124 protein-coding genes, 1 other RNA gene and 2 pseudogenes (1 of these 127 cut by a window edge) are annotated in these 164,773 nt (G+C 69.1%); 59 read left to right on the top strand and 68 right to left on the bottom strand.

Annotation, left to right across the window (positions count from 1 at the left end; translation table 11 throughout):
* Positions 1-75: 75 nt before the first annotated feature.
* From GTZ93_RS38075 to GTZ93_RS38035, 9 genes and pseudogenes are all read right to left on the bottom strand, one after another.
* Positions 76-804: pseudogene (locus GTZ93_RS38075) on the bottom strand (serine/threonine protein kinase); the annotation flags it as partial.
* Positions 801-1,667, bottom strand: coding sequence for a DUF2381 family protein (locus GTZ93_RS38070; protein ID WP_139920293.1), 867 nt, complete (start codon positions 1,665-1,667; stop codon positions 801-803). The gene GTZ93_RS38070 and the pseudogene GTZ93_RS38075, both read right to left, overlap by 4 nt.
* A gap of 101 nt (positions 1,668-1,768) precedes the next feature.
* Positions 1,769-2,524, bottom strand: coding sequence for a DUF5953 family protein (locus tag GTZ93_RS38065; protein WP_139920291.1), 756 nt, complete (start codon positions 2,522-2,524; stop codon positions 1,769-1,771).
* Positions 2,521-3,442: pseudogene (locus tag GTZ93_RS43455) on the bottom strand (DUF6310 domain-containing protein). The gene GTZ93_RS38065 and the pseudogene GTZ93_RS43455 overlap by 4 nt, the downstream one beginning before the upstream one ends.
* A gap of 15 nt (positions 3,443-3,457) precedes the next feature.
* Positions 3,458-4,096, bottom strand: a complete 639-nt coding sequence (trhA, locus tag GTZ93_RS38055) for a PAQR family membrane homeostasis protein TrhA (protein WP_139920289.1) — start codon at positions 4,094-4,096, stop codon at positions 3,458-3,460.
* Between the two features lie 109 nt (positions 4,097-4,205).
* On the bottom strand, positions 4,206-4,364 hold the full coding sequence (locus tag GTZ93_RS38050) for a hypothetical protein (protein ID WP_161663304.1): 159 nt from the start codon (positions 4,362-4,364) through the stop codon (positions 4,206-4,208).
* 9 nt (positions 4,365-4,373) lie between these two features.
* Positions 4,374-4,592 carry a hypothetical protein gene (locus GTZ93_RS38045; RefSeq protein ID WP_120580061.1) on the bottom strand — a complete coding sequence of 73 codons (219 nt, stop codon included), beginning with the start codon at positions 4,590-4,592 and terminating at the stop codon, positions 4,374-4,376.
* 32 nt (positions 4,593-4,624) lie between these two features.
* Complete coding sequence (locus GTZ93_RS38040; protein ID WP_139920287.1) at positions 4,625-6,802, bottom strand: methyl-accepting chemotaxis protein; 2,178 nt, start codon at positions 6,800-6,802, stop codon at positions 4,625-4,627.
* A gap of 347 nt (positions 6,803-7,149) precedes the next feature.
* Positions 7,150-8,697: an FAD-dependent monooxygenase gene (locus tag GTZ93_RS38035; protein WP_139920285.1), complete on the bottom strand. Its 1,548-nt coding sequence runs from the start codon at positions 8,695-8,697 to the stop codon at positions 7,150-7,152.
* Positions 8,698-8,880: 183 nt separating this feature from the next.
* Here GTZ93_RS38035 and mprF point away from each other — a divergent pair, with 183 nt between their 5' ends.
* The 3 genes from mprF (at position 8,881) to GTZ93_RS38020 (ending at position 14,685) form a co-directional block, all read left to right on the top strand.
* Positions 8,881-11,442, top strand: a complete 2,562-nt coding sequence (gene mprF, locus GTZ93_RS38030; RefSeq protein WP_257979343.1) for a bifunctional lysylphosphatidylglycerol flippase/synthetase MprF — start codon at positions 8,881-8,883, stop codon at positions 11,440-11,442.
* Positions 11,439-12,983 carry a virulence factor family protein gene (locus GTZ93_RS38025; protein ID WP_139920283.1) on the top strand — a complete coding sequence of 515 codons (1,545 nt, stop codon included), beginning with the start codon at positions 11,439-11,441 and terminating at the stop codon, positions 12,981-12,983. Before mprF ends, GTZ93_RS38025 begins: the two co-directional genes overlap by 4 nt.
* Before the next feature lie 136 nt (positions 12,984-13,119).
* Positions 13,120-14,685, top strand: a complete 1,566-nt coding sequence (locus GTZ93_RS38020) for a carboxylesterase/lipase family protein (RefSeq protein ID WP_139920281.1) — start codon at positions 13,120-13,122, stop codon at positions 14,683-14,685.
* Between the two features lie 70 nt (positions 14,686-14,755).
* Here the strand turns inward: GTZ93_RS38020 and GTZ93_RS38015 are convergent, their stop codons facing one another.
* The 8 genes from GTZ93_RS38015 to GTZ93_RS37980 all read right to left on the bottom strand — a co-directional run bounded on the left by GTZ93_RS38015 (position 14,756) and on the right by GTZ93_RS37980 (position 22,802).
* Positions 14,756-15,148, bottom strand: coding sequence for a hypothetical protein (locus GTZ93_RS38015; RefSeq protein WP_120600361.1), 393 nt, complete (start codon positions 15,146-15,148; stop codon positions 14,756-14,758).
* A 76-nt stretch (positions 15,149-15,224) separates the two neighbouring features.
* Positions 15,225-16,250, bottom strand: coding sequence for a hypothetical protein (locus GTZ93_RS38010; RefSeq protein WP_161663303.1), 1,026 nt, complete (start codon positions 16,248-16,250; stop codon positions 15,225-15,227).
* 110 nt (positions 16,251-16,360) lie between these two features.
* A complete protein-coding gene (locus tag GTZ93_RS38005) occupies positions 16,361-16,744 on the bottom strand; it encodes a response regulator (RefSeq protein ID WP_120577959.1) in 384 nt (127 codons plus the stop codon).
* A gap of 66 nt (positions 16,745-16,810) precedes the next feature.
* Positions 16,811-18,034 (bottom strand): glutathione-independent formaldehyde dehydrogenase, encoded by a 1,224-nt coding sequence (locus tag GTZ93_RS38000; protein ID WP_139922345.1) that lies wholly within the window; start codon positions 18,032-18,034, stop codon positions 16,811-16,813.
* Between the two features lie 135 nt (positions 18,035-18,169).
* A complete protein-coding gene (locus tag GTZ93_RS37995; RefSeq protein WP_139922347.1) occupies positions 18,170-19,552 on the bottom strand; it encodes an MATE family efflux transporter in 1,383 nt (460 codons plus the stop codon).
* Between the two features lie 120 nt (positions 19,553-19,672).
* On the bottom strand, positions 19,673-20,029 hold the full coding sequence (locus GTZ93_RS37990) for a response regulator transcription factor (RefSeq protein ID WP_120577962.1): 357 nt from the start codon (positions 20,027-20,029) through the stop codon (positions 19,673-19,675).
* The gene (locus tag GTZ93_RS37985) at positions 20,026-21,654 is read right to left on the bottom strand and encodes an ATPase domain-containing protein (RefSeq protein WP_139922348.1); all 1,629 of its coding nucleotides are present in this window, start codon (positions 21,652-21,654) and stop codon (positions 20,026-20,028) included. Before GTZ93_RS37985 ends, GTZ93_RS37990 begins: the two co-directional genes overlap by 4 nt.
* A gap of 23 nt (positions 21,655-21,677) precedes the next feature.
* Complete coding sequence (locus tag GTZ93_RS37980) at positions 21,678-22,802, bottom strand: ATP-binding response regulator (RefSeq protein WP_139922350.1); 1,125 nt, start codon at positions 22,800-22,802, stop codon at positions 21,678-21,680.
* Between the two features lie 212 nt (positions 22,803-23,014).
* Between GTZ93_RS37980 and GTZ93_RS37975 the strand changes: the two genes are divergently transcribed.
* On the top strand, positions 23,015-23,776 hold the full coding sequence (locus GTZ93_RS37975; RefSeq protein WP_139922352.1) for an alpha/beta fold hydrolase: 762 nt from the start codon (positions 23,015-23,017) through the stop codon (positions 23,774-23,776).
* Here GTZ93_RS37975 and GTZ93_RS37970 read toward each other — a convergent pair whose 3' ends face one another.
* Genes GTZ93_RS37970 through GTZ93_RS37955 form a run of 4 tightly spaced genes read right to left on the bottom strand, consistent with a single transcriptional unit; the run spans position 23,777 to position 29,888 of the window.
* Entirely contained in the window at positions 23,777-25,669 is a 1,893-nt protein-coding gene (locus GTZ93_RS37970) for an RICIN domain-containing protein (RefSeq protein WP_139922354.1), read from the bottom strand.
* 51 nt (positions 25,670-25,720) lie between these two features.
* The gene (locus tag GTZ93_RS37965) at positions 25,721-28,003 is read right to left on the bottom strand and encodes an FUSC family protein (RefSeq protein ID WP_315967412.1); all 2,283 of its coding nucleotides are present in this window, start codon (positions 28,001-28,003) and stop codon (positions 25,721-25,723) included.
* Between the two features lie 25 nt (positions 28,004-28,028).
* Positions 28,029-29,066: a D-alanine--D-alanine ligase family protein gene (locus tag GTZ93_RS37960; RefSeq protein ID WP_139919264.1), complete on the bottom strand. Its 1,038-nt coding sequence runs from the start codon at positions 29,064-29,066 to the stop codon at positions 28,029-28,031.
* A 3-nt stretch (positions 29,067-29,069) separates the two neighbouring features.
* Positions 29,070-29,888 (bottom strand): putative zinc-binding metallopeptidase, encoded by an 819-nt coding sequence (locus GTZ93_RS37955; RefSeq protein WP_257979253.1) that lies wholly within the window; start codon positions 29,886-29,888, stop codon positions 29,070-29,072.
* A gap of 428 nt (positions 29,889-30,316) precedes the next feature.
* Between GTZ93_RS37955 and GTZ93_RS37950 the strand changes: the two genes are divergently transcribed.
* Positions 30,317-33,316 carry a hybrid sensor histidine kinase/response regulator gene (locus tag GTZ93_RS37950; RefSeq protein ID WP_139919265.1) on the top strand — a complete coding sequence of 1,000 codons (3,000 nt, stop codon included), beginning with the start codon at positions 30,317-30,319 and terminating at the stop codon, positions 33,314-33,316.
* 65 nt (positions 33,317-33,381) lie between these two features.
* On the opposite strand, the gene GTZ93_RS37945 is transcribed toward GTZ93_RS37950, so the two are convergent.
* Positions 33,382-35,415: a M20/M25/M40 family metallo-hydrolase gene (locus GTZ93_RS37945; protein WP_139919266.1), complete on the bottom strand. Its 2,034-nt coding sequence runs from the start codon at positions 35,413-35,415 to the stop codon at positions 33,382-33,384.
* A 296-nt stretch (positions 35,416-35,711) separates the two neighbouring features.
* Positions 35,712-36,035 carry a hypothetical protein gene (locus GTZ93_RS37940; protein WP_120577969.1) on the bottom strand — a complete coding sequence of 108 codons (324 nt, stop codon included), beginning with the start codon at positions 36,033-36,035 and terminating at the stop codon, positions 35,712-35,714.
* A 220-nt stretch (positions 36,036-36,255) separates the two neighbouring features.
* Between GTZ93_RS37940 and GTZ93_RS37935 the strand changes: the two genes are divergently transcribed.
* Complete coding sequence (locus GTZ93_RS37935; RefSeq protein ID WP_139919267.1) at positions 36,256-36,657, top strand: VOC family protein; 402 nt, start codon at positions 36,256-36,258, stop codon at positions 36,655-36,657.
* An 81-nt stretch (positions 36,658-36,738) separates the two neighbouring features.
* Here the strand turns inward: GTZ93_RS37935 and GTZ93_RS37930 are convergent, their stop codons facing one another.
* Together GTZ93_RS37930 and GTZ93_RS37925 are read right to left on the bottom strand one after the other, a co-directional pair.
* Positions 36,739-40,302, bottom strand: a complete 3,564-nt coding sequence (locus GTZ93_RS37930; protein WP_139919268.1) for an endopeptidase — start codon at positions 40,300-40,302, stop codon at positions 36,739-36,741.
* Between the two features lie 219 nt (positions 40,303-40,521).
* A complete protein-coding gene (locus GTZ93_RS37925) occupies positions 40,522-41,967 on the bottom strand; it encodes an ArnT family glycosyltransferase (protein ID WP_139919273.1) in 1,446 nt (481 codons plus the stop codon).
* 155 nt (positions 41,968-42,122) lie between these two features.
* Here GTZ93_RS37925 and tesB point away from each other — a divergent pair, with 155 nt between their 5' ends.
* A complete protein-coding gene (tesB, locus tag GTZ93_RS37920) occupies positions 42,123-42,992 on the top strand; it encodes an acyl-CoA thioesterase II (RefSeq protein WP_120577972.1) in 870 nt (289 codons plus the stop codon).
* A gap of 7 nt (positions 42,993-42,999) precedes the next feature.
* Here the strand turns inward: tesB and GTZ93_RS37915 are convergent, their stop codons facing one another.
* Positions 43,000-43,557, bottom strand: coding sequence for a hypothetical protein (locus GTZ93_RS37915; RefSeq protein WP_139919269.1), 558 nt, complete (start codon positions 43,555-43,557; stop codon positions 43,000-43,002).
* A gap of 81 nt (positions 43,558-43,638) precedes the next feature.
* Positions 43,639-44,868 (bottom strand): heparin lyase I family protein, encoded by a 1,230-nt coding sequence (locus GTZ93_RS37910; protein ID WP_139919270.1) that lies wholly within the window; start codon positions 44,866-44,868, stop codon positions 43,639-43,641.
* 621 nt (positions 44,869-45,489) lie between these two features.
* Here GTZ93_RS37910 and GTZ93_RS37905 point away from each other — a divergent pair.
* Entirely contained in the window at positions 45,490-47,283 is a 1,794-nt protein-coding gene (locus GTZ93_RS37905; protein ID WP_139919271.1) for a sigma 54-interacting transcriptional regulator, read from the top strand.
* A gap of 22 nt (positions 47,284-47,305) precedes the next feature.
* Here GTZ93_RS37905 and GTZ93_RS37900 read toward each other — a convergent pair whose 3' ends face one another.
* Positions 47,306-48,685 carry an alpha/beta fold hydrolase gene (locus tag GTZ93_RS37900; protein WP_139919272.1) on the bottom strand — a complete coding sequence of 460 codons (1,380 nt, stop codon included), beginning with the start codon at positions 48,683-48,685 and terminating at the stop codon, positions 47,306-47,308.
* Positions 48,686-49,126: 441 nt separating this feature from the next.
* On the opposite strand from GTZ93_RS37900, the gene GTZ93_RS37895 reads away from it, so the two are divergent.
* Both GTZ93_RS37895 and GTZ93_RS37890 read left to right on the top strand, forming a co-directional pair.
* On the top strand, positions 49,127-49,843 hold the full coding sequence (locus GTZ93_RS37895) for a class I SAM-dependent methyltransferase (protein WP_120581338.1): 717 nt from the start codon (positions 49,127-49,129) through the stop codon (positions 49,841-49,843).
* An 11-nt stretch (positions 49,844-49,854) separates the two neighbouring features.
* A complete protein-coding gene (locus GTZ93_RS37890; protein ID WP_120581339.1) occupies positions 49,855-50,688 on the top strand; it encodes a ThiF family adenylyltransferase in 834 nt (277 codons plus the stop codon).
* Between the two features lie 73 nt (positions 50,689-50,761).
* Here GTZ93_RS37890 and GTZ93_RS37885 read toward each other — a convergent pair whose 3' ends face one another.
* A complete protein-coding gene (locus GTZ93_RS37885) occupies positions 50,762-51,214 on the bottom strand; it encodes a DofA protein (RefSeq protein ID WP_120581340.1) in 453 nt (150 codons plus the stop codon).
* 370 nt (positions 51,215-51,584) lie between these two features.
* Positions 51,585-54,059, bottom strand: a complete 2,475-nt coding sequence (locus GTZ93_RS37880; protein WP_257979527.1) for an acylase — start codon at positions 54,057-54,059, stop codon at positions 51,585-51,587.
* Between the two features lie 230 nt (positions 54,060-54,289).
* On the opposite strand from GTZ93_RS37880, the gene GTZ93_RS37875 reads away from it, so the two are divergent.
* The 12 genes from GTZ93_RS37875 (at position 54,290) to GTZ93_RS37820 (ending at position 72,957) form a co-directional block, all read left to right on the top strand.
* Entirely contained in the window at positions 54,290-54,943 is a 654-nt protein-coding gene (locus GTZ93_RS37875; protein ID WP_120581342.1) for a CDP-alcohol phosphatidyltransferase family protein, read from the top strand.
* Between the two features lie 208 nt (positions 54,944-55,151).
* Positions 55,152-58,106, top strand: coding sequence for a choice-of-anchor D domain-containing protein (locus GTZ93_RS37870; RefSeq protein ID WP_161663302.1), 2,955 nt, complete (start codon positions 55,152-55,154; stop codon positions 58,104-58,106).
* Positions 58,107-58,296: 190 nt separating this feature from the next.
* A complete protein-coding gene (locus GTZ93_RS37865) occupies positions 58,297-58,620 on the top strand; it encodes a hypothetical protein (RefSeq protein ID WP_120578020.1) in 324 nt (107 codons plus the stop codon).
* Between the two features lie 157 nt (positions 58,621-58,777).
* Entirely contained in the window at positions 58,778-61,543 is a 2,766-nt protein-coding gene (locus GTZ93_RS37860; protein WP_407923995.1) for a protein kinase domain-containing protein, read from the top strand.
* A gap of 20 nt (positions 61,544-61,563) precedes the next feature.
* Complete coding sequence (locus tag GTZ93_RS37855) at positions 61,564-63,594, top strand: serine/threonine protein kinase (protein WP_139918963.1); 2,031 nt, start codon at positions 61,564-61,566, stop codon at positions 63,592-63,594.
* A gap of 166 nt (positions 63,595-63,760) precedes the next feature.
* Positions 63,761-64,285 (top strand): MerR family transcriptional regulator, encoded by a 525-nt coding sequence (locus tag GTZ93_RS37850; protein WP_120525521.1) that lies wholly within the window; start codon positions 63,761-63,763, stop codon positions 64,283-64,285.
* Positions 64,286-64,342: 57 nt separating this feature from the next.
* Complete coding sequence (locus GTZ93_RS37845) at positions 64,343-64,834, top strand: sigma factor-like helix-turn-helix DNA-binding protein (RefSeq protein ID WP_014397952.1); 492 nt, start codon at positions 64,343-64,345, stop codon at positions 64,832-64,834.
* A 107-nt stretch (positions 64,835-64,941) separates the two neighbouring features.
* Positions 64,942-66,486: a bifunctional phosphoribosylaminoimidazolecarboxamide formyltransferase/IMP cyclohydrolase gene (gene purH, locus GTZ93_RS37840; RefSeq protein ID WP_120578005.1), complete on the top strand. Its 1,545-nt coding sequence runs from the start codon at positions 64,942-64,944 to the stop codon at positions 66,484-66,486.
* Between the two features lie 4 nt (positions 66,487-66,490).
* Entirely contained in the window at positions 66,491-69,472 is a 2,982-nt protein-coding gene (locus GTZ93_RS37835; RefSeq protein ID WP_139918964.1) for a zinc-ribbon domain-containing protein, read from the top strand.
* A gap of 1 nt (position 69,473) precedes the next feature.
* Complete coding sequence (gene purD, locus GTZ93_RS37830; RefSeq protein WP_120578007.1) at positions 69,474-70,733, top strand: phosphoribosylamine--glycine ligase; 1,260 nt, start codon at positions 69,474-69,476, stop codon at positions 70,731-70,733.
* On the top strand, positions 70,730-71,842 hold the full coding sequence (locus GTZ93_RS37825) for an LptF/LptG family permease (protein ID WP_120578008.1): 1,113 nt from the start codon (positions 70,730-70,732) through the stop codon (positions 71,840-71,842). The genes purD and GTZ93_RS37825 overlap by 4 nt, the downstream gene beginning before the upstream one ends.
* On the top strand, positions 71,839-72,957 hold the full coding sequence (locus GTZ93_RS37820; protein WP_139918965.1) for an LptF/LptG family permease: 1,119 nt from the start codon (positions 71,839-71,841) through the stop codon (positions 72,955-72,957). The genes GTZ93_RS37825 and GTZ93_RS37820 overlap by 4 nt, the downstream gene beginning before the upstream one ends.
* Positions 72,958-73,102: 145 nt before the next feature.
* On the opposite strand, the gene GTZ93_RS37815 is transcribed toward GTZ93_RS37820, so the two are convergent.
* On the bottom strand, positions 73,103-74,278 hold the full coding sequence (locus GTZ93_RS37815; protein ID WP_139918966.1) for an acetate/propionate family kinase: 1,176 nt from the start codon (positions 74,276-74,278) through the stop codon (positions 73,103-73,105).
* Positions 74,275-76,635, bottom strand: a complete 2,361-nt coding sequence (locus tag GTZ93_RS37810) for a phosphoketolase family protein (protein ID WP_139918967.1) — start codon at positions 76,633-76,635, stop codon at positions 74,275-74,277. The genes GTZ93_RS37815 and GTZ93_RS37810 overlap by 4 nt, the downstream gene beginning before the upstream one ends.
* A 232-nt stretch (positions 76,636-76,867) precedes the next feature.
* Between GTZ93_RS37810 and GTZ93_RS37805 the strand changes: the two genes are divergently transcribed.
* The gene (locus GTZ93_RS37805; protein WP_139918968.1) at positions 76,868-77,887 is read left to right on the top strand and encodes an ELWxxDGT repeat protein; all 1,020 of its coding nucleotides are present in this window, start codon (positions 76,868-76,870) and stop codon (positions 77,885-77,887) included.
* A 90-nt stretch (positions 77,888-77,977) separates the two neighbouring features.
* On the opposite strand, the gene GTZ93_RS37800 is transcribed toward GTZ93_RS37805, so the two are convergent.
* The gene (locus tag GTZ93_RS37800) at positions 77,978-79,447 is read right to left on the bottom strand and encodes an MDR family MFS transporter (RefSeq protein ID WP_139918969.1); all 1,470 of its coding nucleotides are present in this window, start codon (positions 79,445-79,447) and stop codon (positions 77,978-77,980) included.
* 180 nt (positions 79,448-79,627) lie between these two features.
* Here GTZ93_RS37800 and GTZ93_RS37795 point away from each other — a divergent pair, with 180 nt between their 5' ends.
* Positions 79,628-80,899, top strand: coding sequence for an O-antigen ligase family protein (locus tag GTZ93_RS37795; RefSeq protein WP_161663300.1), 1,272 nt, complete (start codon positions 79,628-79,630; stop codon positions 80,897-80,899).
* 26 nt (positions 80,900-80,925) lie between these two features.
* Positions 80,926-81,792: a GNAT family N-acetyltransferase gene (locus GTZ93_RS37790; RefSeq protein ID WP_139919617.1), complete on the top strand. Its 867-nt coding sequence runs from the start codon at positions 80,926-80,928 to the stop codon at positions 81,790-81,792.
* Positions 81,793-81,831: 39 nt separating this feature from the next.
* Here the strand turns inward: GTZ93_RS37790 and GTZ93_RS37785 are convergent, their stop codons facing one another.
* Positions 81,832-82,914 (bottom strand): hypothetical protein, encoded by a 1,083-nt coding sequence (locus GTZ93_RS37785; RefSeq protein WP_139919618.1) that lies wholly within the window; start codon positions 82,912-82,914, stop codon positions 81,832-81,834.
* Positions 82,915-83,012: 98 nt separating this feature from the next.
* The gene (locus GTZ93_RS37780) at positions 83,013-83,921 is read right to left on the bottom strand and encodes a LysR substrate-binding domain-containing protein (protein ID WP_139919619.1); all 909 of its coding nucleotides are present in this window, start codon (positions 83,919-83,921) and stop codon (positions 83,013-83,015) included.
* A 122-nt stretch (positions 83,922-84,043) separates the two neighbouring features.
* Between GTZ93_RS37780 and GTZ93_RS37775 the strand changes: the two genes are divergently transcribed.
* On the top strand, positions 84,044-85,228 hold the full coding sequence (locus tag GTZ93_RS37775) for an MFS transporter (protein WP_139919620.1): 1,185 nt from the start codon (positions 84,044-84,046) through the stop codon (positions 85,226-85,228).
* Positions 85,229-85,239: 11 nt separating this feature from the next.
* Here GTZ93_RS37775 and GTZ93_RS37770 read toward each other — a convergent pair whose 3' ends face one another.
* Positions 85,240-85,458 (bottom strand): hypothetical protein, encoded by a 219-nt coding sequence (locus tag GTZ93_RS37770; RefSeq protein ID WP_180946100.1) that lies wholly within the window; start codon positions 85,456-85,458, stop codon positions 85,240-85,242.
* Between the two features lie 261 nt (positions 85,459-85,719).
* Here GTZ93_RS37770 and GTZ93_RS37765 point away from each other — a divergent pair, with 261 nt between their 5' ends.
* On the top strand, positions 85,720-86,361 hold the full coding sequence (locus GTZ93_RS37765; RefSeq protein ID WP_139919621.1) for a hypothetical protein: 642 nt from the start codon (positions 85,720-85,722) through the stop codon (positions 86,359-86,361).
* A gap of 317 nt (positions 86,362-86,678) precedes the next feature.
* Positions 86,679-87,761, top strand: coding sequence for an IS630 family transposase (locus GTZ93_RS37760; protein ID WP_257979281.1), 1,083 nt, complete (start codon positions 86,679-86,681; stop codon positions 87,759-87,761).
* A 307-nt stretch (positions 87,762-88,068) separates the two neighbouring features.
* Here the strand turns inward: GTZ93_RS37760 and GTZ93_RS37755 are convergent, their stop codons facing one another.
* The 4 genes from GTZ93_RS37755 to GTZ93_RS37740 all read right to left on the bottom strand — a co-directional run bounded on the left by GTZ93_RS37755 (position 88,069) and on the right by GTZ93_RS37740 (position 94,135).
* Positions 88,069-89,901 carry a DEAD/DEAH box helicase gene (locus tag GTZ93_RS37755; RefSeq protein ID WP_139919623.1) on the bottom strand — a complete coding sequence of 611 codons (1,833 nt, stop codon included), beginning with the start codon at positions 89,899-89,901 and terminating at the stop codon, positions 88,069-88,071.
* Between the two features lie 558 nt (positions 89,902-90,459).
* On the bottom strand, positions 90,460-92,730 hold the full coding sequence (locus GTZ93_RS37750) for a patatin-like phospholipase family protein (RefSeq protein WP_257979282.1): 2,271 nt from the start codon (positions 92,728-92,730) through the stop codon (positions 90,460-90,462).
* Between the two features lie 80 nt (positions 92,731-92,810).
* On the bottom strand, positions 92,811-93,068 hold the full coding sequence (locus GTZ93_RS37745) for a hypothetical protein (protein WP_139919625.1): 258 nt from the start codon (positions 93,066-93,068) through the stop codon (positions 92,811-92,813).
* Positions 93,065-94,135 carry a glycosyltransferase family 4 protein gene (locus GTZ93_RS37740; RefSeq protein ID WP_222595367.1) on the bottom strand — a complete coding sequence of 357 codons (1,071 nt, stop codon included), beginning with the start codon at positions 94,133-94,135 and terminating at the stop codon, positions 93,065-93,067. Before GTZ93_RS37740 ends, GTZ93_RS37745 begins: the two co-directional genes overlap by 4 nt.
* A 92-nt stretch (positions 94,136-94,227) precedes the next feature.
* Between GTZ93_RS37740 and GTZ93_RS37735 the strand changes: the two genes are divergently transcribed.
* The 3 genes from GTZ93_RS37735 (at position 94,228) to GTZ93_RS37725 (ending at position 101,318) form a co-directional block, all read left to right on the top strand.
* The gene (locus GTZ93_RS37735) at positions 94,228-95,358 is read left to right on the top strand and encodes a glycosyltransferase (protein WP_139919627.1); all 1,131 of its coding nucleotides are present in this window, start codon (positions 94,228-94,230) and stop codon (positions 95,356-95,358) included.
* Between the two features lie 218 nt (positions 95,359-95,576).
* Complete coding sequence (locus GTZ93_RS37730; RefSeq protein ID WP_139919628.1) at positions 95,577-96,971, top strand: undecaprenyl-phosphate glucose phosphotransferase; 1,395 nt, start codon at positions 95,577-95,579, stop codon at positions 96,969-96,971.
* Positions 96,972-97,070: 99 nt separating this feature from the next.
* Entirely contained in the window at positions 97,071-101,318 is a 4,248-nt protein-coding gene (locus GTZ93_RS37725) for a GspE/PulE/PilB domain-containing protein (protein ID WP_161663299.1), read from the top strand.
* A gap of 69 nt (positions 101,319-101,387) precedes the next feature.
* Here GTZ93_RS37725 and GTZ93_RS37720 read toward each other — a convergent pair whose 3' ends face one another.
* Positions 101,388-104,204, bottom strand: a complete 2,817-nt coding sequence (locus tag GTZ93_RS37720; protein WP_139920096.1) for a vitamin B12-dependent ribonucleotide reductase — start codon at positions 104,202-104,204, stop codon at positions 101,388-101,390.
* A 582-nt stretch (positions 104,205-104,786) separates the two neighbouring features.
* Between GTZ93_RS37720 and GTZ93_RS37715 the strand changes: the two genes are divergently transcribed.
* Positions 104,787-105,122: a (2Fe-2S) ferredoxin domain-containing protein gene (locus tag GTZ93_RS37715; protein WP_014397929.1), complete on the top strand. Its 336-nt coding sequence runs from the start codon at positions 104,787-104,789 to the stop codon at positions 105,120-105,122.
* A 60-nt stretch (positions 105,123-105,182) separates the two neighbouring features.
* Here GTZ93_RS37715 and GTZ93_RS37710 read toward each other — a convergent pair whose 3' ends face one another.
* Positions 105,183-105,899, bottom strand: coding sequence for a Bax inhibitor-1/YccA family protein (locus tag GTZ93_RS37710; RefSeq protein WP_120578134.1), 717 nt, complete (start codon positions 105,897-105,899; stop codon positions 105,183-105,185).
* Between the two features lie 74 nt (positions 105,900-105,973).
* On the bottom strand, positions 105,974-107,428 hold the full coding sequence (locus tag GTZ93_RS37705) for a hypothetical protein (RefSeq protein ID WP_167548658.1): 1,455 nt from the start codon (positions 107,426-107,428) through the stop codon (positions 105,974-105,976).
* A 182-nt stretch (positions 107,429-107,610) separates the two neighbouring features.
* On the opposite strand from GTZ93_RS37705, the gene GTZ93_RS37700 reads away from it, so the two are divergent.
* The 5 genes from GTZ93_RS37700 to GTZ93_RS37680 all read left to right on the top strand — a co-directional run bounded on the left by GTZ93_RS37700 (position 107,611) and on the right by GTZ93_RS37680 (position 111,850).
* The gene (locus tag GTZ93_RS37700) at positions 107,611-108,051 is read left to right on the top strand and encodes a hypothetical protein (RefSeq protein WP_257979331.1); all 441 of its coding nucleotides are present in this window, start codon (positions 107,611-107,613) and stop codon (positions 108,049-108,051) included.
* A gap of 280 nt (positions 108,052-108,331) precedes the next feature.
* Positions 108,332-108,823: a hypothetical protein gene (locus tag GTZ93_RS37695; protein ID WP_139920110.1), complete on the top strand. Its 492-nt coding sequence runs from the start codon at positions 108,332-108,334 to the stop codon at positions 108,821-108,823.
* A 40-nt stretch (positions 108,824-108,863) separates the two neighbouring features.
* Entirely contained in the window at positions 108,864-109,475 is a 612-nt protein-coding gene (locus GTZ93_RS37690) for a hypothetical protein (protein ID WP_139920100.1), read from the top strand.
* A gap of 10 nt (positions 109,476-109,485) precedes the next feature.
* On the top strand, positions 109,486-111,228 hold the full coding sequence (locus tag GTZ93_RS37685) for a hypothetical protein (protein WP_139920101.1): 1,743 nt from the start codon (positions 109,486-109,488) through the stop codon (positions 111,226-111,228).
* 73 nt (positions 111,229-111,301) lie between these two features.
* A complete protein-coding gene (locus tag GTZ93_RS37680; RefSeq protein WP_120578130.1) occupies positions 111,302-111,850 on the top strand; it encodes an isochorismatase family protein in 549 nt (182 codons plus the stop codon).
* 25 nt (positions 111,851-111,875) lie between these two features.
* Here GTZ93_RS37680 and GTZ93_RS37675 read toward each other — a convergent pair whose 3' ends face one another.
* The 6 genes from GTZ93_RS37675 to GTZ93_RS37650 form a co-directional block, all read right to left on the bottom strand.
* Complete coding sequence (locus tag GTZ93_RS37675) at positions 111,876-112,748, bottom strand: metal ABC transporter permease (RefSeq protein ID WP_120578129.1); 873 nt, start codon at positions 112,746-112,748, stop codon at positions 111,876-111,878.
* Complete coding sequence (locus GTZ93_RS37670) at positions 112,729-113,547, bottom strand: metal ABC transporter ATP-binding protein (protein ID WP_169820902.1); 819 nt, start codon at positions 113,545-113,547, stop codon at positions 112,729-112,731. Before GTZ93_RS37670 ends, GTZ93_RS37675 begins: the two co-directional genes overlap by 20 nt.
* On the bottom strand, positions 113,534-114,394 hold the full coding sequence (locus GTZ93_RS37665; protein ID WP_139920103.1) for a hypothetical protein: 861 nt from the start codon (positions 114,392-114,394) through the stop codon (positions 113,534-113,536). The genes GTZ93_RS37670 and GTZ93_RS37665 overlap by 14 nt, the downstream gene beginning before the upstream one ends.
* A 4-nt stretch (positions 114,395-114,398) precedes the next feature.
* On the bottom strand, positions 114,399-115,322 hold the full coding sequence (locus GTZ93_RS37660) for a metal ABC transporter substrate-binding protein (protein WP_139920104.1): 924 nt from the start codon (positions 115,320-115,322) through the stop codon (positions 114,399-114,401).
* A 22-nt stretch (positions 115,323-115,344) separates the two neighbouring features.
* Positions 115,345-116,703 carry a zinc-regulated TonB-dependent outer membrane receptor gene (locus GTZ93_RS37655; RefSeq protein WP_139920106.1) on the bottom strand — a complete coding sequence of 453 codons (1,359 nt, stop codon included), beginning with the start codon at positions 116,701-116,703 and terminating at the stop codon, positions 115,345-115,347.
* Between the two features lie 101 nt (positions 116,704-116,804).
* Positions 116,805-117,224: a hypothetical protein gene (locus GTZ93_RS37650; RefSeq protein WP_120578126.1), complete on the bottom strand. Its 420-nt coding sequence runs from the start codon at positions 117,222-117,224 to the stop codon at positions 116,805-116,807.
* Between the two features lie 257 nt (positions 117,225-117,481).
* On the opposite strand from GTZ93_RS37650, the gene folE reads away from it, so the two are divergent.
* From folE to GTZ93_RS37625, 5 genes are all read left to right on the top strand, one after another.
* Positions 117,482-118,051 (top strand): GTP cyclohydrolase I, encoded by a 570-nt coding sequence (gene folE / locus GTZ93_RS37645; RefSeq protein WP_126935947.1) that lies wholly within the window; start codon positions 117,482-117,484, stop codon positions 118,049-118,051.
* Positions 118,048-119,475: an FAD-binding oxidoreductase gene (locus GTZ93_RS37640; RefSeq protein WP_139920537.1), complete on the top strand. Its 1,428-nt coding sequence runs from the start codon at positions 118,048-118,050 to the stop codon at positions 119,473-119,475. Before folE ends, GTZ93_RS37640 begins: the two co-directional genes overlap by 4 nt.
* Positions 119,476-119,705: 230 nt before the next feature.
* The gene (locus GTZ93_RS37635; protein WP_120565939.1) at positions 119,706-120,446 is read left to right on the top strand and encodes a sigma-70 family RNA polymerase sigma factor; all 741 of its coding nucleotides are present in this window, start codon (positions 119,706-119,708) and stop codon (positions 120,444-120,446) included.
* Between the two features lie 148 nt (positions 120,447-120,594).
* Entirely contained in the window at positions 120,595-121,335 is a 741-nt protein-coding gene (locus tag GTZ93_RS37630; RefSeq protein WP_120576080.1) for a tetratricopeptide repeat protein, read from the top strand.
* Positions 121,332-123,200 (top strand): AMP-dependent synthetase/ligase, encoded by a 1,869-nt coding sequence (locus GTZ93_RS37625; protein ID WP_139920539.1) that lies wholly within the window; start codon positions 121,332-121,334, stop codon positions 123,198-123,200. Before GTZ93_RS37630 ends, GTZ93_RS37625 begins: the two co-directional genes overlap by 4 nt.
* A 133-nt stretch (positions 123,201-123,333) precedes the next feature.
* On the opposite strand, the gene GTZ93_RS37620 is transcribed toward GTZ93_RS37625, so the two are convergent.
* Positions 123,334-123,570, bottom strand: a complete 237-nt coding sequence (locus GTZ93_RS37620) for a twin-arginine translocase TatA/TatE family subunit (RefSeq protein ID WP_120576078.1) — start codon at positions 123,568-123,570, stop codon at positions 123,334-123,336.
* Positions 123,571-123,648: 78 nt separating this feature from the next.
* On the bottom strand, positions 123,649-124,698 hold the full coding sequence (locus GTZ93_RS37615) for a sensor histidine kinase (RefSeq protein ID WP_126935955.1): 1,050 nt from the start codon (positions 124,696-124,698) through the stop codon (positions 123,649-123,651).
* 208 nt (positions 124,699-124,906) lie between these two features.
* Here GTZ93_RS37615 and GTZ93_RS37610 point away from each other — a divergent pair, with 208 nt between their 5' ends.
* From GTZ93_RS37610 to GTZ93_RS37570, 9 genes are all read left to right on the top strand, one after another.
* Entirely contained in the window at positions 124,907-125,281 is a 375-nt protein-coding gene (locus GTZ93_RS37610) for a response regulator (RefSeq protein WP_120576077.1), read from the top strand.
* A 99-nt stretch (positions 125,282-125,380) separates the two neighbouring features.
* Complete coding sequence (locus GTZ93_RS37605; protein ID WP_120576076.1) at positions 125,381-125,710, top strand: SCP2 sterol-binding domain-containing protein; 330 nt, start codon at positions 125,381-125,383, stop codon at positions 125,708-125,710.
* A gap of 90 nt (positions 125,711-125,800) precedes the next feature.
* Positions 125,801-126,979 carry a CaiB/BaiF CoA transferase family protein gene (locus GTZ93_RS37600; protein ID WP_139920541.1) on the top strand — a complete coding sequence of 393 codons (1,179 nt, stop codon included), beginning with the start codon at positions 125,801-125,803 and terminating at the stop codon, positions 126,977-126,979.
* A 147-nt stretch (positions 126,980-127,126) separates the two neighbouring features.
* Positions 127,127-127,423 carry a hypothetical protein gene (locus GTZ93_RS37595; protein WP_120576074.1) on the top strand — a complete coding sequence of 99 codons (297 nt, stop codon included), beginning with the start codon at positions 127,127-127,129 and terminating at the stop codon, positions 127,421-127,423.
* Positions 127,420-128,379 carry a ferritin-like domain-containing protein gene (locus GTZ93_RS37590; RefSeq protein ID WP_139920543.1) on the top strand — a complete coding sequence of 320 codons (960 nt, stop codon included), beginning with the start codon at positions 127,420-127,422 and terminating at the stop codon, positions 128,377-128,379. Before GTZ93_RS37595 ends, GTZ93_RS37590 begins: the two co-directional genes overlap by 4 nt.
* Complete coding sequence (locus GTZ93_RS37585) at positions 128,379-128,744, top strand: holo-ACP synthase (RefSeq protein ID WP_257979358.1); 366 nt, start codon at positions 128,379-128,381, stop codon at positions 128,742-128,744. Before GTZ93_RS37590 ends, GTZ93_RS37585 begins: the two co-directional genes overlap by 1 nt.
* 40 nt (positions 128,745-128,784) lie before the next feature.
* Positions 128,785-129,231, top strand: coding sequence for an acyl-CoA thioesterase (locus GTZ93_RS37580; RefSeq protein ID WP_120576071.1), 447 nt, complete (start codon positions 128,785-128,787; stop codon positions 129,229-129,231).
* The gene (locus GTZ93_RS37575) at positions 129,228-130,145 is read left to right on the top strand and encodes an alpha/beta fold hydrolase (protein WP_139920547.1); all 918 of its coding nucleotides are present in this window, start codon (positions 129,228-129,230) and stop codon (positions 130,143-130,145) included. Before GTZ93_RS37580 ends, GTZ93_RS37575 begins: the two co-directional genes overlap by 4 nt.
* Before the next feature lie 35 nt (positions 130,146-130,180).
* A complete protein-coding gene (locus tag GTZ93_RS37570) occupies positions 130,181-131,932 on the top strand; it encodes an AMP-binding protein (protein WP_120576069.1) in 1,752 nt (583 codons plus the stop codon).
* 10 nt (positions 131,933-131,942) lie between these two features.
* On the opposite strand, the gene GTZ93_RS37565 is transcribed toward GTZ93_RS37570, so the two are convergent.
* The 4 genes from GTZ93_RS37565 to GTZ93_RS37550 are packed head-to-tail and all read right to left on the bottom strand — an operon-like array spanning position 131,943 to position 137,954.
* Positions 131,943-133,052 carry a hypothetical protein gene (locus tag GTZ93_RS37565; RefSeq protein WP_161663298.1) on the bottom strand — a complete coding sequence of 370 codons (1,110 nt, stop codon included), beginning with the start codon at positions 133,050-133,052 and terminating at the stop codon, positions 131,943-131,945.
* 52 nt (positions 133,053-133,104) lie between these two features.
* Positions 133,105-133,668 carry a MarR family winged helix-turn-helix transcriptional regulator gene (locus GTZ93_RS37560; RefSeq protein WP_139923568.1) on the bottom strand — a complete coding sequence of 188 codons (564 nt, stop codon included), beginning with the start codon at positions 133,666-133,668 and terminating at the stop codon, positions 133,105-133,107.
* Positions 133,668-136,817, bottom strand: a complete 3,150-nt coding sequence (locus GTZ93_RS37555) for an efflux RND transporter permease subunit (protein ID WP_139923570.1) — start codon at positions 136,815-136,817, stop codon at positions 133,668-133,670. The genes GTZ93_RS37560 and GTZ93_RS37555 overlap by 1 nt, the downstream gene beginning before the upstream one ends.
* 36 nt (positions 136,818-136,853) lie before the next feature.
* Complete coding sequence (locus GTZ93_RS37550) at positions 136,854-137,954, bottom strand: efflux RND transporter periplasmic adaptor subunit (RefSeq protein ID WP_139923572.1); 1,101 nt, start codon at positions 137,952-137,954, stop codon at positions 136,854-136,856.
* A 332-nt stretch (positions 137,955-138,286) separates the two neighbouring features.
* Between GTZ93_RS37550 and GTZ93_RS37545 the strand changes: the two genes are divergently transcribed.
* A complete protein-coding gene (locus GTZ93_RS37545; protein WP_139919318.1) occupies positions 138,287-139,426 on the top strand; it encodes an acyl-CoA dehydrogenase family protein in 1,140 nt (379 codons plus the stop codon).
* Here GTZ93_RS37545 and GTZ93_RS37540 read toward each other — a convergent pair whose 3' ends face one another.
* Both GTZ93_RS37540 and GTZ93_RS37535 read right to left on the bottom strand, forming a co-directional pair.
* The gene (locus GTZ93_RS37540) at positions 139,427-139,714 is read right to left on the bottom strand and encodes a hypothetical protein (RefSeq protein ID WP_120576063.1); all 288 of its coding nucleotides are present in this window, start codon (positions 139,712-139,714) and stop codon (positions 139,427-139,429) included.
* Positions 139,715-139,765: 51 nt separating this feature from the next.
* Positions 139,766-140,173: a hypothetical protein gene (locus GTZ93_RS37535; RefSeq protein ID WP_120576062.1), complete on the bottom strand. Its 408-nt coding sequence runs from the start codon at positions 140,171-140,173 to the stop codon at positions 139,766-139,768.
* Between the two features lie 80 nt (positions 140,174-140,253).
* Here GTZ93_RS37535 and GTZ93_RS37530 point away from each other — a divergent pair, with 80 nt between their 5' ends.
* Both GTZ93_RS37530 and GTZ93_RS37525 read left to right on the top strand, forming a co-directional pair.
* Positions 140,254-140,895 carry an SAM-dependent methyltransferase gene (locus GTZ93_RS37530; RefSeq protein ID WP_120576061.1) on the top strand — a complete coding sequence of 214 codons (642 nt, stop codon included), beginning with the start codon at positions 140,254-140,256 and terminating at the stop codon, positions 140,893-140,895.
* Between the two features lie 53 nt (positions 140,896-140,948).
* Positions 140,949-147,008: an alpha-2-macroglobulin family protein gene (locus tag GTZ93_RS37525; RefSeq protein WP_139919317.1), complete on the top strand. Its 6,060-nt coding sequence runs from the start codon at positions 140,949-140,951 to the stop codon at positions 147,006-147,008.
* A gap of 47 nt (positions 147,009-147,055) precedes the next feature.
* Here the strand turns inward: GTZ93_RS37525 and GTZ93_RS37520 are convergent, their stop codons facing one another.
* Positions 147,056-148,222 (bottom strand): EndoU domain-containing protein, encoded by a 1,167-nt coding sequence (locus GTZ93_RS37520; RefSeq protein WP_139919316.1) that lies wholly within the window; start codon positions 148,220-148,222, stop codon positions 147,056-147,058.
* Between the two features lie 85 nt (positions 148,223-148,307).
* On the opposite strand from GTZ93_RS37520, the gene GTZ93_RS37515 reads away from it, so the two are divergent.
* A complete protein-coding gene (locus GTZ93_RS37515; RefSeq protein ID WP_139919315.1) occupies positions 148,308-149,132 on the top strand; it encodes an SDR family NAD(P)-dependent oxidoreductase in 825 nt (274 codons plus the stop codon).
* Positions 149,133-149,163: 31 nt separating this feature from the next.
* Here GTZ93_RS37515 and tyrS read toward each other — a convergent pair whose 3' ends face one another.
* The 3 genes from tyrS to ssrS form a co-directional block, all read right to left on the bottom strand.
* The gene (gene tyrS / locus GTZ93_RS37510; protein WP_139919314.1) at positions 149,164-150,426 is read right to left on the bottom strand and encodes a tyrosine--tRNA ligase; all 1,263 of its coding nucleotides are present in this window, start codon (positions 150,424-150,426) and stop codon (positions 149,164-149,166) included.
* Positions 150,427-150,530: 104 nt separating this feature from the next.
* Complete coding sequence (locus GTZ93_RS37505) at positions 150,531-151,163, bottom strand: 5-formyltetrahydrofolate cyclo-ligase (protein ID WP_169820740.1); 633 nt, start codon at positions 151,161-151,163, stop codon at positions 150,531-150,533.
* Between the two features lie 19 nt (positions 151,164-151,182).
* Positions 151,183-151,375: non-coding RNA, 6S RNA (gene ssrS / locus GTZ93_RS37500), on the bottom strand.
* Between the two features lie 236 nt (positions 151,376-151,611).
* Between ssrS and GTZ93_RS37495 the strand changes: the two genes are divergently transcribed.
* The 3 genes from GTZ93_RS37495 to GTZ93_RS42225 all read left to right on the top strand — a co-directional run bounded on the left by GTZ93_RS37495 (position 151,612) and on the right by GTZ93_RS42225 (position 153,803).
* On the top strand, positions 151,612-152,532 hold the full coding sequence (locus GTZ93_RS37495) for a hypothetical protein (RefSeq protein WP_139919313.1): 921 nt from the start codon (positions 151,612-151,614) through the stop codon (positions 152,530-152,532).
* Positions 152,529-153,521 (top strand): serine/threonine-protein kinase, encoded by a 993-nt coding sequence (locus GTZ93_RS37490; RefSeq protein WP_139919312.1) that lies wholly within the window; start codon positions 152,529-152,531, stop codon positions 153,519-153,521. Before GTZ93_RS37495 ends, GTZ93_RS37490 begins: the two co-directional genes overlap by 4 nt.
* Before the next feature lie 108 nt (positions 153,522-153,629).
* On the top strand, positions 153,630-153,803 hold the full coding sequence (locus GTZ93_RS42225; protein WP_167548636.1) for a hypothetical protein: 174 nt from the start codon (positions 153,630-153,632) through the stop codon (positions 153,801-153,803).
* Between the two features lie 59 nt (positions 153,804-153,862).
* Here the strand turns inward: GTZ93_RS42225 and GTZ93_RS37485 are convergent, their stop codons facing one another.
* The 6 genes from GTZ93_RS37485 to GTZ93_RS37460 form a co-directional block, all read right to left on the bottom strand.
* Entirely contained in the window at positions 153,863-155,008 is a 1,146-nt protein-coding gene (locus GTZ93_RS37485; RefSeq protein WP_139919311.1) for a cysteine desulfurase family protein, read from the bottom strand.
* Entirely contained in the window at positions 155,005-156,126 is a 1,122-nt protein-coding gene (locus tag GTZ93_RS37480; RefSeq protein WP_120576052.1) for a DHH family phosphoesterase, read from the bottom strand. The genes GTZ93_RS37485 and GTZ93_RS37480 overlap by 4 nt, the downstream gene beginning before the upstream one ends.
* A gap of 187 nt (positions 156,127-156,313) precedes the next feature.
* Complete coding sequence (locus tag GTZ93_RS37475; protein WP_120576051.1) at positions 156,314-157,153, bottom strand: Fic family protein; 840 nt, start codon at positions 157,151-157,153, stop codon at positions 156,314-156,316.
* A 120-nt stretch (positions 157,154-157,273) separates the two neighbouring features.
* Positions 157,274-158,611 carry an AAA family ATPase gene (locus GTZ93_RS37470; RefSeq protein ID WP_139919310.1) on the bottom strand — a complete coding sequence of 446 codons (1,338 nt, stop codon included), beginning with the start codon at positions 158,609-158,611 and terminating at the stop codon, positions 157,274-157,276.
* 60 nt (positions 158,612-158,671) lie between these two features.
* Positions 158,672-159,622, bottom strand: a complete 951-nt coding sequence (locus tag GTZ93_RS37465) for a branched-chain amino acid transaminase (protein ID WP_139919309.1) — start codon at positions 159,620-159,622, stop codon at positions 158,672-158,674.
* A gap of 114 nt (positions 159,623-159,736) precedes the next feature.
* Positions 159,737-160,678 carry an AAA family ATPase gene (locus GTZ93_RS37460; RefSeq protein ID WP_139919308.1) on the bottom strand — a complete coding sequence of 314 codons (942 nt, stop codon included), beginning with the start codon at positions 160,676-160,678 and terminating at the stop codon, positions 159,737-159,739.
* 190 nt (positions 160,679-160,868) lie between these two features.
* Between GTZ93_RS37460 and GTZ93_RS37455 the strand changes: the two genes are divergently transcribed.
* Positions 160,869-161,096 carry a hypothetical protein gene (locus GTZ93_RS37455; RefSeq protein WP_120565972.1) on the top strand — a complete coding sequence of 76 codons (228 nt, stop codon included), beginning with the start codon at positions 160,869-160,871 and terminating at the stop codon, positions 161,094-161,096.
* A 114-nt stretch (positions 161,097-161,210) separates the two neighbouring features.
* On the opposite strand, the gene GTZ93_RS37450 is transcribed toward GTZ93_RS37455, so the two are convergent.
* Positions 161,211-164,773: the 3' portion of a response regulator gene (locus tag GTZ93_RS37450; RefSeq protein ID WP_161663297.1), read on the bottom strand. Its footprint extends 1,036 nt past the window's final position; only the last 3,563 of its 4,599 coding nucleotides appear in the window; the start codon falls outside the window, past its right edge — the gene reads right to left on this strand; the stop codon is at positions 161,211-161,213.

Below are 164,773 nucleotides of genomic sequence, written 5' to 3'. Positions count from 1 at the left end.
CGCACCACCTCGCCTTGCACGGAGCCGTCGGGCAGGCGACTGGCGATCTGCCCGCTCAAATGCGGGGATCGCTCAGGGCGGCAGGGCCGGGTTGTTCAAGTCGAAGCGCGGACGAAACTCCGTCGGTCGCGGGTCGGTCAGCAGCTCATGGAGCATGACGCCAACCGCGAAGATTTCGTCGGCGACCTGGAAGGCGTAACGGGCCCGATGCTCGTCCTTGTGCTCGCGCAGGAACTTGAACTGCTCGGGCGCGCGATAGCGGTCCGTGCCCGGAGGCAGGCCTCCATCCGTCAGGTCTTCGGCGCGCGTGTAGGTCGCGCAACTGAAGTCGATGACGACGGGCTCGCCGTCGCTCCTGCGGATGAGCACGTTGGACAGCTTGAGATCCCGATGCAGGATGCCCCTGCCATGCATGTACGCCAGCGCACCCGCGAGCTTCACGAAGACTTCGAGGACTTCGCGGACGGTCGGGTGCTTGCGCTCGGCCCACTCCGCGAGCGTCCAGCCGTCCACGTAGTCAAGCGCGAGGTAGAGGTTGCCACTTTCCGCGACGCCATACCCTTGCGGCCGGACGATGTTCGGATGGTCCAGCATGAGCAGCGCGGTCAACTCCCGGAGCGTCCGGGCATGGGTCTGTTTGAGATCGCCGCTGGACTCCCGGTGCTGGGCCACCTTGATGGCGCGGTGCCTGCCGTTCTTTTCGCCAAGAAAGACGAACGCAAAGCCTCCGTCGCCGAGTGACTTGGAAACCTGCCACCCGTCAATCAACGTGCCGGGCGGAGGGTGGAGCAGTGTCGCGCTCATTGCGTGTCCTCTGAACGGGGCTGTGGGAAGCGCACGTCTGGAATCGTGAGAAGACGCCCTCCATCCCCGCGGACCTCCACGGTGAAGACGAGGTCTGCTTTCGTCTCTGGTACTTCCACGACCGCAAGCACACGCCCGTTCTCTCCTGGCGGGATCGCCCCCTGCTTCACCGCTACGAGCCGCGCTCGCAGAGGTGCGCCGACTCTTCCCGAGAAGGTTGCCTCTCGTGGTGTCCATGCGGAGTGGCCTGGGCGGTTCAAGATTAGAACGTCCACCAGAATCCAACCCTCGCCCCGAAAGGCTACGGAGAATTCCATCGTGAGGTCATGCACAGCATCTGCCTTGTTCTTGATGATGGACGTCGTGATGCCTTGCTTGTTCACGTAGCCGAGCAGCACGAAGTCTTCTGGCTTCGGCACTGGGGCTTGAGCTGACGGCGGACAGGCCGTGTCCGGGCGTTGTACGTCGATCCGCGAGTCCACCTCGGCCGGGTCGGTCACGAGCACGAAGGTTGCTCGTGAGGGCGCGCGACCGTCGGCGAAGAAGACCCCCAGTTCCTGACGCTCGCCGTCTTCGAGATTGGCGATGGGCTGAACGATGACGGAGCGCTCGCCCGCATCCAGGACGCGGATCCGGGACTCGTCAAAGGTCAGGGTCTTCTTCTGGATTGGCGCGGGAAAGAACAGCAGCGTCATTGCGTCCTGCGCGACATAGATGACGGGCAGTGGATTCGTGGGATCAGTCGCGACCGTGACGGCACGCTCTCGCTTGACACGCCCTCCGCGCGTTGGCTGTGCATGGGCGGCGGCTCCCCACGCGAGCGCAAAGGCCAGGGGAAGGGCCAATCTAAAAGGTTGGAACAATGGTGCGTGACCTCCCAGATGGGCACGCTACCATCGCGGACGCTCGCGCAGTGGGGCTCTTTCCTGCTGCCGGGGCCGTGTCCCAAGCCCCTGAAACGAGGTCAAGGCGCTCCGCGCCCGCCGATTTCGGGGAAGCGCTCGTAGGCTCTTTTGAGCGCTTCAAGATGGGAGAGGTCGTCCAGGTCTAGGGGCGCCTCGGTGAGCTGCACGATCCACCCGCCCGTCGCGGTGCGCCGCGACCGTGAGAGCAATTCGGTGTCGCGAGCAGGATCCGGGAACCCAATGGCCCTTGCGGCGGCATCCGACCAATAGTTCAGCCATCCGAGGTAGTAAGGAATCTCGGGCGAACGGATCTGCTGGAAGAGCTTCAGGGCCGGCAACCCCCGGCGCGGGGATGGTGGTCCGCCCCGCGTGGGGGCTGTTTGATACGCGATGTCCACCGCGGCTCCGTCTGGCGTCGCACGTCCCCAGAATGCGCGTGCGCCCTCTGCTGCGGCTTCCAGTACATCCGCCGCTGCTGCGCTGACGGCCGCGTCCAAAGGTAGCTCTGCGTGGACTTCAAATTGGGCCCGACCCGCTGGGCTGAAAAATCCCGAGCGTTCCCTTCCCATCACCGTCACGGGGTAGTTCTCGTCCCCATTGCACACGATGGGGAATCCACCGTCCTCAATACTTTCGATGAGCCACGTGTCGCGCTGCGGTAATGCATGAGGGCGCCCGCCTTCAGAGAGCCGCCACTCCAGGCGCAAGCCAGGGAGTGCTTTTTCCATGCCTCGAACGCTATCGATAGTGCGGCGGTCTTTGCCCATAAGCGCCGGCGCGTAGACGATGATGTCGAGACTCTTTTGCGTATTCATCTTTTGCACCCAGTGACGACAACTTCGAGGGTCTGATCCCTCCGTAGCAATTCCTCTTTGTGCAGCTCGGAACTCACTCCAACGACGAAGCCATATCCACATGCCGCCGCGGCTTTTCGCTCCTTGTCCAATTGCTTGAGCTCCTTCTCGATTTCCTGTCTCTGGACATAGGCATTGTACGAATCGAATTGATGGGTCTTGATCTCCCACAGCACGCGCATGCCGACTTGCAGCGCATCGAAGAGGACTCCGTCCACGAGCACATCCATCCCGGGATAGCGGTTGGGCGGAAACTTGTCGGCGCAGTCGTTGTGCGCGTTGTCCTCGCCTGCGTGCGGCACTGGAACGGGCTCGCAACTGGCGCGGCGTGTCCGGTCCACAGGCACAGGAGGAACAGGGGGCTGCCAGTCCTTCCCCGCTGGTTCCGGCTCCAACTCGGGCTTCCGCTTCGCTACCTCTTCCCGAGGCGCTGCCTTTGTTCCTCGTGAGGCCCCTGCTTCCTCGGGATAGAGGTGGCGGAGCTCATACGCATCAAACTCCTCCTTGATGGCGACGGCGACCACCACCACGCACGCCCAGGACGATGACGGCTCCCACGGCAATCTCAGGAGCCGCCAGCACACAGACCCCGAGTCCCAGGGTCGCGGCGTCAGCGGAGGCGACCGTGCATCTTCCCGTGGTGTCGTGGAACTCGACCCGGTCCTGGTCGAGCGCCGGATAGCACCGCTCCACCAGCACGGGCCATGGCTGGGACGCTTCGCGAACGACGCACCGCCCGCCGTCCTTCCAGGGCAGCCCCGCCGCTCGCTGGAGGTTGGCACTCCGTCGGCCGCGTGCCGCGGGCTCCCTCGTGATGGGCTCTGTCGCTGCACAGCCCGAAATGAAAAGCAGAATTGCGATGCACGCGCGCAGACGCATGGCCAAGGCCTTTTCTTACCGCCCCACGAAGTCCAGCAGCACAGCGTAGTGCGTGGCGGCCGCGGCGACGACCATGACGTGGAACACCTCGTGGTAGCCGAAGACGTGGGGGATGGGATCCGGCCAACGGCGCGCGTACACCACCGCGCCCACGGCGTAGAGCATGGCCCCGACGAAGAGCCATCCCACGCGGCCCTGGCCCATCACCCCAGGCAGGTTCCAGAACACCGGGGCCGCCACGCAGCCCAGCGCCACGTAGAGCCCCGAGCGCAGGCCTCGCGACGCGGAGATGCCCGCGAGCGTCAGCGTGGCTCCCGTCAGCGCCGCGCCCCACATCACCCAGAGCAACCGCTGGCTCAGGCCCCCCATGGGGTCCAACGTCGCCAGCGGCGTGAAGCTCCCCGCGATGAGGATGAAGATGGCCGCGTGGTCGAACCGGCGGATCCGCTGGTACGTCGCCGCGCTCCAGGTGGGCCAGTGATAGCCCCCGCTCACTCCGAACATCAGCACCATGCTGCCGCCAAACACCAGGTTCGCCGCGTACTGCACGCCGTGCACCGGCAGCTGCGCCATCCTCACGCAGCCCACCAGCGCCGCCACGAACGCGATGACGTGGGACAGGCCGCGCAACCGGGGCTTCAGACTCTCTTCCATGGCGGTGCTCGTACTTCCCGCACGTCATGGCTTCGTCAGCGCCCGCGCGCCTTTTCGCCCAGGGCGTCGCGTTCTCCACGCATGCCCCCGGACGAGTGTCGCCAGGACGTCAGCGCGCGGCCCTGGACGGAGCCCGGCACGCGGCGTGGCCCAGGACGACGTCCCCGTCGACGGTGCTCGTCGGCGTGGGTGTCCAGCCGGCGCGCAGCCTCGCGTCCAGCAGCTCATCGGCGGTAGGGCAGCGGTCCCACACGGAGACCGAGGTCACTCCGCCCAGTCAGGTGGTGTCGAAGACGAGGTAGCGCTCCTCTTCCCAGGGCAGCACCACGTCGTGGGTGAACTCGTCCTGGACCACCACCGCCGCCACGTCGCGCGGCGGGTGGCTCGCGAAGCCCCAGCGGACCACGTCCTGGAGCAGCGTGAGCGGCGCGAGCTGCCGCTCCAGGGCGGCGCGCCGCTCGGGGGACAGCCCGGAGTGGTCGGTCAGGGGCACCATGGCCCGGAGTGTAGCCGGGCCCGGCCCGGGCTTCACGCCGCCGCGGGCTTCTGCTGGTCGTCCAACGTGCCGGAGCGGAGCGCCTTGCTCGCGGCCCCCGACATGACCTCCGCCAACGTCTGCACGGAGTGCGTGACGGTGCGCGTCTCCTCCACGGCCTGGAGCGTGCGCTGCATCTGGCCGGACAGCTCCTGGATGGCCTGGGCAATCTGATGCGTGCCCGAGTCCTGCTGCGCCACGGCCTGGGTGATCTGCCTCACGCTGCCGGTGGTGTCGCCGATGATGCTCGTCAGCTTCTGCAGCTGCGCGCCGGAGCCGCGGACGGCGTCCAGGCTCACCTGCACGCGCGCCTCGCCCTGTTCGCTCATCTGCGCGGCTTCGCGCATGCTCATGCTCACGCCGTCGAGCACGTCGCGGATGCGCTCGGTGGCGCGGATGGACTGGTCCGCCAGCCTGCGCATCTCCTTGGCCACCACGCCAAAGCCCTTGCCGCTGTCGCCGTTGCGCACCGCCTCGATGGCCGCGTTGATGGCCAGCATGTTGGACTGGTCCGCCAGCGTCTTCACGTCGTCGACGATGCTGGACACCTCTCGGGTGCGCTCGTCGAGCGCGAGGATGCGCGAGGCCATCCCCGACACCTCCGTGCGGATGGCGGCCAGGTCCGTCAGCGTGCGCTCCAGGGCGGCGCCGCCCTCGCGCCCCACCGCCTCCGCGCTCTCCGCGGACGCCGCGAGCACTCGCGCCTTGTCCGCCGTCAGGTGCGAGCCCTGGCGGATCTCCTCCACCGTCTGCTCCAGCTCGCGCAGCGCGGCGGCCTGACGGCTGATGCCCACCGTCTGCTCCTCGCTGGAGGTGTGCAGCTGCTGCACGACGGCGGCGAGCTCGTCCGCGCCGCGGCCCATGCCCTCGGCCAGGAGGCGCACGTCCTTGCGGCGCGCGTCCAACTGGTGCGTGTACTCCGCCAGCGAGCGCACCACCTCCGCGGAGCGCCGCGCCACGATGGCCACGAGCGACAGCGTGAGCGCGAAGAACCCCCAGTGCACCTGGCTGTCGGTGGCCTCCATCAGGCCCAGCATCGGCAGGGTGCTGAGCAAGAGCACGAAGGTGAGGACCCCCAGGCCCGCGACGAAGATGCGCGCGTCCTTGTTCCCCTTGAGGGCCTCGACCACCGCGACCCCCACGCACACCAGCAGTCCGGGCAGCGAATAGAGGATGAACGCGGGCAGCAGCCGCCACGCGGAGCCCAGGTCCATCACCACGATGATCGCCTGGAGGATGGCCGGCACGGTGACGACCGCCGCGCCCCGGCGGAACCAGCGCAGCTTGTCCGTGCCCACCGTATCGGAGATGAACCACGCCAGGGCGGGCAGGATGGCGTACGAACCCAGCAGCGTGAGCACGCTGCCGGTGGCCGCCTTGCCCCAGAGCGCCGGGAACAGGCCGCTGGAGCCGAGCAGCAGCGCGCCCGAGCCCGCGGAGAACACGGTCAGCGAGGCGAGCATCCGCCCCTGGCGGCGCAGGATGGCGGCGAACAGCGACACCGAGCCAATGCCGACCAGCAGCGTCCCCATGACGAAGGGCGCCAGTCCCATGCGCGTCACCTCCGCGAGCAGCTCCTGGCGCGAGCCCACCTTCGCGTCGCGAGTGACGCCGATGGCGGGCCCATGCGCCTGGATGCGCAGGAGCACGCGATGGCCCATGGACGCGGGCGGCACGGGCACCAGGTGCCAGACCATGTTCTCCATGATCTCCTGGCCGTTGGGGGCCAGCGTCCCGCTGGTGTGGACGCGCTGGCCGTCGGCGTAGACCTCGAAGGCGTTGGCCACGTTGCCCAGGAAGAGGGCGGGCTCCAGCCACGGGCCCTGGGGCACGGGGATGCTCAGCCAGAGGAAGGTGTTCGTCCCGCGGCCCGGCGGTTCCTGGAGCGCGGTCATGGCCTGCCAGCCCGCCGCGTCCTCCGGCTCTGTCGCCCACGTGGGGACGCCGTCAGGCCCCAGCGGCGAGTCTCCCCAGCGATAGCGCCACCCGTCGAGCGCGGGCTGGGCGTCCGGTGTCCCAGCGGCCTCCGCCCGGGCGGCGGGCGCGAACGCGAGGAGCATCAGCAGCACGGCCCCCACGCCCGCGAGCCGCGAGAAGAGGGCCTTCCGGGAGCCGCGGAAGGGAGTGAGCCGGAGCTGTAAGTCGAGAGCGAAGACACGGGAGCGACGCATTCGAGACACATGCTCCAGCGCGAGGGGGTCAAAAGTAAAATGGGTCCCTCATGCCTCCCCGCCGTGCCTCCGGCCGCTGCGTTTCACGCGCTGTTCACAAAACAGACGGAGCGGACCGGATAGAGTCGTAAAACATGAAATTGTTCTCAGGAGCGGCGTGACCTCCGGTCCTGTCTCGGAACCCTACCCCGGGGGTCCGCTGCCCCTCTGGGGCACCATGGCTTCCGGGCGTGGCGGGCCCGCGTGTCCCGAAGGGGGACGGGCTTGCGAGGGCCGGGCGTGGTGCCGCCTGCGACGGTGCGAGGAGGGACTCCTGGTCCGCCTGTACCCAGGTCCCATGCGTGGCTTCAGTACATGGATGCGCGGTGCTCGCGGGGCGTGAACCACCTGGCCGCGGCCCGGGTGAGCTCCTCGGGACTTGGGGTCGTATCGCTCGCCCAGGCCACGAACCCATCCGGACGCACGAGCACCGCGCTCAGTCCCAGGCGATTCCTGACGTCGCTGGCCACGTACCGGACCTGGTCGCCCCAGAGGCCATCCAGTGCTTGCAGCGACGCGTGCTGGCCGAAGTCCAACAGCAAGCCGGTTCCATCCCGGAGCCGTGTGCCGAGCCGCTCTCCGTCCTCCCACTCGAAGTCCGGGCAGCTGCGGCCCACCAACGGGTGTTCTCCGCCGAGGTCGTAGCGGAGGGACACGCCCCAGAGACGTTCAGCGAAGTAGGTCGCGCCGTCGCGCGTGTCGAGCACGTCGCGAAGGATGGCTTCGAGCGCGCGGGAGTGGGGGCTGGGGCGCATCAGCGCGACCTGGGCCCGCGTCCAATCGAGGATGCGCGCCCCCACGGGGTGCCGCTCCTGGGTGTAGCTGTCGAGCAGGCCATCGGGGGCGTCGCCTCGAAGGGTCGCGGCGAGCTTCCACCCGAGGTTCATGGCGTCCCCGAGTCCGAGGTTCAGGCCCTGTCCGCCCAGGGGTGAATGAATGTGCGCGGAGTCGCCCGCCAGCAGCACCCGTCCCTTGCGGTAGGTCGTGGCCTGCTGTGAGCGGTCGGTCCAGGTCGAGGCGAGGTGCAACGCCTGGAGGGTCACGTCCGTGCAGGACACTCGCCGCAAGACGGCTTGCACGTGCTCGAGGGTGAGCGCTTGGGTGCGATGGGCCGCGCCGCCGTCGAAGTCGGTCATCGCGATCACCCCGGGCTGCCACTGGGTGTACATCCCGGTCGGCGTGTAATGACGGCCCAGGCGGAGCTTCTCCGGATCGGCGACTTCGGCCTGGACCGAATAGCCCGTGAGCTCAGGCCCGGTCCCCACGAACTCGAAGCCCCCTTGCTTGCGGACGGTGCTGCGGCCGCCATCGCACCCCACCAGCCAACGCGCGCGAAAGCGTTGCCCACCGGCATGGACAATCACTTCCTCGTCCGAAGCCTCGAAGCCTTCGACACCCTGGCCGCGCTGGAGCTCCACGCCCAGGGCTTGTGCGTGAGCGGCGAGGACGCGCTCGAGATGCTCCGTTTCGCTTCCCAGTTGCATGTCGGCCGGGCCGGGGAGCCGGTACGTCCAGCGCGTCGAATCGACGTTGCTGTATTCGAACGGGATGCCCGCGAAGTGGCCGGCTGGCCCGCGGAGCTGTGAGGTGGATGACATGGAGCCGGGGCTCGGTTGGCCACGGGCACCCGCGCCGGCACGAGGGTTCGACGCGATGGCTTCCAGCAGTCCGCGCCGGTGGAACGCTTCGATGCTGGGGCCCCAGAGTCCTCGCCTTCCAAACGGGAGCCGCTTCAGGGGGGAGTGCGGCTCCTCCGCTTGTTCAAGCACCAGCACGGTGCGCTTCGCGAGTCGCAGCTCACAGGCCAGGAACAGGCCGACCGGGCCGGCCCCCGCGATGATCACGTCGTAGACCAAGGTGTCTTCCTGGCTCGGGTGTTGAATCCTCATCCACGCTAACGCAGTCATTCCGGCACGGTCGCTCCAGGGGCGCGACGCCTGCCTGGTCCTCCCGGGAAGGTGGGGCGAATTGCCCCAGCTGGGGCCTTTCGGGCGGAGGACTGCCCCCGCGTCTTCTCCTCCTGAGGCATGGCACGCCGGATGCTGCGTCCTCCTGGCATGTCGAAGGTCCAGAGAGTCCTCACCACCGCACTGCCATTGCTGCTGCTGTGCGTGGCGGCGTACGTGCTGCACCGCGAGCTGTCGCACTACCGCCGCGAGGACGTGAGCGCGGGGCTCGCGGCCGTGACGGCGAGTCGCATCCTCCTGGCCCTGGCCGTGACGGTCGTGAACTACGCGGCGCTCACGCTGTACGACGTGCTGGCGTTGGGGCACGCGGGGCACCGGATTCCCTATTCGCGCGTGGGGTTCACGTCCTTCGTGGGCTACGCCTTCGGGCACAACCTGGGCGCGTCGCTCCTGAGCGGCGGCTCGGTGCGCTACCGGCTGTATTCCGCGTGGGGGCTCACCGCGCTGGACGTCGCGCGGGTGTCCGCGTTCAACGCGCTCACGTTCTGGCTGGGCCTGGCCGCCGTCACCGGCGCGTCGTTGCTCCTGGAGGGCGGGGGTGGGGTGCTGTCCCTGTCCACGCCCGTGGCGCACGGAGTGGGGGCCGCGCTGGGTTTGCTGCTCGTGGGCTATTTCGTGGCGTGCGCCACCGTGCGCAAGCCGCTGCGTATTCGCGGCCTGGAGTGGACGTTGCCCACGCCCGCGCGAGCACTGGCCCAACTGGTGGTGTCGTGCGGGGACTGGGCGCTGGCGGCGGCGGTGTTGTGGGTGCTGCTGCCCCCGGACAGCGTGTCGCTGCCGTCGCTCACGGCGCTGTTCGCGCTGGCGCAGCTGGCGGGCATCGCCAGCCAGGTGCCCGCGGGCCTGGGCGTCTTCGAGACGGTGATGCTCTCCGCGCTCACGCCCCGCGTGCCCGCGCCGCAGGTCGTGGGCGTGCTGCTCGTGTACCGGCTCGTCTACTACCTGCTGCCCTTCACGGTGGCGGTGCTGCTGCTCGCGGGACATGAGTTGCTCCAGCGCCGTCACCACCTCACGCGGCTGGCGAAGGTGGTGCACAGCTCGTTCGCGCCGGTGGTGCCGTGGGCCGCGTCGGCGGTGGCGTTCGTGGCGGGCACGGTGCTGCTCTTCTCTGGCGCGACTCCGCCCGTCGCCGAGCGGATGGCGCTGCTCCGCCGGCTGGTGCCGCTGCCGTTCCTGGAGGTGTCGCATCTGCTGGGCAGCCTGGTGGGCGTGTCGCTGCTCCTGCTCGCTCGCGGGCTCCAGCGGCGCCTGGACGCGGCCTATGTGCTGACGCAGGTGCTGCTGGTGGCGGGCGCGGTGTTCTCCGTGGTGAAGGGCGTGGACTACGAGGAGGCCACGCTGCTGCTCGTCCTGGCCGCGGCGCTGGCGCCGTTCCATCAGCAGTTCTACCGGCACACGTCGCTGTTCGCGGAGGCCTTCAGCCCCGGGTGGCTCCTGGCCACGGTGGCGGTGGTGGGCGCGTCGGTATGGCTCGGTTTCTTCTCCTACCGGCACGTCGAGTATCGCAATGACCTCTGGTGGCACTTCGCCTTCTCAGGCAACGCGCCGCGCTTCCTGCGCGCCAGCGTGGGCGTGCTGGGGGCGACCATCGTGGCGGGGCTGGCCGCGCTCCTGCGGCCGGCGTCGCCGCGCACGCATCCTCCGACGGTGGAGGAGCTGCAACGGGTGCGCCCCCTGGTGGCGAGCGCCCCAGAGTCCATGGCCTCGCTGGCGCTGGTGGGGGACAAGTCCCTGCTGCTCAACGACGCGGGCACCGCGTTCCTCATGTACGGCGTGTCGGGGCGCGCGTGGGTGTCCATGGGCGACCCGGTGGGGCCGCCGGACGCGGCGACGGAGCTGGCGTGGCGCTTCCTCGAAATGGCGGACCGGCACCACGGCTGGGCGTGCTTCTACCAGGTGGGGCCGGGCGCGCTGCCGCGCTATCTGGACCTGGGGCTCACGCTGCTCAAGCTGGGTGAGGAGGCCACCGTGCCGCTCCAGGACTTCAGCCTGGAAGGGCCGGAGCGCCGGGGCCTGCGCCACGGCATGCACCGCATGGAGCGCGAGGGCTGGACCTTCGAGGTGCAACCGCGCGAGGCCGTGCCTGAGCTGCTGCCCCAGCTGCGAGCCATCTCCGACGCGTGGCTCGCGGAGAAGCACACGCGTGAGAAGGGCTTCAGCCTGGGCTGTTTCTCACCGCGCTACCTGGAGCAGGGGCCGGTGGCGCTGGTGCGCCGGAGCGGCGTGCTCATGGGCTTCGCCAACGTGTGGGCTCCGGACACGAAGGAGGAGCTGAGCGTGGACCTCATGCGCTACCAGCCGGGCAGTCCCCATGGGGCCATGGACTTCCTCTTCACGTCGCTGATGCTGTGGGGCCGGGGGCAGGGCTTCCTGCGCTTCAACCTGGGCATGGCGCCCTTCAGCGGCTTCGAGGCGCGCGCGCTCGCGCCCATGTGGAACCGGCTGGGCGCGCTCCTGTTCCGGCACGGCGAGCACTTCTACAACTTCCAGGGGCTGCGCCAGTACAAGGAGAAGTTCCGTCCGGACTGGGCGCCGCGCTACCTGGCCTCGCCGGGCGGGCTCGCGCTGCCGGGTGTGCTCGCTGGCGTGGCGTCGCTGGTGTCGCGCGGGCTGGGCGGCGTGGTGGCGAGATGAGGAAGCGCGCGAAGTGGTTCCTGGTGGGGGCCGTGCTCGTGCTGGCGCTGGCGCTCATCCCGTGGTCGCGCACGTGCGCGGCGCCCTCCGTCGCTCCGGCCCCGGTGGCGGTCCCCGTGCCCCAGCCTCCCGTCGCTCCGCGCGTGGAGACGCGGCACATCGGGGGCCGCTTTGGCCACGTCACGGTGGTGACGCCCCCGGGGAGGCCCGGGACGGTGGTGCTCCTCCTGGCGGATGGGCCCGCGGAAAAGGGCAGGGCGCTGGAGTTGTCCACGGCGCTCGCCGCGCACGGCGCGCTGGTTCTCGGGGTGGACGCAGGGGCCTACCTGCGCGCTTTGGAGAAGGGCACCCGGTGCGCGTATCCGGCGGGCGACCTGGAGGTCCTGAGCCAGGGCTACCAGCGGCACGCGGAGCTGCCCGAGTACCTGCACCCCGTCCTCGTGGGGGACGGCACGGGCGCGGCGCTGGCCTACGCGGCGCTGGCCCAGGCTCCTCCGGGCACGTTCCGGGGCGCGGTGAGCGTGGACTTCACGCCGGAGGTGACGACCTCCGTGGCCTTCTGTCCGGGCGCGGAGCTCGTGCGCTCACGCGCGGATAAAGACAGGCGCGAGCGGCTGGCCCCGGCGCATGCGCTGTATCAACCGTGGGTGCTGCTCGGCGCGGAGCATGATCCGGTCCATCCGGTGAAGGCCGCGCACGACTTCACCCGCTCGCTGACGACGGCCCGCGTGCTGACGGTGCCGGGGCTGGGATTGGCCCGCATGCCGGTGGACGCATGGCAGGGGGCGCTGCTGGCCGCGCATGACGCCGCCGCCGCGCCGCTCCCATCGGAAGCGCTGCCGCCGGTCTCCACGCCAGCGTCGCCTCCAGACGCGGGCACCCAGGGGCTCTCCGGGGACACGTCGGTGGAGGGCCTGCCGCTGGTGGAGGTCCCCGCGACGTCGGATGTCCCAGGCGACACGCTGGCACTCTTCGTCACCGGCGATGGCGGCTGGGCCAGCCTGGACCAGACGGTCTCCGAGTCGCTCGCCGCGCAGGGCATCCCCGTCGTGGGCTTCAACTCGCTGCGCTACTTCTGGAAGCGCCGCACTCCGGAGCAGACCTCCGCGGACGTGGCCCGAGCGCTGCGCCACTACCTGTCCGCGTGGGGCAAGCAGCGCGTGGTGTTGCTGGGCTACTCGCGTGGCGCGGACGTGGTGCCGGCCATCGCCGCGCGCCTGCCGGAGGATTTGCGCGAGCGCGTGCGGATGGCCGTGCTGCTCGCGCCCGGCAAGGAGGCGGAGTTCGAGGTGCACGTCACGGACATCTTCGGCGGCAAGGGCCGACCCACGGCCGCGGTGCTCCCGGACGTGCAGGCCCTGAAGGGGACGCCCGTGCTCTGCGTCTACGGTGACGAGGAGCTGTCCGACAGCCTCTGCCCCACGCTGTCCGGCGTGCCCGGCGCGCGCGCGGTACTGCTCAAGGGTGGACATCACTTCGACGGGGACTACGCAGCCATCACCCGGGCCGTCCTGCGGGAACTCGGTATGGCATTGCCCTGATGCTCCGGAGTCTGGGGGCTCGTCGGCTGGCGGACGGGTGATTGCCTTTGAGGCCCGATGCATTGACTCGCATGGGCGAAACCTCTACTTCGCACCGGCCCGGCCCTGGCGCCGGGTCTCGTGGGGGGTTCCAAAAATGGTCCAGCAGTCGGCTCCCGTCGTCAGCACGGTCGAAGGACAGCTCCAAGGCGTCGTCGAGGAAGGGGTGTATGCCTTCAAGGGAATTCCCTACGCCCAGCCTCCCGTGGGCGCGCTGCGGTGGCGTCCTCCCGCCCCGGTCGTGCCCTGGAAGAACATCCGGCAGGCGTCCACGTTCGGCAAGTCCTCGCTCCAGTCTCGCGAAGGCTGCATCGCGGGCGGCGGCGGTGACCCGTATCCGATGAGCGAGGATTGTCTTTATCTCAATGTCTGGACGCCTCGCGTGGACCCCCAGGCGAAGCTGCCCGTCATCGTGTGGATCCACGGCGGCGCGTATGTGCTTGGCGCGAGCGGCCTGCCCCCGTACGACGGCGTGCCCATGGCGTCCCGTGACGCCATCCTCGTCACGATCAACTACCGCCTGGGCCACCTGGGCTTCCTGGCCCATCCGGCGCTCCAGAAGGAGCCGGGCGGCGGCGCGGCCAACTTCGGCCTGTTGGATCAGGTCGCCGCGCTCCAGTGGGTGAACCGCAACATCGCGAAGTTCGGCGGGGACGCGGGCAACGTCACCCTCATGGGCCAGTCCGCGGGCGCCAAGAGCGTGCTGGCCCTCTTCTGCATGGATGCCGCGAAGCCCCTGTTCCACCGGGGCGTGGCGATGAGCGTGTACGGCCTGGACGAGATGCCGCTGGCGCAGGCGCAGCTCAAGGGTGAGGCGTTGATCCGCGGCATGGGCGTGGCGGACGGGGCCGCGACGCCGGAGCGCATGCGCCAGCTGCCCGCGGAGTCCTTCTGGCAGCAGCCGCCAGAGCACTCGCTGGCGCCGGTGGCCGTGTGCGGCGACACGGTGCTGCCCCAGTCCATCCTGTCCACCTTCAAGGCGCAGCAGCAGGCGCGCGTGCCGCTCATCCTGGGCAGCACCAGCGATGACGTGAGCGTGATGGAGGCCATGGGCCGCGACCCCATGGAGATCCTCCAGGCGCTCCGGGACAACAACGTCCCCATCGGCCTGCTCTACCCGGGCGTGTCACCGGACGAAGAGCTGGCGCGGCAGGTGTGCCGCGACATCGTCTTCACGCTCATCCCCCGGCAGGTCGCGGACCTGCACCTCAAGGTCTCCGACGCGTGGCGCTTCTACTTCGAGTACACCGCCACCGAGCTGCGCCCGGAGTTCCCCGACGGCGTCCCGCACGGCTCGGACGTCCCGTACTTCCTGGACACGGTGGCCCGCTGCCCGCCCACCCAGGACGTGCTCACGGACGAGGACCGCGCGTACTCGCGCCAGGTGAGCAACTGGATGCTCCAGTTCGCCCGCACCGGAGCGCCCGCGTCCGCGACCGAGTGGCCGAAGCACCAGCCGGGTGAGGACCGCACCCTGCGCATGCAGCAGCCGCCGAAGGTGGAGCACAACTTCATGCAGCTGCGCCTCAACGCCTTCCTGCTCGCGAGCGCCATCATCAACAGCGCGGACAGCCGCTCGGGCGGGAAGCACGACACCCGCGGCAACGTCCGCCACACGGGGGCCTCACCCCAGAAGAAGAACCGGCCCGAAGGCACGACGTAGCCCCTGAAAAGAGAAGGGCCCGGGCGCGAGTGTTCGCGGCCGGGCCCTTGCTGCTTCTTCGCTCGGACTTCTAGCTGCTGAAGAGCACCAGCACGAAGGTGCTCGACTGGGGCAGCTGGAACACGGTGCCCTGGCGCAGCGAGCCCTTGAAGAAGGGCGCCGCGTCGTAGGCGGTGGCGCCCTTCAGGGCCTCCTTCGTGGCCTCCGGCAGCCACCCACCGTCATCCATCTTCACCGTCAGCCGCGTGGGCTTCAGCGCGGCCTGGAGCGCCTGGGCCTCCGCCGCCGGGTACTCCAGCACCGCGAGGAACTGCGTGTCCGTGGGGCCCAGCCCGCCCTGGATGCCGCGCGGAGACTGGCGCCACTGCACCGCCTGGGGGCGGCGCGGCAGCGTCACCACCTTCTCCAGCGTCTCCAGGTCCGTTCCCGTCTTCGCCGCAGGCGCGGCCGTCTCTGTCGTCATGGATGCATTCCCCCCTGAGGGCTTGTCGCAGGCCAGCGAAACACACCCCGCGAGCAGGGTGGTAGCCAGCGTGCGCCTAACGGCCACCGATGGGACGCGACGTCGCATTCTCGGGGCTCCCCTGGTCCCACGTCACGTGCCGCTGGAGCGTGCCGTAGTTGGTGTACTGGTGCCCCAGGCCCGTCTGCTCCAGCCGGCCGTTGGCCGCGTCCGGCGTGCCAGTGTTGATGTCCTGCTGGCCCGGGTTGAAGTTGTAGCGGTCCTCCGCGTGGAGCGTCATGTCCATCTCGAAGCGGGGCTTCCCGCCCGGCGTCTCCGGCGGGTAGACCGTCACGGTGGCGCTGTTCCAGACGTTGTGGCCGCCAATCGCCTTCTGCCAGTTCTCCGTCTCCGGGTAGGGGAACTGCTCGCTGGAGCCCACGCCAATCTGCGAGCCGGTAATCTGGAACGTCACCGGCTTGCCCGCGAGCGACGGGTCCTGGGCGATCATCTGGTTGTAGGTCGCCTCCGCCGCCTGCTGCGTGTCGCGCGTGGAGTTGGTGAGCACCGCCTGGCCGGCGGGGTCCGTCCGGACGAAGCGCTCGTAGTCGAAGTGCCGGTCCGCCCCGTTGCCGTGCAGGAAGTGGTCGTACGTGTCCAGGCCGTCCGGGATGTCGTTGTGCGGCACGCCCGGAACGCCCTGGAGAGCGCGTGCTCCGCGGAGCTTGACCTCCCACTCCGCCCGCGCGGCGTAGTCACTCAGCCCTGGGCTCTCCGTGGGGATGGGGTTCGGGTCGTTGGGGTCGTTGGGGTTCTGCAGGAAGCCGTTGTCGTGGTGGATGTCCGGACGCCGGGGAGGACCCACCTGGTAGTCCGCCACCGTGTTCCCGTTCGTCTGCACCGCCGTGCCGGATGTCCCCACCTGGGTGGGCGTGGCCGTGGGCGTGGGAGCTCCCAGCGCGGGGCCTCCTCGACGGGTGGCGGGGGCGGACTCGAAGGTGTCGGAGGGACGCGACGCGACCGGAGCGGCCGGAGGCGGCGGGGTGGGGCGGACCTGCGGGGTCAGCGCCTGCTGCACTCGCGCCGCGATGGCGCCGCCAATCGACTCACCGATTCTGGACATGTCGGGTCTCCCCCTCGAACCACCGAGACGGTGGACGTTGATGGATTATCGACCCTTGCCGCCCGCAGTTGCGGCCCTTTCCTGCCTACATCCGCCCCTGCCGAGGGCCTTCAGTGCCGGGTCCGGTAGCGGTCCACGGCGGCCAGGAGCACCTCCGTGCGCACCGGCTTGCCCAAGAGGCCCACCGTCCCGGACGGGGCCGCCTGGAGGTCCGGATCCGCGGTGAGCGCCAGCACCGGCAGCCGCGACGTCAGGTCCAGGTTCCGCAGCCGGACGAGGAAGCGCTGGTCCTCCGGGTTGCGCAGCATCAGGCTGAGGAGCACCAGCGAGGGCATGTCCGGGTGCTGGGACAACACCTCAAACGCCTGCGTGGCCGTGGCCACGGACAGCACCGTGTAGCCCTCCAACACGAGGAGGGCCACCAGGGCCTCGCGCAGGTCGTCGTAGCTTTCGACCACCAGCACGGTCGAGGGTTTGTCCAGGGCAACCACCATCAGATCATACACCGCCGGGCCCGGGGCGTGTGCACCCCGGGCCTTGGACCTGGGGACAGGGGACCCCTAAGCGCGAGCCTTGGGGCCAAGCTGGGGCTTGAGGATGACCTTGGTGTAGCCGTCCTTGCGTGCGTCGAACTTCTTGTACGCATCCGGGGCGTCCTGGAGCGGCAGGCGGTGGCTGACGATCATGCTCGGCCTGGCGCGGCCGGCGATGATGAGGTCGCGCAGGAAGTAGTTGTAGCGCTTCACCGGCGTCTGGCCGGTGCCCACGGTGATGCCCTTGTCGAACACCTTGGCCCACGGCAGCGGGTAGATGCCCTGCTTGGCGTTCTCGTCCGATGCGCCGGGGTCCGGGGCGATGTAGACGCCCACGACGCCAATGGAGCCCGTGGGGTTCACCAGCTCCACCAGCTGCTCCAGCACCTGGGTGGGCTTCTCCCGGCCGCCGTGCGCGTCCGCGCCCTTGATGTCTCGCGACTGGTAGCCCACGGCGTCGATGCCGCACATCACGCCCATGGCCTTCTCCTCACCGGAGCGCAGCGCGCCCATGATGAGCGGGTTGCCGCGGCGCAGGTCCATGATCTGCTTCACCGGGTCGCCCTTCGTGAAGTCGATGGGGATGGCGCCCATCTCCTTCACCTTGGCCAGGCGCTCCGGGACGCTGTCCACCACGTAGACCTCCGAGGCGCCGCGCAAGAGCGCGCAGTAGCCGGCGAGCAGGCCCACAGGCCCCGCGCCGAAGACGGCCACGGTGGCGCCCGGCCGCACGTTCGCCAGCTCGGTGCCGTGGTACGCGGTCGGGAACACGTCCGACAGCAGCAGGAAGTCGTCCTCCAGGTCATCGCCCGGCTTCCCGGGGATCTTCAGGCAGTTGTAGTCGGCCCATGGCACCCGGAGCAGCTCCGCCTGTCCGCCGCGGTACGGGCCCATGCCCGCGTAGCCGTAGCCCGCGTGAGGCGCTTCCGGGTTGGCGACGAGGCACGCCTCGGTGCGGCCGCGCACGCAGTCGAAGCAGGTGCCGCAGGCGATGTTGAAGGGCAGCACCACGCGGTCGCCCTTCTTGATGCTCGTCACGCCAGGGCCCACCTGCTCCACGACGCCCATGTTCTCGTGGCCGAACACCTGTCCGGCCTTGGACGTGGTGCGACCTTCGTACATGTGCAGATCGCTTCCGCAGATGCCGGCGGAGGTGACGCGGATGATGCAGTCGGTGGGGGACTCCATCTTCGGATCCTCCACCTCCTCCACCTTCACCTGGCTGTTGGCCTTGTAGACGACTGCGAGCATGGGCTTCTCCTGGGTGGGTCCGTAATGAGGCCCACCAATAGTGGGATGCGCCGCGTCCAGGAGAAGGGGCAGGGAAATGAGCGCGCCCGGCTGCCCCGTACAGGAGTGCAGGGCGGGCGCGCTTTCAAGCCCTCTTCAGTGCGCCATCACCACCGGCGCCTCCGCCGGGGACACCAGCGACTGGCGCTCCCACGCGCGGCTTCGCCAGCGCAGCCACATGGCCAGTCCGCGCGTCCATTCATCCGCGGCCACCGCCAGCCACACGCCCGCGAGCCCCAGCTGCAGGTGGAACACCAGGTAGTAGCCCAGGGGCAGGCTCATACAGACCATGGAGATCATCGCCATGATGACCGGGAAGGTGGCGTCGCCCGCGGCGCGCAGCGCGTTCACCAGCACCAGGTTGAACGAGCGGCCCGTCTCCAACAAAAGGCTCAGGACGAGCACCTGTGACGTGAGCCGCAGGATGTCGCCGTCATGCGTGAAGAGGCGGATGAGCGGCTCGCGGAAGAGGATGGCCGTGACGTCCACCGCCACCGTGATGCCGATGCTCCACTTGAGGCTCTTGAGCACGCGCGCGTACGCGTCCTGCGAGCGCCTCGCGCCCACCAGCCGGCCCACGATGATGGACGTGCCCATGCCGATGGCCAGGCTGCACAGGAACACGTACTGGGACATGGCGTTGGCGTACTGCCGCGACGCCAGCGCCACCGGGCCCAGGTACGTCACGTAGTACAGGAACACCGTCTGGCACGCGTGGTACGTCATCTGCTCCACCGCGGACGGCACGCCCACGCGCAGAATCTTCCGCACGTACTCGCGCGTCAGCGCCACGAAGTGCGTGGGCTGCATCTTCACGTCCATCACCCGCCAGAGCATCCACGCGAAGACGCCCACCGCCATCGCGCGGCTGAAGACGGTGGACATGGCCGCGCCCGCCACGCCGTGCGCCGGCATGCCGAAGTGCCCGAAGATGAGCACCCAGTTGCCCACCACGTGCACCACGTTCATGCCCATGGCCACGTACATGGACTGTCGCGTGAAGCCGTACGTTCGGATGAGGCTGGAGAAGACGTTGATGAGCGCCTGCAGGAACAGGAAGCCGCCCGCGATGTGCCAGTAGGTGCTCGCGTACGCCTGCGTCTGGGGCTCCAGGTTCATCCGCCCCAGGATGGCGTCCGCGGACAACAGCAGCCCGCCGCTCACCGCCAGGCCCAGCAGGAAGTTCATCGTGATGGCCTGCGCCGCGATGCGCGCCGCCTCCACGTTTCGCTTCGCACCGAGATATTGCGACACGACGATGGAAGCGCCGTGGCTCACCACCTCCATCACCAGGATGCAGATGAAGACGTACTGATTGACGACGCCCACCGCGGACACGGCGGCGTCCGACACACCGCTGAGCATCAGCGTGTCCGCCGTGCCCATCAGCATGAAGAGGAAGATTTCGAAGAAGATGGGCCAGGTCAGGCGGAACAGGCCCGGCTCGCGGGAGGGTGTCGGCTCGACTTCAGTGGGCATGGATGCGTCGCGTCAGGTGGACCCACTGTGCGCGCGCGATTTTTCGATTTCAACCGGAAGCACCCGCGACGGCTGCCTGCCCGCCGCGGGTGCTTTGAGTTGAAATCGTGAGAGTGACACCTACGACGACGTCAGCCGCTCCACGGTGTCCACCAGGTCTCGCAGGGAGAACGGCTTCTTGAGGAAGCCGGCCCACTGCTGTTCCTCCATCTTGGCCTTGGGCGGCTGGATGGCGCTCATGACGAGGATGGGGAAGTGGTGGGTGCCGTCCTTGCGGATGGCGTCGATGGTCTCGTAGCCGTTCATCACCGGCATCATCACGTCGATGATGGCCAGGTCGGGCTTCTCCTCCTTGAGTTTGGCCAGCGCCTCGCGGCCGTTGCCGCAGACGACGACGCGCAGCTGTTCCTCCTCCAGGATGGCCTGGATGGCTTCGGCGATGTCCTGTTCGTCGTCCACGACGAGCACGGTCTTCATGAACGCCTCCGCCGGGACGTGCCCGCCGGAGCCTTCTTCGAGGCCGGCTTCTTCTTCGCGGGCGCCTTGCGGGCCTGCTTCTTCTTCTTCGGGCCCAGGGGGGCCTTCACGCGGTCGGAGCGGGAGCTCTCGCCGCCAGTCAGGCGAGCGTGGCCGGTGAGGATGCTCTCCGCGCTCTCGAAGGTGCCCGCGACCTCGATGCCCTGTTCGCTGATGGAGAACTCGCGGATGCCGCTGTCGTAGGCGCTCTCCCGCATCTTCATGATGGAGAGCAGCCGGTAGAGCTGCGAGCGCAGCTCCACGTAGCGCACCAGGATGACGTTCTCCACGGTGGACGCGGCCTCCGGCTGGGGCATTTCCACGCCGGGGCTGAACAGGGGCGTCTCATCCGAGTACAGCGTGGTGACGTCCATCATCCGCAGCTGGTGCGTGAGCGCGGAGAAGAAGCGCCCCAGGCGGTCCGGGTACACCGCCGCGGAGCGGAAGCCTGCCACGCCGTCGATGAACAAGCGCAGCCGGTCCACCTTGCGCTCCTCGATGCGCTCCAGCAGCCGCTCCGCCAGCGAGTCCATGTTGTGCTCCAGTGGCGGCTGCCACTGGATTTCAATGAGGCCCTCGTCCACGTACTTCTTGAGGTCCCCCATGCCGGTGCCCTCGGCCTTCTCGATGAGGCGGGGCGGCGTCTCGAAGAAGCCGAAGTAGACGCCCGGCTGGCCCGCGCGCGCGCCCTCGAGGAGGAAGTGCAGCCCCAGGAGCGTCTTGCCCGTGCCGGGCGCGCCCAGCAGCAGCGTGGTGGAGCCGGACAGCACGCCGCCCCGGAGCGCTTCGTCCAGGCGGGGGATGCCGAAGGGCATGCGGATGCGGTCCTCGCGCCCCTCCGCGGCGGGGTGCGCGAACTGCACCTCCGTGCGCGGGTGGATGAGGATGCCCTGGTTGCTGATCTCCACCTCGTGGCGGCCCAGCAGGGATGGCCCGCCGCGGAACTTGATGGCGATGAGCTCACGCACCGCGCGCGGCCCGTGCAGCCACAGCGACAGTTCGAAGATGCCGTCCACCGCGGTGTTCTCCGGGTGGATCTCTCCTTCATGGTGCGGGGCGAGCATCAGCGTGGTGCAGCCCAGGATGCTGCAGAAGGCCTGCAGGTCCTGGAGGAAGCGCTTGAAGCTCTGGTCCGAGGGGGCGAACTCCTTCGCCGCGTCCATGCCGTCGATGATGAGCAGCGTGGTGCCGTGCGCCTGGGCGTTCTTGCGCAAGAGCTCCAGCAGGCCCTTGAGCCCGTCGCGCTCCAGGTTGCGGTAGCCGCTGAGGTACTGGAGCCGGTCCGGGATGACGTCGGGGTCGAAGAACGTCATCTGCGACAGGTTCTCCAGCAAGCGCCCATGCGACTCCGACAGCAGCGTCACGTAGAGCGCCTTGCCGCCGTTCTTCACGTGCTGGAACGCAATCTGGTTGGCCAGCACCGTCTTGCCGGAGCCCGGTGGGCCAATGATGGCGTAGGACGAGCCCTGGATGAGGCCGCCCTTGGTGATGAAGTCCAGCCGGGGCACATTGGTGACGAGGCGCTTCGTCGGACTCTTGCCTTCGCTGGACGGGGTGCTGCCGTCCGCGTCTTCGGTGTTCGACACGAATCGTTCTCCCTGTGGATGCGTCAGTACCGCTGGGTGCGATGCAGGGGCAGCCTCAACTCGAAACACGCGCCCTGGCCCGGGGCGCTCTTCACGCTCAGCGTGCCGTCGTGCGCGGCGGCGATCTCCTGGGCCAGGTAGAGCCCCAGGCCCAGCCCGTCGAAGCGACCGCCAGAGGGCACGCGCTCGAAGCGGCGGAAGACGCGAGCGTGGTCCTCGGGCGCGATGCCCACGCCCTGGTCCTCCACGGTGAGCACCGCGTGGCCCTCGTGCGTGGACAGGCGCGCCTTCGCGGGCCGGTCCTCGCCGAACTTGATGGCGTTGGACAAGAGGTGGCCCACGGCCTGCTCCAGCATGCGCGGGTCGCCGAAGAGGAGGACGGGCGCGTCCGGCAGCTCCGCGGTCAGGGTCACGTTCGCGCTGCGGGCCGGAGCCTGGAAGCGCTCCACCTGCTCGCGCACCAGCTGGGAGAAGTCCACCGTGTCCACCTGGAGCGCCACGCCTTGCGTGGACAGGAGGGACACGTCCAGCAGGTTGTCCACCAGATGCTGAAGCCGCGTGAGCTGGCGCACCGCGGGCGTGAGGCGCTTCTCCAGGGCGCCGCCCGCGTCCGCGTCGTTCACCACCATCTCCACCGCGCGCTCCAGGTTGAGGCGCAGCACGGTGAGGGGCGTCTTCAGCTCATGCGCGGCGATGCTGAGGAAGCGGTCTCGCGCGCGCACGGCGTCCCGGGCGCGGGTCTGCAGGCGCAGCATCGCCTCGATGTTCGCGAGCAGCTCGTCCTCCGCCAGGGGTCGCGTCCAGTACGCGTCCGCGCCCTGGGCCAGGCCCCGCACGCGGTCCTCGCGCTGGACGGACACGGACGACAGGTGGGCGATGAGCAGGTCGTGCGTGGCCTCGTCCGCGCGCAGGCGGCGGCACACCTCGTAGCCGTCGATGTCCGGCATGTGCACGTCCAGCAGCACCAGGTCGGGCTGCCCCTGGGCGAGCCGGAGCGCCTCGCGCCCTCCCGTGGCCTCGAGCACCTGGTAGCCGCCCTGCTTCAGCGTGAGGCTCAGCAGGTACAGCGTCGCCGGGTCGTCATTGACGTTGAGGACCGTGACGGTGGTGCGGCCAGCCTGGGCGTTCTTGGCGTCGGAGGAATTCACGGGCGGTGCCGCGGGAACAGTGGGGGCGCGAGCGGCGAATGGAACCACCGGCAGCGAAAAAGATTGGGAGGAGCGCGCGGGCGTTTCGCCGGGTGTTATCCGCCAGACGGATCCGGCGCTGGAGCCGTCAGCCTCTTCCCAGGCGGGCCGCCGGGTGCAGGATGCCGGACGCGACGCGGGGCCGGATTTCCGGCCCGGAAAGGCACGAAGACATGAAGGGCACGGCGGGTGAGGTGTTCGTGGACGATGGCGGGACGGGGCAGGGCACACCGGTGGTGTTCGTGCACTCGGCCTGTGGAGACACGCGGCAGTGGGCCGCGCAGCTCCAACTCGTGCGCAAGCAGCGCCGCGCGGTCGCGTTGGACCTCAGGGGGCATGGCCAGTCCACGCTCACGTCGGACGCGGACTTCACGGTGGAGGACTTCTCCCAGGACGTGGCCACCGTGGTGGACGGGCTGGGGCTGTCCCGCGTGGTGCTGGTGGGGCACAGCCTGGGCGGCGCGGTGTGCGTGGCGTACGCGGCGGCGCACCCGGAGCGCGTCGCGGGGCTCTTCCTGTTGGACCCGGCGTCCGACGGCCGCGAGGTTCCAAAGGAGGCGGCCGAGGGGATGATGGCCGCGCTCGACACCGACGGTTGGACGCAGGTCATCGAGCAGTACTGGGGCACGCTGCTGGAGCCATCCACGCCCCAGGTGCGCGAGCAGGTGCTGGGGCAGCTGCGGCGCACGCAGCGTGGGGCAGTGAAGGCGGCCATGGGCTCGCTGCTCAAGTTCGATCCCGTCACCGCGCTGAAGCGCTACCCGGGACCGGCCCTGTCCGTCATCACGCCGCTCAACCAGACCCCCGGCGCGTACCACGTGCTCGTCCCGAGTCTTCCCTCGAAGCTCGTGACGGGCACGGGGCACTGGGTGCAGCTGGACGCCCCCGAGCAGGTGAACACCCTGCTCGATGGCTTCCTGGCGACGGTGCCCTGATCAGGGCATGGCTTCCAGGCGGAACTGCTGGCAGTCGTTGTTGGACCAGACCCACTGCTGGACGGTGGCCCCGTCGCCGCTGCTCCAGCAGTTGCTCACGTCCAGCACCTTGCCGCTGTGGCGGGCCTCGAAGCGGGAGTAGCCGCCGGTGGTGGCCACCGGCTTGAACTGCTGGTTGGCGCCGCCCGCCCAGGACCACTGCTGCACGCGCGCGCCGTCCGCCTGGCCCGCGTCCGCCACGTCCACCGCCTTGCCGCTGTGGCGCGACACCAGCCGCGAATAGCCGCTGTTCGTGGCCACCAGGGACCACTGCTGGCTTGCGCCCGTGTGGCACGTCCACTGGTGCAGCCCGGTGCCGTCCGCCGCGGACGGGCCCACGATGTCCACGCACTTGCCCGTGGCCTTGTTGATCAGCCGGTACCACGGCCCCTGCGGACCGGACGTCCCGCCCCACTGGAAGGACGCCACCGAGCGCGGCGGCAGCGTGTACTCGAAGGACTGCCCGTTCCAGCGGACCTTGAAGGACAGCGTGGCGCCGTCATTCGAGTTCAGCGCGATGAGCGCGCGCGAGCCGTCCGGGTTGCGGAAGGCGAGCGTCTCGATGTTGTTGTTGCCCAGCGACGTGGCGCCCACGCGCACCGCGCCCGGCCGCACCACCTTCGCCAGGTGCGCCCACGCGTAGTACTCCTCGTTGCGCGTGTACGTGCCCGCGGCGTTGTCCACGGTGAACATGCCCCGGCAGTCCGCGCAGCCGCCCACGCGCGGTCCGTGGTTCGGATCCAACGCCAGGTTCCAGTAGAAGGACGTGCGCGACCAGTGGCGCAGCGGCCCGAAGAGGTTGTTCTGCAGCGCCCACTCCAGGTTCGCCGCGGCGTTGGTGGCCCAGAAGCCGCCGGTGCACTCGGTGAAGTGCACCTCCTTGGCGGGGTACGCGTCGTGGAAGGCGGACTGGACGCTGTAGCTGCCCTCCGGGCTCTCGTAGCAGTGGTACGCCACGCCCGCGACGGCGCTCTGCGCCTGACCGCCGTTGTAGGCCATCACCTCATGCGGGTAGCCCGCGGGGCCCGTGCCGTCGTGCCAGTTGTGGTCCCACGCCAGCACCTTCACGCCGTTGAAGCCCGCGGCGTTGAGCGCGGGGCGCAGGTGCTGCGCGGCGAAGATGGACTGGTCGTTGGACTCCATCTGCATGGTCGCGTAGCCGCCGTTGGCGTTGTGCGGCTCGTTCTGGAGGCTCAGCGCGTGGATGGGCACGCCGTTCGTCTGGTAGGCCTGCACGAAGCGCACGAAATAGTTGGCGTAGGTGCCGTACAAGTCGTTGCGCAGGTAGCCGCCGCCGGTGAGCGAGTTGTTGAACTTCATCCACGCGGGCGCGCTCCACGGCAGCGCGAAGATCTTCACCTCCGGGTTGATGGCGCGCGCCTGCTTCAAGAGCGGCAGGATGTACGCCGTGTCGTGGCCCACGGAGAAGTCGTTCAGGTCGCAGCAGGTGTCGTCGTAGGTGTAGTTGTTGCGCGCGAAGTCGGACGCGCCCATGGGCAGACGGATGGCGCTCTGGCCCGCGCCCGCGGTCACGCTGAACAGGTCGTTCATGATGGCCGTGCGCTGCGGCGAGTTGAAGATGAGCCACGCGGACGAATCCGTCAGCGCGCCGCCGAACCCATCGAGCGTCTGGTACGTCACGCCTTCGTTCACGTCGATGGCCGTCGCGCTGCCCGTCTCCGGACCGAACGCCTTGTTCGCCTCGGCGTTGAGCTTCTTCGACAGCGTGCTGCCGGACGACGTCGTCAGCCACACCCGCACGGTCTCGTTCGCCGCGCTCGCCGCGAGCGGCAGGAGGGTGGAGGCGGCCAGCAGCAGGCCCTGAAGGGGGACGCGGGACAACCAGGGGGACATGGGGACTCCAGACACCAAGAGGGAGTCCCGCAGTCTATTCATGCTGTTCTGCTAATGCTTGTTAATCTTGGATGGCTGAGGGAGAGCCTCCAGGCGGCGGACGGCGGCGGTGTGGAGCACCGTGAGCTGGCGCGCCAGTCGCTCCAATTGGGATTGGAGCAGGGGAGCTTCGGCGCTCATCGCGGCGCCGGGGGCGTCCGGGGTGGGGACGTTCCAGCCGATGAGCGTGTCGAAGGCGGGCAGGGGCTTGGGGCGGCGGCCGTGGTGCACCGAGTCCGCCAGGTCCTCGATGCTCGCGTCGATGGCGCGCGCGAAGCGCGACAGGGCCTCCTGTACCGCCAGGGTGGAGGGCACGGAGCGCCGCGACGCGAGCAGGGTGCAGACAGCTGCGAACCGGCGGGTGAAGGCGAGCAGCGTCATCAGCGGCTCCACCGCCTCCGTGCGCCAGCGCGGTTCGGTGAGCAGTCGCTGGAAGGACGTCTCCGCGTTGATGGTGGCCAGTCCCAGCTTGCGGCGCGCCTCCGCCAGCGCCGCCGCTTCCGGTGGCCCGTTCCGCTGCCACGCGCGGGCCAGAACGTTGAAGAACTCGCGGTCCGCGCGCAGCGCGTCCGCCATCTGCGCCGGGAAGCGCTGGTTCTCCGAGCGCTGCCACAGGAAGAAGGTGCCCGCGAGCGCCAGCGCGCCGCCGATGAGCGTGTTGACGATGCGCACCGGCGCCAGCGTCCAGTCCCCGCTGCCTAGCTCCGCCAGCAGCACGAAGGTGAGCGTGGCGAAGATGGTGTACAGCCCGTAGTTGAGCGGGATGAGGCTCACGCACAGCGCCGCGGTGCAGAACAACAGGCCCATCATCGCGTGCGGATTCTGCAGCCAGGACGACACGGCGATGGCCAGCAGTCCGCCCACCACCGTCCCCAGCACACGCTGGAGCGCCTTGAGGTAGGTGGGGCCGGTGTACGGCTGCATGATGGTGAGGACGGTGATGGTCACCCAGTAGCCGTGGTTCGGCCGGAACACGCTGGCCACGTACACCGCCGCCGTGGTGGTGAGCCCCGCGCGCAGCGCGTGCCGCAGCACCTCTGAATCCAGCGTGAGGTGCGCGCGCACCGGATCCAGCAGGGACGCGTGCGACTCCTCGGCCAGCGCGCGAGCGGGAGGCGGGGCTTCAGTGAGGGGGCCGGCCAGCCGGCACGCGGTGTCCAGCGCCACGTCCGCGCGCTCGCGCAGCTCCGTGAGCAGCCGCGCGATGTCCGACAGCCGCGCCCGCTCCAGTCGCGTGACGAGTCCGCGCGCGTCCAGGTCTCCGAGCGCGTCGCGCAGCGCACGTCCGTCCCACTCCGGCTGGGGCCTGCGGTCGCGGCCCTCCTGCTCCACCAGCCGCACCAGGTCCCTGGCCGTGTTCGCGCAGTCCAGCAGCGCCACGGCCACCGCCGCGCGCGGGTCTCCCACGGGGCCACTCACCGGCGGGCCCAGGCTCTCCAACTGCTCGCCCAGGGCGATGAGCCCCATGAACATCGCGTCCACGGACTCCAGCAGCACCAGCAGCCGCTCACCCCGGCCGCGCTCGACCCGGCCCTGACGCGTGGCCGCGAGCGTGGTGCGCGCCAGTTCCAGCAGCTCGCGGATGCGCCCGTGCTGCTCCTGGATGAGCGCCTGCCATGCGTCCTCGCGCGCGCCCTGGACCGTGCGCGACAGTCCTTCCGCGTAGTCCGCCACCGCGTCGAAGCAAGCCGCCACCGCCTTGCGCGCGGGCCGGTAGGGGCGGATGGGCCAGAGCACCAGCGACAGCACCATGGCCCACGCGGAGCCGCCCAGCACCGCCAGGCCGGACTCCAGCGCGTGCACGACGCTGTCAGCAGGCAGCCCCAGCGCGATGACGAAGGTGGTGGCGGCGATGTTGCCGGTGATGTTCGACGCCGCGCCGTACACGCCCGCGAAGCTGCACGCCGTCACCCACAGCAGGGTCGCGGGAATGGCCAGGGCGGGGTGCATCCCCGCGAGGCCGCCCAGCACCGCGGACACCGCCGCCGCCAGCGCCGTGCCGCCCATGGCGCGGAAGCGGGCGTGGTAGGAGCCGCCCTTGTCGACGAAGGACGTGTTGAAGCCGCCGATCGCCAGCCACAGGGTGGCGGGCAGATGCAGCGCGGTGCCCAGGACGGTGGGGACGAAGAACGCGAGCGCGGCCCGGAGGCCCGCCTTCACCGCGGGCCGCACGGGCGCGAAGCGGGCCACGGCCTTCGCATGGTCCAGGAACTGACGGTGGAGCACCCGTCCCCCATAGAGCAACGCCTCCGGCCGGGCCACCGGAATCCGGGCCCGATGCCGTGAGGTCGTCACTCGCGCGCCGGACGCTGGAGCGGGCTCAGTGCGGGGCGGGGGCCGGTTCCCGAGAGGGCGCACCCGCCGTGGCCTTGGGCCCCACGCCCAGGCCGTGGCGCCGGGCCGCAGTGTCCACGATGCGCTGCACGAGCGCCTCGTAGCCCAGGCCGCGCTCCTTCGCCCCCATGGCCACCTCGCACTGGGTCTCCAGGTAGGGGTTGGGGTTCACCTCCAGGAGGTAGGGTTCGTTGGTGCGGCTGGACACGCGGAAGTCGATGCGCGCGTAGTCGCGCAGCTTGAGCGCGCGGAACGCCGTGACGGCCGCGCGCTCCATGCGGCCCTTCAATTCATCCGACAAGTCCTTGGGCAGCACCAGGCGCGGACTGCCCGGCGTCTCCGGGCCGAACTTCACCTCGCGGTTGGCGATCTTCATCCGCTTGCGGTTCCACCGGGAGCCGAAGTCCAGCTCCACCACCGGCAGCACCTCCGGCTTCGCCGCGTCCCCCACCACGCCCACGTACAGCTCGCGGCCCTCGATGTACTCCTCCGCCAGCGCCTCGTCGTCGTACTCCTGACGGATCTTCTTCACCCGTCTCGCCAGCCCCTCCATGTCCTTCTCGACGCCCAGGCCCAGGGATGCATCCGAGCGCGCCGGCTTCACCACCAGCGGGAAGGACAAGTCGCCGCTCGTCTGGAACGACGTGCCGTCGAAGGTGGCGAAGCGGGGCGTGAGCACGCCGTGGAACTGGAGCAGCTGTTTGGCGAGCACCTTGTCCTGCGCGAGCAGCAGCCCTGCGGTGCCGGCGCCCGTGAAGGGCATGCGCGCCAGCTCCAGCACCGCCGCGACGTTGACCTCCAGCCGGTAGTCCTCCGCGAACGTCTCGCAGAGGTTGAAGACCAGGTCCGCGTGGGTGTGCGTGAGCTTCTGCACCAGGTCGGAGACGCTCTCGTCCACGCGCACCTCCAGGGGGTCGTGGCCGGCCGCGCGCAGCGCCGCGCCCACCTGCTTCACCACGGGATCTGTCGGGTCGTCCTTCGTCTGGTAGTGGAGGATTGCGATGCGCAGGGACTTCACGGGCATGTCTCAGTCCTCGAAGAAGCAATCGGTGTGCAGGTAGTTCATCGCCAGCACGGTGACGAGCGACGCCAGCTGCATCGCCGCCTCGCGGCTGTCGTCCGGGTGCAGGGTGAGGTTCAGTGCGGCGGTGCGCTCCGCCAGGTGGTCCACGAGCGCGCGCACCACGCCCCGGCTCACCCCCGCGTAGTGGCCCACGGTGGACAGGAGGCGCTGGCGCTCCGCCTGCACCAGCGTCGCCGCGTTCACCGGTGCCTCGCCCGGCCCCCAGAAGATGTCCTCCAGCGCGTGGTCGAAGGCGTTGCGCAGCTCCACGTCCACCTTCTCGTCCAGCTCCCGCTGGCGGTAGTGGTCCTGGACGGTGCCCTCCATCTCCTCGGTGGTGAAGTCGGGCTCGGCCAGCTGCACGGACGGTGTCGTGCGGCCCAGGCGCTTCGCGATGTCCTCCACGTACTGGAGCTTCTTGAGCGCGCCCCAACCCTGGTAGCGCTTCGCCCAGTCGCTGCCCGGCGTGAGCCACACCGCGAAGGTCTCCGCGAAGTCCTCGTCCGGGTGTTTCTGCGCGTACCAGCCGGAGATGTGGAAGACGTACCGGCGCGAGAAGGGCCGGGGCTTGTAGTCGTCCTGGTAGGGCCGGCCGTAGTCGCCGAAGACGCGGCGCCACTCGTCCGTGTCGTAGAGGCGGTACGCGTAGTTGAACGCGTGGCCCGCCTCGTGGCGCAGATACATCAGGATTTCGGCTTCCGTCTCCGCGCTGCCGCCCAGCTCCGCTTCGATGGACTGCAGGTCCGGATCCGCCAGGTAGAAGGGCAGGCCGATGACGGGCACCCCCGACGGACAACCCCACTCGTCGGACAGGTAGCACTGGGGCTTGAAGGAGAGTCCCTTCGCCTCCAGCTCGGCATGGAGCTGCGCGATGTAGCGCTCCAGCGGCGTGCCCCCCCAGCCGCAGGGACAGGTCCTTGATGCGCGCCTGGAGCAGTGCCTCGCGCCGGGGCGACAGCCGACCTCGCTCCGCGCCCTCGGTGGGGTGTTTCTCGCGCAGTACGCGGGACTCGGACTGAGGGGATGGCATCATCCCCTCCAAGGTGGGACCGGTGCCTGGCGGAGGACAGCCCGCCCGCTGTTTCACGGCAGGCGGCCAGCCGGGCGCCCGGGAGGTGCTCCACTCCGAACGGATGGGCACATTTCCAGTGGGAAGCCCCCAGGAGCCGACTTAGGGACATGGCTCGCTGATGTGAGGAGCAGCGCCCGCGATGAGTCAGGATGTTCCGCAGCAGACGCCGGAGACCCTCTTCACCGGCGGCAGTCAGATGCACGCGCTGGTGCGCACGCACGACTGGGCCGCGTCACCGGTGGGGCCCGTGGCCTCCTGGCCCACGAGCCTCAAGATGCTCGTGAAGACGCTGCTCGGGTCGCGCTACCCCATGATCCTCACCTGGGGTCCGCACCTCACCCAGTTCTACAACGACGCCTATTCGCTGGTGATTGGCGACAAGCACCCGGCCGCGCTGGGCACGGACATCCGGGGCACGCTCGCGGAGGCGTGGGACTCGCTGGAGCCGCTGGTGCGCGAGGCGATGACGACGGGCGTCGCCAGCTGGGTGCCCGCACTCCAACTGCTCCTCAACCGCAGCGGCTACCGCGAGGAGTCCTACTTCGACGTGAGCCACGCGCCCGCCTACGACGACACGGGTGCCATTGGCGGCATGCTCGCGGTGTGCGCGGAGGTGACGCCCCGGGTGCTGAGCGAGCGGCGCACGCGGCTGTTGCGCGACCTGTCCGCCCAGGCAGCGGACACGCGCAGCGTGGTGAAGACGTGCGGCGACCTGCTGACCGCCCTGTCGGACCACCCCCTGGATGTTCCGTGCGCGCTCCTCTATCTGCGCGAGGGGGACGGCAGGTCGCTGACGCTGTGCGGGACCGTGGGCATCGAACGCGGCGGCCCCCTGAGCCCGGAGACCGTGCAGTTGGACGCCAGCTCCCGGATGGCGGCGCCGTTCCTGCGCACGCTCGGAGGGGAGCGGGTGCAGCGCGACGGACTGGAGGCGCTGCTGTCCTTGAAGGGTGGACCGTTTGGTGACGCGGTGGGCACGTTCCTCTTCCAGCCGCTCGCGGGCTCCGGCACGGCCGCGCCGCTGGGGGTGCTCGTCACGGCGCTGTCCCCCAACCGCGCCTTCGATGAAGGCCACGCCTCCTTCAGCGAGCTGTTGAGCGCGCAGGTGGCGGCGTCGCTGCGCAACGCGCGAGCCCACGAGGAGGAGCGCCAGCGGGCGGAGGCGCTGGCGGAGTTGGACAGGGCGAAGACGGCCTTCTTCCACAACATCTCCCACGAGTTCCGCACGCCGCTCACGCTGATGCTGGGGCCGCTGGAGGACGTGCTCGCGCAGGTGCCGGTGACGGAAGCCGCGCGCAAGGACCTGGAGCTCGTCCACCGCAACGCGGGCCGCCTGCTGCGGCTGGTGAACACGCTGCTGGACTTCAGCCGGCTGGAGGCGGGCCGCATCGACTCCAGCTTCGAGCCCACCGAGCTGGCCTCCTTCACCAGGGACCTCACGGGCCACTTCCGCTCCGCCATCGAGCGCACCGGCCTGTCCTTCAGCGTGGCTTGCGCCGCGCTTCCGGAGCCCGTCTGGGTGGACCGGCAGATGTGGGAGAAGGTTGTCTTCAACCTGCTCTCCAACGCCCTCAAGTTCACCTTCGAGGGCGGCATCATCGTGCGGCAGGAGGCCCGGGGCGCCTCCATCCTCCTGTGCGTCACCGATACGGGCACGGGCATCCCCGCGGAGGAGCTGCCCCACCTCTTCGAGCGCTTCCACCGCGTGCGCAACGCGCGAAGCCGCACGCACGAAGGCACCGGCATCGGGCTGGCGCTCGTGCATGAGCTGGTGGAGCTGCACGGCGGCGACGTGACCGTGGAGAGCGAGGAGGGGAGGGGCACCACCTTCACCGTGCGCATCCCCCGGGGCCACGCGCACCTGCCCGCGGACCGCATCCAGGCCGCGCGTCAGCAGGAGTCCACCGCCCTGGACGCGCGCCCCTACCTCCAGGAGGCCGAGCGCTGGTCGGACGCGGAGCCCGTGCTCCGGGCGCTGAAGCCGGTGCGGGCGCTGACGGACGAGGAGTCCCCGGCAGAGGAGGCTCCCCGGGCGAAGGTGCTGGTGGTGGACGACAACGCGGACATGCGCGAGTACGTGGAGCGCGTGCTGTCGCCGTCGTTCGACGTGACGCTGGCGACGGACGGACACGCAGCGCTGGCCGCCGCGCGCGCGAGTCCACCGGACCTGGTGCTGACGGACGTGATGATGCCCCGGCTGGGTGGCTTCGGGCTGTTGCGCGGCCTGCGCGAGCGGCCGTCCACGCGCGCCGTCCCCGTGGTGATGCTGTCCGCCCGCGCCGGCGAGGAGGCCGCGGTGGAGGGGCTGGAGGCGGGCGCGGACGACTACCTGGTGAAGCCCTTCAGCGCCCGGGAGCTGGTGGCGCGCGTACGCTCCATGCTGGAGCTGTCGCGCAGTCGCCGAGAGGCCCTGCGCCAGGAGCTGCTCTCCCAGTCGCTGCGCGAAAGCGTGCAGGCCCGGGACGACTTCCTCGCGGTGGCGAGCCACGAGCTGAAGACGCCGCTGGCTGCCTTCCGCCTGCACCTGGAGCGGCTGGAGCGCAGCCTGGGAGACGACGCGCTGGGCCGCGCGAGGAGCCCGCTGGAGTCCGCCGGCCGGCAGGTGCAGCGGCTGCACGCGCTGATGGAGACGCTGCTGGACGTGTCGCAGCTCACCACCGGACGGCTCGCGTTGGACCTGAACGACGTGGACCTCACCTCCGTGGTGGGCAACGCGGTGGCCCGGCTGCGCGAGGAGGTGGCGCGGATGGGCGTGACGGTGACGCTGGACGCGGACATGCCGCTGGTGGGCCGGTATGACCGGCTGCGAATCGACCAGGTGGTGAACCACCTGCTGACGAACGCGGCGAAGTACGGCCAGGGCCGCCCCATCGCGGTGCGCGTGGCCGCCGAGGATGGCACCGCGCGCCTCACCGTGCGCGACGAGGGCATTGGCATCAGCGAGGCGGACCGCGCGCGCATCTTCGAGCGCTTCGAGCGAGCGGTGCCCGGGCGCAACTACGGCGGCCTGGGCCTGGGGCTCTGGATTGCCCGGCAGGTGGTGGAGGCGCACGGCGGCCGCATCACCGTGGACAGCGCGCCGGGCCTGGGCTCCACCTTCGTGGTGGAGCTGCCGCTCGAAGGGCTCAAGGCCGCCTGAAACACGAAGGGGACCCGGGGCAGCACCCCGGATCCCCTCCCGCGTCACTTCAGGTCAGCTGCCGCTTACTGGACCGTGAACATCAGGTCGTCGCGGTCGTTGTACTCGCCGGAGATGCACGCGCTGGTCGGCGTGCTGGTGCCGTAGCGCATCTGCGCGCGCACGGCTTGGTTGGCGCCGGCGGGCAGCGTGTACGTGGCGGAGATCGTCTGCTGGCCCGGGCCCGGCGGCGTGACGGAGGTGATCAGCGTCCAGACGGGCGTCGTCGCGGTGGAGTTGGCCGTGTAGTACAGGTCCAGCCGGTCCGACGAGGGGGTGGCGTAGGCCCAGACAGTGGCCTCCACCTTCACCTGCTTGCCCGCGGCGAAATTGGAGCCGTCCACGGTGGACACCTTGAGGGCCTCCATGGACTCGTCGCTCTTGTAGGTGCCGCTGCTGGCGTCCTTGCACGTGCCGCGCAGCGTGTTGGGCGTGTTCAGCTCCGGGCCCAGGGAGCCGCGGCCGTTGAAGAGCGTGCCGCTGTCGCAGGTGGCCGCCGCCGCGCTGCAACGCAGCGTCTTGTACGTGCTGTCGTAGGTGCCGGTCGTGGACACGTTGGCCACCGTCACCGTGCGCGCCGTCGTGGTGGTGGTGTTGCCCGAACCGTCATGTGCCTTCGCCGCCACCGTGTGGCTGCCGTTGGCCACCGTGCGGCTGTCCCACGCGTAGCTGTACGGAGAAGAGACGATGGTGCCCTTCACCACGCCGTCCACCAGGAACTCCACCTTGCTGACGCCCACGTTGTCGCTGGCCGTCGCGGTGATGCTGGTGGTGCCGTTCACCGTCGCGCCGCTGGCCGGCGCGGTGAGCGACACGGTGGGGGGCGTGGTGTCCGTGGGCAGGCCCGGGATGGTGCCCTTGCCCAGCTCCGCCAGGTACGCGGCGCCAATGCGCGCGAACTTCAGCGCGTTGTTGGCGTTGCCGTCCGTGCTGTTGGCCAGGGTGTCGTTGGCCGTGTGGATGTTGGGGTTGTCGTTGTTCATCTGCGCTTCGAACGGGAGGGACGCCGGGTAGCCCTGCGCGGTCCACGACGCGTGGTCCGAGCACCCGTAGCCGCACGTGATGTTGGTGCGCGTGTAGCCCGTGTACGTGTCGATGAGGTTGCCCAGGAACGCGTTCTGCGCCGCGTTGGTGTTGTCCGTGACGAGCGTCAGGTCCCACGAGGAGCCGCGGTAGTTGGTCATGTCCAGCTGGAGCACGCCCACCACGTTGGCGCCCGCGGACTTGTGCGCCTGCGCGATGGCCTGCGAGCCGTACAGGCCCACCTCCTCCGCTGCGTACGCCATGAACTTCACCGTGCGCGCCGGCTTGTAGCCCTTGGCCATCGCCACGCGGAAGACCTCCGACAGCGTGGCGACACCGGAGGCGTCGTCATCCGCGCCCGGCGCCGTCGCCGTGGGGCGGCTGGAGGAGCTCACGTTGATGTTGATGGAGTCCAGGTGGCCGCCAATCACCACCACCTCATCCGGGTAGACGGTGCCGGTGACGGTGGCGATGACGGACGGCTGCGTCCAGCCGGAGTGCGTGTACAGCTGCACGCTCACGTCGTCGCGTCCGCTGGCGTAGGACGTCCAGGTGTCGCGCAGCCAGCTGGCCGACTGCGTGCCGCCGGTGGAGTTGTTGTAGTAGCGGTTCGTGTAGCTGGCCAGCTGGATGATGGTGCTGCGCAGGCTGGCCTCCTGCAGGCCGGAGAACAGCGAGTTGACCACCGGCGCGTTGTCCAGCGTGTAGCTCACCAGCGACTGCACGGGCTGCGCGGGGCCGAGCGCCGCGAGCGCCGCCTCCTGCGTGTCGTGCGCCATGAAGCCCGCGCAGCGGTGATACTTGTCGTGCATGATGGCGGACACGTCGCCCAGCTGCGACTCGGTGAGCTTGAGCACGCTCACCCCGTTCGCCTCGCGCACCAGGGTGGGCGCGTTCCCGCCGCGGAACGACGAGCGCACCGTGCCCACCGTCTCCGAACCGATGCTGATGTAGACCTCCTTGTCACGCGGCTCTTCGGCGGAAGCGGTGGCGCAACACAGCGACACGACCACGGGGACCACTCTCTTCAAACGCATGTTCCGCTCCGATTCCAGGCGAGGGGCGCACTGACGGGAGGCACGGCAAGGACCGCCCACGTTCAAGTCCGGGCCGTCTGGCCAGACCTCGGGGGTTGGGGGCGCATCCTGTGGAATTCAAGACACCGCCGTCAAGGCTGACAGCATCGTGAAACACGATGAGACAGCTTTCGCCGCCAACGGTAACGCACCCCGGCCACGCCGCGGACGCGCCGCGGAAGGGCTCACGCGGGCGTCACGGAAAAATGATTGGAAAATGGGAAACGCGAGGGGGAAGCCGCGAGGACGGGCGGCTCTCAGGTCTGCAGGTTCATGCTCAGCGAGCGGCCGGCCGCGAAGCGGGGCTCTGCCTGGAGCTTCTCCAGGACGCGGTCCGAGGCGACGAGCGTCACCTGGGGCAGCAGCCCCGGCTCGCTCATCCACTTCACCGCGCCCAGGAGGTGCTGGGCCTTGATGAACTCCAGGACGGCGCCGTGGAAGGCCTTGCCCTCTTCACGCCACACCTGGGCCAGCTCCGCGCGGCCACGCTTCTCCAGCGGCTGGGGAGCCTTGGAGGCCTTTGCCGCGCGCCGGTTCGGGGACTGCTCTTCACGGGGCAGGACGATGATTTCGATGAACATCGCGGCACCCTCCTGAAGGCAAGAACTGCGAAGTGGCGCGGACTATCGCACGAAGCTGCGTCGTCCCGCCGCCGCGCGCCCGCGCTTTTGTGGAAGTCGCTGCCGCTTTCACGACTTCCCGGGCGGAGGCGCCTTGACATGCGTGAATTGCAGCTCTGATGGTCACGGGGAGCGCGCGGTGTTGAACGACACCCGACGCGCGAATCACGGGAGGCAGACCATGGAACTGCACCACGGCCGCATGTTCGACCACGTCCACCTCCAGGTCAGGGACCTGGAGGCGAGCAAGCGCTTCTACCGCGCGGTGCTGGAAGTCATGGGCATCCCGGTCTTCAACGAGAGCGAGCGGCACCTGGCCGCGGACGAGCTCTTCCTCAGCAGCGACCGGGAGCCCACCGCGCGCGTGCACCTGGCCTTCCAGGCGAAGGACCGGGAGATGGTGCAGCGCTTCCATCAGGCGGCGGTGGCCGCGGGGGGCCGTGACAACGGGGCTCCCGGGGAGCGCTCCTACCACCCGGGGTACTACGCGGCCTTCGTGTTGGATCCGGACGGCAACAACATCGAGATGGTCCACCACGGGCCCGCGAAGCGGTCCGCGCCGTCCGTCGTCTACACCTGGTAGGCGCCGCGTCAAAAGGCACGGGGGCCCCCGGTGTGGACCGGGAGCCCCCATGTCACTGAAGGACGGCTTCGCGCGTCTTGACTAGCGCGCCGTCACGGCCCGGCCGCGCACCTGCTTCGCGGACGGGGCGGTGGGGTTGGCGGCCACCGCGGACGCGACGTTGAAGACCAGGTCGTCGTGGTCGTTGTAGCTGCCCGTGACGCACGAGCTGGAGGCGGTGCCGCCGAAGCGGAACTGCGCGCGCACGGCGTGGTTGCCGGTGGTGCTGCCCACGGTGACGGGGATGGAGAACGTCTTCAGCCCCACCGCGGTGCAGGCCTGGGCGGTGGTGACGGCCGTCCACGCGGGCGTGGTGGTGTTCGTCGTGTAGTACAGGTCCAGCTGGTCCGTGGTGCCGTAGCACCACACCGTCACGTCCACGGTGAGCTGCTTGCCCGGGGTGATGGTGCCCTGGTCCACCGTCTTGAGCACGATGCGGTCGATGCTCTCATCCGAGTGGTAGACGCCGGAGGCTCCGTCCGTGCAGGTGGCGCCCAGGGTGTTGGGCTGGTTGGGCTCGATGCCGCCGGACATCGTTCCGCGCCCGTTGACGAGCGTGGGGCCGGTGTCGCAACCGCACACGGAGCCGCAGGCCGGGGTGCGCAGCGTGGAGTTGTACGTGGCCACGGTGGGCGTGCACACGTTGGTGGTGGTGAAGCTGAAGGCGGCGCTGTACGGGCTCGCGCCGCAGCTGTCGGTGCCCCGCGCGCGCCAGTAGTACGCCGTGAGGTTGGACAGGCCCGGCGTCACGTTCCACGCGCTGGTGGACAGGCCGGTGGCGCTGCGCACCACGTTGGTGAACGCGCTGTCGGTGGCCACCTGCACGTCATACGCGGACGCGTTCGTCACGTCGGACCAGTCCAGCGCCGGCGCCAGCGCGACGCCCGTGGCCGCGTTGGCGGGGGCCGTCAGGGTGGGGGCCGCCAGGGTGACGCAGCCGCGCGTGGTGAAGCTTTGCGCCGCGCTCCAGGAGCTGGTGCCACCGCACGAGTTGAGCGCCCGCACGCGCCAGTAGTAGGCGGTGGTCGCCGACAGGCCCGGGGACACCGTCCAGGTGCTGGCCACCAGCGAGTTGGCGCTGCGCACCACGTTGGTGAACGCGCTGTCGGTGGCCACCTGGACCTCGTAGCCGGACACGCCCGTCACGTCCGCCCAGTCCAGCACCGCGAGCAGCTCGACACCGGTGGCGCCGGAGGAGGGGGTGGACAGCGTGGGCGCGCCGGGCGCCGCGCAGGTGGGCGTGGTGCAGGTGCAGGCGGACGCCTGGCCGAAGCACGCGTTGCTGCTCGCGGGCACGACCGAGTAGCAGTACTGGCGGCCGTTGGCGACCTCCGGGTCCGTGTAGCTGGTGCCGGTGACGGTGGCCACGCGCGCCTTGCCGAAGTCACAGCCCGCGAAGCCCTCCGTCTTCATCACCCAGTACTGGCTGGCGCCCGCGGAAGCGGTCCACGACAGGCTCACCTGGCTGTCGCCCGGGGTGGCCGTGGTGGTGGGGGCCGCCGTGGGGCCCGCCGCGCAGCCGCCGTTGGTGGGCGCGGGCGTGGAGCAGGCGATGTTGTGGCGGTTGTACGCGGCGTAGATGGCCGTCATGTGCGGCGTGCCGTCCGCCAGGTTGCCGTTGTCGTCGTCCGCGGCCAGCCACTGCATGTAGCCGTTCGTCGCGCCGCAGCCGTCGGACGTGCCCGCGGTGCAGTTGCAGGCGTGCCACGTGCCGATGTTGCCGGAGCCCTGGTAGAAGAGCTTGTTGCCCAGGAGGAACGCGTCGTTGGAGTTGTAGTTGAAGGGCGCCGCCGTGAGGTCGCGCGTCACCAGGTCCCACGCCGCCTGGCGCACGGGGGACGCGGCGCAGTGCACCTGCTTGCTGCACGGGCCGGAGCCAGACGAGCACATCTTGCAGGTGAAGTTCTGCGGGGTGGCCGGGATGTTCGGCGCGCTCGCCGCCCAGTCCGCGTCACGCACGCCCGAGCAGCGCAGGTTGCACCAGGACTGGCCCGTCACCTGCGACTCCTGCTGGTTGTAGCCCGTGCCGTCCGGCGTCAGGCCGCAGCCCGTGTCCGTCGTCTGGAAGAAGCCGTAGCCCACGCAGGACGTCTGCAGGCGCAGGATGCCCGCGATGTCCGCGTAGCCCTCGCTGGAGTTGGACAGCGAGCCGTTGGCATCGAAGTTGTCCATGCCGTGGCCCCACTCGTGGTCGAACACCGCGCCAATCTCGCCGGTGTTCCGGCAGCCGCCACCGGACTTGTAGAAGTTCACGGTGCTGCCGTTCCAGAACGCGTTGCACGTGCTGGACAGGTTCACGTTGGACGTCAGCTGGCCCTGCAGCCAGGTGTTGCTGGGCAGCCAGCCGCGGGCCACCTCCTTGATCTTGTTCAGCTCGTAGAAGCTGGAGCGCGCCGCCGGGGTGTTGCCCGGGGACGTGCCCGCGGGCACCGTGCAGTCGTGGTCGTTGTTCACGCCGCCCAGGTCCAGGCTGCCCGTGGCGGAGCTCACGTTGATGGAGCCGCAGCTGTCGGCGATCCTCACGTACTTGCCGGCGAGCGTCGTGTTGAGGGTGCCGGCGCTGTAGTTGTAGATGCCCGCGCCGTCCGTGAAGTTGTTGGGCGACGCGAAGCCCGTGTTCGCCCACGGCATGGGCGTGTTGGGCTGCATGGTGCCGCACGTCTCCTTCGACGTGCAGGTGCCGATGTTGGTGGACGGGTACACGCCGCCCTTCACCTGCGCGTCGAAGTAGTGGTTGTCATCCTCCACGGCGAGCACCTCGCCGGAGTTGGCGTCCACCGTCACCTTCCAGCGCTCGTGCTCACCGGGGTTGGAGAAGCCGTAGCTCCACACCAGCGCGTGGCCGTAGCCCTGGCCAAAGGCCGCGCCCGTGCGCGCGAACGGAGTCACCTCCAGCGTGGGCTGCTGCCACAGGCTGGTGGGCGACAGCGTCTGGCCCAGGAACGTGCTGCCCGCGGCAATGGCCTGGTTCGCGGTGAAGCGGGGCTTCGTGTCGATGCCCACGTTGGCCCACGCCTCCGTGCCCAGGAGGATGAGGTTGCCGTGGCTGATGGTGGCCGTCAGCCGGCCGTGCCGCACCGTGATGCCGTTCACCACCTGCGGGATGTGCACCTGCCACAGCGTTTCCGTCACCTGCGTCACTCGCGGCGAGCCCAGCTGCAGGAGGTCCACGCCAATCGCGTCCTGATGGTCCGCGACGAACTTGAAGACGAGCTCTCCCACCACGGACTCGTCCACGCTGCCCACCGAGCGGCCCAGACCCTGGCGCACGGACTCGAGCGAGACGTTGTTGCGGAAGCCGTCACCCGGGATGAGCGGGAAGCTGCCCTGGATGCCCGTGGGCATGCCGGACAGCGGATCCAGGTACACCTGCACGTTGCCGCCAAAGCGGGTGACGAACCCCGCCCATTTGTCCGCGCCCGCGCGCGGCATCAGAGACCGCGCCTTCTCCAGCGGCACGTTCTGGATGGGCAGGTACAGGTCTGGCTTGAAGAAGGCCTTCTTCGCCGCCGCGCTCTGCTGCTCGGGCTGGGAGGGTTGGAATGCGTACGTCGTGGATGACACCAGGAGGGCAAGACAACACAACGCTGACCGCAGGGGGCGCATGACGTCTCCTCGGGTGATGCCGCCGGACGGGACCGGCGGGCTCCGGGGCGGAGCGCCTCCTGCTTAGGTCATGTGCTTTTTAAAAGTGTATTGCGGCTATTCCTGAGTAAGTTCGTATTGCTGAAAATAGAATGGAATCAGCGGCTTGAAGTGTTCACTGGCCATTCTTTGCCCGCGAAGCGTTTTGTCCTGCCCGCAGTATTCCAACCGGACGCCTGCTCAGGGTTGGGGCCACAGCCGGACGCGGTCGTCCTGGATGAGCTTGCCATTGACCGCGTCGGTGGTGCCGCTGGCCATGAAGCGGCGGGGCGTCTCCCGCGTGGCGACGAGCGCGGCCTCCGCCCACAGGAGCAACAGCAGCGCCCCAGCGAGCGCGGGCAGCCTCCGGGCCACGGCCGCGTGGCGCTCGCCCAGGACCTTCAATGGCAGCACCAGGAGCGGCAGGAGCGCGGGGAAGACGACGAGCAGGCCGCGCGCATAGCCGAAGAAGGCGAGCGTGATGAGCACCCGGTGCAGCACCACCAGCGACAGCAGCCGGAAGGGCGCGTGCGCGGGCTTGAGCGACAGCAGCATCCCCGCGAGGAGCAGCGCCGCCAGCGGCCACTTGAGCCACGCGGAGTCGGGGACGAACACGTCCACCGGGGCGCGCTCGCCGGTGAGTCCTCCGGGCACGTCCGACACGCCGACGCCCAGGCGCAGGCCGTCCAGCCACAGGTCCAGCTTCGTCCAGAGCAGCCGGGCCGCGTCGCCGGGCGAGGCCACCATCCAGCGCAGCCCTTCCGCGTAGCCGTGCAAGAGCAGGCGCCGGTGCTCCGGGCGGGAGGGGTCCAACTGTCCGTTGTTGCCGCCCTGATTGATGAGGGCCGGCGTGAAGCCCCCGGTGGCGCCCGAGTGGTTGGCCATGGCGAAGTTGAGCGGCCCATACACCGTGACGGGCACCCACTCCGGCAGCGGCTCCAGGTGCGGCGCCCGCGCGTTCAATTCGCGCATCGTGTCCACGTTGCGCAGCGCGGAGGGAACGAGCAGGAGCAGGGACACGCCCATCGCCGCGCCCCAGCGCAGGGCCCACGGCTTCCAGGGCCCCCGCTCGCGCGCCGTCCACGCATACACCAGGAGGAAGGGCCACAGCCCCAGGTGCTCCGCGCGGGTGAGGGTGCCCCAGCCCATCACCGCGCCCAATCCCAACACCGCGGGCCAGGACGGCACCGCGCCGCCCATGCGCAATGCCAGCGCACAGGTGAAACACAGCCACAGCGCGGACAGCGTTTCATTGCTGTACGTGGTGGACAGCACCAGCCACCCGAAGCTCGTGGCGTACAGGCCCGCCGCCACCAGACTCCACGGCGTTCCCAACAGGCGCCGCCAGAAGCCCTGGCAGAAAGCCACCGTGGCCGCGCCCAGACAGGCGAGCGCCAGCTTGTAGGGCAGCGCGCTGCCCGCGGGCTCGCCCAGCACCCGGTACAGCAGTCCCAACAGCGCGGGGAACAGGGGCGGGTGGTAGGGCAGGGCGACCGGGCCTTCGCGGCCCCTCGCCAGGTCCACCGCGGCGGTGTGGAAGAAGCGCGCGTCGCCCGCGAAGAAGACGGAGAAGGGCCAGTCCCGGTCCGGCGAACCCGCCAGGTACAGCCCGCGCAGGAGGAGGCTGGCGGCGAACGTGGCCACCATGCCCCAGGCCGCCGGGTGCCGCCGGACGGCGTCTGGCAGGGAAAGCGAGGCCACGGGCTCCTCCGGGGCAGAAAGGCGCCGCACTCTACATTGGTCCGCGCGCACGGGCCTGGGGCTGGGATATGGACGGGGTGCGTCAAAACGGGAGGACGTACATGAGCCGGGTGCTGGACGAGCTGTTGGGGCTCCTGAAGCTGGAGCCCATCGAGGAGAACCTGTTCCGTGGCGCCAGCCAGGACCTGGGCTTCCGGCAGCTCTTCGGAGGGCAGGTGCTGGGGCAGTCCGTGTCCGCCGCCAGCCAGACGGTGGAGGAGAAGCGCGCGGTGCACTCGCTGCACGGCTACTTCCTGCGCCCCGGGGACGCGAGCCTGCCCGTCGTCTACACCGTGGACCGCGTGCGTGACGGCGGCAGCTTCACCACCCGCCGCGTGGTGGCCATCCAGAAGGGGCAGCCCATCTTCACGCTGATGGCGTCCTTCCAGGGCGAGGAGCCGGGCTTCACGCACCAGGCCACCATGCCGGACGTGCCGCCGCCGGAGTCGCTGCCCACGGACCTGGAGCTGTTGGGGCGCCACGCGGGCCGCATGTCGGAGCGGCACCGGGAGAAGTTCCTCTCCGCCAAGCCCATCGAGATGCGCCCGGTGACGTACGTGGACCCCTTCGAGCCCACCGCCGAGCCGCCCGTGAAGCACGTCTGGTTCCGCGCCGACGGCGCCATGCCCGACGAGCCCCAGGTGCACCGCTACGTGCTCGCGTACGCCAGCGACTTCAACCTGCTGGGCACCGCGCTCCAGCCGCACGCGCAGACGTTCCTCCAGCCGGGCTTCCAGATGGCCAGCCTGGACCACGCGCTGTGGTTCCACGGCGACCTGAAGGTCAACGACTGGCTGCTCTACACCATGGAAAGCCCCTGGGCCGGCAACGCCCGCGGCCTGGCGCGCGGGCATGTCTTCACCCGCGACGGGCGGCTCGTGGCCTCCGTGGCCCAGGAAGGGCTGCTGCGCCAGCGCACGGACGCGCGCTAGCGGAACCTCAGAACGTCAGCCGGGGCGTCGGGCCCAGGTCGATGATGCCGCCGCGATCGTCCGGGTCCGAGCCGGTGGTGGGCTTGAAGAGCTTGCTCACCATGACCAGCGACCCCATCAACGCGACGCCGATGGTGCCCGTCAGCAGCAGCGTCTTGCCCAGGCTGAACTCACGCAGCCGGGCGTGGTCCACCTCCGACAGGGACACGACGACCGGGGGCGCGGTGGTGCTGGAGGTGGAGCCCTCCAGCGGTACGCCCCGGAAGCGGTCGCCGTCCACGCCCACCTCGATGAAGCGCTGGAACTCCGTGTCCGCCTGGGCGGAGACCCGCGCCAGCGCCAGCGGCGTATCGGAGGTGAACTGGTGCGCCTGGCCCTCCACGTCCCGCACCGTGCGCTTGCGCTCCGTGACGCGGTTGAGCATCACGTCGCCCAGCTCCCGCATCAGCGCCGCGTTCTCGTCCCGGAAGCCATCCAGCCGCGTGAGCTCCGGCTTGGGAATGGCATAGGTCGTGGTGCAGGACGCCAGCAGGGACAAGGCGGTCAGCGCGGCGCACAGACGCATGGGACGGCTCCTCGGGAGAAACTGGAGGAAAGCCTATCCCGGAGCGTGCCCCGGCGCCTACCGGGGCACGCGGCCGGTGTCTCACTTCAACTTGTAGTTGGCGTCCAGCACGTCCGCCTGCGTCCGGCCCATCACCCAACCGTCGTGGTAGACGACGCCCACCGGCGCGATGGTGTCGTTCCGGTACAGGCCGATCTTCAGGTAGTTGAGCTGCCCGGAGTACTGCGTCGCGATGTTGCGCTTGGGCAGCACCAGCTGGCCGTCGTAGTACAGCTCCACGAAGCCCACGCTCGCGTTGGGGGACCACTTCACGTGGAAGACGAAGTCGTGCCACGTGTTGCGCACCAGCGGCGTGCGCCAGACGATGGTGCCCGGGGACCCGCCGATGTTCAGCCGCATCTCCTCGCCGTAGACGTAGAACTCCACCGGCGGCGAGCCGCAGCACCCGTCATGGTGCCACTGGGTGAAGAGCTGCCAGGTGTTCACGCTGGGGAAGTCCGCCGCGAAGCGCGTGCTCCAGCGGTACCAGTACTCGGAGCCCACCGCCTCCTTCGTCTGCTTGAAGATTTCGTTGCGGTTGCCGCTGGAGTTGATGGGGTCGTCGCCCTGCTTCACCGTGGCCTTGAGGGCGTAGCCGCCCTCGCGCACCGGCGACGAGACGACCTGGAGCCGGTCCGCGGACATCATCTGCGTGCCGTCCCACTGGCTGCGGCTGCCGGACTCGAAGTCGCCCCGCCACACGATGCCGCCCGGGGTGGTGGGAGGCGGCGTCGTCACGGTGCCGGAGCACGGGCGCGCCTCCGCGATGCTGGCCCAGTCGTTGAGGGAGTTGCCCTGCACCGTCACGCGCACCCGGCGCGCGCTCACCGACGTGAAGGCGTACGTCTCCGCCGCGGTGGTCGTGCCCAGGCTCTTGCCGCTGTACACCTGCGTATAGGTGTAGCCGTCCGGCGACACGGAGACGGTGAACGTGTTCGCGCGCTTGTTGCCCTCGTGCCAGGCCACCGACACCGCGCTCACGGCCTTGGTGGCGCCCAGGTCGAAGTCAATCCACTGGCCCTTGCCCAGGCTGCTCCAGCGGGTGGTGAGCTGATCATCCAGCGTGTTCGCCGCGACGCTGCCAGTGCCGTCGTCGCCGCTGGCCTTCACGCTCGCGGGCGTGAGCTGCGTGCAGCCGGTGGTGGTGAGGTCCTCGGCGGACGTCTCGAGCGTGGGCTGGCGGTCTTCCGCCGGAAGGGAACCATCCGGAGCGCCACAGCCAGCGGCGCCCAGGACGAACAACGTTTCAACCAGGAGGAGGGTTTTCTTCAAGGAATTGGCCCAGGGGGAAAGGACAGGCAGTGAAAAGCCATGCTCCAACGACAGGAGACAGGGGCACGGCTGGGGGATGTCTGGCTTTACGGTGGGGCAATCCCCTCGCGTGCTCCCGGACCTGTTCGACAGGGCCGCGGCGACGGGAGGAGAAAGACAGCGTGACGGGTGTTCGGTGCTCCATCCGGCAGCGGGGGAAAAGCCTGCCGTGTTCCAAGGTGATAAACCGAATACCGAAGTTCTATTTCGAACACAAGCGACGCTGAGCCCGCTTGCATGCTGGGCAGGTTCGGAGCGAAAGACAGACATCAATTTCAGACGGCCCGGTTGGAATCCTTCAACACACCGGAAGGGACGACACGGCCCGTCGCGTGGGATGCGCACCACCGGAGCACGGACGTTTCGCGCCGTGGGTTGTGGTGTGGTGTGGGGGGAGGGTTCGCCGTGTTCCGGGCAGGGCGCTTTGGACCCGTGTCCACTTGCGGCGTGCTGAGAGGACATCCCCTTTGCCGCCGACTTGCGATGACGGGAGAATCAGGCAGAAACCCCGTCCGCGATGTTCGTATTTTTCCAGCAAGCCCGCCGCGCGGCGGCCATGAGGCCGGTCGAGTGACGCACCCCATGTCGCGCCCCGCGTCCGAGCAACTGCCCCGGAGCGAGCGCAAGCCGCTGTACGTGAAGGTGGTGACCCAGCCGCCGCTGCATGGCTGCTGGTCCGTGAACATCAGCGAGACGGGCATCGGGCTCATCGCCACGCCGCGCCGCCCCTCCGAGGGCCCGCACGAGAACGAGCCGGTGGAGATGGCCTTCTCTCTGCCGGACACGGGCGCCCACGTGCGCGTGCACGGCACTGTGCGCTGGCGCCACGACACGGCGGGCGTCGGGGGCACCGTCGCGGCGCTGGGCATCAGCTTCGGCGCCTTCGACGCGGCGGACGGCGTGAAGCTGGCGCGCTACCTGGCCAGCTCCCACCTGCAGGTGGTGGCCGCCTTCGCCTCGGATGACGAGACGCGCGCGGTGCGCCAGGCCCTGGACGGCGTGGCCACGCCGCACTTCGCCGCCACCGCGGAGGACGTGCACGCGCTGCTCACGCGCGGGGACATGGCGGTGCTGTTGGTGTGTGGCCAGGACGAGTCGCGGGCGCTCGCGCTGGTGGAGTCCCTGGCGGAGCTGCGCGCGGAGGTGGACCCCACGGGGGCGGGGCCGCCCAGCGACCTGGCCTCGCGCATCGTCTACTGCGCCCCCGCGGCCCCGGAGCGGCTGGTGGCGCTCTTCAACTCCGGCCGCATCTACCGGGCGCCGGGGGCCTGGCCGGACCCGGAAGCCATGCGCGAGGCGGTGCTCCAGGCAGGGCGCGAGCACGGCTTCCGCACGGAGCAGTGGCGCATGGCGCTGGAGCTGGAGCGCAACCTCATGCGCGAGCGCGCGCTGGCCCAGACTCCGGTGGTGGGCGTGGGCCGCCACGGAGAAGACCTGGGTTTTCGCAGCCCTCCGATGCAGCGGGTGATGGAGATGGTGCGCCTGGTGGCCCCCCACCGGGTGGCGGTGCTGCTGCAAGGCGAGACGGGCACCGGCAAGGAGGTGCTGGCGCGCATCCTCCACCGGCTCTCCGGCCGGGGGGACCTGCCGCTCGTCGTCCAGGACTGCGGCGCGCTCACGGAGACGCTGCTGGAGAGCGAGCTGTTCGGCCACGTGAAGGGGGCCTTCACCGGCGCGGTGTCGGACCACCCGGGCCTCTTCGTGCTGGCCAACGGCGGCACCATCTTCCTGGATGAGATCGAGAACACCACGCCCAACCTCCAGGCGAAGCTGTTGCGCGTGCTGGAGACGGGCGACATCCGCCCGGTGGGCGGCACCCAGGTGCGCCACGTGGACGTGCGCGTGGTGGCAGCGAGCAACCGGGACCTGGGCGAGGAGGTGCGCGCCGGCCGCTTCCGCGCGGACCTCTTCTACCGGCTCAACAGCTTCACCATCGACATCCCGCCCTTGCGCGAGCGCCCGGAGGACATCCCGGAGCTGGCCCGCGCCTTCGTGGAGCAGTTCAACCGCACCCTGAAGCGCTCCGCCACGGGCGTGGCCCCGGACGCGGACGAGGTGCTGCACGGCTACGGCTGGCCGGGCAACGTGCGCGAATTGCGCAACGTGGTGGAGCGGGCGGTGCTCCTGTCCCGGCCCGGGGAGATGCTCACCCGGCGCCTGTTGCCGCCCGCGCTCCTCAACAACACGCTGCCCCGGGCGGACCCCACCGGGGATGGTTCGCTGAGGGCCCGGCTCCAGCAGGTGGAGCGCGACCTCATCCGCGAGGCCCTGGAGCGCCATGGCGGCGTCCTGCGCCGCGCCGCCGTGGCCCTGGGCATGGACCCCGTGACGTTGGGCCGCCGGGCCCGGCGTCACGGGTTGTGGAAGCCGGAGTAGCCCTCCGCCCTCCACGCTTTCGTCAGTGCGCCCGCATCCACTGGAGCATGGGCTGCCACACGCGCACGCGCGCGTCCCGGGCGAGGAACAGGTCCGCGTGGCCGAAGTCCAGCTCGCGCTGCGCCTCCGGCCGGTTGCGCACGATGAGGTGGGTGACGTCCGTGCTGCCCAACAGGCGCGTGGAGTACTCGCCGTAGCGGCCCACGCCGCCCGCCGCGCCCACGTACAGCACCGGCACCTTCACGTCCTTCAGGTGGTCGTCGTAGGGCACGTCCAGGCCGCACAGCTGCTTCTCCGTCTCCACCACCTCGTTGAGGCTCTGGTATGGCACCGCCAACTGGAGGTAGTCGAACAGGGTGGGCTCCGACGTGAAGGCCGTCCTGTCCGGCAGGCCGGCGGTGTCCGGCACGCTGCCCGCCAGGTGGTAGCCCGGCGTGATCGGCTGGAGCGGCGCCAGGAGCGCCCCGGTCCGCCCGGCGGCGATGACCGCGAACTTCCGGTTGGTGGGCCGCACCGGGCCCGCGAAGCCCGCCGGGGCCAGCGGGGACGGGGCGTTGGGAGCGCGGGTCGCCAGCTCACCCATGGTCTTCACCGGCATGCCCGGCGCGGGCCCCAGCAGGCCCCCCTCCGTGCGGCCCTCGTCACGGGCGGCCTGGAGCGCCTCGTACCTCTGGCACGCCCACTGGCGCTGCTCGGCCGCGTCCGGCCCGTAGCGCAGCACCATGTCCATGGGCACGAAGCCGTCCACCCGGCGCAGGGCGCGCGGACGCTGCGACTCCCCGTCCAGGTACGCGTACCCGAGGGTCGCGCCCCGGCTCCAGCCCAGCAGGAACATCCGGTCGTTGTTGCCGCCGTTGCCGGACAGCCGCCGCACCACGTCCGCCAGCGCCAGGCCCGTGCCCATGTCCTTCACGTGCGACTGCATGTTCCAGTCCTCCATGAACTGGAAGTTCGTCTCCGCCTCCGGCACGCCCACCCAGCGCAGGTCCAGGCCCCACACGTCCACGTCCTGGCTCGCCAGGAACGTCGCCAGGGAGCGGTTCTCCGGCATCGTCGTCACGCAGCTGTTGGTGAGGAACGCGGGCGCGAAGCCCCACAGGTCCCCGTGCACCATGAACACCGCCCGGCTGCTGCGCGCCGGAATCCACGGGTACGCCTCGCGCACCACGCGGTGCACGGTGATGGCGTCGTACTTCCCCGTGCCCACCCGCACCTTCCAGCTGTAGTGCGCCAGGCCGCCGCCCAGCGCCTCTCGCTTCGTGTTGGAGGCCACCAGGCCCGCCGCCACCAGCGGCCGCGTCCACGGATCCGCCTGAAGAGTCACTTCGTGCGCGTCCCCCGGATTCGCGCGCAGCGCCACGAACAACACCACCATCGCCCACAGGCTCAACGTCCTACGCATACCGACCTCGGATCGCATTGAGGGTCCCCCACGCAGACAAGCGCCAGGCTCTGACACCCGGTGCCTCCCGATGCAGGCCTTCCCAGAGCACCTTCTGCGCCAGGGCCCAAGTAGTTGATTTCATTGGTGTTGCCCCGCAGGGCAAGCTTCACCGGTGAAGGCCGCTGGACGCCGCTCCCAGCACCCTCCGAGTGAATAAACGCAGGACCCCGCGTACTTCAATGCTGAGACATGCGGACCACGAATGGAGCGGGCTCCCTGGGACTGAACGGACACCCCCGCCGGCCCCCCAGGGTGTGTTTGTTCATTCAATCCAACACATACATCTGAAACAGGCAAGTCCTGGATGTTAGGGGACGACGGCGGGGCAATCGCTTGGGGGCGGTGGGACGGGAGACAACATCGGGTCTCACCCTGACTCCCCTCGGAGGGGGAGGACCCATGCCCGAGACCGTCTTCGTCGACAACATCTGGAACGACTTCGCGCACAGCTACGATCAGATGATCCCCGAGCTGCCGTGCTACCAGCGGCAGCGCGAGAAGATCCTCCGCGACACCCGGGAGCGCTCCTACGTCATCGACGCGGGGTGTGGCACGGGGCTCGTGAGCGAGCCCCTGGTCAGGCGTGGGCAGCGCGTCGTCGGCTTCGACAACAACCAGGCCATGCTGGCCCTGGCGGTGCGCCGCCGCGCGAAGGAGCCGGAGGCGGTGCGCGCCCGCTGGACGCTCTTGCCCGGGGACGTGACGACCTTTCCCCTGGAGGTGGAGGGGGCCGCGGACGCGGTGGTGATGAACAACGTCCTCTTCTACGTGAAGGACCCGGAGGCCGTGCTGCGCGAGGCCTGGACGCACCTGAAGCCCGGCGGCGTCCTGTGCATGACGAGCAACAAGCGGCCCAGGCCCGACCTGGAGCTGGTGCTGAAGAACTCCATCCGGGAATGGGAGTCCCAGGGCCGGTGGACGGAGAGCCTCCAGCGCGCGGTGAACCACCACCGCACCTGCGCCCAGCGGCTCACCACGGACCCCAACGAGATGGTCACCTTCCTGGACACGGACCAGGCGGTGAAGCTGCTGGAGAAGGTGGGCTTCAGCGAGGCGCTGGTGGCCGACGGCGACGACTACTACGGCGAGAACTTCTACGTCTGCATGCGCAAGTAGGGAGCCCTTCCATGAGCAACGTGAACCCCCGTTTCCAGCGCAACCTGGGCGTCCTCCACCCGCAGACCATGGACAAGCTCGCCAGCACCCACGTGCTCGTCGCCGGCGTGGGCGGCGCCGGAGGCCAGTGCGCGGTGGACCTGACGCGCCTGGGCTTCGGCTGCCTGACGCTCGCGGACTTCGACGTCTACGAGCGCCACAACATCAACCGGCAGATTGGCTGCTTTGAAAGCACCCTGGGCCAGCACAAGGTGGACGTGGTGGAGCGCATGTGCCGGGACATCCACCCGGACCTGCGCGTGCACAAGCTGAAGGAGGGCATCACCGACGCCAACGTGGCGCACGTGCTCCAGGGCCTGGGCGGCCTGCCGCCGGTGGACTACGTGGTGGAGGTCATCGACATCGCGGGGGCCCGCGCCAAGGAGTCGCTCCACCAGACGTGCCGGGAGATGGGCATCCCCATCATGACCGGGCTGATGCTGGGCTTTGGCGCCGCGCTGCACGTCTTCCAGCCGGACGCGCCGCTCTACGAAGAGCTCTTCATCCTCCCGGACGGCCGCATCGACCTGCCGAAAATCATCCCGCACCTGGGCAGCTACATGCTCCAGGAGTACATGGATGCCTGCTACCAGGGGAAGGGCCACGCGCCCACGTGCGTGATTGGCGCCACCACCGCCGCGGGGCTGATGGTGAGTGAAATCATGCGAGGCGTGATGCTGGGGGCTCGCGCGATGGTGTCCTGGCCCGAGTACCTCTACGTGGACCTCTTCGACCACCGCTACGTGCGCGGCTCCGTCAGCGCCACCCGTCCGGCCCGCCCGGTGGGGCAGGGCGCGAGGGGCTGAAAAGGTCGCCCGCGCGAAGGCTTCTCTCCGGGGCCGGGGGCCCTTCTGAAGGGCCCCCGAATCCCCCCGGGGACTACATCACCACGCCGCGCGACCGCGCTTCGTTCACCAGCTGCGTTCCATCCACGCCCAGCCGCCGGGCGATGAAGCCCGCCGCCCCGTCCGCGTTCTTGTGCACGCGGATGAACTGGTCGTCATACGTGCGCGTGACGATGAGCATCCCCGACACGATGACGCGCTGGAGGTTGTGCTGCAGCTCGTTGCCTTCGATGATGACGTGGATTTCGGAGAACAGCGCCCGCGCGTCCGACAGCATGTTGGACAGGTGCCGCCGCTGTTCGCTGTTGGGGACCGCGGACTTCGCTCCCGCGATTGTCACCAGCACCAGCGGCTGCTGCTGATGCTGTTGGTAGGCGGCCTGCATCTTCTGGAACACCGCCTGAATCTCTTCCGGCGTCGGTGGAGCGTCCCAGCGCAGGAAGAACACCTTGTCGATGACGTCTGTCTTGTAGACCGGAAGTGCCATGGCGTTCGCGACTCCTTTGTGTCGGACCCAGCGGCCGTCCCGGTCGGTACGCGTCCGGGCTTTCTCCCTGGGCCTATGGGACATCCTGCGCTTCAGCCGCGGTCAAGAAACTAGCCCTGGAGGCTGACATTGCTGAGACGACACATCGGCTCCGCCCTGACGGCGTCACGGACTGTGTGTTCGCCTCGGAGGCCCCCTTGGATGTCAGCTGTTGGATGCTGAACCCAGACGCCGGGGCCGACCGCCCTGTCTGCCTATTCCGTTCCATGTAACAAGTTTCAACGGCGATTCCCCATGAAAACAAGAAGGCCCCGGGAGCACGGTGGCTCCCGGGGCCTTCAAGAGACTTCAGGTCTTCAAGCGGAAGCGGTTACCCGCCGGAGACGGTGGTCTCCACCAGGTTCGCGTCGCCGTTGATCTGCGCGTCCGTGAAGAGGATGGGGCGCCACTGCTTCTGGGAGTAGCGCAGGGTCTGGTCCGCGTAGTGCGGGGACTTGGGGTCGCCGGACTGGCTGTAGGTCAGCACGGCGTTGGCGTTGGGGCCCGCGTCGGTGAACTGGAGCGCCATGATGAAGGAGCTGCCGTTGTTGATGGGGTAGCCCTCCTTCGCCAGCAGGGTGTTGGCGTTGTACGTGGCCGTGTGGGGCTGGGCGAAGTCGAACACCGTGGTGCGGGCGGCGCCGTAGGACATCACGTTGGTGATGCCCTCGCGGTGCATGCCGCCGTGCAGGGGGATGGCGGTGCCCGAGCGGGTGGTGAACTGCACCTGGCCCAGCGTCTTGTCCAGCGCGTTGCCGGAGCGGTTGATGGTGAAGACGGCCTGCGCCAGCTTCACCAGCACCGGGTCGTCACCCGTGGCGGGCGCGGGCGTCAGGGTGTTGGGCGTGGCGATGGGGTTGGCCGGGTCGAAGGCCACGTCGAACAGCGGCCCCTTGTTGACCAGCTGCGCGCCGGTGTACGCGCCCAGGAACTCGCGGAAGATGAACGCGCCCTTCTGGTCCAGGTCGTAGCGGCCGTTCCAGCCGGCCAGCAGCGCGCAGGCCTGGCTGATGTCCACGGCGGTGCCGTTGTAGGTCGCCGTCGTCTTGCCCGTGCAGCGCTCCACGACGGCCGCGCGCAGCAGCTCCTCCATGGAGCTGCGGTTGCTGAACACGGCCGTCTTCAGCTCGTCGAAGCTGAACTTGCCGTCCGCGCCGGAGGCGCCGGTGGCCGTGGCCTCCGTGAGGACCTTGGCGTTCATGCGCGTGCGCGGCGACTGGGCGACGCCTTCGAAGCCGTGCAGCGGGGAGAAGCCGGTGAGCGGCGCGGCGGGGTTGGCCAGCCAGTAGCTGTCGTTCGCGTTGAAGACGAAGTCCTTGCGCTCCAGCTGCGGCACCTTGGCGAAGGGCACGAGGCCGGGGCTGCGCGAGCCCGGCTCCACCTGCCACTCATTGGCCGGATCGCTGCCGTTGAGCACCACGAAGCCCAGGGCCTGGAAGATGCCGTAGGTGACGTTGAGGGCGGGCGTGTTCGCCTCGGTGGCCCACTTCGTGTACGCGTCCTTCGTGAGGTTGGGCGTAGGCGTGGCGTCCGTGTACCAGGCGTTGCCGTCCTTGTCGGCGAACATGGTGTTCACCCAGGGCAGGCCCTGCTCGGTGGCGTAGACGCTCTTGAACTCGGTCAGCGTCTTGGCCTTGTTCATGCCGTGGAACTGGTCCAGGAACTTGGTGTTGTCGATGTTCGCGTCACGCAGCGTGAGCGCCGTCTGGCTGTTCCAGCCCAGCGCGCCGGGGGGGAAGCCCGCCGGGGCGGCCGAGTCCGGGAAGGCGATCATCGGGCCGTAGTGGCTGAACCAGACGGTCTGCGTGTAGTTCGTCAGCGACCCTTCCGACAGCTTCACCAGGATGGTGAAGGTCTTGGAGGTCATCTGGCGCTCTTCGGTGCCGTACTTGTAGACGGTCGGCTTCCCCGGGACCAACTGCACCTGGTAGATGGTCGCGCGCTGGCCGGCGGAGAACGTGTGCGTCCAGGCCAGGTTGTCATTGAAGCCGATGAGCACCGCCGGCACGCCCATGAGGCCCACGCCGTAGACGTTCATCTGGCCCGGCACGGTCAGCTGGCTCTCCCACAGGCGCAGCTCGCCTTCCCAGGGGAAGTGCGGGTTGGCCATCACCATGCCCTTGCCGTTGTCGGTGCGCTCACCGCCCAGGGCCCAGCCGTTGCTGCCGAAGTCCGCCAGCTTCAGCCGCTGGAGCTCCTGCAGCGACGGCGCCTGCGGGCGCAGCGCGGCCTGCTTCGGGTCCACGGACTGCGCGCCCACGGTGGGGGGCGTGGCGGACGGGATGGTGAGCGCCAGCGCGTTGATGCCCGCCAGCAGCGTCAGGTCCGTGTTGTACGCCAGCAGGTCCACCGGGGTGATGGGCTTGACCCAGGCCGCGTTGGCGCACTCGGTGGGACGGGCCTCCGGGGGCGTGTCCTGCAGGTACTTGTTGTAGCCGGCCACATAGCCGGTGACCATGTCCTGCATTTCCTGGGACAGGGTGGGGAAGGCCGCTTCCGCGCGCCCCATCAGGTCCATGGCCAGGTACGCCAGGTCGCTGCCCACGTGCTTGTTGCCCGCGCCCTGACCCAGGTAGCGCGCGCGCTCGCCGCGCACCTTGAGGACCTGATCCGCGAGGGTGCAGACGTGGTCCTGCGCGAAGGCATAGCCCTGGCCGAAGCCCAGGCTGCCGTAGTTGTCCGCGGTGATGTGCGGAATGCCGTACGACGTGCGCTTGATCTTCGCCGTGTACTTCGGGGTGGTGGGAGTCGGAGTCGGGTCGACCGGCTCCTTGTCGTCACATCCGGCGCTGGCAACCAGCGCCATGGACGCGATGAGGGAGAAAGAAAGACGGCGGGTCCGGACAGAACGGAACCCACCGCGAGGAGGAAGATTATCGGGGATGTGCTCGGGCATGGCGGCCCGGAGACTAGGAAGGTGGCGATTCGCCGGTCAATGTTTCTGGGATTTGACTTTTCCACGGAGGTGAAACGGGCGGATGCGTTGCGTCGTGGGTTTGGGAAAGCCGGAAAGACGGTGTGTGTTACATGTGAGCCATGACGTCCGAGCCCTCGTCGCCGCCCGCGGCCCGCCGCCAGCGCCGCCACTTCTCCATGATTCGCACCTTCGTGCTGGCGGACTTCGTCACGCTCGGCAACGGCTTCTCCGGCGCCGGGGCCATCCTGGCGGCCATGCAGTCGCTGGCCACCAACAACCCACGCTGGTTGTGGGTGGCGTTCTGCCTGATGCCGGTGGCGCTGGCGATGGACGTGGCGGACGGCCGCATCGCGCGGTGGCGCTTCCGCAAGTCGCCGCTGGGCGCGGACCTGGACTCGCTGGCGGACGTCATCTCCTTTGGCATGGCGCCCGCGGCGCTGGCGTTCGCGGTGGGCCTGCGCGGCAACCTGGACGTGGCGGCGCTGCTCTACTTCGTCGCGTGTGGCATCAGCCGCCTGGCGCGCTTCAATGTCACGTCCGCGGAGCTGTCCGACGGCACCGGCAAGGTGAAGTACTTCGAGGGCACCCCCATCCCTACCAGCCTGGTGCTGGTGATGGTGCTGGCGGTGGCGACCTGGCAGGGCCGCATTGGAGACGCGTTGTGGGGCGGGGTGTGGAACCTGGGCCCGCTCCAACTGCACCCGCTGGCGCTGCTCTACGTGGTCAGCGGCAGCGCGATGATCAGCAAGACGTTGCGGATTCCGAAATTCTGAAATCTTCCGCCGGGGTGGGCGGGGGGGGTGCCATCCAGTGGACGTTCTGGAGGGCAGTTCCCCTGTTTTTCCCACGGTGAGGCGGTTGGCAGTCCCGGGGTGGGTGCCTAGCTTCGCCACCTGAACCGCGAGGGCCACACCCGGAAGGTGTGGCCGCGTTCGCGGCTTCAAGGCTTTTGGGCGAGGCGGGGAGGGAAGGGTGGGTGCCATGACGGGGCGCTGGGGCCTGCTGGGTTTGGTGATGGTGGGACTGCTGTCGGGCTGCGCGGACCGGGAGCGCTCGTCGCTCGCGGATGGCCGGCTGACGGCGACGCCAGGTGGCGTCGACTTCGCGCGGGTGGCGGTCTTCGACGCTCGCGAATCCACGGTGACGCTGCGCAACGTGGGCCGCGCGCGCATCACGGTGGACGAGGCCTGGGTGGAGGGGCCTGAGGGCGCCTACAAAGCGGAGTTCACCCACGAAGGCCCGCACAGCCTGGTGCCGGGCAGCGAGTGCACGCTGAAGGTGCGCTTCGCGCCGCTGGCGCAGGGCGGTCTGCCCGCGGTGCTGGTGATCCGCTCGGACACGCGCATCGAGCCGCTGATGCGGATTCCCCTCAACGGCGCGGGCGTGGACGCGTGGGCGCGGGTGACGCCGCGCGCGCTGGACTTCGGCCGCATCGAGGCGGACTCCACCAAGACGCTGGGCGTGACGCTGGACAACCCCACGGAACTGCCGGTGATGGTGACGCCCAAGCTGGTGGGCGCGGACAAGGATGAATTCATCGCGGCGCCGGTGACGGTGAACCCGGGCGAGCGCGTGGAGTTGCCCCTCACCTTCAACCCGGTGAAGGTCGGCAAGAAGCAGGTTGCGTTGGCCATCTCGCCCTGCCACGGGTGCGCGGACGTGCCGGTGCAGGTGACGGCGGAGTCGCTGGAGCGCGCGGTGGTGGCGGAGCCGGAGGTGGTGGACTTTGGCGCGGTGCCGGTGGACCGCGACGCCATCAAGGCCTCCAGCCTGCGCAACATCAGCACGGAGCCGGTGACGGTGACGTCGCTCATGCTGGATGGCACGGACGCGTCCTTCAGCCAGAACAACACGGGCCTGCCGCTGGTGCTCCAGCCGGGAGAAGTGCGCGCCTTTGAAATCCGCTACAGCCCCGGCCACATGGGCGCGGCCACGGACCGCGCCGTCTACACCGTGGTGAGCAAGCGCCACCCCACGCTGCCCGTGCCGCTGCGCGGCTTTGGCGGCGCGTCCGAGCTGTGCGTGTCGCCGATGATGTACGACTTCGGCGAGCAGCCGCTGGGCTCCAAGGTGCGCGTGGTGGTGAACGTGAAGAACTGCGGCACGGACAACGCGGGGCCGCTCACCATCAACACGCTGGACTGGACGCCGGACGCGACGGGCGCCCAGCTCCAGTTCAACAACAAGCCGGTGGCGCTGCCGTTCACCCTGCCGGCCAACGGCGAGCTGAACCTGGAGGTCTTCTACGAGCCCATGCGCGAGGGCAGCGCGTCCGGCGCGCTGGTGATGACCACGAGCGCGTTCTCCGCGGCCACCGTGCAGCTGGACTTCTTCGGCAGCGCGAAGGCGCACGCGCCCTGTGAATTGACCGTCACGCCGGAGCTGGTGGACTTCGGCACCATCCCGCCGGGCCGCGGCGCGGTGCTGGGCGTGAAGCTGGAGAACAAGGGCACGGACCTGTGCCCCGTGAAGAACATCCGCGTCGCCAACGACGGCGGCGGCGTGTTCAAGATGCCCGGCGGCGAGCTCTTCGGCGGCATCATCTACCCGGGGGATTGGTTCAGCTTCCAGGTGGCGTTCCAGGCGCCCTTCACCGGCGGCAACTTCATCGGTGAGTTGCAGGTGGAGCAGTACAACCCGGTGACGCCGGTGCGGCAGGTGCCGCTGATGGCGAACTCGCAGGAGACGTGCCTGGTGGCGTCGCCCTGGTACCTGGACTTCGGCCTGGGCCGCAAGGACTGCCGCCCGGCGCCGCGCGAGGTGAACTACCTCAACGCGTGCACCACGCCCATCACGGTGTCCAACGTCTTCATCGGGCCGGGCACGACGGACACGGAGTTCGAGCTGTTGGACCATCCGGCGCCGCCCGCGTTCCAGCTTGCGCCGGGTGAGTCCTTCACGGTGGGGGTGGACTACCTGGCGCAGGTGACGGGCATGAACCTGTCGCCGCTCTTCGTGGACTCCAGCGACCTGCCCATCCCGCTGATGGTGCCGCTCATCGGCGAGTCGTCGAAGAAGACGGACAAGACGGACACCTTCGTGCAGCAGGACGTGAGCAAGGTGGACGTGCTGTTCGTCGTGGACAACACGGCGTCCATGGTGGAGGAGCACCCGAAGCTCGTGTCCGCCATCCCCGCGTTCGTGGACGCCGCGCGCAACAAGGCGGTGGACGTGAACATGGCGGTGACGACGACGGGCATCTCCGCGGTGTCCGGCGCGTGCCCGGGCGGCGCGCTGGGTGGCGAGGCCGGCCGCTTCTTCCCGGCGGACAACAGCCGCCAGCGCATCCTCACCCTGGGCACGGCCAACGTGACGCAGGTGCTCCAGCAGAACGTGCAGGTGGGCCAGTGCGCCCAGGTGGAGCAGGGCTTCGAAGCGATGCGCCGCGCGCTCACGTCTCCGCTGGTGAACAACGTGGATGATCCGCGCACGCCGCTGGCCAACGACGGCAACGCGGGCTTCCTGCGCGACTCCGCGGCGCTGGTGGTGGTGTTCGTGGGCGACGAGGACGACCACTCGCCGGACGCGGTCTCCACCTACGTGCAGTGGGCGCAGCAGCGCAAGGGTGAGAACCAGCCGCAGCGGGCCACGTTCTTCGCCATCGCGCCCACCAAGACGTCCTGCGCCACGGCGGGCGGCACCGGCACCCGGTACGCGGACGCGGCGGCGCAGACGGGCGGCGAGGTGCTCAACGTCTGCGCGGCGGACTACGCGCCGCTGCTCCGGCAGGTGGCCAGCAAGGCGTTCAGCGCGCAGGACCGCTTCCCGCTGAGCGAGGAGCCCGACGCGGGCACGGTGGTGGTGACCGTCAACGGCACCGCCACCCCCACCGGGTGGACCTATGACGCCGCGTCCAACAGCGTGGTGTTCAGCGTGGTGCCGCCGCCGGGCTCCAAGGTGGCCATCACCTACCGCCGCGCCTGCGCCAACGACTGAACGGTGAAGAAGCTGTGGGTGTGGACCCCGTGACGGGCCGGCCATCCGGCCCCGAACGGGGTTGTCAGACCCCGGTGCTACAGCACTGCATCTGCCTGTGCGGATGACCAGAAAATTGGAGGCGCTCCCTCGGTGTGTACCCTGCGGAGCGTCTGCACGCTGTTGCCCTGGAGGCGCTGTGAGCACCTGGATGCCCGATGAGCCCCTGAAGTCCTCTCCGCGCGCCGGTGCGCCGGGACTGCGGGTCATCCGTGGAGAGGGGCAGCGCAAGCAGGAGCCGCTGGCGGACCGGAACGCGGTGGCCCGGGTGCTGATGGAGGCCGGGGCGGACATGCTCCTGCGGCGCATCAGCCCCGTGAGGGCGCAGGAGATCGAGCGCAAGGTGGACCGGGTGCTGGACCTGTTCGACCGGGTAGATGCGGCCCCGGTGCTGATGCCGGTGCTCAAGCGGCACCTGGACGAACTGGAGGCCCTGATGCGGGAGACCCGCGAGGTCCGGGCCGCCCGGCGCTAGGCACACACCCGGTGGAACCGGAAAAAGCCCAGGGGGATTCGATGTTTGATTCCCCTGGCCCGGCCGCTTACGCTTGGGGTTCGCCACCTCGCGTCCGGCCGTGTCCATCGAAACCTACGGCAGCTACCAGCTCCTGAAGCGCCTCGCCACGGGCGGCATGGCGCAGATCTACCTCGCACGTCGGCCAGGTTCGGATGCTCCGGACAAGCTGCTGGTGTTGAAGCGGATCCTCCCGCACCTGTCGGAGAACGACGAGTTCGTCCGGATGTTCCTGGACGAGGCGCGGATCGCGGCCCGGCTCGCTCACCCCAACGTCGTGCAGATCTACGACCTGGGCGCGGAGGCGGACACCTTCTTCATCGCCATGGAGTACATCCATGGCGTGGACGCGCGCCGGCTCTGGAAGCGCTCGGAGACGGCGGGCCGTCCGCTGCCGGTGCCCCTGGTGTGCCGCATCCTCCTGGAGGCGTGCGCCGGCCTGGACTACGCGCACAAGAAGACGGACGCGGCGGGGCGCCCGCTGGGCATCGTCCACCGGGACGTGTCACCGCAGAACATCCTGGTGACGTTCGACGGTGGCGTGAAGGTGGTGGACTTCGGCATCGCGAAGGCGGCGGATCAGGCCACCGTGACGCGCTCCGGGGTGCTCAAGGGCAAGTATTCGTACATGTCGCCGGAGCAGGCCGCGGGCCAGCGCGTGGACCGCCGCTCGGACGTGTTCGCGCTGGGCGTGGTGCTGCATGAGCTGCTGACCGGGGGGCGCCTCTTCAAGCGCCACAGCGACATGCTGACCCTGTCGGCGGTGGCGGAGTGCAACGTCCCGGCGCCTTCGCAGGTGGCTCCCCGGGTGCCGGCGGAGCTGGACGCCATCGTGCTCAAGGCGCTCGCGAAGGAGCCGGACGCGCGCTTCCAGCACGCGCAGGAGCTGCAGTGGGCGCTGGAGGGGTGGCTCGCGTCGCAGCCGCAGCCGTGCGGCACGGCGGCGGACCTGGCCGGGTACATGGGGGAGCTGTACGCGGACCGCCTGACGGAGGAGGCGCGCTCCGGCGAGGTGCAGGTGACGGACGAGGAGGCGGGGGGGGCTCCGCCGCCCGCGCCGCGCCGTTCGGCGATGCGGCCCGCGACGGCGCCGGGGCGCACGGAGAACGAGCCCACCACCACGCTACGTCCGAACCGGTCGAGCCGTCCCAGTGGGAAGGTGGAGGCGCGCCGCGAGGACGCGGAGGCGGGTGGGGCTCGCTCGGAGGTCCGGGGCCCGGACACCCGTCCAGAAGGCCGCAACGCGGAGGCGCGGGTGGACGCGCGCAACGCGGAGGCCCGCTCCGTCGACGCCCGACCGGAGCCCCGCTCCGAGGTTCGCAATGCGGATCCGCGAGTGGATTCCCGCGCCGTCGATGCCCGGCCGGAGCCTCGCTCGGAAGTCCGTAACGCGGACCCGCGAGTGGACTCCCGCGCCGTCGATGCGCGGCCGGAGCCCCGCTCCGAGGTCCGCAACGCCGACCCGCGCGCCGAGGCCCCCCGGGGCATGACGGGCTCGCGGCGGGCGCTGGAGTCACCGCCCTCGCGGAGCACCCGGCCGGTGCGCCTGGAGGAGCCGTCCCTCCCGACGGTGACGCAGGACGAGGACGGTCCCACGCTCGCGATGGTGGACACGCAGAGGAAGCTCTCCGGCGGGTTCCAGATTGAAGAGGACGGTCCCACGCTCGCGATGGTGGACACGCAGGGGAAGATCTCCGGCGCGTTCCAGATTGAAGAGGACGGTCCCACGCTCGCGATGGTGGACACGCAGGGGAAGATCTCCGGCGCGTTCCAGGGCGCGTTCCAGATCGAGGAGGACGGTCCCACGCTGGATCATCGCTCCCTGACGGCGACGCTGACCCGGGATGACGAGGACGACTCGACCCTGGACATGCGCTCGGTCTCCCGCGCGGACGTGGACGAGGGCCCCACGCAGGACCTGCGCGCCGTGCCGCGCTCCGAGATTCCAGCCCCCCGTCCGGGCGGGCCCACGCCGTCCGGTGAACACCGTGGCCATCGGCTCCCGGTGCCCGCGCCCCACGCGACCATCGAGGAGATGACCGCGTCCACCGCGCCGCGCTCCGCGTCGCGCGCGCCCATGCCTGGCGCGTGGGTGCCGCCGGCCCGCACCGGCACGCTCACCGAGCAGTCCGCCGTGGAGCCGCCCAAGCGCCGGGGGCTCCTGTACGCCGCCATCGTGCTCGTCGCGATCCTGGTGGGCGTCGCCCTCGTGTGGAGCCTGGGCCCCGGCGCCAGCGGTGTGCACGTGGAGTCCGAGCCCGCGGGCGCGCGCGTCGTCTTCGAGGACCGGGTGCTCCCGGAGCGCACGCCGCTGACGCTGCCTACGGTGAAGCCCGGCCGCTACTGGGTCGTGCTGATCAAGGAAGGCTACCGCGAGCTGCGCACGCAGGTCGTCATCCCGCCGTCCGGCCGGCTCGACGTGGGGCCGCTGAAGCTCGTGCCGATGCCGTCGTCCGGAAAGCCCGGCACGGAGCCGCCCGCGTCGGCGCCGCCAGCTTCGACGACACCGGAGCCCGGCGTCGGACCTTCCGGCGCGGCCGCTCCCCGTGAGCCGGACGCCGCGGCCCCCGAAGTGAAGCAGGCCCAGGAGTCCCCTGTCGCGCAGGCTCCCGCGCCGGTGGTGAAGACGCCCGTGGCCACGGCGGAGGTGCGTGAAGCCGCGCGCGCCGCGGAGCGGGCCGCGTCGGTGAGCTTCGTGGTGACGCCCTGGGCGGAGGTGTCATGCAACGGCCGCAAGCTGGGGGAGACGCCGTTCCAGCCGGTGAAGCTGGGCGTGGGTTCGTATGACTGCAAGTTCACCAACCCCGAGCTGAAGCGCACTGTCAGCCGCCGCATCGAGGTGCGTCCCATCGACCTCAACGTGGTGACGGTCAAGTTCGAGTAGGCGTGGCCTTGGACCCTTCCGTGACGCTCGAGGCAGGCACCCACGTCGGCAAGTACGTCGTGCGCCGCAAGCTCGCCGAAGGGGGCATGGCGGAGATCTTCCTGTGCACCGCACGCGGGCCGGAGGGCTTCGAGAAAGAGGTCGTCATCAAGCGCGTGCGGGCGTTCCTCGCGAGCGACCCGGACTTCGTGCAGATGTTCATCGCGGAGGCGCGGCTGGCCTCGCGGCTCAACCACGCCAACGTGGTGCAGATCTTCGACTTCGACAAGCACGAGGACACCTACTACCTGGCGATGGAGTACGTGCGCGGCTGCTCGCTGTGGGAGCTGCGCAAGCGGAGCAAGGAGGCGATGACGCCGATGCCGCCCGTGCTGGTGGCGCACATCGGCGCGGAGGTCGCGCGCGGCCTGCACTACGCCCACCGCCTGCGGGTGAACGGCGAGCTGTTGAACCTGGTGCACCGGGACGTCACGCCGCACAACGTGCTCGTGTCCTACGACGGCGCGGTGAAGCTCACCGACTTCGGCATCGCGAAGGCGGGCAACAAGCTGACGAACCCCGGCGTGCTCAAGGGCAAGTTCGCGTACATGTCCCCCGAGCAGGCCCGGGGCGAGAGCGTGGACGTGCGCACCGACGTCTTCGCGTTGGGCGTGGTGTTGTGGGAGCTGCTCACCGGCGGGCGCCTGTTCCAGGGAGACTCGGAGATCGCCGTCCTGCGCGCGGTGCAGGAGAGCACCATCGTGCCGCCCGCGCGCCTCAACCCGGACGTGCCGCCGGACCTGGACGCCGTCATCTGCCGCGCGCTGGAGCGAGACCTGTCCAAGCGCTTCCAGACGGCGGGAGAGCTGGAGCGCGCGCTGGCGCAGTGCGTGTTGAACCACGCCCGCTCCGTGGACGACACCGACGTGGGCGCGTTCGTCCGGCCGCTGTTCCCCATCGCGGCGAGCAACCAGGCGCTGCCCGCGCTCCCGGAGCGCACCGCGCTGGAGGATGGCGCGCTGCCCGCCGCCGGAGCGCCGCCCCGCGAACCCACGGCGGTGATGCCGTCGCGCGAGCACGCCTCGGGAGCGAAGCGGGGCGCTTCGCCTGATGAGGACCGCCACGGGACGACGCTGGTGCTGTCGCGAGACGACCAGGCTCCGAACGGCCGTCCTCCGCAGCCCACGCCGCAGATGCCGTTGCAGTCCATGGGAAGGGAAGCGCCGCTCGCCCGGCGCAGCGAATCCCGCGAGGTTCCCGCCGCCCGGGATGCGTCCCCGAGCGACGAGAACTCCATGGCCTGGGCCGGCTCCGCTGATGACGACGCCGGTGCGTCCGCGAGCCGTTCCGTGGACGGAGGCTCGCGGTCATCCACCTCCGCGCGCCGGGCGGAGTCCGCGAGCCGCAAGTCCGACACCGCCTCCGCACGCCGGGTCGCGCTCGCCGCCGACGAACGCTCTAGCGCCGACGACCGTGAGCTCGAGACGGTCTCCGCCACCGAGCCGGGGCCTCCCGTCGCGCCGAACCGCAAGCGCGCCCTGTGGGCTGGAGCCGCCGTGGTGGGGCTCGCGGGTCTGGTAGGCGTCCTCGCCGTGGCCCGCTCGAACACCGGTGCCCGTGACGCGGGGCAGGGGAGGCCGCCCGCGCAGGCCACGGCCCCGGCGGCGACCCCACCGCCGCCCACGACGGCCCCCATCGTGAACCCGCCTCCGGCCACCGAGGCCATCGACTCGGAGCTGGAAGGGCAGCGGCGCGAAGCCACGCTGACTCCGCCTCCGTCCACGGAACCGGCCGCCCCCGCCGCGACGCCCACGGCGGACCCCGCCACGGCGCCTGCCGCCGCAGACACGGCGAAGGCCATGGGCACGCTCCAGGTGCGGGCCAACCCCTACGCCACCGTCTTCCTGGGCACGAAGCGGCTCGGGGACGTGCAGGGCCGCGCGAGCTACAAGGTGCCGGCCGGCACCTACAGCCTGACCTTCGCGCACCCGACCAGCACGAAGACGTTCACCGTCATCGTCCCCGCCAACGGCTCCGTGATTCAGGAGTTCCGCGCGTCTCGCGGACGCTGAACCGAGCTGGGCTGAAGCCCGCCTCCCGTCCCTCCATCCCCTGAAGCCCCTGATAGCCGGCGCGCAGCGTCGGCCGGACGACGTCCGCCCGCACGCCTGCTCGTCTTCCTTGACGAATGACGCGCGAATCTGGCACCTATGGCGTCCATTCAGTAGCCTCTATTCAATGGAATCGATGGACCTGCTCGCGCCCGATGAACTCGAGCGCATCGAGCGCGAAAACGCGGGAGGCTTGCCCGCGAACGCGATCCTGGAAATCTTCCGGCCCCGGGGCGTGAGGCTCTCGGAGGCGACGTTCCGGAAGTACGTCCAGGCCGGTCTGCTCCCCCGCAGCCGCCGTGTGGGCCGCAAGGGGAAGCACCAGGGAAGCCTGGGCCTCTACCCGGTGGAAGCGGTGCGGCGCATCAACGTCATCAAGAAGATGATGGCCGAAGGACACACCCTGGAGGACATCCGTCGCTCCTTCGTGTTCCACCGAAACCACATCGACCAGCTCCAGCGGGACTTGTCGGAAGTGCTGGACGGGTTCCAGGAGGAGCTGGGAGGGCGGCCTCTGGGAGGAGAACGCAGGAGGTCACTCGAAGCCCAGTTGGCAACGCTCAGGCAACGGGCGCAGGATCTGGTCCGGGATGTCGCCCGGTTGGGCAGCGCCGTCACGGCGCGCGAAGACGAAACGCTCCGGCCGCAATAGGATGCCCCCCCGGGTCCTGTTGAACCGGATAGACTCCACGCATCTGGAGGACGAAACATGTCGGAAGTGAAGCAGCTGCAGGAGGGCGAGGGGGGGAATGAGGAGGAGCAGCCCGCGGAACGCCGGCGCTCCAAGACGATGTCGCGCAAGGAGATGGCGCGCGACCTGCGCCGGCGCAGGCTCGCCGGTCAGCTGGACCCGGAAGAGGCGGAGACCCTCAAGCTCGTGGACGAGCAGCGGCCGCGTACCCGCGCGGACTGCATCAACGGCCCGCGCCCGTGCCTCTTCGTGTCCTGCAAGCACAACCTCTACCTGGACGTGAACCCGGAGACGGGCTCCATCAAGCTCAACTTCCCGGACAAGGAAATCACGGAGTTGGAGCACACCTGCGCCCTGGACGTGGCGGAGAAGGGCGGCATCACGCTGGAGGAGGTGGGGGAAATCATGAACCTCACCCGCGAGCGCATCCGTCAGGTGGAGACGCGCGGCCTGATGAAGCTGCGTGAGGCCACGGAGGCCGAGCCTCCCGTGTCCGCCCGCAAGCCTTGAGGGCAGGGCACTGTTTCGCGCCGGGCCTGGGGTGACGTGTTGCGTTGACACCCCAGGGGGTGGTTGCTAGGACCCGCGCCACCCCCCACCCATTGCGAGGCGCACACGTGCTGGCTCTCCTGAGCGTTTCCGACAAGCGCGGTCTGGTCCCCTTCGCCCAGGGCCTGGTGCGGCTGGGCTACCGGCTGCTCTCCACGGGCGGCACCCTGGAGGCCCTGAAGGCCGCCAGCATCCCCGCCACCCAGGTGTCCGAGCACACGAAGAGCCCCGAAATCCTCGGCGGCCGCGTGAAGACGCTCCACCCCCGCATCCATGGCGGCATCCTCGGCCGGCCCGACCTGGACAGCGACAAGGCGGAGATGGCGGCGAACAACATCGAGCCCATCTCGCTGGTGGTGGTGAACCTCTACCCGTTCCGCCAGACGGTGGCGTCCGGCGCGGGCGAGGACGACGTCATCGAGAACATCGACATTGGCGGGCCGGCGATGGTCCGCGCGTCCGCGAAGAACTTCCAGCACGTGGCCATCGTGGTGGACCCGGACGACTACGCGCCGGTGCTCGCGGAGATTGAGGGCCAGAAGTCCGTGGGCCTGGAGACGCGGCGCCGGCTGATGCGCAAGGCGTTCGCGCACACGGCGGCCTACGACGCGTCCATCTCCGGGTGGCTGTCCGGCGAGGCCCAGGAGCCCTTCCCCGAAGAGCTGTCGCTCGCGTTCCGCAAGGTGCAGGGCCTGCGCTACGGGGAGAACCCGCACCAGCGCGGCGCCTTCTACAAGGAATACGCCGCGCCGAAGGAGCCGTCCGTCGCCTTCGCGAAAGTGCTCCAGGGCAAGGAGCTCTCGTACAACAACATCCTGGACCTGGACGCGGCCCTGGGGCTCGTCCTGGAGTTCCCGGAGAAGCCCTGCGCGGTGGTCATCAAGCACAACACCCCGTGCGGCGTGGCGGTGGACGACGCGCTGGAGAAGGCCTACCGCACCGCCCGCGCGGTGGACGAGGTGAGCGCCTTCGGCGGCATCGTCGCCTTCAACCGGGAGGTGGACGAGGCCACGGCGAAGGCCATGGCGGAGACGTTCCTGGAGGCGGTCATCGCGCCGTCGTACTCGGCGGTGGCGCTCCAGGTGCTGGCGGGGAAGAAGAACCTGCGCCTCCTGGAGGCGGGCCCCGCGCTGGCGTCCGCCACGGCGGCGCCCCGGCCCCAGGTGGACGCGCGCAGCGTGTCCGGGGGAATGCTGCTCATGGACCGGGACGCGGTGGAGCCGCCCCTGGAGTGGAAGGTGGTGTCCAAGCGCGCCCCCACGCCGGAGGAGGAGCGGGCCCTTCGCTTCGCCTGGAAGGTGTGCAAGCACGTGAAGAGCAACGCCATCGTCTTCGCGGCCCCGGCGCAGCTGCTGGCCCAGGGCGGCGGGCAGACAAACCGGGTGGACTCCGTGCGCATCGCCATGACGCGGGGTGGCGAGGCCCTCAAGGGGAGCGCCGTGGCCTCGGATGCCTTCTTCCCCTTCAGGGACGGGCTGGACGAGGCGGCCCGGGCAGGGGCGACGGCGGTCATCCAACCGGGCGGGTCTGTCCGGGACGCGGAGGTGATTGCCGCTGCGGACGAACATGGGATGGCCATGGTGGTGACGGGAGTGCGACACTTCCGCCACTAACTTCATGCGCATCGTCTGCCAGAAATGCGCGGCGGCCTACGCGATCGACGATCGGTTGATCACGACCAAGGGCGTCCGCGCGCAGTGTCCCCGCTGCCGTCACCTCCAGCTCGTGAAGCGGGAGGCCTCGGCCGCGTCCGTGACGGCTCCCCCTGAAGGGGCCGTGCCTCCCGCCGCCGGGCCGAATCCGCCCGCGGCCGCACCGGCGCCTCCAGTCGCCCGCGAGCCCCGGAGCAATCCGGCCGCCGCGCCCGTCGCCGCGAAGCCACGGGAAGCACCGAAGGCGGCTCCGAAGTCGGACCTCTTCGGGGACTTCGGCGAGATGCCGGAGCTGGGGCCGCCGGGGAGCGTGGACCCGTTCGCGGACCTGGGGCCGCCCGCGTCGCAGGCCTCCGGGGGCCTTCCCGCGGACCCGTTCGCGAACCTGGGCCCGTCCTCGCCCAGGCCGGCGCCCGCCGCGAAGCCCGGCCCTCCGGTGCCCGACGCGCCCGGGGTGGCGGCTCCCGCGCCGGCAGCGGCGCCATCCACCTCTCCGGAAGACCCGCTGCTCGACTTCCTCGGCCCGGCGCCCGGAGGCCTGGAGCCCGAAGCCCCGCTGGCGCCTACGCCCGGGCGGGCCTCCTCGCCTCCCGCCGGGGCGGTGTCCCTGGGCCGCATGTCCGCCCGCGCGCCCGCGCCTGTGGTCCCGAAGAAGGAGATGCACACGAATTGCCGCTCGTGCGGCAAGGACCTGACGGACCCCTTCGATCAGGCCCTGGGCACCTGCGAGGCCTGCAAGCAGCGGGAGTCCGCGTTCCCCCGGGAGTCCTCCGTGGTGGTGGCGCCCGAGGCGGCGCCGCCTCCGTCCGACGGCGGCGGTCTGGTGGAACTGCCCATGATGAGCGGCCTGGACGGCACCGCGTCCGAGGACGAACCCCGGTTCGAGGGCGCCACGGCGCTGGCGCCGGACTCGCGCGTGAGCTCGGTGAAGCCCGCGCGCACGTCGCACATCACGGCCGCGCCGGTCCGCAGCGCGCAGCGTGACGGACGCGGTGGCGGCAGCCGTGCGGGAGTCTTCGGCCTGTTGGCGCTGGCGGTCCTGGGGGCCGGCGGCGCGGGCTACTACTTCCTCGTGCACAAGCCCCAGCAGGAGCAGCTGGCCCGGGCCGCGCAGCCCCCCGCTCCGGCCGAGGTGCCTTCGGAGGTGCTGGCCGCGGTGGGCCGGTGGAAGCTCCAGTTCCTGGAGCTGGAGGGCACCAGCGCGGAGCACCTGGCCGCCGGCCAGAAGCAGCTCGAGCTGGACCAGCGCATCGCCTACACGGAAGCCGAGGAGTCCTTCCAGCAGGCGCTGCTGCTCGACCCTCGCAGCACGGACGCCATCGCCGGGTACGTGCAGGCGCTGTCGCTCGGGCGCGGTCCGGGCATGGACGACAACTCCTTCCAGGAGGCGCGCGAGCTCATCCAGGCCGCGACGGGCATGGCCGGAGAGACGCCCGCGCTGCTCGTCGCGCACGCGAACCTGCTGCTGGCGCGCTCGCGTCAGTCCGGCAACCTGGAGGAGGCGGCGCGGCTGGCGACGGAGGTGCTGTCCCAGCCGAAGGCCGCTGACGCCTACAAGGCCGAAGCGCACCTGGTGCTGGGCCGCTCGCAGGTGGCCACGTCGCGTGAGCTGGCGAACCAGGAGTTCGACGCCGCGCGGAAGCTGGCGCCGAACCTCCAGCGCGTGGACTACTACAGCGCGCTCGCGCACGAGCAGGCCGGCCAGTACGGGCTGGCGCTCAAGCAGCTGCGCCAGCGGATGGAGCTGGATCCTCAGGACTGGAACAGCCTGGAGGCCACCGCCCGCATCTACGTGGAGGTCGGGGAGACCGCCCGCGCGCGCAAGCTGTACGAGGACCGGCTGAAGGCGAAGGCGGGCGACGTGCGCGCCTCCCTGGCGCTGGCGGTGCTGCGCTACCAGGCGGAGGGCAACGCGCGCGAGGCCGTGCGCGCCCTGAAGGAGCTGACGAAGAACGCGTCCCGCTACGGTCCGCGCGACGCCTCCGAAATCTTCAGCCACCTGGCCGCGGCGGAGCGCACCGCGGGCAATGACACCGCTGCCGCGAGCGCGGCCGCGTCGGCCCTGAAGGTGGTCCCGGCGATGCCGGAGGCCCACCTGCAGTGGTTCCTGGTGGCGCTGGCGCAGAAGGACGCGGCCCTGGCCCGCGAGCACCTGAAGGGCTTCCAGGGCCGGTTGCAGGACGCCGCGCTGGAGAAGGTGCTGGAAGGGCGCGTGCACCTGCTGGAAGGCGACGTGGCTGGAGCCCAGGAGCGCTTCCAGCAGGCGGTGCGGCTGGACGACCGTCGCATGGACGCGAAGCTGCTGGAAGGCGTGGCGGCGGCGAGCGCGAAGAAGCGCGACGAGGTCTTCCGCCTGTTCTACCCGGTGCTGGAGGCGCGCGAGTGGGATCCGCTGCGGCTGGCGCCCCGGCCCGCGCTGTCGCGCTTCTGGCTGCGGCCGGGCGACACGCTGGTGGGCGTGGAGAACGTGGTGAAGTCCCTGAGCGACCGTCCGGAGGACGTGCAGCCCCTGCTCTACGAGGCCCTGGTGCGCTTCCATCAGGGGGACCGTCAGACCGCGGAGCGGCTGCTGCACACCGTGGTGGACGTGAACGAGAACAGCGGCGGTGCGCAGGCGTACCGGGCGCTCATCGCGCTGGACACGAAGGGGCCGCAGGCCCGGAACCTGGCGGAGCGCGCGGTGAGGGTCGAGCGCGGGCTGCCGGTGGCGCGCCTGTCGCTGGGGCTCGCGCAGGCCGCGGACAGGGACGTGGCGGGGGCGATGCGCTCGTTGCAGTCCGCCCTGGACGTCGCGCCGAAGATGCTGTCCGCGCAGACGAAGCTGGCGGAGCTGCTGATGACGTCGAAGCCGCAGGAGGCGCGCGCGGTGCTGGAGAAGGTGGTGGGGTTGGATCCCTCCTACTTCCCGGCGAAGACGCTGCTCTTCAAACTGGACGAGCGAGGTTGACGTGAAGGTCCTGTTGCTGGGGTCGGGCGGCCGCGAGCACGCGCTCGCATGGAAGCTGGCCCAGAGTCCTCGTCTCTCGCGGCTCCTCGTCGGCCCCGGCAACCCGGGCACGGCGCGGTGGGGCACCAACGTGCCGTTGCAGGCGGACTCGCCGGAGGCGGTGGTGTCGCTGGCGCGCCGCGAGCGCGTGGACCTGGTGGTGGTGGGCCCGGAGGCGCCGCTCGTCGCGGGCGTCGCGGACGCGCTGGCGCAGGTGGACATCCCGTGCTTCGGCCCCGTCGCGGCGGCCGCGCGCATCGAGGGCTCCAAGGCCTTCGCCAAGGAGGTGATGGCGGAGGCGGGCGTGCCCACCGCGGCCTTCCGCGTCTTCACGGACGCGGCGGAGGCGGAGGCATACGCCGTGGCGCAGGGCCGCATCGTGGTGAAGGCGGACGGCCTGGCCGCGGGCAAGGGCGTCATCGTCGCGCCGGACGCGAAGGCCGCGCGTGAAGCCGTGCGCGCCGTGGCCCAGATGGGGCAGGCGGGCCAGCGGATGGTGCTGGAGGAGCTGCTGGAGGGCGAGGAGGTGTCGCTCATGGCCCTGTGCGACGGCGAGCGCTACGTGCTCCTGCCGCTGTCGCAGGACCACAAGCGCGTGGGTGAGGGCGACACGGGGCCCAACACCGGCGGCATGGGCGCGTACTGCCCGGCGCCGTTCCTCACTCCGGCGCAGCTGGCCCAGGTGGGCGAGCAGGTCATCGCGCCCACGCTGGCGGTGCTCAAGAAGCGCGGCACGCCGCTGCGCGGGGTGCTGTACGCGGGGCTGATGCTCACGGCGTCCGGCCCGAAGGTGCTGGAGTTCAACGCGCGCTTCGGCGACCCGGAGACGCAGGTCCTGATGATGCAGGTGGACGAGGACCTGCTGCCGCTGATGGAGGCGTGCGCGAAGGGGACGCTGGAGCCCCGGCCGCTGAAGCAGTTCCCGGGCGCGTCGGTGGGCGTGGTGCTGGCGGCGGAGGGCTACCCGGAGGCGCCGAAGAAGGGCCAGCGGATTGAAGGGCTGGACGAGGTGGCGTCGAACGCGCCCGTGTTCCTGGCGGGCGTGGCGAAGCAGGACGGCGCGCTGGTGACGGCGGGTGGCCGGGTGCTGACGGTGTGCGCTCGGGGTGACAGCCTGGCGACGGCGCGAGAGCGGGCCCTGGAGTCGGCGGACGCCGTGCGCTTCGAGGGCAAGCACTTCCGCCGGGACATTGGCGCGCGGGGGCTGCGGGCGCGGTCGTGAAGCTGCTGGCGCGCTACCTGCTCAAGGAGCTGCTCGTCCCCCTGGGTGTGTGGGTGGCGTTCATGTTCCTGCTGCTGTTCGTGATGCAGTTCCTGCGCGGCACGGACGTGCTGTTGGGCTCGGCGGTGACGCTGGTCGACCTGGGCCGGCTCATCGCGTACCTGGCGCCGCACTTCCTGGTGATGGCGCTGCCCATCGCGTTCCTGCTGGCCATCCTGCTGGGCCTGGGGCGGCTGGGAGAGGACCGGGAGCTCACGTCGCTGCAGGCCCTGGGCATCAGCCCGCTCCAGCTGTTGGCGGCGCCGCTGGGCGTGGGTATCGCGCTGAGCGCGTTCATGGTGTTGCTCACGTCCACGGTGGAGCCGTGGGGTCTCACGGGCGTGAAGGACCTGGTGGGCGAGGTCATCCAGAAGAACGTCGCGGGCGACGTGAAGTCTGGCGTCTTCTACGAGGACCTGAGCGACCTGACGCTGTACGCGCAGAAGGTGGCGCCCAAGGGCGGCGGGTGGACGAACGTGCTGTTGCACGACGACCGCGACCCCAGCTCGCCGTTGCTGGTGCTGGCGCACAAGGGCAGCGTGGGCACGTCCGAGCGGGGCGAGGCGCTGCGGATTGAATTGAGGGAAGGCGAGGTGCACCGCGCCAACCGCTCCTCGGTGGACGCGAGCGTCGTCGCGTTCGAGAAGGCGGAGATCAACGTGGGGCTGGGAGGGTCGCTGTCGCGGCGCAACCGGTTCCGCTCGCCGAAGGAGGAGCTGACGCCAGTGGAACTCCTGGCGGCGGCGAAGGACGCGGAGGAGCGGCGCGAGGATGCGCGCCCCTTCCTGATGGCGCTTCACAGCCGGATGGGCAACGCGGTGGCGCCGGTGGCGTTCGCGCTCTTGGGCACGCCGCTGGCGATTGGCCGCAGGCAGGCGGGCCGCGCGTGGGGCTACCTGCTGACGCTGGGCGGCTACGTCCTCTACTACCTCCTGAGCCGCGCCTTCGAGCAGATGGGGCAGAAGGGCCAGATGCCGGTGTTCGTCGCGGGGCAGCTGGCGAACGTGCTCTTCATGGTGGTGGGGGCGTTCGCGCTGTATCGCGTGACGCGTTCGGGGACGGTGCGATGAAGGGCACCCTCTTCCGGTACGTGGTGGGCGCGTACGTGCGCTACACGCTGGGCATCCTGGCGGGCGTGGTGGCGGTGTTCCTGGTGGTGGACTTCGTGGACCGCGCGAAGGCCTACGGCGGCGAGGGCTGGGTGCTGGATGTGCTCAAGCTCTATGGCTACAAGGCGCTGGTGACGGTGCAGCAGTTGGGGCCGGCGGCGCTGCTGCTGGCGGCGGGCACCACGGTGTCGGCGCTGCGCAAGAAGGGCGAAGTGACGGCGCTGCGCTCGCTCACCTTCGGACCGGCGGCGCTGTACCTGCCGGTGGGCGTGTGCGCGCTGGTGGCGTGCGTGGGGCTGGTGGCGTTCGACGAGACGGTGGCCGCGAGGGCAGGCCGGCGCGTGGATGAAATCACCACGCAGCGCTTCAACCGCTGGGGCGACTGGCGGATGTATTACACGCCGAAGCAGTGGTTCCGGCGGGGTGACGCCATCTTCTTCCTGCGAGGCGGCAATCCGCAGGAGGGCTTCGAGAACGTCTCCATCTTCACGCTGACGCCGGAGTTCAAGCTGCGCCGCCGAGTGGACGCGGGGCGGATGCGCCCGGTGGAGGGCACGCGCTGGGAGTTGACGGACGTGGTGGAGCGCACGTTCACGGAGGACGGGCGCACGTCCGTGACGCAGCAGCCCACCGCGGAGTACGAGCTGGGCGTGGGCGCGACGACGTTCCGCATCCGGCCGGGCCGTCCGGAGCAGATGCGCCTGGGTGAGTTGGGCGAACAGATTGTCGCGCGAGCGGAGGTGGGGCTCGCGACGAAGGCCTTCCAGCTCGCGTGGCACAACCGCTTCGCGTATCCGCTGGCGGGGCTGCCCGCGGCGCTGCTCGCGGTGGGCCTGGCGCTGCGGACGAACCGGCGCGGACACCTGACGGCGGCGGTGGTGGAGGGGCTGCTCATCGCCGTGGCGATGTGGGGCCTGATGGTGGTGTCCCGCACGCTGGTGCTCACCGAGCGTCTGGCGCCCGCCGTGGCGGCCTGGATGCCCACGACACTGCTGACCATCGTCGCGGCGGCCCTGTGGCTGCGCCGCGAAGGCCTGTTGACCTTCCCGCGCCGAAGCGTGACGCGGCAGGCCTGAGCCCGGGGGGCACCCGCTCGGGCCCGGCCCGGTCAAAACCTGTCCGACAGTCGGACAGGTTTCCGCGAACTGGCTGCCGCGGGTCCAGCGGGGGTCTCACTTCCTCGCAGTGTGAGCGGGATTCGGGCCCGGAGGGCAGGGGGCTTCAACCGCGGAGGAGTCGGCGCGTGTGCCGGGCGAGCTGAACCTCCTCATCGCTTGGCAGCACGCGCACCGGACACGATGACGCATCGGCCGTGAGGACCTCCGCGCCCGCTTCGTTCCGCCGCGCGTCCAACTGGATACCCAGGTGGCCCAGCTTCGCGCATACGTCCTCGCGGACCCGTGCGCTGTTCTCCCCGATGCCGCCCGTGAACACGAGCAGGTCCAGGCCGCCGAGCACCGTCGCGTAGGCCCCCACCGTCTTCGCGATGCTTCGCGTGAAGACGTCCACCGCCAGCGCAGCCGCCGCGTTGCCCGCCGCCGCGTCACGTGTGAGGGCCTGCATGTCGCTGGTCCCCTCCGACAATCCCCGGAGCCCGGCGTCGTGGTTCACCAGTGTCTCCAGCGCATCCGCGTCCAGTCGGCCTGTGCGCATCAGAAACAGCAGCACGCCCGGATCCAGGTCGCCGGTGCGCGTTCCACTGGGGATGCCGCCGGTGGGCGTGAAGCCCATGGAGGTATCCACGGAGCGTCCGCGCTCCAGCGCCACGAGGCTCGCGCCGTTGCCCAGGTGGGCCACCACGGCGCGCGCGGGCACCCGGGGCTCGAGCCTCGCCACGATGGACTCATACGACAGGCCGTGGAAGCCGTACCGCTGCACGCCCTGGTCCCTCACGGAGCGGGGCAGGGGGAACGTCGAGGCGACCTCCGGCAGCGTGGCGTGGAAGGCCGTGTCGAAGCAGACGAACTGCGGCACGCCCGGGTACTGTCGCTGCGTGGCCCGGATGAGCCGCAGCGCCGGAGGGATGTGCAGCGGCGCGAAGTGCGTCGCCTCCTCCAGCGCCTTCATCACCTCCGGCGTCAGGGCCTGGTGCTCGCGCAGGTGGGGACCTCCATGCACCACGCGATGCCCGATGGCCCGGGGCCTCTCTCCACCCAGTTCCTCCAGGTGCCGCACGGCCTCGTGGAATGCGTCCTCCTGTGACGGATGCCGCACGTCCACGGCGCGCACCTGCTTCCCCGCGCCGTCCTTCACGACCAGTCGGCCCTGCTCCGCACCGATGTGGGTCGCGCTGCCCTTGAACCGCACCGCCTCCTGGCCTCCCTGCTCGACGTAGAGGCCGAACTTCAACGACGACGAGCCGCTGTTGATGACCAGCACCGAGCCCGAATCACTCATCGTGCGCTCCACTTCCAGTCGGCCACCTCGGGCATGTCCTCACCGTGCTCCGACACGTAGAGCTTGTGGCGCTGGCGCACCTCGGAGAAGCGCTGCTCCGCGTCGTCCAGTCGGTGCCGCGCGGCCTTCGAGTGCCGGATGGCATCCAGCGCCAGGGTGAAGCGGTCCATGTCATTGAGCACCGTCATGTCGAACGGCGTCGTCGTGGTGCCCTCTTCCTTGTACCCGTGCACGTGGATGTTGCCGTGGTTGGCCCGGTTGTACGTGAGCTTGTGCACGAGCGTGGGGTAGCCGTGGAACGCGAACACCACGGGCTTGTCCGTGGTGAACAGGCGGTTGAAGTCCTCCTCGTTGAGCCCGTGCGGATGGATGTGCACGGGCGCGAGCGTGAAGACATCCACCACGTTGACCACGCGCACCTTGAGCTCCGGAGCCCACTCGCGCAGCAGCGTCACCGCGGCCAGCGTCTCCATGGTAGGCACGTCGCCCGCGCAGGCCATCACCACGTCCGGGTCGCCGTTGTCATTGCCGGCCCAGTCCCACGCGCCAATGCCCGCCGAGCAGTGGCGCACCGCGCTCTCCATGTCCAACCACACCGGCGAGAGCTGCTTCCCCGCGATGATGAGGTTCACGTAGTTCTTCGAGCGCAGGCAGTGGTCCGCCACCGACAAGAGCGTGTTCGCGTCCGGCGGCAGGTAGATGCGCACCGTGTCCGCCTTCTTGTTGGCCACGTGGTCGATGAAGCCCGGGTCCTGATGGGAGAACCCGTTGTGGTCCTGCCGCCACACGTGCGAGCTGAGCAGGTAGTTCAGCGACGCGATGGGCTTGCGCCACGGCAGCTCCCTGGCGCTCTTTATCCACTTGGCGTGCTGGTTGAACATCGAATCGATGATGTGGATGAACGCCTCGTAGCAGGAGAAGAAGCCGTGGCGTCCGGTGAGCAGGTAGCCCTCCAGCCAGCCCTGGCAGAGGTGCTCGCTCAGGACCTCCATCACGCGGCCGTCGACGGAGAGGTGCTCGTCCGTGGGCTCCTGCTTCGCGTCCCAGCTCTTGCCGCTGACGGCGTACACGTCCTGGAGCCGGTTGGACGCGTTCTCGTCCGGGGCGAACATGCGGAAGTTCTTCGTCGCCAGGTTGTGGCGCATCACGTCCCGCAGGTAGCCACCGAGCGCCTTGGTGGCGCTGACCTGCTTGGAGCCGGGCACGCCCGGGTCGACCGCGTAGTCGCGGAAGCCCGGCAGTACGAGAGGCACCAGCAACTGGCCGCCGTTCGAGTGCACGTTCACGCCCATGCGCAGCCGGCCCTTGGGAGCGATGTCCGCCAGCTCCTCGCGGAAGGTGCCATTCGCGTCGAACAGCTCGCGGGGGCGGTAGCTGTGGAGCCACGCTTCCAGGAGCTTCAGGTGCTCGGGGTTGTCGCGCACCTCCTCCAGCGGGACCTGGTGGGCGCGCCAGGTGCCCTCCACGGGCTTGCCGTCCACGACCTTCGGGCCGGTCCACCCCTTGGGGGTGCGCAGCACGAGCATGGGCCAGCGCGGGCGGGTGGGGTCGTTCTTCTCTCGGGCGTGACGCTGGATGCGCGTGATTTCGGCGTAGAGGGTGTCCAGCACCTGCGCCATCCGCTGGTGCATGTCCTTGGGGTCGTCGCCCTCCAGGACGTAGGGCGTGTAGCCGTAGCCCTTGAAGAGGGACTCCAACTCGTCGGCGTCGATGCGGGCGAGCACCGTGGGGTTGGCGATCTTGTACCCATTGAGGTGCAGGATGGGCAGCACCGCGCCGTCGGTGATGGGGTTGATGAACTTGTTGGAGTGCCAGCTCGCGGCGAGCGCGCCCGTCTCCGCCTCGCCGTCGCCGACGACGCACGGGACGATGAGGTCCGGGTTGTCCAGCACGGCGCCGTACGCGTGGAGCAGTGAGTAGCCCAGCTCGCCGCCTTCGCTGATGGAGCCGGGGACCTCCGGCGCGTCGTGGCTGGGGACGCCGTAGGGCCAGGAGAACTGGCGGAACAGGCGCTTCATCCCGTCGCGGTTGCGCTCGATGTTGGGATACAGCTCCGTGTAGGAGCCTTCGAGGAACGTGTTGGCGATGATGCCCGGCGCACCGTGGCCGGGGCCAATGAGATACATCATGTTGGCCCGGTGGTTCCGGATGATGCGGTTCAGGTGCACGTAGATGAAGTTGAGGCCGGGCGTGGTGCCGAAGTGCCCGAGCAGCCGGGGCTTGATGTCCTCGCGGGTGAGGGGCCGCTCCAGCAGCGGGTTGTCCTTGAGGTAGATCTGCCCGACGGACAGGTAGTTCGCCGCGCGCCAGTAGGCGTCAATCTTTCCAATCTCCTCGTCACTCAGCGGACCCGCCATCTTTCATCTCCCGAGCTGAAGGCCGTGCATTCCCCGGGCGGATGGGACTCCAGCTGGCCCACGCCATGCAATGTCTGTGATGGTAAAATTCGGGCGCGTCGGTTTCCCGACAGCACAGTGGCCTTCGGGCGACCGTCGTGTTGACCGCAAGCCCTGGCACCGCCGGGCCACATTGGCAGCCATGGGCACGCGTCCCACCGTCCCTTGCTCCGGTCTGACAAGGAGTTGGGCAATGCGTATGCGATTCGGGTGGGTCCTGGCGGGGCTGTCGTTCGTGGGTTGTGGGGGAGCGCCGGACATGGAGCCGCCCGCGGCCCAGGAGCAGCAGGTCCAGGCGCAGGCGTGCACACCCGCCATGGCGGCCACCAAGGTGAAGGACTTCCTTTCACCGGGGGATCCCTTGCCGTCGCCGTACCGGCCGATTCCCGAGTGGCTGACGAACGTCGCGGGCACGCTGTACTTCACCTCGGACCCCTACCAGGCGACCGCTGCGCTGTGGCGCAGTGACGGCACCCCGGTGGGCACCGTGCCGGTGAAGGAGCTCCCCTCCGCGGGCTTGAACTACCGGGACTTCGCGTCACTCACGGCCGTGGGCTCGCGGGTCTTCTTCACGATGAATGACCCGGCGGCGGGCTCCGAGCTGTGGGTGAGTGATGGCACCGCGGCGGGGACCCGACTCGTCAAGGACATCACGCCGGGCGCTTCGAGCTCCTCCCTGTCGAACCTCACCGCGCTGGGGGATGTATTGACCTTCTTCCGGTACGCCGGAACCGCGAAGGAGCTGTGGCGCTCGGACGGCACGGCGGCGGGGACGTACCGGGTGGTGGACTTCGGCTCGGGGTCATCCCTGGCCTATCCCACGCTGCGCACGGGGAGCGCGCTGCTGTTCTTCTTCCAGGACGCGACCCAGGGCACGCGCCTGTGGCGGACGGACGGCACGGCGGCGGGCACCTGGATCGTCAAGCGCGTGGACGCGGGGACTCCCCTCGTGTCGGAGACACGGTCCCTCGCGAGCGGCGGCGGGGTGTTCACGCTGGACGACTCCTCCGGGACGGAGGTGTGGCGGACGGATGGTTCGGCGGCGGGCACGGTGCGCGTCACCACGTCCAGCCCGGGAGGCGAAAGGCCCGAGGAGTTCACGCGCGTGGGTACCAGGATCTTCTTCCGGGCGTACTCCGGCGTCTACGGCAGCGCCTTGTGGGCCGTACCCACCCACGTGACCTGCACGCCGCTGAGCGCCAGCGCCCGGTGACAAGGCCGGTGCGCGTCAGCGCATGATTTGCCGCCGGCTTCCAGCGAGCTCCAGCTCCTGGAACCCGGCGGCTTCGAAGGACACCGGGCGTCAGTGGGAGGCGGTGACGTCCGACATGTTCACGGGCGTGGTGACGCGCTTCACCTTGGGGAAGAACAGGCCCGCGGTGAACGCGGCGATCATCGCCGCGCACATGATCCAGAAGTTGATGGACAGACCTGTGTTCAGCGCTCCGCCGAGCGTCTCGAGGACGGCGGGAGCCAGGCCGCGTCCATGCTCGGGGCCGAGCAGCTCCGTGGCGGCGCTGACGGGGACATTCGGGTCCTTCATGAGCTGTGACACCAGCACGCCGCCCATGATGCCCACGCCCAGCGACCCGCCGATGGTGCGGAAGAACATGCTGCTGGCCGTGGCCACGCCGCGCAGCTCCCAGCCCACGGTGGTCTGGACTGCCACCATGGTCGCCATGGCGGCGAAGCCCAGGCCAATGCCAAACAACCCCATGGCGAGCTGCGGTACCAGCATGGAAGCCCCGGGCTTGAGCAGCAGCGCCATCAGCACGGTGCCAATGGAGGCCAGCCCCAGCCCGCCGACGATGAGCGGCCGGAATCCGGTGCGGACCATGAGCCTGCCGCCGATGAGGCTCGCCAGCGGCCAGCCGACGATCATGGGGGTGATCATCCCGCCCGCCATCGTGGCGGAGCCGCCGAGCACGCCCTGCACGTACAGGGGCACATAGGTGGTCGCGCCGAACTGGGCGGCGGAGAAGAGGGCGCCGGCCAGGCTGGAGATGGCGATGGTGGGAATCTTGAAGATGCTCATCGGGATGATGGGCTCGGCGGCGCGAAGCTCCACGAACACGAACGCGGTGAGGAGCACGGCGGCCAGGGGCAGGGCGAGCAGCGTCGCTCCCGAACCCTGCACCCCGAACAGCAGCGCCACGACGCCCGAGGACAGCAGCGCCGCGCCCGCGTAATCGAGCCGTGCGCGAGGCTTGGGCTGGAGCTGCTCGTGGAAGAACATGACGAGCAGCACCATGGACGCGATGCCGATGGGGATGTTGATGAAGAAGATCCAGTGCCACGTGAGGTACTTCACGATGAGGCCGCCGGTGAGAGGGCCCGCGAGGCCCGCGATGCCCCACACGGCGCTGAACGCGCCCTGGACCTTCCCGCGCTGCTCCAGCGTGTAGATGTCCCCGATGATGGTGAGCGCGATGGGCTGCATGGCGCCGGCGCCCAGGCCCTGAAGGACGCGGAACGCGATGAGCATGTTCATCGACGTGGAGAACCCGCACGCCAGGGACGCCAGCAGGAACAGGGTGGAGCCGAAGAGGACGATGGGCTTGCGGCCGTAGAGGTCGGCGAGCTTCCCGTAGATGGGGACGGTGATGGTGGATGACAGCATGTACGCGGTGAAGACCCACGCGTAGTGCTGGATGCCGCCCAGGTCGCTGACCACCGTGGGCATGGCGGTGGAGACGACGGTCATCTCCAGCGCGGCCACGAAGAGGGACAGTGCCAGAGCCAGGGTGGTGAACGGTCGATGGGTGGTGCGCATGTCGGAAGGAGGACCCGGGAAAGGACCCTGGCTAACGCGTGCCCGTCCGGAGCGCCAACGTCAAGCGCGTGAAAAGGAGTGACGGCGTCCATCGCCGGGGATTCCGGGTCCACTCCGGAAGGGCAGGGGAGCACGAGGTGGGATAGGGTCCACCGGCCTCGCGAGTTCGAGGCGCACGGCATGGGCACGGAAACGAAGACGGTCGAGTCAGGGCGCTGGAAGACGGCGGTCGCCGCGGTGTTGGGGCTCTACGCGGTAGGGCTGGTGCTGGCGGAGGCGGTGCTCCAGGCCGGAGCCATCCTGGCCACGGCGCTGGCCCTGGCTCTGGCGGTGACGAAGCGGCTGCGGCTGGAGAAGGACGTCAGGGCGTTCGTGCTGGCGAGCGTCGCCCTGAGCGTCTGGCAGCTGCTGTCCCCGGCGGTGGCGCTGTTGACGGGAGCCGCGACGAAGTGGCCCCGGGGCGCGAGGTACGGCCAGGCGCTGGACACGGTGGCGGGAGCAGCGGTCGCGTGCATCGGGACGCTGGGAGTGCCGTGGCTGATGCTGGGGAGCCTCGTCGCGGGAGGCTGGCTGCTGGCGGCGGCGCTGGGCTTCTTCCAGCACCGGGTGCAGTGGCCCTGGGAGCCGCCAAAGTTCCTGAAGCTGAACCTGTCGCGCCTGCACGAGAACTTCGGAACGGAGGAGAACCCGAGGTACGCGGCGGGAGGCTTCTTCTTCCACAGGCTGCGGTTCGCGCACGGAGCCATCGCGGTGCTGGGCCCGGCGCTGGCGGTGATTGGCCGGTCGAAGGTGACGCGGCGGCGGGTGCTGGCCGGCGTGATGGTGCTGGGGCTGCTGCTGTCCATCTACGGCGCGTTCGCGAGAGCAGCGCTGGGAGCGGCGCTGGGCGTGTGCGTGCTGGCGTTGCTGCTGTTGCTGCGGGGGACGGCGCGGAAGGCGGGGCTGGGCGTGGCGGTGGCGCTGGTGGCCGTGGTGCTGCTGACGCCCGCGTGGAGGGAACGGTTCGGCAAGGCGGTGGACAACCTCTTCGGCAGCGGAGAGCGCTCGCTGGCGATGTCCGTGGGCTGGCGCCTGGTGCGGGAACACCCCTGGGTGGGCGTGGGCTTCGGCAATCACAAACCCGCGGCCCTGGCGACGCAGGCGGAGACGGGCATCACGGACCTGCTGGCCACGGACTCCCACAACCTCTGGCTGACGGCCTGGGCGGAGACGGGGCTCGTGGGGCTGGTGCTGCTGGCGACGATGCACTTCCTGCTGGCGAGGGCGCTGGTGCGAAGGCACCGGGCGGGTTCGATTCCGGCCACGGGAGCGCTCCTGTCCTTCGTGGGCTTCCACGTCCTGGCCCTGGTGCACTACCTGCCGTTCCACCCCAGCGTGCACCTGTCGTTCATGCTCATCTGGGGGCTGGGGCTGTGCGGGTCCGAGGCGCCGGCCCGCCATGGGCCTGATTGAGTTTTCAAGCTGATTGGGGGCGTGTGATGGAATCCGTTGCGGTCACCGAAATCAGACAGGTCGATACCGGGTTGCAGGAGCTGTTCTGTGACTACGTGCCTCAGGTGTTCCGCCGCGCGGACTTCCGCCGTTGGCGTGCATGGGGAGAGTGGAACGACGACTACCGTGCGTTCGCGCTGATTGAGGACGGCCGCGTGGTGGCCAACACCTCCGTGATGCGGATGCGCCTGCTGCTGGAAGGGCGCGAGGTGCTGGCCCATCAGCTGGGAGCCGTGGGGTGTTTGCCGTCGCATCGTGGTCGGGGACTTGCGCGCGTGGTCATGAACGTCGCGCTGGACGCGTGTGGGGATGCGCCGGTGCTGCTCTTCGCCAACCCCAAGGTGCGCCAGTTCTACCCGCGCTTCGGGTTCCAGCCGCAAATGCAGACGTTGTTCGCCACCCCGTACGATGCCGTGCCGGATGGCCCACCCGCGCCCACGCTCAATCTGGATGACGCGGAAGTGCGCGCTGGACTCGCCACGCTCTCCAGCGAAGGGCGTCCCTCCACGGAACGCTTCGGCGCGCGGGGCTACGGGACGGTGGCGAGCTGGCCCGTGGCCAATGGCTTCTCGAGGCCCCTGCGCCAGTTGGGAGCGGACGCCTGGGTGTTCGCGGGAGTCGAAGGCGAGACGCTGTACCTGGACGACGTCTTCGCCCGCGAGCCCTTCGACCTGCGAGCCTGGATCCCCCGGTTGATTGACCGGCCCATCCGGTCCATCCGCTTCGGGTTCACTCCGGAGCGCTACTGGCCGGAGGCCGTGACGGCCGGTGAGGACATGGAGGCCGACCTGTTCGTGCGGAACCTCCGGCTCTCACCAGAGGCCCACCGGTTCCCGATCATGGCCCACACTTGATTCTGTCCCCATGCCAATCCATGGGGACAGAACAGAGCCTCACTGACAGAGCTTCTCGACCGACTTGATCCGCACCACGCCGTCGACGTTCGGATCGTTGGTCTGGTCTCCGATGGCGATGGTGCCGGTCGTCGTGAAGTTGTTCCGCGTGAGCTTCGCGACACCGTCGACGCTCACCGTCGCCACCTTGGAGGCATCCACCGCGAGTTCGTAGACGTGATACGCGCCATCGGTCACGGCGAACGCCGAGGACTGCGTGTCATCCGCCCAGCCAATCGCCGCGCTGTCCAGGTAGATCATCTGCGAGCGATCCGTCCCATTGCCGGCCGAGCCGGTGAGACTCCCCAGGATGGCCGCGCCGCTGTCGAGCTGGTTGTGCCTGCTCACCGACTCGACCTGCATCGTCACGCGGAGCGTGAACGGCTGCGTCGGGGCGACCGCGTTCGTCTTCGCGAGGAGCAACTGCCCGCTCGTTCGACCGCCGCTGTCCGTTGACGTCGCGAGGCGGACGTAGTCCTCGCCATACGTGAGCGTGTTCGGCCCCTGTGCGACCGTAGTCCAGCCCTGCGCCACGATGTCGGTGCCGCCGACCAGCAGCGGAATGGCCTCGCGCGGGGACCACGCCGTCGTCGACGTTGCTGGCGTGCAGACCTCGCAGGCGTTCGTCGGGTTGGGTGTGCCCTCGTCGTAGATCGTGCCGTTGATGAAGCACTTCGGACTGCAGGCGCCGGTCGAGCAGACCTGTCCCGTGCCGCACGCCGTCCCGTCCGCGAATGACGTCCACGCGGTCGCGGACGTCGTGGGCACGCACTGCTCGCATGCGTTCGCAGGGTTCACCGCTTCAGCAGCGAACTGTTGGCCGTCGATCCGACAGACCGCGACGCAGATACTGGACTCACAGGCTTCGGTGTTCGTGCAGGCCTGGTCGCACCCGCCGCAGTGAGCCGGGTCGTTGTCGGTGCTGACGCAGGTGTCGCCGCACTGCGTGGTGCCAGCGTCAGTGCACATCTCAGGCACCGAGGCGTCGGGCGGCCCGCCGGGAGTGGGGGAGTCATCACTACACGCGGCGAAGAAGCCGAGCACGACCACACAGGAGAGCGCGATGGAGCGAATGGAGATCATGAAGGTACGTGACTCTACGCCCGCGTCACGGATCCCAGGGGCTTCTCGTCCTGATTCTTCGCGAGGCCCCGTCAGAGTCCAAGCTTCAGGCCGAGGCGTCAGCGCAAGGCTTCGGCCAGGTAGTCGACGAACACCCTGACGCGCGCGGGCAGGTTGGCGCCGCCGACAAAGACGGCGTGAATGTGCTCCACGTCGCCTGGATTGTATTGCTCCAGCAGAGGAACCAGGCGGCCCGAGCGGAGCTCTTCCTCGACGCTGAATGCGCCGACCCGCGTCACCCCCACGCCGGCCGCGGCCAGCTGGCCCAGGGTCTCTCCGTTATTGGCTTCGATGCCGCCCTTCACGGACAGACTGTATTCGTGCCCGTCGCGCACGAAGGGCCAGACCGCTTCGGCCCGACGAAAATTGAAGTTCAGGCAGTTATGGTGGTGCAGGTCTTCTGGAACCATCGGCGTCCCGCGCCGGGCCAGATAGTCGGGCGAAGCCACGATCACGCGCGGATTCTGGCCAAGCTTGCGCGCGGTCAAGCCGCTGTCCGCGAGCGGGCCGAAGCGGATGGCGACGTCCGCCTCTCCCGCAGCGATGTCGACCACCCTGTCTGTCAGGTTGATGTCCACCAGGATGTGTGGGTATCGCGTCGTGAAGTCGCCCAGCAGGGGGACCACGCACAGGCGCCCATGCGAGTGGGCGGCGCTCACTCGCAGCCGCCCGCGCGGCGCGCCCAGATCGGCGATGGCCTGCTCCGCGTCGTCCAGCTCCGCCAGGATGCGCCGCGCCGCGCGCAGATAGGCGTGTCCTTCGGGCGTCAGCGTCAGGACCCGGGTCGTGCGCAGCATCAGGCGTACCCCTAGACGCGCCTCGATGCGGTCGAGGGTCCGGCTGACGGCCGACGGGCTCAGGTCCAGCTCACGCCCGGCCGCCGAAAAGCTGCCGGTCGCCACCACGGCCGAAAAGACGGCCATCTCATGCGCCCGATCCGCGCCGCCCGGCTGCACCTTTGCGTTCATCTCAAGAATCCTTGGCTTCCAAGGGCTCTAACGCGCGCACGACGTCCCAGCCATCTTTGCGCGCACAGAACAACGCCCCCCGTCGCGAACAGTCGCCGCGAGGGAGAGAAAGGTTCCCGCGGATGAAGCCCAACGCTCCTCTTCTTGCTCTGGCGGTCGGCGCTTTCGGTATCGGGGTCACGGAGTTCGCGCCCATGGGCATGCTGCCTGTGATCGCCGCGGACCTCGGCGTCTCCATCCCGGCGGCGGGTTTGTTGGTCAGCGCCTACGCCTTCGGGGTCCTGGTCGGTGCGCCGGTGATGACCTTGACGACCGGCCGGGTGCCGCGCCGGACCCTGCTGGTCGGCCTGATGGGCATCTTCACCCTGGGCAATCTGCTGTCCGCGCTCGCGCCGGAGTACTGGACCCTGATGGCGGCCCGGGTGGTGACGTCGTTCAACCACGGCGCCTTCTTCGGGGTGGGCTCCATCGTTGCGGCCAGCGTGGTCGCGCCCAACAGGCGGGCGGGCGCCGTCGCGGCCATGTTCATGGGCCTGACGGTCGCCAACATCACCGGCGTTCCCCTGGCCGCGTGGGCCGGCGAGAGCCTGGGCTGGCGCGCCTCCTTCTGGGGCATCGCGGGTCTGGGCGCCCTGGCGATGATCGCGCTTCGCTTGACCCTTCCGCACGGCCAGGTCGAGCGCTCGTCCGACAACGGCGCCATGAAGGCCGAATTGGCGGTGCTCCGACGCGGCCCTGTCCTGGCCGCCCTGGCCCTGACGGTGATCGGCTCCAGCGCCATGTTCACCGTCTTCACCTACATCGCTCCGATTCTGAAGGAGCGGACTTTGGCCTCGACCGGTTTCGTCACCGCCATGCTGGTGACCTATGGACTGGGGCTGACGATTGGTAACTGGCTGGGGGGCCGCTTCGCCGACAGGTCGGTGGACCGGACCTTGATTGTCACCCTGGCAGGTCTCGCCACACTGCTGGTGGTATTCGCTGGGATCATGCCGTGGCAGGCGCCTGCCGCAGTGGTGATCTTCCTCTGGGGTGTGGCGAGCTTCGCTCTGGTGCCACCGCTGCAGATGCGGGTGATGACCGCCGCCAGCGACGCGCCGAACCTGGCTTCGGCCATGAACATCGGAGCCTTCAACCTGGGCAACGCCATTGGCGCGGCCCTCGGTGGGGCGGTCATTGGCCTCAACCTCGGCTATCCGGCCGTGGCTCTGGCCGGGGCGGCGATGGCTGGATCAGGTCTCATCCTGGTCTTGTTGCTGGTTCGCCGAGAGGCACGCGTGGTCGAGCCGCTCCCGGCGCGCTGCTGAAACCACAATCTCTAGAGCCCCAGCTCCAAGCCAATGCCCGGGGCCACGGACCAGAGCGTCTTGCGGGAGTTGGTTCCTGGGAACCACTCACCGACTACCTGGGCCCGGAGGAACTCCAGGAAGGTGATGCCCACGAGCGCCTGGACCACGGGCCGTGAGCACGCGGCAACGTGGCTGGCGCCTCGGTTCGTGCAGAGGCTCGTTCCGTAGCCGTCGTTCGCGCGGAACAACCAACCTGGGCGAAGCGCGAGGCGGCTTTGGGAGCTGTGCGAATGGCCACCCGGGTAGCTGCGCCAATGAAGTTCAATCTTCCCTTGTCAGTGAACACGATGTTCACGCGCCGTGTCCCGATCGCGAAGCCGCACTTGCGAGTGGACTGGATCGACCCCGACGTGTCCCTGGCGCGGACACAGAGAGCCCAAGGGGGCCGAGATAATTGAGGTGGTCGCCCATCTATGATCGACTCTAGGCCCAGTATGCACGGGGGAACAGTGAGCGATCCCAATAACGCGGCGCCAGTAATGCAAGTAGCCACCGATGGAGGCAGCGTCAAGCCCGAAGTTTGGACACCAGAAGAGGAGCGAAACCGGGAGGTTTGGAAGCTGGTTATTGATCTGCAAAAGCACTTCAACGACATCCACTTCCGGCTGCGCGCTTTCTACTTCGGCTTCCTAAGCGTGATTGCCACGGCCGTCGCAGCGCTTCTGTTCTCCACTGCGATGAGTGAGGCCAAGACGCAATTCCCTGCTGGAAGCCTCAAACGAATACTTCTAAGCGTTCTCCTGGTTACCCCCGGAGTCGCAGTTTGGAGTCTCGACCGGTTCTACTATCATCCATTGCTAGTTGCCGCCGTCGATAAGGCGATAGAGATTGAAAAGAGTTCGCCAAGGTTGATGTCGATCTCGACACACTTGCGAAGTACGAATCACGCGTCGGTGTTCTTTGCGGCCTCGCGTGGACGCTCAAAAGTGACGTTGTTCTATGCGCTGATAACAGCCGCAATGGTGGGGATCCTCAACGCAGATGAGTGGTGCGTCGCCATCGTCTCTAGCGTCGTGGCAGGCTTGTTGTTCTATGTCTTTGAAAACAGTGCTGAGTGGTGGCGCGAGACCAAGGGGTGTGAAAGGCGTTGATAGTGGCTTCAAGATTTGTTGTCGTGTAAAAAGGCCATTCGGTGGGCCTCGCCTCCCTCACCCCGAGGTGAGGGGCGAAGCCAGCTAGCAGGCTGTTGAAAAAGGACCGGGACCTCTCTCAACCTACGACCCATGGGGTGGACGTCCAAAGTCATATCCACCCCGTAGTGGGTCGCTGTGGCTGCCGAAGTGTTTTTCAACAGCCTGCTAAACGACCGCGCATGAATCCCGATCGGCTCGGAGGGTAAGCAGGCGCTGGGAGCGGAAGGAAAGGGGCAGGAGCTCGCGTCGTTCGGCCTTGTGTGCGCAAGAACCGGATGAAGAAGCGAGCCCTGCCTCAGGGAAGGCAACAGCTACGCCTGCGATGTCCTGACCGCAGGCGGCTGATTCGCTGGGGAGAGAGGACTGGTTGCCCGCTCACCCTGCGGCGGTGCCTGGCGGTAGCGAAGGTGGCCAGTGGGCAGTCACGGGCGCAAGCCGCGCGGCAGCTGTTGTGCGCCACGTCGACGGTAGTGTCCGCGGTTCAGCGCTTCCAGAAATCAGGCCGAGAAGGCCTCTCGGACGGGCGCGCTCAGAATGGGCAGCGCAAAGTGGACGAGAGATTCCGGCGGACGTTGTGCCGGGTGCTGGAAGGCACGCCACAGCAGTCCGGTTGGCGGCGCACGACGTGGACGCGCGAGTTGCTGGTCCGTGAGGTGGAGAGGCGAGGCCGGGTACGCGTCTCGCCCGCGACGATGGGACGCGCCTTGGCCTCGGTGGGAGCCCAGAGAAGGCGTCCGCGTCCCGTGGTGCGCTGCCCTTGGCCGGAGCGCAGACGCCGACGGCGCCTCTGGCAGCTGAAATGCCGTGTAGCTTTCGCTCGGCCCGACGAGCCCGTGCTTTTCGAGGATGAGATGGACGTGCACCTCAATCCGAAAATCGGTCCCGACTGGACGTTGCCTGGACAGCGTAGAGAGGTCGTCACTCCCGGCAACAACCAGAAGCGTTTCGTGGCGGGGGCGCTGGATGCGCGCACAGCCCGGGTGACTTGGGTGCGGGGGGAGAAGAAGACGAGTGCTCTCTTCATCGACCTGGTGCGCGCCGTGGACGCCGCCTATCCCAGAGCGAAGCGTCTGCATTTCATCCTCGATAATGCCGCCACCCACTCCAGCAAGAAGACGCAGAAGGCGCTGGAGGCACTGGGGGCGCGGCTGGTGCTGCACTTCCTGCCGCCGTACTGCCCGGAGGGCAACCGCATCGAGCGCCTGTGGTGGGACGTGCACGCCAACGTCACCCGCAACCATCGCTGCAAGAAGATGGAGGCGCTCATGACCGAGGTGGACGCCTACCTCGACGCGCGGAACACCCAGAAGTCCGCCAGTCCCTTGCTGCGCGTCGCCTCTGCTCGACGCGCAGCTTGAGACCGTTCGAGAATCACGCTCGGTCGTTTAGGACGGTTCCTGGCGAATACCAAGGCAGAGGCATTGCCCTGCTGGACTATCCTCTACCGGTAGAGCGTCAGCGCTAGGTGTCAGTTGCTGAAGAGCCGTCAGCTTCTGAAGGTCTCGCGAGATTATCTCTTTTGCACATTTCTCGCAGTAGTGGTCCCAGCTTCGCCCATTGCTGACCTTCAGTCTTGTGTCGCCGCGCTCGATACGATGTTTTGAGTTTGCTTGGCAGTTATGAGCCCTTTGTGCAATGTCGATGGTGGTTCTGGTGATAAGGGATTTAAGACGGCCCATTAAACACCTCGTTAATCGCAGCGGCTACTAGATCTTCGAACTGACTCTCGATTCTCTCCAGCTCGATCCGAGACAGCTCTCCGCGTTGTCCAGTGCCTCTGTCGACGGCGGCATTGATTTTCTTGTCGATGGCTGACTTCAGAACGACTAGGTTTGTTCTCTTTAGTCGCTGTTTGTCAAGCTCTCGCCCTTGCGGGTTTATTTTCCTTTCGGCCAGTAGCCTTGCTGCGGTGTTCATGACCCGCGCATCAAGCTGTGCGCGTTTTGCCTGTCGCGCGCGCACCTTGGTGGTTGGAGTCGATTCAAGTGCGCGAAAGGCAACGGCGATTTGATCAACTGTAAATCCCTCTGCTTTGAGAACCCGAAGCGCCTCTGCGGCTGTGGTGTTCTTTAGTAGAGGGATCTCTTCAAGAGAAACGTCTGACTGAGCGCGAATCTCGACGTCAGCTGGGTAACCCGATTCCGCTTCAGGGGCGTCCGGTACTGGATTGAATTCCTTTTGTCCTCGTGAGTCCGCGGGATCGAAGTCTTCGATTGGAAGCAGCTGATCGAAGTAGCTTTGGTCTGCTTCGGTAAAGCTGCGAAAGTCCTCCCACCGGCGAGCGATGTTGGCGCCTGCGTGAAAGACTACAACGCCGTGGTTGACGGGGTCGCCAGGAGCATCCTGCTTGATTACGCGCATGACGCGTCCAACAAATTGAACAAACGGCGAGAGGTTGCTGAAGATGCTGAGGACTGCGGCTACTGCCAAGTATGGATGATCAAACCCCTCCCCCAGTTTTCGCACCTGAACTATGACGTCAATTTGGTGTCTTGCGAGCTTGTTCATGACGCGGTCGTTTGCAGGACCTCCCTCGATTGAGTGGACGAAATCAGCTTTCAGTCCTCGCTCTCGGTAGGCGGCTACAACTTGTGCGCAATGCTCGTAGTTTAGGGCTGAGGCGATAATCTTAAGCCGAGACTCATTTGTTTCGTCTCGAAGCCGTTTCAGTTCCTGGATGGATGCGTCGACAATTGTGCCCAGGGTTTCCCTTGAGGTAACGATGCTGCGGCGGAAGTCTGCGTCGTCCTCTCCAAGGCGTCGGACTTCGTCAAGACTTACGTCGATTTCCTTGTTGTCTTCTCGCCGGACGTAGCGCAGTGTGCGAGGGTTCAATTGGACGGCTTTGAGCTTCTTTACGTAGCCTGCCGCGATTGCCCGAAATATTGGGTATGAGTAAATGACTCGGCCGGCCATGATTTGGCCGTCTGCACGCAGCGGTGTCGCGCTGAAGTTAACGATATTTGCGTGCGGAAATTTGGTCTTGAGTGCTGTCCAGCTTTCGGCAACGCTGTGGTGGCCTTCATCAAAGAGAATCAGGTCGAAGAAATCCGAAGGTAGTTTTTTCAGCCATCGGTTCTCTTCACCACCCTGTAGTTGCTGGATGTTCGTGATGACGACGTGTGCCTCTTGAAGATCCGCTAGATTTACCTCGTCCCCTCGGATGTAGGCCGGTTCCGGGTATGGGGCGCCGTCAAGTACTTTGCACTTTCGGTAGAACATCTCCTCATTTGCAGGATCAAATCCTTTTTCGAGTTGCTGCGCGATTGCTAGACCTGGAGCGACAACCAGGGTTCGGCGGGCGCCAAACGCAAATGGCGTAAGCGTAATGCATCCGGATTTCCCACAGCCGACCGGAAGGATAATTCCCGCCTCGCGGTTTCCGTCTGGGTCTTCGCTTGCGAAATCGACGAGGCTTTGGAATGCTTCGCGCTGTGGTATGCGAATGTATTTGTTGTCGTCGATCTGGATCTGCCTGTCTTGAAATGGATTGGTCATGTTTCTCCTGCTTGAGGATTTTGAAGTGCCGGGGGCTGGAGGAGCATTTCAAGGCAATCATGGGGGCCTCGAAAGCGTCAACTGGTCCATGATCACTCTTATGAGTGATGCCCCAATGTCTCACTTGCGACCACCGCGCTCGACGTTGTCGCCGCTGCAAATTCTTGTGCTCGGTGGGTGAGCGAAGATGCAGCGAGGGGTCTCTTTGACCCAGGCCTGGGTCGACGCTGTCGGGTAAAATGAACCGGGCGAGATGTTCCGTGTTGATGGACAGGGCGTTCATCAACTAGGCGAACTCGGTCGATAATGCTTTGCATGTTTGGCTGAAATGGCAGCTGTGGTTAAAGGGTGCAGTGTTGAGGGTTGCTTTGGGTTGATGCGTCATGCGTCTTTTGTTAGGTGCAGAATTCTACGTCATTGAGTCGATTGCGGTGTCAGAGGTACTCGACGCAATCTCTGCGGCATTGACCGTCGCAACACAGTGGCGGCGTGGTTGGCTACGACGAGGCATTGGTGCTCTGCCTGAGCCGTCGGTCGCGCGGTCAGCTGTCAATAGGATTAGAGCCCAAGCTCCAAGCCAATGCCCGGGGCCACGGACCAGAGCGTCTTGCGGGAGTTGGTTCCTGGGAACCACTCACCGACTACCTGGGCCCGGAGGAACTCCAGGAAGGTGATGCCCACGAGCGCCTGGACCACGGGCCGTGAGCACGCGGTCACATGGCTGGCGCCTCCGTCCCTGCAGACGTTCGTCCCGTAGTCGTCGTTCGCGCTGAACAACCATCCGGCGCGAAGCGCGAGGCGGCTTTGCGAGAGGAAGGTCTGCTCCGAGCGAGGCTGGAACTCCAGCCCTCCCGCGAGGACCACCCCAAAGGGATCGCTGCTGCTGCCGGAGGACAGGACGTCCTCGAGTCCCCGGAATCCGAGCGCACCCGCGAACCGGAGCCCGGACGACAGCGGCATCTTGGAGGCCCCGACGCTCAAGCCCAACTCGCTCTCCGTGGGCCCCATCGTGATGTGCAGCGACATGCGCTGGGGCTCGTAGCTGATGCTGTCCAAAGCGAGCTTGCTGGCGAAGCGGACCGTGGGCTTGTCGGCTGGAGGCTGCACCGCCGCGAGCCGGATGGCCGCGTCACCCAGCGCGTGGCGGATGCGCAGGACGGCCTGGTCTCCTTGTCCCTTCGGGACGCCAAGGTCCCGGAACCCGAAGCCATAGGCCCCCAGCAGCCGCATCGAATACGCAAGCTCGGACTCGTCCTTGCTCTGCTTCCAGTCCGGCCATGTGTTGGGCCGGAGGCCCGGGACATGGGGCGGCGGCTGGCCCTCGATGGCCCGGTCACAGTGCGCGTTGCGCCAAGTACCCGGCGGAACTGTCGCGGCGGACTTGCTACAGGCGTCGTAGAGCTGGTCCAAGGACATCTGTAGCAACGCCCGGAAGTCCTCCAACGCTTCGCCCTGACACGCCTGCTCCGCGCTCGGCAAGGAGTCATAGACGGCGCTCATGCATGCAAAGGGCTGCCATCCGCCAATGCCATCCATTCCCGCCGCACCAGGTCGCTCTGCCTGCGTCCGACCTTCCCGGAACGCGTCATCCATCATCCGCCGGGCGTCATACATGCCCAGGTAGAAATCAAAGACACGGAAGCTTCGTTCAAAGAAGCCCAGGAACGCGAAGAGGGGCGCACCGGCAGCGGGGAAGTGTCGGCGGGGCAGGGTGAGTCGCTTGGCAATCTCCGGCTCCTCCTCCAGGAGCATGGCCAGTTCCTTGGAGCGCGCCGTATCCACGAACGCCGCCAGGATCTCCGCGAGTGTTCCCGGCAGGGACGCAGGTCCCGTACCGGTTTGTGCAGGCGGTGCGACCGGGTACTCGGTGGCGTCCGGGTCGATGAATGCGAAGGCGATGCCGGGAGGCGTCGTGCGCACATCCGGATTTGGAATGGGACGCCACTCCAGCTTTCCGTCCGCGGTTTCGCGAAGGCCATCACGGGCGAGCCCCACGGCCAGACGCAGAGGCGTGTTGTCGAAGACGCCGCCATCGATGAAGAGGTCTCGCTTCGCCTCTGAAGGCAGACAGACCCCCGGTTTCGCGGAGGCCTTCGGCGCGCAGGTTCGCAGGGGTTGGGGCGGGAACGCGATGGGGAAGGACATGGACGCGAGCAGCAATTCGCGCAGGTTCGCGAAGGGGATTTCCCCCTGCTCGTCCGTCTCAAGCAGCAGTTCCAGGCGTCGGCCTTCGCGCGTGGTGTAGTTGGTCGCGCGAGGAGGGCGCCCATCCCCGCGTCCCTGGATGCGGATGGCGAACTTCTCTTCAAGCCGAGGCAGGTCGAGCCGTCCGTTCGCGGCCTGAAGGGCACGAGGTGAAAGGCGCGTCGTTGAAACTCCGAGCACTACGTCGCATGAGCGGTCCAGGCCTCGGTTCCAGGCCTGTTCGATATGGGAGGCGCGCCGTTCCAGTGCCTCCCGGGAAAAGACTCCGAGCGGCATCGTCGATGTCGGAATGAAGAGATCGTTGAACCCGATGGGAACCCAGATGTCCCAGAACAACGATTGGCCCGGCGTGGACGCATCCACGCCACAAGTCGCCATGATCGCCAGCAAGGCATTGAGGCTTCCCGCGGAGGCGCCTGTGACGAGCCGCAGATCCACGGCTCGTTCCCCCTGGGAGGACGTCCCTGAGTAGTAGAGGAAACCGGCCTCATACGTGCCCAGGGACACGCCTCCACTCACGGTGAGCGACACGGCCTTCGCCGCTGCGGCTTGTAGCGAGTTGAACGACTGAGCACTCGCGCCCGATGCGACCAGGAGCAGCACGCAAGCGAAGGTGCGGGCCATCAGGCCTGCTTGGACGCGTGAAATTGCGGGGCCGATCATGGAACGCTTCTCACTCCGCTGAGCGCGATGAGACACCAGGGTCACCTGCGCCGGAAGACCCACTCGGCCCCTGGCAGCTCAGGGGTCCAGCCTGATTCGAGCGCGTAGAGGATGGCATCCCTGACGAGGCCCGGCGCGATGATCGTTCCGTGCTCCACCCAGGTCAGCATGCGCTGGCCGCCTCCCGACTCGCGCTCGACGACGATGCCGAGTCCAGGCTCATCGTTCGGAGCCACCGTCCAACGATAGTTCGTCCCATCGACGACGATGCTCCGCGTCCCTTTACGCCTCAGTGTCATGGCCGCACCGGTTGTCTTCCCAGAAGGGCTCGCTTGAAGACGCCGAGGGTCTGTTGGGCGCATCGGTCCCAGGTGAACCGCGCCGCTCGCTCTCGCCCCAACTCCATAAGGCTCCGGCGCAGGTTCTCGTCCCTGAGAACTCGTAGCGTTGTTTCATGCCAGGACTTCAAGTCGTCGGGCGGGACTCGAAGCGCCGCATCACCCACGACCTCCGGTAGTGCTGTCGCGTCTGCCGCAATGACAGGGCACCCGGACGCCATGGCTTCCAGCGCAGGCAATCCAAATCCCTCGTACTTCGAGGGCACAAGCAACGCCGTCGAGGCCCCATAGAACAACGGCATCTCCGACTCCGGCAGTTGCTCCAGGTCGATGACGTTCTCGTGAAGCCCGACTTCATGAGCCACCGCCCCCTTGCCCGCGAGCAGCACCAGCGGCACCGGTAGCTCCGGCGCGAACTTGCCCAGCATCGCCAGGTTCTTGAACGGCTTCGCGTTGCCCACCACCGCGATGTACCGCTCCGGCAACTCGTGCCGCTCCCGGAACGCCTTCGCCTCGCTCACCGTCGGTGGCTGGAACCGTGAATCCACGCCGTTGTGGATCACCTGGAACCGGTAAGGCGACATCTTCAAATACTTCCCCAGTTCCTCCCGGGAGAAGTCAGACACCGTGATCAACGCGGTCGCCAAGCGCGCCCGCGGGCCCACCACTGCCTTGTAATAAATCGCCTGCACCGGCGTGTACTGGTCCGCCAGCGCCAGGTGGTTCGCGTCATGCAACGTGGCCACCAACTTGCCCGGCCAGAACAGGGGCAACGAGAACGACGTCGCGTGGAACAGGTCCGGCTTCAGCTTCGTCAGCTCGTACGCCAGTAGCGGCTGCTCGGTCGGTGACAGGTACCCGGCTCTTGAGCGGTGCAGCGGAATCGTCGGCGTCAGGTCGCCCAGGTCGTCCGGCAGGCCCTTCGCCGGCACCAGCGCGGAGAACTCCAGGTCCGGGGCCAGGGCGGGCAGCCGGCGCGCCAGCTCCAGCGCGTACCTCGCGATGCCGTGGAGCTGACCGCGCACCATTCTCAAGTCGAGCAGGACAGAAGGCACGCTCCCTGGCCTACCACACGCCGCCTTCCCCCCGCACCGCCGCGCCAGTGCTAGAAGGCCCTCCCGTGAAGGTCGCCCTCGTCCACGACTGGCTCGTCACCCACCGCGGCGGAGAACGCGTCCTCGACGCCCTCTGCGAACTGTTCCCCCGCGCGGACCTCTACACCCTCATCCACCAGCCGGGCAGCCAGTCCCCGCGCATCGAGGACCGGCGCATCACCACGTCGTTCCTCCAGCACATCCCCGGCATCCACTCGCGCTACCGGCACTTCCTGCCGCTGTTCCCCCGCGCCATCGAAGCCCTGCGCATCTCCGGCGACTACGACCTCGTCCTGTCCTCCAGCCACTGCGTCGCCAAGGGCATCCACGCGCCTCCCGGCGTGCCCCACCTGAGCTACGTCCACGCTCCCATGCGGTACATGTGGGACCTGTTCGACGAGTACTTCGGCCCTGGCCGCACCCGCCTCCCCGTGCGCGCCGCCGCCCTCGCCGTGCGCCCCTACCTCCAGCACTGGGACCGCACCTCCACCCAGCGCGTGGGCCGCATCGTCGCCAACTCCCAGCACATCGCCGGGAAGATCCGCCGCTTCTGGGACCGCGAGGCCTCCGTCGTCCCGCCCCCCGTGGAGCTCGAACGCTTCACCCAGATGCCGCTCGAAGGGGGAGGGCAGGGCGGCTACTTCCTGTGGCTCGGCGCCTTCGCCCCCTACAAGCGCCTGGACGTTGCCCTGGAGGCCTTCCGCACCCTGGACACCCCCCTGTGGGTCGTGGGCACGGGACAGGAGGCCTCGCGCCTCACGTCCGGGCCGCTTCCGCCCCACATCCGGTTCCTCGGCAACGTGCCGGACAGCGCGCTCCCCGCCCTCTACCGCGACGCCCGCGCGCTCCTCTTCACCCCCGAGGAGGACTTCGGCATCACCCCCCTGGAGGCCCAGGCCACCGGCCGCCCCGTCATCGCCTTCGGCAAGGGTGGCGCCCTGGAGACCGTCACCTCGAAGACGGGCCTCTTCTTCACGGAGCAGACCCCCGCGTCCCTCGCCGCCGCCGTGCGCCAGTTCGACGCCTGGGAGCAGTCCTTCCGGCCAGAAGACGCCCGCGCCCAGGCCGAGCGCTTCAGCCGAGCCCGCTTCCAGCAGGCCATCCAGGCGGAGGTGGACGCCCTCCTGGGCATGTCCCCTTTCGCCACAGGGGTGTGACAGCGCTGTCCGCGCCGTCCCCAGTTTCCCGAGGCCTGCCTGCCCGGCGGGACGTCTTGTGTCCGCTGCCCTCCGGTGCAACCCCTTGGTTTCACGGAAAAACACGTGATAGGACGCCGCGCCGGGGGAGGGGCCCGGGCGCTTGAGGGCTCCCGGGGCTCAGGGTGCGTGTCTTGCATCCGACGGACGGTCCTCGTCCCCCGTCAGGAGTCACCGCGGTGTTTGGTCGCCTGCAGCGCTTCTACACGTCCATCAAGGTCGCCGCCGACGCGGGGATGCTCGGGGTGGCGTTCGTGCTCGCGTACTTCACCCGCTTCAGCGGTGTGTTCCCCATCACGGAGGGCGTCCCTCCCCCGGGTGAGACGTTCGTCTCCCTGGTGATGGTGCTGGTCATCTTCCCGATGACGTTCCAGCGGGCGCGGCTGTACGCGACCAACCGCGCGCGCTCGCACATGGGGGAGCTGTTCGAGCTCTTCAAGGCCACCATCACCGCGACGCTCGTCCTGGTGGCGGTGACGTACTTCATCCGCGAGCGCTACTCGCGCCTCACGCTGGCCATCTTCGTCGTCTACGCCTTCACGCTCATCGCCGTATCGCGCATGGTCATGCGCCACCTGCTCAGCGAGGTGCGCCGGCGCGGCTACAACCTCAAGTCCATCCTCGTCATCGGCGAGGAGGAGCTGGGGCTGCGCACCATCGAGACCGTGGAGAGCCACCGCGAGCTGGGCTTCCGCGTGACGGGCGTGCTGTCGCTCAAAGAAGAGAAGGTCGGCCAGTGGGTGGGCGGCGTGCGCGTGGTGGGCCACGTGGGCGAGGTGGAGTCCTACCTGGATGCCCACCCCGTGGATCAGGTCATCATCGCCGTGCCGCTGGAGGACCAGGCGCGCGTGAAGCCGCTGATGGAACAGCTGGCGCTGCGCACCGTGGACGTCAAGGTGGTGCCGGACCTGTACCAGTACATCACCCTGTACGGCGGCCTGGAGGAGTTCGGCGGCCTGCCCATCATCAGCCTCCAGGGCGACCCCATGGACGGCTGGAGCCGCGTGGCCAAGCGCGTGTTCGACGTGCTGTTCTCCCTGCTGGCCATCGCCGTCAGCGCGCCGATGATGGTGTTCACCGCCCTGCTGGTGCGCTTCTCCAGCAAGGGCCCCATCCTCTACCGCCAGGAGCGGATGGGCATGGACGGGCGCACCTTCGCCATCCTCAAGTTCCGCACCATGCGCGTGGACGCGGAGGTCCAGGGCGCCACCATGGCCAGCGCGGTGGACGCGCGCCGCACGCCGGTGGGCACGTTCCTGCGCAAGTACTCGCTGGATGAGCTGCCCCAGTTCTTCAATGTGCTCCGGGGCGACATGAGCCTCGTGGGCCCGCGTCCGGAGCGACCCGTCTTCATCGAGGAGTTCAAGCGCCAGATTCCGCGCTACCACCTGCGTCACAAGGTGAAGGCCGGCATCACCGGCTGGGCACAGATCAACGGCCTGCGCGGCCAGACGTCCATCCAGAAGCGCATCGAGTACGACCTGTACTACATCGAGAACTGGTCGCTCCTGATGGACCTGAAGATCCTCCTGCGCACCGCGCTGGGTGGGTTCCTGTCGAAGAACGCGTACTGACCCGGGCGCCACCGGGCAGGCGAGCAGGACGGGTGCGCAGGTCGTATTCGTGCGCACCCTCTCATTGGCACCGCGAAGCCGTTTAGACTGCGGGCCGACATGGGCGACAAGCTGGGATTGACGCTGGTCCGCAAGGGCCTCCTGACGCAGGCGCAGCTCGACCAGGGCATGAGCGCTCAGCTCGTGCATGGAGGCCGGTTGGGCTCCCGGCTCGTGGAGCTGGGGTTCCTCGACATCGAGACGGTGGGCATGGTGCTGGGCGAGCTGACCCGGTTGCCCGTCGCGATGGAGGCGGACTTCGACGCCGTCACGGACGCGACGCTGAAGCTGCTCAACGCGGATCAGGCGGAGAAGCACCAGGCGTTCCCGCTCGCGGTGGAGGGCCGGCGGCTGAAGGTCGCGATGGCCAACCCGTTGGATTTGCAGACCACGGATGCGCTCGGGTTCATTACCGGCATGCGCATCGTCCCGTACGTGGTGCCGGAGCTGCGGCTCTTCCACTACCTGAGCAAGCGCTACGACATCGACCGGCCGACGCGCCCGCTGAAGCCGGCCATTCCGTTGCCCGCGCGCCGTTCGGTGTCCATGGCGGCGGTGGCGCCTGCCGCCCCTGTGGCCATGGCGGCGCCGGTGGTCGTGCCTCCGCCGGCCGTGCCGCCTCCGCCCGCGCCCGTGCGCGCGGAGCCGGAGGTCGCTGGGATGTTCGGCGGGCTCGCGCCGGGACAGTTCCTCAGTGATGACTCGGAGGACTCCGAGGCCGACGCGGACATCGCCGACGCGGCCATCATCGGCGAGGAGCTTCCGGACATCGTGATGGGCGAGCCGGTGCGGGCTCCGCCTGTCCTTGAGGCGGCTCGGCCCGGAGGGAGTCCTCCGGCCGCGCCGCCCCGGTTGGCGGCACAGCCTCCGGGCTTGGTGGCCCGGCAGGGTGCGGCGGGTGGGCTTCCGTCGGCGGCTCCGGGGATGCCGGTGGCTCCGGGAGTTGCTCCGCCTGGGGCTGCGCCGATGGGCGTTGTGCCTGGGGCGGTTCCGCCGGGTGCCGGAGTGCCTCCGCGTGCGGCGCCTCCGCCGGGGGGGCAGCCACCCGGGATGATTGGACGGGGTGGGCCCGTGCCTCCGGCGGCTCGGCCTTCCGCGACGGGGATCCCCGCTGTGCCGAAGACGCCGCCTCCGGGCATGCGTCCCGCCGCTCCTGGTGTGCCGGGGCCGCGACCCGTGGGGCCTCCGGGCGCACCGATGCCGCCGGGGATGGTTCGCGCGGGGCCTCCGCCGGGAGTTCCGGGCATGCCGCCGGGAGCGGCGCCTCGGCCGCCTCCGGGCATGCCCGCGCCGGTGATGATGGCTCCAGGTGGCGCGGGGCCTGTTCCTCCGGGGCAGCGTCCTCCGCCCGCGCCTGGGGTTCCCGGTGTCGGGGCTCCTCCGGGTGCGCGTCCGATGGGGCCTCCTGGCGCCATGCCGCCGAATGCCGTGCAGGGACGTCCTGTCCAGCCGCCTCCTCCGGGTGCGCCGCCGCGGCAGGGGCCTCCCTCTGGAGTCGTGCCTTCGGTGGCTGCTGGCGCACCGGGTGTCGCCGTGCCTCCTCCCGGTGCTCCTGCGATCATTCCGCCGCCTCGTCCAGGTGCTGTCGCTGTACCTCCGGCCGCGATGGCCCAGGGGGCGACGAATGTGCTGTCGCCCGCGACAGCTCACGGGATGTCTGGTCCGGCGAATGGAATCCAAGGCCTGTCTGGGGTAGCGAATGCCGCTCAAGGCAGTGTGCCTGCCATTGCGCCTCAAGGGCTGTCTGGGGAAACGAGTGCCTCCGTGGGCCTCGCTCCAGTTGCTGCGCGAACGGCCCAGGCTTCGCCAGTTGCGGGGTCTGCGCTGGCAGGGATTCCCCAGGACGTGGCGGGTGCCTCAATTCCTGTCATGGAGCGGTCTTCCGGTGGAGCGCAGCCCACAGCGGCTCGACGTCCTTCCGGAGTGACTCGATCCATCACGGCGGCCGTGGCTCCCGCGGTGGCCTCCGTCGAGGAAGTCCCGGTAGCCAGTGGTTCGGTGCCGGACCTCGGAGGTGAGTGGGGCGATGCATTCACTGTTGCCGCTCCCGCGAAGCAGGTGGCTGCGGACGTCGCGGATGCACCGTTGAATGCGAAGGCAGACGCCGCCATCGCCACGCCCGCCCCGAGTCCGTCGTTGTCCGAGCTGGTGCTGGACGCCGAGCTTCTCGCCGACGCCGACGTCAGTCCGGGTCCCGAGCCGCTCGACGTTGCACCTGTCGCGGCCGCTCCCGAGAAGGCGTCCGAGTCCGCGGCGATCCTGACCGGGGATGATCTCTCCGACGGCATCCTCGAAGACGTGGACGCCGTGTCCGCGGAGCTGCCGGCGGCGACCGCTGCGGAGGCCGCGGACATCCTCGACGTCGAGGACGTGATTTCCGCCGAGCCACACGAGGCGCGGGTTGCCGAAGCCTCGGACGTCCTCGAAGTCGATGCGGTGATGTCCGTCGAGCTTCAGAAGGCCCAGGCCACCGAAGCCTCGGACGTCCTCGAAGTCGATGCGGTGATGTCCGTCGAGCCTCAGAAGGCCCAGGCCACCGAAGCCTCGGACGTCCTCGAAGTCGAAGATGTGATTGCCGCCGAGCCGCACGCCGCCGAAGCCACGGACGTTCTCGAAGTCGAGGACGTGATTGCCGCCGAGCCGCACGCCGCCGAAGCCACGGACGTCCTCGAAGTCGAAGCGGTGATGGCTGCCGAGCCACACGAGGCGCCGGTCGCCGAAGCCACAGGCGTGCTCGACGTCGAAGCGGTGATGGCCGCCGAACCACAACGGGCCCAGGCCGCCGAAGCCACGGGCGTGCTCGAAGTCGAAGCAGTGATGTCCGCCGAGCCGCACGCGCCTCAGGCCCCCGAAGCCACGGGCGTGCTCGAAGTCGCAGGCTTGATGGCCGCCGAGTCCCACGAGCCCCAGCCCATTCCCGAGTCGGAACCCGTCTGGGACGCCGCGCCCGACGCAGCCACGGCTGGCGCGAAGGGATCACCCGCGCAGGAATCCGTCGCTACGCCTGACGCCCCGAAGGATGGCGGCCTGTTGGAGGCGACGGAGCTCAAGGCCGTTCCGGAATCGCTCGTCGCCGTCGAAGCCTCGAAGCCGGAGAGCCTCCCTGCTGCGGCGTCCATCTCCACGGAGCCTTCGCCTGAAGCGACCGTTCCGGAGGCGTCTGTCATTGCCGCAGCCCCAGCCATGCAGGACGCCGAGGCCGACGCGCTCGAGTTCAGCCTGGCGGGAGACTCGCAGAATCCCTCCGCGTCTTCGGAGGCCGAGTCCTGGCAGGTCGCCGCCGCACCGAAGTCCGACTCCGTGAGCACCGCTCCTCCGGCGGAGGCCCCCAGCCCCGCGCCCACCGAGGATCATCGAGCCGAAGTCCCCCCGGAGTTCGAGGTCGCCCTCGTCTCCCACTCGGACGTGGCACCCGAACCCGTCGCAACGCCGACGCCCGCTGAAGAGCCCGTGGCCCTGCCGATGCCGCGCCTCGTGGCCGCTCCTCCGGCGCCGGTCCGCGACCGGACGCCCATCGCGCTCGACGACCTGCCCACCTCCACCGAGGAACCCATGCAGCTCGCCTCCACTTGGGAGTTCGTGGGCTGGCAGGGCGGCGGGGAAGGGGAGGGCTCCGTGGGCCACAACCCGGAGACCACCTGGGCAGACCGCGTCGTGGACCTGGACGTCCCCGCCGCCGCGCCCGCTGCGGCCGAGGACGGCGTGGCCCTGGCCTCCGCGTGGGAGTTCATGCAGCAGCCGTGGCAGCCGCAGGACTCCGAGCAGGTCGATCCTGCCCAGGCCCTGCTCGCCGCCGCCAGCGCGTCCACCGACACGCCGACGGACGGTCCCGCCGTCTCCGCGGAACAGGTCCTCTCCGCGCTCGACACGGCGGACTCACAGGGCATGGTCGGCAAGGTGCTGCTGGCCTACAGCGCGGGCCGCTTCCGCCGGGCGTTCCTCCTGGGGGACAGCTTCGGGCTCGCGCGCGTGGGCCGTGCCTGGGGTCCGGGCAGCGACCGTCCGGAGGTCACCGCGCTCAAGGTGGACCTGGACGCGCCGTCCCTCTTCACCTCCGCCCTGAACGGCCCCAGCCCCAGCGTCTTCAGCGCCCCGCAGGTGCCTCAGGACGAGGCCATCTTCTCCGCGCTGTGCGGCGAGTCCGAGTCCCACCTGCTCGTCTTCCCGCTGCACGCGCGCGGCCAGCCCGTGGCCTTCTTCGTCGCCGAGCACGGCCCCTCGCCCCTGGAGGTCGCCATGTTGGAGGAACTGGGCCGCATCGCGGACAGGGCCGTGGAGATCTGCACCCGCCTCCATCGCTTCCCCTGAAACACGAAGGGCTCCGGAGCTTGAAGCCCCGGAGCCCTTTCTCACTTCAGCTCAAGACCGCTGCGGCGCTCAGCTGCAGCCCGTCGTCGTGCCGCAGTTCGTGCACTTGTAGCAGGCGCCGCTGCGCACGGTGATGGCGCCGCACTGGTGGCAGGGCGGGGCGTCCGCCTGGTTCAGGTACGTGCTGCGCGAGTTCATCGCGGACAGCTGCAGCGTCCCCACCTGGGCCGGCACCGCCGCCTGCGTCACCGGCTCCGGACGGGCCTCCTCCACCGGCGTCACCTCCACGTCGTCCGCGCGGGGCTCCGTGGGCAGGAACTTCAACGACAGCCACCGGAAGATGTAGTCGGTGATGGACTTGGCGATGGGGATGGCCGGGTTGCCCGTGAAGCCGCTCGGCTCGTAGCGGGTGTGGCAGAACTTGTCCGCCAGCACCTGCAGCGGCACGCCGTACTGGAGCGCCAACGACACGCTGGTGGCGAAGCTGTCCATCAGGCCGCTCACCACCGAGCCCTCCTTCGCCATCACGACGAAGAGCTCGCCCGGCTTGCCGTCCTCGTACATGCCCACCGTCAGGTAGCCCTCGTGGCCGCCGATGGAGAACTTGTGCGTGATGGACTGCCGCTCGTCCGGCAGCCGGCGGCGCAGCGCCTTGGGCTCCGGCGTCACGGCGGGGGCGGGCTCCGCCACCACGCGGCGGGATTCCGGAGCCTTCTCGGGGGCCTTGTCCTGCGACGTGTTGAGCGGCTGCGTGCGCTTGCACCCGTCGCGGTACACCGCCACGGCCTTCAGCCCGCTGCGCCACGCCTCGATGTATGCCTTTTCGATGTCCTCCACCGAGGCGTCAGTCGGCAGGTTCACCGTCTTGGAGATGGCGCCGGAGAGGAACGGCTGCGCCGCGGACATCATCTCGATGTGGCCCATCCAGTGGATGCTGCGCTGGCCCTTGGACGGCTTGAACGCGCAGTCGAACACCGGCAGGTGCTCCGGCTTCAGGTGCGGAGCGCCCTCGATGGTGTCGTGCTTGTCCAGGTACGCGATGATGTCCTGCGCCTGCGTCTGCGGGTAGCCCAGCTTCTCCAGCGCCAGCGGCACCGTCTGGTTGACGATCTTCAACATGCCGCCGCCGACCAGCTTCTTGTATTTGATCAGCGCGATGTCCGGCTCGATGCCCGTGGTGTCGCAGTCCATCATGAAGCCGATGGTCCCCGTGGGCGCCAGCACCGTCACCTGGCTGTTGCGGTAGCCGTGCTCCGTGCCGCGCGCCAGCGCGTCGTCCCACGCCTCCTTCTGCGCCGCGTGCAGCTCCGCGCTCACGCCGTCCACGGGCAGCTGGTACGCCGCCTTGCGGTGCTTGCGGATGACGCCGAGCATGGGCTCCGCGTTGTTGCCGTAGCCCGCGAACGCGCCCTGCTTCTCCGCGATGCGCGCGCTCATCGCATACGCCTCGCCGCACATCAGAGAGGTAATCGCCCCCGCCAGGTTGCGGCCCGCGGCCGAGTCGTAGGGCAGGCCGGACGCCATCAGCAGCGCGCCCAGGTTCGCGTAGCCCAGGCCCAGCGGACGGTAGTCGTGGCTGTTCTTCGCGATGCGCTCGGTGGGGTAGCGGCTGAAGCCGACGATGATCTCCTGCGCCAGCAGCACCACGTTCACCGCGTGCTTGAAGGCGGCCACGTCGAAGCCACCCTCCAGCGTGCGGAAGTGCATCAGGTTCAGCGACGCCAGGTTGCAGGCCGAGTCATCCAGGAACATGTACTCGGAGCAGGGGTTGGACGCGTTGATGCGCGCCGTGCCGGAGCACGTGTGCCACGCGTTCACCGTGGTGTCGTACTGGAGGCCCGGATCGCCGCACAGGTGCGCCGCCTCCGCGATTTCACGGAACAGCTCACGGGCCTTGTAGGTCTCCATCACCTGGCCGTCGCGCACCGCGCGCGTCTGCCACGGGCCGTCGTTCACCACCGCCTTCATGAAGTCGTCGGTGACGCGCACGGAGTTGTTGGAGTTCTGGAAGTACACCGACCCGTAGGCCTCGCCGTTGAAGGACGGGTCGTAGCCCGCCTCAATCAGCGCCCAGGCCTTCTTCTCCTCGTTCGACTTGCAGCGGATGAACTCGAGGATGTCCGGGTGACCGGCGTTGAGGATGACCATCTTCGCCGCGCGCCGCGTCTTGCCGCCGCTCTTGATGACGCCCGCGAACGCGTCGAAGCCGCGCATGAACGACACCGGGCCGGACGCGGTGCCGCCGCCCGCCAGCAGCTCCTTGCTGCCGCGGATGCTGGACAGGTTGGAGCCCGTGCCGCTGCCGTACTTGAAGAGCATGCCCTCCGTGCGCGCCAGCCCCAGGATGGACTCCATGTTGTCGTCCACGCTGTTGATGAAGCACGCCGAACACTGCGGGTGCTCCTCCACGCCCACGTTGAACCAGACGGGCGAGTTGAACGCCGCCTTCTGGCGCAGCAGCAGGTGCGTCAGCTCCGCGTGGAACGCCTCGCGGTCCACCGCCGACGCGAAGTAGTGCCCGTCCTCGCCCCAGCGGGTGAGGGTGTCCACCACGCGCGCCACCAGCTTGCGCACGCTCGTCTCACGCTCGGGCGTGCCGGGCGTGCCCCGGAAGTACTTCGACGCCACGACGTTCGTTGCCAGCATCGACCAGGAGCGGGGGACCTCGATGTCCTTCTGATCGAAGACGACCTTGCCGTCCTCGCCCTTGATGCTCGCGCTGCGGTGCTCCCACGCCAGCTCGTCCGCCGGATCCACGCCGGGCGTCGTGAAGAAGCGCTCCACGCTCAGCCCCGTGGAGGCCACCGCGGCCTTGCCCTTCGCACGGCCGCCGCGCCGCGGCTCCCTGCCCCCCACCACCGGCTTCCCGCTCAGTTCCTTCTCCATGACGCCCGCCTCCAAATCCACTGAGAGTGCTGATGCAAAATTTGCAAAATAGCCAACGCCGCGAGATCCCAGGGGATCCGATGATCACTTCCAGGTACGGGGACGGCAGCGTTGGGATGGTCCGGGATGGGCAGAAGCCAGAGGGTCCACCCCTGGAATCCGGGCCCGGGCCTGACTGCCCACCCGCCGGGCGGGCGGATCAATATGATCGCTGGTGGGGTCCGTCAACATCGCCCATTCCCCTATATCTAGTATCAGGTCCTCGCATACACACTGCATTTGGTGTGGGCGTTGGGTGGCTGAACAGCTACCTCAAGTTGGATCTAGGAACCCCGCCTGTGACTCGCAACGCCTGTTGTGGCTGGCAATGTATGGCCATGACCATGCGAAATCGGACAGGCGGGGAAGGGCGCCTGTCCAAGCGCTTGTGATCACTGACGGATGTTTGCTGGCAGTCCGTGCGCCGGGCGTAGGGGCGCTCCAGCGGCCCGGCGACATCAGGACCGGGCGGGGTGGGCCTGGACGGTCGCCTGCCAAACGGCGGCGTCGATTTCGACGCCCGGGCGCGTTAGGAGGCGGACCATGCCGCCTCCCTTCGAACGCCACGTCTTCGTCTGCACCAACCGTCGCCCGGACGGCCACCCCAAGGGGTGCTGCGCCACCAAGGGAGGCGAGGAGGTGCGGGCGGCCTTCAAGGAGGAGCTCGACAAGCGCGGGCTCAAGCGCAGCATGCGCGCCAACGCGGCGGGCTGCGTGGACACGTGCTCCTTCGGCGTCTCCGTGGTCGTCTACCCGGAGGGCACCTGGTACGGCGGCGTGAAGGTGGAGGACGTGCCCACCATCGTGGAGGAGCACCTGGTGCAGGGGCGCCCCGTGGAGCGGCTGCTGATGCCCTTCAACAAGAAGGCGGAGCGCTGAAGGCGGTTTCCCGCCTCGCGCCCCGCCCTGGGGAACCACGTTGAATCCTACCGCCTGGAGCTAGTCGCGGCGGTTGCCCAGCAGGCGCAGCAGCGACAGGAACAGGTTGATGAAGTCCAGGTAGAGGGTGAGCGCGCCCACGATGCTCACCGCGGTCGCGCTCTTGAAGCCCGTGCCCGCGTGGTACTCGCGCAGCTTCTGCACGTCGTAGGCGGTGAGGCCCGCGAACACGAGCACGCCCGCGCAGGCCATCACGAACGACACGGCGCTGCTCTTGATGAAGAAGTTCACCACGCTGGCGATGACGATGCCGATGAGCCCCATGAAGAGGAACGTGCCCCAGCCGCTCAGGTCCTTCTTCGTGACGGTGCCGTAGACCGCCATCGCGCCGTAGGTCGCGGCGGTGATGAAGAACACCTGGCCGATGGAGCTGGCCGTGTAGATGAGGAAGATGACCGACATCGTCACGCCGGTGAGCGCCGCGTAGCCCGCGAACATGACCGCGGCTACCGGGCCGGACAGCCGGGGCGCCAGGATGGACAGGCCGAACACCACGCCCAACTGCACCAGGAACAGGGCCATCCGGTTCTGCACCGCCACGCGGAGCAGCGCCTCGTTGGCCAGCGTCACCATCGCCATCACGCCGGTGAGCGCCAGGCCCGCGAACATCCAACCGTGCACGCGCGACATGAACGCGCGCTGCGACTCCTGGACCAGGACGTCGTCCACCGCGCTCGCCTGCCCGCCCTGCCAGCCACCTGAAGATTCCCACGCCATGTGTTTCGTTTCCTTTCGGGCCGGGGACCGCTTCAGTCCCGGCCTCTCTTTAACGAGGACCCTTGGAGGACGCCTTAAAGGGCCTTCCAGGCCAGCAAAAGCTTCGAAGCGACTTCCGTCGTGATGAGGGGCAGCACGCCACCGCCACCCACGATGTTGACGATCTCCGACATGGACCCACGGCACACCCCGCCCCACGCGGGCTGCTTCGCGAGCCCAACAGACGCATACGCCGAGTAATCCACGAAGAAGGACGTGGGCAGCACCTGGTTCGTCCCGCAGAGCAGGTGCTCCTCCGGCTGAGTGTCCACCACCTCCTGCACCACGAAGCCGCCCTGCGCATCCGTCGCGGCGCGCTCGCACAGCTGCTCCCACGTCTTGGACTCGCCGTAGGCGCCCTTCACGCGCTCCTCGTAGGGCACGGTGCCCACGGAGCGGCCGAGGAAGACGGCCTTGCCGCCGTAGTCCCACGAGCGCTTGAGCACGAAGCGCGCGGGCTCCCGGGCCACGCGGGCCACGATGTCGTCCACCTGTGCGCCGTCCGGATCCACGCCGGGACCGTGGCGGAAGGGGCGCGTCCACGGCACCGACTCGCGCACCGCCTCCAGCTCCTCCGGCGTGAGGCCCGCGCGCTCCGCGAGCGCCGCGTCCGTCACCGCCTGCGACAGGAGCGCGAACGTCGCCTTCACCTCCACCTGCGAGGCGGGCGGGTTCAGGAACACGGCCTTCTTGCCCGGGACGACGGAGAGGAAGTCCTCCACCCAGGGGGCGGGGTTCTGCTCCAGCCGGCGCACGAAGAGGTGGCGGTAGACCAGGTCGTACTTCTTGCCGTTCACCGTGAAGGCGTCGTCGCCGGACACGTCCTCCGGATGCACCACGTCCGCGTCCGCGCCGAACTCGCGGAAGCGTTCGCACAGCCAGCGCAGCTCCGTGATCTGCGCGTCGTTCTTGCGGCAGAGCAGCGCCACCGTGTCGGGCATCTGGCCGTTGCGCTCGGCCGCGTAGCCGTCCAGCAGCGCGCGGTAGAGCGCCAGCGCGTTGTTGCCGTTGAGCGTGAGCAGCGACGCGAGAGCCTTCTCCGGATAGCGCACGTGCCGCGCCACCACTTCGATGAAGGTGCGCGCCGCGATGTCCGAATAGCCCTGCATGGCCGGGATGGTGGCGTTCACCTCCAGCGCCCAGGGCCGGCCTCCGGACACGAAGTAGTCCACGCGCGTGGTGGCGAGCTTGCGGCTCGCCTCCCAGGTGCCTTGCGCCAGGCTGCGCTCCAGAGGCGACAGCGCGCCCAGCAGCAGCTCCGCGTCCGGGCCACCCAGGATGGCGCGCGCCATCTTCATCGTAGCGGAGGCCAGCTTCGCGGACAGGAGCGAGCGGCGTTTGATCTCCTCGGCGTCCAGGATGACCGGCGTGGCGGTGATGGGGATGGGCTGGGTGCTGCCATCCTGCTTCGTCACCGCGAGGCCGCGCTGGTAGGCGGTCTTCGCCAGCTCCGGTCCGAAATAGTGTGCCTGCCTGCGCAGGACATCCATGAGCTCGTGCACGGCGCGGAACCTACGACCCCAGGGGCTCGTGGGTCCACAACCCGCGGGTCCCGTCGCGGTTCCCTGTGTCCGCCACCTCGCCCTCCGGCCCCGGGCCAGGGCATCCCGGCTTGCACCGGGCAGGGAGGTCGCTTAAAAACAACTGAGTTGCTTTTCGAGACCGAGTCGACGTGAGCCGCCTCCGACGCCACCTCAGCACGAGTCGCTCCCTGCCGCGCCTGCTGGCGCTGCCGTGGGTGCTCGTGTGCGTGCTGGTGTATGTTGGCAGCGTGCTCCACTTCGCGCTCGTGCAGCACACCACGTGCCTGGAGCACGGGGATGTGATGCACGTGAGCGAGGCGTCGTCCCACGACGGCCCGTTGGAGGAGGAGCTCTCCTTCGACGACGCGCGCGTGGCCCGTGCGCCGGTGTCGAAGGCCTCGCCCCACGGTGGTGAGGCCCACTGCCACCACGCCTTCCTCCGCCGTGAGGCCCCGCCTCCGGCCGAGACCGCGCCCGTCATGGCCGCGGTCTCCACGCGCTCCAGCCCCGCGCTGGCGGTGTTCCGCTTCCACGCGGCACCCGTCGCGCTGTTGAGGCTCGCGCCCAAGTCGTCGCCGCCGCGCGCTTAAGTCTCCGCCGCCGTAGCCCGCCGTCCTGGCCACCCGTGTCTTCGTGGGCCGGGGTGCGCCGTGGCCACCGGAGTCCAGGGCGTGCGCGTCCCCGTTCGCTGAACGGATCCGCCGCACGCGCATGGCACCTCCGGCCACGTGCACGGGCGCGCGCTTCGTGCCGCGGTCCCTCCTTCCAGCTCCGTCCGGTCCTTCGCGTTCGCGCCTCTTGAGGAGCGGTGCGCGTGCGGCCCGTGCGGCTGGAGTTCCCGCAGTCCATCCCCGTGTCCCTGGAGTCCCCATCATGAAGAAGCTTCTGTCCGCCCTGCTGCTGTCCACCGCCCTCCTCGCCGCCGGTTGCGGTGGCGACGAAGAGGAAGCCCACGCCGACGAGGAGGGCTGCGAGCACCTGCAGGAAGGCCCCGCCGCCGCCGTCACCGCCGCTGTCAGCGGCACGGGCCCGGCCGTGAGCAATGACCACAAGCGCTACGACATCGCGCTGGTGGACATCGCTGGCGGCAAGGGCGGCGCGGTGTCCTTCGCTGTCTCCGAGGCCACCGACTACGTCCTCTACATGAGCGCCCCGGTCCCGGTGACGGTCACCAACAGCAGCGGCGCGGCCGTGGAGTTCGAGGAGAGCGCCACCAGTTCCTCGCTCTGCACGGACATCAAGGGCCGCCACGTCGTGCCGCTCACCGTGGGCACGCACACGCTCACCTTCGGGCCTTCGACGCTGTCCTCGGTGTCGCTCGTCATCGAGGAGTCGGGCGAGCACGACCACGCCCACGACTGACCCCCGGTTCCTCTCTTTCCAATGAAGCCCGAGGCGCCCCATGTCCAAGGTCTCTTCTGGCAGTGCCGGTTCCCTGCTTCCCTGCGACGTGCGCCGCGACGGCGACCGTCTGTTCGACGTGGCCATGTGGTGCCTGGGCCAGGACGTGCGTTGCCCGGACGGCAACGTGCTGCTCCGGCGCGGGCTGGTGCGTGAAGCGCGTCCGCCGGGCGTGGAGGGACAGAGCGCGTACCAGGGGCAGCTCTTGGACGGGGGGCGCCTCACGCTGTGGGGCTTCGGCGCGCTGTGCGAGTCGTGCGGCGCCGCCATCTTCGTGCCGCGCGATGGCTTCGTTCCCCGCTGGGTGGACGAAGCGCGCGGCACGGCCTTCCGGGTGGAGGACGTGGGCGTCCGGCGCGACGCGACCACGGGGCTGGAGCGCAGGGCGGCGCGGGCGGGACTCGCGCGGCTGGCGGACTGGCTCGCGGAGTACGAGGCGTGGGTGGCCCGCGACGTGGGCCTGGCCTGGCGGCGCGAGTGCCTGGCGGCGCGGCGCAAGGCGTCTCCCATCCCCGCCGAAGAGTTGTCGACCGCCTGGAGGCGGCTGGCCGTGCGAGTGCGCGCGACCGATGCCTCCGTGCAACACCATGCCGCTCCGATGACCGGAGCGTGAGGAGGACACCATGCTGGCACGTCTGTTCCGAGCCGATGCCCCGTCGGTCCACTCCCACGTCGCGTGGGAGGACCTGCCGGACGAAGCCCTTCCCACGCCGCCGCTCCAGGACGGGCTGGGAGACACACACCTCCAGGTGACGACGCAGGTTCCCCTGGCGCAGGCGTACTTCAATCAGGGCCTGCGCCTGCTGCACCTGGGCTGGGCGCTGGAGGCCCGGCGCGCCTTCGCGGAGGCCGCGCGACAGGATCCCTCCCTCGCCATGGCGTGGTGGGGGCTCGCGCTCGCCCGGGGCGTGGGGCAGCGCTTCGCCGCGGACCGCGCGGAGGCCATCCGCAAGGCGCTGACCCTGGCGGAGGGCACCACCGACATGGAGCAGCGGTTGGTCGTCGCGGCCAGCCTCCTCGCGGACAAGGGCCCCGCCAATGGCAGACATGCCTTCGTGCGGGAGATGGAGTGCCTCATCGACCGCTTCCCCCAGGAGCCCGAGCCGCGCCTGCTGCTCGCGGGCTTCCTGCTGGACGGGTACGAGTCCGACGGGCGCCCCGGGCAGGGACAGCCGTACGCACAACTCATCCTGCGCGACCTGTTGCGCACGCACCCGAACCACGCGGGCGTGCACGTGGCCTGGGTGCAGGCGTGGCTGCCCAGCGCCCGGCCGGAGACGGCGTTGGAGAGCGCGGAGTTGCTTCCGTCGCTCGTGCCCGCGGGAAGCCCCGCGCTGCTCGCCGCCGGACGCCTGTTGCTGCGCGTGGGCAAGGCGGTGGAGGCGAACCGCATCCTCGAGTCAGCGGTGACGGCGGATGACGCGTATCTCGCGCGCGAGTCGCTGCCCCTGGACGTAGCGCCGAGCGCGGACACCGCCCTGCGCCTGCTCAGCGAAGGCTGCGTGGAAGTGGGGCAGTACCGGGGCGCGCAGGCCTGGGCGCGCAAGCTGCGGCAGCGAGTGGAGGCTTCAGGAGGCCAGCCGCAAGCGGTGCTCTTCGCCGCCACCACGCTCGTCGCCGCGCACCTGCGCTTCGGCTTCAGCCGGGCGGCGGCGGAGGTCCCCATGGAGCTGGGAGACGCGGCCACCATCGCGGAGGCGGGACTGCGTGACGCCGTGCGCCTGTACGCGAAGGGCGTCTGTGCGCTGGAGACGGGACGGCTGGGCGACGTGGAGCGCGCGTGCGGCACCTTGGATGTACTGGTGAACACCCTGTCGGAAGCGCCGCGCTCCGAGGGCCGCGCCCTATGCGCTCGCGACGTGGCGCGCACGGTGGAGGTCGCCGCGCAGGAGCTACGGGGCACGCTGGATGCGCGCCGGGGAGACTCCGGCCGGGCGGAGGCCGCGCTCACGCGGGCGCTGCGATTGGAGCGCCGCCTGCGTCCCGTGGGCCCCGCGCTCTTCTGCCGGCCGCCCCGTGAGACGCTGGCCCGCGTACGCCTGCGCTCCGGCCGCGAGGAGAAGGCCCTGGAGCTGGCGCTGGAGCGGGCAGGGGAGCGGCCCGGCTGCGGCCACTGCATGCTCCTGGTCGCGGAGGCCCACGTCGCCTGCGAGTGCATGTCCGAGGCGGCGCACGACTTCGCCGTGGTGTTGGACCTGTGGCGCGACGCGGATCCGCACCTGCCGGGCCTGCAACGCGCACGGGGCTTCGCGGCCCGGGGCCACCGCGGCCGCACGGCGCTCCGTCGGGTGCCAGACGTGGCCTCGGTGGACACCGCGCCCGTCCCCCGGGGCGGAGGAGCGCCCTGGACCGTTCACGGGGCCTGAGCCCGCACGCCGCCGCGCTTGACGCAGGCGCGGCCTTCGCGTCACTAGGGGTCATCCTCCAAGGAGCCGCCCCATGCCGTCGTTCCGCCTGAAGCCCGAGCAGGCCGCGCTGCTCGTCGTCGACATCCAGGAGCGCCTGTGCGCCGCGATGGACCGCGACGCCCTGGACCGCATGCTCGCGCGCACGGGCGCCGCGGTGGAGGGCGCGCGGGCCCTGGGCCTGCCCGTCATCGTCACGGAGCAGTACCCGCAGGGGCTGGGCCGCACGCATTCCCTGCTCAAGCTGCGCCTGGGTGAGTTCAAGCCGCTGGAGAAGATGGAGTTCTCCGCCGCCACGCCGGACGTGCTCTCCGTGCTGGGGGACCGCAAGCAGGTGCTCATCACCGGCATGGAGACGCACATCTGCGTCTTCCAGACGGCGCGCGACCTGGCGGAAAGCGGCCGGGAGCCGTGCCTGCTCGCGGACGCGGTGCTGTCGCGCTCGGAGGAGGACCGCCGCGTGGGACTGGAGCTGTGCCGCGACGCGGGCGCGCGCATCCTCACCGTGGAGTCGGCCCTGTTCGACATGCTGGGCCGCGCGGGCACGCCCGAGTTCAAGAAGGTGTCCGCCGCCGTCCGCTGAAGCAGGGACGACGGCGGCCCACCGCTTACGCCCTGCTCTTGAAGGGCTCGCGCACCAGGCGCACGAGCATCATCAGCAGCACCAGCACCCCGGACAGGACGGTCTGCGAACCGCCCACCGGGAAGTCGTAGAAGTACGCGAACAGGTATCCGCCCGCGCCCGCGATGCCGCCCAGCACGGTCGCCGTGAAGAACGTCCACGGCAGCCGCAGGTCCAGCACCAGCGCGGCGATGGCCGACAGCGTGGAGAACGCGAAGACGGGCAGGGCGCCCAGGGCCCGCGCGCACACGCCCACCATGATGCCGATGGACACCATCAACACCGTGTCCAGCAGCTTCACCGGCAGCCCCTGCACGGTGGCGCCAATGCGGTCGAAGCTCACGAAGGCGATGCCCCGGAACCACCACAGGTGCAGCACCATCAGCACCCCGCCGGCCACCGCCACCGCCTGGAGTTGATCCGGCGTCACCAGCACCGCGGTGCCGAAGAGGATGCCCTGGATGTCGTGCGCCTCCTGCGCGATGCGGTCACCCACCAGGATGGCCGCGCCGCCCGCGAAGGCGAACGCGCACCCCAGCAGGCTCTCCCGCGACAGCCGCAGCCTCGCGGGTTCAATCATCAGGAGCAGCGTGGCCGCGACGGACAGCACCACCGCGCCCACCAGTGGGTCCACGTGCACGCCCAGGTGGATCTCCGCGAAGAAGGCCAGGGCCACGCCCAGGCCCGCGGTGTTCGTCACCGCCGCGCTGACGAACACCATGCGCCGCAGCACGACGTAGACGCTGAGGAAGCCCAGCACGCACCCGGCGATGAGCGCGCAGAGGATGGGGTCACGGAACAGCTCCCAGCCCGCCTGGAACTGTTCCCACTTCGAGGGCTCAAGCAGGGTTGTTTCCACGGTGGGGTCCCTGGGGCGCGGTGTGGCAGTAGTCGTCGCCGTACTGGCGGCGGAAGGCGGGGTGGCAGAACACGGTGCGCGCGTCGCCCATGACGAAGCAGCGGTGCTCGCGGTCCACGAAGAGGATGACGTCGGCGTGCTCGGCGGCGACGGACAGGTCGTGGCTCACCACCACCACGCCCAGGCCGCGGTCATGCGCGAGCGCGCACAGCCGCAGCATCGTCTGCTTCTCCGCCACCGCGTCCATCGCGGCGGTGGGCTCATCCAGCAGCACCACGTCCGCCTCGGTGGCGATGACCCGCGCCAGCAGCGCGCGCTGCTTCTCGCCGCCGGACAGGTCGCGGAAGGGCCGCTTCGCGATGCCGCGCGCGCCCGCCGTATCGAGCGCCGCCTCCACCTTCTGGCGGTCCGTCTTGTTGGGGAAGGGCCGGAGGAAGTTCCACCCGGACAGCCGTCCCCACCCGGTCAGCTCCCGCGTGTGCACGGGCAACAGCGAGTCGATGGCGGACATCTGCGGCACGTACGCGCTGCGGATGTGCGGCGCGCCCAGGGCGATGCGGCCGGACACCGGGGGAATCAGCCCCAGCAGCGTCTTGAACCAGGTGCTCTTGCCAGAGCCGTTGCGGCCCACCACCGCCACGAACTGGTGGCGGCGCACCACCAGGTCCATGGGCGGCAGGATGTCCTTGCCCCCGTAGCCGATGACGAGCTGCTCGCACTTCAGCAGGGGCTCGCCCGGCTCCGGCACCGCGGCGCGATGGCCCCGGTCCAGCTCCGTCTCGTGATCACCGTGAGCCACGGTTCACCTCCGCGGTGGGGCTCAGCGCCGCCACCTTCTCCAAAAGCGCGGTGCGCACCGCCGCGTTCGCGGGCGCATCCAGGTCCACCACGCCATCCGCTCCCACCGTCGCGGCGGACCAGTCCACCGCGTCGAAGAGGGCCGGCGTCAGCTCCAGCTTCAGGCCCAACGCCACGCGCGGTTCATTCTCTCGGTCGGACGGCACGTCCAACGCGCCGGTGAGCACCGCCACCGGCGTGGCCTCCGCGCCCGTCACCGTCGCGGTGAAGCGGAAGGGCAGGGCACCCGCGAAGCGCGCCGGGACGCGGCCATCGCGCACGCTGCCCGTCATCCGCAGACCCGTGACGGCCCAGCGTCCGCGGGACAGCGTCGCCTTGCCCAGCTCACAGGCGGGCTTGCACGTGAGGTCGCGGGTCGCGGGAGCCAGCAGGTCCAGCTCCGCGTCCACCGGCAGGTTGGCCACGGTGACGGTGGTGCTGCCTCCGCCGCCCAGCTCCGCCTGGATGTCCTCGTAGTCCACGAGCGCCCCGGAGTCGCTGTGGCAGTGCCCGTTGTGGCACAGCGAGTAGCCCGGCGGTGGCGAGGACGGGTCGAACGCCGTGCTGCCTCCGCCCCCGGAGCTGGCAATCAGGTCGATGCTGCCCAGGCTCACCGTGCCGGTGTCCATGCGCAGCTGGAAGTCGGACGCGAGCGCCTGGTAGCCATCACCCGCATTGCGGCCGGACACCGGCGAGTACGCGGCCTGGACGGAGGGATCGAGCACCGCGAAGCCCTCGCCCGCATCGAACGCGCACCCGGACAGCAGCGCGATGGGGAGCAACCACGCCTTGGAATGGAAGCGCTTCATGGCGTCATTCCCCCTTCCCGGCGAGGCCCTGCTCCAGGCGGCCCACCATCAACTCCAGGCGCTGCACGTACGTCTGGCTGGAACGGAAGTCGGTGCCGCCGGGCAGCGTGACGAGCGCGGCGGGAATCTTCGACGCCACGAGCTTCGCGATGTTGTCCGGGTAGTAGTCCTCCTTGAGCACCAGCTTCACCTTGTTGGCCTTGCCCTGCGCCAGCACCTGCGCGACGTGGGACGGGTTCGGAGGGATGCCCGGCTTGGGCTCCAGGAAGGCGATGGTCTTGAAGCCCAGCCAGTCCTGCAGGTACGCCGTCGTGCGGTGGTACGCGATGACGGGCACGCCCTTGAAGCCCGCGAGCCGCTTCTCCCAGCCCGTCTGCGCCGCCTGCAGCTCCTGCGTGAACTTCGCGAGGTTGGCCTTGTAGGTGGCGGCGTTCTTCTCATCCAGCTGCGACATGCGCGCTTCGATGGCGGCCGCCACCTTGAGGGCCTGCCGCGGATCATAGAGGTAGTGCGGGTTGCCGCCGGGGTGCACGTCGCCCTGGCTGCGGTCCACCTGCCCGGCGGGGATCTCCTGGAGGCTCACGAACCGCGACGCGTCCAGGTAGCCCGCGTTGCCCGTCAGGATGCGGTTGTTGCGCGCGCCCATCTGGAGCGTGGGCAGCCAGCCGATCTCCAGGTCCAGGCCCGCGGCGATGAGCAGGTCCGCGCGGTTGAGCGCGAGCGCCAGGTTCGGCTTGGCGTCCACGAAGTGCGGATCCTGCGTGGGCAGCGCGAGCGCGATGACGTCCACCTTGTCCCCGCCCACGGTCTTGGCCAGCGCGGCCAGGTCCGGGAGGGTGGCGACGACCTTCAAATCCGCGCGAGCGGGAACGGCGGTGAGGCTGACGACGGCGGCGCACAGGGCCGCGAACAGGCGAAGGGAACGCATGGAAGGGCTCCGGAAGAAGAGGTCAGAACGCATGGGCACCGTGGGCGCCAGTCACGACTTCAAGGGCGAGGAAGGCCGAGTAGTCCGGCGACTCGCGCCAGCCCACCCGGTCCGTGGCGGCCTGCAGGCGCAGGCGGGAGAACTCGGTGGGCCAGAACGTCACCGACGCGGTGATGCGCTGGCGGTCGGAAATCCATTCGGGGTCGAGCGGATCATTCGCCACCCGGCCCTCCAGCGTCTTCGCGGCCGAGCCGAACTCGTAGCGCACGCCCGTGGCCCAGCGGTTGGAGAAGCGCCACACCGTCTGCGCATAGCCGCCCCAGTCGGACAGCACGTCCTCCGGCACCTGCCTGCGGCGGTAGAGCACCTCCGCCTGGAACACCAGCTGCTGCGAGCTCTGCGACGTGATTGGCCGGAACTTCAGGTACACGTCCGTGCCGTAGATGCTGGTGTAGTTGCGGTAGCCCGTGGGGTTGGGGCCCGTCGCGACGGACAGGCCCCACAAGAGCGACAGGTCGTCCGACAGCGGGAAGAACTGCTTCACCGCGCCGGTGAGCTGGAAGTCCAGCGGCGACAGCACGCGCTCGGCGGCGGCGCCGAAGAAGCTGCGCGCGGTGGCCTCACCCGTGGCGTCGGTGGCGCTGCCGATGACCTCCACGTACCAGGGCAGCGGCGTGAGCCAGGAGCCCTCCACGCCCAGGCCGCGGTTGCCCTCCGCGCCGAAGTAGCGGCTCATGATGAAGGGCTGATCCACGAAGTCCCACGCGTGCGGGTGCGTGGCGTTGATGCGGCCGAAGCGGGTGAGGAACTGGCCCGCGCGCACCTGGAGGTTGAGGGGCAGGTCCAGCGTGGTGACGTACGCCTCTTCAATCTCGACGCCGAACTGGCTGAAGACGAGGTTGCTGTCGAAGCGGAAGTACGGGTCCACCACGGAGCCGATGGACAGCTCCAACTGCTGGAGGTTGAAGCCGTTCTTCGTCGGGTCGTGCGCGCCGCCCTGGAGGGGCTCCTTGTTGGAGAAGGCCGCCAGGGCCATGTCCAGGATGAAGCTCAGGTTGAGGAAGTTGGTGCCGCTGGAGATGGCGTTGGGCAGCTTGAGCGGCGTCACACCGGAGTCGTTCGTCGCGGTGGGTGACACCGGGGACGTGTCGCCGGACGGACGGGCGCGCGTGCTCGTGTCCGTGCCCAGCGCCTTTTCAATCTCCTCCATCTCCTCCGGGCTCAGCGCCGGAGTGTCCTCGGCGGGCGCAGGGGCCTCGGAAGGTGGGGGTGCCTCGGTGGAGGGCGGTGATGACTGTTGGGCCCACGCCGCGCTCGCGGACAACTGCGCTGCGAGCACGACGGCGAGGGCGCGGGGATGCCTGCGCGGAAGGGATGACACGGATGTTGGCTCCTCGGAACCGGCCGGCCGTGGAGCATGCGCATGCGCACCCCGCGACGACCGTCGACCTGATGATCTGCTTCACGACACGACACGCGGAACTACGCGTGCGTCGGAGGCGAGGCCTTGGGCGCGGTGTCGAGGACGGCGAGCGGCGCGAAGGAACGGGGCGGCGCGGTGGCCGGGTGATTGCTCTCCACGCACGCCGAAGCGGAAGCGACGCCCGAGCCCTGGAGGGCCTCCACCTGCGGGGCGGCCGTGAGCAGCGGGCACGTCTCGTGGTTGAGGGCCGTCGCGTCCGCCACGGCGGGCGGCACGGAGGCGACGACGGGGGCGCGCTCGGAGAAGCGGGACAGCGCGGGGTTCGCGCGCCGCGCGTCCTCTTCGAACGTCTGGTGCTGCGGACAGAACCGGTGCGCGTGCTGCTCCACGTGCAGCGCCAGACCCAGCGGCTGGGCACCCCAGAGCGCGACGAGCAGCATCGCGGTGAGGCGGGCAAGGGTGTGGGCGCGCGAGAGCATCTGAGGGTTCCCGGCTGGCTTACTGTCGGCCCCCGGGAGTGTCAAGGCAGCCTGGGTACACCGCCGAAACACGACGACAAGGGAACGTTGTTTTCATTCCAGACGTCCCTCCTGGCCGCATCGGTTAGGTTGGGCGCGCCAGCGTCACGCCCTTCGCGCCAGGAGTTCCGCCGCCCGTGCCTCCCTCCCGTTCCCGTCGCCGCGCCCCCGCCGCCAAGGCCCCGGCCCCTCGCGCCGTGCGCCCCGACCCCGCCGGTATGGCCCGGGCGGTCCGCGACTTCCTCACCGCCGCGGGGCTCGACCTCCAGGACGTGAACCTGTTGGACACACCCACGCGCGTGGCCGACGTGTGGGCGAACGGCTTCCTCGACGGCTACGGCCGCACGCCCGAGGAGGCGCTCGGAAAGACCTACCCCGCGCCCGCGGACTCCTCCGGCGAACTGGTGGTCGTGACGGACCTGCGCTTCCACTCCATGTGCCCGCACCACCTGCTGCCCTTCACCGGCCGCGCGCACGTGGCCTACGTGCCGGGTTCGCGCGTGGTGGGCTTCGGACGCATCGGCGCGCTGGTGGATGTCTTCGCGCACCGGCTCATCCTCCAGGAAGACCTGGCCCGGCAGGTGGCGCGTTCGCTCGCCCGAGTGCTCGACAGTCCCGCCACCGCCTGCATCCTGGAAGCGGAGCAGGCGTGTCTGCGGCTGAGGGCCGACCACCAACGCGACGCCGTCACCCACGCGGAGGCCTATGAAGGACGCCTGCGCCGCGACGGCCCCCTGCGCCGCGAGCTGTGGGCCCGCTTGGGGGCTCGCACGGGAGCGGGCCGATGAACCCCGCCTCCCAGACCTTCGAGCGGGTGGCGCCCGAGCGCGTGGCGAAGGTGCTGGAGGCCCTGGCGGACGTGCTGTCCCAGGCCCAGGTGAAGCGCGACGAGTCCACGCTCGACGCCTACGCGCGCGACGAGTCCGACAGCGGCGTGTACCGGCCTGACGCCGTCCTGCTGCCGGAGACCACCGCGCAGGTGTCCGCCATCTTCAAGGCGTGCCAGGCACACGGCGTGCCCTTCACCCCCTGCGGCGCGCGCAGCGGTAAGAGCGGCGGCTCGCTGCCCCTGAAGGGCGGCATGGCGGTCAGCCTGGAGCGCATGAACCGCATCCGTTCCATCTCCAAGGAGGACCTCACCGCGGTGGTGGAGCCCGGCGTGGTGACGGGCGACCTGATGAAGGCCGTGGAGGCGCAAGGGCTCTTCTATCCGCCGGATCCGAACTCCTGGGAGTTCTGCACGCTGGGCGGCAACGTGGCGGAGAACGCCGGCGGCCCGCGCGCCCTGAAGTACGGCGTCACGCGCGACTACGTCATCGGCCTGGAGTGGGTGATGCCGGACGGCGAGGTGCTGCGCGTGGGCCGGCGCACCATCAAGGGCGTGGCTGGCTATGACCTGGTGGGGCTCTTCGTGGGCTCCGAGGGCACGCTCGGCGTGGCCACTGAAATCACGGTGCAGCTGATTCCGCTGCCCCGTCAGGTGATGACCGCGCTGGTGGTGTTCCCCTCCGTGCTGGACGCGGCGCGAGGCGTCTCCGCGGTGCTCGCCGCCGGCATCCTGCCGCGCTGCCTGGAGCTCATCGACGAGGTCGCCGTCCAGGCCATCGTGCACCGGGGCAGCTTCCAGTTCCCCCCGGACGCGGGCGCCGCCCTCATCGCCGAGGTCGACGGCAACACTCCCGAAGGCGTGTTCGCGGAGCTCCAACTGTTGGGGGACATCTGCACTCAGCACGGGGCCACCCAGACCCTGGTGGCCCAGGACGAAGGTCAGCGCGAAAAGCTGTGGGCGGCGCGGCGGATGATTTCCCCGGCACTGCGCGCGCTCAAGCCAGCCAAGATTTCCGAGGACATCGTGGTACCCCGCTCGAAAATTCCCGAGATCATCGAGCGGCTGAAGAAGATGGGCGCGGAGCTGGGGCTCACCGTGGCCACGTATGGCCATGCGGGCGACGGCAACCTGCACGCCAACATCCTGTACGAAGGTCCCAGCCAGCGCCCCCTCGTGGACGAGGCGCTGCGTCGCATGCTGGTGCTCACCGTGGAGCTGGGGGGCACCATCACCGGTGAGCACGGCGTGGGGCACGCGAAGCGGGAATATCTGGCGCTGGAGCAATCGCCCGCGCTGTTGGAACTGCAGCGCCGCCTGAAGGTCTTTTTCGATCCATCAGGTCTGCTCAATCCCGAGAAAATCTTCCCCGCGCTCAAGCGTTGAAGACTTCGTGACCGGAAACGTAGGTGCTGTCCCACCCGACACGTCACGCGCTTCCAAGGGCCCGGAAGTGCGAGTGCGTGACGGGCATTTGACAAGGGTGAGAGGGCGAAACGCTCTTCTTGGAAGGAATGAGAAACCCTTTCCGCCGTTGCGCGTCCTAGTGACAGGTGGACGCGGTTCGTCGGGGGATTCATCGCGTCCGGCAGTTTCGAACGGAAGGACGGGAAATCATGGCCAACTCGACGAAGTTCGCGGCAGAGGGCCTTTCGCATTACCTGCGTCACCTGGGCGGCCACCAGCAGCTCACGCGTGAACAGGAGTACGAACTGGCTCGTCAGGCCCGCAAGGGTGACGAGAGCGCCCGACAGACGCTCGCCAGCTCCAACCTCGCTTTCGTGGTCGCCGTGGCGAAGAAGTTCGCCAACCGCGGGGCCCGCCTGGACGACCTCATCCAGGAAGGCAACGTCGGCCTCATGAAGGCCATCGAGCACTTCGACCCGAAGAAGAACGTGCGCTTCGCCACCTATGCCGTGTGGTGGATCCGCGCCTACATCACCCGCTATCTGAAGGACAACCGCAGCCAGGTGCGCGGCGGTGAGGCGGAGCGCGGCAGCATGGTGGACTTCTCGCTGGACGCCACCATCGACGAGGAGGGCGAGACGACCTTCCTCGACCGGCTGGAGGACGGCGGTCCCTCCCCGCAGGAGACGTTCCTCTCCCGCGAGCAGGACACCGAAATCCAGGATGCCCTGTCCAAGGTGCGCAAGCGCATTGGCGACCTGGGCTGGGACATCCTCCAGGAGCGCCTCACGCAGGACAAGCCGCTGACGCTGGAGGAGCTGGGCCAGCGCTGGGGCGTGTCGCGCGAGCGCGTGCGCCAGGTGGAGCTGAAGACGAAGAACTTCCTGGAGCGCTACCTCATCGCCTTCAACGAGAACGAGGAGCACACCGCCACGGCCGACGCGGCCTGAAGCGCCAAGCGCGAAAGGCAGCATCTGTTGCATCGATGACGGGACCTGGCGGGGTGTTCACACCTTGCCGGTCCCGTCTTCGTTTTTGCCGCGCTGCGTCTGGCACGTTCGGTTGATGGTGGGCGAGCGTGCGTGCTAAGGCTTTTCGATGCGCTTGAAATTGCTTGCCCTTTGGGTGCTTTGGGCCATCCCGGCGAACGCCGCGGATCCCGCGCTGCTCGACCAACTCGACGCGTTGTACGCGAAGCGCAGTGACGCGGAGTCCGTGAAGGCGCTGGACAAGGACGTGTCCGAGGCGCTGAAGGCCGCGCCGGACGACTTCGAGCTGGCGTGGCGCAAGGCGCGCATCCTCCAGTGGCAGGCGGACGGCGCCACGGAGAAGAAGCTCAAGATGGTCCTGGGCAAGCAGACCTGGGAGGCCGGGGACAAGGCCTCCAAGCTGCAGCCCGCGCGCGTGGAGGGCTACTACTTCGCCGCCTGCGGCATCGGTTCCTACTCGCAGGCCGTGGGCATCATGAAGGCGCTGGGCGACGGTCTGGAGGGCAAGTTCAACGAGCGCCTGGACACCGCGCTGAAGCTCGACGCCACGTACGAGTACGGCGGTCCCTGGCTGGTGAAGGGGCGCTATTTCTATGAGCTGCCCTGGCCGAAGCGCGACCTGGGCAAGTCCGCCGAGTACTACCAGAAGGCCATCGCCAAGTTTCCGCAGTCGCTGCGCGCGCACTACTACCTTGCCGAGACGTTGCTGAAGGACGGCAAGGCGAAGGAAGCGAGCGCGGCCGTCGAGAAGGTCAAGCAGGGAAGCACCGCGTACAACCCCGCTGAGGGGCAGCGCGTGCAGCAGTGGGCCAAGAAGGTGGATGCCGACATCCAGGAGGAGCTCAAGTGAGGGCAGAGAGTCAGGTCACGACGGCTCCCGCGGCGGGCGGGACGCAGGAGCAGAACCTCGTCCAGTTGCTCGTTCAGCGGGCGCAGAACGCCTCCAAGGTAGGCGTGACGCACAAGAAGGACGGACGCTGGCAGGACGTCACGTTCGCGCAGGTGCTGGAGGACGTGAAGGCGCAGGCGGCGGGCCTCATCGCCCAGGGCGTTCAGCCCGGGGACCGGGTCGGCATCTTCGCCAACACCAGCTTGCAGTGGATCATCGCGGACCTGGCCATCAGCGCGGCCCAGGCCATCACGGTGCCCATCTATGGCTCCAACACGCCGGATGAGTGCCGCTACGTCCTGAACCACTCGGAGACGAAGCTGCTGCTCGTCGACAACGACGAGAAGGACGCCAAGCAGGCGGGCCGCCTGTCCCGCGTCCGCTCCAAGCTGGGGGACATCCCCTCGCTGCAGAAGATCGTCGTCTTCGAGGGCCCCATCTCCGGCGACAAGGAGATATCGCTCGCGGACATGGTGGCCTCCGGCAAGGGCCAGCCGCAGGCGGCCGAGTCCGCATTCGCCGAGCGCGTGGGCCAGGTGAAGTTGGACGACACCAACATGCTCGTCTACACCTCCGGCACCACGGGCGACCCCAAGGGCGTCATCCTCACCCACGGCAACTGGGCCTATGAAGCGAAGGCCACCCAGGCCATGGGCATGATGAAGCCGGAGGACTCCGTCATGCTCTTCCTGCCCCTGGCGCACGTGTTCGCCCAGGTGGTGAAGGCCGCGTGGCTGTCCATGGGCTTCCGGTTGATCATCGCGGAGTCGGTGGACAAGCTGCTCGCGAACCTGGCGGAGACGCGCCCCACGGTGCTGCCGTCCGTGCCGCGCGTGTTCGAGAAGGTCTACAACAACGTCGTGGCCAACGGCTCGGCGGCGCCCGGCGTGAAGGGCAAGCTCTTCAAGTGGGCCTTCGGCCTGTTCGACGAGTACTCCGAGGCCAAGGGCCAGGGGCGCGAGTACGACACGCTGATGTTCAGCCTGGCGAAGAAGCTCGTGTTCTCCAAGGTGCGCAAGACGCTCGACGAGAAGCTGGGCGGCAACATGCGCATCTTCATCTCCGGCGGCGCGCCGCTGTCCCGGAAGATCGCCTACTTCTTCGACCTGCTCGACCTCAAGGTGCTGGAGGGCTACGGCCTCACGGAGACGAGCGCTCCGTGCAATGCCAACCGGGTGGAGAAGATCAAGATCGGCACCGTGGGCCCGCCGGTGCCGGGCACGGAGATCAAGATCGCCGCGGACGGTGAGATTCTCGTGCGTGGCCCCTGCGTGATGAAGGGCTACTACAAGAACCCCGCCGCCACCGCGGAGGTGCTGGATCCGGACGGCTGGTTCCACACCGGTGACATCGGCGAGGTGGACTCCGACAGCTACCTGCGCATCACCGACCGCAAGAAGGACATCATCGTCACCGCGGGCGGCAAGAACGTGGCGCCTCAGAACATCGAGAACACGCTCAAGACCTTCCCGCTCATCAGCCAGGCCATGGTGTACGGCGACAAGCGGCCGTTCCTGGTGGCGTTGATCACCGTGTCCGAGGATCCGGCGCGCAAGCTGCTGGAGGACAAGGGCATCGCGGTGGGCACCTACGCGCAGAACTCCCAGCGGCCGGAGATCAAGACGGCCGTCGAGGAGATCATCAAGAAGGTGAACGCGGAGATTCCTCCGTACTCCAGCATCAAGAAGATCGCCGTCATGGACGCGGACTTCACGCAGGAGTCCGGTGAGCTCACGCCCACCCTCAAGGTGAAGCGCAAGGTCGCCAGCCAGAAGTACATCAAGACCATCGACGCCATGTACGAAGGCGCGAAGGTCATGGACTGACGCACCAAAGCCCGACGCCCGTCCGAGGCCGCTTTCGAGCGGTCACGGTACGGGCGTCACGGGTGAACGTTCAGCGATGTCTTTTTGCCGTCAGGGGCGGGGCCTTCCCGGGCCCACCCGGACGAAACTGCACTCAGGCGTGGTGGCTGGGCGACTTGGCGGCGACGTCCTTGTCCACGGTGGTGGACGCGGACAGCGTGCCGGTCTTCTTGTCGCCAGCGTCGTCCTTCTCCTCGTCGCTGGAGAAGCCGCGCTTGAAGTTGCGGAGCGCGCTGCCCAGGGACGAGCCGAGCTGCGGCAACCGCGAGCCGCCGAACAGCAGCAGCAGCGCCGCGAAAATCAGAAGAATCTCAGGAAGCTTCAATCCCATGGCTTCGCTCCTCACGAAATGCGCGAGGGAGCATACCGGTGGGAGGTGGGTCGCGCTAGCAACTCCGCCGGCCAGGGCTCACGCCTGCCAGCCCGCTGGATGCCCGAGTTCCGCTGGAAGCGATAAGGGCAACGTGAGGAAGAGGGTGGTGCCGCCCGCGTCCGCCTGGGCGCCCACCTGGCCGCCGTGGGCCTCCACCTCCTGCCGGGCCAGGAAGACGCGCAGCGGATCCTCCAGCTTGCGCTCGCGGAAGGCGCGCTCCTCGCACTGGAAGACAGCGGTGATGTCCTCTTCTGGAACGGCCGCGCCGTCGCGGCGCACCTCCACCCGCACCTGGTGACCCAGGCGCTCGGCGCGCACGTGGAGCGCCTCGCCCGGCTGCGCGCGCGCCAGCAGGTGGTGCACGAAGGCCTCCACCGCGTGTTGGATGCGGCCCGCGTCCACGGTCACGTCGGGCAGGTCCGGCAGCGTGTCCAGCACCAGCTCCACGTTGGCTGCGGACGCCGCGGCCCGCGTGCGCTCCACCGCGGCATCCAGGATGGGCAGGAGCGCCTGGCGCTCGCGCTCACACGCCAGAGCGCCCAGGTCCGCGCGGCTGGAGTCGAAGAAGTCCTGGGCGAAAGAGAGCGCCCGGTCCGCGTTGCGCAGGATGGTCTCCAGCCCCCGCTGCGCCTTGGGCTCTAGCGGGATGCGCCCGTTGAGCAGCAGCGCCGCGTACGAGCGGATGTTGGCCAGCGACCCGCGCAGGTCGTGCGACGCGAGCGACAGGAAGCGCACGCGGTCCTCCACGCGCTCGCCTGACGGTGAAGCCTGGGGCACCTGGGGTGAACCCGGCTCCGCGCTCCAGGGCACAGGCAGCGCCCAGACCAGCCGTCCGCCGTCCTCCAGCGGCTCTTCGCCCACCAGGACGGTGCGCTCCTGGCGCTCCCACAGGTTGCGCTCGCCGTCCTTGCGGCGGAAGCCCACGGCGGCCATCAGCCCGTCGATGCCTGTGACGGCCGGCAGGGGAGGCAGGGCCTCCAACCCAAGGTAGTCCAGGAGCAGGGGACCGAGCAGGCGGGGTGTCCCTTGACGGGGCAACAGCGCGAGCCCCGGTGCGGTTTCGTTGCCTCCAGCCGTCTCCCCCATCCACGTCACGCGGACCTCCCCTGGCCGAGCCTCGAATCACCGGAAGGGTGGGCAGTGACTGTCGGTTTTGCAACGGGCTCCCTCTCCGTCCGCGGGACCCTTGATTTCTTGCACCCGGGGGGCCAGTGATGGTGGAAGATCGACCTCCGGAAGCGGTATCGAGGAGACACCTCTGACCTCGCTCAACGCACAGCATGCTGAAGCACCCGTGGTGCTCGTCGTGGACGATGATCCCGACATCCTGGAGGCCCTCTCCGAGATTTTGGAGGCCGAAGGCTTCGAGATCCGCCGTGCCCGCAACGGCAAGGAGGCCCTGGAGCGCCTGGAGCCGGACCCTCCGCACCTCATCCTCCTGGACCTGATGATGCCGGTGATGGACGGCTGGGAGTTCGCCCAGCGCATGCGCCAGAAGCCTGCCTTCGCGGGCATCCCCATCATCGTCCTCAGCGCGGACCGCAACGTCGGCAGCAAGGCGAAGGACATTGGCGCGATGGGCCACCTGGCCAAGCCCTTCGAGCTCAACGACCTGCTGTCGATGGTGCGACAGTCCCTCAGCCCCTCGGCGGACACCTCTCGCGTCTGAGCACGCCTCCCGTGGCCGTGCTTGACCGGGGCGGTGGGGCACCACTACGGTCCGCGCAGGGCTGATTCACCAATCAACGCTGAACCCAAGGAGCGAGTCATGGCGACCGCGAAGGACATCATCGAGGGGCAGATTCCCGAGAAGCTTCAGGCGAAGCCGGAGCTGGCGAAGGACATCAACGCCATCATCCACTTCGACGTCTCCGGCGACGGTGGCGGCAAGTGGACGCTGGACACCACCAAGACGGAGGGCTGGGTGTCCGAGGGTCTCAACGGCGCGTCGAAGATGACCGTCACGGTCAGCAACGACGACTTCGTGAAGATCCGCGAGGGCAAGCTGAACCCGCAGATGGCCGCCATGCAGGGCAAGCTCAAGTTCAAGCCGATGGACATGGGCCTCGCCATGAAGCTGGCGAAGCTGCTGTCCTGAGCCTCTGAGTCTCGTGTCGTACCGACGGCGCGTCACCCTGATGGGGACGCGCCGTCTGCATGTCTCCATCTCCCCCTGGAGCCCCCGTTCATGTCTGAGCCGTCTTCCCCCCTCGCGGGCCTGCGGGTGTTGGACCTGTCGCGCCTCTTGCCCGGCCCGTACGCGACGCTGGTGCTCGCGGACCTGGGCGCCACCGTGGACACGGTGGAGGACCCGGACGTGGGGGACGCCACCCGCCACATGCCGCCGCACCGCGAAGGGGAGGGCGCGCTCTACTACGGGCTGCACCGCAACAAGCGCTCGCTCACGCTGAACCTCAAGACGCCCGAGGGCCGTGACGCGCTCCTGCGCCTGGTGTCCCACTACGACGTGCTGGTGGAGAGCTTCCGCCCTGGCGTCATGGACAAGCTGGGCGTGGGCGAGGCGGTGCTGCGTCAGAAGAACCCGCGGCTCATCTACTGCGCCATCTCCGGCTACGGCCAGACGGGGCCGGACCGGCTCAAGGCGGGGCATGACCTCAACTACGTGGCCCGCGCGGGCCTGCTGGGCTACGGCGGCGAAGCCGGTGGCGCACCCGCGTTCCCGGGCGTGCAGATGGCGGACATCGGCGGGGGAAGCCTCTTCGCGCTGGTGGGCATCCTGGCCGCGCTGCATGAGCGCGAGCGCACCGGCGTGGGCCGCTTCGTGGACGTGTCCATGACGGACGGCGCGCTGGCATTCCTCCACCTGCACCTGGCCTCGCGCCTGTTCATGGGGACGGAGGGCTCACCGCTCCAGCGTGGAAGCGAGGCGCTCAACGGCGGCCTTCCCAGCTATGGCCTGTACCGCACCGCGGACGACCGCTGGCTCGCGGTGGGCGCGCTGGAGCCCAAGTTCTTCGGCGCGCTCTGCGCGAAGCTGGGCCGCCCGGAGCTGTTGGACGACGCGTACTCCGGCGGCGAAGCCGGCGCGCGCGTGAAGGCGGAGCTCACCCGCGTCTTCGCGAGCCAGCCCCTGGCGCACTGGCGTGATCAACTCTCCGGCGCGGAGTTCTGCGTGGAGCCGGTGGCGGAAGGGGACGAGGTGCTCGCGGATCCGCAGCTGCGCGCGCGCGGCCTCTTCGTGGAGACGGATGATGCGCAGCGCGGCATTCGCGTTACGCACCTGCTCACGCCGCTGCGCATGGGCGACGTCGCACTGCGTCCACCGCCCACGCTCGGACAGCACTCGCGCGTCATTTTGGAAGACGCAGGTTTCACGGCCGAAGAAATCTCGCGCCTGATTGCATGAATGACGCGTGAAACGAACCCGTGAGGACGGGTTCGTACGCGGATCCAAAGTGACCCGTTGATGATTGACAGGTCTAGAGCCACAGTTAGTCTTTCCTGTTTTTAGACTGGGAAATCGACTTTCAAGCCCTGGGAAGGAAGGTCCCCCGTGCCCGACGCACAGGAGCTCGAGTCATATATCCGACGGAAGTTCGCGGAAAACGTGGGTTTCACGGAAGAAGAGTTGTTTTCCGAAGACCTCACACTGTCGGCGCTGATTACACGCTCAGAGCGCATGACCAACAGCGTGGACTTGATGGAAGCCTTTGCCCGCACCTCCAACGGGTTGCGCAAGGATTATGGACTGAGAGTTCGCCTGCCGGCACTGTCCCTCGATACACCCGTGTCCAAGGTCCTGGCGGTGTTCATGGGTGAAGTCACGAACCCGGAGCGGAAGTCGGCATGAGCGTTCTCGCGCGCAGCCTCGAGCACGAAGAAGCGACCGTCGCCCCCCCCAAGGTCCTCTCGCCCGAAAGCCGCCCGGCCATCCAGGCGGAGCTGTACGAAGCCCTCACCCAGCGGGGGCAGTCCCTGGTGGACATCACCTGGGAGCAGCAGCGGCTGCACGAGTCGCGGCGCTGGAGCGTGGTGGAGCTGCTCTCCCACGTGGACTTCGCGCACGTGGGTGAAGCCGACCGACACCTGGTGTGGAACGCGGGGCGGGCGGAGCTGACGACGAAGCCGGGAGCGGACCGGCTGGAGCGGCTGGCGGATCAGGAGTGCCGCCGGTGGCAGGAGAAGAACCCCACCGTCGCCGCCATCATGCAGGCGTGCGGCACGTGGAGCCGCTACTGGAACGAGGAGGAGGCGCACCACGAGACGGCGTTCAACCGCCTGTCCTCGGTGCTGGGGCTGGAGCCCATCAGCGACGCCACCTTCATCGAGTTCCGCAAGGTCTTCCCCGACGACGACATGCTGCGCACGCTCACGCTGCTGTCCATCTCCGAGGTGGTGGCGGCGGTGGACTACGGCCAGTGCTCGCAGATGGTCCAGGACCCGGGCCTGCGCGCGCTGTTCAAGCAGGTGGCCGCGGACGAAGTGCAGCACATGAACTACTTCATCGCCTTCGCCAAGGCGCTGGTGGACAGCGGCGCGTACAAGGCGAAGGAGGCGTTCGCGGTGGCGCACCTCTTCCTTCGCGACGGCGGCGAGGTGCACGGCAGCAAGCGCGAGCGCGTGGAGAACCGCGATACCCACGTCAACTGGTGGGATCAGCTGGAGCACCGCGAGGGCTTCTATGCCCCGGACGCGCTGCGCAAGAAGGAGCAGCTCATCTTCCACGCCCTCAAGCGCATCACCGGCATCACGGTGGCGTCGCGAGAGGAGCTGGAGGACACCTGGATGGACCTCGTCGGGTGTTGATGGGCCTGGGCCACGACCTCCAGGCCATCTCGGAGCTGGAGGCCGCACGGGCCCTGCGGGAGCCGGACGTCTTCTTCACCGCCGCGGAGCTCGCCCACTTCGAGCGCGCGGCGAACCCGGTGCAGAGCCTGGCGGCGGGCTTCAGCGCGAAGGAGGCTCTCTTCAAGGCGCTGCCCGCGGTCGCCGGTTGGTTCTGGACGGACGCCGAGCTCGTCCACGACGCCCGGCACGCGCCGCGCTTCCAGTTTCACGGCACGCTCGCGGAGCATCTGGTGCGCGAGGGCCTGCAGGTCTCTGTATCGCTGTCGCATAGCGGAGGGTTCGTCTCGACGGTGGTCATCGTGACGCGCGCTCCGTCCCCCTGAAGTCGCTGTCATCCCCCCGGCAGCCGAAGGACATCCCCCCGTGCACTTCGAAGAGTCGTCGCTCACGCTGCGCGTGCGTCCCAATGACCTGGACATCCTGGGGCACGTGAACAACGCCACCACGCTGGAGTACCTGGAGGCCGGCCGTTGGGCCTGGCTGGAGCGGCAGGGGCTGACGCGCGGGGGGCCGGTGGTGGCGGTGGTGTCGCGCGTGGAGGTGGACTACCGCCGGGAGATTCCCCCGGGCGACGTGGTGGTGCACACGGAGCTGGAGTCGCCCGCGGCGGACGAGCTGGAGCCGGACGGCCTCAACTACCGCGCGCGGTTCCGTCAGCGCGTGTTCCTGACGGTGGGCGGGCCGGTGGCGGTGGAGGCGCTGGTGAGCGTGGCCTTCCTGGACGCGCGGGCCCGGTCGCTCGCGTCGCTGCAGCAGTTCCTGGACGCCGCGCGCGCCCCGGTGGCCCCTGTCGAGGATCCGCGCCCATGAGCACGAACGTGAAGCCGGAGCTCGCGTCGCTGGAGTTCTGGGTGCCCACGTCCCAGGAGCACGCGCTGCACGTCGTGGAGGCGCGCCTGTCCGGGACGCCGGACTCCGCGCCCGGCATCCTCTTCGTGCCGGGGCTGTTCTCAGACGGCCGCTTCTTCCTGGGCGGGCAGGGGGATGGGTTCGCGCGCGCGTTCGTGGACGCGGGCTGTGTGTCGTACGTCGCGTCCCTGCGCGGGCATGGCAAGAGCCGCTGGCCCGCGAAGCGCGCGTACAACTGGAGCTTCGACACGTACGTGCGCCACGACATCCCGGACCTGGTGCGGGCCGTGCGCGCGCGTCACACCGGGCCGCTGTTCCTCCTGGCCCACAGCATGGCGGGCTACGCGGCGCTGGCGGCGCTGGGGGTGGACCCCTCGCTCCAGGCGTCGCTGTCCGGTGTGTGCACGCTGTCCTCGGCGGTGAACGACTACAGCGACGGCGGGTTCAAGAAGCGCTTCCAGCTGGGCTTCTCGTCCACGGTGGCGGGGATGTTGGGACGCTTCCCGGCGAAGGCGCTGAAGCAGGGGCCCTGGGACGAACCAGCGGGCGTGATGCGTCAGTTCACGGACTGGGCGCCCACGGGCGCGTTCCGGAGCACGGATGGCGCGACGGACTACTGGAGCGCGCTGGGCAACGTGACGCTGCCGGTGTTCGCGGGCGTGGGCGCGGCGGACGTGTTCCATGCGTCACCCCAGCGCGCGCAGAAACTGGTGGCCCACCTGGGCAGTGCCCGGAAGGATCTGTTCGTCCTGGGGCGCGCGCAGGGGCTGAGCTGGGACGCGGGCCACTTCGACGTGGTGCGCGGAGAGCGCGCCCGCGCGGAGGTGCTGCCTCGCGTGCTCACGTGGATGCGCCAGGTGGCGCCCTCGCACTGAAGGACTGAAGGACCCGGAGGAGGGGAGTTTTTCGCATGCTCGACATCATCCAGCGACTGGAAGCGGTGGACCCTCGGCGCGGCCTGTTTCTCTACGACGACTTCGTCGGGCCGCCAGAGTTCGTGCCCTACCGGGAGTTCGCCTCCCGGGTGGCCGGGGCGGCGGAGCACTTCCGCGCGCGCGGCGTGGCGCCGGGCACGCGCGTGGTGCTGCCCTTCGAAACCTCCTCGTCCGTCATCTTCGCCTTCCTGGGGTTGATGGAGCTGGGCGCGGTGCCCCTGTCCGTGAAGCCGTACATCCTGAGCACGCCGAAGGGCCCCTACCGGGACTTCCTCGCGCGCATCCGCGAGCGCTATGGCGCGCTGCTCGTGCTGGACGTGCCCAGCATCGCTGGCCTGGAGCTTCCCCTGGAGCGACTGCCGCCGCCGCCCACGGGCGCGAAGCGTCCCGGGGTGAAGCTGCGCGAGGTGGCGCCCGGGGAGCTGGCGTTCGTGCAGTTCTCGTCGGGGTCCACGTCGTTCCCCAAGGGCGTGCCCATCACCCAGGAGAACCTGGCCGCGAACCTGCGGATGATCATCCGGCACGACAGCCGCACGTCCGAGGACCGGGTGACGAGCTGGCTGCCGCTGTACCACGACATGGGACTCATCGGCGGGCTGCTCACCTGCATCACGGTGGGCAATGATCTGCTGTTGGCCCAGCCCGCGTCGTTCCTGATGGACCCCATGGGCTGGCTGGAGCTCATCTCCTCCGAGAAGGTGATGGGCTCCGTCATCCCCAACTTCGCCATCGACTACGCGCTGAAGTCGCTCAAGTCGGCGGACGCGGATGACCTGAAGCGGTTGGACCTGTCGCGCGTGCAGAGCATCTACCTGGGCAGCGAGCCCATCAACATCCCCAACCTGGAGCAGTTCCTGGACATCCTCGCCCCGTGCGGTCTGCGGCGCGACGTGTTCATGCCCTGCTACGGCATGGCGGAGACAGTGCTGATGGTCGCGAGCGTGCCGCCGCGCCAGACGGTGCGCGTCATCACCGCGCCCAACGGTCAGCCCGCCATCTCCGTGGGCCGCCCGCTGACGGAGTTCGAGGTGCGGCTGCGCGCGGAGGACGGCCGGTTGTGCGGCGAGGGCGAGCTGGGCGAAATCGAGTTGCGCGGCGGCAGCCTGGCGCCGTCGTACTTCCTGGACGACCGGCCCCTGCGCGGCGACGACGGCTACTACGCCACGGGCGACCTGGGCTTCCAGAAGGAGGGCGAGCTCTTCATCACCGGGCGGATCAACGACCGCATCAAGGTGAACGGGCAGAGCTTCTTCTCCGCGGACTTCGAGCAGGCCGTGGAGCGGCTGGGCTTCATCCGCCCGGGCCGCACCGCCGTCATCCAGGTGAAGGGCCGTCTCGTGGTGCTGGCGGAGGTGAACCACCCGGCCGCGTTGGAGCGCCTGGAGGACAGCCGCAAGCAGGTCTGCCAGTCGGTGCTGGAGACGGTGGGCGTGACGCTCGCGAAAGAGGACGTCCTCTTCATCCGCTACGGCCAGCTCCAGAAGACGAGCAGCGGCAAGCTCCAGCGCCGCGCCATCACGGAAGCCTATGAGCAGGGCCGCATCCGCACCGTGACGCCCATGGAGTTGCGCGCGGACCTGCTCCAGATGCGCGCGCAGCGGCTCGTGCTGGGCTCGGTGATGGTCGCGCGGCAGCGGGGCCGCCGGTGGATGGCCTCCGGGAAGGCGGCGCTCTCCGCGGGACTTCTGCGGCTCAAGCCAGGAGGCCAGCGCCAGGACGGGCCTTGAGCCGCTGGCCTTAGCGGGCCTTCGCGGAGGCCCACAGGTCCCAGCCGCGCGCCGCGTGGCACGCATCGCCCACCAGGTCCAGGGCGAGCTGGGGCTGCGTCTTGGTCAGCGCCTCCGTGTCGCGGAAGGCGCCCGTGGCCTCCAGCCTTTGCGTGGCGTGCTCCAGCGCGGCCTTCGCCTCCGCTACCGCCACCGCCTGCGCGGGCGTGGGCTTCCAGCCCGTCTCGTCCCGGTAGCGCCCCAGCGCCTCCAGGAAGTGGCCGTGGAACTTCACCATCTGCACCAGCACCGGGACGCGGTACGCGGGCGCGGCGGTGAGCGCGGCCTCGTACTGCCGCGCCTCCGAACCCAGCCGGTACACCAGCACGTCCACCTGCGCGTCCAGCCGCGGGCCCCACGCCTTGCGCACGGCGGGGAAGCGCGCCCAGCCCGCGACGGCCTGGAAGAAGTGGAGCCCGCCGCACGGGTGCGCGTAGATGCCCTGCTTGTTCTTGGGCACCTGGGGAAGGCCTGCCTTCATGCCTCGGAGCAGCTCCGCGTTCGCGGACTCCAGCGTGGCGAGCGCGGTGTCCATCACCGCGTCCATGCGCACCGTCTCTCCCGCGCCGTTGACGAACGAGCCCCCGGGCTCCAGCACGTGTGACAGCGCGTCCAGCGCCCACGCACCGTCCGGCGACGCGGCGAGCGCGGGGCGGAAGTCGTGCTGGAGCGACGCCACCAGCTCCCTGAGCGTCACCTTGCCCCACGCCGTGGGGAACGCATGCGAGCGCGGGTAACCCGCGAGCAGGAAGGTCTTCACCTGGAGCGCCGGGTGGGGCTCCACGGGCGTGCCGTCCGGGGTGAAGGCGTCGAAGAAGTAGCGGGCCGTGCCTCCCGCGTCGGGGGCGTCGCGGCGCAGGAACCCCGCGACGATGGCGTCCGAGGCCGCGCGGCCATCCCGCGCGCGGAAGGACTTCCCGTCCAGGTCCATGCCGTGCGCGAGCGCCCAGGGTCTGGATGGATCCGCCCCGTGCGTGCGGCACTGCGCGTGGAGCACCACGGACGCGGAAGGGGCGGCGGGGGAGGGCGGGGGAGCAGCGCTCAGGCCAAGCCCGAGCAGGGCCACGAAGGAGGGGAGCATGGGCGCGGGCAGTGTCGCAGCCCGCGCCCATCCACGCACCTGGGTGCCCTCTTCAGCGCGGCGGGGCGCAGGCCTTCATGCGGGCGAGCATCCGCTCGATGATGCCGAACAGCGCCTCGCGGTCGTCCTCGGGAAGCAGGCCCATCAACCGCCGGATGCCCGCGTCCGTCATCAGCTGGATGACCTTGTAGATTTCACAACCCCGGTCGGTGAGCTTGGCGGTGACGGCGCGGCGGTCCTCCGCGTCCCGGCCGCGCTCCACCATGCCCATGTCCTCCAGGCGATCCACCACGCCGGTGATGGTCTTCTTGGTGATGCCGATGCGCTGCGCCAGCACGCCCACCTGGATGGGGCCGTCCATGCCCAGCCACCCAAGCGCGTGCACCTGGGTGGGGGTCAGCCGCATGTCGTCGCAGAGGCTCGCCAGCGGGTCCCTCAGGGAGCGGAAGTGGGCCAGCTCCCGGATGAGCCCCATGAAGCGGCGTGAGTCCGGCGTGGACTGGTCCCCATCCTGGAGCAGGCGCTCCATCACGGCCTTCTCGTCAGCGGCCTCGTCCTTCCCCTCGGAGCGCACTTCGGACTCCGAGGGGGAGGTGATGGAGGTGGGTCGGCGCATCAGGCAGTCTCCACCCGGGCCGCGGCCGCCGCGGCCTCCCGCTCACGGTCCTGGTTGGACGGACCGTGCGCCGGGCCGGAGCCACCCGCGAAGCCGGGGTCGCTGCCCTTGTTGCGCTTGAAGCGCGCGGCCAGCTGATCCAGCAGCGAGTACACCACCGGCACCACGCCCAGCGTGAGGAACGTGGAGGTGATGAGGCCGCCGATGATGGTGATGGCCATGGGCGCGCGCGTCTCCGCGCCGTCGCCCTTGGCGATGGCCACCGGGATCATGCCGGCGATCATCGCGATGGTCGTCATCAGGATGGGGCGCAGACGCACCGGCGCGGCCTCGAGGAGCGCCTCGTGCGCCGTGCGGCCCTTCTCACGGACCTGCAGCGTGAAGTCCACCAGGAGGATGCCGTTCTTCACCACCAGACCCATGAGCATGATGACGCCGATGAGGGCGAACATGGACATGTACTGGCCGGTGATCAGCAAGCCGCCAATGGCCCCGATGAAGGCGAAGGGCAGGGACAGCATGATCGTGAACGGGTGGATGAGGCTTTCGAACTGCGCCGCGAGGATCATGTAGATGAGGATGATGCCCAGGAGCAGCGCGGTGCCGAACGCGGCCACGGACTTGCCCAGCTCCTTCGCGTTGCCTTCCAGCTCGCCCGTGACGCTCTTGGGCAGCTCCTTGGCGGCGTAGCCCTGCATGTAGGTGATGGCGTCGGAGAGCGCGTAGCCCTCCTTCAGGTTCGCCAGCATGGTGACCTGCCGCTTCTGCGCCTGCCGGTCAATCTGCACCGGCCCCTCCGCGGGGACGATGCGGGCCAGGTTGCGCAGCTCCACCAGCTGCCCCGTGGGGGAGCGCACGGCCAGCTGACCGAGCGCGTCCGCGGAGGCCAGCGTCTCCGGAGGCAGGCGCAGCTTCACCTCGTACGTCTCACCGCCCTCGCGGTAGTCCAGCACCTTGTCGCGGCCCAGGTAGGCGCGCAGCGTCTGGCCCAGGGACGCGGCCGGCACGCCCAGCGTGGCCGCGCGGTCGCGGTCCACCTGCACGTCGTACTGCGGCTTGCCAGAGCGGTACGTCATGTCCACGTCGGTGAGGCCCGGGTTCTGGAGCATCGCCTGGCGCATCTTCTCCGCGGACTCGGTCAGCTCCTTCCAGTTGTCGCCGCGCAGGTTGAACTGCACCTGCTGCGAGCGCGCGCCACCACCGGACACCGCGGTCACGTCCTGCACCGCCACGGTGATGCCCTTGGGCGGGTGGATGTTCTGGCGCAGGTAGGCCTTCAACTCGCTCTGCTTGAAGGCGCGGTCCTTCACCGGCATCAGGTTGATGAGGACCTCGCCCTTGTGGACCTCCTCCTGCACGCCGCCGCCCGCGGTGGTGAACGTGGAGGCGATGCCCGGCAGCGTCCGGACCTGGGCCGCGAAGGTGTCCAGCTGCGTCTGGGTCTCCTGGATGGTGGACCCGATGGGCAGCTCCACCGTGAGCTTGATGTTGCCGTTGTCCTGCTCCGGGATGAACGTGAACTTGAGGAAGCGGGCCATGCCGAAGGTCGCGAAGAGCACCACCACCGCGACGACCATCGTGAGGGCGCGCTGCCGGAGGATGCCACCCAGGATCTTCCGGTAGCCGTTCTCCATGCCCACCAGCACCTTCTCCACCGCCGCGGAGATGCCCGTCGGGTGCCCGTGCTCACGCAAGAGGCGCGAGGACAGCATCGGCGTGAGCGTCATGGACACCACGTAGGAGATGAGCGTGGCCACCGCCACCGTGACGCCGAACTGGTAGAAGAACTTGCCGATCATGCCGTCCATGAAGGCCACCGGGATGAACACCGCCACGATGGCCAGCGTCACCGCGAGCACCGCGAGGGCAATCTGTCCGGCGCCCTCCAGCGCGGCCTGCATGGGCGAGGCGCCCTCTTCCATGTGACGGACGATGTTCTCGATGACCACGATGGCGTCGTCGATGAGCAGACCGATGGACAGGGTCAGCGCGAGCATCGTGATCATGTTGAAGGTGAAGCCCAGCGCCGCCATCACCGCGAACGTACCCACGACGGACACCGGCAGCGCGATGGCCGCCACGATGGTGGAGCGCAGGTTGCGCAGGAACACCAGCACGATGAGGACGGCGAGCACGCCGCCCAGGATGAGGTCCTCCTGCACCGCGTGGATGGACGAGCGGATGAACCGCGCGTTGTCCGTCACCGTCTCCACCTGGACGCCGGCGGGCAGCGACTTGTTGATTTCGCCCAGCGACTCCTGCACCAGGTCCGCCACCTGCACCGTGTTGGAGCCGGACTGCTTGCGCACCACCAGCGCCACCGCGCTGCGCTCGCCGCTCTTCGCACCCGAGCGCTGCTCCGCGGGGCCGTCCACCACCTCCGCGATGTCGCGCACGCGGATGGGAGAGCCGCCCGTGCTGGTGATGATGATGTTCCTGATTTCGTCCACGCTCTTTGCTTCGGACGTGAGGCGCACGATGCGCTCACGGCCGCTGTCCATGCTGCGGCCACCCGGCACGTCCAGGCTCTGGGCCTTGAGCGCCTGGCTGACGTCGCTGATGGCCAGGCCGAAGCCGCGCAGCCGCTGCGGGTCCACCACGAGCTGGATCTCCCGCTCCCGGCCACCGACGATGTCGATGCTGCCCACGCCCTGCTGACGCTGGAGGGCCGGCTTCACGATGTCATCCGCGACGCGCGTCAGCTCCTCCACCGGCAGGGCGCCCGCGAGCGCCAGCGTGATGATGGGGGCCGCGCCGATGTCGAACTTCTCCACGACGGGCGTCTCCACCTCGTCCGGCAGCTTGCTCAGCGTGGCCTGCACGCGGTCGCGCACGTCCTGCGCCGCGATGTCCACCTTGGTGGACAGCTTGAACTGCACGACGATCTGCGAAACGCTTTCGACGTTGATGGACTTGAGCGTGTCCACGCCGTTGAGCGTGTTGAGCGCCTCCTCCAGCGGGTCGGAGACGTTCTTCTCGATGGTCTCCGGGTCCGCGCCCGGGAGGATGGTCGTCACGGTGACGACGGGGAAGTCGACGTCGGGGAACTGGTCCACGCCGATCTTCGGATAGGCGAACAGGCCGAACACCACCACCGCCAGCATCAGCATGGCGGTGAAGATGGGCCGTGAAATGAAGGTCTTGAGCATTCAGATACCCAGGAAAGAAGAGGGGAGGAGGGACCGCTACTGCGCGACGCGCACGGCGGTCCCCTCCTTGACGTCCAGCGAAGCGTCGGCGAGCACGCGCTCTTCCGCCGTCAGGCCCTGCAGCACCTTCACGTAGCCGGGCAGCACGCGCTGCACGCGCACGTCGCGCTTGCGCACGGTGCCGTCCTGCACCACCCACACGAAGCCGTCCTGGCCCTTGCTGCTGACGGCCTGCGCCGGCAGGAACAGGCCGTTGCCCGCGTCACCCGCGGCCTTGGAGAAGTCCATCTCCACCAGCGCGCCGGGGCGCAGCGGGTGCTCCGTCTTGCCCGTCACGTCCGCCAGCACCTCCACGGTGCGGCTCTGCGCGTCGATGACGGCGCCCACGTTGGCGACCTTCGCCTCGAAGCGCATGCCGCTGGGGTTCACGGTGCCCGGCGTCACGATGCCCGGCGTCACGTTGTCGATGACGGACTCCGGCACCATCATCCGGATCTCCAGCCCGTCCGCGTCCACGATGGAGAACACCGGGGTGGAGGGCGTCATCGCCACCGAGTCACCCACGTTCTTCGTGCGCGCGGTGATGATGCCGTTGAAGGGCGCCACGATGTTGTGGTCGCGCAGGTTCTCCACCGCCAGCCGGTACGCCGCGCCGGCCTGGGCCGCCTGGGCCGCCGCCTGCTTCTGGCCGATCTCCGCCTGCTCCAGCGCGTTGGCCGCGACGCCGCCGGACTCGGCGACCTTGCGCGTGCGCTCCAGGGTGCTGGTGGCCAGCTGCAGCGAGGCCTCCGCCATGTCCTTGGCCGCCTTCGCCTGGTCCACCGCGATGGACACGTTGGACGTGTCCAGCTGCGCCAGCACGTCGCCCTTCTTCACCTTGTCGCCCACCCGGACGTTCACCTTCGCGAGCGTGCCCGTCGCCTGGGGGCCCAGCACGGCCTCCTGCTTGGAGCGGACCTGGCCCGTCACGCGCGTCACGTTCTGCTCCAGCTCCGTGGCCGGGGTGATCGCCTTGACGCCCAGCGCGTTGGAGCCTTCCTGCTGAGTCGGAAGCTGCGCCTTCTCCGCGCCCGCCTTCGAGCACCCCGCCGTCGACACCGCCACGGCCACCACGGCAGCCAAGATTCGCTGATTCACGCGTCCGAACTCCTGCCGGGTCGCCGGCGGGACACCCGCCCTGGCACCTGCTCCGGCTAATTCTTTGTGGGCTAGAAATTACCGACGCTCGATTATCTGTCAAGAGGATACTCCGGAGTGCGGACTATCCACTCCCCAGTCATCCTGCGGGGTTGGCTGCCTGCCCCCCAAGCCTTCAGACTTCTTCACAACACTGGAGCCGGCGCGCTGCGTCACCAGGAAGGCGGGCGTCAGGCGGGGTGGGGACGCGGGGCGTTGCTTGTGGCTGACGGTGGGCGCCTGTTATTGACTCGCGAATCAACCCGCAGCGGGACAACCCCCAAGGACTCGCGATGCTCAATCCGTTCACCGAGGAGCACGAGGCGTTTCGCAGGTCGGTGCGCGCCTTCGTGGAGAAGGAGATGGCGCCCTACGGTCTGGAGTGGGACCGGGCGGGCATCTTCCCGCGCGAGCTGTTCAAGAAGTGCGGCGAGCTGGGCTTCCTGGGCATCAGCCACGACCCGAAGTTCGGCGGCAGCGGCCTGGACTACTGGTACGTGACGGCGTTCGCGGAAGAGCTTTCCCGCAGCCGCAACGCGGGCGTGAACATGGCGCTGCTGGTGCAGAGCCAGATGGCCACGCCCATCATCAGCGAGATTGGAACCGACGAGCAGAAGCGCGAGTTCCTGGAGCCCGCGCTCAAGGGCGACCGCATCGCGGCGCTGGGCGTGAGCGAGCCGGGGTGCGGCTCGGACGTGGCGAGCATCAAGACGACGGCGCGCCGGGACGGCGACGACTACGTCATCAACGGCTCCAAGATGTGGATCACCAACGGCACGCGCGCGGACTTCATCACGCTGGCGGTGCGCACCGGTGAGGAGGGCTACGGCGGCATCTCGCTGGTGACGTTCCCCACGGATGTGAAGGGGTTCAGCATCTCCAAGAAGCTGGACAAGATTGGCAACCTGTCCTCGGACACGGCCATCCTCTACTTCGAGGACTGCCGCATCCCCGCGCGCTACGTGCTGGGCGAGGAGAACCAGGGCTTCTACCACATCATGACCAACTTCCAGGGCGAGCGCCTGGTGGGGGCCATCACCACGGTGGGAGGCATGGACCGGATGCTGGAGGACGCCCTCCAGTACGGCAACGAGCGCGAGGCGTTCGGCCGGCCCCTCATCAAGTTCCAGGTGTGGCGCCACAAGTTCGTGGAGCACCTGACGGCGGTGGAGGCGGCGCGGCGGCTCAACTACTACGCGGTGGACCTCTACGACCGGAAGGAGAACCCGGTGAAGGAGATCTCCATGGCGAAGCTGTTCGCCGGAGACCTGGCCCAGCGCGTGGCCTACGACTGCCAGCAGTTCTTCGGCGGCATGGGCTACATCGAGGAGACGCCCATCGCGCGGATGTGGCGCGACGTGCGGCTCATCACCATCGGTGGCGGCACCTCCGAGGTGATGAAGGAGATCATCTCCAAGCTGTACGGCTTCTAGCTATTTCCTGCCGAAGAGGGCCTCCGCGGCGCTGACCATCGCGTCGCGTGAGGCCTTCTGGTGCAGGCCGCCTTCGCCCAGCTGGAAGAGCTCGCAGAAGTTGGCCTCGTCCTTGTCGCGGGGCGCTTCGGCGAAGGGCTCCTTGCAGGCCTTGGCCACGGACTCGTCGAAGTGCCGGCAGTTGCGGCACGAGCGCAGGTCCTCCTCACAGCCGGGACATGTGTCGCGCCGGCCGACCTGGTTGGCGATGATGTCGAGTGCGTGTCCGCAGTGCGCGCAGCCGGGCATGGTGGTCCTCCCCGTCAGAAGCTGACGGGGGCATCCTGCCAGAGTCTGTGTCTACCGCTGGACGCTGGTCGCGAACGCCGGGGCGGGCAGGGAGGAGGCTTCCTGGGGCCGGCGCAGCTCGCCGGTGGCGTCCAGGAGCTGGTCGTCCAGCCGCTTGAGGAGGAAGAGGACGTAGGCGGACAGGCCGGACAGGACGGCGGCCATGATGCCCAGCAGCATGCCGCGCTGCCAGCGGTGGGCCTGCTCCATCACCCCACGGCGTTCCTTGAAGGTCTTCAGCTGGGCGTCCACCGAGGTGCCGTCCAGCTTCTGGGCGAAGTCGGAGGCCTGGGCGCTGCCCCGGGCCATCAGCCAGCGCCCTTCGGCCTGCAGGGCCTCGGCGCGCGCGTAGCAGAACGCTGCCCCACCCGCGAAGAGCAGGGAGATGCACAAGGCCGCTGTCACGCTCCGGGTGCCCATGCCACCAACCCTCCGGCAAATCCGTGGGCGCGGCCAGCCGACAGGCCGCGACTGCTCCGGCTTTCCGAAGACAGTAGCGGATGCTAGGGACGGCTTCTGACATGGGCAAGCCCTACCGTCCTAAAGACCACTATTTCCAGAAAGCCAAGCAAGAGGGGCTGCGAGCGCGTTCCGCGTTCAAGGTCGATGAGATCCTCAAGCGCTTCCCCGGGTCCGTGAAGAAGGGCGCGGCGGTGCTGGATCTGGGCGCGGCGCCCGGCGGGTTCCTCCAGATATTGGCGGACGCGGTGGGGATGCACGGGCGCGTCATCGGCGTGGACATCTCGGCCATCCGTCCCTTCTCCCAGAAGTGGGTGACGACGGCGGTGCTGGACGTGCTCGCGGACGACTTCGACGCGAAGCTGGCCGCGCTGTACGACGGCCCCTACGACGCGGTCATCTCCGACATGGCGCCCAAGACCTCCGGCATCAAGGGCACGGACGAGGCGCGCAGCCTGCGGCTCGCGGGCAAGGCGCTGGAGGTGGCCGCCACGCGCGGCCGGCCCGGCGGCACGTTCGTGGCCAAGGTCTTCATGGGGGGCGACTTCGAGGCCTTCCGTGACGAGGTGCGGCAGCACTTCGAAGAGGTGAAGATCGTCCGTCCGGAGGCCACGCGCGGCGCCAGCATGGAGGTCTACGTGGTGGGGCTGCGACGCCGGGCCCCGGCGCCGGCTGCTTCCTGAAACAGAGAGAAGGGACCGCCAGGGACGCGGGCGGCGTCTAGAGTGCCGCCCCTATGTCTTCTCCACCACGCTCGCGTGCTTCCGTCGTCGTATTGTGCCTGCTGTCCTTGATGCTGTCCTCCGTGTCCGTGGCGGCCCCCGCGAAGGCGCCCCCGACGTGGAAGGCCATCGACGCGCTCGTCGAGGACGACAAGGTCGAGTCCGCCGCGCAGGGGGCCGAGGCCCGGCTCGCCGCGGCGAAGGCCCAGGGTGACGCGGACGAGTGGACGCGCGCGCTGATCCGCACGGTGCAGCTGCGCACGCGGTTGCATGGCTATGAGACGACGGTGCGCTTCCTGCGTGAACAGCCCTGGCCGGAGGGGCTGCGGCAGCAGGCCACGCTCCACCTGTTCTACGCGGCGGTGCTCGCGAACTACCAGCAGTCGTACAGCTACGAGATTGGCCAGCGTGAGCAGGTGGTGTCCACCGGGCCGGTGGACCTGAAGGCGTGGACGAAGGATCAGATTTCAACGGAGATCCAGCGCACGTACGCCGCCGTCTGGGAGTCGCGGCAGAAGTTCGGCACCGAGCCCGTGAAGGTGCTGTCCGAGTACATCCAGCCCAACACGTACCCGGAGGGCATCCGCTCCACGGTGCGCGACGCGGTGACGTACCTGTGGGTGGGCTCGCTGGCCGACACGGGCCTGTGGCGGCCGGAGCAGGAGCAGGGCGTGTACCGGCTGGACCTGGGAGCGCTCCTGGACAGCGCGCCGAAGGTGGAGCTGAAGGACCCTTCCGTGCACCCGCTGATGAAGGTGGTGGCGGTGCTGGGGGACCTGGAGGCGTGGCACCTGGCGGCGGGCCGGCGTGAGGCGGCGCTGGAGGCGCGGCTGCGGCGCTACGAGGTGCTGTCGACGTCGTTCACCGAAGCCGCGGACAAGCGGCGCATCCGGGAGCACCTGGCCGCGCACCTGAAGGGCTTCCGGGACGTGCCGTGGTGGTCCAAGGGCCAGCACCAGCTCGCGGCGATGGAGGAGCAGGCGGGCCGCGCCATCACCGCGCATGCCCTGGCGAAGACGGGCGCGGAGGCGTGGCCGAAGTCAGTGGGCGGCGTGCAGTGCGCGGCGCTGATGGCGACGCTGGAGGCGCCGGAGCTGTACGCGACCGGGATGCAGGTGGACGGGCCGGGCAAGCGCTCCATCCTGGTGGGCCACCGCAACGTGGGCACGTTGTACCTCCGGGCGTACGCGGTGGATGTGGAGGCACGGCTGGCGAAGCCCGGCGAGGACCTGTCGCTGTACCCCTCCACCGAGGAGAGGCTCCGCATGGTGGCGTCGCGCAAGCCGGACGCAGTGTGGAGCATGGCGCTGCCGCCCACGCCGGACTTCCAGCGGCACCAGACGTTCGTGACCCCGCCGGCGCTCAAGGCGGGCGCGTACATCATCGCCCTGTCCACGCGCGAGGACTTCGCGAAGAAGAACAACCGCATCCTCGCCCTGCCGATGTCCGTGTCGCCCTGGGCCGCGACGGTGCGCAAGGCGAACCCCCACCAGGCGGAGGTCCACGTGGTGGACGGCGCCACGGGGGCGCCCGCTGCGAACGTGGAGGTGCGGTTGGTGAAGTCGGACTACAGCACCCGCCGCTTCAACATCGTCAGCCGCCGCACCGACGCGAACGGCGACCTGCTGCTCACGGGCAAGAACGCCGACCGCTACGAGGACATGGAACTGCTGCTGGGCAGGGGCAAGGGCGTGATGGTGCTCCCGGGCTCGGTGTACCTGTCCCCCCTCTACGAGTCGACCCCGCAGGACCATACGCTCATCTACACGGACCGCGCCGTCTACCGTCCCCAGCAGAAGCTGCTGTGGAAGGTGGTGGCCTACCGCCCGGAGGAGGCGTCGAAGCGCTACCGGGTGCTGCCGGAATCGGCGGTCACGGTGACGCTCGTCGACCCCAACGGCCAGGAGGTGGCCAAGCGCGAGGCTCGCACCAACTTGTTTGGATCGGTGGCGGGCGAGTTCGACATTCCCTCCGGGCGGCCCCTGGGCCAGTGGACGGTTCGCACGCGCCCCAACGGCTACGCGAGCGTGCGCGTGGAGGAGTACAAGCGGCCCACCTTCGAGGTGGCGCTGAAGGACGCGCCAGAAGCGCTGCGGCTCAACCGGCGCGCGACGTTCAAGGGCGAGGCCCGCTACTACTTCGGCCTCCCGGTGACGCGCGGCGCGGTGAAGTGGCGCGTGTCGCGCGAGCCGGTGCTGCCGCGCTGGTGGTTCTGGGAGCGCATCCCGGCCACCACGGAGCTGGTGGCCTCCGGCACGGCGACGGTGGGCGAGGACGGTGGCTTCACCGTGGCGTTCACCCCGGAAGCGGACGAGCGGCTCGCGAAGGCGCAGGGCATGTCGTGGCGCTACCGCGTGGAGGCGGACCTGACGGACGAGGGCGGTGAGACGCGCTCCGCGAGCCGGTCCTTCCGCCTAGGCTTCGTGTCGGTGGAGGGGCGCGTGGACTCCGACGTGGGCTTCGTCCGCGAGGACTTCCCGTCGGAGGTGCGGCTCGTGCGCTCGAACCTGGATGGCGCGCCGCAGGCCGGACCGGGCCGCTGGCGGCTCATTGCCTTGAAGGCTCCGAGCCGTCCGCTGATGCCGTCGGAGGTTCCGGTGGACAGGCTCAAGCCCCTGGACGCGGACACGCAGTCGGCCAGGGAATCCTATCCCACGCCGGGTGACGCGCAGAAGGGGCGCTGGGACACGGCCTACGACGTGGAGCAGACGCTGCAACGCTGGGACGACGGCGCGGAGGTGGCGCAGGCGGCCGTGACGCATGGCGCGGACGGTGTCGCCACCGTGAAGCTGCCGGCGCTGCGCGCGGGGACGTACCGACTGCGCTACGAGACGACGGATGCGTTCGGCCAGAAGGCCACCGCGCAACGGGACTTCGTGGTGGCGGGGGCCCACGCCCCGGCGGGGTTGCCCGCGGTGCTGGCGGCGGAGCGCCCTTCCGTGCGCGTGGGCGAAGTGGCGCGGCTGATGGTGGCCTCCGGCTTCGAGGGCCAGCCGCTGGTGATGGACGTGTACCAGGGGCGCCAGCGCGTCGAGCACCGCCAGCTGACGGCGGGGCAGGGGCGCGCGGTGGTGGATCTTCCGGTGACGGAGGCCCTGCGCGGCGGCTTCACGGTGGTGCTCTCGATGGTGCGCGACTGGCAGACGCTGAGCTTCCAGCAGACCGTGGCCGTGCCCTTCGATGACAAGGAGCTCAGCCTGGAGTTCGCCACGTTCCGCGACACGCTGCGGCCCGGCGCGAAGGAGACCTTCCGCGTGACGGTGAAGGGGCCGAAGGGCGCGAAGCTGGAGGCGGGGGCCGCGGAGCTGCTCGCGTACATGTACGATCAGTCGCTGAACGTCTTCGGACCGCACACGCCGCCGCAGGTGGCGCAGCTGTATCCGCAGCAGACCGTCTACGTGGACTTCCGTGCGTCGGGTGGCGTCTTCGGCGCGGACTGGCTCTTTGATGAACTCGTTCGGGAGGGACCCTCCGCGCCGGACCTCAGTGACGACACGCTGAAGTTCGGCGACGGCTATGGGCTGGGCGGTCCGGGCTACCGCAACTACTACGGCGGCCACCGCATGCGCGCCATGAAGCCCGGGGGCGTCCAGCGGGAATCGGACGGTGCACCGCCTCCGCCTCCGCCGCCGTCGCCCGCGCCGTCCGCCGCGGAATCCGCGCCGAAGCCCGGCCGGGTGCTGGAGCAGAAGCGGCGAGAGATCATCCAGATCATCAAAGGGGAGCCGGGCCCCCCGGAACCGGGGGAAGGGCCGGAGGGGCCGCTGCGCTCCAACTTCGCGGAGACGGCGTTCTGGATTCCGCAGCTGCTCACCGGGCCGGACGGAGCGGCGGTGCTGGAGTTCACGGTGCCGGACTCGGTGACGGCGTGGGACGTCTGGGTGCACGCGCTCACGCGGGATCTGCGCGGTGGCTCCACGCAGCGCGCCACCCGCAGCGTGAAGGAGCTGATGGTGCGCCCGTACCTGCCGCGCTTCCTGCGCGAGGGCGACCGCGCGGAGCTGGAGGTCGTGGTGAACAACGCGGGGACCCAGACGCAGCAGGGTCAGCTCACGTTCGACATCGTGGATCCGGACACGCAGAAGAGCCTGCTCGCGGAGTTCGGCGTGAAGACGACGTCGCAGGCCTTCACGGTGGCGGCGGGGAAGGGCACGAACCTGCGCTTCCCCATCACCACGCCCGCGAGGGTGGGGCCGGTGGCCTTCCGCGTGGTCGCGAAGACGGGCGCGTTCAGCGACGGCGAGTTGCGGCCCCTGCCGGTGCTGCCCGGCCGCATGCACCTGTCGCAGTCGCGCTTCGCCATGCTGAACAACAAGGACCGCCGGACGCTGACGTTCGATGACCTGAAGAAGTCGGACGACCCCACGCGGGTGAACGAGCAGCTCGTCGTGACGGTGGACGCGCAGCTCTTCTACTCCGTGCTCCAGGCGCTGCCGTACCTGGTGGACTACCCCTATGAGTGCACGGAGCAGACGCTCAACCGCTTCGTGTCCACGGGCATCGTCTCCAGCCTCTTCAACAAGTACCCGTCGGTGGCGAAGGTGGCCAAGGACCTGAGCGAGCGGAGCACGCGCTTCGAGACCTTCGACGACGTGGACCCGAACCGGAAGATGACGCTGGAGGAGACGCCCTGGCTCAACGAGGCGAAGGGCGGCGCGGAGTCCGACCAGTCGCTCCTGCGCGTGTTGGACCCGAAGGTGGCCCAGGCCCAGCGCGCGTCCTCGCAGGCGAAGCTGCGCAAGGCGCAGAACGCGGACGGTGGCTTCCCCTGGTGGCCGGGCGGCCCGTCGTCGCCGTACATGACGCTCTACATCCTGCACGGCCTGTCGCGCGCCATGGAGCACGGGGTGGAGGTGCCGCCCACCATGACGGAGCCCGCGTGGGGCTACCTGGCGAAGCACTTCCGGGAGGACTACGCGAACCGGCTGATGAAGAAGGACCTGGGCTGGGAGTTCCTCACCTTCCTCAACTTCGTGGCATCGGCGTATCCGGACGCGCGCTACACGGGCGAGGCGCTCACCGCGGCCGAGCGGCAGCGCATGCTCGAGTTCTCCTTCAAGCACTGGAAGGAGCACTCGCCGTACCTCAAGGGGTACCTGGCCCTCACGCTGAACCGGGCGAAGCGCACGAAGGACGCGCAGAAGGTCTGGGACAGCGTGATGGACTCCGCGAAGACGACGCAGGACCTGGGCACGTACTGGCAGCCGGAGGACCGGAGCTGGCTCTGGTACAACGACTCCACGGAGACGCACGCCTTCGCGCTGCGCACGCTGTCGGAGCTGCGCCCGAAGGACCCTCGGCGCGCGGGCCTGGTGCAGTACCTGCTCCTGGACAAGAAGGTGAACCACTGGAAGTCCACGCGCGCCACGGCGGAGGCGCTCTACGCGCTGGTCAACTACATGGAGGCGGAGGGCTCGCTGGCCGCGCGCGAGGAGCTGAAGGTGACGGTGGGCTCCAAGGCGGTGACCATGAGCTTCTCGCCGGACGTGTACACGGGGAAGAAGAACCAGATTGTCGTCCCCGGTCCGGAGGTGAACGCGACCACGGCGACCACGGTGGTGGAGAAGACGACGCCGGGCTTCGCCATCGCGTCCGCCACGTGGCACTTCTCCACGGAGGAGCTGCCCAAGGAGGAGCGCGGTGACTTCTTCCAGGTGTCGCGCCGCTACTTCGTGCGCATCCGCGAAGGCAACCAGACGCTGCTTCGCCCCCTGGCGGACGGCGCGAGGCTGCGGCCCGGTGACGAGGTGGAGGTGCAGCTGTCGCTGCGCACGAAGCACGCGGCGGAGTACGTGCACTTGAGGGACCCGCGCGCCGCGGGCCTGGAGCCGGAGAACGCGCAGTCCCGCCACAAGTGGGACCTGGGCATCGTCTGGTACGAGGAGACGCGCGACTCGGGGACGAACTTCTTCTTCGAGGCGCTGCCGGCCGGTGAGTACAACTTCAAGTACCGGCTGCGCGCGAACATGGCGGGCACCTTCCGCGTAGGCCCGGCGACGGTGCAGTCCATGTACGCGCCGGAGTTCACCGCGTACTCCACGGGCACGGTGCTCACCGTGGACAAGGCGCAGTAGGCCTCAGCGGGGCAGGGGACCGGCGTTCCTTCGAGGCGCCGGTCCCGCTACTCCGAGCAGGTGGCGGCTTCGTCGGTGGGGTGCAGCGTGGCGATGCCGTAGGTGCCGTTGCGCGTGCCGCACCAGATGCGCCAGTTGCCGCCCTCCACGTCCGGCGCCGAGTACACGCCGCCCTCCTTCTTCGCCCCGCCGCGCGCACAGCAGCGCGCGAACGCCCGGGTTCCGATGGCCGCGATGGAGACCGCGTCCTGCGACGTCGCGAAGCTGCCCGTGCGCTTCACGCCGCAGGACCACGGGGACAGGCCGTTGAAGCGGATGAGGTACTGCTCACCGCGCACTGCTTCTTCGCCCCTGGCCGGGCCCTGGTAGCAGACCTTTCCTTCCGCCTCGAGCTGCGCGTAACGGGGCAGGAAGTGGAGGCCGCCAATCGGGCCGCGCTGCCAGTCGTCCCCGCAGAAGACGTGCGTGAACGCGTTGCGCGGGCCGGTGCTCACCCACAGGCTCGTGAGCCATTCGATGTTCGCCTGCCGCGAGCCCGGACGGCCCGCCGCGGACAGCGCGCGCTGCACCCGCGCGTCGTCGTAGTGCTTCGCGAAGAAGCGCTGCACGTCTCCGGCGCTCACGCTCGCATCGGGACGCGCGGGGCACAGGTCCAGCACCTCACGGTCCATCGCGGACAGCGCAGGGGCCTTGGCGAAGAGGGGCGGTTGATCACACGTGCTCGCGCACGCCGCCGCGTCGCCCGGAGCCGCCGCGCGACCCGCGGGTGCGCGCACCGCCACCGTGACTTCTTCCCCGTCGTCCGGCTCCGCCGCGGGAGCACCCGCACCGGCTCCGCTCCCGATGGGCCTCGCCTCCGCGAGGGACACTCCACCGCCTCGCGATGCCTGCTGCTGGCGCGTGTTCTCATGGTCCGCGCGCACGAGCGCGTCCGTGCCCGGTGCCTTCTGGACGGCATCCGTGGGCGTGCCATCGCAGAGCACCCAGCCCTCCGCCTTGGGACCCTGGAGCTTGCACCACGCGCGGTCGGGGCCGCCCTTCTTCATGAGCGGATAGGACACGCCCGGCTGCACGGAGAAGACGACCTTGGAGGACTCGGGCTGGTCCACCGCGTCCACGGCTTCTTCAGTGACGAAGACGCCGCTCCCCGCGAAGGCGATGGGGGCGGTGGAGAGTGCCAGGAAGAAGCAGGCGAGCGACCCGGAGAGGCGCATGGTGGCCGGACTCTAACAGGGGTGCCCGAAGCCCGCTGTTCCCCGGTTGCGCGCGGCGCCGCACCGCGAAATAAACGCGCCCGATATGAAACCGATGAATTTCCGAGGCCGCTGGGTGCTCATTACCGGCGCGTCGTCTGGCCTGGGGCTGGAGATGGCCCGCCTCCTCGCGAAGGAGCACGGCGCCCACATCATCGCCGTCGCCCGCCGCGAGGACCGGCTCACCGCGCTCAAGGCGGAGCTGGAGTCCGCGCACGGCGTGCAGGTGCTGCCCCTGTCCGCGGACCTTACGAAGCCCGGGGACGCCGCGCGCGTCTTCGAGACCGCCACGGCGGGCCGCACCGTCGACGGCGTCATCCTCAACGCGGGCGTCACCTACTTCGGCCACGCGCTGGAGCAGCAGCCCGAGTCCTTCGACGCGATGCTCGCCACCAACATCACCAGCGTGGTGCGCATGTCCCAGCTCTTCGGGGCGCACTTCGCGAAGCAGAGCGGGGGCGGGGCGCTGATGCTCGTCGCCAGCACGGCGGGCTTCGCGCCGCTGCCGTACCAGACGGCCTATGCGGCCACGAAGTCGTTCGTCATCAGCTACGGACGGGGACTGGCCTACGAGCTGCGCAAGGCGGGCGTGTCCGTCACCGTCTTCGCGCCCGGCGGCATCGCCACGGAGATGCTGTCGGTGTCCGGCCTGGACCGGAAGTTCAAGGCGGGCGACGTGGGCATCATGTCCGCGGAGGCCTGCGCGCGCACCGCCGTGGAGGCGTTCGTGCACCGCCGCGAGCTCTCCGTGCCCGGCGTCCTCAACCGCTTCCTCGCGACGATGATGAAGCTGCTGCCCCACGGCTTCATGATGGGGCGCTCGGCCGCGCTGTACGAAGGCGCTTTGCCGAAGGAGCCGCCCGCGCCTTGAAACAGGCCCGGGCGGCACCCGTCGCGGCGACTCAGGACAGCTTCACGCGCGTGACCTTCAGCTTGCCCACCTGCACGGTGTACTCGCCGGCCCCCAGCTCCGCCTTGGGGTCGGTGACCTTCTCACCGTTCACCTTCACGCCGCCCTGGCCCATCATCTTGCGAGCCTCGGTGGCGGAGGCGACGAACTTCGTCTCCGGCAGCAGCTTCGTGACGAACATCTTCTCCGCGCCCGCGAGCGACACCTCCACGAGCGGCAGGTCTTCCGTGGACAGCTCCTTCTTGGCGAAGCGCTTCTCGAAGTCCTCCGCCGCCTTGCGGCCGGCCTCTTCACCCTGGAAGCGCGCGGCCATCTCCTGCGCGAAGGCGACCTTCGCGGCCTTGGGGTGCGCCGCGCCGGACTTCGTCTGCTCCTCCAGCTCCAGCACCTGCTTGAGCGGCATGGCGGAGAGGAGCTTGTAGTACCGCCACATCAGGTCGTCCGTGATGCTCATCAACTTGCCGAAGATGCTGTCCGCCGGCTCGTCGATGCCCACGTAGTTGTCCAGGCTCTTGGACATCTTGGAGCCGGTGATGACGCCGTCCACCAGCTTCGCGTCCAGGCCCTCCAGGATGGGGCCGGTCATGATGACCTGCGGCTCCAGGCCCTCTTCCTTCATCAGCTGCCGGCCGACGAGCAGGTTGAAGAGCTGATCCGTCGCGCCCAGCTCCACGTCCGCCTTCAGCGCCACGGAGTCGTAGCCCTGCAGGAGCGGGTAGAGGAACTCGTGGATGGCGATGGAGGTGTTCTCCCGGTAGCGCTTCTTGAAGTCGTCGCGCTCCAGCATGCGCTGCACGGAGTAGCGCGCCGCCAGGCGGATCATCCCCTCGGTGCCCAGCGCGTCGAGCCACTCCGAGTTGAACTTCACCACCGTCTTGTCCGGGTCCAGGACCTTGAAGACCTGCTGCTTGTACGTCTCCGAGTTGACCTTCACCTGCTCGCGGGTGAGCGGAGGCCGGGCCGCGTTCTTGCCGGACGGGTCCCCGATGAGGGCGGTGAAGTCACCGATGAGGAACACCACCGTGTGGCCGAACTCCTGGAAGCGCCGCATGCGCGTGAGCAGCAGCGTGTGGCCCAGGTGCAGGTCGGGACGGCTGGGGTCGAAGCCCGCCTTGATGACGAGCGGTTTGCCCTTGTCATAGGAGCGCTGGAGCTTCTTCTTCAGGTCCTCCGGCACGTGCAAATCCACGGTGCCGCGAGTGACTTCTTCGAACTGCTCTTCGGGGGTCGCCTTGCGCAGTGCGTCCGGGTTCATGGCGCCGCGGACACTAGCCCAAAAAAGACGACGGGCAGGGCGGGACTTCCAAGTCCGCCCCACCCGTGGATGTCCGCCCGCCTGGCCCGCGGCTCAGGTCCGGCTCAGGTGTCCAGGAAGTCGAAGCTGCGGCACAGGCCGCGCATCGTCTGGCTCTCCGTGACGATCTGGTCCATGTCCACGTCGTCAATCGTCGTGGGCAGCACCTGGACGATCTGGTCGTTGAAGGCCAGACCCACCCGGCGGCTGCGCGAACTGGCCGCCTTGAGGGTGGCGTCGTAGTAGCCACCTCCGCGCCCCAGCCGCTTGCCGTCCGGGCTGAAGCCCAGACCGGGCACCACGAACAGGTCGATCTGATCCACCGCGATCAGGTCCGAGGAGTTCGTGGGCTCCCGGACGCCCAGGCGTCCTGGCTCCAACTCGCTCTCCGACTTGATGGCCCGGAAGGCCAGGATTCGCCCGTGCACGTGGGACAGCGGGTAGCAGACGATCTTCTCGTCCTGCAACGCCGCGATGAGGATGTCCCGGGTAGGCACCTCGCCCCGGATGGGGGCGTAGAGCGCTACCGTCCGCGCATTCTGATAGTAGGGCGATGCCAGGAATCGAGACTGGACCTTGAGGCCACGCTCGTCGATGAGGTCATTGGTCATCGCCTTGCGGCGAGCCGTCAGTTCCTCACGAAGCGTTACCTTCTTCTCCGCCGCCGCCGCCACCGTATCCGCCGCCGTCTCGCTCACCGCCGCCGCTCCAAAGAAAGAGTCCCCCGCCGAGCCGTGTGTCCAGCGTCCATTGAACCCTTAGAAGCCAGGTGGGGACCGAAATCATGTCACCGCAGGCTTCCCTCATCCCCGGTGAAGGGGGAGGGCTTGCACATGGCGACCGAAACGGACCCCGGAATGGACGTATCGGTTCGAATTTCTGCTGGGCATCACGCACCCCGCAGGGAACAGACCTTTACTGCTCAAATCGCGCTACAAGTCCTTAGAATCACTGGGAAAATCCCAGGGCGTTCTGGGAAAATGATAAGGATGGAGAAGCGTGCGGTCAAGCCGTCCTCGCGCGTTTACAAGCCGCCCCGTGGACTTCTATGATGCCCGGGTCCCCGACATGTCGCTCCCGACCCCAACATTGGCTCTCGCGGCGGTAGCCTGCCTCACCTCCGGATTCGCCTGGGCGGGTCCGCAGATGAACAGTACCTACCAGGCAGATGCCTTCGGCCCCATCGAGTTGCGCTCGGACGGGGAGCACCTCGTCGGCACGGCGCCGGCCGGGGGGCCCTGCCAACGCCAGGTCGCCGAGCAGATTCTGACGGGCGACTTCCAAGGCAACGTCTTCCTGGGCGAGCTCACGCTCTGTCAGACGGGGGACACCTGCACCCCGTCCCGCAGCTTCCCGGTGATGCTCGTCTACAACGTGGAGGAGCGGGCGCTGGGCGGCGTGGTGAAGCTGGAGGACAGCTGCGAGTCCCCGGCGCTGCCCAAGAGCCGGATGCTGGTGTTCCGGGCGACGGAGCAGGGGGCCTCGCTGACGCCGACTCCGGCAACGGCGCAGGCACCCGAGCAGCGCCAGGCGCAGGCTCCCGTGCCGCCCCCGCCGTCCGGTGGGGCCGCGCAGGTGGCGGCGCAGCGCCGGTTGGAGCCGCTGGACGTGGCGGCCACCTTGAAGCTGGGCCAGTCGCTGCTGGCGCAGAGCCCCATCGCGGCGTCGCAACAGTTCCAGTTGGTGTTGGCCCAGGAGAAGGAGAAGAACAACGCCTGGGCGCTGACGGGCATGGGCGTGTCGCACTACCTGCGCAAGCAGCAGCCGGAGGCGCTCAGGTACCTGGAGCAGGCGCGCAACGTGGGCAGCGGCGCGGCCAAGGCGGAGGCCTTCTTCTGGACCGCGTGCGTGAAGCGGGCGGCGGAGGAGTCCGGGTTCGCCCAGGTCGCGCTGCGCCGCGCGCTGGCGGAGGGCTGGTCCGCGCCGGAGGGCAACGCGCTGGTGGAGCGCGAGCTCCAGCTGTTCGCCAATGAAGGCGCGGTGTACGAGGCGCAGGTGAAGCAGGCCCGCAGTCGCAAGCGGGTCCAGGGCCGAGAGCCGCAAGGAGCTGGCAGCGCCAGCCCGTGAACGCGCCGACTCCCGTGTCGAAGCCCATCCGCGTCTTCGGCAACTACGAAATCCAGTCGCTGCTGGGCAAGGGCGGCATGGCCGAGGTGTACCGCGCGCGCGTGCGCTCTGGTCCCTATGAAGGCTGGACGGTCGCGCTCAAGCGGCTGTTGCCCGCGCTCACCCGCGACCCGGCGTCGGTGGACCTCTTCCGCCGCGAGGCGCAGCTGTCGCGCCAGCTGGACCATCCGAACATCGTGAAGGTGCTGGACGCCGGGATGCTGGACGACGTGTCCTTCCTGGTGATGGACCTGGTGGACGGGCGCGACCTGGGCCACATCCTGCGCCGGTGCAAGGCGCGCGGGATTCCGCTCCCCGTCGACTTCGCGGTGTACCTGGCGAAGGTGCTGATGGAGGCGCTCGCGTACGCGCATACCGCCACGGGCCCGGACGGCAAGCCGCTGGGCATCGTCCACTGCGACGTGTCCCCGTCCAACCTGTTCATCTCCCGCGTGGGGGAGATCAAGCTGGGCGACTTCGGCGTGTCGCGCGTGCTGGTGGACGGCAAGCTCCAGGGCGGCGAGGTGCTGGGCAAGCCGTACTACCTGTCCCCGGAGTCGCTGCAGGGCGCCGTCACGCCGGAGGCGGACCTGTGGGCCGCGAGCGTGGTGCTCTACGAGCTGCTCACGCTGGGCCGGCCCTTCGTGGGTTCGACGCCGGAAGAGGTCTTCGCGGGCATCCTGTCGCGCAAGTACCGGCCCCTGCGGGCAGTGCGTCCGGACATCCCGCAGGCGCTGGATGACGTGCTGGCGCGCGCGTTCGCGGAGAACCCCGAGGACCGCTTCTCGTCCGCGGAGGAGTACGCGAAGGCGCTGTCGCCGCACTTCGACGAGAACGTGGGGACGCCGCTGGCCATCGCGGCGGTGGTGCGCGGCCTGTTCGGCACCACGGACGAGATGCCCGCGTACCGGGGCTCGCCGTCCAACGGCCCCTCCGAAGACAACGGGTAGCCGGGCGGGCAGGGCCCTGTCGCGTGGGCTCCCAGCCGATGGAGCCCGCTGCGGTGCCTGCTCCGGATGATGACCTTTCCTCCCGCGAACATGCACCGGGAGGAATCCATGGCGACCGAGCGAAAGCAGCAGCAGCCCGAGCAGAACGAGCCCACCCGGGAGACAAGGCGGGGCGACGAGCGGCTTCCGCCCAAGCCCGACGAGGCCAAGGAGGGCATTCCCGGGTACGGCCAGCCGGATCCGGAGGTCCGCGAGAAGAACCTGCCGGACCAGAAGTGGTGAGCCGCCCCGAGGATTGATCGCGTGGCTGTCAGTGCTCGCGACCCTGTGCGGTGTGGGCCTCAGCCTTCGAGGGCGCGCACCCGGGGCACATGCGTGCACAGCGCGTCCACGACGCGAGAGACCTCCGCGCTGGTGGTGCCAGTGCCCAGGCTGAAGCGCAGGCTGCCGCGCGCCTCGGTAGGGGAGAGGCCCATGGCGCGCAGCACGTGGGACGGGGACAGCGTGCCGGACGCGCAGGCCGCTCCCGACGAGACGCGGATGTCCTCCAGGTCCAGCGCCATCAGCAGCGCTTCCCCCTCCACGCCGTCGAAGCGCAGGTTGCTGGTGTTGGGCACCCGGGGCGCGCCAGCGCCGTTCACCGACACCCCGGGCAGCCGCTGGAGCACCTGCTGTTCGAAGGTGTCGCGCAGTGCCGCTACCTTCGCGGCGGTGTTGGCCTGCTCCGCGGCGGCCAGCTCCAGGGCCAGGGCCAGGGCCTCTGCGTAGGGCACGTTCTGCGTGCCTCCGCGTCGGCCTCCCTCCTGGTGCCCGGGCGTCAGCGCCCGCACGTCCACGCCCTTGCGCACCACGAGCACGCCCACGCCCTGGGGGCCACCGAACTTGTGCGCGGAGAGGGAGAGCAGGTCCGCGTCCACTTCGCGCAAGGTGAGCGGCACCTTGCCCGCGGCCTGCACGGCGTCCGTGTGGAAGAGGATGCCGCGCTGACGGCACGCGCGCGCGGTCTCCGCCACCGGCTGCAGCACGCCCGTCTCGTTGTTGGCCCACATCAGCGAACACAGCGCGGTGTCCGGCGTGAGCGCCTCCAGCACGGACTCCAGCGGCACACGGCCGTTGGAGTCAGGGGACAGCCGCACCACCTGGGCGCCGTCCTTCTCCAACTGCGTGAGCGCCCCCAGCGCGGACGGGTGCTCCACCGTGGTGGACACCACGCGGCGGCGGTCCTTCGCCGGGCGGGCCGCGTAGGCGCCCATGAGCGCGAGCGCATCCGCCTCACTGCCCGACGCGGTGAAGGTGATCTCCTTCGGCTCGCAGCCCAGGACGCGCGCCACCTTCGCTCGCGCCGCGTCCAACCGGGCCCGGGCCTCGCGACCACCTCCGTGCACGCTGGACGCGTTGCCGAAGCCGCCTTCCGTGAAGGCCCGTGCGAGCAGCGCGCCCACCTCCGCGCGCACCGGCGCGGCGGCGTTGTGGTCCCAGTAGATCACGTGTCCTGCGCGGACAGCAGCGACACCGGCCGCTCCTCGGAGACACCAAAGGCTTCGAGGAAGCGCGACACCACCTCGCGCTTGAGCGCCTTGCGCTTGGCCGCGCTGCCGGACAGGGGCAGCCGCGCGCCCGCCATGCTGCCGTGGCCGCCGGACGAACCGCCCAGGTCCTCGCACAGCTCGCGGATGAGGCGGCCCGCGTTCATGCGCCGGTCCTTCACGCGCAGGCTCAGGAAGAGCTGGTTGCGGAACGTTCCGTACGCAAGGGACCACTTCATCCCTTCCAGGTACATCATCCGCTCGGCGACCTCCGCCACCAGGTCCGGAGAGTAGACCTCCTCCAGGTCGGTGATGATGGCGGTGCCGTAGACCTTCGCCTTCTCGATGGACGTGTGGAACAGCTGGAAGAAGCGCGCCGGCAACTCCGGGTGCTCAATCTGTCCCAAGAGCTGCTTGTCGCAGCGGGGGAACAGCCACAGGTAGCTGTCCACGTCCGTCTGGGTCGTCTCTCGGCCCAGGTCCCGCGTGTCCGCCTTGATGCCGTAGAAGAGCGCGGTGGCGATCTCCACGGACGGCTCCAGCCGAGCGGCCCGCAGGTACTCCACCAGCATGGTGGAGGTGGCGCCGAAGTCGCCGCCCACGTCCGCGAAGGGAGCCAGCAGGCTCTCCTCTCGCAGCGGATGGTGGTCCACCACCAGGTCCGCGCGGTAGCGCGCTGGCAGGGAGTGGTTGCGCACCGGCGGCTGCGTGTCCACCAGGCCGAAGAGGTCGTACTGGCTGAAGTCGATCTGCGACACGTGCGACACCGGCAGCCGGAGCACGCGCACGAAGGCGACATTCTCCGCACGGCCAATGATGCCGCCGTAGCCCACGTGGGACTCGATGCCGGCCTTGCGCTCCAGCAGATGGGCGAGCGACACCGCCGCCGCCATGGAGTCGGGGTCCGGGTTGTCGTGCGTGAGGATGAGCGCCCGGCGGTGACCCTTGGCCACCTGGAGCAGGCGGGCCAGCTTGTCGGCGGCAGGCAACTTCGCCAACCGCGCTGGCGGAGGCTCCGTGAGCTCGCTCCCGGCGGGAAGCTGGGCGCGGCGGCTTTGGAGGGACGGGGTGACAGGCATGGGGACTCTTCTTTTACTTCCTCCGCCACGGGGATTCGAGAAGTCGGATGTTCTCTCCGTGACGTTCAGGGGTGTGTCCAACACCCCAATGGTGTCGACGTGCCGCGCGTTCTTCACGCCGCGGCGGAGGACGGGCGGGACGCCTGCTCCCTCGCCAGTCCTCCGGGGGCACGCCGCCCCGCGAGCGCTACTCCACCGTCTTGTACTTGCGGCCGAGGTCGCGGAAGTACTTCACGCCGTTGTCCAGCGAGTTCTCCATCGCGTCCATCAGCACCGTGCGGAACGTGGCCACGGGCGCGCGGAAGGACTCGTAGTAGCGCTGCCGGTCGATGGAGTGGATGACCGCGGGCATGTAGCCGTTGCGCAGCAGGATGAGGTTGCTGCACATGCGCCCCACCTTCCCGCTGTGCTCGGTGAAGGGGAAGATCTGCAGGAACTCGTGCTGCACCACCGCCGCCTGTTTGATGGGGTGGAACTCGCGGAACTCCGCGCTGGCGGTGTGGTCCACGAGCTTCTCCAGCCGCGCCTGGATCTTCGCGGGCTGGGTGATGTCGTGGAAGTAGGTGCGGTGCAGGGGCATGTCCTTGCGCAGCCCCGCGCGGTCGCGCTCCTTGGCCAGCTCCTTCTCCGTGCGCTCGCGGCGCTCCATGCGCGCACGCTCGGCCAGCGCTTCCGGCGTGTTGCCCAGGAAGAGGTCGTGCATCCGCTTGATGGTGGTGAGCGTGAGCGCGGACTGCTTCTTCGCGCCCACGGCCTCCTCGCGGATGAAGTCCGCCACCGCCTTGTGGTTGCGGATCTCCAGCACCACCGGGATCATGGAGGCTTCCGCCGCCGTGCGCTCCGGGAAGAGCGCGGCCATCAGCTCCTGGTGCGTGTACACGACGCCTTCGAGCGCGGCGTCGTGGTAGATCCACGACATCTCGAAGCGGTCGAGGTACTCACGCGCCGGCGGCTTGCCCTTGTAGATCTCAAGGTACTCGCGCAGCTGCTCGTTCTTCTCGTCGATGTCCTGGTAGCGTTCCTTCACGGACTGCGGCTCCTTCTCGCTCCGGCCCGCCCCGGGCGCTGATTCTCAGAGGCTGCGCCGGGAGGTACAACGGCACGCGGAGTCTAGAAATTCCGCGCGGTTGGAACAAATAAAACCTGACTAGAGATTCACCAGGAACACTTCGCACGCCTGATCCAGCAGGTCTTTTGAAAGGGCTGGCGGGATTTGCCGGTATCGGGCCGCGTCCCGGATGAGCGACACGAGGTCGCGGGGGTGGCAGGAGCGCATCTCCATGCTGCGCGGCTTGTAATAGTGCTCCACCAGGTAGGTGATGGCCTGGTCCACGTAGGGGATGCCTGCCGCTTCGCACACCCGGCGGAAGATCTCCCGGTAGGACTCTTCATCCGGGTTGCCTACTTCAATCTTGTACTTGATGCGCCGCAGGAAGGCCTCGTCCACCAGCTCCTTGGGGTCCAGGTTGGTGGAGAAGACGAGCAGCTGATCGAAGGGAATCTCGAACTTCTTGCCGGTGTGCAGGGTGAGGAAGTCCACCCGCTTCTCCAGGGGGACAATCCAGCGGTTGAGCAGGTCCGTGGGGTGGACCTTCTGGCGGCCGAAGTCGTCGATGAGGAGCATGCCGCCATTGGCCTTCACCTGGAACGGCGCCTCGTAGAAGCGGGTGCTCTCCGAGTAGATGAGGTCCAGCGTCTCCAGCGTCAGCTCGCCGCCCACCACCACGGCGGGGCGCCGGCAGAGCGACCAGCGCTTGTCCATTTCGAACGTCTGCCGGCGGCCGCTGGCGTCACGGCCCGCCTCCAGCGACACGGGCGTGTGGATGATGCGGTCGAAGACCTTGATGATCTGGTTGTCGATTTCGAGGCAGTGCGGGACGAACACCTCGCCGCCGAACATGTGGGAAATCGCCTCCGCCAGGCTCGTCTTGCCGTTGCCGGGCGGGCCGTAGAGGAAGAGCGAGCGGCCGGAGTTCACGGCCGGGCCCAGCTTGTCCATCAGCTCCGCGGAGACGGTGAGGTGGCCCAGGGCGGCCATGAGGTCCTCCTGGCCTACTACGGGCGTCTCCTCCGTCTGGCTGCTGATGAGGGCGTTGTACTGCTCGATGGGGACGGGGGCGGGGCCCACGTAGGTGGAGCGGGTGAGGGCGTCACGCGCGTACTCGCGGCCCTTCTCCGTGAGGGCGAACTCCACGGACGCGCGGCCAAAGCCCTTGCCGCCACGGAGGTCCACCAGCTTCTCCGCGGCGAGGAAGTCCACCACGTGCTCCACCACGCCGGACCAGGGCAGGCACATGCTTTCGGCGATGGCCATGCCCGTGCCGGTACCGGCGTAGTAGAGGAACTTGAGGCCCAGGTCCGCGAGCAGACCCATCCTCAGGCCCGTGTCCTCCAGCGACTTCGGCTCACTGGGAGCGATGTCGAGGACGGACGGGTTCTCCAGCTTGAAGGGATTGTCTTCGTACGCGTAGCCGGCGGGAGGCATCGGGTACGGGTTCTACCCGATTCCCCCGGCCGCCGGGACTTCACGTCCGCCGACTGTCCGTCAAACGTAGGTCAGCCAGTCCGCATAGCGGGCTTCCTGGCCCCGTACGACGCGGAAGTACATGTCCTGGACGAACTTGCTGATGGGGCCGGGCTTCCCGTCGCCAATCTGCCGGTTGTCCACCTCGCGCACGGGGGTGATCTCCGCGGCGGTGCCGGTGAAGAAGACCTCGTTGGCGATGTAGAGGGCGTCACGGGTGACGGTGACCTCTTCAATGGAGGTGTGGCCGGCGTCGCGCAGCAGCTTGAGCACCGTGTCGCGGGTGATGCCGTCCAGGACGGGGGAGGAGAGGGGCGGCGTCTTGATGACGCCCTTCTTGTTCACGAGGAAGATGTTCTCCCCGGAGGCCTCCGCGACGAAGCCGCTGATGTCCAGGAGGATGGCCTCGTCGTAGCCGGCGAGCACCGCCTCGCGCTTGGCGAGGATGGAGTTCACGTACTGGCCGGTGATCTTGCCGCGCACCATGTTCACGTTCACGTGGTTGCGCGTGAAGGAGCTGACCTTGGCGCGGATGCCCTCCTTCATGCCCTTGTCGCCCAGGTACGAGCCCCAGTCCCAGGCGGTGATGCCCACGCGGGTGGGGTTCACCGCGCCCAGGCCCATGGCGCCGTCGCCCATGAAGGCCACCGGGCGCAGGTAGGCGCCGTTGGCGAACTGCTGCTTCTGCTTGCGCAGCAGGTCCACCGTGGCCTCGACCAGCTCGTCCTCGCTGTAGGGAATCGGCAGCATGATGATGTGCGCGGAGTCGAGCAGGCGGCGGATGTGCTCGCGCAGCCGGAAGACGGCGAGCCGGCCATCATGGGTCTTGTAGGCGCGGATGCCCTCGAAGACGCCCAGGCCGTAGTGGAGGGCGTGCGTCATCACGTGCACGTTGCCCTCGTCCCATTTGATCAGCTTCCCATCGAGCCAGATGTGTTCGGCGCGCAGCACGGTGGATGAGGTTGAGCTCATCGGGATGTTCCTCTCGGGCCAGGTGTGGGACAGCTGAGGGACTTGTACCCAGGCACACTGGGGACGCAAAGCGTGAAGTGCCAACGATCTGCACTCCGCGTGCGGCGCTCTGCGTCAGGCCTGCGCGATGGTGGGCAGGTTGGCGCGGGCCTTCTCGATGTCGCCCTCGTATTTGAGGACGAGGTTGAGCGTGGCGGCGACGACGTCCGCGCTGAGTGCTTCCGCGTTGAGCAGCGTCAGGCTCTGCGCCCAGTCCAGGGTCTCGCTGATGGACGGGGCCTTCTTCAAATCCAACGCGCGGATGGCGGCGACGGCTTCCACCACCTGCTCGGCCAGCACCTGGGGAACCTCCGGCAGGCGCGAGCGGACGATGCGCAGCTCGCGCTCGCGGTCCGGGAAGTCGATGTGCAGGTGCAGGCAGCGGCGCTTGAGCGCGTCCGACAGCTCACGGGCGTTGTTGCTGGTGAGGATGACGCGCGGGACATGCTTCGCGCGGATGGTGCCCAGCTCCGGCACCGTGACAGCGTTGTCAGAGAGGACCTCCAGCAGGAAGGCCTCGAACTCCGGATCCGCCTTGTCGATTTCGTCCACCAGCAGCAGGGCCGGCGTGTCCGACAGCTGGGCCTGGAGGATGGGGCGGGGGAGGAGGAATCGCTCGGAGAAGAACACCGCGTCCCCGGACGCCAGCCGGTCCGCGGCCTCCGCCAGCGTGGACGTGCCCTGGGTCAGCTCGCCAATCTTGTCCTTGAGCAGCTGGGTGTAGAGCAGCTGCTTGGCGTACTCCCACTCGTAGAGGGCCTTGGCCTCGTCCAGGCCCTCGTAGCACTGGAGGCGGAGGAAGGTCCGGTCCAGCGCCTGGGCCAGGGCCTTGGCCAGCTCCGTCTTGCCCACGCCGGCCGGGCCCTCCACCAGGATGGGCTTGCCCATCCGGTCCGCCAGGAACACCGCCGTGGCGATTTCAGGGGACGACAGGTAGCCCACCGCCTCCAGGCAACGCGCCGCGTCCTCCACGCTGGTGAACGAGCGAATCTCCGGAGTCAGTTGGGGGGGGCTCACACCCGTCAACTTAACCGACGGTTCCGTGGCCACTGCGGCAAAAATGCCAGGGTTGTGGGGGCGCCGTCCGCACTCTTGAGGACCTTGGGAGCTGTAACCCTGCGGAATCAGGGTGCGTAATTATTTTCGCACCGCGGGCATGCACCGTGCATCTATGCGGGCGTATCTCAGGACGACGAGGTCGCGGGTCATGTGGGCGTGGCTGAAGCTGGCGATGGCGGTGCTGGTGGTGGTGATGCCGGGGGGCTTCCCCCTCGTGCTTGCGTACATCGCGACGCGGACGCTGCTGGAGCGGTGGCGGCAGGCGCAGGCGCTGGCGCTGGAAGAGGGCCGTCCGGTGTCGGTGGTGCGGGACGTGGTGGGCGCGCTGCACTTCCGGGACCTCATCCGTGAGGCGAAGGCGGCCACGGCGCTGTAGCCGTCGCGGGACAGTCTTGAGATGGACGAAGGGCCCGGCACTCCAGGGAGTGCGCGGGCCCTTGTCGTTTCCGGCGGTCGGCCCTCCCGGGTGAGGGGAGGGCCGGGGGGCGGGCTACTTGTCGAGCTCGTCGACGAGCGCCGTCCAGTCGTCCTCACCGGCTTCGGGGGCGGTGGGCAGCTGCATCACCATGGTGCGCTCCGGGGCCTCCTCGTCCACGGGGACGGGGGTGGGCGCGGCAGCAGCCTTCTTCGCGGCGGGCTTGGCGGCGGCCTTGGCCGGGGGCTTGGCGGCGGCCGGGATGACCGGGTTCGCCTGGACGGTGGCGGCCAGGTGCTCTTCCTCGGTGGCCTTGGCGCTGGCCTTCGCGGCGGGCGCGGCAGCGGCGGCCGGAGCCTTGGTCTTGTAGCGGGCCAGCTCCAGCTCGGCGACCTTGAGCGCCTTGCTCTTCTCCTGGACGGACGTCTGGAGGCGGGCGACTTCCTGCGCCTTGATGGCCTCGCGGCGCTCGAGCTCCGCCTTCTGCTTGGCGTTGAGGTCCTCCAGCTCCTTGGCCTGACGGGCCTCCAGGTCCTTGCGGTCCTTCTGCGCCGTGGCGAGCTTCGCGGCCGCCTCGTTGGCCTTGGTCTCCGCCGCGGCGACGCGGGCGTTGAGGTCCTTCTCCGCGCGGGCGCGGGTGCTCTGGGCGTTCTCCAGCGCCAGCTCCAGGTCCTGGGCCTTCTTGGTGCGGGTCTGCACCTGGGCCTGGGCGTCCTTGAGCTTCGCCTCCGTGTCGGCGGCGAACTTCTGGGCCTCCTGGGACAGCTGCGCGATGCGCTGCTCCGCCTTCGCGAGCTTCGCGGCCAGGTCGTCCGACTGCTTCTTCGCCTCGGCGGCGGAGGCCTGGGCCTGCTGGGCCTGCTGCTGCGCCTGCGCCTGGGCCTGCTGGAGCTGTCCGGCCAGTCCGTCGCGCTCGCTGGTGAGCTTCTTCTGCTGCTGCGCGCCCTGCTGCAGCTGCGAGTCGCGGTCCGCGATGGCCTTGCGCGCCCCGTCCAGCTCGCCGGAGACGTTGGCGACCTGCTGGTTGAGCGCGTCCGCCTGCTTCTTCGCCTCGGAGGCCTGCTGCTCCAGCTGACCTTCCAGCTGCTTCACATGCTCCGTGCGGGTGGAGACCTCGCGGTTGAGCACCTCCGCCTGACGCATCTTCTCCTGCGTCACGTGCGTGAGCTTGCGGAGCGTGTCCGACAGCTCCTTGCCCTTGGTGTCGACCTCGTTCTGGAGGAGCTCCTCACGGCGCTGCGACTCGTGGGTGAGCGTCTGGAGGCGGTCCTCCAGGTCGTGCCGCGCGTCCTCCGTCTGCGCGAGCTTGGAGGACAGCTGCGTGACTTCCGACACGCGCGTGCCCAGCTCGTGCTTGGTGACGATGAGCTGTTCGGCCAGGTCCTCGCCGTTGGCCTGGGCCTCGGTGAGCTGGCGCGTGAGCTCCGCCTGGGTGCTGGCGGCGGCCTGGCGGGACTGCGCGTGGGTCTGCTCCTCGCGGGCCAGCGCGTCCTGGGTGCTGGCGAGCTGGCCCTGCGTGTCGGCCAGCTGCTGCGACGTGGCGTTCAGCTCCGCGAACAGGTTGTCGCGCTCGCCGGTGAGGGCGTTGATGCGCGCGGTGGTCTCCTCCGCGAGCGCCGCGTGGGCGGTGCGCTCCGCGTCGTAGCTCCCCTGCGTCTCCGACAGGTCCGCGCGCAGCTGGCCAATCTGGCCGGTGAGGTCCTGCTCCAGCGAGTCCTTCGCCGCGTTGAGCGCCTGCAGGTCCGCGATGCGCGCGTCGCGCTCCTCGGTGGTGCGGGCGAGGAGGCCGTTGGTCTCCTGGAGGATGTCGCGAGTCTCGTTGAGCTCCGCGTCCAGCTCGTCGCGGTGCGAGGTGACCTTCGCCAGGTCCGCGCGCGTCGACTCCAGGGTCTCCTGGGTCTGCGTCAGCGTCTGGCTGGTGGCCTCCAGCTCACCGCGCGTCTCCGCGAGCGTGCCTTCCGTGCTGGAGAGCGTCGCCTGCGTGTCGGCGAGCGTGCCTTCCGTGCGCGCCAGCGTGTCCTGCGTCTGGGCGAGCGTCGCCTCGGTGGTGGCCAGCGTCTGGCTGGTGGCCTCCAACTCGCCCTGGGTGGACGCGAGCGTCCCTTCCGTCTGCGCGAGCTTTGCCTGCGTGTTCGTCAGCGTCTGGCTGGTGGCCTCCAGCTCGCCACGGGTCTCCGCGAGCGTGCCCTCCGTGCTGGAGAGCGTGGCCTGCGTGTCGGAGAGGGTCTGGCTGGTGGCGTCCAGCTCACCGCGCGTGGTGGAGAGCGTCTCCTCCGTCTGCGCGAGCCGGGACTGGGTGTCCGCCAGGGTCTGGCTGGTCGCCTCCAGTTCACCGCGCGTCTCCGCCAGCGTGCCTTCCGTGCTGGACAGCGTCGCCTGCGTGTCGGCGAGCGTGGCCTCCGTGCGCGCCAGCGTGCCCTGCGTGTCCGCGAGGGTTGCCTCGGTGGTGGCCAGCGTCTGGCTGGTGGCCTCCAGTTCGCCGCGCGTGGTGGAGAGCGTCTCCTCCGTCTGCGCCAGGCGCGTCTGCGTCTCGGAGAGCTGCTGGCTGGTGGCCTCCAGCTCGCCGCGCGTCTCGGAGAGGGTGGCCTCCGTGTTGGAGAGCGTGCCCTGCGTCTCGGAGAGCTGCTGGCTGGTGGCTTCCAGCTCGCCGCGCGTCTCCGCGAGGGTGGCTTCCGTGCTGGAGAGCGTGTTCTGCGTCTCGGTGAGCTGCTGGCTCGTGGCCTCCAGGTTGCCGGTCAGCTCGGAGATGCGCGCGTCGCGGTCGGAGACGTCGGTCTGCAGGCCCTCGATGGTGCCGTCGCGCTGGGCGACGGTGTCCTCGAGCGAGGCCACGCGCGCGGAGAGCTGTTCGCCCTGGCGCTGGGACGCGTCCAACTGCTCGGTGAGGGCTTGAATCTGGCCGTTGAGGTCCGCCTCCAGGGCGTCCTTCGCCGCGCGCAGGTCCTCCAGCTGGCTGGTGAGGTCCTGCTCCAGCGCATCCTTGGCCTGCTGCAGCGCCTGGATCTCCGCGGTCAGCTCGTTCTCGCGGTCCTCCAGGTGCGTCTTGACGGCCTCGACTTCGCCTTCCAGCTCACCGATGCGCTCGCGGTGCTGCTGGATGGTGGCGTTGAGCTCCGCCTCGCTGTTCTCGTTGCGGGCGATGGCCTCCTGCAGCTCGCGGTCGAGCGCGGAGATCTTCCCGTCCCGCTCCTCCACGCGCTGCGTGAGGTCCGCCTCCAGGGCGTCCTTGTCCAGCCGGAGCTGGTCTCGCTCGCCGGTGACACGCGCGATGTCGGACTCCAGGTCCGCCACCTGCTGCGTGAGGCGCTGCTCCAGGGCGGCGCGCTCGGCGTTGAGGCGCTCAATCTCCGCGTCCGAGCGGCTGGCGTGCTCCTCCGCAGTGGTGGACCGGGCCTCCAGGCCGCGCACGGTGGCGTCGCGCTCCTGCTCCGTCTGCGTCAGCCGCTCCTGGAGGGCCTGCAGCTCGCCGTCCAGTTCGGCATAGCGCTGGTCGCGCTCGCTGACGGTGCGGGACAGCTCGGACTCGAACTGGTCGCCGCGCTCGCGCAGCTGGAGGATGTCCGCCTCGTTGGCGCGGACGGTGTCCTGGAGCTTCTGCTCCTTGACCTCGAACTCCAGCGTGACGACGCCGAGGTGCT

It is taken from the genome of Corallococcus exiguus (assembly GCF_009909105.1).
GTDB classification, from domain to species: Bacteria; Myxococcota; Myxococcia; order Myxococcales; family Myxococcaceae; genus Corallococcus; species Corallococcus exiguus.
Note: the sequence above shows the minus strand (reverse complement) of the source record. Positions and strands in the feature narration are given on the sequence as shown.

Bases quoted from the DNA above. Each gene is read 5' to 3' on its own strand.
- GTZ93_RS38065 (WP_139920291.1), bottom strand. From the start codon at position 2,524: ATGAATACGCAAAAGAGTCTCGACATCATCGTCTACGCGCCGGCGCTT.
- trhA (WP_139920289.1), bottom strand. From the start codon at position 4,096: ATGGAAGAGAGTCTGAAGCCCCGGTTGCGCGGCCTGTCCCACGTCATC.
- GTZ93_RS38045 (WP_120580061.1), bottom strand. From the start codon at position 4,592: ATGGTGCCCCTGACCGACCACTCCGGGCTGTCCCCCGAGCGGCGCGCC.
- GTZ93_RS38040 (WP_139920287.1), bottom strand. From the start codon at position 6,802: ATGCGTCGCTCCCGTGTCTTCGCTCTCGACTTACAGCTCCGGCTCACT.
- mprF (WP_257979343.1), top strand. From the start codon at position 8,881: ATGCTGCGTCCTCCTGGCATGTCGAAGGTCCAGAGAGTCCTCACCACC.
- GTZ93_RS38025 (WP_139920283.1), top strand. From the start codon at position 11,439: ATGAGGAAGCGCGCGAAGTGGTTCCTGGTGGGGGCCGTGCTCGTGCTG.
- GTZ93_RS38020 (WP_139920281.1), top strand. From the start codon at position 13,120: ATGGTCCAGCAGTCGGCTCCCGTCGTCAGCACGGTCGAAGGACAGCTC.
- GTZ93_RS38015 (WP_120600361.1), bottom strand. From the start codon at position 15,148: ATGACGACAGAGACGGCCGCGCCTGCGGCGAAGACGGGAACGGACCTG.
- GTZ93_RS38010 (WP_161663303.1), bottom strand. From the start codon at position 16,250: ATGTCCAGAATCGGTGAGTCGATTGGCGGCGCCATCGCGGCGCGAGTG.
- GTZ93_RS38005 (WP_120577959.1), bottom strand. From the start codon at position 16,744: ATGGTGGTTGCCCTGGACAAACCCTCGACCGTGCTGGTGGTCGAAAGC.
- GTZ93_RS38000 (WP_139922345.1), bottom strand. From the start codon at position 18,034: ATGCTCGCAGTCGTCTACAAGGCCAACAGCCAGGTGAAGGTGGAGGAG.
- GTZ93_RS37995 (WP_139922347.1), bottom strand. From the start codon at position 19,552: ATGCCCACTGAAGTCGAGCCGACACCCTCCCGCGAGCCGGGCCTGTTC.
- GTZ93_RS37990 (WP_120577962.1), bottom strand. From the start codon at position 20,029: ATGAAGACCGTGCTCGTCGTGGACGACGAACAGGACATCGCCGAAGCC.
- GTZ93_RS37975 (WP_139922352.1), top strand. From the start codon at position 23,015: ATGAAGGGCACGGCGGGTGAGGTGTTCGTGGACGATGGCGGGACGGGG.
- GTZ93_RS37970 (WP_139922354.1), bottom strand. From the start codon at position 25,669: ATGTCCCCCTGGTTGTCCCGCGTCCCCCTTCAGGGCCTGCTGCTGGCC.
- GTZ93_RS37960 (WP_139919264.1), bottom strand. From the start codon at position 29,066: ATGCCCGTGAAGTCCCTGCGCATCGCAATCCTCCACTACCAGACGAAG.
- GTZ93_RS37950 (WP_139919265.1), top strand. From the start codon at position 30,317: ATGAGTCAGGATGTTCCGCAGCAGACGCCGGAGACCCTCTTCACCGGC.
- GTZ93_RS37945 (WP_139919266.1), bottom strand. From the start codon at position 35,415: ATGCGTTTGAAGAGAGTGGTCCCCGTGGTCGTGTCGCTGTGTTGCGCC.
- GTZ93_RS37940 (WP_120577969.1), bottom strand. From the start codon at position 36,035: ATGTTCATCGAAATCATCGTCCTGCCCCGTGAAGAGCAGTCCCCGAAC.
- GTZ93_RS37935 (WP_139919267.1), top strand. From the start codon at position 36,256: ATGGAACTGCACCACGGCCGCATGTTCGACCACGTCCACCTCCAGGTC.
- GTZ93_RS37930 (WP_139919268.1), bottom strand. From the start codon at position 40,302: ATGCGCCCCCTGCGGTCAGCGTTGTGTTGTCTTGCCCTCCTGGTGTCA.
- GTZ93_RS37925 (WP_139919273.1), bottom strand. From the start codon at position 41,967: ATGGTGGCCACGTTCGCCGCCAGCCTCCTCCTGCGCGGGCTGTACCTG.
- tesB (WP_120577972.1), top strand. From the start codon at position 42,123: ATGAGCCGGGTGCTGGACGAGCTGTTGGGGCTCCTGAAGCTGGAGCCC.
- GTZ93_RS37915 (WP_139919269.1), bottom strand. From the start codon at position 43,557: ATGCGTCTGTGCGCCGCGCTGACCGCCTTGTCCCTGCTGGCGTCCTGC.
- GTZ93_RS37905 (WP_139919271.1), top strand. From the start codon at position 45,490: ATGTCGCGCCCCGCGTCCGAGCAACTGCCCCGGAGCGAGCGCAAGCCG.
- GTZ93_RS37900 (WP_139919272.1), bottom strand. From the start codon at position 48,685: ATGCGTAGGACGTTGAGCCTGTGGGCGATGGTGGTGTTGTTCGTGGCG.
- GTZ93_RS37895 (WP_120581338.1), top strand. From the start codon at position 49,127: ATGCCCGAGACCGTCTTCGTCGACAACATCTGGAACGACTTCGCGCAC.
- GTZ93_RS37890 (WP_120581339.1), top strand. From the start codon at position 49,855: ATGAGCAACGTGAACCCCCGTTTCCAGCGCAACCTGGGCGTCCTCCAC.
- GTZ93_RS37885 (WP_120581340.1), bottom strand. From the start codon at position 51,214: ATGGCACTTCCGGTCTACAAGACAGACGTCATCGACAAGGTGTTCTTC.
- GTZ93_RS37880 (WP_257979527.1), bottom strand. From the start codon at position 54,059: ATGGCGCTGGTTGCCAGCGCCGGATGTGACGACAAGGAGCCGGTCGAC.
- GTZ93_RS37875 (WP_120581342.1), top strand. From the start codon at position 54,290: ATGACGTCCGAGCCCTCGTCGCCGCCCGCGGCCCGCCGCCAGCGCCGC.
- GTZ93_RS37870 (WP_161663302.1), top strand. From the start codon at position 55,152: ATGACGGGGCGCTGGGGCCTGCTGGGTTTGGTGATGGTGGGACTGCTG.
- GTZ93_RS37865 (WP_120578020.1), top strand. From the start codon at position 58,297: ATGCCCGATGAGCCCCTGAAGTCCTCTCCGCGCGCCGGTGCGCCGGGA.
- GTZ93_RS37860 (WP_407923995.1), top strand. From the start codon at position 58,778: ATGGCGCAGATCTACCTCGCACGTCGGCCAGGTTCGGATGCTCCGGAC.
- GTZ93_RS37850 (WP_120525521.1), top strand. From the start codon at position 63,761: ATGGAATCGATGGACCTGCTCGCGCCCGATGAACTCGAGCGCATCGAG.
- GTZ93_RS37845 (WP_014397952.1), top strand. From the start codon at position 64,343: ATGTCGGAAGTGAAGCAGCTGCAGGAGGGCGAGGGGGGGAATGAGGAG.
- GTZ93_RS37835 (WP_139918964.1), top strand. From the start codon at position 66,491: ATGCGCATCGTCTGCCAGAAATGCGCGGCGGCCTACGCGATCGACGAT.
- GTZ93_RS37820 (WP_139918965.1), top strand. From the start codon at position 71,839: ATGAAGGGCACCCTCTTCCGGTACGTGGTGGGCGCGTACGTGCGCTAC.
- GTZ93_RS37815 (WP_139918966.1), bottom strand. From the start codon at position 74,278: ATGAGTGATTCGGGCTCGGTGCTGGTCATCAACAGCGGCTCGTCGTCG.
- GTZ93_RS37810 (WP_139918967.1), bottom strand. From the start codon at position 76,635: ATGGCGGGTCCGCTGAGTGACGAGGAGATTGGAAAGATTGACGCCTAC.
- GTZ93_RS37805 (WP_139918968.1), top strand. From the start codon at position 76,868: ATGCGTATGCGATTCGGGTGGGTCCTGGCGGGGCTGTCGTTCGTGGGT.
- GTZ93_RS37800 (WP_139918969.1), bottom strand. From the start codon at position 79,447: ATGCGCACCACCCATCGACCGTTCACCACCCTGGCTCTGGCACTGTCC.
- GTZ93_RS37795 (WP_161663300.1), top strand. From the start codon at position 79,628: ATGGGCACGGAAACGAAGACGGTCGAGTCAGGGCGCTGGAAGACGGCG.
- GTZ93_RS37790 (WP_139919617.1), top strand. From the start codon at position 80,926: ATGGAATCCGTTGCGGTCACCGAAATCAGACAGGTCGATACCGGGTTG.
- GTZ93_RS37785 (WP_139919618.1), bottom strand. From the start codon at position 82,914: ATGATCTCCATTCGCTCCATCGCGCTCTCCTGTGTGGTCGTGCTCGGC.
- GTZ93_RS37780 (WP_139919619.1), bottom strand. From the start codon at position 83,921: ATGAACGCAAAGGTGCAGCCGGGCGGCGCGGATCGGGCGCATGAGATG.
- GTZ93_RS37775 (WP_139919620.1), top strand. From the start codon at position 84,044: ATGAAGCCCAACGCTCCTCTTCTTGCTCTGGCGGTCGGCGCTTTCGGT.
- GTZ93_RS37760 (WP_257979281.1), top strand. From the start codon at position 86,679: ATGAAGAAGCGAGCCCTGCCTCAGGGAAGGCAACAGCTACGCCTGCGA.
- GTZ93_RS37755 (WP_139919623.1), bottom strand. From the start codon at position 89,901: ATGACCAATCCATTTCAAGACAGGCAGATCCAGATCGACGACAACAAA.
- GTZ93_RS37750 (WP_257979282.1), bottom strand. From the start codon at position 92,730: ATGGCCCGCACCTTCGCTTGCGTGCTGCTCCTGGTCGCATCGGGCGCG.
- GTZ93_RS37745 (WP_139919625.1), bottom strand. From the start codon at position 93,068: ATGACACTGAGGCGTAAAGGGACGCGGAGCATCGTCGTCGATGGGACG.
- GTZ93_RS37740 (WP_222595367.1), bottom strand. From the start codon at position 94,135: ATGGTGCGCGGTCAGCTCCACGGCATCGCGAGGTACGCGCTGGAGCTG.
- GTZ93_RS37725 (WP_161663299.1), top strand. From the start codon at position 97,071: ATGGGCGACAAGCTGGGATTGACGCTGGTCCGCAAGGGCCTCCTGACG.
- GTZ93_RS37720 (WP_139920096.1), bottom strand. From the start codon at position 104,204: ATGGAGAAGGAACTGAGCGGGAAGCCGGTGGTGGGGGGCAGGGAGCCG.
- GTZ93_RS37715 (WP_014397929.1), top strand. From the start codon at position 104,787: ATGCCGCCTCCCTTCGAACGCCACGTCTTCGTCTGCACCAACCGTCGC.
- GTZ93_RS37710 (WP_120578134.1), bottom strand. From the start codon at position 105,899: ATGGCGTGGGAATCTTCAGGTGGCTGGCAGGGCGGGCAGGCGAGCGCG.
- GTZ93_RS37705 (WP_167548658.1), bottom strand. From the start codon at position 107,428: ATGGATGTCCTGCGCAGGCAGGCACACTATTTCGGACCGGAGCTGGCG.
- GTZ93_RS37690 (WP_139920100.1), top strand. From the start codon at position 108,864: ATGTCCAAGGTCTCTTCTGGCAGTGCCGGTTCCCTGCTTCCCTGCGAC.
- GTZ93_RS37685 (WP_139920101.1), top strand. From the start codon at position 109,486: ATGCTGGCACGTCTGTTCCGAGCCGATGCCCCGTCGGTCCACTCCCAC.
- GTZ93_RS37680 (WP_120578130.1), top strand. From the start codon at position 111,302: ATGCCGTCGTTCCGCCTGAAGCCCGAGCAGGCCGCGCTGCTCGTCGTC.
- GTZ93_RS37665 (WP_139920103.1), bottom strand. From the start codon at position 114,394: ATGAAGCGCTTCCATTCCAAGGCGTGGTTGCTCCCCATCGCGCTGCTG.
- GTZ93_RS37660 (WP_139920104.1), bottom strand. From the start codon at position 115,322: ATGCGTTCCCTTCGCCTGTTCGCGGCCCTGTGCGCCGCCGTCGTCAGC.
- GTZ93_RS37650 (WP_120578126.1), bottom strand. From the start codon at position 117,224: ATGCTCTCGCGCGCCCACACCCTTGCCCGCCTCACCGCGATGCTGCTC.
- folE (WP_126935947.1), top strand. From the start codon at position 117,482: ATGGCCCGGGCGGTCCGCGACTTCCTCACCGCCGCGGGGCTCGACCTC.
- GTZ93_RS37640 (WP_139920537.1), top strand. From the start codon at position 118,048: ATGAACCCCGCCTCCCAGACCTTCGAGCGGGTGGCGCCCGAGCGCGTG.
- GTZ93_RS37635 (WP_120565939.1), top strand. From the start codon at position 119,706: ATGGCCAACTCGACGAAGTTCGCGGCAGAGGGCCTTTCGCATTACCTG.
- GTZ93_RS37630 (WP_120576080.1), top strand. From the start codon at position 120,595: ATGCGCTTGAAATTGCTTGCCCTTTGGGTGCTTTGGGCCATCCCGGCG.
- GTZ93_RS37620 (WP_120576078.1), bottom strand. From the start codon at position 123,570: ATGGGATTGAAGCTTCCTGAGATTCTTCTGATTTTCGCGGCGCTGCTG.
- GTZ93_RS37615 (WP_126935955.1), bottom strand. From the start codon at position 124,698: ATGGGGGAGACGGCTGGAGGCAACGAAACCGCACCGGGGCTCGCGCTG.
- GTZ93_RS37605 (WP_120576076.1), top strand. From the start codon at position 125,381: ATGGCGACCGCGAAGGACATCATCGAGGGGCAGATTCCCGAGAAGCTT.
- GTZ93_RS37600 (WP_139920541.1), top strand. From the start codon at position 125,801: ATGTCTGAGCCGTCTTCCCCCCTCGCGGGCCTGCGGGTGTTGGACCTG.
- GTZ93_RS37590 (WP_139920543.1), top strand. From the start codon at position 127,420: ATGAGCGTTCTCGCGCGCAGCCTCGAGCACGAAGAAGCGACCGTCGCC.
- GTZ93_RS37585 (WP_257979358.1), top strand. From the start codon at position 128,379: ATGGGCCTGGGCCACGACCTCCAGGCCATCTCGGAGCTGGAGGCCGCA.
- GTZ93_RS37575 (WP_139920547.1), top strand. From the start codon at position 129,228: ATGAGCACGAACGTGAAGCCGGAGCTCGCGTCGCTGGAGTTCTGGGTG.
- GTZ93_RS37570 (WP_120576069.1), top strand. From the start codon at position 130,181: ATGCTCGACATCATCCAGCGACTGGAAGCGGTGGACCCTCGGCGCGGC.
- GTZ93_RS37565 (WP_161663298.1), bottom strand. From the start codon at position 133,052: ATGCTCCCCTCCTTCGTGGCCCTGCTCGGGCTTGGCCTGAGCGCTGCT.
- GTZ93_RS37560 (WP_139923568.1), bottom strand. From the start codon at position 133,668: ATGCGCCGACCCACCTCCATCACCTCCCCCTCGGAGTCCGAAGTGCGC.
- GTZ93_RS37555 (WP_139923570.1), bottom strand. From the start codon at position 136,817: ATGCTCAAGACCTTCATTTCACGGCCCATCTTCACCGCCATGCTGATG.
- GTZ93_RS37545 (WP_139919318.1), top strand. From the start codon at position 138,287: ATGCTCAATCCGTTCACCGAGGAGCACGAGGCGTTTCGCAGGTCGGTG.
- GTZ93_RS37540 (WP_120576063.1), bottom strand. From the start codon at position 139,714: ATGCCCGGCTGCGCGCACTGCGGACACGCACTCGACATCATCGCCAAC.
- GTZ93_RS37535 (WP_120576062.1), bottom strand. From the start codon at position 140,173: ATGGGCACCCGGAGCGTGACAGCGGCCTTGTGCATCTCCCTGCTCTTC.
- GTZ93_RS37530 (WP_120576061.1), top strand. From the start codon at position 140,254: ATGCTAGGGACGGCTTCTGACATGGGCAAGCCCTACCGTCCTAAAGAC.
- GTZ93_RS37525 (WP_139919317.1), top strand. From the start codon at position 140,949: ATGTCTTCTCCACCACGCTCGCGTGCTTCCGTCGTCGTATTGTGCCTG.
- GTZ93_RS37520 (WP_139919316.1), bottom strand. From the start codon at position 148,222: ATGCGCCTCTCCGGGTCGCTCGCCTGCTTCTTCCTGGCACTCTCCACC.
- GTZ93_RS37515 (WP_139919315.1), top strand. From the start codon at position 148,308: ATGAAACCGATGAATTTCCGAGGCCGCTGGGTGCTCATTACCGGCGCG.
- tyrS (WP_139919314.1), bottom strand. From the start codon at position 150,426: ATGAACCCGGACGCACTGCGCAAGGCGACCCCCGAAGAGCAGTTCGAA.
- GTZ93_RS37495 (WP_139919313.1), top strand. From the start codon at position 151,612: ATGAACAGTACCTACCAGGCAGATGCCTTCGGCCCCATCGAGTTGCGC.
- GTZ93_RS42225 (WP_167548636.1), top strand. From the start codon at position 153,630: ATGGCGACCGAGCGAAAGCAGCAGCAGCCCGAGCAGAACGAGCCCACC.
- GTZ93_RS37480 (WP_120576052.1), bottom strand. From the start codon at position 156,126: ATGCCTGTCACCCCGTCCCTCCAAAGCCGCCGCGCCCAGCTTCCCGCC.
- GTZ93_RS37470 (WP_139919310.1), bottom strand. From the start codon at position 158,611: ATGCCTCCCGCCGGCTACGCGTACGAAGACAATCCCTTCAAGCTGGAG.
- GTZ93_RS37465 (WP_139919309.1), bottom strand. From the start codon at position 159,622: ATGAGCTCAACCTCATCCACCGTGCTGCGCGCCGAACACATCTGGCTC.
- GTZ93_RS37455 (WP_120565972.1), top strand. From the start codon at position 160,869: ATGTGGGCGTGGCTGAAGCTGGCGATGGCGGTGCTGGTGGTGGTGATG.